This is a genomic window from Pseudarthrobacter sp. IC2-21, assembly GCF_034048115.1.
In the GTDB taxonomy this organism is placed as follows: domain Bacteria; phylum Actinomycetota; class Actinomycetes; order Actinomycetales; family Micrococcaceae; genus Arthrobacter; species Arthrobacter naphthalenicus.
Genome location: NZ_CP139145.1, coordinates 3,256,199 through 3,480,899, shown reverse-complemented (window position 1 = coordinate 3,480,899; position 224,701 = coordinate 3,256,199). Strand labels below are relative to the sequence as shown.

Below are 224,701 nucleotides of genomic sequence, written 5' to 3'. Positions count from 1 at the left end.
CTCCCGTGGACCCTTACGGCAAAAGCCAGTGCCCGGCGAGAGATGCCAACGGCGGCCGGCCCGCCCCGGCCCGGCCCGCTGTTGCAGGAACGGACGCCGGTGACAAACCTGAAGACGGTTGCGTGCCTCGAAAGGGTTGCGGCATACCTGAACACGGTCGCGGCATGAGCAGCCCGGCGGCGGACCACACCGAACGCGGTTCCGGGACCATCCTGGCAGCAGGACTGGCCTTGGTGATCATCATGACCATGACCCTCATGCTGCTCCTGGCGCAGTCAGCGGTGATGGCCAGCAGGGCGGCTGCAGCCGCGGACTTGGCCGCGCTTGCGGGGGCCGACGCCCTGCGCGGCCTGACCTCGGGGGCTCCGTGTGCCGTGGCCGCTGAAGTGGCGGCCCGGCACGATGCCCTCATCACCAGCTGCACGGAGGGGACCGGTCAGACAGTTGAGCTCCGGACCATGCTCAATGCCCGGGGCATGCTGGGTGCGGCCAGCGGTCATGCGCGGGCCGGACCGCCGCCCTGAGCCGCCGCCGGGTTGAGGTCCCGCTGCGGATGCGCCGGCAGTTCCAGGTCACGCCGCGGCGCTTCGCTCGAGTCCTGGAGGAGTACATCAATCAGGGTGATGGCCGCAGCCTTGTCCAGGGGGTTGTTCTTGTTCCCGCATTTGGGGGACTGGACACAGGAGGGGCAGCCGGACTCACACTCACAGGCCTTGATGGCGTCCCGGGTGGCCGAGAGCCAGACTTTCGCCTTATCAAAACCTCGCTCGGCAAAGCCCGCACCGCCGGGGTGCCCGTCGTAGACAAAGATGGTTGGCACTCCGGTGTCGGCGTGAATGGCCGTGGACACCCCGCCGATGTCCCAGCGGTCACTCGAAGCGACCAGAGGCAGCAGCCCGATGGCTGCGTGTTCGGCCGCATGAAGGGCGCCCGGGAACTGCGCCTCGATCAGCCCCGCGCCGGTGAGGGAACGGTTTTCCACCACAAACCAGACGGCCTTGGTGAACAGGTCCCTGGCGCCCAGCTCCAAGGGTTCCTCACCGAGGATTTCATTCGAGATCAGGGCCTTCCGCTGAAAGGAGACCACCTGGGTTGTGACCTTAACGTCGCCGAAGTGCACGGAGACGTCGCCCCACTGTGCAGTCCGCTGGGTTTCAAGGACCTCGATCTGGGTCACGTCCCGGGCCGTGGTGTAGTAGTCCGGATTGGCCCGGCGCACCATGACGCAGTGGTCGTCTTCGTTCAGTTCCTCCACCACGTAGCTGTCTCCCTGGTGAACGTAGACAGCTCCGGTGTGGGCCTGGTAATGCGTCTGGGGCGAGTCCATTGTTCCCAGCAGGGAGCCCGTGTCGGCGTCCACGATGCTCACGGGGCCGCCGCCGTCGGCCCGGAGGTTCACCATGGCGGCGGCGCTTTGGGAGTGGGTCCAGAACCAGCCTGCCGGGCGGCGCCGCAGGTAGCCCTGGGCAACCAGCTGCCCCAGCAACTTCTCGGACGTGCTGCCGAAGAGATCCAGCTCGGCCACGCCGAGCGGGAGTTCCGCGGCTGCGGCGCAAAGATGCGGCCCCAACACATAAGGATTGGAGGGATCAAACACGGTCGCTTCGACCGAGACGTCAAAGATCGCCTCCGGATGGTTCACCAGGTAGGTGTCCAGGGGGTCATCGCTGGCAACAAATGCAGCGATGGCATCCTGGCCCGCACGGCCGGCCCGTCCGATCTGCTGGAACAGTGAGGCGCGGGTTCCGGGCCACCCGGCCACCAGGACGGCGTCCAGGCCGGAGATGTCTATCCCGAGTTCCAAGGCAGAGGTGCTGGACACACCCAGCAGCTCCCCTGACCGGAGCGCCTTTTCCAAGGCACGCCGTTCCTCCGGCAGATAGCCGGAGCGGTACGCGGCCACCCGTTGCGGGAGGCTCGGGTCCACCTCGTCCAGCAGGCGCTTGGTGATCGAGGAAATGGTCTCCGCGCCTCGCCGGGACTTAATGAAGGCGATGGTCCGGATCCGGGCGGAGACCAGGTTGGCCAGCAGGTCAGCCGTCTCGGCAACGGCTGTGCGGCGCTCCTTCGCCCCGTTTTCCCCTTTCAGCTCCGTCAGCGCGGGCTCCCAGAAGGCCACAGTGGTGGAGCCATGCGGGGAGCAGTCCTCGGCGACGGCCCGGACCGGCGCCCCGATCAGGCGACCGAAGGAGGTGCCCGGCTCCGAAGCTGTGGCCGAAGCGGCGATGAACACCGGTCCTGGATGGGCGGTGCCGGCACCGTAGTAGGCGCAGATGCGGCGGAGCCGGCGCATCAGGTTGGCCACATGCGAACCGAACACGCCGCGGTAGCTGTGGGCCTCGTCCACAATCACGTAGCGCAGGCGGCGGAAGAAGCTTGCCCACCAGGCATGGTTTGGGAGAATGCCGAAGTGCAGCATGTCCGGATTCGCGAGAATGAAGTTGGCGTGGTCCCGGATCCACCGCCGGGAGGCAGGATCTGTGTCGCCGTCGTACGTCTCGGCCCGAACGGTCGGCAGTTTCAAAGAACGGATGGCAGCGAGCTGGTCCGCGGCCAGCGCCTTGGTGGGGGAGAGATACAGCGTGACGGCACCGTCGTCGTGGATCTTCCCCGGTTCGGACACCACCCGAAGCTCCGAGCGGTGGATGGCATCCAGCGCCGGTAGCTGGTAGGCAAGGGACTTTCCGGAGGCCGTCCCGGTGGCTATCACCACGTGCTCCCCGCCGTGGGCAAGGTCTGCCGCCTCGATCTGGTGGCGGTAGGGCTCGTGAATGCCCAAGGAGCCGTACGCGGCAACGAGGTCAGGGTGCGCCCAATCCGGCCACGGCTCGTGGACAGCCCGGCGTGCGGGGATGGTGTGGACATGACGGAGCTGCTCCGGGTCCGGGCCGCGGCCCAGCAACGGGATCAGGGAGTCATGGGGGTTCACCCCAACATTCTTTCACCCGCGGAAAAATCAGCCCACGGACAGGTCCGCGCCCTCCTGAGAGGTGGACAGCATCAGCACACGGCACACCACGGACCAGCCCAGATGGGAATACAGTTTCTGGCCATCGAGGGAAGCCAGCAACAGGCCGTTTTCCACATCCGGGCCGATGGCTTGCGCCGCGAGGGCCTTCATGATGAAACTGCCCAGGCCGCGGCGCTGGAACGCGGGCTGGACCACAATCTTGTCGAACACCGCCGTTCCGTCCACCACGAACACTCTGCCGCTGGCCGCAATCTCCTCACCGGAGCGGACAACGGCGTGGTGGACGCCGTCCACCTGGGACGTGACCAGGTTCAAATCGTCATCCGAGAGCCACGGATCCTCGGTGTCCTGGGTTTCCATGTCCACGATCATCATGGCCTGGGAAGCGGACGTGATGTTCAGCCCGTGTTTCCCGGCCAGCTGGTTGTAGCGGAGGACATCATTGGTCAGAATGGTCAAAATCCGGGCGGGAGCTTCCGCGGTCTTCGCTACCAGGGCCGCGAACTCGTCGTCGGAGGGGTCGTGGGCGAAGTATTCCCAGTCCCCGGTGGTGTCGGCCCGCAGTACAGCGGGGAAGCGGCCTTCCGTTGATGTCTGGTATCCGCGGCAACCGGCCCAACCGGTTACCCAGACTTCAAGAAGGTTTGTAATGTCTTCAACCAAGGCGTCCGGACTCATGTGATGAGGTTATTCCAGCCCCGCCACAAGTAACAGGGGTTCCGTACCCCGAACTGACTTGCTTATGCAATCGTGACCACCGCCCACGTCGACATGGCGGCGAGGTGATGCCGGTGCAGTCCGGCAGCGGCGGAGTCGGGGCAGGCCGCAACCAGTACCCTTAAATACGTGGCTCTGAACAGAATTGTGCTCTTTTACGGCTTTACCCCCATCACCGACCCGGACGCGGTGCGGCTCTGGCAACGCGCGCTGTGCGAGAAACTGGGGCTGACCGGACGCATCCTGATCTCCAAGGACGGCATCAACGCCACGGTGGGCGGCGAGATCGGCGCGGTCAAGCAGTACGTCAAAACCACCCGGGAGTACAAGGGTTTCCACGGCATCGACGTGAAATGGTCCGACGGCGGTGCGGAGGACTTCCCGCGGCTGAGCGTTAAGGTCCGGGACGAGATCGTCTCCTTCGGCGCTCTCGGCGAACTCAAGGTGGATGCCAACGGGGTGGTGGGCGGCGGCACACGCCTGTTGCCCGAGGAACTGCACGAGCTGGTGGACGCCAGGAAGCAGGCAGGGGAGGACGTGGTGTTCTTTGACGGCCGTAACGCCTTCGAGGCCCAGATCGGGAAGTTCAAGGACGCAATCGTCCCCGACGTTGCCACCACGCACGACTTCATCAAGGAACTCGAGTCCGGCAAATACGACGCCCTGAAGGACAAACCCGTAGTCACGTACTGCACCGGCGGGATCCGCTGCGAGGTGCTCTCCAGCCTGATGGTGAACCGCGGCTTCAAGCAGGTCTACCAGCTCGACGGCGGCATTGTCCGCTACGGCGAAACCTTCAAGGACCAGGGCCTCTGGGAAGGCTCGCTCTATGTTTTCGACAAGCGCATGCACCTGGAATTCAGCGAAGAGGCAAAGACCATCGGTCAATGCGTCCGCTGTGCCGCACCCACCAGCAAGTTTGAGAACTGCTCCAACCTCAGCTGCCGCACCCTCACGCTGTACTGCTCCGAATGTGCCGCCAGCCCGGAGACGCTGCGCTGCCCGGAAGGCTGCGCTGCCTGACCCAGCATCAGAGCAGAATAGCCGGAACGCAATCTCGCCGTCCCGTGAATCACCTGGCGGCCCCGGTTTCGGCCGCCGGCACCGGCCCTGCGTCCGCGTACTCACACCCGCTCAGCGCTGCCGCTGCGAAAAATACCCCGCCCGCCACCATAAGACGCCCGGGGCCCGCGCTCATTAGCCGGCCTGCACAATCTGATAGGCGTAGAGTGTCGGCGCGTCCACGCTGGAGACGCTGAGTTCCAGCGGCCCGGTTTTTGCCACGGTGAGTTTTGTGGTCTCCCGGGTTCCGTAGCAGGCAGCGCCGAGATCCACGAGCTCCTGGCCGGCGGACCGCACGGCGAGGAAGGCCTTGCCGCCGCCGTCGCACACCAGCGTCAGCGAGTAGGTGCCGGCGGCCACGTTTTCCGTGTGGTCCACGGGGCGGGCGTTGAGGATTCTGCCCGAGTCCTCGGCCACGATGCCGTCGGTGGAAGGCAGCGCCGTGGCCTTCCACCCCGGCACATCGGCGTTCTCCACAGAGAGCTGCTGGGCGCAGCCGGAGGTGCCCAGGACGACGGCGGCGGCAGCCAAAGCGGTCAGGGCACGCGACAGGAAGGGAGGAAAGAGAGCCATGCGTCAAACTTACCCGGACCCTCTGGCCTTCGGTGATCCGCGGCCTTGACCTTGACGCTGCGTCAACATCTATCGTGGAATCATCCGCAGGAAATGCTCAGCCAGGAGGAACACATGGACTGGTCCATCCAGGACATCGCCCGGCTCGCCGGCACCACCAGCAGGACGCTAAGGCACTACGACGAGATCGGGCTGCTCAAGCCGAGCCGGACCGGCCCCAACGGTTACCGGTACTACAACCAGGCTGCCCTGGTGGAGCTTCAGCGGATCCTGCTCCTGCGCGGCCTCGGGCTCGGCCTGCCGGTCATCGGCCAGGTCCTTCAGAACGAAACGGACGCCGCGAAGGCCCTCGCCGGCCATCTGGAGTGGCTCAAGCAGGAAAAGGACAGGCTTTCGCGGCAGATCGCGTCAGTCACACAAACCATCAACGCAGTGCAAGGAGGCGGCGACATCATGGCCGAGGACATGTTCAACGGTTTCGACCACACGCAGTACAAGGACGAGGTGGAAGAACGCTGGGGCAAGGATGCCTACACAAAGGGTGACTCGTGGTGGCGGGGAATGGGGGCCGACGAGAAGGCGGCCTGGAAGCAGCGCTCGCAGCAGCTGGGCCAGGATTGGATCGCTGCTGCTGCGGCCGGCATCGCACCGGGCAGTGTTGATGCCCAGGCCATCGCCAGGCGGCACGTCGACTGGCTGACCGGCATTCCCGGTACGCCTGTGTCGGACGCGCGTGGCGACACGGACACCCGCGGCAGCGCTGTAAAGCAGTACGTCACCGGCCTCGGCGAGATGTACGTTGCCGATCCGCGGTTCGCCAGGAACTACGGCGGCGCGGACGGGGCCGCCTTCGTCCGGGACGCCCTGAAGATCTACGCCGAGGAGAACCTGTGACCGCGAGCAAGGCACGGGCCGCCAAATAGACTGGGGCGGTGACTGATTCCACGCTCTTCCTGGCCGGCAACACCCCCGACGCCCCGCGCAGCGACCTCCCCGAACTCCTGAAGGCGCTCGCCGCGGACCTGCGGGCTGTGGACTACACGCTGACCGGCGTGGCCGAACTGCTCGGCGAGTCAGCCTACAACGCGCTGAACCGCGACCAGATCATTCCCGCACTGCTGGCCACCGAAAGCGCTGCCCAGGGTCTGCCCGCCAGCGGCGGGACAACGGCGGCCGCGCTCGCCGCCGTCGTACGTTTGTGGCTCCTGGCGGAACCCCAGACGCAGGCAACGCTCGACGCCGCCCTGCCGGGAATCCGCGCAGCGGGGCTGGTGGAGCTGGGGCTGCTGGAGCCCGTGCCCGGCTCCGCAGCCCTGGACGCCGGGCTGATGCGGGCCAAGGCGGACCTGCGGCCCTACGGCTGGGAAGGTGCTGAAGGCGAAGACACTGTCAGCAGCGGCGGCGCCGAGCTCTGGGTGGCCAGCGACCTCGCCGCGCACCAGCAGGCCGGGGTCCTGCGTCACGACCATGTGCTGGGCATCGGGCAGGCGTCCACCACGCTGGTGCAGACCACCGTCCGCCGGCACGTGGCGAAGGCGCTGGACCTGGGGACGGGCTGCGGAATCCAGTCCTTCCACCTGCTGCACCACGCCGAGCATGTCACCGCAACGGACATCTCCGAGCGGGCCCTGGCGTTCGCCCGCTTCAACCTGCTCCTCAACGCCCCGGCCCTGCACCTGGATGCCGAGCACCTTGAGGACCGGGTGAGCCTCCGGCTGGGCTCACTGCTGGAGCCCGTGGCCGGCGAGGAGTTCGAGCTGGTGGTCTCCAACCCGCCGTTTGTCATCACGCCGCGGACATCGGGCGAAGCGGCGTCCGGCCAGTTCACCTATCGCGACGGCGGCCTGCCGGGCGATGAGATTGTGTCCTCGCTGGTCGGGGACCTGCCTTCGGTCCTGGCTCCTGGCGGGACAGCCCAGTTACTGGGCAACTGGGAGATTCCGGCGGGCGCCGGCTGGGCGGAACGGCCGCAAAGCTGGGCCGGTCCGGACGTGGATGCCTGGTTCATCCAGCGTGAGCAGGTCAGCCCGGAGCAGTACGCCGAAACGTGGCTGCAGGACGCCTCCGAATCCCGCGACCGGGAGCATTACAAGGAGGCCTACGCCGCCTATCTCGCGGACTTCGCCTCGCGGAACGTGACCGGCATCGGCTTTGGCATGATCTGGCTGCGGCGGCCCGCCGGCGTCCCGGGCGCCACGGCCGGCATCCGCCGGTTCGAGGAAATCACCTACCCCATCGAACAGCCGGTGGGTCCCCACCTGGGTGCCGCCGTCGGGCGTTCCGACTGGCTTGCCCTGCACGATCTGGCTGACGCACACCTGCTGGTGGCGGACGATGTCACCGAGGAACGCCACCAGCGCCCCGGTGCCGAGCATCCGGGTGTGATCCTGCTCCGCCAGGGTGCCGGGCTGCGCCGGACCAACCTGCTGAGCACCGAACTGGCCGGCTTCGTGTCGGCGTGCGACGGCGACCTCTCCGTGGGGCAGATCATCGGCGCCCTCGCTGCGCTGCTGGGCGGGAGCCTCGCCGGTGAGGATGGGTTCGACGACGACGCGTTCCGGGCCGCGCTGCTCACCGAAGTGGGGAATCTGGTCCGCGACGGATTCCTGCTTCCGGCGCCGTGACACGGCCTTTGTTGGCGCTAAATGAGCGCCAACAAACTGCGCCGTCCAGCCTGATGTTTTGCACCTGAATGCGCATCCTCGGCCAAAATATGGTGAACTAGGCGGGTATGGGCTCATCTGCCCGAGCAACCTTTTTCTGTAGGAGCACCGTGCCAAGCAAGGCCAAAACCGGCAAGAAACTCGTGATCGTGGAGTCTCCGGCAAAGAGCAAGACCATCGCCAAGTACCTCGGCGAGGGCTTCATTGTCGAGGCCTCCATTGGTCACATCCGCGACCTGCCGCAGCCGTCGGAGCTTCCTGCAGAACTGAAGAAGACTTCGGTGGGCAAGTTCGCCGTCGACATCGACAACGACTTCAAGCCCTATTACGTGGTGTCCGCGGACAAGCGCAAGAAGGTCACCGAGCTGAAGGCCGCGCTCAAGGATGCCGACGAACTTTATCTCGCAACCGATGGGGACCGCGAGGGCGAAGCCATCGCGTGGCACCTGCTGGAAGTGCTCAAGCCCAAGGTCCCCGTATACCGGATGACGTTCGGTGAAATCACCAAGGAAGCCATCCAGCGCGCCATGGGAAACCTGCGCGACGTTGACCAGGACCTCGTGGATGCGCAGGAGACCCGCCGGATCCTGGACCGCCTCTACGGGTACGAGATCTCCCCGGTGCTGTGGCGCAAAGTGGCCCGCGGCCTGTCCGCCGGGCGCGTCCAGTCCGTGGTGACCCGCATGGTGGTGGACCGGGAACGCGAACGCATGGCCTTCAAAGCCGCGTCCTACTGGGACCTGACCGGCCAGTTCGGCGCCGGCACCGCCTCCTTCAAAGCCAAGCTGGCCGCCGTCGACGGTGCCAAGGTGGCCAGTGGCCGTGACTTCAACGACGCCGGTGAGCTCACCGCCCGCAACACCGTGCACCTGAACGAGGAACTCGCCACCTCCCTCGCCGCCGGGCTCCAGGATGCGGACTTCCGCGTCCGGTCCGTGGATACCAAGCCGTACACCCGCCGTCCCGCGGCACCGTTCACCACCTCAACGCTGCAGCAGGAGGCCGGCCGCAAGCTGCGTTTCTCCTCCAAGAGCACCATGCAGATCGCCCAGCGACTGTATGAAAACGGCTACATCACTTATATGCGTACCGACTCCTCGGCCCTGAGCGATGAGGCCGTCACGGCTGCCCGCCGCCAGGCCTCCGAGCTGTACGGCCCCGAGTACATCCCTGCATCACCGCGGGTGTACTCCAACAAAGCCGCGAACGCGCAGGAAGCCCACGAGGCCGTCCGCCCCGCCGGCGACTCGTTCCGCACCCCCGCCCAGGTGGCCAAACTCCTGTCCGGTGATGAGTTCCGCCTGTACGAGCTGATCTGGAAGCGCACCGTCGCATCCCAGATGGGCGACGCCAAGGGTTCCACGGCCACCATCCGCCTCGGTGCGGTTGCCGCAGACGGCCGGGACGCTGAATTCTCCGCCTCCGGCACCGTCATCACCTTCCCCGGCTTCCTTGCCGCCTATGAAGAAGGCAAGGACGAAAGCCGCGGCGACGACGACTCCGACGAGGCCCGCAGGCTCCCGAACGTGGCCAAGGATGACGCCCTCACGGCGTCGGACGTGGTGGCTGTTGGCCACGAAACGTCACCGCCGCCGCGCTTCACGGAAGCCTCGCTGACCGCAGAGCTGGAAAAGAAGGGCATCGGCCGTCCCTCAACCTACGCCTCCACCATCTCCACCATCCAGGACCGCGGCTACGTCCGGAAACAGGGTTCCGCCCTGGTGCCCAGCTGGATCGCGTTCTCCGTGATCCGCCTGCTCGAGCAGCACTTCAGCGACTACGTGGACTACGAGTTCACCGCCGACATGGAAGCGGACCTGGACAAGATCGCCAACGGCCAGGCGCGGGGACCTGCCTGGCTCAAGCACTTCTACTTCGGCGAGGACACCGACCCCGGTCTGCTGAGCATCGTCAACAACCTCGGCGAGATCGATGCCCGGGAAATCAACTCGATTCCCATCACGGACGAGATCACGCTGCGGGTGGGCAAGTTCGGGCCCTACCTGGAGAGCTCGGCTGCAACGGTTGATCCGAAAACCGGCGAGATCGTTGAGAACTCGCGCGCCAACGTGCCTGAGGAACTCGCTCCGGACGAGCTCACACCGGCCAAGGCCATTGAGCTCATGGAGACTGCTGCGCCCGAGGAACGCGTCCTGGGCACGGACCCGCACACCGGCCACACGGTGGTGGCGAAGAACGGCCGCTACGGCGCCTACGTCACCGAAGTCATCCCGGAGATGACTGAGGAACAGATCGCCAACCAGCCGGTGGAGTATTACAAGAACGGCAAGCCCAAGCCGCCGAAGAAGCCCGTCAAGGCCAAGCCGCGCACCGGTTCGCTGTTCAAGTCCATGACCGTTGAGTCGGTCACCCTGGACGAAGCCCTCCAGCTGATGAGCCTGCCCCGTGCTTTGGGTGAGGACGCCGAAGGCAACCTCATTACCGTGCAGAACGGACGCTTCGGGCCGTACCTGAAAAAGGGCACGGACTCCCGCTCCATCGGTTCGGAAGAGGAAATCTTCACCATCACGCTGGAGCAGGCACTGGAAATCTACTCCCAGCCGAAGCAGCGCGGTGCCCGTGCCGCTGTGCCGCCGCTGGCCGAGTTCGGTCCGGACCCTGTGTCGGAGAAGAACATTGTGGTGAAGGAAGGCCGCTTCGGACCGTACATCACGGACGGCATCACCAACATCACCGTTCCCCGCGCCACCTCCCTCGAGGAGCTCACCCGCGAACAGGCCGTGGAACTCCTCGCCGAGAAACGGGCCAAGGGGCCGGTCAAGCGCACCACCACCGCCCGCAAGGCGCCGGCGAAGAAGAAGGCCGCCGCCAAAAAATAGACGCCGGGTTTTCTGGCTTGTCGCACGGCCCGGAGGTTGAGCTTGTCGAAACCGGATGGGAGGAATCCGGCAGCGTGCGTCTAAGCGAGGAACGAGCGAGCACGCCGAGGATTGCGCCCATCCGGTTTAGCCGGAATTGCGGTGTTGTGCGTAACGTGGTCGAGTAGATACATGACTGAACAGCCCGGCACAGCCGATCCCACGCCGCTGAACGACCTCGAAGAGAAGCTTGCCCTGGGCGGACAGCCTGAGGGCAGTCCCGTGGACGTCATCCTGTCGTTCCTCAACAGCGAGGTTTATGTCATCAGCACCGACGGCATCGAAGGGGAGGATTCCCAGGTGGAGCCGTTGGTCCTCGCGAATGCCGACGGCGATCCCGTCCTTGCGGTGTTTTCGCACCCGAGCCGGGTGGACGAGCAGTATCTTGAGGCGGCCCCGAACGTTCTGGGAACCCAGGGTGCGGCTATCATCGCCAACATCGGCGAGGAACTTGGCATGGTCATCAACCCCGGCGCCGCCTACGGCTTTGAGATCAACCCCGAGGGCGTGGCGAACATCAGGCGCGATTTCAAGCGCGCCGATGAACTGCCCGAGGGCTCACCCGAGGATCCGGCAGCCAACTGACATTTTTGGACCGGTTGTGAGTGCGGCCCTGCCCGGGGGAATAATGGCAGGATGCGGCTAGGCGTCCTCGATATCGGGTCCAACACTGTCCATCTCCTCCTGGTGGATGCCCACCCCGGCGCGCGCCCGGTTCCCTTCGCCTCGCACAAACGGCCGCTGTCCCTGGTGCAGTATTTGGACGCTGACGGCAACATCACCGACGCCGGGCAGCACGAACTGACCGAATTCGTGCTGGAGGCGTGGGAATTTGCCGCCCGCCACAAGGCCGACGATCTGCTGGCCTTCTGCACGTCCGCCATCCGTGAAGCCACCAACGGCCCTGCCGTACTGGCACGCGTCAAGTACGAGACCACCGTGACGCTGCAGGAACTGACAGGCAGTGAGGAAGCGTCCATGACGTTCTTCGCCGTCCGCCGCTGGTACGGCTGGGGCGCCGGGCCGGTCCTCAACCTGGACATCGGTGGCGGCTCCTTCGAAATGGCCTTCGGCCAGGACGAACTGCCGGAAGTGGCAACCTCCGTTCCGCTGGGTGCCAGCCGCCTGACCAGGGACTGGCTGGCCGAGGATCCGCCGTCCGCCAAAAGCGTCAAGGAGCTTCGGCGCTACATCCGCAGTACGCTCGCCCCGGCCGTGAACAAGTTCGAAGGCCTGGGCCGGGCCAACCTGGTGGCGGGGACCTCCAAGACCTTCCGGTCCCTGGCCCGGATCGCCGGGGCAGCCCCGAGCGCCGCCGGCCCGTACGTGAAGCGTGAGCTGAACGCCACCGATCTGGGGGTCTGGGCCCAGCGGATTTCAGCCATGAAAGTCGAGGACCGGCTTTTCCTGCCCGGGGTGTCCGATGCCCGGGCCCATCAGCTGCTTGCCGGGGCGCTGGTGGCTGAAGCCGCGCTGGAGATGTTCAAGTTCAAGAAGATGAGGATCTGCCCGTGGGCTCTGCGTGAGGGCCTCATCCTGCGGCGCCTGGACCAGCTGGTCTTCGCCGGCCCGCTGGATCCGGCGCCCCATGTCCGCCTGGGTGCCCCCGGTGGCCCAGGTGGCCCGGAACCATCCCCGGCGCCCGAGGCCGTGCTCCCCAGCGCGGGCTGACGGGTAACGCAGCGCTCCGGTGGCAGTGCGGGCCGCATTAACGCGAAAGCGCCGGGGTCCGCAGCAGGAAAATGGGGGGAAACCTGCTGCAGACCACCGGCGCCTCGGGCAAACATCCCCATGCTTGCCGCATCACTCGCACCCTCAATGAGGTAATAACTACGATAGGGCGGCAACTTGTGAGCAAGCTGCAGCCAACATGGGAGTCCGCTGGGAGTTGAAATCGGCGAGTTCCCGTTACGACGGATTTGTTCATTCCTGCACCCGTCCGGCCGAACTGCAATGATGGGTCCATGAGCAACCGAATCGCCTTCCTGGGCTGTGGATCCATGAACGAAGCCATCCTCTCCGGCCTCCTGGGCTCCGGCACCGACCCGGCAGACGTCGTCGCCACTGTCCGGCGGGCGGAGCGCGCCGCTGAACTGGCAGAGCGGCACCACGGCATTACAGCCATCGCCGGTGATGAGGAACCGGACAACAACAGGCAGGCCGCCAAGGGATCAGGTGTTGTGATTCTGGGCGTGAAGCCTGTTGGTATTGCGGACCTGGCGCGTGAAATCAGCGCCTCCCTGTCGCCGAAGACCATCGTTGTCAGTGTTGCCGCCGCTGTGACGCTCGCGCAGCTTGAGGCGGCGCTGCCCGCCGGGCAGCCGGTGATCCGGACCATGCCCAACACCCCCGCCAAGCTGGGACGCGGCGTCGTCTCCGTATCGGCCGGCAGCAATTGCTCACCCGAGCAACTGCAGCGGGCGAAAGACATCTTCAAGGCGGCAGGCACCGTGGTGGAGGTTCCGGAAGAGCAGGTGGACGCCGTCTCCGCCATCAGCGGGTCGGGCCCGGCCTATGCGTTCTACCTCGCCGAGGCCATGGCGGCGGCAGGAGTCGAGTTGGGCCTGGAGCACGACCTGGCGCTCCTCCTGGCCCGCGAGACGGTCGCGGGTGCGGGCTTCATGCTTGCCGAGCCCGGAGCGGACCCCTCAGCACTTCGCATCAGCGTCAGCAGCCCCAACGGCACCACCGAGCGTGCCATCGCAACCTTCAACGAACGGGGCCTCCCGGCCATCATCGCCGCCGGAGCCCGCGCCGCAGCGGACCGCGCAGCGGAGATCTCCCGCCAACTGGGGTAACGCCCGCCCGGACCGCGCTGGGGAGGGCACCTGCTGGCTATGGCCGCGCGGCGAACCGTTCCAGCAGGTCCACGTGTCCCGAGACGATCAGCATGTCGCGCGCGGACACCTTCGTTTCCGGGCGGGCGTAGGTGAAGTCCTCGCCGGGGGACTTCACACCCACAATCGTCACACCGTATTTGGACCGCACCTGGGACTCATCGAGGGTGAAACCCACCGTCTCGCGGGGCGGGTACATTTTGACAATCGCGAAGTCGTCGTCGAACTCAATGAAGTCCAGCATGCGTCCCGAGACCAGGTGCGCTGCCCGGACGCCGGCGTCGGCCTCGGGGTAGATCACGTGGTTGGCGCCGATCCGGGTGAGGATTTTCCCGTGCGAGGGCGTGATGGCCTTGACCCAGAGGTGCTCGATGCCCAGGTCCACCAGGTTGACGGTGATCAGCACCGAGGACTCGATGGATGTTCCCACGCCCACCACGGCAGAGCTGAACTCCTGCGCGCCGAGCTGGCGCAGCGCGTCGATGTTGGTTGCGTCCGCTTCCACCACATGGGTCAGGAGCGGCGCCCACTTCTGCACCAGCGTCCGGTCACGTTCGATCGCCAGGACCTCGCGGCCCTGTTTCACGAGCTGCTCGGCCGTGGACGAGCCGAAACGGCCCAAGCCGATCACCAGCACCGGCGCGTTGTGGGCGGGGCGGTTGGGGACGCCTGAGGAATTAGCCAATGATGGGCCTCTCTTCCGGGTAGTGGTAAAGCTGGCTGCGCTGGCGCAGGGCCAGTCCGGCCGCGAGGGTAACAGTGCCAACGCGGCCCGCGAACATCAGCGCGGTCAGGACATAGACGCCCGACGGCGGCAGTTCGGCACTGAGGTTGGTGCTCAGTCCCACGGTGGCAAAGGCTGAAATCGTTTCAAACAGCACCCGGTCCAGGGACGCACCGCTGATGTGCAGAAGCAGGAACGCGGACACGGAAACCAGGGTTGCCCCGGCCACGATGACGGAGATGGCCACCCGCATGGCGCCCTGGGGAATGGTGCGGCCGTACACCTTGACGTCCGCATCGCCCCGGGCTTCGGCAACGATGGCCAGGAACATTACCGCGATGGTGGTCACCTTGATGCCGCCGGCTGTGGAGGCGGAGCCGCCGCCGGCGAACATGAGGGCATCCGAGAGCAGCATGGTGGTGGATTCCATGTGGTTTTGTTCCACCAGGTTGAAGCCACCGGATCTTGTCATGACCGAAGCGAACAGGGAATGTGTGATCTTGTCACCCAGGTCCATGTGCCCGATGGTGCGCACGTTGTCCCATTCCATCAGGCCCCACAGCACGGCCCCGGCGCCCAGCAGGATGAAGGACACCTGGATGGTCAGCTTGGTGTGCAGGTTCCACTTTTTCCAGTTGAGCCCGTTCTGCTGCAGCACCATCACCACCGGGAAGCCCAGGCTGCCGAGGAAAACGCCCAGCATCAGCGGGATCAGGATCCACAGATCGGTCTCATAGGGGACGATGCCGTCCGAGTGCGGCGTGAACCCGGCGTTGTTGAAGGACGAAATTGAGTAAAAGACCCCATGCCACACCGCCTGCCAGAAGGGTTCGCCCAGGATCATAAAACGCGGGATCAGTGCCAGCGCCAGAATGCCCTCGATCACCACCGAGGTGGCGATGACGATCCGCAGCAGCGTACCCACCTCGCCGAGGCGGCCCGCGTTGTTCATGGCTTCCTGGGCGATGAGCTTGCCGCGCACGCCCAGTTTCTTGCTCACCATGAGCGCCAGCAGTGAAGCCAGCGTCAACGTGCCCAAGCCACCCACGAAGATGCCCACCAGAATCACCAGCTGGCCGACGAAGGACCAGTGCGCCGCCGTCGAAACGACCGTCAGGCCGGTGACGCACACGGCCGACACCGCGGTGAACATGGCCTGGTGGATGGGAGTGGCCGTGCCGTCTGCGGAAGAGAAGGGCATCATGAGGAGGAACGTGAACACGAGGCAGACCGCGGCGAACGCGGTCAGGGCAAGCCGGGCCGGCGAAGTATTGGCGATGTCGTCAATGAAGTCCCGCAGCCGGGTGAAAATCCAGAGACCTTCGCGCTCCGGGTCCGCTGGGTGCCAGCTGGCCGGGATCCGGGGCCTGGACTGGCGTTCCGTCATGGGTGGCTTTTCCTCGGTAGAAACTGTTTCCCTCAGTAGTAAACCACTAATGACTGTGTAATGACGGGGCCGCAGCGGTGGCGACCTCGGGTAGCCTGTGATTGATGACATACCTGCCCGGTCTCAGCCAGCCCGCGCCGCCAACGATGGTGGCGTGGAGTTCGGCCATGACTGCCTACAACTTTGGTCCCGGCCACCCCATGGCGCCTGAACGGATGGATCTGACGGCCAGGCTGGCGAAGAGCCTCGGCCTGTTGGACCTGGCCCACGTGGCCGTGGTGGCGCCGGAGGTGGCAACGGACGCCGAACTGCAGACGGTGCACTCGCCCGAGTTTGTGGCGGCAGTCCGCCGGGTCAGCGCGGATCCTGCGTCACCCGATGAGGCCCGGGGCCTTGGCACCGAGGACGACCCCGCTTTCGCCGGCATGCACGAGGCCGCCGCGAGAATCGCGGGCGGGTCGCTTCTCGCGGCCAATATGATCCTGGACGGTTCAGCCCTGCACGCCGTGAATTTCGGCGGCGGCATGCACCACGCGGCCCGCGAACGGGCCAGCGGTTTTTGCATCTACAATGATTCTGCAGTGGCCATCCAGAGGCTGCTGGACGGCGGCATCGCGCGGGTGGCGTACATCGACGTCGACGCCCATCACGGTGACGGAACGGAAAGTATCTTCTGGGATGACCCCCGGGTCCTGACCATCTCGTTGCACGAAAGCGGACTCACGCTTTTCCCGGGGACAGGCTTCGCCAACGAGACCGGGGGGCCGCACGCGGAGGGAAGCGCTGCGAACGTTGCCTTGCCGTCCGGGACGGGGGACGCCGGCTGGCTGCGTGCCTTCCACGCCGTGGTCCCTCAGCTCATAGGGGCATTTCAGCCCGAGGTCATCATCAGCCAGCACGGCTGCGATTCACACCGCCACGACCCTCTGGCCCACCTGAACATCAGCGTTGACGGCCAGCGCGAGGCTGCCACCGCCATCGGAAACCTGGCCGCCCGGCACTGCGGTGGACGCTGGATCGCCACCGGCGGCGGCGGCTACAGCGTCACGGACGTGGTGCCCCGCTCCTGGAGCCACCTCATCGCCATCGCAGCGGGCCGGCCCGTCCCGCTGCGCACCGAGGTGCCCAATGACTGGCGCGCCTACGTCCTGGCAAAATTTGGCCGGGATGCCCCTGAACTCATGGGTGACGACGTTGAGCTCTGGTGGCGGTCCTGGGAAGTCGGGTTCGACCCCAACGACGCCGTTGACCGGACCGTCATGGCCACCCGCAAAGCGGTTTTCCCGTTCCACGGCCTTGACCCCTGGTTTGACTGACTCCTGAGCTTCCCGCGGGCCGTCACTCCGGCCGGCCGACCACCACCTGTGCGGGGCTGTGGATGATGTATCCGTTGAGCCAGGAGAACAGCGCCCGGACCTTCTGCTGGAAGCCCGAGAGCAGGGCGAGGTGCACCAGAAGCCACGACACGAACGCCAGCGAACCCTGCAGCTGGATCCGTTTGCGGCCGATTTCAGCCACCGCCGCGCCCCGGCCGATCATCGCCATGTAGCCCTTGTCCACGTATTCGAAGGGGCGGCGCGTCCCGCCCGTAAGGTCGGCGTAGATGTTCTTGGCCGCCCACTTTCCTGCCTGCTGCGCAACTGAGCCCAACTGGGGGAGTTTTGCGCCCTTGGCATCAGTGATGTTGGCTGCGTCTCCCAGCACGTAGACGCCCTCGGCATCCTTGGCGGTCAGGTCCGGCTGGACGTCGATCCGCCCTCCCCGGCCCTGGGCCAGTCCGGAGGCGGTGATGATGTCGCCCGCTTTCAGCCCTCCGGCCCACACCACCACACGGCCCGGAATGGTGGTTCCGTCCACCAGCGTCACGCCGTCCTCGCTGACCTCGGCAACGCTCACGCCCAGGTGCAGCTGGACGCCGATCTTCGTCAGGCGCCGCCGCGTGTAGTCCTGCGACTTCTCTGAAAACGCGTTCAGAACAGTCGGCAGCATATCCACCAGGTGGACACGGCACCGGGCTGCGAGTTCCGGCGAAAAGTACTTCGGCACCACGAACTTCACGTTTTCTGCCATGGCGCCGGCCGTTTCCACTCCCGTCGGTCCGCCGCCCACCACCACCACATCCAGGGGAGCACCGGTTTCCCGGTCGGTCTGGTCCAACAGGCTGGTCAGCCGGGCGCTCAGCCGGGTCGCGTCGACCACCGAGTACAGCGGGAGGGCAAGTTCCTCGGCGCCAGGGGTGTTGAAGAAGTTCGGCGTGGCCCCCACAGCGATGACCAGCACCTGCGCCTTGAAGGTGTCGCCGTCGGCGGTGGTGACGGTACGGTTGGCTGCATCGACAGACGCCACCTGCGCCGTCAGAACGCGAACGTGCCGGTTGCGGTGGAAAATGGACCGCAACGGGCGGGCGATGGCCGAGACGCCGATCTGGGAGGTCGCCACCTGGTACAGGAGCGGTTGGAACTGGTGATAGTTGTTGGCATCGATCAGCAGTACCCGAACGCCCTTGCGGCCCAGTTTCTTGGCAACCGCCAGCCCTGCGAACCCGGCACCCACCACCACAACCTGATATGTATCTTCCATCCGAGCAACCTACTCCTCCTCGGCCCGGTTCGACAGAGCCCTGCGGAGGAAATAGTGGATGCCTTGCGGCGTATATGTCGCTAGGGTGGGAGGCATGGTGACAGACGACGTATTTGCCGTCATTGCGGAAGCAACCCGGCGCGACATTTTGGTATCCCTTCGCGCAGGGGACAAAGCAGTGGGGGAGCTTGTGGAGGAGCTCTCCGCCAGCCAGCCCACCATTTCCAAGCACCTGAAAGTCCTCCGCGAGGCGCAGCTGGTCAGCATGCGGGCCCAGGGCCAGAAGCGCTACTACGCCCTGAATCCCAAACCGTTGGAGGGCATCGTCAGCTGGCTGGAACCGTTCGACGTCGGCCGGGCAGCTTCCGCTGCCACGTCACCTGAGGCGCCCCCGGCGGAAGCCCGCGGCGAAGGTGCGGTCGGCATTCACGTTCCGGACAACGAAGACGTGGCCGCTGTACTGGCACGCGAGGACGCCGAACTCAGCCCCGCCGTCGTGATTCCCGGCGGCACAACTGCCCCGCTCAGCGACGACACCGTTCCGCAGCAGATCGGCCGGACTGTGGGCCGCGCCGCGACAAAGGCCGCGGACCTGCTGGCGAACCTGCCGAACCTCCCCAAATTCGGCCGCAAGAAATAACCCCAACTGGGTAGCGCTATCTGTCGCTTTGGGCGCTCAAAACGACACTTCGCGCTACCCAGTTGGGCGGGCGGGGCTACTTGGTGAGCAGGCGCACGTGGTCCTGTGTGAGCCCTGAAACGGAGCTGACGCCGAGCAGGGCCATGGTGCGGACCATGTCCTTTTCCAGGATCTCGAGGGTGCGGTCCACGCCGGCCCGGCCCCCTGCCATCAGACCGTAAAGGTACGCGCGTCCGATCAGGGTGAAGTCGGCACCGAGAGCCAAGGCGGCCACGATGTCCGCCCCGCTCATGATGCCGGTGTCCAGGATGATGGCGGCGTCCGAGTTGTCCGCCTTCAGGGCCGCCGAAACCTCCGGGAGCAGGTGGAACGGGATGGGGGACCGGTCCAGTTGGCGGCCCCCATGGTTGGACAGGACCACCCCGTCAGCGCCATGGTCCACCACACGGCGGGCGTCCTCCACGGTCTGGATGCCCTTGACCACCAGCTTGCCCTTCCAGGTTTCGCGCAGCCAGTCAAGATCCTCGAAGGTCAGGGTGGGGTCGAACATCGAGTTGATGAGGTCGGCCACCGTCCCTGTGTAGCGCGAGAGTGAGGCGAAGGTCAGCGGCTCGTGGGTGAGGAAGTTGAACCACCAGGCGGGCCGGTAGGAGGCGTCCAGCACGGTTTTGAGGGTCAGCGCCGGCGGGATGGTCATGCCGTTGCGGACGTCGCGGAGCCGGGCGCCCGCCACCGCGGTGTCCACGGTGACCATGAGGGTGTCGTTCCCGGCCTTGGCGGCGCGCTCAATGAGTTCGAGGGACCGGTCCCGGTCCGTCCACAGGTAGAGCTGGAACCAGTTGCGGCCGTTCGGGGCCGCGGCGGCCACGTCCTCGATGGAGGCGGTTCCCATGGTGGAAAGGGTGTAGGGAATACCGGCTGCCTCGGCCGCCTGCGAGCCGGCGTATTCGCCTTCGGACTGCATCATCCGGGTGAAGCCGGTGGGGGCGATGCCGACGGGCAGCCGGGAAGGCTTGCCCAGGATCTCGGTGGTCAGGTCGATCGAGGAGACATTGCGGAGGATGCCCGGCCGGAATTCGATGTCCAGGAAGGCCTGGCGGGCGCGGCGCAGGGTGATTTCTTCCTCGGCGGCACCATCGGTGTAGTCGAACGGGGCCTGCGGGGTCCGGCGTTTGGCAATGTCGCGCAGTTCCCAGATGGTGCTGGCCCGCTTGAGTTTTGCGGCCCGGCTGAACTCGGGCTTTTTGAACTGCATCAGCGGGGCGAGGTCCGAGTACTTGGGGATGCGGCGTTTGAGCGCCGCAGGCACAACCGACCGCTCAGCCGACGACGGCGCGGGGTGCCCGTGTGCCCCCGTGCCAGGAAGATCTGTGGCATCCGGCGCCGGGGTGGCCTCGGGATTGTTCGGCTGAATCGTGTGGGACATGCTTCCTCCGTCGACGGGCCGGCCGGTCTGGCCGCAGGGTCTCGCTGTGGTCTCACCACACTGTAGGCCATGCGCTGCCAACCATTTTTGCGGGTTCCTTGCGCGCGGGCCGGGAGCCCACGCCCCGCGCGGCGGCCGGGAACATCCGAACGCCCGGCACAGTTAACTCAACAGGACGAAAAAATGAGCACCAAATTTACAGCACTGATAATCCCCGCCCCCACTGAACAACCAGTCCGCGTGGAGTCCATTGAAGCGACTCTGACGAACCTCCGGGAACTGGTTGAGGGCGACCTTGAGTCGGTCATGCGCGGCGACTGGCAGGTCTACCTCAACGCCGAGGGGGTGATTCGGGACCTGCCGCTGAACGTGCGGGCGGCCCAGCTAACGTATGACCGAGGCCTCGATCTGGCCGGAGCCGCACGCGGGTGCGCCGTATTCCTGGGAAGTGACGGCCACCGCGGGGAAACGGACGTGCCGGAGCATCTGGTCAAAAGGGCCGGGGAACTCTTCGGAATGCCGCTGGCAGCCTAGTGACCGCGGCCCCCCGCGCACGCCCAAGCCGGTTGTCTGACGTAGGATCTCCAACAGGTATTCCAGACGAGACAGGACCGGCCACTGATGCCCCTTTTCGACCTCCCCCCAGAGAAGCTGCGAGGCTACACCTCCACCGTCTCGCCGCCCGCCGACCTGCACGACTTCTGGGACGCCACCATCGAGGAGGCGCGAACGTTCCCGCTCGGCGCCTCGTTCCAGCCAACGCAAAACCACCTGACGGTCATCGACACCTTCGACGTCACGTTCGCCGGCTATGGCGGCGCACCGATCAAGGGCTGGCTGCACCTCCCGGCGAACCGTGAGCCCGGGAGCCTGCTGCCCGTTGTTGTGCAGTACGTTGGCTACTCAGGCGGGCGCGGCCTGGTCAATCAGGACACAAAGTGGGCGCAGGCAGGCTATGCCCACTTCATCATGGACACGCGGGGCCAGGGCTTCGGCGGGCTCGTCGGCGACACTGCGGACCCCCACCCGTCCGCCGGGGACGTCGCCTATGCCGGACTCATGACGCGCGGCGCCCGCAGCCGCGAGGACTACTACTACCGGCGGGTTTACGTCGACGCCTTCCGCGCGGTGGAGGCCGCCCAGTCCCACCCGGAGATTGATGCCGCCCGGGTCATCCTGAGCGGAATAAGCCAGGGCGGCGGCATCGCGGTGGCGGTTGCCGGGTTGGCGGCCGGAAGGCTCGACGGCGTCATTGCCGCGCTGCCCGATGTCCCCTTCCTGCAGGACTTCCCGCGGTCCATCGACCTTGCACTCCGCGGGCCGTACCCGGAAATAGCCGCCTTCCTGGGCCGGCACCGGGACCGGTATGAGCCGATGCTGGAGGTGCTGAACTATTTCGACGGGGTCAACCTGGCCCGGGCTGCCACCGTCCCGGCGCTCTACTCGGTGGCGCTGATGGATGATGTCTGCCCGCCGTCCACGGTGTTTGCCAGCTTCAACGCCTACGGGGAACGCTCCGCCGCCCCGAAGGAGATCGAGGTCTACCGATTCAACAACCACGAGGGGGGCCAGGAGCACCACTGGATCCGGCAGCTGGAATACCTCCGCGGGGTCCTTCGCTGACGAGTGTTACGCCGCGGTTTTGTCACGGCAGCGGGCTGAGGTTATCGTGTGCTTATGACTAACCGTTGGTATGCGTATTTTTCGTTGGCTCTGGAGGAGCCCGCGTCTAACTGACACGCATCCAACTTCCTTCAGAGCCAACAGGGCAGAGATCATTCTCTGCCCTTCGCCATTTCTCCGGCGGGTTCTGATTTGGGCCCGCTTCCTATCTGGAACAGGACCCCGAGCATGAGCCCCGCAACAGCCACCACCGCAAAATCCACATCCAACCTGCGCGTCAGCGAATTCACGCCGCTGCCCACGCCGGCGGAACTCATCGCCGAGTTGCCGCTCGATGATCGGGTGGCAGACGTCGTCGAACGCGGCCGCGATGAGGTCCGCGCCATCATGGACGCCGTGGATGACCGCCTGCTGGTCATCGTTGGCCCCTGCTCCATCCATGACCCCAAAGCCGGCCTCGAGTACGCCCGCCGGCTGGTCAGCCAGGCCGAGAAGCATAAAGCGGACCTGCTGATTGTCATGCGGACCTACTTCGAAAAGCCCCGCACCACGGTCGGCTGGAAGGGCCTCATCAACGATCCGCGGCTGGACGGCAGCCACGACATGGCCGTTGGGCTCCGCGCGGCACGCGAGTTCCTGCAGCAGGTCACGGCGCTGGGGCTGCCCACCGCCACCGAGTTCCTCGAGCCGATCAGCCCGCAGTACATGGCGGACCTGATCTCCTGGGGTGCCATCGGTGCCCGCACCACCGAAAGCCAGATCCACCGCCAGCTCGCCTCCGGCCTGTCCATGCCCATTGGCTTCAAGAACGGGACCGACGGCGACCTCCAGGTGGCGGTCGACGCCTGCGGCGCCGCCGCGGCAGCGCAGGCCTTCCTGGGAATCGACGGCGACGGCCGCGCCGCGCTCGTGGCCACGGCTGGAAATCCTGACGCTCACGTCATCCTCCGCGGCGGACGGAAGGGGCCGAACTACTCGGCAGCCGACGTCGAAAGCGCCTCTGCGAAGCTCGCTGCCAAGGGCCTGAACCCGCGGCTGATTGTCGATGCGAGCCATGCGAACAGCGGCAAGAGCCATCACCGGCAGGCTGAGGTGGCGCTGGAAATCGGTGCCCAGCTCGAAGACCGCGGGCAGGCCGCACATGCCATCGCCGGCGTCATGCTCGAAAGCTTCCTGGTGGGCGGGGCGCAGAACCTGGACGTTGCCGAGCACGCCGCGGGCCGGTCCGAGCTGGTCTACGGGCAGAGTGTGACCGATGCGTGCATGGACTGGGACGTGTCGGTTTCGGTGCTGGACCAGCTTGCGGCGTCCGCCAGGAAACGCCGCAGTGAGCAGTGATTACACCGGATGACTTTCACTACAGCCCCATCAACCTCTAGAGTATCTATCACATGGTTGGTGGATGGCTCAGCATCGGCACACCGCAATGGAACACAGCTGGGGTCAGTAGTCATCCGTCAGCAAAGGAATAGGGAAATGTCCGCAGAACAGAACTTCTCGAACGCGAAGTTCCTGACCGTGGCCGAAGTGGCCGAGGTCATGCGCGTCTCCAAGATGACCGTCTACCGCCTGGTCCATTCCGGCGAAATGCCCGCGGTGCGTTTCGGCCGGTCGTACCGGGTGCCGGAAAGCGCCGTCGAACAGTACCTTAAAGGCGCTGTAGTGGATGGACATACCGAAACGGCCTGAGCAGTGTGACGGTCCGTCGACGGCTGCGGTCAGTGACCGCCGCAAAGAAGCGGTACCCTGTTAAGGAACGTTTTACGTCATTGTAAGAATCTGTCAGTTGTCTTTGTCTGTAGCTCTGTCCACGGACCTTTTCCATCAGACAGGTACTGCATCTAGTTTGTGAGGAACTTTCGTGGGTTCAGTTATTAAGAAGCGTCGCAAGCGTATGGCCAAGAAGAAGCACCGCAAGCTGCTTCGCAAGACTCGTCACCAGCGCCGCAACAAGAAGTAGAGATACTTCAAGAAGCGCGAAAATGCCCGTTGCCTTCCGGCAGCGGGCATTTTTGTCGTTCCATCCCCATCTAAGTAGCGCTAAGTGTCGTTTTGAGCGCCCAAAACGACACTTAGCGCTACTTAGATGCGGGGGCCGCGGAAGCGGGCGAAACCCTTCCAGAGTCCGTAAACCACGCCGCCGGCTGTTGCCGCCTTCAGGCCAAGCGTGGCGGCACGGCGGCCGGAGCGGAAATCGTAGACCGGCCAGTTGTGGTCACGGGCGTGGCTGCGCAGCCGCGAATCGGGGTTGATGGCCACGGGGTGCCCCACGAGGGTCAGCAGCGGGATGTCGTTGTAGGAATCGCTGTAGGCCCAGCACCGCTTGAGGTCCAGGCCTTCCGTGTCGGCCAACTCCCGGACTGCCACAGCCTTGGCCGAGCCGTGCAGGATGTCGCCCACCAGCCGGCCGGTGTACAGGCCGTCGGCCACCTCGCCAACAGTGCCCAGCGCTCCGGTGAGGCCCAGGCGGGTGGAGATGACCGTGGCCACTTCGATGGGGGTGGCCGTGACCAGCCAGACGCGCCGTCCCACGCGCAGGTGCTGCTCGGCCAGGGCCTTGGTTCCGGGCCAGATCCTGGAGGCGATCATTTCGTCGTACACTTCTTCGCCCAGAGCCTTGATGTCCTCCACGGGGATGCCTACTGCCAGTGTCAGGGCCGAGTCCCGAACGGCATGGACATCCTCCATATTCTCGCCGCGGGCTACAAACTTGAACTGCTTCCAGGCCATGCCGGCCGCCTGCCTCAGCGTGAACGCCCGGCGCTGGTGCATCTTGCGGGCGACATGGAAAAGGCTGGCGCCCTTCATCAGGGTGTTGTCCACGTCGAAGAAGGCCGCTTCGCTGGTCTGCATCACCGCATCAGGCTGGGTGACTACAGCGACGTACTTCTCCTTGGGCATGTCCATGAGTCTAGTCAATGCCGGGCAGTGCAGATTCCAGAACAGCCGCCGCCTGGATGGCAGGCGCCGCGGCCCGCCTCCGGGAAAGGTACGGTTGAATCATGGCAAACCCGGAGGTAGTCCTCATCACCAAAGCAGACTGTCACCTGTGCGCAGAGGCGCGCGACGCCGTCGAACGCGTTACCTCTGCACTGGGACTTGAGTGGACGGAACAGCAGGTCGACGAACTGCCCGAGCTGCGTGAGCGCTACGCCGAGGAAATCCCGGTGGTGCTGGTGGACGGCGTCCAGCGAGACTTCTGGAAGATCGACGAAGCCCGCCTGGAACGCGTTCTCCAGCGGGCACTGCGCGTTTAGGCAACCGATTGCATTGCATGACGCCGGCTTTGTTGGCAGAGGCGGCGGGGATCTAGAGTGGAGTCACAACGCAAGGCAATGGAGGGGAAAGTGAGTTCGCTGGATTCATCTCCCCGGGCCGTAAACGGGACAGTGGCGCCCGCCGGGGAGATCGCCAAACAGATTCCGCCCGCTGCGGTGGCGAGACTGACCATCTACCTGCGCGCCCTGAACACCCTGCTGGCCGACGGCGTGGAGCGGGTGTCCTCGGAGTCCCTGGCGGAAGCGTCGGGAGTGAGTTCCTCCACCCTCCGCAAGGACCTGTCCTACGTGGGCTCCTACGGGACGCGCGGCGTGGGCTACGAAGTGCAGTATCTGAGCCGCCATATTTCCGCTGCCCTGGGCCTCACCCACGACTGGAAAGTTGCCATAGTGGGGGCCGGCAACCTGGGCAAGGCCCTGGCCCGCTATGACGGCTTTGAATCCCGAGGCTTCGACGTGGTGGCGATTTTCGACGCCGACCAGCTCGTGGTGGGCAACGAGGTGGGCTGGCTGCGCGTGAGCGACGTCGCCGACCTGGAAACCGTGCTGCGCCGAACCGGCACCAACATGGTGGTCCTGGCGCTGCCGGCCGCGGTGGCCCAGGCGGTCTGCAACCGCGTGGTGGCAGCCGGCGTGCACAGCATCCTCAGCTTCGCTCCCGTCATGCTGCAGGTCCCCGACGGCGTCAACCTGCGGAAGGTTGACATGGCTACTGAACTGCAGATCCTGGCCTACCACGCACAACGGGCGCAGACCCCGGACCAGACCGCCTAGCCAATGGCTTGGCGGGGTCCGCGGGGTCCACGCCCGTAAGGTGCGGGTTACGGCGTAGACCTACTGCCCGTAGGGGTTGCCCGGCGTGGCGTAGGGGTTGGTGAACGGCTGCTGCTTGCGGAAGTAAGGAGTAGTGGTGGGCAGGTACAGCAGGACGATGGCCGCAATGCCTGCCAGCGTTCCCAAGGTCCCGAGGTTGGGAACCTGGAACAGGCTGAATACGGACAGGGCGGCGAAGATGGTCCCCAGGACCCTGGCCCAGTTTTTACCCTTCCGGACGAAGAAAGCCACCAATAGGTACATGGCGGCCCCCAGGATGGCGATGACCACCAGCATGCCGGCGAGAGCGCTCTTGAACTCTTCGAAGTTGAACTGAGCGCCGTTGGCGCCGCTGCTGCGCATGGCATCGTCGAAGGCCGCCCGCGTTGCCGGGTCATCGAGCATCGAGATCCCCATGAGCATGGAAATGACGAACACCACGGCGGCAGCGATCAGGAGCCAGAAGGAGACGTTGACCAGCTGGGGAATGCCGCCGGGCCCGGTGGCCTGCGGCTTCTCCGAGGGGTACTGGGCATAGGGGGACTGGCCGTACGGCTGCTGGCCGTACGCCGGGGGAGCAGGCTGGCCGAACTGCGGCGGGGTCTGCCCGTACGGCGGTGCAGCGGGCGCATTTTGTCCGTACTGCGGCGCGTTCTGGCCGTACTGTGGCGGGTTCTGGCCATACTGCGGGGCATTCTGGCCGTATTGAGGTGCGTTCTGCCCGTACTGTGGTGCGTTCTGGCCATACTGCGGAGCGTTGTCCGGCTGCGGGCTGTTCTCGCCATAGCGGGGTGCGGGCGGCTGATTGCCGGGCTCAGGCTCGTTCGGGACGGGAGGCGGGACTGGCGTGCTCATGAGCGGTCCTTTGCAGGTTGGAAGTCAGTTCGGCTGCTGGGTGCAGTCCACTGGCCCTGCCCCCAGTACGGCTTACTTCAACCGTACCCTCCGGCCGGGTGGCGGCGGGTCATTCCAAAGAGGTATTCCAGCCAGGCGGGAAGCCAGCGGGCGCGGTGCCTGCAACGGACGGCTACGCGCGGCCCCTGACGGCGGTGAACCAGGCCTGCGAATTGGGAAGCCACATCAGGACCGTCGCCGCGGCACTGATCAGGAACCCAAGCCAGTTGTTGCCTATGCCGCCGCCCACGCTGCCGCCGATCAGCGCCAGGACCAGGGAGACGGCGGCCACGATGGTCAGCGCCAGGCGGGCCCACTCCTTGCCGTCCTTCATCTTCAGGGCGAGAACAATCTGAGCCGCGGCCAGGGCGAGTGCCACCAGGACCAGCAGGAGTAGCAGGGCGGCCAGTCCCGGGGCGACGGTGAACAGGGCCAGGGTGGCAAGCAGCCCGAAGAAGCTACCGAGGACGCCGAGCATGCCGCCGACGAGCCAGATCCAGTAGGAGACCTTGAGTTCGAGGGGGAGTCCGGGCACGGTGAACATGCCGGCAAGACCGCCTCTGGGCATAACCTCGTTGAAGCTCCGCGGCGCGTCGGCGGGCCTTTGGAACGGGAATCCGGCCGGCTTTTGGTGGCCCTGCCGGTCCGGCGCGGGCTGCTGCCCCTGCGGGCGAGGGAAACGTTGCGGCGGTTCGTAGCCCGCGGGAGGAACGTTGCCGGCAGGTGGCTGGGCGCCGGGCTCCCGGGGCTGCGGTACGTCACTGGGGTTGCTCATAGGCCTCACTCTAGACGGCATATTGCTGCTGGCACCGGGATTCGGGGCGAACCAGCGCGGAACGGAGGGTTAAAGCACTGCGCCCGGCCGCAGGCTCCAGAGGGAGCCTGCGGCCGGGCGCAGTTTGAAAAGAATTATGCTGCGGGGGCGATGAATGCCAGCTCAAGGTTGACGGCAACCTTGTCGCTGACCAGGACGCCGCCGGCGTCGAGGATGGCGTTCCAGGTCAGGCCGAAGTCCTTGCGGCTGATGGTGGTTTCGGCGGATACGCCGGCGCGGGTCATGCCGAACGGGTCAACAGCCACGCCGTTGAACTCTGTCTCCAGGGTGACCGGACGGGTGACGCCCTTGATGGTGAGGTCACCGGTCAGCTCGTAGCTGTCGCCGGCGGCCACGAGGCCGTTGGAGACGAAGGAGATTTCCGGGAACTTCTCGACGTCGAAGAAGTCTTCGCCGCGGACGTGGCCGTCGCGGTTGGCGTCACCGGAGTCGAAGCTGGCGGTCTGAATGGTGGCGCTGATTTTGGAATCGGCCACGTTATCGGCAAGCTCCAAGGTTGCTGTTGCATCCTTGAACTGGCCCCGGACCTTGCTGATGCCTGCGTGGCGAACGGTGAAGCCGATTTCGCTGTGTGAGGGGTCGAGGGTCCAGGTGCCGGTGGTGACGTCTGCGGGAAGAGCCATGGTATTTCTCCTTGAAATTGTCGGGTGGTAGTTCCGGATAGGCTGATCAGTTGAAGTCTCAACTATCCGCTGCATCTACTATAAGCATGCATTTGCATGTTTTGTTCCATGTTAAGGAACTTTTTTCCCAGAGTTTCAGTTCTACGAAATGTAGAAGATTTCGGATCGCACGCCATCTTTGAGAAACTGGTACACATGCCCCAAGCCACTGTCCATCTGCTCCGCCACGGCGAGGTCCATAATCCCGACGGCGTTCTGTACGGACGGCTGCCCGAATTCCACCTCTCCGAGCTGGGCCGGGAGATGGCGCAGGTTCTCGCCGCGCACTTCGCCGACCGCGCCGCGCAGGGTGCCCGTTTTGTCTACCTTGCGTCCTCGCCGCTGGTCAGGGCCCAGGAAACCGCGGCCCCCGCCGCAGAGGCCCTGCAGCTTCAGATCCATACTGACGAGCGCATCATCGAAGCGGAAAACTACTTTCAGGGCATGAAGGTCACCAAGGCCGAGCTCAAAAGGCCAAGGCACTGGCCGCACCTGATCAACCCGCTCCGGCCGTCCTGGGGCGAGCCGTACAAGGAGCAGGCCGCGCGTGTCCGCGCCGCCGTTCAGGACGCCCGGCTCCGGGCGATCGAACTGGCCGCGGGCGACTACGGAACAAACGGCCCCGAGGCCATCATGGTCAGCCACCAGCTCCCCATCTGGGCCACCCGCCTCAGTGCCGAGGGCCGTCCGCTCTGGCATGACCCCCGCAAACGTGAGTGCACGCTGACGTCCATCACCTCCCTGGTGTTCGACGACGCCGGCGCCCTCCTGCGCGTCGAATACAGTGAGCCCGCTGCCGCCCTTCTCCCCGGTGCTGCCACCACCCCGGGGGCATAAGATGACGTCCAACCCGCGCCCGGCATCCCGCCGCGCCGTCCTGGCCGCGGGCGGTGCCGTCCTGACCGCACTCACCCTGGGGCTCTCCGCCTGCGCACAGGAGGATGCCCTCGCCAAGCAGGCGAAAGCCGGCGACAACAAGAACTACATCGCCGGCGATGGCTCCGTGACGGAATTTGCGGCGGCCGACCGCAAGTCGGCCATCGCCGTCAACGGCACCCTTTTCAACGGCACCACCGTCACGCCCCAGGATTTCCAGGGCAAGGTGACGGTCCTGAACTTCTGGTTCGCCGCCTGCGCGCCCTGCCGGGTGGAAGCGCCCATCCTGGAAGAGCTGCACCAGGAGTTCAAGGACCAGGGCGTGCAGTTCTTCGGCGTCAACCTCCGCGATGAAAAAGCCACCGCCGAGGCTTTCGACAAGACCTTCAACCTGACCTACCCCAGCTTCGACGACAAAGACGGCGGCGTGCTCCTGGCCGTCTCCGGGATTGTCCCGCCGGGCGCCGTCCCCACCACCCTGGTCCTGGACAAGCAGGGCCGGGTGGCCTCGCGTGTGCTGGGCGAAATCCAGAAGGGCACCCTCAAAGCCCTCATCACCGCCGCCGTGGCAGAGTAGCGGCGGCCCCGTACCGTGAACAGCCCCTTTGCCGAAACCATCCTGAACGGCTCCCTCCTGCTTGCCATCCCGGTCGCCCTGCTCGCCGGACTGGTGTCCTTCCTGTCCCCGTGCGTGCTGCCCCTGGTCCCCGGCTACCTCGGCTACGTGACCGGCCTGAGCGGAGTGGACCTGCAGAAGCAGAAACGCGGCCGGATGTTCGCCGGCATCGGGTTGTTTGTCTTGGGATTCTCGGTCATTTTTGTGCTGCTGGGCGGCGCCTTCGGCCAGCTCGGCACGCTCATCACCGGATCGCAGAACGCCTGGATCACCCAGCTCCTGGGCGTCCTGGTGATCATCATGGGCGTGGTGTTCATGGGCGGCCTGGGCTGGCTGCAGCGGGACGCCAAGATTCACGCGAAACCGCCGGCCGGCCTGTGGGGGGCGCCCCTGCTGGGCCTCACCTTCGGCTTGGGCTGGGCCCCGTGCATCGGCCCCACCTACTCCGCCGTCCAGCTGCTGAGCCTCTCCGGCGGCTCATCCGCCGCAAAGGGCGCCTTCCTGGCGTTCGTCTACAGCCTGGGCCTGGGCATCCCCTTCCTCCTGATCGCCCTGGCGGTCCGGCGGGGCATGGGCGTGATGTCCTTTTTCCGCCGGCACCGCGTGGCCATCCAGCGGATCGGCGGCGGCATCCTGGTGGTGCTTGGCCTGCTGATGGCCAGCGGCGTCTGGGGCACCTGGGTCACCGAACTGCAGTACTGGTTCCAAACTGATGTGAAGTTGCCGATCTGATGAGCGAGCGCGTGAAAGCAAAAACAAAATCCCCGGCCCCCGTAGCCGCTGCCAAGGCAAATACGGCCCTCCCCGTCCTGGGACCCCTGGGGATGCTCCGTTGGGCCTGGACCCAGCTGACCAGCATGCGCACAGCGCTCTTCCTCCTGCTCCTGCTGGCGGTTGCCGCCGTGCCGGGCTCGCTGTTCCCGCAGCGCCCGGCCAACCCGTTCGTGGTGACGCAGTACATCAAGGACAACGGGGACTACGGAAAACTGCTGGACACCCTGCAGCTCTTCGACGTTTACTCCTCGGCGTGGTTCTCGGCCATCTACATCCTTCTCTTCATCTCGCTGATCGGTTGTGTGGTGCCGCGCGCCATCGCCCACTACAGGGCTATGCGCTCCCAGCCGCCGCGGACCCCCAAAAGGCTCTCGCGCCTCCCCGAGTACGGCACCCTGGTGGTGCCCGCCGACGCCGGCCTCCCGGCGTCGGACGCCATCCACAGTGCCGCGGGGCTGCTCCGGAAGCGCGGCTACCGCGTTGAGGTCAGGGACGACGACGGCGCGCGGCCGTCTTTGGGTGCCGAGCGCGGCTTCGCCAAGGAGGTGGGGAACCTGGTGTTCCACACCTCGCTGATCGGCGTCCTGGTGTCCGTGGCCGTCGGCGGCCTGTTCGGTTACAGCGGCCAGCGCATCCTGGTCGAGGGCGATACGTTCGTGAACACCCTGGTGGGCTATGACCAGTTCACCCCCGGCACCAACTTCCAGTCCAGCCAGTTGCAGCCCTACTCCATCCAGCTGGACAAATTCGATGTCACGTTCGACCGCGAATCCCCGGGCAAGTTCGGCCAGCCCATCGACTTCAACGCGCAGGTGACCACCAAGGAAAACCCTGACGCACCCGCCAAGCAGGAGGTCCTCAAAGTCAACGACCCCGTCACCCTGGGCGGCACCAGCATCTACCTCACCGGCAACGGCTACGCCCCCGTGGTGACCATCCGCGACGGCGCCGGCAATGTGGCCATGCAGGGCCCCGTGGTAGCCAAGCTCCAGGGCGAGAACTACTACTCGTCCGTGGTCATCAAGGTCCCCGACGCCCGTCCGGACCAGCTGGGCTTTGTGGGCTTCTTCCTGCCCACTGCGTTCGTCACCGACGCAGGCGTTTCGTTCAGCGGCGATCCGGACCTGTTCAACCCCCAGCTGACCCTGAACTCCTACTACGGGGACCTTGGCCTTGACAACGGTGCACCCCAGAACGTCTTCGAACTGGACGTCAAGGGCCTGACCCCGCTGAATAACCGGACCCTGGCGGCCGGCGGCATCACCCTGGCGCCGGGCAGCACCCACACCCTGCCGGACGGCAAGGGCAGCATCACTTTCGACGGCGTGAAGCGGTACGTCGGGGTGGACATCCACCACAACCCCGGCCAGGTCGCCGCCCTGATCTTCGCCCTGCTCGCCGTGGCAGGACTGATCGTCTCGCTGTACGTCAACCGCCGCCGTGTCTGGATCCGCACCGGGACCCACGAGGACGGCCGGACCATGGTGGAATACGGGCTCCTGGCGCGCGGCGAGGATCACCGGCTGGCCGCCGAGGCGCAGTCCATCCGCAAGCTCCTCTCCGAAGAGTGGCAACTCGAAGTTTCCGATTCCACCCAGCAAATTCCCAGCCGCCAGGGCGATAATGGCGCAGACTCCGTCACCACTCCCACCGGCTCCGCCGGACCCACAAAGGACCAGTAATGCCTTTCGTCATTAACGAAACCATGGGCGCATACAGCGAACTGCTGATGCTGCTCGCCGCCGGCACCTACACCGTGGCCTTCATCGCCTTCGCCTGGGACCTGGCGAAAAGCAGCAAGGCGTTGCGCGCCATCGACCTCAAGGCAGCGGACGCTGCAGGGGCTGTTGACGAGGCCAAGGTCCCGGTGGCTGCCGGAGCAGGCGCTTCGCTTCACGCCGGCGCTTCAGCGAACAGGGTGGATTCGCACCTGGCCGGGCCGGCGGGGAGGGCTGAACGACCGTCGTCGTCCGCCGCCAAGCAGGCCGGTGCAGGGTCCCCGGCGGGACAAACGGCCGACGCCGACATGCGCTACGCAGCCGAACGCCGCGTCCCGGCGCGGGTTGCGGTGGCCCTGACCGTGCTGGGTGTCCTGATCCACGGCGCCGGCGTCGTGACGCGTGCGCTCGGTGCCGGCCGCGTGCCGTGGGGCAACATGTACGAGTTCCTCACCACGGGTGCCTTTGTGGCGGTAGCCGTGTTCCTGCTGGTGCTGATCCGCCGCGACCTCCGGTTCCTGGGCACGTTTGTTGTTGGCCTGGCCATCGTCATGCTGGTGGCCGCCTCCGTCGCGTACTGGACCCCGGTGGGCCACCTGGTGCCGGCCCTGCAAAGCTACTGGCTCATCATCCACGTCTCCATCGCCGTCATGTCCTCGGCGCTCTTTACCCTGACCTTTGCCATGTCCGCGCTGCAGCTTGTTCAGTCCCACCGGCAAAAGACCATTGCCGCCGGCGGCGCCGACAAGCTTGGCTTCATGCGCCTGGTGCCTTCCGCCCTGAGCCTGGAAAACCTCTCCTACCGGATCAATGCGATCGCCTTCATCGGCTGGACCTTCACCCTGATGTTCGGCGCCATCTGGGCTGAAAAGGCCTGGGGCCGGTTCTGGGGCTGGGACACCAAGGAAGTCTGGACCTTCGTGATCTGGGTGGTCTACGCCGGCTACCTCCACGCCCGTGCCACCCGCGGCTGGACAGGCACCCGGGCCGCCTGGCTGTCGATCGTCGGATACCTCTGCGTGGTCTTTAACTTCACGATTGTTAATCAGTTCTTCAACGGCCTGCATTCCTACTCGGGCCTCTGAGCAGGGGTTTTATTCGGGTCCTTCCGAGCGCCGGCATGATACACCTCGCGATGTCCTAACGAGGCTGTCGCCCGGCAAGCGGTGATGCTACCTTGGTTGAAGCTCGTCCGTGATGAAGCTCGCGGATCGGCCAGCTGCATTGTTCTGAGGTACCCATGAGCTACGTTCTCGCCGTTGATATCGGGACCAGTTCCACTGCCGCCGCCATTGCCACCCTGGACCACAATGCCTCGGCCGTCCCCGAGGGCCTGCCCTTGGACCGCGGCGGAAACGCGGTCCCTTCGGTGGTGTACTACCCCGAAGAGGGGCCGGTCCTGGCAGGCGAGGCTGCCGAGCGGCTCGGCCTGGAGGACCCCGGCCGGTTAGTGCGCGGGTTCAAGCGCCGGCTCGGAGACCCTGATCCGTTCGTGGTGGGAACACTGTCCCTTCCGGCTGAGGAAATCTTTGCCACCATGGCCCGCTGGGTGGTGGACCGGGCCGAAGAACGCGAGGGCGATCTGCCGGCGGAAATCGTCATCACCCACCCGGCGTCCTGGGGAGCGCCCCTGACCTCCGCCGTCCTTGCGGCCCTCGCCAACCAGGGCCTGCACAACGTCACCCTGATTACCGAACCCGAAGCAGCCGTGCTGCATTACGCCTCCCAGGTGCGGGTGGAGGACGGCAGCACCATCGCCGTCTACGAGCTGGACGGCGGGACCTTTGACACGGCCATCCTGCGGAAGACCGGCGAGGGGCACTTTGAATTACTGGCCAGCCCGGGCGGCATCGAAGGACTCGGCGGGGCCGACTTTGACGCCGCGGTACGGCGCGACGGGATCAAGGACCACATCGGAGCCACCGTTGATGCCCTCGGACGTTCGCTCGAAAGCCTCGGGCTCGAACCCGAGGACCTAACGGCGGTGCTGCTGGTCGGCGGGTCTCCAAGTATTCCGTTGGCGGCGCAGCTGATGTCGGAACAGCTGGGCCGGCCCATCGTGTTCGATGCCGACCCGCAGACCTCCATCTGCTTCGGTGCGGCCGCGGCTGCAACACGGGTTCTACCGGCAATGGCGGCCGAACCTGCTGACGCGGCTGACGCGGTGCCGGGAATCCCGGCGCCGGCAGATGTAGCTGTTGAGCCGCATGACCCCCAGGGCCGTGCCAGCTTGTCCTCCGAACCCGGGGCAGCCTTCGGCTCGTTGACTGGCACCGCCGCCGTCGGCGACGGTGCCAGGGGGATTCCTGCCGGGAGCGCCCACCACGACCATGCCCATGCAGCGAGGGGCGGGGCCCATGCCCCGCGACCTGCCGTGCGGCTGACTGCAGTGGCTGCCGGTGCCGCCCTCTTCACCATCCTGAGCGCCGCCGCCGCGCAAAGCCCAGGCGGCCTGAGCAACATCACCGCCATGCTCGTGCCGGACGCCACGCCCTCCCAGTCGGCCCCGGCGGCTCCCGGCGCCCTCGGCGCGGCCGGCGCGGCCGCGCCTGCAGCCGTGGCGCCGGGAGCCGTGGCGCCGGGAGCTGAGGAACCGCCCGCCGGCATTGAAGCCAGCGCCAGGCCGGCGGTCCCGGCCGCCCCGGCAGCGGGCATAGAGGCAGGGGCGGCCCCTGGTAACAGGCCATCCACCTCGGCACCCCCGCCCAACTCTTCGACACCGGGAGGGGCCGTGGGGTCCACGCCCGGCGGCTCCGGCACGGTAGGCGGCCCCATCTTTGTGGCCGGACCGGGAACTCCAGCGGTACCGGGAACGGCGCCGGCGCCGGCTCCGGCACCGGCACCGGGAACGACGCCCCCGGCCTCGACGACCCCGCCCGGCACGACCCCGCCGGTGACGACGCCGCCTGTGACGACTCAGCCTCCGGTGACGACGCCGCCTGTGACGACTCAGCCTCCGGTGACGACGCCGCCTGCGACGACTCAGCCGCCGGTGACCACCCCGCCGGTGACGACTCAGCCGCCGGTGACCACCCCGCCGGTGACGACTCAGCCGCCGGTGCCGGTGGTTCCTGCACCGACGACGGTGGCCCCTCCTCCGGCTCCGGTGGTTCCTGCGCCGACGACGGTGGCACCTCCGCCAGCCCCGGTGGTTCCTGCACCGACGACGGTGGCACCTCCGCCGCCTCCGGTCATCCCCGCCCCTCCGCCGGCCCCTGCGCCGCCTCCGGTGGTCCCCGCGCCGACGACAGTTGCCCCCGCGCCCGCCCCGGTGGTTCCTCCGCCGGCCCCGGTGGTTCCCGCACCGACGACGGTCGCCCCCGCGCCGGTGCCGACCACCATTGCGCCGGCTCCGTCGGCTGCTCCGACCACGGCGCCGGCAGCGTGACGCGTGATGCCCCACCAGGCCACACCGGCCGAGGAAGCATCAGCGCCCCCGCATCCCCACCAGATTGCCAACCAGCTTCGAGGGGAGAACGCGGCAGTCCGTGAACTGCTCCTGGCCTTGTCGGTGGGCTTCACGCTGCCGGGACCACTTCCGGAGGAACTTGAACGCAAGATGGCCGACGGCCAGGCGGAGGGCATGGAAGCGTTAGTGGCCCGGGCGGAAGCGTCCGGGCTTCTCCAACCCGGCGGCACGGTGGCGAGTGCCGTTCAAAAAGCCGTGCTGACCGCCACGCCCACACCGCGCGTCCAGGCACTGCAGCGTGAACTGGTGGGCTGTTACGCGGCCGAGGACCGGCCCTTGGGTGAGCTGGCGCGTGAACTGGCACGCAGCGGCCTGGCCGACCAACGGGTGGCTGCTGAACTCGAAAAGGCCGGGGACCGCGCGCTGGAACACCATCCGGCGCTTGCCGGCCAGCTCTACGACGAGGCTCTGCTGGCCGGGGCCGACGAAATGGTCACCGCTGCGCGCCGCGCCCAGTCAGCATGGGCCACAGGCGACCTTGATTCCGCCGGGCGGATCATTGATACGCTCCTGATATGCCCTGATCCGCCGGATCTCCAGCGCGGTGCTGACGTCTCGGCCGCCGTCTGGGCACAGCGGGGGATGCTGGCGCGTAGCGCGGATGTCTACAGCTGGCTCGGTCCGGAACGGGTGGGACCGTCCGGTCCGGCCGCCGCGGTGGCGCTGATCGGCCACGGCAACCGGGCAGGTGCCGAGGCGATGTTCCCCGCCGGCTCCGCGCCGTCGTCGCCCACGTTCCTTGCCGTGGCGCAGGCCCAAACGGCCACAGGCCTGATGGAATCGCTGTCCGCCGAGCCGCACCGGGGACTGCCGCTCCTGATCCATGCTTCAGACACGCTGAACGCCTCCGGAGCAGCCCTGCCCATGCCGGACGTGCCCGGTGCGCTGGCCGCGCTGGTTGCCCTTCACAGCGGCGAGCCGCATCTGGCCGAAGCCATCGCGCAGACAGCCGCAGCCGCCGGCCAGGGAGGGGACGCCGTGAAGCCGCGGCTGTTCCTGCTTCAGGCGTGGGCGGCCATGCAACAGAACAACCCGGACGAGGCGCGGCTGGCCATTAACGAAGCCTCAAAGACCAACCACTGGCCGCTGGTGCCCCGGGACGAGTTCCTTGGCGTTGCCCTGGAAGTGGGGCTGGCGCGAAGAAGCGGCGAAGTCCACGGCCTGATCCTGGCTTGGGAACGCGCCCGCGAAGCAATGCTGCACACAACCGTGGACCTCTACAATCTCCTTCCCTGGGGGGAACTCATGATTGCGGCCGCCCGGCTCAGGGAGACCAGGCGGATCTCGCACTACCTCGAGGAAGCGTGGAAACTTCTGCGGGACCTGGACAATCCGCCGCTGTGGTCGATACCCCTGCACTGGGCTGCCGTCCAGGCGGCACTGCTGAGCGAAAGCCCTGCCGACGTGGCGCCCCACGCCGCGGCCCTGGTCCGGGCGGGGGACAACAGCCACTTTGCCTCTCAGCTGGCCTCCGCGGGGAAGGCCTGGGTATCGGTGCTCGCGGGGAGTTTTAGAGCCGCGGACGTTGAAGCCGCCGCGCGCGGTTTGAACGCTGTCGGGATGCCCTGGGAGGGTGCACGGCTTGCCGGTCACGCCGCTGCCCGGGCAGATGAGCGCCAGGACATGCTGCGCCTGCTTTCCTGTGCGCGGGACCTCCATCCGCAAGGAAACTCACCGGGCGCTTCGTCCGAAGGGCAGCCTGAAGTCCGCGGTGCGCCCGGCAGTGCGCAAGGCAGTGGGAATGGTGCCGTCCGGCCGGACGCCTCGGTGCTGAGCGAACGGGAAAAGGAAGTGGCCAGGCTGGTGCTGGAAGGCAAGACGTACCGGGAGATCGGGGAAACCATCTACATCTCGCCGCGCACCGCCGAGCACCACATTGCCCGCATGCGCCGCCGTCTGGGCGCCGAAAACCGCTCCGACCTGCTGGTCAGGCTCCGCCTTGCCCTCGAAGCAGAGAACCCCCCAGACGAGTGATTCCCGTGCCGCACCTATGGGCGCGGTCTCCGTGGCCGGGCGGCCCACCAATTGAGAAGATGGGAGGACCATCAAATGCCTACCCTTGCCAACGGCCTTGTGGTGTTCCTGATGAGCCTTTTCAGAAACCGGGAGGCTGCGCAGGAATTCCTGGCCGATCCGGAACGTGCCCTGGAAGACGCCGGTCTTGGCGGCGTGGGCCCTGCCGATGTCGATGCCGTCATGCCGGTGATCGTGGACTTCGCACCCATCACCGTGGACGCATCGTCAGCGGACCGGTCATACACCAATGGCGGCAATGTCGCTGCTGCGGGCCGTGGCGGGGCTGTCGCCGTCACACCGCCTCCTGCCGACGGTCATCACGGCTATGATCACGACCACGAGCACGCCGTCCGGCAGCTGACCAACGTGGTGGCCACCTACTCGTGGACCTCATCCGTGGACGACCGGGACGCCGTCACCGAGCCGTCAGCCAACCGGAACATCTGGGCCGACGGAGATGTCACCCAGTACTTCGAGAACAGGTCCACGGACGAATCCACCGGCGGGGGTGCCGGGGTATGAGTCCTACTTCACGTCGCCGGTATCGTGCGTGTCTGCCTCTCCGGTGCCGTCGGATCCGGAGCCGGCAGGGCCGGTTTCGCCTTTGGACTCCAGCTCATCCTTGAGCTTCTTGAGGCGGGCGGCTTCGGCCTGTTTGCGGCGGCGGATCTCGAGGTTCCGGAGGAAATCGGGATCATCATCCGGGGCGGTGGGGCCGCTGTACTGCCGGGGGGCCGGGGCGGAACTCCTGGGACGGCCGATCAGCAGCCACAGGACCGCACCGATCACCGGCAGGATGATCATCACCACGATCCAGGCCGGCTTGGAGATGCCACGGGTCAGACGGGCGTCAGTGCGGATCACGTCCACCAGTCCATACACAAAGATGACGAGTACTGCGACGGCCAGAACCACACGGAAGAGCATGCCATTAAGTCTATCGTCCGCAGGCGGCTGGCGTTCAGGCAGGGCGGCTAAACTTGGATGGTGGCTTTCCTGAAATACTCCCTGATCCGGCTGGCGCTGTTTGCGCCGCTCTTTGTGTTGTTTATGTTCCTGCAGTTGGGGGCGGTGCTATCGGTGATCTGCGCCGGGCTCATTGCCTTTGCGATCAGTTACCTGTTCTTCCAGAAGCAGCGCGACGACGCTACCGCTTCCCTGCACCACCGGTTCTCCGGCAAGGCCAAGCCCCTGCGCAGCGCGGGTGAGGTTGCTGACGCTGACGCGGAGGACAAGCTCCTGGACAGCAACCCGGATGTCACCATCCGCACCAGCACGCCCAAGACGCCCGAGGCCTAAAACCCGCTAGAACCCGTGGCTGAGGACCAGCCCCAGTGAAAACAGCACGCTGTAGCCAAGGTTGATCAGGCCGGTCTGCTTGAGCACCGGGATCAGGCTCTTGCGTTTGCGGCCGTTGATCATCAGCCAGGCAGGCATCAGGCAGGCCGGGATGAGGAGCAGCACAATCAGGATCCAGGGCCGCCCGGGCGCCAGGATCACCACCAGCAGGATGGCTACGGCCAGCATCAGCACGTAGCTTTCACGGGCGTGCTTGTCACCCAGGCGCACGGCGAGGGTTTTCTTGCCGGCCTGGATGTCCGTGGGGATGTCGCGCACGTTGTTGGCCGTCAGCAGGGCGCAGGCGATCAGGCCCGTGCCGATCGCGCCGATGACGGCCGGAAGGCTGATCTGCCCGGCCTGCGTATACGTGGTGCCGAGCGTGGCCACGAGGCCGAAAAAGACAAAAACAAACACGTCGCCCAGGCCCATGTAGCCGTACGGGTTTTTGCCGCCGGTGTAACCCCAGGCGGCCATGACGCACCCGATTCCCACCAGGATCAGCCACCAGCTCTGGGTGATCACCACCAGGGCCAGGCCGAACAGCATGGCCAGGGCGAACGTTCCGAACGCGGCGTACTTGACGTGCTCGGGCTTGGCAGCGCCGGAGCCCACCAGCCGCAGCGGGCCCACACGGTCCTCGTCGGTGCCGCGGACGCCGTCGGAATAGTCATTGGCGTAGTTCACCCCGACCTGCAGGAGCAGCGCCACCAGGGCGGCCAGCACGGCGTTGACGGGACGGAACGAATCCAGCTCGTAGGCCGCTGCGGTGCCGATCAGCACGGGGGCGATGGCGGCCGGCAATGTGCGGAGCCGGGCGCCTTGGATCCATTGTGCGGCTGTGGCCACGGTGAGTACCTCGTGTTGGGTCGGGGAGTTCGGTGAAACGGGTTGCGCGCCGGCCGCCGCTGGGGCGCCCGGTGCAGCTCTACTCTACTTTCCCTGATGCAGGGCGTTGAGCCGCTCGATCATGGCCAGCCGGTCCGGCTTGCCGTTGGGGAGCATCAGGAGCTCCGGTGCGGCCAGTATGGTTTTGGGCGCGAGCAGTCCGAGCCGCTGATGCCACTCATGTTCAAGCACGACGGCGTGATCCCCGGTGGGGGAGCCTTCCGCTGCGCCCGTGCCGGGCACGGCGCTGTCCGTGCCGCCGCCTGCCAGCGCAACGTAGGCGGCCACGGCCTGGCCCCACTCCGCGGACGGAACGCCGGCCACAAAAGCCGCCGCGACGCCGTCGGACTTTTCCAGCTCTTGTTGCACATGCGCGGCGGAGACCTTGACGCCGCCGGTGATGATCACGTCATCGGCACGTCCCAGGATGGTCAGCCGGCCGTCCGCGTCGAGGGTGCCAAGGTCATTGGTGCGGTACCAGCGGACGCCGTCCTCCTCGTAGAACGTGTCCGTGCTCTCGGGCGCGTCGAGGTAGCCGGCGGCGATGGTGTCGCCGCCCAGCAGGATGCGGTCGTCCTCGGCGATCCGGACCTCAACGCCGGTGAGCGGCACGCCGTCGTACACGCAGCCACCGCATGTTTCGGCGGAGCCGTAGGTGGTGATCACCTTGAGGCCCGCCTCCCGCGCGGCGGTCAGCAGCGCGTGCGACGCCGGTGCGCCGCCCAGCAGGATGCCATCGAACCGGCGCAGGACCGCAAGGGTATCCGGGGACGGCGATTCCAGCAGGCGCTGCAGTTGGGTGGGCACCAGGGACGTGAACCGGATGGGGTCCGTCAGTTCCAGCGCGCCGGCCGTGAACGCCGCCGGAGTGAAGCCGCCGGACATGTCCATGACCCATGGCCGGGTGCCGGCAAACAGCGACCGGACCAGGACCTGGACGCCGGCCACGAACTGCACCGGCAGCGCCAGCAGCCACTGGCCCTCGCCCTGGAGGGCGAGCGCAGTGGCCATGGAAGAGGCCGCCAGCGCTTCCACGGTCAGCACCGTGGCCTTGGGCGCCCCGGTTGAGCCGGACGTCCGCACCACGGCCACAGCGTCATCGCAGCCCGGCGTCTCCGTGTGCCCCACCACCAGCTCACCGTCCGGGTTTACGGAAAGTTCGACGGCGGGACCCTCACCGCGGAGCGCGGCGGCCAGCGCGGTGAGCGCCGGTTCGATGTCCAGGGGCCCGATGTTCTGGCGTCCGATGTTCATGTGCCGTCCTGCCTTAGAAGTAATGCGGGAAGCGGGACCAGTCCGGGTCGCGTTTCTCCAGGAAGGCTTCCTTCCCCTCCACGGCCTCGTCCGTCATGTACGCCAGCCGGGTGGCTTCGCCGGCGAAGACCTGCTGGCCGGCCAGGCCGTCGTCGGCGAGGTTGAAGGCGAACTTGAGCATACGGATGGCCTGGGGTGACTGGCGGGCGATGTCCGCGGCGTATTCCAGGGCCACGTCCTCGAGCCGCTCGTGGTCCACGGCCTCGTTTACGGCGCCCATGCGGACCATGTCCTCGGCTGAGTATTCGCGGGCCAGGAAGAAGATTTCCCGGGCCGCCTTCTGGCCGATCTGGCGCGCCAGCAGCGCGGACCCGTAGCCGGCGTCGAAACTTCCCACCGTGGCGTCCGTCTGCTTGAACTTGCCGTGCTGACGGGAGGCGATGGTGAGGTCCGAGACCACGTGCAGGGAGTGCCCGCCGCCGGCGGCCCAGCCGTTCACGACGGCGATGACCACCTTGGGCATGGTGCGCATCAGCCGCTGGACTTCCAGGATGTGGAGGCGGCCGGCGCGGGCGGGGTCAATGGTTTCCTGGGTCTCGCCGTCCGCATAGCGGTACCCGTCGCGTCCACGGATCCGCTGGTCACCGCCTGAGCAGAAGGAGTGGCCGCCGTCCTTGGGGGAGGGCCCGTTGCCGGTGAGCAGGACGGTGGCCACGTCCGGCGTCATACGGGCATGATCCATCGCGCGGTAGAGCTCGTCCACCGTGCCGGGGCGGAACGCGTTCCGGACTTCGGGGCGGTTGAAGGCAATCCGGACGGTGGGCAGATCCTTGGCCACGGTGCCGTCAGCGGAGCGCTCCACCTGCCGGTGGTACGTCATGTCCTGGAAGTCATCGAAACCGGAGACGGTGCGCCAGCGGGTGGGGTCAAAGACGTCGGACACCTTGGCGGGAATTTGGTTGCTCACCGGACAAGTCTAGTAATCGGGTCAGCTGATGCAGAACTCGTTGCCTTCGGGATCGGCCATGGTGTGCCATCCGTGCGGGCCTTCGTGGGCGGACCAGAGGAAGGTGGCCCCGCGGGCTTCCAGTTGCTTCCGGACCTCATCCTTGTCCAGGCCGTCCAGGCGGACATCCCAATGGACACGGTTCTTGACGGTCTTTCCTTCTGGGACCGCCTGGAACAGGACCCGGTGGGCGGGTGCCTTTGCCTCGAGTTCCTCCACCGGGCGGATGGCCTGCCCTGTTCGCCACACAAGTTTGCCGCGGTGGATGAGGGTTTCCTCCTCCGTGGCGTAGCCCTGGCTGATCATGGAGCGGATGAAGGCCTCATCCTGCGGCTCCACGGCCCAGCCCAGGGTTTCCGCCCACCAGTCGGCGAGCTCGTGCGGGTTCTTACTGTCCACCACCATCTGGATCTTCAGTCCCATGCCACCAACGTACGCGCGGCGGCTCGCCGGCGGCTAGGGGAGGGCGCCCCCTCCTCCCCGGGTTGCTTGGGTTGGCCAGGACTTAGGGCTGGGCCTGCTGGAGCTGCTCGAAGAGCTCCGGGGGGATGGCATAGATAAAAATGACTGCGAGGAGGTTCTTCGCCGCGTGCACAAAGTAGGAGAACATCAGGTTTTTCCCGGTCCACACATACACAAACACCAGGGTGGCGCCCATGGCCAGATAGGGCAGCAGCGCCGGCAGCGTGATGGCTTCCTGGCCCACAATGTGCAGGGCGGCGAACAGCACCACGGACAGCGCGCAGCACACCCAGATGTTGACCCGGCGGCTGAGCTTGCCGATCAGCAGGTGCCGGAACATGTATTCCTCCACGAACGGGCCCACGATCACCACCACCGGCACCATCAGCCAGGCCGGGACCTGCTGCATCAGGTCCTGCAGCCCGGCCTGGTTCGCGGAGGTCTGCACCCCGCCGGCCGCCGCCACCACCAGCGCCGTCAGAATCATCATGGCAATGACGGCCGCGGGAACCATCATGAGGGTGAACCACGGCCGGGTGGCCAGCACCCGCAGGTCCCTGGCGATGACCCGCCGGGCGGCAATCACCGCCAGGATCCCCACCGATCCGTAGAAGAGCAGGTTCACCCCGTAGGACGCAGCCGCCGGGCTGGGAGCCAGCTGGCGCAGGAGCGGGGCGAGCAGTTCACCGGCGACAGCGAACAGTCCGGCCACGGCCACATACAGGCCGATGGTGCCGAAATCCAGGGGTGAAAACCGGTACAGCTCAGGCTGTGGAGCGGGTGGACGCCGGTGTGTGGTTGTCATGCATTCAGCTTAACTTCCGGGCAGGGATCCCGGACGGTCAGGTTTGACCCGCGATGGTGAGGGTGATCAGGACACAGTTCAGGACAACAATCAGCGCCGCACTGGTCCAGCCCGCCATCTTCAGCGGCAGGCTGTCCGCATGGATGCCCATGACGTCCCGTTTTCCGGTGAGCCGGATGAGCGGGATGAGGGCGAAGGGGATGCCGAAGCTGAGCAGGACCTGGCTCAGCACCAGGGCCAGGGTGGGCTCGATCCCGGCGCCGAGGACCACCAAGGCCGGCAGCAGGGTGATCACCCTCCGGGTCAGCAGGGGAACCCGGACCCTCAGCAGGCCGCCCATGATGGTGGCGCCGGCGTAGCAGCCCACCGAGGTTGAGGCCAGGCCCGAGGCCAGCAGCCCGATTGCGAACACCACCCCGATCACCGGGCCCAGCGCCGAGGTGACGGCGGCGTGGGCGCCGGCAATCGTGTCCGTGCCTTCAATGCCGCGCAGGCTTGAGGCTGCCAGCAGGAGCATGGCGATATTGACTATCCCGGCGAGCAGCAGGGCCCCGGCGACGTCGAAGCGGGTAGCCCTGATGAGCCGGGTCCGGACGGCAGGATCCTCGGAGAAGCCGTGCCTGTCCCGGGCCAGCGCCGAATGCAGGTAGATGGCATGCGGCATCACGGTTGCCCCGAGCATGCTGGCGGCGAGCAGGACAGTGTCCGTTCCTTCAAACCGGGGGATTAGGCCGTTCAACGCGCTTCCGGCGTCGGGCGGATTCACAAACAGCCCCGAGACAAAGCCGATGGCGATCACTCCCAGCAGGACCAGGATCGCGTACTCAAACGACTTCTGACCGCGTGAGGACTGCAGTGCCAGCAGCAGCATCGATGCCAGGCCGATGATGATGCCACCGGCCAACAGCGGCAGCCCGAAGAGCAGGTTCAGCGCCACGGCACCGCCAATGACTTCCGCCATGTCCGTCGCCCCCGCCACAACCTCGGCCTGGGCCCAGTACAGGCGGCGCCGGCGCTTCCCCAGGCGCCTGCCCATGATCTCGGGGAGGCTCATGCCCGTGGCCAGGCCCAGTTTGGCCGACTGGTACTGGACCAGGACCGCCATGGCGTTCGCCACCACCAGGACCCAGACCAGCAAGTAGCCGTAGCTGGCACCCGCCGTCAGGTTGGCGGCGACGTTCCCCGGGTCCACGTAGGCAATGGCGGCGACAAACGCCGGCCCCATCAGGAGCAGGCGCGACCATCGACGCCCTGCAGCGCGCCGTACCTGAAGAGTGGGTATAGCCATCATGGTCCTCATCATCGGGGCGAACTGATACCACCAAGATAGCCTAGTTTAGGCATGCCGAAAACATTTATTTCGGGAGTCCATATTGACCTGGTGCACCCGTTCAGGGCAGGCTGGACCGATGAAGTCCTGAACATGGCCCGGCACGGTCCGGACCGCCCCTCCCCACATCCAGCGCCGCCGTCGAGCTTCACCCGAACCTGTATCAGCTCCGGCGCCCCCACTGCGGAAAATCTCAAGGACTTCTCGTGACTGAACACCTCAATCTTTCGGCCGTTTCCCACGGGTACGGCGACCGGCTGCTGCTGGACGGCATCAGCCTGGTCATCACTGCGGGCGAGCACGTGGCAATCGTGGGTGAAAACGGGGCCGGGAAATCCACCCTGCTGCGGATCCTGGCAGGTCTTGAGACTCCCGAGAAAGGCACCGCCAGCAGCCACGGCCGGGTGGGCTACCTTGCCCAGACCCACGGACTGCCGGAATCCTTCACTGTCGGGGCCGCCATCGACGCGTCCCTGGCCTCACTCCGGGCGATCGAGGCGGAGCTGGACCGGCTCGAGGCCGGCCTGGCCGACGCCGAGGACGAGGAACTCGAGACCTACGGCCGGCTGCAGACCGAGTACCAGCTGCGCGAAGGCTATGCCGCCGAATCCAGGGTGGAAGCGGCGCTGGACCGGCTGGGACTGGGCGGCCTGGACCGAAACCGGCTCCTCGGCTCGCTCTCCGGCGGTGAACAGGAACGCGTGGCGCTGGCCTGCGTCCTGGCCGACCCCGCGGACATCCTGCTCCTGGACGAACCCACCAACCACCTGGACTCCCGCGGCACGGCATGGCTGGAGGACCGGCTGGCGGCGCACCGCGGCACCGTGGTGGTGGTCTCCCACGACCGTGTGCTGCTCAGGAAGGTAGCCGGAACCATTATCGAAGTGGACGCTGAGCGCCGTGCCGTCACCCGCTACGGCAACGGCTATGACGGGTACCTTCGGGAGAAGGCTGCAGAACGCGAGCGCTGGGTCCAGCAATACCACCAGTGGATGGATGCCATGGAGGCTGAACAGCGGCAGGCGGACACCGTGGCCGGGAAGATGGGGTACGCCCGCAAACGCGACGGCGACAAAATGGGTTTCGACTTCAAAGCCGGCACCTGGCAGAAGGCGGCCACCAGCAAGGTCCGCAACGCCCAGGAGCGGCTCCGCCGGCTTGAGGCCAGCCCGGTGGACCGGCCCCCGGTGCCGCTGCGCCTGAACGCGGACCTGGCCGTGGAGCCCGCGGAGCCGGCTGCCTCCACCGGCCTGATTGAGCCTGCGGCGGCCCTCTCCGTCCGCGCGGTGAGTGTGCCCGGCCGCCTGCAGCCGACGGATCTTGAAGCCTGGACAGGAGACAAGATCCTCATCACCGGGCCCAACGGCGCCGGCAAGTCAACGCTGCTGTCGGTGCTGGCCGGCGCCCTGGAGCCCGCTCACGGGACCGTGATCCGCCCCGGGCGGATCGGCTACCTGCAACAGGAACTTGAACTGCCCGAGCGGCCCTCCCTCCGGCTGCTGCCGGCCTTCGCGGCGGGGCTGGGCGGCAACATCGACGAACACGCAGAGGCCCTCCTCCGCCTGGGCCTGTTCCGGACCAGCGAGTTCCACGTGCCTGTGGGCAGCCTGTCCGCGGGCCAGCAGCGCAGGCTCGCCCTCGCCCGCCTGCTGCTGGGCGGCTTCAGCACCCTGCTGGTGGACGAGCCCACCAACCATCTGGCGCCCGTGCTGGTGGAGCAACTCGAGGAAGCGCTCGCGGACTTCTCCGGGACCCTGGTGATGGTCAGCCACGACCGTGCCCTCCGCGACTGGTTTGCCCGGAATGCGAAGAAGAGCGAAAAATCCCGGACCGGCGAGGCCGGCCGGTGGATCCGGTACTCGATGGACGGCGGCCTGCTGGCCCGGGCCTGAAGGAGGCGGTCCATCTCCGCAGCCGAACCGCTCACCCCGTACAGCGGGGAGACCGGCATTTGGCGGAACATTATTCTGCACCTGAGGAAATGTGCCAGCAATAATTCAGCTTAAATCCTCCTGACTGTTGCTTGGGTCACGAACACGTAACGGCGCCTTGTAAGATTGGAAGGCCGCGCGGGCCCTCGATGCCGGGATCCTGTGCTGGCCATCCCCGACTCCTCAAGGAATTGCCGTGCCTCAAAGTACCCCCACAGAACTTAAGAGCCAGACGGCCGCACCCACCGCCGTCGACTCTTCCCTCAGCGCCGAGGGCTACAAAAAGACCCTGGGCCGGCGCCACGTCACCATGATCGCGATGGGCGGCGCAATCGGCGTCGGCCTCTTTATGGGCGCCGGCGGACGCCTTGCCTCCACCGGTCCCGCGCTGATCTTCTCCTACGCCATCGCCGGCGTGATCGCCTACCTGCTCATGCGTGCACTCGGCGAGCTCATCATGTACCGCCAGACCTCCGGCTCGTTCGTCAGCTACGCCGGGGAAATGTTCGGCAAAAAGGGCGCCTTCCTGTCCGGCTGGATGTACTTCATCAACTGGGCCATGACCGGCATTGCCGAACTGATCGCGATCGGCCTGTACTTCCAGTTCTTCTTCCCCAACGTCCCCGTGGAGTTGTCCGCCATCGCCGCGCTGGTGCTGCTGGTGGCCGTGAACCTGCTCAGCGTCAAAGCGTTCGGCGAGTTTGAATTCTGGGCGTCCTGCCTGAAGGTGGCGGCGATCGTCACTTTCCTCGCCGTGGGCACGTTCATGGTGGTCACCAACGCCAAGGTGGGCGCCGGCCACGCCTCGGTGAACAACCTCTTCCACGACGACGGCGGCATGTTCCCCAAGGGCGCCCTGGTCATGATCCTGGTGCTCAACGCCGTTATTTTCGCCTACAACGCGATCGAACTGGTGGGCATCACCGCCGGTGAAATGGAGAACCCCGAACGTGAGGTCCCCAAGGCCATCCGCGCCGTGGTGATCCGCATTGTGGTGTTCTACGTAGGTTCCGTCTCGCTGCTGGCCATGCTCCTGCCCTCGGACCAGTACCACGCAGGGACCTCACCGTTCGTGACCGTGTTCGGCCAGATGGGCCTGGCCTGGATGGGTGACGTGATGAACATGATCGTCATTACCGCGGCGCTGTCCTCCTGCAACACCGGCCTGTACTCCATTGGCCGGATCTTCCGCACCATGGCCAACAACGGGCACGCGCCGCAGTGGCTGACCAAAATGTCCTCACGGCACGTGCCCTACGCCGCGATCCTGGCCATCGCCGCCGTGTACCTCGTGGGCATCCTGCTGAACATTTGGCTGGGCGGCTCCCACGCGTTCGACCTGGCCCTGAACTCGGCCTCCATCGGCGTGATCTTCACCTGGGGATCGATTTTTGCGAGCCAGATCGCGCTGCGGAAGAAGAAGGGCAAAGTATCCTCCCTGCCCATGCCCGGCTCGCCCTGGACCAGCTGGGCGGGGCTCGTGGCGCTGCTCGCCATCACGGTGCTGATCGGTTTCGACACGATGACCAGTGAAACCGGCGAGGTCTTCATGCTGGGCCTGTGGACCCTGGCCACCATCCCCTTCTTCGCCCTGGTCCTCTGGCTGGGCTGGCAGAAGGTCAAGCACAACGAGCCAAAGAGCGAGCTCTTCAGCTAGGGCTTTCCTGCACTGAGCGCTCAAGCAGCCGGGCGCTCAAGCAGTACGACGGCGGCGGGTCACCCTTTCGGGGGCGGCCCGCCGTCGCCGTTAAACCCCGCCCGTTACGGAGCGTCCGGTGCGGACAGGTAGCGGGCGAAGTGGTCCTCGATCCGCTGCCAGGCCTCCGGTGCCGAGTCCGGGTCCGGTCCGACGCCCATCACGCGCATCAGCGGCCGGAGCACCGCCGGCCCTTCCTCGGTTTCGTTGAGGAATGAATGGCCGGCGGTGGGAAATTCCTTGACGCTGTTCTCAATGCCCAGGTTGTCCAAGGCCGTTTCAAGCTTGGCGGCCGCGCCCTTGAGGCCCTTGTCCTTCCCGCCGAAGTTGGCCACGATGGGGCAGGCCCCGCGAAGGGCACCCTCCAGATCGCGGGGCAGGCGTCCGTAGTTGACCGAGGCCGCGTCGAAGCCGTCGCGCGCCACCAGCAGGGCGAACCCGCCGCCCATGCAGAACCCGATCACGCCGGTTTTTCCCGTGGACAGCGGCGACGCGGCCAGCCAGGCCCGGGCGGTGGAAAGGTTGGTGAAGACCCGGCCGGTTCCCGTCATCATGCTGCGCATGGTGCTGACCAGGCAGCGCCGGGCGCCGCCGTCGGTGAACAGGTCCACCGCGAGCGTCAGGTATCCGGCCCGGGCCAGCCTGTCCGCATGGGCGCGGATCTGGTCATTGAGCCCGAACGCTTCGTGGATCATCAGGACGGCAGGGAACGGGCCCGCCCCCGAGGGGGTGGCCAGATAGCCGCCCAGTGCGGGCGAACCTCCGGCAGCGGCACTTTGGGCACTGAGGTCGACGTACGTCATGGGCCAAGAGTAGCCGCCGCCCGGGGGTAAAAGGGCAAAAGGAAGGCGGTGGATCCCCCATGAGGATCCACCGCCGACCAGTTCTTGAAGGACTAGTCCTTTTTGAAGGTGTCCTTGACGTCTTCGCCGACCTTCTTTGCGTCAGCCTTGACCTGGTCCGCCTGGCCTTCGGCCTTCAGACGGTCATTGTCGGTGGCGTTTCCGGCCGCTTCCTTGGCCTTGCCGCCCATGTTTTCCGCTTCGTTACTGATCTTGTCTCCGAGGCCCATCGCTGGCCGCCTTTCGTTCGCGTTGATCAAACAATGCGTTTTCACCATAACACAAAGCATGCTTATCATTTCAAGCCCCCGGTCCCTGCTGCCCGATGTCATGGTCCCCGGCTAGGCTCGATCCATGAATCACACAAAGAGCCGGACCCGGCGCACCCGTGCGCGTCACTCCCGTGCGCGCCACCCCCGTGCGCGTCCGGAGGCTTGGGCCGGCACCCCGGGCATTCCTCTGGCGGAAGCCCGCTAATGGCGTCCAAACTGCCCAAAATCGTGGGTCCCCGCCTCACGGAAGTCCGGCTGGAGGACCTGACCGAGGACGCCGCCCCGGATTTCCGCCGGGGTGAGAAGTACGACGGCGTCCAGTTCAGCCGGGTGGCTGCCGACGGGCTCGAACTGAGCGGCACCGATTTTGCCGAGTGTGAGTTCCAGGGCGTCTCGTTCAACGACACCCAGCTCCGCGGGGCAGGCTTCCGTGACTGCATCCTGTCCGAGCTGTATGCGCCGGTGTTCAGGGCCGCCCGTTCCACGTGGCGTGACGTGCATCTGAACAACCCGCGGCTTGGATCCGCTGAACTCTATGAGAGCGGCTTGCAGTCCGTGCGGATCGACGGCGGCAAGCTGGACTTCCTCAACCTGCGGGGATCCAAGCTGACGGACGTCCTGATCACCGATTGCATCATCAACGAACTGGATCTGGGGTCCGCCGCGGCAACTCGGGTGGTGCTGAAGAACTGCACCCTTGGGACGCTTGATCTCACCGGGGCACGGTTGAAGGACTTTGATGTCCGCGGCACCGATTTCCGGACCATCAGCGGCCTGGGGAGCCTGGCCGGCCTGGTGATCGATGACTACCAGCTGACACTGCTGGCCCCGCTCCTGGCCGGGCATCTGGGTATCCGGGTGGTGTAGGGGCCGGTCAGTCGCGGGTTTGGTCAGTCGAAGAAGCCCACGATGTAGCCGATGAAGAAGAGCAGGAACAGCAGCACGCCCGCGGCGATGGCCGAGATCCAAAAGATCTGCATTGCCTTTCCCGAGCCCCTCACCACGGGTTCGTGCGTGCCCGCCACCGAGCCTTCGCCCGGCGGTGTTTCACCGGGCGGAACGCCGCCGCCGGGTTCCAGGCCCGTGATCTTGTCGTCCTGCGGATCGGGGTTAGGTCCAGTCACAATAACTCCCTCGGCTCGGCATGGCGCTTCAGTCCTGGTTATTCCCTAGAGTAACCGCCGCCGGTTGGCGGGCCTAGGCTGATGCTGTGACTTTTCTTGAACCTCTCACCCTGACCGGCAGGCACGTCATCCTCGAGCCCTTGGCCCACGATCACCACGACGGGCTCGTGGAGGCGGCTCGAACACAGGCTCGCCAAGCACCCGTAGGGGTGCTTGGCGAGCCGGTGTCGAGATTGGGCTATTGGCGGGCTAGCTGGGCCGGCTTGGCCGCTTCCATAAGCGCTGAAGCATAGCCTAAGGAATGCCCGGCCTTATTCGGGTGCAGGTTCGTGGGATCTACGAAGTTCCCGTTGAAAACGATCCATGGATCACTGGAGTTGGCTTCGTGACCGGCGAACCTGCCCGTCATATCAACAAATTGAGCACCGGCACTTGTGGCGGAGTATGCAATGACGGAGTTCAAAGCGTCGGTGGCCGAAGTTATCGATCCCAGGGCTACCTGGTCAATACCAGGGACACCCACGGCGGCATCGAAGAGGTGGGGATATCCGAGGACAACGATCTTCGCGGTTGGCGCTGCCATGCGGAGAGCCTGATAGGTGACCATAAGCTTCGAAGCAAGCCCGGCGAATTTACCTTCGGCATTTGCTATCGCGGCGCTGCAATCCGACAACGGATTGGCGCAGGCAACGAATACTGAACTGAAGTCCACATCATTGGCTCCCGCGGTGATGCTGACAAATTTGGCTGCGGAGAGGGCGGCGCTGCTGTCACCAATCTGCTCAAGGACGGTAGGAATGGGTGAGACATCACCTTCGTCCGTCAATAGTGCCCCGTGGCAGGCTTTTTTTGCCAGGAAGTTCACGCGGCCCGTGTTGCCGACAATGTCAACGTAGCCGCCTTTGGTTTGGACGCAATTCGATGTCGGTGAGAACGGCCCGGCGCCTGTCCCTGCTGAGTAGGAATCTCCCAGCGCAACATAGTCGGCCTTAGGCGGCGGCGCTGCCTCGGCAGGGCCTGCTGCAAATCCCAGAACCATGGTCAGGGTGGCGAGGTCGGCTGCAAGAGCCGCGCGCCGCCGTCGTACTGTTGTTGTTGCCATCGGATTTCCCCTCAGAGTTATCAATTGGACGAGCGGCACAAGCGGGTAATGGTTACCGTACGCCCCATGCACCCCACCCGTCACTGGGTGGCTGTACTCGACTTTCCAGGTGCCCGACTACGCATGAGTACGGGCATCGGCGCATGCAGCCGGAAGCGGCATTGTGGTTAGCTGTGCGGGTGGAGAAACGAGGGGATCCCGTGGGCTGGGACGGGGCGGTTAATGCCTGGCGCGTTGCCGGCGGCGTCTACCGCATGGGCCGGCGCGAGTGGCTCACCGAAGCCGGGTGGCAGCAGGCGTACGACGACGGCGTCCGCACCGTGGTGGATCTGCGTCACCCCCGCGAGGCGCTGCGCCGGGACACGGACCCGGTGATTGCCGATCACGCGTTTGCCGGCATGAACATTGTCATCGCCCCCACTGAAGAACCCGATGATCCTCGGTTCACCGCCGTCTGTGGGCCCTACCTCAACGATCCGGCCCACTACCTGCATAATGTCAGGCTCTACCCGCAGAAAATTGTTGCCGTTTTCCGTGCCGTGGCTGCTGCCGCGGCAGGAGCGGTGGTCATTCACTGCGCGGCCGGGCGGGACCGCAGCGGTCTGGTGGCGGCCATGATCCAGGATCTTGCCGGCCACCCCGACCAGCGCATCGCCGACGGGTACGCGCAGGCCGCCCGCGGAATCAACGAGCGCTACCGCACGCACGGTCCGCCGCACGCGCGCGAACGCTACTTGCCCGACGCCGATCTGGCGCCGCTGCTGGAAGAGCGCGGCCGGGCCGTGGTGACGTTCGTCCGCGAACTGGACAGCCGGGCATTCCTGCTGCAGAACGGGCTGTCCCCGCAAGAAATCGGTTCCATTGAGCGCCTCGCCGCCGGGCAGGTACCCTTGTGACCTAAGTGGCCAGTGTGACAGATGGTGACGGTACCGTGAGAAATGGTTACCGCTCATGGGCGCAGTGGGCGTAATTGGGCGGGACGAGCGGAACGGCTATCCGAATGAAACGAGTTTTTGCGGCGGGAACAGTGGCCGGCCTGGCTTTTGCCCTGGGATTCGGCGTTGTCCCGGCCGTGGCCGTCCCGGGAGCGGCCGTTTCGGAAACCACCACGTCCACCGTCAGCGTTCCCCCGGCTGACCGTCCCTCAGCCGGACCGTCCGAGGCCGGCCTCTCGGAAGCGCTGCTTCATGATCTGGGCATGAGCCTGGCGGAGTTCAACGCCGCAGGGGAACTTGGCCACCGGGCAGCCGACGCCCTCAAGACCCTGCAGGTGGTTCCCGGCTTTGTGGGCCTCAGCCTGAAGGACGGCGGAATCCTGGTCCAGGGTACCGGCCCCGCCCTTCAGTCCGCGGTGGATGAGCTAAACCAACCGGGCCCGTCAGCCTTTGTGCTGGTTGCGCCAACACCCGTTGAACCCGCCGCAGGGACCTCTCCGGCGGCCGACGCCGCCCCGTCCACCTCGAAGGCCAGCGCCCCGTCCGAGGTTCAGCCCGAACCCGCTCCTTCCGCGCCGGAGCTGGTGGCACAAAATATTGATCAGCTGTTTCAGGCCTACGTGAGCGATGTGGGGACCCGGGGCCTTCAGGCCGTGGCCTTCACCGACGGGCACTTTGTGATCCGCACGGGTTCCGTGAATACGCCGGAATCTGACGTTCCCGCCACGTCCGGCGCCCTGTCCTCCCCGGCGGGGACCGCCCGGGCACAGGCCACCGCCGGCAAACTGACCCCTGCCCAGTTCGTGTCCCGCTACGCCAACGTCCGGCTTGAGAAGGGCGCGTCCGTCAAAACCGAGGACGATGTTCTCGGTGGCCAGGGCTATTTTCTCGACAATACGGCCAAGTGCTCCACGGGGTTCAGCGCATTCGGTCCCACAGGACTCCCGCTGGTCCTCACGGCCGGGCACTGCACTCAGGACGGTGCGGCCAAGCTCACCGGCCTTGAGCCGCTCAGCTGGGCTGCGGCTGGTGGCAGCACTACGCCGGTCCCGTGGCCGCTGCCTGCGCTGGCTCCGCTCGGCAATTTCGGGTTCAGCCAGTTCGGCGGGGCCAACAACGCCGCGGCAACGGCGGGCGGATCCGTGGTGGGCACCGACATCGCAGTCGTCAAGGACATTGCCACCGGCCTCAACCCACAGCCGGCAGCCACAACCTGGGGAGCTGCCAAGACCCCGGATTCCGTCAAGATTGTAGGGACCAAAGCGCCTGTACAGGGCGATCCCGTATGCCGGTCCGGACGCACAACAGGGTGGAAGTGCGGCGTCATTGATTCCATCGCGATCGTGATGATGCCGGGGTCCAAGAGTGTGCCGCCCGACTATGACAACGACCTGCGTCCCGTGCGCGCCTTTGACTCATCCTCCGTCACCTCGGCCGGCGGTGATTCCGGCGGCCCCTGGATCAGCGGCAACTATGCGGTGGGCACGCACACGGGAGCGGAGACTCTCGGGTCCACTCAGAAGCGGGCCATCGCCGCCACCCTCGAGGACTCCCTGGCCAGCATCCCCGGGGGAGCCCAGCTGGAAGTTTTCCTCAACAAGCCCACGGTCACCTCGCCTGCCCCGGGAGCAACGTTCGACGCCGGCCAAACCGTCACCGGCATGGTGGCGGCCGCTCCCGCCTCGGCAGTCGCGGCCGGCTCACAGGTCAAGGTCACCGTGGCGGGGAGAGCGCCCTTCCAGGTGCCCGTGAACGCCAAGGGGGCATGGTCCTTTACCGCCCCCACCGGTTCGGGGCCGCTGCGGTTCAAAGCCGAGACCGTCAACGGATTCAGTGCATCGGGAGCCGCGGAGTTCCAGTTCGCCGCAGTGCCTGAAACAGTAACTCCGGCCATCCCTCCGGTGGTCCCGCCAGCCGTTGTTCCTCCTGTTGCCCCGCCCGCCGGGACTCCGCCCGTTCCTCCTGCTGCAACACAGGCAGATCCGCCCGCCGTTGTTCCGCCGGCCGGGACTGCGCCGGTTCCGCCTGCCGCAACCCCGGCTGACCCGCCTGCCGCAACCCCTGCGGAGGTGCCCGCCGCGAAAGCGGCGCCGGCGCCCGCAGCCGGTGCCGCCGTCGTCGTACTTCCACTGGGAGCCGAACAACCCGCAACCCTGGCTAGTACAGGGGCCTCCGGGCTCTTCCTGGCCGCCGGTCTGGCGGCAGCCGCCCTCGTCGTCGGCGGGGTTCTGTTGATGGTGCTCCGGCGCCGGAAGCGGGAGCGCCCAACCTCACGGTAACCGCAAGTGATGGAGCAACAGGCGCGCCCAGGCGTAAGATCGTCCCCGTAGGAGGTGGCGAAATGAACCTAGCCCTGAACACAGCCACAACCATCCTGCCGGTAGATGATGTGGCGCGCGCCCACAGTTTTTACACTGAAAAATTGGGCCTCCCGCTCCGCGGAACCACAGAGGATGGAAGCGAGCTACTCGGTGCCGATGGCGGCCCGACGCTGCAGCTGAAGCCAGTCTCGGATGGCAAACATTCCGAGCACACCGCCCTCAGCTTTGAGGTGCGCGACATTGAGCGGACCGTTCAGGACATGGAAGCCAGAGGCGTCCGGTTCCAGGACTACAACCTGCCCAACCTGAAGACCGAAAACCATATCTGCACCACGGATTCCGAGAAGTGCGCCTGGTTCATGGACACCGAACACAACATCCTGTGCGTCCACGAAACCCTGCGGGCCGAGGCCGACTACCAGCTGTGAGGCGCCGCGCAGGTGCGGCGGCCCGGTCATCAGCCGGTGCAGGTGTCCCGGGTCTCCCCGGGGTTCCCCGTGCTCAGGCTTCCGCACCGCCGTGCAGGCCGTCGTCGCTGCTGTCATCGGAGGGGCTGGTGCCGGTGTCGGTCAGGTCCATGTTGCCGCGCGCTTCCTCCATGGTGGGACCGCCACGCGGCACGCTGTAGGTGTCCGGGCGGATGCCGTGAACCTGTTCCTCGATCAGTGCCTGCTCCTCACTGAAACGGATGACGTTGGCCTCGTCACCGACGTCGCCGGGGCTGTCCTCCCTGAGGGTGGAGGGATCGGGAATGATGAACCCGGGGTCCGGCTCTTTGTGCTGACTCATGGCGGCCTTCCTTAGGTTGTGGCTGGCTCTGTCCCTCCACCGTAGCGCCCCGTGGTGCCGAAGAACACAAAAGCGGTGGACCACCCCGGGGTGGTCCACCGCTTTTTCGTGACGGAGCTCGAGTGAAGCAGCGGTTAGCTGGCGTTTTCCTCCAGCGTGAGGTCCCGGTCCCTGGTCTCGGGGGTCTTGATGGCCTGGAACAGGGAGATGCCCACGATGATCATCATGTAAACGGCAATGGGCCAGTAGGAATTGGTGGCCCACGCCAGCAGGGCGGAGCAGATGATGGGCGCGATGCCGCCGCCGAAGATGGCGGAGAACTCACGGGCAATCGCCACGCCGGCGTAGCGGTACTTGGAGCCGAACAGCTCCGCGTACATGGCCGACTGGGTCGCGATGCCGCCCTCCACGGCGAAGGTGAAGCCCACGGCGTAGACCAGGGCGATCAGCCAGACGTTGCCCGTGCTGGTGAGCCAGAACGCGGGGAAGGAGAACAGGAAGAGGAACGCGAGGATAAAGACGTTCACGGGCTTCCGGCCCCAGCGGTCGGTGGCCCGTCCGGCGATGAGGGCCGCGGGGATGGCGAACAGGCCGCCCATGGCCAGCATTTGGGGGATCAGGGTCTTATCGATGTTGACGACCGAGATCAGGAAGGTGCCCAGGAACGCCTGGTAGATATACGAGTGGGCGTGTGTGCCCATGTTGATGAGGAAGACCTGGCGGAGCGGACGGCGGCCCTTCTTGAGCACCTCGGAGACGGGGGAGGCCGCCTCCACGTGCTCCTTCTTCAGCTCGGCGAAGACCGGGGATTCCTTCATGTTGCGGCGGATCAGGTAAGCCGCGATTGTCACCAGGGCGCTGGAGAGGAACACCAGACGCCAGCCCCAGGACTCGAGGTCTTCGCGCGGCAACAGCTGGACCAGGATCCACGCGCCGGAACCAAAGACGGAGCCGACGGCGGCGCCCGCCCAGACGAGCGAGGTCATGGCACCGCGCTTGCCCTTGGGTGCAAATTCGGCGAGCAGCACCACGGCGCTGGCCATTTCGGCGCCGGCGCCGAAGCCCTGGATGAAGCGCAGGACGGTCAGCAGGATTGGAGCCAGGATGCCCACGGATTCGTAGGTGGGCAGCAGGCCCATGGCGAAGGTGGCGGTTCCCATCAGGGCCAGCGTGGCCACGAGAACGAACTTGCGCCCGATTTTGTCGCCGTAGCGGGAGAAGAACAGGCCGCCCATGGGCCGGGCGATGAAGCCGACGGCGTAGGCGCCGAAGCTGGCGATGAAGCCGACTGCGGGGGAGACGTTGGGGAAGAACAGGGTGTTGAAAATGATGGCGGTGCCAACACCGTAAACAACCATGTCGTAGTTTTCCAGCACGGTGCCAATGAAGCCGGCCCAGCCGGCGCGGCGCAGTTCGGTCTTGTTGACGGCCGCCGGGTGAAGCGCGCCGTGTGTCTGGGTGCCCGTAGGCGAGGGGCTTTGCGTCATTGCTTTTCCTGTTCTGAGACGGCGCCCACAGCTCCGTCGACGCGGGTATTACCGTATAGCAGGAAACCAGCTTTTGGCAATCGGTTGCCCAAAGTTGCGCAAAGTTGCCAAAGGAGGGGGCGGCGGCGGCGGGGAGCACTCCCGGCGCCGCCCGGCGCAGTCCCGCCGCCGCCCAGTGCAGTCCCGCCGCCGCCCCGCCCCCGACCCTGGCGACGCTCTCTCACTTAATGCGGGTTTTTCCCAAGCGCTCTCTCACTTTCCTCAAGAAAGTGAGCGAGCGTCCCCGGAAAACCGACGTTAAGTGAGAGAGCATCCCCAGAAAACCCGCATTAAGTGAGAGAGCGCTGGGGCTGGGGGAGATCACCTGTGCACGCCCGAGGTGCAAGGATGGTTGTACCTGCACCAGCACAGCAAAGGGCGGACCATGGCCAAAGGCATTTACGTCAGCGCAACCACTCCGGGCTCGGGCAAATCCCTGATCGCCCTGGGCCTCGCGGACACACTTCACCGGCACGCGGACCGGATCGGCTTCTTCAAGCCGGTGGTTCACGGCCCGGATGCGGCCGAAGACCCCATGGTGGCGCTGATGAAGGCGCGTTTCGGACTCGACGACGACCGGTGCCGCGGTGGACTGACTTCAGGCGAGGTGCGCGCCCTGCTGGCCGACGGGAAACGGGCCGAGATCGATGCCCGCTGCGTGGAGATCTTTGCCGGGATCGCCCGGCACTGCGACGTGGTGATCGTGGAGGGGACGGACCTGACCGGTCAGGACGCCGCCGTCGAATTCGACCTCAACGCCCGGCTGGCCAACAACCTTTCTGCCCAGGTAGTGGCCGTGGTGGGGGCCAAGGGGCTCAGCGTGGCGGAAGCTGCGGCCGCCGTCGAAGTTGCCCGCAAGGAACTGATCGCGGAGAAGTGCTCGCTGCTGGCCATCATGGTGAACCGCGCCGACGCGACGTTAGTGGACAGGATCGCGGCCGAGGTGAAGGTGGGAGTCTCCGGCCGGCCGGTGTATGTCCTCCCCGAGTTGGAGGAGATCGCCCGGCCCACCACCGGCGAGGTGGCCACAGCGCTGGGTGTGCGGCAGATCGCCGGCCGTGCGGACATGGAACGCGACGTGAAGGACATCAAGGTCGCGGCCATGAACGTGGGCAACTTCCTGAACGTCCTGGATGAGGGCGCCCTGGTGATCGTCCCGGGGGACCGTGCGGACGTGATGGTGGCCTGCCTGGCGTCGTCGTTCTCGCCGGAATTTCCGGTGCCGTCTGCCCTGATCCTCACCGGCGGCCTCGCGCCGGACGCCAACATCTATCCGCTCCTGGCGCAGGCGCCGTTCCCGGTGTTTTCCGCCGGCGAGGACACCTACATGACGGCCAAGCGCGTCTCCGAAGTCCGCAGCGAGATCTGGTCCGGGCACCGCCGCAAGGTGGCCTCCGCCCTGGGCCTGTGGTCCAAGCGGGTGGACGAGGCAGAGCTTGTGGAACGCCTGCACCTGCCCCGCCTGGAACGGATGACCCCGCTGCGGTTCCTGCACGACCTCATCGAGCGGGCCCGCGCGCAGCGCCGGCACGTGGTGCTGCCGGAAGGGACGGACGTGCGCATCCTGCGCGCCGCGGAAATCCTGCACCGCCGCGACGTGTGCGACCTGACCCTGCTGGGCCCCGAACCGGATGTCCGGGAGCTTGCCGCGGCCAACGGCATCGACCTGTCCGGAATCAACATCGTGGACCCGGCCACCTCGGAGCTGCGCCAGAAGTTTGCCGAAAAGTACGCCGAACTGCGGGCGCACAAGGGCGTGGACCTGGCCAAGGCGCTGGAAATCATGCAGGACGGCAGCTACTTCGGGACCATGATGGTCCAGCTGGGCGTGGTGGACGGCATGGTCTCCGGCGCCGCGCACACCACCGCGCACACCATCCGGCCCGCGCTGGAGTTCGTGAAAACCCGCGACGGCGTCAAGATCGTCTCCTCGGTGTTCCTGATGCTCATGCCGGACCGGGTGCTGGTCTACGGCGACTGCGCCGTGAACCCGGACCCCAACGTTGAGCAGCTGGCGGACATTGCGCTGGCCTCGGCCGAGACCGCCGCGCAGTTCGGCGTGGAACCCCGGGTGGCCATGCTGTCCTACTCCACCGGCGGCTCCGGCTCCGGCGAGGCGGTGGACGAAGTCCGGCAGGCCACCGAACTGGTGCGCCAGCGCCGCCCGGATCTCGCCGTCGAAGGCCCCATCCAGTACGACGCCGCCGTGGACGCCGCCATCGCGGAGTCCAAAATGCCCGGCTCCACCGTGGCAGGGCAGGCAACCGTGTTCATCTTCCCGGACCTGAACACCGGCAACAACACGTACAAGGCGGTGCAGCAGAGCTCGGGGGCGGTCGCCGTCGGGCCCGTCCTGCAGGGGCTCCGGAAGCCGGTCAATGACCTCTCCCGCGGCTGCACGGTGGAGGACATCGTGAACACCGTGGCCATCACGGCCATCCAGGCGCAGGTTCCGGCGGACAGCAACGCGGGGTCACTTAAAGTCCCCTCCGCAGGTAACTTTGGGCGTTAAGTGACCCCGCGTTGGGGCGAGGGTTCAAACTCAAACGCCCGACGGCGGCACCTGGCTGAGTGCGGGCGTCGCCGCCCTGCGCGGGACGGATCCGGATGAAACGCTCGATGATTGCCACCAAGCTGTATGTTCCCGCGCCGCGCCGCGGATTTGTGGCACGCCCGCGGCTGCGGGAGAAGCTTCGCCGCGGCGCGGAGTCCGGGCTGCTGCTTGTGTCCGCCCCGGCGGGGTTCGGGAAGACCGCCCTGCTGGCGGACTGGCTGGGTGCGGCCGGTGAGGGCCGCCGCGTTGCCTGGCTTTCGCTGGAGCCCGCGGACAGCGAGCCGGCCACTTTTTGGACGTATGTTGCAGCGTCCCTGCAGGAGGCGGTGACCGGCGTCGGGGCAGGGGCGCTGGAGCTCCTCGGGACCTCCCCATCGGCCACCGAGCTGGTCATCACCTCCCTTGTGAACGACCTCGCTGAAGTGGCAGAGGACGTCTGGCTGGTGCTGGACGACTACCACGCCGTGGACAGCCAGGCAGTGCGCGCCGGCATGACCTACTTTGTGGAGCACCTGCCGCCGCACGTGCACGTGGTGCTGAGCACGCGCTCGGACCCTGACCTGCCGCTGTCCCGTTGGCGGGTGCGGGGTGATCTGGCCGAGATCCGCGCCGCTGACCTGCGGTTCACCCCGGAAGAGGCTGCCGCCTACTTCAAAGATGTTGCGGGGCTGGACCTGGACCCGGGGCAGGTGTCCACCCTGGAACAGCGGACGGAGGGCTGGATTGCCGCGCTCCAGCTGGCCGCACTTTCGCTCAGGGACCGCAACGACGCCGCCGGGTTCATTGAGCGCTTCGCCGGGAACGACCGGTACATCGTGGACTACCTGGTGGAGGAAGTCCTGGAGCATCAGCCGGAGTCGGTCCGCAGTTTCCTGCTGCACACCGCTGTCCTCGGCAGGCTCACCGGCCCGCTCTGCGACGCGGTGACCGGCCGCGAGGATGGAAGCGCCACACTGGTGGCCTTGGAACGCGCCAACCTTTTTGTCATCCCGCTGGATGACCGGCGCGAGTGGTACCGCTACCATCACCTCTTCGCCGACGTGCTGCGCGGACGCCTGCTCGGTCAAGAGCCCGGCCGGATTCCAGTGCTGCATGAACGCGCCAGCCACTGGTACGAGTCGCACGGCCACCTTGAGGACTCCATCCGGCACGCGCTCGCCGGCAAGGACTTTGACCGGGCCGGGCACCTGGTGGAGCTGGCCGTGCCGGTGCTGCGGCGTAGCCGCCAGGATGCCGTCCTGTTTGGCTGGCTCAGGGAACTGCCGGACGCTGTCATCCGCCGGAGCCCGGTGCTGAGCGTGTTTTATGGCGGCATGCTGATGAGTGCAGGCGAGCTCGGGGGTGCGGAGCAGCGGTTTGACGACGCCGACCGTGGGCTGGCCGACGCGGCCTCCGCCGAACCGGCGCACCGCCCTGCAACCGACGAGGAGCTGATGCTCCCGGCCACGATTGCCATCTACCGGGCCTCGCTCGCGCAGGCCAGGGGCGATGTGGCAGGCACCGCCGCCCACGCCCGGAACGCCTTGGCGTTGGCGGGTCCCGGCCACCACCTTGCGCGGGGTGCCGCGGGCGCCTTCCTCGGCCTTGCCGCATGGGCGGAGGGCGACGTGCGCCGTGCCTTGGAGACGTTCACGCAGGCTGTTGCGAGCCTGCGCGCAGCCGGGAACCTGCTGGACGAGCTCAGCAGCACGGTCATCCTGTCGGACATGTGGCAGGCTGCCGGCCGGCCGGGCGAAGCGCGGCGGATCTGCGAGGCTGCGCTGCACGAGGCGAACACCCGCGGCGACGCCCTGGCCCGGGCGGGCGCGGAACTGCACGTGGCCCTGAGCGAACTGTGCCGCCAGTCCGGTGACCCGGGCGGCGCCATCAAGCACCTCGACGCCGCCGCGGCCTTCGTGGAACGGGGGCCCATGACCGAAAGCCGCTACCGGTGGTTTGTGGCCAAGGGCCTGGTTGCCCAGGACGAGGGCGATCCAGGCCGCGCCCTTACATACCTGGACCAGGCCGAGCAGCTTTTCCGGCCCGGGTTCTTCCCCGCAGTGCGCCCCGTCCCGGCCATCAAGGCCCGCGTCCGGATCCGCCAGGGTGACCTCGCCGCGGCCGCCGCCTGGGCACGTGCCGCCGGGGTTACGGCCGCTGACAAAGCCGGCTACCTGCACGAGTACAGCCACCTCACCCTGGTCCGGCTGCTCATCGCGCAGCAGCGGAAGCAGCCGAACACCCCCGTTGCCGCGGGTGCGCTTGACCTGCTGGACCGGTTGCTCGCGGACGCGGCCCCATCCGGCCGTGCGGGCAGCGTGGTGGAAATCCGCCTGCTCCAGGCCCTCGCGCATGATGCGCTGGGCGACACCCCGCGCGCACAGGAGGCGCTGGCGTCTGCGCTCACCGGGGTGCCCGAGCCGGAGCAGTACGTGCGGCTGTTCCTCGGCGAAGGGCCGCCCATGCTGGCGCTGCTGCGCGGGGCTGTGCGTGAGTCTGGTGATGCTGCAATGGACGACGGCGGGGCTGCCGCCCACGCGCGGCGTCTGCTCGCCCTGGCTGCGCCCCCGCACCCGCTAGCCTCGGGTTGGGTACCATCGCGCCCGGAGCCGTCGCGCCCAGGTGAGGAGCCCCCGTCGGACGTTGACCCGCTGAGCGAGCGGGAACTGCAGGTTCTGAGGCTCCTCGACAGTGAACTGAGCGGGCCGGAGATCGCCCGCGCACTGTTCATTTCGCACAACACGCTGCGCACGCACACCAAACACATCTTCACCAAGCTCGGCGTCAGCAGCCGCCGGGCGGCCGTCCGCCGCGGACGTGACCGCGGCCTGCTCTAACCGGTCGGCCGGTCATAGCAGGTTCACCCTGTCAGTCACATCATGGGGTGACGCGCGCTCACCCCGCCGCTCCTTACCTTGGAATCAGCCGGCAGCATCCGCCGCCGCACCATACAAGCCAGGGAGCCCCACATGTCCATTACCACCACCAAGCTCACCCGCTGGGCCGGCCTGTCCGCGGCCGCCGCGGGCCTGCTGTTCATCGGCGTGCAGATCAACCACCCGCACCTGGACGCGGCATTCGCCACCACCACCGAATACACGGTCCGCCAAAGCCTGAAAGTGCTCATGGCCGGCCTGTCGCTCATCGGCATCACCGGGATGTACCTGCGCCAGGTGGCCCGGGCCGGAGTGCTCGGGCTGGTGGGCTACCTCGTGTTCGGTGCCGGCTACCTCATCATGCTCGGCATGGAGCTCATCGGAGCCGTGGTCCTGCCGACCCTCGCCCGCACGGAACCCGGCTACGTCAACGACGTTTTCGCTACCGTCATGGGCGACCCCGTGGCCGGCGATATCGGCCTGATGTTCGGCCTGAACCTCGCATCCGCCGTCACGTTCCTCGGCGGCGGACTCCTCTTCGGCATCGCACTGTTCCGCGCCAGGGTGCTCGCGCGTTGGGCTGCGGCACTGCTCGCCGTGGGGGCCGTGGCAACCCTGGCCCTCCCGCTGCTGCCGCAGGTCAACGACAGGCTGTTCGCGCTTCCCATCGGCGTGGCGCTGATCGGCCTGGGGTACTCGCTGTGGAGCGGGCTGCGGACGACGGCGGACCGGGACAGTGCGGGGGCCGTCGTAACGCCGGTGAAGCCGGTCCAGCCGGAAAGTGCGAAGTGATTCCGGGGGCGGCGCCCCGTGCGAGGGCATGATGAGCGCCATCCCCAATCAGCAAGTGCCCGCCCGGTACGACATCCGTATCGGCGGGCACCTGGACCAGCACTGGTCGGCCTGGTTCGACGGCCTCGTGGTGACTCCGGAAGCTGACGGCACCACAGAACTGAGCGGATTCGTGGCCGATCAGGCCGCCCTGCACGGGGTGCTCACAAGGATCCGGGACCTGGGGCTCGTCCTCATCTCCGTGCAGGCCGTGGAGAGTGGAGGGCCCTAGCTGTTCTCCGGCTTGGCGACGCTCTCCGGGTCCTCCTCTTTGGCCGGCTCATCGGACAGGCCCTCAGGCGTAAGGTCCAGATCCTGCGGATTCTCCGGCTGTTCCGGGGCCTCGCCCACTTCCGCGGCCTTGGGCTTTCCGGTGTCGTCCAGGGCCGGGTTGGCACCTTCGACGGTGGTGGGGTCCTTGGTGCCTGACCCGGTGGTGCTGGGTTCCTCGGCGGTGGTGTCTGAGTTGTCGGGCTGAGTGGTGTCGTTCGGCATGGAAGTCCCTCTCTGCGTAGTGCAACGTGTCCACCGACTCTATGCAGGCCCGGGCCGCCGGCGCAATGGGGTTAGGAAAGTACTTGACTCAATGGAAAGTACTTTCCTATAATTGGCGCATTGGAAACCGCCACGGAAAGGCAACACCATGGACGAGGCAACCCGAAACCCCACCCCTGCCGAGGCGCACGAGCTCCTGGCGAAGGCGCAGTCAATCAGTGCCACCTCCGTCAACGCTGCCGCGTGGCCCGTTGCCATGGTCTTCACCAGCCTCGCCATCCTGGGCTCCATGCTCATGGTCGGCATGCACATCGTGTCCCACACCGGTTACGGGGCTCCCATCCTCGCTACCGCCGTCGGAATCTGGGCCGCGGCCACGGCCTGCATCTGGCCCATGTTCCAGACGTCCACCAAAGCCGGGTACACCAAGCGGTTCCTGACGTCTTTGATTGCCTACATGGTCCTGTACGGCGTCGCACTGGGGGCGGGAGTCAGCCTCTTCCGCGACGGAAACCTCTGGTATTACGCAAGCGCCGCCGTCGTACTCGCAGGAGTGGGCCTGACAGGTGCCTTTCGCGAGTTGCGGGCATGAGTACGGCCGCGGATCATCCACGCCACCGGCTCAACGACCTCATCCACGCGCCCGTCCGGTTCTCCATCATGGCCGCTCTCGCGGGTGCAGAGTCGATGGACTTCAAGGACCTGCGGGACACCATCCAGGTCAGCGACTCCGTCCTCAGCAAGCAGTTAGCCGTCCTCGAAAAAGCCGGCTATGTAAAGATCCGCAAAAGCTTTGCGGGCAAGATGCCGCGCACCTCGGCGAGCGTGACTGCCGGCGGGCGCACAGCGTGGGAGGAACATCTGCAGACCCTCCGGGACATCGCGGGAGGCTGACATCACCTTCGGAGGTGCCGCCTAACCCGCGCCGCCCCCACCTATAGTGGCAATAACCACGCCAGCAAGGCTCAGGAGGCCCGCATGCTTGTGCTCGTCATCAATTCCGGCTCTTCCTCGCTCAAGTACCAGGTGCGCGATGTCGCCGCCGGCAGTGTGCTGGCCGAGGGGCTGATCGAGAAGATCGGCATGGGCACCGGCGGTGGCGGGGACGGCGAGATTGAGGGTCCGCGGGACCATGCGGAGGCGCTGGAGCAGGTGGATGCGGCCATCCATGCGGAGCTCCCCGACCTGAAGCTGGGAGCCGTGGGTCACCGGGTGGTGCACGGCGGCGAGCGGTTCGGCGAACCGGTCCTGATCGATAACGAGATCACCCGCGCCATCGAGCGCCTGAACCCGCTGGCCCCGCTGCACAACCCCGCCAACGTGCTGGGGATCCGTGCCATCAGCAGGAAGTGGCCGGACCTGCCGCAGGTTGCCGTGTTCGACACCGCCTTTCACCGCAGCCTCCCCGAGCACGCGTGGCGGTACGCCGTCCCCGACGAGCTGTACACCAACCACGGCATCCGCCGCTACGGCTTCCACGGCACCTCCCATGAATACGTCACGCACCGCGCCGCCGGGCTGCTGGATCTTCCCGTGGAAGAGTTCGACGGCGTCATCGCCCACCTGGGCAACGGCGCCTCCGTCACGGCCATTCGGGGCGGCAAATCCGTGGACACGTCCATGGGCTTCACACCGCTTGAGGGGCTGGTGATGGGCACCCGCTCGGGCGACGTTGACCCCTCCATCCTGGTGTTCCTCGGCCGGGCAGGCTGGACCCCGGAGGACATCGACACCACGCTGAACCGCGAATCCGGGCTCAAGGGCCTGGCCGGCAACAACGACATGCGCTCCGTGGTGGAGGCCTCCGAGGCAGGCAACGCCAAGGCAACCATGGCGCTCGCGGTCGCGTCCTACCGGCTGTCCAAGTACATCGGCGGCTATCACGTGGCCGTCGGCGGCGCGAAGGCGCTCGTTTTTACAGCGGGGATCGGCGAGAACTCGCACCAGTTCCGTGCCCTGGTCGCGGACAAACTGGGCGCCTTGGGCATAGCGCTCGACGCCGGCCTGAACAGCCAGCGTTCCAAGGAACCGCGCGTGATTTCCACACCGGAGTCGGCCATTCCTGTCCTGGTGGTGCCCACCGACGAGGAAAGGGCCATCGCGGAGGCGACTGCCGCCGTCGTACAGCCCGCAGACTGAGCGCACGCGGAATACCGTAAGTTCACTGTCAGTTCCGGGGCCGGATGCTTGGTTCCCCTATCGTCTGCGGGGTAAGGCGGCACCAAAACCGGCCCGCCACCGCAACGAGAGGGACCAGTGAATTCACGCATCAACCAGCCCACACTCAGCAGGCGAGCGGCCTTGGCAGCAGCCGGAACGCTCGGGGCGCTGGGACTTACGGTGTCCGCTGCAGGCGCCGGCAAAGCCGCCCCCGGTGGGAAGGTGCCGAAGCCCACGCTGGCGTTCCGCCCGGACGGCAGGTTCAAAGTGGTGCAGTTCAACGACACCCAGGATGACGAGCAGACGGACCGGCGAACCATCGAGCTGATGGACCGCACCCTGGATGCGGAGAAGCCGGATTTCGTAGTGATCAACGGCGATGTGATCAACGGCGGCTGTGACACGGAATTGGACGTCAAGCAGGCACTCAACCACGTGGTCAAACCCATGGAAAGCCGCAAAATTCCGTGGGCCGTAACCTTTGGCAACCACGATGAGGACTCTGCGCAGAAAACCGGGATGACAGAGGCCAGGATGCTTCAGTTTCTGCAGAGCTACGCCTACAACGTCAACGCCGACTCGGTGCCGGGCCTGACCGGAACCTCCAACTCGCAGCTACTCGTCCAGTCCTCACGCTCGAAGGACCCTGCATTTGGCCTGTGGCTGATCGACACCGGCCGGTACGCGCCGGACGCCATCAACGGCCAGAACTTCGAAGGCTACCCGGACTGGGACTGGGTACGCATGGACCAGGTCACGTGGTACCGCAACCAGTCGATCGCCACGGAACAGAAATACGGAAGAAAAGTACCCTCCCTCATGTGGGGCCACATCGCCCTGCACGAGCACCGGAACATGTGGTTCGCCAGCATCGACTCACGGACGGACGCGGACCACGCACGCGCCGTCGCCAAGCACAGCATCGTCGGCGAGCGCAACGAGGATGAGTGCCCCGGTCCCTTCAACTCGGGCCTTTTCAATGCCTTTCTGGAGCGTGGGGATGTCCGCGGATACTTTGTGGGGCACGACCACGTCAACACCTACGTGGGTGATTACTACGGCGTGCAGCTCGGCTACGGTCCCGGAACGGGATTCGGCGCTTATGGGCTGGACGGTGCGGAGCGGAACCGGCTCCGTGGGGCCCGCGTCTTCGAACTGGACGAGAGCCATCCGGGTATCTACAAGGACACCCGGCTGGTCTTCGCGAAGGACTTTGGCATTGACCTGACAGCGAACGACCAGCCCATCGTTCCGGTCCCGCTGGACCAGGCCCAGAGCTGACCGCAACCCTATCCGCTGCTCCGGCTTAGCCGGGGCGGGGGATGCGGGCTGCCACGTCCGCGGCGTCCTCCAGGCTGACCGGAGCGTCCTGCCGGAAGGCGGCGTCGGCGTCGACTTGGAGCACGTCCGCGGCCAGGACCCGCACGTGGACGAGCTCGTCGTGGGTCGCGGTGCAGGCGAGCACGTCCCCGCGAACGTGGGTGTGGCGGGGGTCCGTCCCGGGGGTCTCCTGGAAAATGACCCACCACGGGTCGCCGTCGGCATCCTTGAACAGGATGCCGCCACGGGGCAGATACGCGGAGCCGTCCACGCCGCGGCCCTGGAAATCCGCCACTTCCTCGGGTGGAGCTGCGAACCTGACCCCGCCCGCTCCGCCTGCCTCACGCCAGTTCATGGTCCGGCGCCCGTCAGCCGACGTGGACCCAGGGGCGGTTGGTGACCTCGGGCACGGCCTCCCGCAGCACTTCCCTGGTGACCGGTGCGATCTCACCCTCGCCGAGGAACAGGAAGCGCAGGAGGTTGGTCACCGGATTCCCTTCGGTCCAGCGGAAATAGATGTGCGGCATCAGCCCGGTCACGTCCCGGATGTGGAGCAGCACCGAAGCGATGGTGTTCGGCACCACGGGGCCGTGGACCTCCAGGATCCGGTAGCCGTGCCGTTCCACGCCGTGGACCTGCAGCTCGGTTTCGAAGTCCGAGGAGTCGTCCACGATGACCTCGAGGAACAGGGCCTGGTGGTTCAGGGGAAGATGGCTGACCTCGATCGCCGAGGTGAGCTTGTCCTCGTACGCCTGGGCGCTGGTCCGGAGCGGTTCGTGGGAAATGATGGCCAGGGGGCCCTCCACCACCTCAGACATGAATTCCAGCGCCTGCCGGTCCATGTGCACGTGGGTGGCATGCAGCTCGAAGGAGCGGCGGACCCGGGACAGCAGGGAGATGATGATGATCCCGGCGATAAAGACGGCCGCGATCCGGATGCCTTCGGGGCGCTCGAAGATGTTGGCGATGGTGGTGTAGATGAACACCACCGCGATGACGCCGAACCCGACCGTGCGTTTGCGCTGCCGGCCGCGCCGGGCGGAGAGCGTGACCGCCACGGCGGCAGAGGTCATTAGCACCAGCACACCGGTGGCGTACGCACCGCCCTGGGCATCGACGTCGGCCTTGAACAGGAAGGTGATGAGGAACCCGATCAGCGTGAACACCAGGACCAGGGGCCGGACGGCCTTGGCCCAGGCCGGCGCCATGCCGTAGCGCGGCAGGTACCGGGGGACCAGGTTCAGCAGCCCGGCCATGGCGGAGGCGCCGGCGAACCAGAGGATGGCGATGGTGCTGATGTCGTACACGGTGCCGAAACCGACGCCCAGGTACTGGTGTGCCAGAAAGGCGAGGGCCCGGCCGTTGGCCTGTCCGCCGGGCTGGAATTCCTGCTGCGGGATCAGCACCACGGTGATGAAGGACGTGGTGACCAGGAACGCGCTCATGATCACCGCAGCAGTGGTCAGGAGCCGCCGGGCGCCCTTGATCCGGCCTGCGGGGTTCGCCTCGGTGTCGGTCTCCGCGCCGCGGATCTGCGGCATGACGGCCACCCCGGTTTCAAAACCCGACAGGCCCAGCGCCAGCTTCGGGAACACCAGCAGCGCGATTCCGATCACCATGAACGGGTTGCCGTGGGACGTGGTCAGCGCCTGCCACCAGTCGCCGATGGCAACGGTGTGGGTGAACACCTCCGCCAGGGTCAGGACAACCACGATCGCGTTCAGCCCCAGGTACAGGGCCACCAGGACAACTGCGACGCCGATGGCCTCCTTGAACCCGCGCAGGAACACGGCGGCGAGCAGAGCCAGCAGGAACAGCGTGACCGCGATGTTCTGCCCCGCCAGCCAGCCCGGGGCCAGCGGGTTCTGGATCAGGTGGGCCGTGGCGTCGGCCGCGGACAGGGTCATGGTGATCATGAAGTCCGTCGCCGCGAAGCCGAGGAGGATCAGGACGAAGAGTTTGCCGCCCCAGCGCGGAAGGAGCCGCTCCAGCATGGCGATGGAACCTTCGCCGCGGTGGCTTTCCCCGGCCACTCTCCGGTACACCGGCAAGGCTCCGAGCAGCGTGACCAGGACCAGCACGATGGTGGCCAGCGGGGAAATCACGCCTGCAGCCAGGGCCGCGATGGCCGGCTGGTAGCCGAGGGTGGAGAAGTAGTCCACACCGGTCAGGCACATGACCTGCCACCAGCTGTGCTTCTTCTCGTGGGCGGTGGTCACCCCGCCCGGGCCCTGATGCGCACCCTTGCTGTCCTGCAGCCCGAAGAGCAGCCAATTACGCAGGGCGGTCTTGCCGTGCGGACGCGGGGCCGACGGGTCTGTCGGGGTCCTGCTCAAGGTGGTCATGGAGTCCTTTCCGGGCGGCACTTGCACGCTCGAGATCACACTCCGAAGCTAACACCGGCGAAAATTGCCACCCCGCGAAAGAACAAATTATTGACGAATCCTTTACGGCTCGAAGCGGTACCCCATGCCGGCTTCGGTGAGCAGGTGCCGGGGCCGGGCGGGGTCGGCTTCGAGCTTGCGGCGCAGCTGGCCCATGTAGACCCGAAGGTAGTGGGTCTCGTTGCCGTAACCCGGGCCCCAGATCTTCGCCAGCATCTGCTGCTGTGTGATGAGCCGCCCCGGGTTCCGGACCAACAGCTGCAGGATGCCCCACTCCCGCGGGGTTAGCCGCACCGGTGCGCCGTCGCGGGTCACCTTTTGGCTGGCCAGGTCCACCTGGAAGTCCCCGACGTCGATGTTCCCGGGCTGTTCGCCGCCGTCCGAGGAACCGAGCCGGCGTTCGGCCACCCGCAGCCGCGCCAGGAGCTCGTCCAGCCCGAACGGTTTGGTGACGTAGTCATCGGCCCCCGCGTCGAGGGCCCTGACCTTGTCCACGGATCCGTGCCGGGCGGACAGCACGATGATCGGTGTGTTGCTGGTGCGGCGGATCCTGGTGATGACGTCCACGCCATTGATGTCCGGCAGGCCCAGGTCCAGCACGATGATGTCCGGCCGGCTGTTCTCGGCATGCAGGAGGGCGGCGGCTCCGTCCAGTGCCGTGAGCACGCTGTACCCCTCGGCATGCAGGTTGACCTGCAGTGCGCGCAGGAGTTGGGCTTCATCATCCACGACGAGCACCGTCCTCATCGCCGGCCCGCCTCTGTGGAGCGTCCGTCAGCCCGGGACGTGAGGTGCGCGTTCTCGGGTCCGCTGGAGAGGGGCAGGCGGATGACCATCGTCAGGCCCCCGCCGGGGGTCGGCTCCGCGGCGAGCTGGCCGCCCATGGCTTCGGTGAAACCCTTCGCGACGGCGAGGCCCAGGCCGATGCCCAGGCCATCCGGGGCGTCGTCGAGCCGCTGGAAGGGTTCGAACATGCTCACGACATTGGCGGCGGGAACCCCCTGGCCGTGATCGACGATCCTCAGTTCACCGCACGGACGGCCCTCCAGGGTGGCCGCTGCGGTTCCGCTCGCGGGCCCCACGATGACCACATCCGAGCCGGGCGCGTATTTCAGGGCGTTTTCCGCAATGTTGGCGATGACCCGCTCCAGCATCCCCAAGTCAGCGTCGATAAGCGGAAGGTTCTGAGCGAGATCGACCCTGATGGCGCCGTCGGGAATTCCCCGCAAAGCCTCTTCGATCGCATCCCGCCACGTCACCGGCGCGGTGAGGGGCGCAGCGGATCCGCTCGAAATCCTGGACATGTCCAGAAGGTTGCCCACCAGGGATTCGAGCCGGTCTGAATACGACTCGATGGTCTCCAGCATTTCGGCCTGGACCTCCGCCGGGAGCCGCTTGTTTTGCCGCCGCAGGGCCGTCACGGCAAGCTTGATTCCCGCCAGCGGTGTCCGCAGGTCATGGCTGACGGCGCGCAGGATGGAGGTCCGGATGCTGTTGCCCTCGGCCAGCTTGGCTGTCTCGCTCAGCTGGTGCTGCAGCGACTGGCGCTGGCGCAGCAGGAGGAGATGGGACCCGTAGGCGGTCAGCAGGCGCCGGTCTCCCGGCGACAGGGCCCTGCCGGTGACCACCAGCGCCGTTGCCGGGTTCGGAAGTTCAACGGCACCGGCAGCGGGATCCTCGGAGCCGGGCGGCGGGGGAGGCACCTCGCCGGAATACGCCTGAAGCGCCCAGCCTCCGCTGTACTCTGCCTGCCGGTTGTCCGGCTGCCGGTTCTCTGTCTGCCGGTTGTCCGGCTGCTGGCCGTCCGGCCGGGTGTAGAGCCCGGCGGACCGGACCTGGAAAGTATCCCGGACTTTGGTGAGGAAAGCCGCCACGGTGTCGTCCTGGATCAGCGCATCCCGGGCCAGATCAGCGAGGGTTGCCGCCTCGGACCGTGCCCGGGCGGCCTCGCGGGCGCGCCGGGCCGAGAGACCCACCAGCAGGGACACGGCAATGGCCGAGCCGAGGAAGACCAGCAGCGCGAAAATGTTCTGCGGATCCTTGACGCTGAACGTCCCCACCGGTTCCGTTTCGAAGTAGTTGAGCAGCAGGGAATCCAGCAGCGCAGCCACCACCGCCGGCCACAAGCCGCCGATGAAGGCCACCGCCATGACGCCGGTCAGATGGACCAGCACATGGGTGGCGAGATTCAGATCCGGGGCGAGGGAAAGAACCAGGGTGGCGAGTGCCGGAAGGAGCACGGCGAGGATAAAGCCGGCCGTCGTGCGGGCACGGCCGAGGGTCAGCGGGGCTCGTTTGCGCGGCAGGGCGATGGTTCTGCCCGCGCCGCGGGCCCCGCCCGGAAGAATGCGATGAATTCCCTTTGCCACAGTGACAGTCTGTCAGCTTTGATCGAGCTGAGGGCGCATGGCGTAGCCTTCACTCCATGCCGGAAATTACCCTGCCCCTCCGAACGGAACGGTTGGTCCTGCGCCGCTTCGAGGGCCGCGACCTGGACACCTTCCACGCCTACCACTCCCTCCCGGAAACCGCCCGTTTCCTGCCCGGGCCGGCGAAAAGCTACACCAAGTCAATGGAGTCCGTGGGCAAGTACGCCAACTTCAGCTTTGACAAGGAGGGCGACTGGATCTGCCTGGCCATCGAGGCGGCGGACGGTCCGGGACTCCTGGGCGAAGTGGTGCTCAAGTGGGTGCCGGGCCGCGGGCAGGCCGAAGTGGGCTGGACCCTGGCTCCGGAGGCGCGCGGACAGGGCTACGGAAGCGAAGCGGCAGCGGCCGTACTGGACCTGGGATTCGGCGAGCTGGCTTTCCACCGGATCGAGGCGCGGCTCGATGCCCTCAACACCGCATCGGCCGCCCTTTGTGAACGGCTCGGCATGCGACTCGAAGCCCGGCACGTGGACAAGTGGCACTACAAGGGCGAGTGGGCCACCGAACTGGTCTACGCGATTTTGGCTGACGAGTGGCACAGCCGGTGAAGGCCCGCCACACGTCCGCCCGGGTGAAGGCCCGCGGCTACGCCCGGCCCTTGAGGATCAGGTTCCAGTAGACCTGGGGGAAAACGTCGCGGTCCACCACCCATGACGCCCGGCTTTCCTTCCACGTGGGCACCTTAGGGATGGTGGGTTTGGGCCGGTAGTCGGCGTCGAACTCGGCGAACACCACCGTGGAGCGGGAGACGGTGAACGGACACACTGCGTAGCCGTCGTACTTTTGGGTCGGGGGCGTCCCCTTGCGGGCTGCCACGAGGTTCTTGGCAAGCACCTTGGTCTGCTTGCGCAGTGCGCCGCCACACTTGGAATTGGTGGTTGCGGCGGCGTCCCCCAGGGACCAGACGTTGGGGTAGCGGACGTGCTGCAGGGTTGCCGGGTCCACCTGCACAAACCCGCCGCCGTCGCCGGGGGCGGGCAAATCGGTGGCCTTTAGCCAGTCCGGGGCAGACTGCGGCGGGACCGCGTTGAGGACGTCGTAAGGGATTTCCTCGGTGGTGCCCGCCGCGTTGTCCCGGACCAGTGCGGTCCGTCCGAGGGCGTCCACGGCCGTGAGTTCGCTGTTGAGGCGCAGCTCGATGCCGTACTCGGCGATCTTCCGGTTGAGTTCGTCGTCGACGCCCGGGACGCCGTACACGGTGGGATAGGGCTGGACCATGATCACCCGGATGGCATCGAGGACTCCGTGGTCCTGCCAGTAATCGCAGGCCAGGTACATGGGCTTCTGGGCCGCGCCGGCGCACTTGGCCGGTCCGGAGGGCATGGTGAACACCGCGGTGCCGGCCTTGAGGCTGCTGAGCAGCGTCCAGGTTTTGGGGGCAAGATCGAACTCGTAGTGGGACGATCCGAACGGCGAATGGACCGCGGCTTCGAGGCCCGGAACCTTGTCCCAGTCCAGCTGCAGTCCCGGGCAGACCACCAAGTGGCTGTAGGTCACCTGGTCGCCGGAGTTCAGTGTCACCGTGTTGGCGGCGGCGTTGATCACCCAGGCCCCGTCCCGGATCCAGGCGACCCCCGGCGGAGTGACGGAGGCCTGCGGCCGGATGGCCTCCGCCGCCTTGGCCTTTCCGCCGGCAATGTGGGAAAAGAGCGGCTGATACAGGTGGTGGTCTTTGGGTTCGACGACGGCGAGGTCAGTGACGCCGTACCGGCGCAGCCGTGCCGCCAGGGAAATCCCCGCGTTGCCGCCGCCGACGATGAGCACCTCGTGATGCGCGTCAGCCATGGCCTCAGCCCTTCTCGGTCAGAGCCGCGGCTTTGTGGGCCGCGCGGGCACCGGTTTTGGCGGACTCCACAACGTACTGCGGTTCTGCTTCGATGGCCCGGTGCGTGTGTCCGTCCAGTTCAAAGTCGCTGGTCTTCTTTTCCACGATTTTGCCGTGCGTGGGCCCCTGGGACGTGTTCCATTGCACGGAGGTTCCTTTGCGTAGCGACATGTCTGCTCCTTCGGCCCGGGCGGGAAACAAGCTGCACCCAATGGTAAGCATGATTAGTATTCCGGGTCACCGGCCCGGGCCCCCCTGATTGGAAAGGGGTGGCGTTACTTCAGGCCGGCGCCCGGGAGCAGCTCCGTGGCGCCGAGCGAATCGGCGATGAACGCGTAGTCCCAGGCGCGCTCGCGCCATTGGACGTACCGGCCGGAGGCGCCGCCGTGTCCGCCGTCCATTTCGATCTTCATCACGATGGGCTCGCTGCCGGTGGTCTTGTTCCGCAGCTCCTGGACCCACTTGGCCGGCTCCACGTAGAGCACGCGGGTGTCGTTGAAGGACGTCACCGCGGCGATCTTCGGGTAGGCCACCTCCCGCACGTTCTCGTACGGCGAGTAGGAATTCATGTACGCGTACACCTCAGGGTCCGTGATCGGGTTGCCCCATTCCTCCCATTCCAGGGCGGACAGCGGAAGTTCCGGATCCAGGATGGACGTCAACGGGTCCACGAACGGCACCTGTGCCACCACCGCGGCGTACTTTTCCGGCGCCAGGTTGGCCACCGCGCCCATCAGCAGGCCGCCCGCGGAGCCGCCCATGGCCGCAATCCGTGAGGGGTCCACCCAGCCCGAGTTCGCGAGCCAGTCGGTGGCGGCCACGAAGTCCGTGAACGTGTTCTTTTTGGTCAGCTTCTTGCCGTCCTCGTACCAGTGCCGGCCCAGCTCGCCACCGCCGCGGATGTGGGCGATAACAAACACCACCCCGCGGTCCAGCAGGGACAACCGCGCGATGCCGAAACCGGGGTCCATGCTCAGCTCATACGAGCCGTACCCGTAAACCAGGCCCGCCGCCGTCGAATCCTGTTTGATGCTCTTGTGCCGCAGGACGGAGAGCGGGATCCGGGTGCCGTCCGGCGCGTCCGCCCATTCCCGGGTGGCCACGTAATCGGCAGCGGAGTAGCCGCCCAGTACGGGGCTTTCCTTGCGGAGCAGCAGCTCGCCGGCGGGCTGATCCGGAGTGGGCAGGACAAAGTCGTACACGCGCGACGGCGTGAAATAGGACGTGTAGCCCAGCCGGATCACCGGCGCCTCATAGTCGGATCCGCCCACGCCGGCCGTGTACAGCTCCTCGTCGAAGGCGGGCTCCACGGGGGCCTCCTGTGCGGGGGTGCCGAGGCCGGAAAGTCCCATCACCTGCACCCGTTCGATGGTGTCCTTTCGGACGGAGACGATCAGGTGCGTGGAGGTGACGCCCGCACCGTTGACGCGGACGTCGTCGGAATGTTCGACGACGGTGCTCCAGTGCTGCTCGGCGAGCGGCTTGGTGAGCTCGGCCGGGTCAACCAGGGAGACCATGGAGTTCACGGCGTTCCGGTTGTGCGTGATGAGGATGCGCTCCTGCTTTTCCCCGTCGGCGCCCTCGAGGAGGAAGGGTTCGGCCTCGTACAGGACGCGTTCGTCGCGGGAAATCACCGTGGTGATCGCCGCCGTCGGGTCATCGAAGCGCAACAGGCGCGTCTCGCTGTACTCGGAGCAGCCGATGCCCAGCACGAGGTAGCGCCTGTCCGAGGAGAGCTCAAAGCCCAGCCACATGGCGACGTCGTCCTCCTGGTAAATCACCTCGTCCTCGGTGACGGGCGTGCCCAGGACGTGGGCTTTCACCTGGTAGGGGCGCCACGAATCGTCCACCACCGTGTAGAAGATCCGGGTGCCGTCGGGGGAGAAGCTGACGCCGTAGAAAACGTTCTCGATGACGTCCGGCAGGAGCTCGCCGGTCCGCAGGTCCTTGATGTGCAGGGTGAAGCGTTCATCACCGGCGTTGTCCACGGCGTAGGCGAAGAGGTTGCCGTCCACGGTCACCGCCGAGCCGCCCACGGAGAAGAACGGCTGACCCTCGGCCTCCACGTTCCCGTCCAGCAGCACTTCCTCACCCGGGATTTCGACGCCGGCCTCCACCGCCGGGGGAGTCCAGTCCGCCACGCGGTTGCCGGTGTCCTGGGCCCGGACGCGGCACTGGATGCCGTATTCCTTGCCCTCCGCCGAGCGGCTGAAATACCACCAGCCGTCCTTGCGGTTCGGGACAGACAAGTCTGTCTCCTGCGTGCGGCCCTTGATTTCCTGGAAGATGGCCTCGCGCAGCGGCTCCTGGTGCGCGGTGACGGCCTCCTGGTAGGCGTTTTCGGCCTTCAGGTGCTCCACAACCTCCGGTGACTCCTTGTCGCGCAGCCACTCGTAGTTGTCCACGAAGGTATCGCCGTGGTGGGTCCGCACGTGGGGGACCTTCTTGGCGACCGGCGGCCTGGGGGCGGCGGAATCGGGGGCGGAACCGGCGGAATCCTGCAGCGGAGTCTGAGTCATTCCTTCAATATAGAGACCCCCGCAGACAAAGGGCACGCCCGTTCGCTACCGGGGTAGCGCCGCCCCCGCTTCCCCCTGCCCGCTTCGCCTCCCCCCGGACGCTCTCTCACTTAACGTGGGTTCTTCCGAAACCCTCTCTCACTTAACGTGGGTTTTTCCGAAACCCTCTCTCACCCGACCCGGCCCTGCCCGGGGGTGCCCTTCGGCCCTGCGCCCAGGTGTCTGGGAACGGACAAAAGTTACCCGCGGGGACCCCTTGAACAGCCCATTATGCGGGTGCTAAAACGGCATTACCGGGAGGATCCGAACGCGTGGTTTTTCATCTGCCTCTTGAGGGCGATTCGCCGTTTGGGCACGCCACAGCGCCAGATCGCGCATCGGCAGTTGCGGGTGACCCTCCCGATACGGTGACCCCCGGCCTCGCCGGGGGTCATCCGCATGTCCGGCTACCGTGCGCGGCTACCGTGCGATGAGGCCGGTCAGCGGCTGACCATCCGGAGAGCAACTCCTTCCTCAGTTGGCCCTCAGTGCGGGCTTGCGCACGAATAGGTCTAGGTGCTATAAAAAATCTATATCAGCCACTACAGATCGGCTGGTTCACTTGTGAGTCACCTATGACGAGGAGGAAAGTCATGTTGATGCGTACCGATCCCTTCCGCGAACTGGACAGGCTGACCCGCCAGGTCCTCGGAACCAGTGCGCACCCTGCTGCCATGCCCATGGACGCCTGGCGGGATGACCATGAATTTATCGTGGCGTTCGACCTGCCCGGAGTCAGTCTGGACTCCGTGGACATCGACGTGGAACGGAATGTCCTGACCGTCAAGGCCCAGCGCCCCGAACCTGCCGGGAAGGACGTGGAGATGCTCGCCTCCGAACGCCCGCGCGGCACTTTCAGCCGTCAGTTGATCCTCGGTGACACCCTGGACGTTGACCAGGTGAAGGCAGCTTACGACGGCGGTGTGCTCACCTTGCGGATACCGGTCGCCGAGAAGGCCAAGCCACGGAAGATCGAGATCGAAACGAAGGAGCCGCAGCACCAGATTGCCTCGTAGCTGGCCAAGGTCAGGTGGCAAGCTCCAGCATGAGCGCCGGCAGTTCATCCGTCAGCTCGCGGGCAAGGAAGCCGAGCGGTCCCAGCCTGCTCGCGAGCCTGTCGGCGGCGGCCGCATGAAGGTGGGTTCCCCAGCAGGCCGCTTGGGCGTCGCTGGCGCCGCGTGCACGGAGCCCGGCGATGGCCCCGGCCAGCACGTCCCCGCTTCCGGACGTGCCCAGGCCGCCGTAGCCGGTGGTGATTTCCCAGAGCCCGGGATCGTCCGGGGCCTGCCCGTCGGGTGGCCGGGCAATGAATCCCTGGCAGCTGACCACCGCCTGGTACTGCCGGGCAATCTCGCGCACGGCAGATTCGGGCCGGTCCATCTCCCGGCCCAGCAGGATCCCCGCCTCCCTCGGGTTCGGGGTGAGGATCAGCCGCCCGTGCCAGGGCTGCAGATCCTCCGTCAACCTGGGCAGGCAGCCCAGCGCGAATGCGTCCAGAACGATGGTGGCACCGCCGGTGCCGGAACCCGCGCCGGTGCTGCCGCCGTCGGCATCCCTTTTCAGCAGGGTCCTGAGCAGCTCCTCCGTGCGGTCCGCGTCATCCAGGCCCGGCCCAATCAGAACAGCGTCGGCACTCTCAAGATCCGCGTAAATGGGGTCCAGCCCGGAGCCCCGCACGGAGCCGTCCCGGGTTTCCGGCAGGCCGATGACGCCGGCCTCCGGGAAGCTGACAGCCAGCTGTGCGGCCACCGACTCGGCGACGGCCAGCGTGAGCCTCCCGGTCCCGGCCCGGAGCGCCGCGATGCCGGCCAGCAGGACGGCGCCCGGCGTGGCCCTGGCGCCGCCGATCACCGTCACGGCGCCGCGGGAGTACTTGTCCTCCCCGGCCGACGGCAACGGCCAGCCGCGCAGCAGCGATGGTGTTACCGGGATCGCCCCGGCCGAGCTACCGGGGGCGGACATCGGCATCCCCGGCGTGTTCGGTGACCTCGACGCCCTGCGCGGTGAGGTGGTCCGCCACATTGAAGCTTTCCAGCGTCCATGGACCATTCCCCTCGGGCCGGACGTACCGGGTGATGGACGCGTTCAGGACCGAGGTGCTGGCGGCCAGGTCCAGGAGTTCGGCCTCGGTCATCCCCTCCAGGACATACCGCACCAGAAGAATCAGGGCGTCGTGGCACACGAGCATCACCCGTTGCCCGCTGCCCAGACTGTTGAGTTCGCCCAGGACGGAGCGCAGCCGCAGCACAACATCCGCCCAGGACTCGCCGCCGGGCGGACGGTAGTAGAACTTGCCCAGCCACCGACGGCGCTCGGCCTCTTCCGGGAGCCGCCGTTCCACGCCCTGCCGGGTGAGCATGTCCAGGATGCCGAGTTCACGGTCGCGGAGCCGCTCGTCGGTGCGGACTTTGACGGGCCAGCCGGCGGTCTCCACGGCAACCTCCGCCGTCTGAAACGCCCGCATGTAAGGGGAGGACACCACGGCGTCGGGCCGGAGATCCTCCGCGATCGTAGCCAAGGCCCGCCCCAATGCGAGCGACTGCTCCTGCCCTGTGGAGGAAAGGGTCACGTCGGGGTCGCGGGCCGGCACATTGATCACGTCGGCACCGGCCTGGCTGGCCTCGGTAGCTGCCAGGTTGCCTTCACTTTCGCCATGCCGGACCAGGAGGAGCTCCACGGCTCCGGCCTCCCGCACCGCCTGCGTCAAGCCGCTGTTTTCCAAGACCAACCACCTCATCGCCGTGGGTTTCTGCCGGTGCAAACCACTACTGGGGGCGTACCCAGTTTCGTGCCCGGATAACGCTGAATGTGGCTTGCCACAGAGTCATCCACCGGACCTTGACAGGGCGTCATTACCGCGCGGTAATTGTAAGCACACTTCGTAAATTGGGGTCGATCATGAGAAACCTGATACCGAGAGGCACTCTCCGCAAAATGCTGTTGCCGCCCACTTTTGGGCTGCACCTGACCGGGCCCGCAGACTTCACCGTGCTCTCGGTGGAGGTCTGGAGCACCTGCCTGGTGGTGAACCTCCATGTTGAATCCTCGGCCGACAAAGCAGTCCCCGAGATCGCCATCGAGGATCACTGGGGCACCGAATACACCCTCCGGGACTCCGCCAGCCTGGGCTCGCGGAACCTGCAGGTGTTCACGCCGTCCGTGCCGCCCGGCACCAGGAGCCTGACCATCCGGTCCACCGACGCCGCCGAGCCCCGCCTCGTGGTGACCTTCGCCGTCCCCGTAATGCACGACGACGACGAGCTGGACCGGGCATCGGCCTACCAACCGCACCGCCTCCGCCGCCCCGCATAGGTTCTGCGGGTACGGCACCGCCGCATCCCCGCACCGCGCCGCACTCACCGCGCCCTCCTGCCCCAACGCTCTCTCACTTAATGTGGGTTTTTAAGGGACGCTCTATCACTTACCGGTGCGCCGGCGTCGGGCACTGAGAGAGCGTTGGGGAATTTGCCACATTAAGTGAGAGAGCGTCCCGGGGGCGGGCCGTCCCGGGGGCGGGGCGGGGCGGGGCGGGACGGGGCAGGGGCGAGACGGGGCGGGACGGGGGGACGGGGGACAGAGGGCGGGCGTATCCTGATCACGCAAAGGCGCATCCGCCCAGCGTGAGAGGGGAAGCTTAATGACCATCCCGCCAGTGCACGAACCCGAGCCGTTTCCGCCGGAGCCCGGACCCGACCCGTTTACTCCGGACCCCACCCAACCAGGCCACCCGGGGCCCGCTAGGCCCAGCCCGGTCCCGACGCCTGAACCGCCCGGGCCGCTGCCCATCCCGGATCCGGGGCCCACGCCCCTGCACCCGGACCCCACCCGGAGCTGACACAGATGGCCCCCGGCTTCGAGCCGGGGGCCCTCTCCGTCCATGTCCGCGTAACAACGGGCTACCGCTCCGGCGTCAGCACCTTGGAAAACACCGTGGCGCCGTTGGCGTCGCGGAGGCTGGCCGTGAACGTGTTGTCCTCGCCGAGCTGGACGTGCCCGAAGAACTGGCTTTCGCCGTCGCGCGGGGACTGATTCACTGTCCGGCCGGCCTTGGCGAACACCACTTCCGGCCCGAACGTGGCGTCCATGGCGTTGGGACCAAACGAGCCGGCGGCGATGGGACCGGCCACGAACTCCCAGAACGGGTCGAAGTCGGTGAAGGCAGCCCGTTCGGGGGAGTAGTGGTGGGCTGCGCAGTAGTGCACGTCGGCGGTCAGCCACACCACGTTCTTCACCCGGTTCCGCTTGAACGCGCTGAGCACGCCGGCGATCTCCAGCTCACGGCCCAGCGGCGCGCCCGGATCACGGTTGGACACGCTCTCCTCGTTGACCGGGCCGTCCGGGACCACGATGCCCAGCGGCAGATCGGCCGCGATGACCTTCCAGGTCGCCTTGGACTTCGACACTTCGCGGATCAGCCAGTCCACCTGCTCCTGGCCCAGGATCGAGGTGGCGTACGCTTCTTTCCCGTCCGTGTTGGGGGACTTGAACGTGCGCATGTCCAGGCAGAAGATGTCCAGCTGCGGGCCGCGGGTGATCTTCCGGTAGATGCGCGCCGGCTGGTACTGCCCGTCGTCGTCGAACGAGCCCGGCCGCCACAGCGCCGAACTGTCCGCGATGGGCATGTTCTCCTGCCACGCCTGCCGGCCGCGGGCGGCGAGGGTGTTGACGTCGCGGACGGTGTAGCGGGCGTCGTCGATGATCTGGCCCGGGTACCAGTTGTTGTGGGTCTCGTGGTCATCCCACTGGGCGATCACCGGGACGTCCGCGAACATGGCCCGCATGTTGGCGTCCAGCGAGTTGTAACGGTGCCGGCCGCGGAATTCGGTAAGGGTTTCGGCCACCTTGGACACTTCCTCCGTGACCAGGTTCCGCCAGATCTGGCCGTCCGGCTCCACGACCGTTTCAGCGATCGGCCCGTCGGCGTAGATGGTGTCGCCGGAGTGGATGAAGAAGTCAGGGCGGGTGTTGTGCATGGCCCGGTAGCCGCGCATCCCGCCGACTTCCTCGTTGATGCCCCAGCCCTGGCCGGCGGTATCGCCGGTCCAGACAAAACTCTGAACGGACGACGCCGAACCGCCGGCCTGGGAGCCTCCGTTGCCGTTGGTGCCGCTCTTGAAGGTCCCGGCGTCCGGTGCCGTGCGGAAGGTGCCGCTGATGGTCTCGCCCGCGGCGCCATCCTCGTCCTCGAAGCTGATGTCGAGGGCGAACCGGGTGTTGGCGGGCAGGCGGCCTGCGTGGATCTTGGCAGTGAAGTCGGAAGCCTGGGTGGCGCGGGGGCCACGGACGGTCCGCTCAAAGGCGCCCCGCCCGCCCACTGTGGCGCCGCCGTCGTCCACGGCCCGGAGGGTGGCCAGCATCCGGCCGGGACCCGAGGCGCGCGACCAGAGGACAGCGGAATCGGCGGTGACATCGCCGGTGGCGATCCCGCTGGGGAGCGTGAGCCGGTTGCGGACCAGCGGAATGCCCGACGGCGTAGGGCTGGCGGGTGCGGCGGCCCGGGCGGTGGCGGGTGCTGCCGCCAGTGCTGCGGCGAGGACGGATCCCTTGACGATGGTGCGGCGTGAAAGTTCAGTCATGCCTCCACCCTTCATGCTGCGGGCACACGCACCCCTACCCGCAGGTAAACGCCGAATGTGCCGCACCTGAACAGCTCCCTCGGCCGGGCGGCTCCGGCGGCTGGCCGGCTCCCGCTGCTGGCCGGCGTCCGGGCAACCCGCATCAGTGGGCCGATATATACTCCGGCAGGCGCCCTTCGCGCATGGCGGCGGCCACCTGGGCGATGCCGTCGTAGTCGGGGAGAATCACCGAGGCCCCGCCGGCAGCGGTGCCCGGGCCGGCGGTCGGCAGCGTGAGGGACACGTAGCTGTCGGGGTTGATCCCGCGCATCGCATAGGCCAGGACGGCCACGCCCACCGGGTCGAAGCCCTGGTCCACTGTGAGGTAGTTGCCGGCGAAGTTCACCAGGGCACGCAGGGCCGTGACGTCGCGGAGCACGCCGTTGCTGGTCAGGCGGGCGAGGACGGCGCGGAGGAAGGTCTGCTGGTTGCGGACCCGCTGGTAGTCGCCGTCACCGAAGGCATAGCGTTCCCGGACGAACTCCAGCGCCGCCTGGCCGTCGAGGTGGTTGATGCCCTTGGTAAAAACGTGCTGGGTTTCGTGTGTGGACTGGAACGGCAGGGCCACGTCCACGTCGATGCCGCCGAGTTCGTCCGTGAGTGACCTGAACCCGTTGAAGTCCAGCATGATGGTGTGGTCGATGCGGGTGGCCATCAGGTTCTCCACCGTTTTGGCCACCAGGGGGATGCCGCCCACCAGCAGGCTGTCGTTGATCTTGGAGGCGCCGTAGCCGGGGATGGTCACGTACAGGTCCCGCATGATGGAGACCACGTGCACGCTCCGGCGGTCCGCCGGGACGTGGACCAGCATGATGCTGTCGGCCCGCTGGTCCTGGTACGCGCCTGTGGTCTGCGTGATGGCCGCCTGTTCCCGGGCATTGCCGCGGCTGTCGCTGCCGATCAGCAGGATGTTCATGGGCACTGCCCTGAGCTCGGCGATGGGTTCGGGCGTGGGGGTGGGCGCCGTTGTTGAGGGCGTCCCGGACGGGGTGGGTGTAGCGGTCTCGGTAGGTTTGGGCGCGCCGGCAATCTGCGCGGGCGGCCGGTTGAAGACAAGGGCGGATACAGCCACCAGGACCACCAGCACAACCGACAGGACGGCCGCGACGATGCGGCGGAGCCGCAACTCCCTGAGGGCGGCGGCTTCGTTGCCATCAGCGCCCGGGCCAATTCGATCAGGACCGCCGGGGGTACTCACCATGACTTAGTGTCCGCCCCCGGGGCCGGTTCCCGCCATAGCCTGCGGGTTGTCTTTTTCCCAACGCCTGATTTGAACGGGGTGCGGGCTCTGCACGTGCGGCGGGTTTCGGACGCACGACGGCGGCAGCCGGGTTAAGCGGGCACGTTCAGCCGGGCGTGGCGCAGCACAGAGATGATCGCCGGCGCGAGTTCGTCTTCCATCTGGCGGTAGACCTCGGGGCCGCGGCGGTAGGGGTCGATGATGTCGTTCTCCGCGGAATCCGCCGGGAGGGACAGGTGCCGCACGGACGCGGCCCGGGCGGGCAGCCCACGCCAGAAGGCGGCGTTGGCACTGAGGGGATCGCCGCCGTCGGCCGTTTCCACGGACACCGGCTGGCCGCCGGCGCGGCCGTCCAGGACATCGAGCATCCGCGCGAACTCGCGGATGGTGAAGGTGCGCTTGAGCAGGGACGCGTCCAGCTGCAGCACCTCGCCGCGGTGGCCGGAAGTCATGGTGAGCACCAGGTCCACGCTGCGCAGGATCTTGCCGGTCAGCTGGCGGGACACAAACCCCTCCGGGTTCCCGCCGAACGTGCGGACGATGTCCCCCGAGAGGGGCTGCATGGGATCGCCCACCATGGCCCGGGTCCCCGCGCTGGACACCTCAAATCCGCCCGGAAACACCTGGTCCAACCCTGCCTGCAGCAGCCGTTCGGCCACCGGGGAACGGCAGATGTTTCCCGTGCAGACGGTCAGGATTTTCACCGGTGCAGCGTCGGGGGTGGGGGCAGGTGCGGGGGATTCCACGGAACTTCTCTTTCCAGCCGGGGCACCGGACCGGGTACGGCCGGGCATCTTTCAACTTAACACGTGTGGCCCCGCGATGCCCGGCGCCCCTCCCCAACGCCAGTCCCTGGCCGGTTTAGTCGGCTGCCCGGGGCCCGAATGTGGCGCCGCCATCGGTGGAGAGCACCACTCCGTTGGATGTGGCGGCCCATACCCGGGTGTCGGCCTCCGGACCCTCCACGGCCGCTATCGCCTGGACTTGCCCGTCAATCCGTCCCTTCGCTGACCAGGTGGCCCCGCCGTCGGCTGAAGAGTGGACGGCGCCGCCCGGTTCCACGCCGATTGCCGTGGCGGGGCTGGCGAACGTGACGTACTGGATGATGGGGCGGCCGGGACCAGGGCCCAGGTCCTGCCGCCGTCGGTGGAGCGCTGCAACCCATCCTGCGTGGTCGCGAGGACCGTGTCACTGGTGGGGTCCGCGGCCAGCGCTGCAGGAGCGAACCCGGCGGACTGCACGGACCAGCTCTTCCCGTCAGGGCTGGTGCGCAGGGTGCCGTCGAAGGCCACGAGCCCGGACTTGGCCGCGGTCAGCGCGTGGAAGTCCGATTCGCCCTGGCGCGACAGGGGCTCCCAGGACTTGCCGCCGTCGGTGGATTTGATCAGGCCGAGAGGGTTGGGCAGGTCTGAACCTGGCCCGGGGTGGCCGGAGGCGAACAGGACGCCCGGCTTTGCGCCGGCGGAAAAGCCCATGAGGTCGTTGGTGCCGCCGATTTTGGTGGCCGGCTGGATGGTGACATCGAAGAGGCCCCCGTGGGTGGCCAGGAGAATCTGGTCCGTCTCACGGTTCACGCTCAGGCCGTGGACGTGGCTGCCGGGCAGCCCCGGCGCGGAGGTGGCCGGAGCAGGGATGGCCGAACTTCCCGGCGAAGAGGGTGCGCAGGCGGTGACGGCGAGGACGGCGGCGGCAGCGGCCGTTGAGACGTAGCGGGGGCGGGTGAAGGCATGCAGGGGCACGGGAAACTCCAGATGGTGGAACGGCAAGGGGTAACGGTGGGGCGCCGGCGTGGACTGGCCGGCGCCCCGGGGCTGCTGGCTAGAGTTTGGCGAGCAACGCCTTCATCTCCTTGATTTCGGCTGACTGGGAGGCCACGATGTCCCGGCACAGCTGGATGGTGGCGGGGTACTTGCCGGCGCGGATCTCCTGGTTGGCCATGTCGATGGCGCCTTCGTGGTGGCCGATCATCTCCTCGAGGAACTGCCGGACGGCGTCGGTCCCTTGGGCTGACTTCAGCCTGTCAATCCCGGCGGCGTCCACCATGCCTCCCATCGCGTGGCCGGGTGCGTTGGTGCCGTTCATCATTCCGGTGGGCTGGTTCCAGGCCTCCAGCCAGCCTTGCATGGTCTTGATTTCCGGCGCCTGCGCCGCCTTGATCTTGGTGGCGAGGGCGGCGACGTCGGCCGGGATGCCCTGCTTGGCGAGGATGATGTCGCTCATCTCCACCGCCTGGGCATGGTGCGGGATCATCATTTGGGCGAACATGATGTCCGCCTGGTTGTGGTCGTCGTCGGCGTCGGGCATCATGCCGGACATGGGACCTGAGCTGCCGTGCATGCCGGACATGGCAGTCCCGGCGGGCATGGACGTGGTTGCGCAGCCGGCCAGGCCCAGGGACGCTGCCAGGGCGGCGGCGATTGAGATGGTTCGGAATTTCGAGGTCATGGAAGGGTCCTTCAAACGTGGGGAACTGGTGGTGGTGTGGTGACGCAGTTCCGGTTTACGTCCGGCTGATGGACAGTTCGCAGGGTGTTGGGCTCGGGGGAGTGTGGGCATACGCGACGGCCGGACCGGTGCGGGTTCCGGGTGCCGCCGCGACGTCCAGGCTGCTTTCGTGGGGCGGGAACACCGTCAGCGCGCCGGCCTTGGCCGACGGTACACAGGCGGCCCCGGTTTCCTGGACGCGGTGGCACCACCCTGCGCAGGAGGTGGCCCCGGCGGCGTCCGGGTGCACGGCGCTCTTAGTGTGCACGGCATCCGGGTGCACGGCATCCGGGTGCCCTGCCACGGCGTGTTCAGCCCCGGCGTCGAGCACGTTCGTGTGGACCGCTTGAGCGTGGCCGTCACTTACCTGCACCGCTGCGGCGTGCTGGCCGTGGGCGGCGTGATTGCCGGTCATCACGTGCATGCCGAAGAGCCCGGCGATGATTGCGAGCACCGCCGCTGCCAGGGCGCCACGCTGCAGGAGCGTTTGGGAAAAGCCCGCATTAAATGAGAGAGCGTTGGGGAAAAACCCGCGGTAAGTGAGAGAGCGTTTCATTGGACCTCGGCGGGGTTGAGCTTGATGCGCCGCAGCAGCTGGGCGTTGAGGGCCACCACGATGGTGGAAACGGACATCAGCACCGCGCCGGCGGCGGGGGAGAGCATCACGCCGGCGAAGGCCAGGACGCCGGCGGCCAGCGGTACAGCCAGGATGTTGTAGCCGGTGGCCCACACCAGGTTCTGCCACATCTTGCGGTAGCTGGCCCGGGAGAGGTCCAGCATGGACAGCACCGCCCGGGGATCGTTCCCGGCCAGGACCACCCCCGCTGATTCCATGGCAACGTCGGTTCCGGCGCCGATGGCGATTCCCACTTCAGCCCGGGCGAGCGCGGGGGAGTCGTTGACGCCGTCGCCCACCATGGCCACCTTGAGCCCTCGGGACTGCAGCTCCGCCACCTTCTTGTCCTTGTCCGCGGGCAGGACCTCCGCGAACACCTCGTCGATGTGCAGCTCCTCCGCCACGGCGCGGGCCACCTGGTGCGCATCGCCGGTGATCATGCCCACCTTGACGCCGCGGTTCTGCAGGGCGGCCACGGCCTGCCGCGACTCGGCCCGGACGGCATCTTCCAGGCTCACGGCACCCAGCACCTGGCCGCCGTCGATCACGTGCAGCACGGCGGCGCCGCGGTCCATCCAGGCCTGGGTGGACCGCGCCAGGGATTCAGGGACGACGACGCCGAGCTCGCGCAGGAGCGCGGGTCCGCCGACGTGGACCATGCGTCCGTCCACGCTGGCACGGACGCCGCGTCCGGTGAGCGAGCTGAAGTCACTGGCGGCAGGCAGCGTGAGGTTCCGCTGGTTCGCGGCCCGGACGATGGCGCGGGCAATGGGATGTTCGCTGTCGGATTCCACGGCGGCGGCCAGGGCCAGCAGGCGGTCGTTGTCCCCGCCGGGCGCCACGGCGATGTCCTTGAGGTCGGGTTCGCCGGTGGTCAGGGTGCCGGTTTTGTCGAACATCACCACGTCGATAGTGCGCATGCGTTCGAGCGCCATGCGGTTCTTGATCAGCACGCCGGCCCGGGCTGCCTGTTCGGTGGAGATGGCGATCACCAGCGGAATCGCCAGGCCCAGGGCGTGCGGGCAGGCAATCACCAGGACGGTGACGGTGCGGGTGACGGCCTCGGGCACACTGCCCAGCAGGGTCCAGACGATGAACGTGATGACGCCGGCGCCGGCCGCGAAGTAAAACAGGAAGGCCGCGGCGCGGTCGGCCAGGGCCTGGGCCTTCGAGGACGAGGCCTGGGCTTCCGCCACGAGGCGCTGGATCCCGGCCAGGGCCGTATTGTCGCCCACGGCGGTCACCTGGACGCGGACGCTGTTGTCCGTGGCCACGGTTCCGGCCACCACGGCGTCGCCCACGGTCCGGGGCACGGTCCTGGATTCGCCTGTGATCATGGATTCGTCGAATTCGGCCTGGCCGTCCACCACGGTTCCGTCGGCCGGCATCCGGGCCCCGGAGCGGACCAGGACAATGTCGCCTTCCCGCAGTTCGGAGACGGGCACTGTCTCCGTGACGCCGTCGGTGACGCGGTCCGCCTCATCGGGCAGCAGCGCGGCGAGGGCATCCAGCGCGCCCTGGGCCGAGCCGAGGGCGCGCATTTCAATCCAGTGACCCAGGAGCATGATGGCCACCAGCAGGGCCAGTTCCCACCAGAAGTCCAGGTCGAACCCGCCGATTCCCAGGCTGGTGATCCAGGACGCGGCAAACGCCACGCTGATTGCCATGGCGATCAGCAGCATCATGCCCGGCTGGCGGTCCTTCAGTTCCTGGGCGCCGCCCCGCAGGAACGGCTGGCCGCCGTAGAAGAAAATGACGGTGCCCAGCACGGCGGGAATCCAGGCAGAGCCCGGGAACTCCGGCGGCATGTAGCCCAGCAGGTGGCCCACCATGGGGCTGAAGTACACCACGGGCAGCGCGAGGACCAGGGTGAGCCAGAAGCGGTTCTTGAACATGGCCGTGCTGTGGCCGGCGTGCTGGCCGTGGGTGTGGACGGTATGGTCGTCGTCGGGCATGCCGGGCGCGCCGTGGTGCGAGTGGACCGGGGCATCAGGCTGGGTGTGGACGTGCGCCGGTGCATCGTCCTGGCCCTGCACGCCGAGCTGGCCGGCGGGATGCTGGTGGTTGTGGTGTTCCATGTCAGTTTCCATTCCTTGGCGAGGAAGTGATGGGCGCTGGGGTTGAACGGCTGTGACGGCGGTGCGGGGCATCGCCTGGACATACCACTTCACTGACAACACTTCCGAACATACCCCTAGGGGGTATTAGAGTCAAGCGGTTCCGGGTCGCCGGGGGTGGTTGAAGCGTGGCGCAGGCGCCCTATTTCGGGCTTTCTCGCTGGCTTGAAGGCGGCGTCATACCGAACGAACGGAGCTGCCGGGAGTGCATATACCTGCATGGTAGTGGCAAGATTGCAGGATCGCGGCCGCCAATGGCGACGGCTGGAGAATTTTGGAGGTACCCCATGGCTCGGCTCAACAGCCCCATGACTTATTCGAGTGCACTTGGTGCCGAACAATGCCTGGCGGGCACGTTCCGCGTGGAGTTGCCGGCACAGACGGCGGAGTGGTCCGACGGCATGTACCAGGTCCACGGCTACCAGCGCGGCGAGGTTGTTCCCACCTTGGCCCTGATGTACTCCCACAAGCACCCGGAGGACAGGCCCTGGTGCAAGGACATCGGGGAGAAGATCAGCACGGCCGGCGGCTACTTCTGCACGTATCACCGGATCATCGACGCCCAGGGCCGCGTCCGCCACGTCCTCACCTCGGGCGACGCGATCCGGGATGACGAAGGAAACATCACGGCGGTGGAAGGCGTCACGCTGGACCTGACCTCCACGCTGCGTCGGGAGACGGAGCAGACAGCACGCGATGCCGTGGTTGCCGCCACGTCAACCCGGACCGTCATCGACCTGGCCCGGGGCATGCTGATGGGGAAGCTCCTGATCGGTTCCGATGATGCGTTCCAGCTTCTCGTCAGCGACAGCAGCCGCCGCAACATCAAACTGGCTTTGGTTGCAGCGGAGTTGGTGGCACTGGCCGAGCGCCCGGACGGCGCCGCTGGGCTGGAAGAGGCCGTCCAGCGCATGCTGGCGTGGCCGAAGGCGGCCGCGGGGGCCGCGGGGGCCGCGCGAAGTGATGTGAACGCAAACCGCCCTTAATGGCATTTGGCGCAGCAGGTCCTGCTGTGTCATTATCTGCGTATGAATGCAGATATGAAGACTTCCGTGCTGGCGCCGGACAGTCAGTACGTGGAGCTGGCCGTGGAAGTCTTTGCCATGCTGGCCGATGCCACCCGCGTACGGATGATCCTGGCCCTCCGCGACGGCGAGCTTCCGGTCAACGCGCTCGCTGAGATCGCCGAAAAATCCCCGGCTGCGGTGTCGCAGCACCTGGCCAAGATGCGGCTGGCCCGGCTGGTGGCCACCCGCCAGGAGGGCACCAAGGTCTTCTACCGGCTGCAAAACGCGCACGTCTGGCAGTTGGTGGCGGACGCGATCCATCAGGCGGAGCACTCCCTGGGGACGGCCCCCAACCATGGCATGGCCCCCCATGCTCCGCGGGAGGCCGGCGAATGAGCCCCGAGCAGGCAGGTACCGGCAGTCATCAGCATCTGCACCCGGAAACGCACGACGGCGGCCCTCACCACCCGGAGGACGCGCGCCACGGCCACGATCACCACAGCCCGGATCACCATGGCGCCGATCACCAGCACGATCACCCCCATGAAGATCATGATCACCACCACGAGCACAGCCACGACGATCATGGCCATCACCACGCCACCGGCTTCAAAGGCTGGCTTCACGAGGTGTTCGTCCCGCACTCGCACGATTCCGCCGACTCGGTGGATGACGCGCTCGAGAGCAGCGCGCAGGGCATCCGGGCCGTCAAGATCTCGATGGTTGGCCTCGGCGCCACCTCAGTGTTCCAGCTGGCCATCGTCCTGATCAGCGGATCCGTGGCGCTGCTGGCGGACACGGTCCACAACTTCTCCGATGCCCTCACGGCGGTCCCGCTGTGGATCGCGTTCATGCTCGGACGCAGGCCCGCCTCCCGGACCTTCACCTACGGCCTGGGCAAGGCCGAGGACCTGGCCGGCCTGTTCATCGTGGCCATGATCGCCCTTTCAGCGGTGGTTGCCGCCGTCGAATCCATCCGCCGTTTCTTTGAGCCGCAGCCCGTGCACAACCTCGGCTGGGTGCTGGCGGCAGGGCTGGTGGGCTTTGCCGGCAATGAGCTCGTGGCCATCTACCGGATCCGGGTGGGCCGCCGGATCGGCTCGGCGGCGCTGCTGGCGGACGGCATCCACGCCCGGACGGACGGGTTCACCTCGCTGGCCGTGGTAGCGGGCGTCGTCGGCATCTGGCTGGGCTTCCCGCTGGCGGATCCCATCGTGGGCCTGGTCATTTCGGTGGCGATCGGCGTCCTGCTGTGGGGCACCGTCCGCGACGTCGGCCGCCGGCTGCTGGACGGCGTCGATCCTTCCCTGACGGACCGGTTGGCCGCCCTGGTCGCGGAGACTGCCCCGGCCGGAAGCTCCTCGCGGCTGCGATGGAGCGGCCACCGCCTGCACGCGGAAATCACGGTCCCGGCCGCCGCCGGCACGCACCTGGGGGAGTTCGCCGCCGTCGCACATGAGCTGGAAGCGAAGGCGCGCGGTTCCCTGCGCAACCTCGGTTCGGTCACCGTGGTGCCGGCAGTGGGAAGCGATCCTGCCAGTGATGCCCGCTGAGCTTCCGCACTCTGCTGGTGCCAGTCGATTTACTTTTGACCGGCCGGGTATCATCGGGCGGGTGAGCGGCACCCCGACGATTCACTAGGTGACATGGATTCATCCCTTCTGGCCCTCAATATCGTTGAAGGCCCACTGATTGTGGTTTGCTACGTGCTCAGTGCTGTCTGCGGCGCGGTCCTTCTGCTGCGCCGGCCGCGGCGTGTGGCGGTGGTTACCTGGCGGGCAGGAGCTGCGGGCGCCTTGGTGGGGGCCGTGGTCCTCTTGGTTGCGGAACGCCTCCTGCACGCTTTCGGCGGCCCGCTGGGGTGGCATGTCCGGATCTGGGTCCTGCTGTTCTTCGCCGGGCTGGGGGTCTGCGGGGCCAATCTGCGCAAGTCACGTCCCTGGCGGAAGGTTCTGGCCTGCGTGGGGGCCCTGCTGTTTGCCCTCACCGCGACGCTGGGAATCAACGCGTTCTACGGACTGCACCCCACAGTGGCCTCATTCCTTGGCATTTCCCTTGCGCCGAAGGTGGACCTGGAGCCCGTGCAGCCTCACACTCCGGCCCCGCGCCAGGCGGCTCTGTGGGAGAGCTGGAAGCCGCCGGCGGAGCTGCCGGCCGAAGGCACCACCGCCCAGGTTGTCATTCCGCCGACGATTTCCGGCTTTGCATCCCGGCCGGCCGGGCTTTACCTGCCCCCGGCGGCCCAGGTTCCCAACCCGCCCGCCCTTCCGCTGGTGGTGCTGATGATGGGCCAGCCGGGAGATCCGGACCCCCAGTATGTGGCCGCTGTCCTGAACTCCTACGCCTCCCAGCATGACGGCCTGGCACCGATCGTCGTCGTGGCCGACCAGCTGGGCGACCCTTTTGTTGACAACCTCTGCCTGGACACGCCCCTCCACGGCCGGCCGGAGACGTTCATTAACCGCGACGTTGTGGACTGGGCGCGTCACCACCTGAACATCATCGACGACCGCAAATACTGGACCATCGCCGGTTACTCCCACGGCGGCCAGTGCGCCATTTCCTTCGCCGCGAAATACCCCTCAACCTGGGGCAATGTGCTGGATATCTCCGGTGAGGAATACCCGGGGGCGGAAGAGCCCGAGGCCAACCTTCGCGAAGTGTTCGGCGGGAACCAGGCAGCCTATGACGCAGTCAAGCCCCTCAACATCATGAAGCAGCGGACCTATCCCGACATGGACGCGATCTTCACCGCGTCCACGGATGACCCCGTCTACCTGGACGCGTCCCGCCGTCTGGGGGCGGCCGCCGCAGCCGCGGGAATGACCGTAACCAACTACGAGGTTCCCAACGGCGGCCACGTCATCGGGGCGCTGAACGGCGGCCTCAACAAGGGGTTCGAGGTGCTCTATCCGCGGCTCGGACTCTCGCGGCCGGGGGCGCCGTAGCCCGGGCTCCTTCGGGGTTGGCAGGACGGGCGCCGCGCACGCGCGCCGCCGTTGCCGCGCACGCGCCGCCGTCGGGGACAATGGAAGGCATGACCCTCACGACGTTCGCCCTCGTCCGCCACGGCCAGACCGACTGGAACGCCGAGCGCCGGCTCCAGGGTGCCACCGACATTCCCTTGAATGACGTCGGCCGCGGCCAGGCGCGCGATGCCGTGGCCAACCTTTCCGGCCACGACTGGGACACCGTGGTGTCTTCACCGCTCAGCCGGGCCGCTGAAACGGCGAACCTGATTGCGGAGGGGCTCGGGCTCAGCGTGGCCCGGCACGTCCCGGAGCTCACCGAGCGCAGCTTCGGGCTGGCGGAGGGCATGCAGGCGGGCCCCGAACTGGAGGCCCTGCGCATTCCCGGCGGTTTCCAGGGCGCCGAAAGCGAGGATGACGCCGCCGTCCGGGGGCTGAATGCGCTCGAAGCCCTGGCCGAGGAATTCCGCGGCCAGCGTGTCCTGGTGGTGGCCCACGGGACACTTCTGCGGGTCAGCCTCAGCCGCGCCATCGGCCGGAGCCTGCACAGCATCGACAACGCCGTGCTCAACCTGGCCCACCATCACGTGAATGACGGCTGGCGCCTGGAGTTCTACAACGGCGAGCGGTTGGCCGCCGACGCCCCGGCCTGACCGCATCGATGAGCCTTTCGGGCCACCGGCCCGGTTGCCCGTCAAAGCCCCCGCGGAGGGGGACAATGGCGCTATGAGCTCAGAAGAACCGCTGCAACCGTCAGACGTTCCTCCCACCCCCACGTCCCGGCCTGCGGACCAACCCGCTTCAGCATCCCAGCCTGCTGTCCGGCCCGCCACGCCCGCCTCCCCAGTCACGCCCGCTCCTCCAGTCACGCCCGCTCCTCGAGTCGAGCCTGCCGCTCGAGGTCAGCGGAACGCGGCTGACGGCACCCGCACCACGCGGGCGGCGGTCATCTGGAGCGCGGTGGCGGTCAGTCTCGTGGTGCTGGTGCTCCTGATCATTTTCTTCATCCAGAACCAGGACATGGTCGCCGTCAGGTTCCTTGTCTGGGAGGGCAGCCTCTCGCAGGGGGTGGCCTTCTTCATTGCTGCCGTCGGAGGCGGAATCCTGGTGGCCATCGCCGGGGGAGCGCGCATCCTGCAGCTGCGGCACAACGAACGGCGGCGGCGCAAGGGCACCGACGCTTAGCCAGGAGCGGACTTCTTACACCAACGCGGGGTCACTCCACGCCCGATAAACCCTAAATATTGGGCGGGAAGTGACCCCGCGTTGGTTTGGTGTCGGGTTGTGACAGCCGTCGCGGTGCGGAGAATTGCGAGCGGCACCGGGACAGGATAAGCTGTGAGGCGTGTCACGGAATTCTGTGACATGGCTTTTGATCTGCGGCGGGAGAGTCCTGCCAGTACGTTAAGCAGGCGCCGTAGGAGCAAATCCTCTCCGGGAATCTCTCAGGCCCACGTACCGCCGCGGTTAGGCAACTCTGGAAAGTAGTCCGGCAACGGGCTCACCGACGGTGCAAGCATCACCCGTAAAAGCAGGTGGCGCGGAAACTCTCAGGTCCAATACAGAGCGGGGAGGAACCCGAATCAATGTGGCGTACCCAGCACGCCACCTGAATTATGGAGTTCCTTCATGACAGTCCAGTCGTCCCCCACCACCTTTGCCGATCGGCATATCGGTGCGCGCAGCCAGTCGCACATTGAAACCATGCTCAAGGCCGTCGGCTACGACACCGTAGACGGCCTCGTGGACGTTGCCGTCCCGGATTCCATCCGCCAGGCCAAGCCGCTTGCCCTCAAGGACGCCCTCAGTGAGGTTGAAGTCCTGGCCGAGCTGCGCAAGCTCGCCGGCAAGAACAAGACCGCCGTCCAGATGATCGGCCAGGGCTACTACGACACCGTCACGCCCGCCGTGATCCGCCGCAACATCCTCGAAGCTCCGGCCTGGTACACCGCCTACACCCCGTACCAGCCCGAAATTTCCCAGGGCCGGCTCGAGGCGCTGCTGAACTTCCAGACCATGGTCCAGGACCTGGTGGGCCTGCCCATCGCCAACGCCTCCCTGCTGGACGAAGCCACCGCCGTGGCCGAAGCCGTCCTGATGATGCGCCGTGCCAACAAGAACAAGGAAGCGCACGACGGCAAGACCGTCCTGGACGCCGACGTCATGCCGCAGACCATCGCCGTGGTCAAGGGCCGCGCCGAGGCGTTGGGCTTCGAAGTCGAAGTTGCCGACCTGTCCAAGGGCCTGCCCGAGGGTGTTATCAACGGCATCGTCCTGCAGCAGCCGGGCGTCTCCGGCCGCGTCTTCAACCACGCCGAGGTCATCGCCGCAGCCAAGGAACGCGGCGCGCTGGTCACGGTCGCCGCTGACCTGCTCGCCCTGACCCTGATCACCCCTCCCGGTGAGCAGGGCGCTGACATCGCCGTCGGCTCCACCCAGCGTTTCGGCGTTCCGCTGTTCTTCGGCGGCCCGCACGCTGCCTACATGGCCGTGGCCAAGGGCCTGGAACGCTCCATGCCCGGCCGCCTGGTGGGTGTCTCCAAGGACGACGCCGGCCTGCCCGCCTACCGTCTGGCACTGCAGACCCGCGAGCAGCACATCCGCCGTGAAAAGGCGACCTCGAACATCTGCACCGCGCAGGCCCTGCTGGCCATCGTGTCCTCCTTCTACGCCGTCTACCACGGCCCGGACGGGCTGAAGGCGATCGCCGAGCGCACCCACAACCACGCCCGCACCCTGGCCACCACGCTGCAGGCAGCCGGCCGCGAACTGGTCTCCGACACCTTCTTCGACACGCTCACCGTCAGCGTCCCGGGCAAGGCCGACAAGGTCATCGCCGCCGCCGAGGCACGCGGCATCAACCTGCGCCACATCGACGCGGACACCGTCGGCGTCTCCGTGGATGAAACCACGACGGCGGATGTCCTGTCCTCGGTTGCCGTCGCCTTCGGTGCCGGCCCCTCCGCCGAGGCCAAGGGCTTCGACCTGCCCGCCGACGTGCTCCGCACGTCCGCTTTTATGCAGCACCCGGTGTTCAACACGCACCGTTCCGAAACCCAGCTGCTGCGTTACATCCGCAAACTCTCCGACCGGGACCTGGCGCTGGACCGCACCATGATCCCGCTGGGCTCCTGCACCATGAAGCTGAACGCCACCGCCGAGATGGAAGCGATTTCCTGGCCGGAGTTCGCCTCCATCCACCCGTTCGCTCCCGAGTCCCAGACCGTGGGCTGGCGCGAACTGATCAGCGGCCTCGAAGCCGACCTTGCCGAGATCACCGGCTACGACCAGGTCTCCCTGCAGCCGAACGCCGGTTCCCAGGGCGAGCTCGCCGGCCTGCTGGCCATCCGCGGCTACCACCGTGCCAACGGCGACGCCCAGCGCAACGTCTGCCTGATCCCGGCCTCGGCCCACGGCACCAACGCCGCCTCCGCCGTCCTGGCCGGCATGAAGGTTGTTGTGGTGGCCACGGCTGCTGACGGCACCATCGACCACGCGGACCTGTTCGCCAAGATCGAGGCCCACAAGGACGTCCTCTCGGCGATCATGATCACCTACCCCTCCACCCACGGCGTGTACGACGCCGACGTGACCGAGATCTGCGACGCCGTGCACGCTGCCGGCGGCCAGGTCTACGTGGACGGCGCCAACCTGAACGCCCTCGTGGGCCTGGCCCAGCCGGGCAAGTTCGGCGGCGACGTCTCGCACCTGAACCTGCACAAGACCTTCTGCATCCCGCACGGCGGCGGCGGACCCGGCGTTGGCCCGGTCGCGGCCAAGGCGCACCTGGCTCCGTTCATGCCCGGCGATGCCAACAACGCTTCCTCCGGAAACGCAGCAGAAGGTCACGGCGTGGCCATCTCGGCGTCGAACTTCGGCTCGGCCGGTGTCCTTCCCATCTCCTGGGCCTACGTGAAGCTCATGGGTGCCGAGGGCCTGAAGGAAGCCACCAAGAGCGCGCTGCTCGCAGCGAACTATGTTGCGGCACGCCTGAACGAGTACTTCCCGGTCCTGTACACCGGCGAGGGCGGGCTCGTGGCACACGAGTGCATCCTGGACCTGCGCGCCCTGACGGCCAAGACCGGCGTCACTGCCGAGGACGTGGCCAAGCGCCTCATCGACTACGGCTTCCACGCCCCCACCCTGGCGTTCCCGGTAGCCGGCACGCTGATGGTGGAGCCCACGGAGTCCGAGGACCTGGCGGAGATCGACCGCTTCATCGAAGCGATGATCACCATCCGCAAGGAAATCGACCAGGTGGCCAACGGCGACTTCACCGTGGAGAACTCCCCGCTGCGCAACGCACCCCACACCGCGTCCGCCGTCGTGAACTCCGACTGGACCCGCGAATACAGCCGCGAACAGGCTGTCTTCCCCGTCCACCACCTCAAGCAGGACAAGTACTTCCCGCCCGTGGGCCGCATCGACGGCGCCGGCGGCGACCGCAACCTTATCTGCTCCTGCCCGCCGCTCTCCGAATTCGAAAACTAAGGACTCCGGACATGACTGAGAACTACACCGCGCTCTACGAAGAGCACAAGAAGCTCGGCGCCTCCTTCACCGATTTCGGTGGCTGGCAGATGCCCCTGAAGTACAGCTCCGAGCTGGCCGAACACCACGCGGTCCGCAAGGCTGCCGGCCTGTTCGACCTCTCCCACATGGGCGAAGTCTGGGTCAGCGGCTCCGCCGCCGGCGCGTTCCTGGACTACGCCCTCGTGGGCAAGCTCTCCGCCATCGCGGACGGCAAGGCCAAGTACTCGCTGATCTGCAACGCCGACGGCGGCATCATCGATGACCTGATCGTCTACCGTTTCGGGGACGAGAAGTACCTCGTGGTCCCCAACGCGGGCAACGCACCCACCGTGGCCGCGGCCCTGGCAGAGCGCGCCGCAGACTTCGACGTGAAGGTGGAGGACGCCTCCGCGGAGACCTCGCTGATCGCCGTCCAGGGCCCGAAGGCCGAGGCCATCCTGCTCAAGCTGACCGATGAGGCCCAGCACGCGCTGATCACGGACCTGAAGTACTACGCGTTCAACGAGCTCACCATCGCCGGCCACGATGTCATCCTGGCCCGCACCGGCTACACCGGCGAGGACGGCTTCGAACTGTTCATCCCGAACGCCGACGCCGCTGACCTGTGGGCCAAGGTGGCCGAAGCCGGCGAAGAGTTCGGCATCATCCCGTGCGGCCTCGCGTCCCGCGACTCGCTCCGCCTGGAAGCCGGCATGCCGCTGTACGGCAACGAGCTTTCCCTCGAGCGTTCACCGTTCGACGCCGGCCTGGGCCCGGTTGTGGCGCTCAAGTCCAAGGAAGGCGACTTCGTGGGCCGCTCCGCCCTCGAAGCTGCCAAGGAGGCCGGTTCCAAGCGCAAGCTTGTGGGCCTGAAGGGCCTCGGCCGCCGCGCCGGCCGTGGCGGCTACCCGGTCCTCAAGGACGGCAACGTCGTGGGCGAAGTGACCTCCGGCCAGCCCAGCCCCACCCTCGGCTACCCTGTTGCACTGGCCTACGTCGACGTCGAACACGCCGAACTGGGCACCGCCCTGGACGTGGACCTGCGCGGCAAGGCAGAGCCTTTCGAGGTCGTCGCCCTCCCGTTCTACAAGCGCCAAAAGTAGTCCTCTAGGGGCTGAGGCTGACATCCTCTGCAAGCCTGGGGCCCACGCCGTCCGGGTTCCCTGACCGAGCTTGCGAGGTTAGGGGGACGGTGGGGAGCATGCTGCCGGATGCCAGCCCCAGCCCCACTCCGGGGATTGGCTCAAAACCCCGGGCTGCCGGCCCCTCGAGTCCACCACCCCCCGAACGCTCTCTCACTTAATGCACGTTTTTGGGCAACGCTCTCTCACTTAATGTGGGTTTTGGGCGGACGCTCTCTCACTCTTTGAACTCCAAACTTAAGGAAACACACCATGGCCAAGGTTGCCGCTGAACTGAAGTACTCCGCCGAGCACGAGTGGATCGCCGCTGATGGCGACGGCCCGTCGACTGTTGGCGTGTCCGCTGTTGCCGCCGAAGCACTGGGCGACATCGTGTACGTGGACCTGCCCGAGGTTGGTACCACGGTGACTGCCGGCGAGACCTGCGGCGAGATCGAGTCCACCAAGTCCGTCTCGGACCTGTACTCACCGGTCACCGGCGAGGTCACCGAGATCAACGACGACGCCGTGGCCGATCCCGCTCTGATCAACTCGGATCCCTACGGTGCCGGCTGGCTGTTCAAGGTCACCGTGACCGAAGAAGGCCCGCTGCTCTCCGCGCAGGAATACGCCGAAGCCAACGGCGGCGAACTGTGAGCACCACAGCTGAAGCCACTTTCGAGCAGGTGGTCTCCCCGAGCCTGAACGCCGACCTGAGCACGCTGGACCCGGAAGTCGCCGTCAAGATCGACGCCGAACTCACCCGCCAGCGTGACGGCCTGGAAATGATCGCCTCGGAGAACCACACCGCCGTCGCCGTCATGCAGGCCCAGGGCTCGGTCCTGACCAACAAGTACGCCGAGGGCTACCCGGGCAAGCGCTACTACGGTGGCTGCGAGCATGTGGACGTCATCGAGCAGCTGGCCATCGAGCGGGTCAAGGCACTGTTCGGTGCCGAGTTCGCCAACGTGCAGCCGCACTCCGGCGCGCAGGCCAACGCCTCGGTCATGCACGCGCTGATCAAGCCGGGCGATACCATCATGGGCCTGAGCCTGGCCCACGGCGGCCACCTCACGCACGGCATGAAGATTAACTTCTCCGGCAAGCTCTACAACGTGGTCCCGTACCAGGTCCGCGAAGACACCCACACCATTGACATGGCCGAGGTGGAGCGCCTGGCTCTGGAAACCAAGCCGCAGCTCATCGTTGCCGGCTGGTCGGCGTACGCCCGCCAGCTGGACTTCGCCGAGTTCCGCCGGATCGCTGACCTGGTGGGCGCTTACCTGATGGTGGACATGGCGCACTTCGCCGGACTGGTGGCAGCAGGCCTGCACCCGAGCCCGGTGCCGCACGCCCACGTTGTCACCTCAACCACGCACAAGACCCTCGCCGGTCCGCGCGGCGGCATCATCCTCTCCAACGATCCCGCGATCGCCAAGAAGATCAACTCCGCTGTCTTCCCCGGCCAGCAGGGCGGCCCGCTGGAGCACGTCATCGCCGGCAAGGCCGTGGCCTTCAAGATCGCGGCAACGCCGGAGTTCAAGGAACGCCAGGAACGCGTCCTCGCGGGCGCCAGCATCCTGGCCGACCGCCTGGTCCAGCCGGACGTCACCGCCAAGGGAATCTCCGTGATCTCCGGCGGCACCGACGTGCACCTGGTCCTGGTTGACCTGCGCAACTGCGAGCTGGACGGCCAGCAGGCCGAGGACCGCCTGGCCGCGATTGACATCACCGTCAACCGCAACGCCGTGCCGTTCGATCCGCGCCCGCCGATGGTCACCTCCGGTCTCCGCATCGGTACCCCCGCCCTGGCCACCCGTGGTTTCGGCGAGGCAGCGTTCCGTGAAGTTGCGGACATCATCGCCGAGGCATTGATTGCCGACGCCGACGCGGACCTTTCCGGCCTGCGTCACCGGGTTGAGGCACTCGCCGCAGCCCACCCGCTTTACCCGGGGCTCTAGTCACCTCCGGTGCCGGCGGACCGGACTTTTCACGCGTGCTGCTCGTACCTCGCTTTGACGCACGCTTTCGAAAAGTCCGGCTCCGGCCGGCACCTCGTGCGGCACCGTCTACTGCGGTGCCGCATCACGAAGAATTAGTTAGTTAGGAACCGTCATGGCCGTTGGAGTCTTTGATCTCTTTTCCATTGGCATTGGGCCGTCGAGCTCGCACACTGTGGGGCCGATGCGCGCTGCCGCCGTGTTTGCCGAGGAGGTGCGGACCGCCGGTGTCCTGGGCAGGGTCGCCGGGCTGCGGGTTGATCTGTACGGGTCACTCGCCGCGACCGGCCACGGCCACGGCACCATGACGGCCATCCTGCTGGGCCTGGAGGGGTTCCACCCCGAAAAGATCCTGCCGGCCGAGGTGGAGGAGCGGCTCGCCGCGATCGCCGAGACCGGGATGCTGAACCTTGCCGGCGCCGGTGAAGGCGGCGGCGTGCAGCTTCCCTACGGCGTCACGGACATGATCCTGCGCCCGCTGACCATCCTGCCGCGCCACACCAACGGCATGACCTTCACGGTCAGCGACGAAAACGGCGAGGAACTCCACAAAGCCACGTTCTTCTCCGTGGGCGGCGGCTTCATTGTCCGCGACGGCGAAGAGGACGCGGCCCTGAAGGAGCTCGACGAGTCCAAGAAGGAACTGCCGCTGCCGTTCCGCACGGCCGCCGAACTGCTGGGCCGGTGCCAGTCCAAGGGCCTGTCCATCGGCGAGATCATGTTCGTCAACGAACGCGCCTCCCGCACCGAGGAGGAGATCCGCGAAGGGCTGCTGCACATCTACTCCGTCATGGAGGAGTGCGTGGAAGTCAGCCTCAAGCGCGAAGGTTTGCTGCCCGGGGGACTGAAGGTCCGCCGTCGTGCGCCTGATTGGCACGAACGCCTCCTCAAGGAGGACAAGGACCGGGACCCCAAGTACTGGCAGGAATGGGTGAACCTGATCGCCCTGGCGGTCAACGAGGAGAACGCATCCGGCGGCCGCGTGGTCACCGCGCCCACCAACGGCGCGGCCGGCATCATCCCCGCGGTCCTGTACTACGCACTGCATTTTGCACCCGGGATGGATAAGGCAACACAGGAAGACCGCGACGACGTTGTGGTCAAGTTCCTGCTCACGGCCGGTGCCATCGGGGTGCTTTACAAGGAACAGGCGTCCATTTCGGGCGCCGAGGTGGGCTGCCAGGGCGAGGTGGGTTCGGCGTCGTCCATGGCGGCGGCAGGGCTCGCGGAGGTCATGGGCGGCACACCCCAGCAGGTGGAGAACGCCGCGGAAATCGCGATGGAACACAACCTGGGCCTGACCTGCGATCCGATCGGCGGCCTGGTGCAGGTTCCCTGCATCGAGCGGAACGCCATCGCGGCGGCTAAGGCCATCAACGCGGCCAAGATGGCGCTCTGGGGCGACGGCACCCACCGGGTGTCGCTGGACGAGGTGATTGTGACCATGCGGGAAACCGGCAAGGACATGAGCTCCAAGTACAAGGAAACAGCCATGGGCGGCCTCGCCGTCAACGTAGTGGAATGCTAAGGAAAGAGTACTGATGACATTGGCACCAGAAGGCCGGAAGCTGCTGCGCGTTGAGCAGCGTAACTCCGCTGTACCCGTGGAGCGGAAGCCGGAGTGGATCAAGGCCAAGGTCCAGATGGGTCCGGAGTATGTCCAGCTCAAGAACCTGGTCAAAAAAGAAGGCCTGCACACGGTCTGTGAAGAGGCCGGCTGCCCGAACATTTTCGAGTGCTGGGAAGACAAGGAAGCCACGTTCCTGATCGGCGGCTCCGAATGCACCCGGCGCTGTGATTTCTGCCAGATTGATACCGGCAAGCCGTCCCCGGTGGACATGTTCGAACCCACCAAGGTGGCCCGCTCGGTGCAGGCGATGCAGTTGCGCTATGCCACGGTCACCGGGGTGGCCCGGGATGACCTCGCCGATGAGGGTGTGTGGCTGTACGCCGAGACGGTCCGGAAGATCCACGAGCTGAACCCGGGCACCGGGGTGGAGCTGCTGATCCCGGACTTCTCCGGCAAGCCCGAGCACATCGCGGCGATCTGTGATTCCAAGCCCGAGGTGTTCGCGCACAACGTGGAGACCGTGCCGCGGATTTTCAAGCGGATCCGGCCGGCGTTCCGGTATGAGCGGTCCCTGGATGTCATCAGCCAGGGCCGGGCCCTGGGCATGGTGACCAAGTCCAACCTGATCCTGGGCATGGGCGAGACCCGCGAGGAAATCTCCGAAGCCCTGCGGGACCTGCATGAGGCCGGCTGTGACCTGATCACCATCACCCAGTACCTGCGCCCGTCCGAGCGGCACCTGCCGGTGGACCGCTGGGTCAAGCCGCAGGAGTTCGTGGACCTGCAGGACGAGGCGAACGAGATCGGCTTCCTCGGGGTCATGAGTGGCCCGCTGGTCCGTTCCTCCTACCGTGCCGGCCGGCTCTGGGCCACCGCGATGCGGAAGAAGGGCTGGGAAATCCCGGCCCAGCTCGCCCACATCGAGTCCTCCGGCAGCACCCGCCAGGAAGCCAGCTCACTGCTGGCCGCCCACGCCAGCTGACCGCGAGCTGACCCGCGCCGGTACCCGAAACCGGGCATCCCGAGCCGATATCACGAGAGGACCAATGATGTTCCCTGTAAGAATCGAAGTCATCCCCTCCACGGGGATCGTGGACCAGGTGCGGCAAACGGTTCCGCTGACCACCACGCTGACCGTGACGTGCCTGCCGCACCACGGCATCGAACGGACCATGCGCGCCGCGGTGGAGCTGAGCATGCTCGGCTACACCGTCATCCCGCACCTGGCCGCCCGCAGCGTGCCGAGCCGGGCCCAGCTGACCGACATCCTGCGCGACTGCGATGTTGCGGGCATCGGCGAGGTGTTTGTGGTCGGCGGCGACCGGAAGGATCCGGCCGGCCCGTACAGGTCGGCGCTGCCGCTGCTCGAAGACATCGCCCAGTACACCGGGGGCCGCATGCGCGCCGGGGTGGCCGGCTACCCGGAAGGCCACCCCTCGGTGGCCGCCCTGGACCTGATCGACGCCCTCCAGGAAAAGCAGCACCTGGCCACGAGCGTTGTCACCCAGATGTGTTTCTCCGCCCCGAAAATCCTTGACTTCGCGGCGCTCCTGCGCCGCGAGGGCGTGGACCTGCCCGTCTGGGCGGGCGTGGCGGGGTCCGTCCCGCGGACCAAACTGGTCACCCTGGCCACGCAGATCGGCGTCGGAAGTTCCCTGAAGTTCCTGAGCCGCAAAGGCCCGCTGGCGCGCAGGCTGCTCAGTGGCGACCGCTACTCTCCCAACTCCCTGATGGCGGGGCTGCACGGCCAGCCCGGCATCGCCGGGATCCATCTTTACAGTTTCAACAACCTCGAAGCGGTCCCCGACGAAGTGGGTCCCGCATCTTCCCCCAAGGCACTCCAGCCGGCACTTATTCAAGGAGCAGCACGTGAGTTCTAAAACCATCAATTCCCCGGGCACGCCGCCCCACCTGGAGCGGCAGCTCAGCAACAGGCACATCCAGCTGATCGCCATTGGCGGCGCAATCGGCACTGGCCTGTTCATGGGCTCCGGCAAAACCATCTCCGCGGCCGGCCCGTCAGTCATCTTCGTCTACATGATCATCGGCTTCATGCTGTTCTTCGTTATGCGGGCCATGGGCGAGCTCCTGCTCTCCAACCTGCACTACAAGTCCTTCAGCGATTTCGCCGCTGACCTGCTGGGCCCGTGGGCCGGTTTCTTCACCGGCTGGACCTACTGGTTCTGCTGGGTGATCACCGGCATCGCGGATGTCATCGCCATCGCCGCCTACTCGGAGGAACTCTGGCCGGGAATTCCCTTGTGGATCCCGGGCATCGCCACCGTCATCATCCTCCTGGTCCTGAACCTCGCCACCGTCAAGGCTTTCGGTGAGACCGAGTTCTGGTTCGCCCTGATCAAGATCATCGCCATCGCAGCCCTGATCATTGTTGGCCTGTTTATGATTTTCAGTGGTTTCCAGTCCGACGCCGGCCCTGCCACCTTCACCAACCTGTGGAGCCACGGCGGCATGTTCCCGAACGAATTCATGGGCTTTGTAGCCGGCTTCCAGATCGCCGTGTTCGCGTTCGTGGGCATTGAACTCGTAGGCACCACCGCCGCCGAGGCCAAGGACCCGGAGAAGAACCTGCCCAAGGCCATCAACTCCATCCCCATCCGCGTGCTGCTCTTCTACGTAGGCGCCCTCATCATCCTGATCTCTGTCACCCCGTGGACCGAGTTCCGGGCCGGCCACAGCCCGTTCATCGCCATGTTCTCCCTGGCCGGCCTCGGCGCTGCAGCCACCATCGTGAACCTGGTGGTGCTGTCCTCGGCCATGTCCTCGGCCAACTCCGGCATCTACTCCACTTCCCGCATGGTCTACGGCCTGGCCCAGGAAGGCGACGCACCCGGCGTGTTCAGCCGCCTGTCCCGCCGCAAGGTCCCGCAGAACGCCCTGTTCCTCTCCTGCGTCCTGCTACTCTCCGGCGTCATCCTCATGTACGCGGGCAAGGACATTGCCAAGGCGTTCGACATGGTCACCACCGTGTCCGCCGTCTGCTTCGTCTTTGTCTGGTCCATCATCCTGGCCAGCTACCTGAAGTTCCGCTCACGCCGCCCGCACCTGCACGAAAACTCCAAGTTCAAGATGCCCGGCGGTATCCCCATGGTCTGGGTGGTGTTCGCGTTCTTCGCCTTCGTCCTCTGGGCCCTGACCACGCAGCCGGACACCCTGACGGCGCTCCTGGTGACCCCCATCTGGTTCGTCATCCTCGTGGTTGCCTGGGTCATCATGCGCAAGCGCCCGTCCCACCTGGCCCGCTACGCCGAGTTCCAGAAGGACCTCGCCGGCGAGAAGGTGGTGGCCGAGGAGAAGGCCATCGCCGACGCCGACGCCCAGGTGGCCGCCGCGAAAGCACCCCGGGAGCACTAAATGGAAACCGAACACGTCCTCACCGTCAACTGCGCCGAGTCCCCGGGCATCGTCCACGCGATCACCGGGTACCTGCTGGACCACGACTGCGACATCATCGACACCAAGCACTTCGGTGACCGTCAGGCTCAGCAGTTCTTCATGCGCGTGCACTTCGCGTCCGGCAAGAAGGCTTTCAGCACCGAGGAGCTGCGCCGCGACTTCGAGCCGCTGGCAGCCGAGTGGGCCATGAACTGGCAGCTGGAGCCGAACGGCCGGAAACGCCGGGTCCTGGTGATGGTGTCCAAGTTCGGGCACTGCCTCAACGACCTGCTGTTCCGTGCTCGCACCGGGGACCTGCCGGTGGAGATCGTGGCCGTGGTCTCCAACCACACGGATCACCAGGCGCTGGTGGAGTGGCACAACATCCCGTTCTTCCACCTGCCGGTCACCAAGGAAACCAAGCCGGCCCAGGAGGCGCGGCTGCTGGAACTGGTGGACGAGTTTGATGTGGAGCTGGTGGTCCTGGCCCGCTACATGCAGGTCCTCAGCGACGAGCTCTCGGCGAAGCTGACGGGCAAAACCATCAACATCCACCACTCGTTCCTGCCCAGCTTCAAGGGTGCCAAGCCGTACCACCAGGCGTACGACCGCGGCGTGAAAACCGTCGGCGCCACGGCACATTACGTCAACGCCGAGCTGGATGAGGGGCCGATCATCGCCCAGCAGGTCATCGAGGTGGACCACACGCACACCGCCGAGGACCTGGTCCGGGTGGGCCGCGACGCCGAGTGCAAGGCGCTGTCCAACGCGGTGCGCTGGCACTGTGAAGGCCGGGTCATGCTCGACGGCGGGCGGACAGTCATTCTGCGCTGACCCTCCCGCGCGTCCCCCATCCCAACTAGGTAGCGCCAACTGTCGTTCTGAGCCCTCATAACGACAGTTGGCGCTACCTAGTGGTCTGTCTCAGTTTTGTTTGATGGTCTCGAGGGCGACGCGGCCGCGGGCTACTTTCTTAAGGATTGAGTCTGCGGTCGCGGTCCATACCAGGGGCTTGGGTTCGGTGTTGTGGGCGGCGAGGTACTCCTCGATTTTGGTGATCAGATCCGGTACCGAATGGAACGCACCGCGGCGTAATGCCTTGTCGGTCAGTTCCCTGAACCAGCGCTCGACCAGGTTCAGCCACGAGGATGAGGTGGGGGTGAAATGTAGCTGGAACCTCGGATTTCTGACCAGCCAGGCCTTCACGTCCGGGTGTTTGTGGGTGGCGTAGTTGTCCAGGATCAGATGGACGTCCAAACCGCGCGGGACTTCCTTGTTGATGGTTTTGAGGAACACCAGGAATTCCTCGTGCCGGTGCTTGGGCAGGCACGAGCCGATGACTTTTCCGGTGGCCACGTCCAGGGCGGCGAACAAGGTGGTGGTGCCGTTGCGTTTGTAGTCATGGGTCATTGTTTCGGCCCGGCCCTTCGTCATCGGAAGGGACGGCTGGGTGCGGTCCAGGGCCTGGATCGAGGATTTCTCGTCCATGCACAGCACGATCGCCTTCTCCGGCGGGTTCAGATACAGACCAACGACATCGATGAGTTTTTCCTCAAACTTCGGATCGTTGGAGAGCTTGAAAGTATCCACGAGGTGTGGTTTCAAGCCCCGGGCCGCCCAGATCCGCTGAACCTGCGCCGGGGACACACCCACCTTCGCGGCCATCGTCCGCACCGACCAGTGCGTGTGTCCTTCGGGCTTGGAATTGCGCGTCAGATCAACGATTTCATCGATCTTGGACTGTGGAATGACCGGCTTGCGGCCACGCCCGGCACGCACCTCGCCCAAGTGGGCCAAGCCTTCTGCCTCGAACCGGGCCCGCCACGACCTGACCGTCCCCGGACTCAGCCCGGCAACCTTCGCGATCGAATCATTGGCCAACCCCTCCGCGGCCATCAACAACACCTGCGCCCGCTGAACCTCGCGATGGGACGCCGTCTGCGACTTCGCGAGCACCTCCAACAAAGCACGCTGGGAATCAGAAACCACCAAAGCAGGAGCAATGTTCGCCATTACACAAGCATAACGCTCAAAGCATCAACTATTTTGGAGACACACCACTAGTTGGGAATCAGGCGCGGGCGGTGAAGTGGCTGGTCGGGACCCCGCCGGGCAGGACCTGCAGGAGCCACTCCGCAACGCCGCGGATGGTGAGGTTCCGCTGCCGGGATTCCTCCTCGAGGATCCGGTGCGCGGCCTCGTACGAACAGCCCTTCTGCCCCATGAGCACGCCGCAGGCGGTGTTGATGGCGGCGCTGCTGGCGAGGGTTGCGCGGTGCTCCGCGGACAGGGCCAGATCAGCCCGGTGCTTCAGCGCCAGCCGCAGGCTTTTGGCCGCCACGCCGCCGAACACCAGCACCTTGGCGGCCACCACGGGGGTGAAGATGTTCGCCGTCGCCGAGTAGAGGGTCAGGGCGGCGCGGTAACCGCGTTCCAGGTGCAGGGGAATCGCGACGGCGGAGCGGTAGCCTGCCGCCGTGAGGCTGCCGCAGTAGTCCGGCCAGCGCGGGTCCGGGGCGCGGTCGTTGAGGATGATGGACAGCCTGCCGCCCAGGGCCCGCGCCGTGGGGCCTTGCCCCGTGCGGTGGTCCCGGCGGGAAAGCTCGACGGCGGTGCCTTCAGTGTTTGCCCCGATGCACGGCGTGCCGTCCGGCCTCACCAGCGTCACGGTACTCTCGACCGGCAGGTGGGACAGGCCGCTTATCGACGAGGCGACGGTCCGGGCCAGGGAACCCGCCAGCGCGGCCTCCGAATGGCCATGGATGTCCAGCAGGGCTCCCGAGCCGGAGCCAAGCCAGGTCAGATGTTGTTCAATGAGCATTCCCAAACCCCCAAAGTCGGTAGCCACCAGAGTAGGGAGGCGCCACCGGGAGGACAAGGGTAGAAAGTACCTGTTTTTTGCGGGGCCTACCGCGGCGGGATCTCCTGGATGACCCACCGGTTGCCGTCCGGGTCGCTGAAGTAGGCGAACGCGAAGCCGCCGAGGTCCTGGGCCTCGGAGACGGGGGCGCCGCGGCGGACCAGTTCGGCGCGGGTCCCGGCCATGTCCGGGACTACCAGCTGCAGGCCTTCGAGGCTGCCCGGCGTCATGCCGTTCATGCCGGTGCCGATCACAATCGACGCCGCTGAGCCCGGCGGGGTCAGCTGGACAACGCGCATCCCCGGAATGTGCTCCACGTCGTGATCGAGCACAAAGCCGAGCTGGTCGGTGTAGAAGGCTTTGGCGCGGTCCACATCGGAGACGGGCACCTGGACAACTTCGAGTCTGAGTTCCATGGCGTCACCCTACCTTGTGAGGCCGTGACGCCGCTCACCCAGGACGGTCCGGGAGACGGCCGCTTCCGAGGCGGCCGAGAAGGGGCCGAACCGGCCCTCCACGGCCCAGCGGGTTTCCTCCTCGATGAGGTCGGCGTTGATCCGTGCCCCGGCCATGACACCTTCGGCCGCCGCGGTGATTACCTGGGCCATGAGGTTGGTGACGTTGCCTGCGGCGAACACGCCCGGGACGGCCGTGGCGCCCATGGCGTCGGTCTCGATGAAGTGCCCTGCCCCGGACGGATGCTCCTCGGCCTGGAGCCCGAGCGATTCCAGCAGCGCGGACCGGGCTTCCATCCGTGATCCGACCGCCAGCGCAGCTACCGGAAAGGACTGACCCGTGCGCAGCGTGACGCCCGCGAGGACACCGTCCTCGGCGTCGACCGAGGCCACGGAGCCCTCCACCACCCGGACGGACCGGGCGGCGAGTTTGTCCCATTCCTCGTCCGTGGGTTCCAGCGTGTTGTTGAGGAAGAGGGTGACGTCCGGGGACCATTGCCGGAACAGCAGGGCCTGGTGGACGGACAGCGGGCCGGTGCCCAGCACGCCGATCCGTTGCCCGCGGATTTCCCAGCCGTGGCAGTAGGGGCAGTGCACCACGCCCTTGCCCCATTGTTCGCGCAGCCCGTCGATGGCCGGCAGTTCGTCCGTCAGGCCGGTGGTGACCAGGAGGCGCCGCCCGGTGACCCGCCGGGAATCCCCGAGAGCTATCTCGAATCCGGAAGGAGACCGCTGCGCCGAAACCGCCTCGCCGTCCAACACGGTTCCGCCATAGGAGAGCACTTCGCTGCGTCCCAGGGCCAGGAGTTCCCGCGGGTTCAGGCCGTCCCGGGACAGGTACCCGTGGATGCCGGCCGCGGGTGCGTTGCGCGGCGTTCCGGAATCGATGACCAGCACCGAGCGCAGTGCCCGGGCCAGGGTGGTGGCTGCGCTGAGCCCCGCGGCGCCGCCGCCAATGATCACAACGTCGTAGCGTGTGGTGTCCATGCTGACTGTCCTTCCAGAGGGTCCGCCGCCCACCGCAGGCGACCCAACCAGCATCAGCCGCACCCGCCCATTTTGGCAAACATTGTTGCCGTTATGGCAAACTGGGATGCATGGCAGACGAACTGGACGATGTCCTTGGGGCGGTGGGTCCCCGGCTGCGGGCCATCCGCACCGAACACAACCTCACCCTCGGCGACGTGTCGTCCGCCTCCGGCGTTTCGGTGAGCACCTTGTCGCGGCTGGAGTCCGGGCAGCGCAGGCCCAACCTCGAGATCCTGCTGCCCCTCGCGAAGCTGTACGGCGTTCCGCTTGATGACCTGGTGGGTGCCCCGCCCACGGGGGATCCCAGGATCCACCTCCGCCCCATCACCCACGCGGGGATGACCGCCGTTCCGCTCACCCGCCGGCCGGGCGGCCTGCAGGCGTTCAAGATGGTGCTCGACGGCGGTGCGCGCGGGGAAGTGCCGGACCCGCGCGTTCACGAGGGCTACGAATGGCTCTACATCCTCAACGGGCGGCTGCGCCTGGTGTTGGGGGAGAAGGACTTCGAACTGCGTGCCGGCGAGGCCGCGGAGTTCGATACGCGCACCCCGCACTGGTTCGCCAGCGCCGACGGCAAACCGGTGGAGTTCATCAGCCTGTTCGGGCAGCAGGGCGAGCGGATGCACATCCGGGCGCGGCCCAAGCCCTCATAGCCAAACCAAAAGAGAGTCAAACGAGGACAGCCCGCAGGCTCGGACCCAAGTGCGGGTTGGTCCCAAGCGCTGACGCCAATCCCCGCACGACTAAGTGCCAATGGTCGGGCCGGATGTGGAGGAGCCATTCGAGCTCAACTTTTCCGGCCCAGGGGCACGCCGGTAAGGGTCAGGCCAGGGCGTGGAGGAGCCGTTCCAGTCCGTCCTCTCCGGGTGAGGGTCCGAGGTGGATGAGTGCGGGGTAGCTGTGCGGCCGGGGCCGTTGGGGCCAGTGTGGTGGTTCCCAGTTCTGGTGCTCGCTTGTGTAGCGTCTGCCCGTTGGAGAGATCCATCCCGGTGGCCTGGTTGGGGTGGCTGGGCTGGGTTGCCAGGCTGTGGTGTGGCGGAGCCTGTGGTGTCGGGGGCACGGTTGTCCCAGGTTCGAGATCCCGGTGGTGCCGCCGTCGGCCCAGGCGAGGAGATGATCGGCTTCGTTGTCCAGTGAGTTGTTCGAACAGCCCGGGAAGGGGCATTTGCCGTCCCGCAGCCGCAGCCATTGCCGCATGGCCTTGGTCAGCCGGTAGCTGGTGCGCCCGATCTCCAAGGGTGCCCCGTCGCGCGGGTCAATCAGGACCCGGTGGAACGACTCGGCCCCGTTCGCCACGAGGTCCCTGGCAATCGACGCCGGGATGGGGCCGTACCCGTCCAGCATGGCCGGTTCCTCGGTGGCCCCGAGCAGGGAGAACACCGGGACCGTAACAAGCACCTGCGCCCGCGGTGTGGGAACCCGCGCCGCGCCGCCCTGGTTCCCGTTCCCGTCGGAGCCGCCGCTGCCCCGGGTGCTGGCCACGTTTCTGTTGTCGTTTTGATGTCCGCCGAGGAGGGCGGTGGCGTAGGCGTCGACTCGGAGCTGGGTAAGGGTCCGGGGCTCGGTCGGCCCTTGAAGACCACGGGCTATCGCCGTGGTGCGGTTCCAGATCGCTGCGGCGGTGTCCGCGGGGAGGTAGGCCGAGAGCCAGGCCATCCCGTCCTGGTCCGGGGAGTAGTCGATCCGCCGGTCGAGGACGCTTTTGGCGTGGCGTTTTTCGATGCTGTCGCTGTGGTGGCGTTCGCGCCAAGTTCTGGCGTGGTGCCGGAACCGGCCTGCCGGCATCTCCCCGGGCGGGCATCCCGTGGCGGCGCCGGGTGAGTCCGGGTCCAGGAAGTGGGCTTCCAAGGCGGCAGCACCTGCGGGGCCGAGGGTGGCGGCTTCGTCGGCCATGACCCGGGCATGCTGCCAGGAGATGGTTCCGGCCTGCAGGGCCGTTAGGGTCAGCGGCAACGTCGTGGCCAGGGCATGGGAGATGGCCAGGAATGATCCGGCCGCCCGGTCCCCAATGGTCAGGACGCAGCCGACCTCGGCGGTGACCGCCATCTCCAGGGCCTGGCCCGACGTCTCCGGGCCGGCCACCGCCTGGGCTGTGTCCGCGTATGTCACGGCGGTGAGTGCTTTCAGGCAGGCCATCTGCGCCTCCGCTCTCACGCCGCCGGCCAGGATGTCCAGGCAATCCTCAGAGAGGTCCCGCACGGGATCACCGGCTACGGAGAGGCCGCCGGGACCGGATCCGCGGGCCACCCCGGTGAGCACCGCAACGGCCGCGGTGATCTCCGCGTACGCCTGCGCCACTACACGGTTGCTCATAAACCCATCATCCAACGAGGGTCCGACAATCAAGCCAAGATCGTTGATGAAAGCCAGCTCAGAGGCCCACAGCCGCGGCGTAGAAGGCCGAAGGCGCCCACCTCAACGGGCCCCTGCCCACCTCAACGGGCCCCTACATGTCGAAGTACGTGGTGGGTCCCGCGCCGGAGACCTTGGTGACGATCTCCTCGGCCACCACCCGGAGTTTCTGGTTCCGGTGGCTGGAGACCTTGATCAGGATGTCCATGGCTTCGTTCTGGGTGCAGCGGTTCTGGCCCATGATGATGCCGCAGGCCAGGTTGATGGCGGTGCGGCTCGCCATGGCCGCGCTCAGGTCATCGGCGGCGTCCTCGGCCGTGGCCACCCTGACGGCCAGGCCCACCGCGTTGCGGGCGACGTCGGCGAAACTGACTGCCTCGTCGATGACCGCCTTGCTGAACGCATCGGTGACGGGTGAGAAGAAGTTCAGGGCCGCAGTGGCCCCTTGGCTGAGCTCGAGCGGTACACCGAGGACGCTCTGGACGCCCTCCTCGATGAGGCGTTGCTGGTAATCGGGCCAGCGCGGGTCCGTGCGGACATCGGCCAGGAGCACCGGTTGCTTCACCTTCAGCGCGGCGATGCAGGGCCCGTCGCCCACTTGCTGTTCAATCCTGTCCAGCTCGACGGCCCGGTCAGTGCTGCCGCCCACTGTGGCGGTCCGCCGGCCGTGCTTCAGGGTGACGCCGCACTCGATTGCCGTGCCGGCCGATCTGCTTAACGCCGACGCCGCACTCACAGACAGGCCGCCAAGGAATTCAGCCACGGATCCGGTCCCGACGATCAGGTCCTGCAGCTCAAGGAGCAGCTCGTGCTCGGGGGAATTGGTCATGACCAAATTTAGGCCGGAATTGTAGGCACTCACAAGCCGGATAGCCCCCTTTCCTTGTTGAGCGGACGCGCCAGTCGCCACTGAAAGACGCCGAAGATGCCCTGGAAGAAGACGCCCTGGAATACGTCACATGCTGTTGACGGCGATGTGCACCACGGACGGCACCAGCAGGTTGCGGGTGCGCTCAAACAGAGTCCCCAGCGCGAGTCCAATGAGGGACTGCTGGAGGATGGTGACCGCAATGGCCGGCAGCAGGCCGGTGTGCCCGGTGTTGGTGTAGCCCAGCCCGAGATGCCAGACGCCGAACACCAGGGCCTGCAGGACGAGGGCCCATCCGGGACCGGCGAGCAGCCGCAGCCGCGTTTGCACGGCACCACGGAACAGGAACTCCTCAAAGAAGCCGTTCTGCATGACATTGGAGGCGAGCGTGCCCAGCAGCCGGAGGGCCGTCTGCTGGCCGCTGACCAGGGTGAACGCAAGCCACGCAGCGGGGATGGCGCAGCAGATCAGCAGCGCCCGGCCCGTCCGGTGGCCCTTCCCGAAGCCCAGGGCGGGGAGCCGCGCGCCGGCCAGCAGCAGCGCCGCCAGCGGCAGGACCGTGAAGGTGACCGGGTTGGCCAGGAAGTTCCCGCGGCCCGCGCCGAACCACTGTTCCCCCAGGCCGCGGAGCCATTCCACCAGCGGCGTCCACAACGGGATCCCCGCATCGCCGCCCATGACGTGGTGGAAGGCGAGTCCGTTCCACGCGGTGAGCGCTATGAAGACGGCCGCCACCCCCAGCTGCACCCACACGCGCCGGCGTACAGGGCCGGCGTCGGCCGCCACCGAGGGTGCCGGTTCGGTGGCTCCCGCAACCAGAAGGCTGAGCAGGAGCAGGACACCGCCCACCGCCATGCCCGCCACCGGAAGATCGTGCCCTCCGGCAGAGAGTACGACGGCGGCGGCGAACCATACAGCGGCGTAGAACCATGTGCACGGGGACGCGGCAGCCGCTTTCAGTACGTGTCCAGTTCGCCCGCGGAAACCGGTCCCCGCCGCTGTGGTGGTCATGGCCGCCCTCCTCGGTTAGAGCATAGGAGATGTCAGGTTCCGCAGCACCCGCACCTGGGAAATAGCTGGTGACAGGGCGTTGACCAGCACGTTAACCCGGGGAGCGGCCCGGGAAAGACCCTTCCAAAACCCGTCCGGACAGGGGAGACTGCTGGCGTGAGGGGCGCCGCCGTCGGCCACGGAGAGAGGCCCGCGGCGCGTACGAACTGACAAAAGGGGGGAATGGCGTGAAGAAACTGAATGAGATCAAACCCGTCTGGCACGCGGTGATCTGGATCGTGGCGTATGTGCTGCTGGTCAACATCGGCGACTGGCTTTCCGAACTCATGGGCGAGCCGCAGCTGGCCACGGCGCCGATTCTGGCGGTGCTGTCCGTCGTGCTGTTCATCTACGTCAGGCGGAACGGCTGGCTCCGCTACTACGGGCTCCGTCCGCTGAGGGGGTCCGATGCCAGGGGCACGTTGCTGTACCTGCCGTTGGTGGTCATCGCCGGGATGCAGTACGTCAAGGGGCTCCGGAGTGACCTCGATGTGGCGGCGGTGCTGCTGATTGTTGTCCTCATGGTTTGTGTGGGGTTCATCGAGGAGCTGGTGTTCCGGGGGTTTCTGTTCCGGGCCATCCTCGCCAACGCCAGCCTGAAGCGGGCCGTCCTCATTTCGGGCGCGACCTTCGGGATCGGCCACATCGTCAACCTGGCGCGGGGCTACACGGGCCTCGACCAGGTCATCCAGATCGGCTTCGGTGTGCTTCTGGGGATCGTGCTCGCGCTGCTCTTCGCCGTGACCGGGACCATCGTGCCGCTCATCGTGTTCCACACGGTGCTGAACATCAGCGGGAACGTGACGGTGGCGGACTCCGGGGCTGAGCTGGCCATGCTGGCCGCAACGGCGGTCATCTGCGCCGGGTACGCCGCCTACCTCGTGGCCGTCCTGCGCCGGCGCGGACCGGACGCCGAGGTGCAGAGCCTCCCCGCTCCCGAGTCCGTTCCAGCGGACCGATAACGACGCCGGTGCGCGCCGGTGCGCGGAGCTTTCCGAAGGTGCCGCCGGGGACCAAAGGCCCCGTCAGCGGCCCCCGTCACTTACCTGACAGCGGGCTGCGTTTGCGGAAGGTGCCGGCGATGGAGAGCTTCCGGGAGTACTGGATGGAGCCGTAGCGGAAGAGGTGGACGGCCAGGCGGAGGATAAGGAACCCCACCACGAAGAGCTCCACAATGATGATGGCCGATTCAACCGGACTCAACAGACCAAACGCGTTGCGGAGCAGGCCGGTGACGGGGGCCGAGAGCGGGAAGTAGGTGAAGATCTGCACGATCAGGGCGCGCGGATCGGAGATGATCAGGCTGACGGCGTAGAACGGGACAAAGATCAGGGCCATCAGCGGCCCGAAGATGGTGCCGGCGTCCTTGGCGGTGGGCATCACGGCGCCGATCGCCACCAGGACGCCCGTGAACACGGTGAAGCCGCCCAGCAGCAGGAGCGCTCCCACAATGATGTTCCCGGGCTCAAAGCTGATGGTGGACAGGTCCAGGTCCGGGATGGAGAGCCTGTCGCGGAAGAAGAGGTAGCCCAGCACGATCGGGGTCAGGAACACCAGGACCTGGACCAGGCCCACCATGAACAGGGCGGCCACCTTGCCGATGATCAGGGTGGTGGGGTTCAGGGTGGTGAGGATCATTTCGGTGACCCGGTTTTCCTTCTCCTCCAGCGTGCTGTTCAGCATCTGGTTGGAGAGCAGGATGATCGAGACGTAGAAGATCACCAGGAACGTCAGGGGCGGGATCGCGGCGCCGAAGCCGCCGGTGGCCTTGCCGTCCTTGAAGGCCTCGGATTCGGTCTTGACGTTCCCGCTGGCGGCGGCGGTCAGCTGCGGCGAACCCACGGTGGCCTGCGCTGACGCGGTCAGCAGCTGCTTGGCCACGGCGTCGTATTTGCCGTTCTCGAAGATTCCCTTGTCCACGCCGTAGACCTTCACGGTCTGCGTGGCCGGCTCGGCCGGGTACACGAAGTAGGCGTCGCTCACGCCTTTTTTGACGTCCTCCAGCGCGGCGCCGGGGTCGGCCGCTTTGATTCCGCCCATGGCCCGGGCGATGTTGTCCGAGACCAGACCGGAGGCGTCCGTGTAGGTGAACGACAGGGCCGCGGTCTTCTGGGCGTCGGCGCTGGCGGCGGTGGAGGAATTGCTCAGGTAGACGAGGGCGAACACGATGCCGATCACCACCGGGATGGACAGCGTCGCGATCCAGAAGCCGCGCTTTTTCAGGGTGCGGGTGAACTCGAAGCCGATCACCGTGCGGAGGTTGTGCTGCGCGAACGGCCGCTTCGGCGGGGCCGGGACGGCCGCGGGCGGGGGAGCGGGGGAGACCTTTGTGGCTGGCTGGGTCATGGGGTTAGGCCTCCGCCATCTGGTGTTCTTCGCCATAGACCCTGATGAAGATTTCATCCAGGGACGTCCTGGCGGTGGTGAAGGACCGCACGGCCACGCCGGCGTTGATGAGTTCGCGCAGGACAGCGGATTCGGTGCCGCCGGGGCGCGGGGAGAGCTCGGCGCGGCCGTCACCGGCACTGACAATGTCGTAGAGGGCGGACACCGGCAGGGCGCCGTCGTAGGTCAGCCGGTACACGGTGCCGCCGAACTGTTCCTGGACCTCTTCCACGGTGCCGTACGCGCGGGAGGTGCCGTCCTTGAGCAGGATGACCCGGTCGCAGAGCCGTTCCACTTCCTCCATCTGGTGGGTGACCATGATGACGGTGGCGCCGGCGAGTTTCCGCTCTTCGATGATGTCCATCAGCAGACGCCGGTTGACCGGGTCGAAGCCCTTGGTGGGTTCGTCCAGGATCAGCAGTTGGGGGTCGTTCATGATGGTGACGCCGAGCTGGATCTTCTGCTGCTGGCCGCCGGAGAGTTTGTCCACCCGCATGTTTGCCTTGTCGGCCAGGTCGATCCGGTCCAGGTACTCGCGGGACCAGGTTTTGGCGTGGGCCTTGTCCATGCCCTTGAGCCGGCCGAAGTAGACCATCACGTCCAGGACGGACTCTTTCTTGTACAGGCCGCGTTCCTCGGGCAGGTAGCCGAGGCGGGCGCCGTCGCGGGCGGTGAAGGGCCTGCCGCCGATGTGGAGGGTGCCGGCGGTGGGCTGATAGATGCCCAGCAGCGCCCGCAGCGTGGTGGTCTTCCCGGAGCCGTTGCTGCCGAGGAACCCGAAGGTTTCCCCGGCCCGGACATCGAAGGACAGATCCCTGATGACCGTCGTGTCCCCGAAGTCCATCCGGAAGTCCTGAATGTGCACAAGCGGCTCCCCGGCCGCACCGTCCAGCGTCATGCCCCCCACTCTAACCGCACGACGCCGGCACCCAGGGTGGGTGCCGGCGTCGTACGTCCCAAAGGGGTGCGGGAGCTACCCCTGGTTGATGCGGATCATGTTGCCGGAGGGGTCGCGGAAAGCGCAGTCCCGCGGGCCCCAGGGCTGGTTGATGGGTTCCTGCAGGACCTCGGCGCCGGACGCGCGGAGCTTCTCGAAGGCGGCGTCCAGATCATCCGTGGCGAACACCAGCATGGGCATGACGCCCTTGGTGAGGAGTTCCTGGACGGCGTCGCCGTCGGCCTGGGAGCGGCCGGCGTGCGGCGGGGAGAGGACCAGTTCCAGGCCGGGTTGGGCGTCGCTGCCCAGGGTGACCCAGCGCTGCCCGTCGGAGCCGACGTCGTTGCGGACGTCGAAGCCCAGGGCGCGGTAGAAGGGGAGGGACTCGTCCACATCGGTGACGGTGACATGTGCGTATTTCAGTGAAATGTTCATGCCATCCACGCTATGTCAGCGCGGGCGCGGGCGCTTCTTCAATCCTGCTCGGTTTGCGGGCGGGCCGGGTGTGCTGCTTGGCGATGCAGGACGGCATGGCCTTGACCGCATGGTGTTCGCGGGCGCGGTAGGCGCTGGGGGTCATGCCCACAATCTCGGTGAACCGTGAGCTGAAGGACCCCAGCGAGGTGGAGCCCACCTCCATGCACGCCTCGGTGACGCTGGCCCCGGCGCGGAGCAGCGCCATGGCGCGTTCGATCCGCCGGGTCATCAGGTAGTTGTACGGCGTTTCACCGTAGGCGGCCTTGAACTGGCGGGAGAAATGCGCCGCGGACATCAGGGCGCCGGCGGCCATGGTGGGCACGTCCAGCGGCTTGGCGTACTCGCGGTCAATCAGGTCGCGCGCCCGGCGCACGTGCGCCAGGTTGGCCAGCTCCTGCGGTGTCATGACGTCATTCTACGGCGGCCGGGGCGGCAGGGCCCGCGCAGATTCCGGCCCGGGCCGCCGTGCGGAAGCCCTACCCGCGTGGCCCCGCTACGCGCACGATCTCCAGCGCCTCCGGGTCCAGCAGCTTCCGGACGCCGGTATCCGCGTCCAGGATCCAGATCAGTTCCAGGGAACGGACGACGTCGGTCACGCGGCCCTGGTGGAAGAGCTTGCCGTTGTGCCACGCCTGAATGTAGTCGTCCACCTGGATGGGTGCGGTCTGTGTCTGTTGCGTTGTCATGCTGTGCCTCCTGCTGGTTGTCCCCGTAGGGCCAAGCATGCCGTGACCAGGTTGCCGCAGTGTTTCGGCAGCATGATTTTCCTGTGACGGCGGGCAGCCTATTTGGCGCCGGCTGTTGCGGTGGCTTCCTGCGCCTGCCGGTAGAACCATTCGATGTGCTCGCGCAGCAGGCGGGCGGCGAGTTCGCCGTCGTGGGCCTGGACGGCGTCGAAGATGCCGTGGTGCTGGGAACGGAGCGTGGACAGCACGTCCGGCCAGTGCTCCATGGCGTCCATCGCGCCCTTGACGTAGCCCACGATCGCGCCGCTGAGGGATTCCATCATGGTGGCCACCACGGTGTTCCCGGCCAGGGAGCTCAGGGCCACGTGGAACCGCGCGTCCAGTTCATGGAAGGTTGCCCGGTCCATCGCGGGATCGTCCATGGCCTGCAGGAGCTGGGCGGCCTGCTCCAGGTCCTGGTCCCCGCCGGTACGGTTCGCCCCGGCCCGGGCGGTCCAGGTTTCGAGCAGGATGCGGGTCTCCACGATGTCCTCCACCGGCAGCCGGCTGCTGGCAACGTGCAGCCGCAGCGCCGAGGACAGCCCGGCCGAGGGGTCGGAGATGACGATCGCACCGGAGGTGGGGCCGGAGCCCACCGAACTGCGCAGGATGCCCATGGCATCCAGGACGCGGATGGCCTCCCTGACGGAGGCCCGCGAGATCCCGTAGTTTTCGGCGAGGGTGCGTTCGCCCGGGAGCCGGTCGCCCACTTTGATCTTTCCCGAGCGCAGGTCCGCTTCAATGTCTTTCAGGAGGGCGTCGTGCGTACGACGGCGGGGGGCGGCTCCTGTGGCGGCGGTTGGCACGGGTGATTCCTTAGGTAGCGGGAGTGAGGGCCGGAGTCCGGCCCCCACTCCCCGAAACGACGGTGGTGGAGGCTATGGCAGCATCCAGCCCAGAACGGGGGTGGACTGGAGGTAGGACAGGGTGCACAGCACCAGAAGCAGAGCCACGCTCCATCCCACTACTTTACGCAGGATCACCGATTCCTTGCCTTCAAGGTTGACCGCGGATGCCGCAATGGCCAGGTTCTGCGGGCTGATCAGCTTGCCCACCACGCCGCCGGAGGTGTTCCCGGCCACCAGCAGGTTCGGGTCGATGCCCGCTTTGAGGCCGGCGGTCTGCTGGAGCTTGGCGAAGAGGGCGTTCGCGGAGGTGTCCGAGCCGGTGACCGCGGTGCCGATCCAGCCCAGGACGGGGGAGAGGAAGGCGAAGAACGTGCCGGTGCCCGCCAGCCAGGTGCCGATCGAGACTGTCTGCCCGGAGAAGTTCATCACGTAGGCGAGTGCCAGCACGGTGATGATGGTCAGGCCGGCCCACCGCATCCGGTAGATGGTCCGTCCGATCTCCTGCACGGCGTTGGCCAGTGTGACCGGGTAGCGGCCGCCGTCGTTGTACTTGGCGTACACCACGGCGACGATCAGGCCGGTGATCAGCAGCAGGGTGCCGGGGGTGGAGAGCCACTGGAAGGAGTAGATGGTGGAGGAGACGGGCTTGCCCGCGGCATCAACCAGGGCATCGTGCAGGATGGGCCAGGGGATCTTGACGTCGGTGGCGGCGAGGAGGGCGGGGACGTCCACGCCCAGTTTCCACAGCTTGGCGATGCCGAAGACCACAATGACCAGGAAGTACGGGAACAGGGCCAGCCAGGTCCGGGTGGGGGTCAGGCGGTCTGTAGCGGCCTCGGCGGTGGCCACCGCGGTTGCCTGGCGTGAGCCGCCGCCGGCCGGGCCGCCGGAGGCGGTGGCACCTGCCTGCGCCGGCCCGGCGTTGCCGGCCGCGTGCAGGCGCTCGCGGGCGGCGGCGCTGCCCCTGGGTGTCCAGACGCGGAAGAACAGCACGGCCGCTCCCAGGCCTGTGAGGGAAGCGACAATGTCGGTGAGTTCGTAGGAGAAGTAGTTTGAGCACAGGAACTGCGCGGCGGAGAAGGAGAAGCCCACCACCAGCGCTGCCGGCCAGCAGTCCTTCAGACCCTTCCGGCCGTCGAGGATGAAGAGCAGGATCAGCGGAACAATGGTGGCCAGCAGCGGGGCCTGGCGTCCCACGACGGAGGCAATGTCCGTTGCGTGCAGCCCGGTGAGCCCGGCCGCGGTGGTGATCGGGATGGCCATGGCGCCGAAGGCAACCGGCGCGGTGTTGGCCACCAGCACGGCGGCCGCTGCGCGCAGCGGCGGCAGTCCGAGCGCCAGCAGCATGGTGGCGGTGATGGCCACCGGCGCGCCGAATCCTGCCAGGGCCTCCAGCAGGCCGCCGAAGCAGAAGGCGATCAGCACCGCCTGGAGGCGCACATCGCCCTTGCCGATCACGTCGAAGACGCGGCGGAGGTCCTCGAAGCGTCCGCTCAGGACCGTGACCTGGTAGAGCCAGACGGCCATGATGACGATCCACAGCACCGGGAAGGCGCCAAAGACCCCGCCCTGGGTGGCGGACAGCAGGGCCAGGCCGGCCGGCATCTGGAAGGCGAAGATTCCCACCAGCAGGGCAACCAGGAGTGCACAGGCGCCAGCCACGTGCGCCCTGGTCTTGACGACGGCCAGCAGGATGAAGAACGTCAGCAGGGGCAGCAGGGCCACGATGGCCGACCAGGCAACGCTGTTGAGCACCGGGTCGGTGCTGGGGGTGAAGTGGTCCACGGAATTCCTCCACGTTGAGGGGATGTGAGGGGGTGAGGTCAGACCACTATGGTCGGACCACTAGAGTGTAGCGTAAAGATTCCATGGATGTGACCCCGTTCACGCCAGCTTTTATGGGATGGACGTGGTGCCGATCACGTGCTTTACTATGGTCAGACCACATACCCGGAGCCCTCGAGAGGCCGTCATGAGAATTGCCTTGTTCGCCACCTGCATCGTGGATGCGATGTACCCGGCCACAGCCCAGGCCACCGTCAAGATCCTGGAGCGGCTGGGGCACCAGGTGGTGTTCCCGTCCGGCCAGGCCTGCTGCGGGCAGATGCACGTCAACAGCGGCTACCTCAAGGAAGCCGTTCCGGTGGTGGCCAACCACGTGGCCGCTTTCGACACAGACGACTACGACGCCGCCGTCGCGCCTTCCGGTTCCTGCGTTGCCTCCGTGAAGCACCAGCACCCCATGGTGGCCCGCTCCTGCGGTGACGCGGCGCTGGAAGCCCGCGCCACCGCCGTCGGGAGCAAAACATACGAACTGTCCGAACTGCTGGTGGATGTCCTGGGTGTCACGGATGCCGGCGCCCAGCTGGGCTCCTATTTCCCGCACCGCGTCACGTACCACCCGAGCTGCCACGGCATGCGGCTGCTCAAACTGGGGGACCGGCAGTCCCGGCTGCTGACCACCGTGCAGGGCATCGATCTGGCGGAACTGCCGGAAGCGGACCAGTGCTGCGGATTCGGCGGCACCTTCTCGATGAAGAACGCTGACGTCTCCTCGGCCATGCTGGCGGACAAGACGGCCAACATCGCCGTCACCGGCGCCAGCCTCTGCACGGGCGGGGACGCGTCCTGCCTGATGCACATCGGCGGCGGACTCTCACGCCAGGGCAGCACCGTGAAGACGCTGCACCTGGCTGAAATCCTGGCCAGCACCATGGCGGAGCCCGCGTCCGTCACCGGCGAAGTCCGCGTTACCACCGGAAAGGCCACCCGATGAGCACCTTCCTTGGCATGCCCGCACTGCCCGTCTACGGCACCGGCAACCTGCACGCCGCCGAGTCCTTCCCGAAGGCCGCCCACCGCGAGCTGGGCAATGCGCAGCTGCGCGCCAACCTGGGCCACGCCACGCACACCATCCGGGACAAGCGCCTGCAGGTGGTCTCGGAGCTGCCGGACTGGGAGCAGCTGCGTGATGCCGGCTCCGCCATCAAGGAATCCGTGATGGCCAGGCTGCCTGAACTCCTGGAACAGTTTGAGGCCAACTTCACGGCGCGCGGCGGAGTGATCCACTGGGCCCGTGACGCGGACGAGGCCAATCAGGTCGTGGCGGGGTTGATCCGGGATACCGGGGAAACCGAGGTGGTCAAGGTCAAGTCCATGGCTACCCAGGAAATAGGGCTCAACGAGTACCTGGAAGAACAGGGCATCGCCGCCTATGAGACCGACCTGGCCGAGCTGATCGTCCAGTTGGACCACGACAAGCCCAGCCACATCCTGGTCCCGGCCATCCACAAGAACCGCAGCCAGGTCCGGGACATCTTCCTGCGCGAAATGGAGGGCGTGGACCCGGAGCTCACGGACGAGCCGGCCCGGCTCGCCGCCGCGGCCCGGGCGCACCTGCGCCGCAAATTCCTTACCGCCAAGGTGGCTGTCTCCGGCGCCAACTTTGCGCTCGCCGATTCCGGCACCCTCGCGGTGGTGGAATCCGAAGGCAACGGCCGGATGTGCCTGACCCTGCCCGAAACCCTGATCACCGTCATGGGGGTGGAGAAACTGCTGCCCACCTGGCAGGACCTGGAAGTGTTCATGCAGCTGCTCCCGCGGTCCTCCACCGGTGAGCGGATGAATCCCTACACGTCGCTCTGGACCGGCGTCACTGAGGGCGATGGGCCGCGGAACGTGCACCTGGTGCTGCTGGATAACGGGCGCAGCGCGGCCCTGGCGGACGAGATGGGCCGCTCGGCGCTGCACTGCATCCGCTGCAGCGCCTGCATGAACGTCTGCCCCGTGTACGAACGGACCGGCGGGCATGCCTACGGCTCCACGTACCCGGGTCCGATCGGCGCCATCCTCTCGCCGCTGATGACCGGCATCCAGGCGGAGGAGAACAGTTCCCTGCCGTACGCATCATCCCTGTGCGGGGCCTGCTACGACGCCTGCCCGGTGAAGATCAACATCCCGGACATCCTGGTGCACCTGCGCAGCGTGGACGTGGACAGCAAGCGGGGCACCAAGAAAATACCCACCCAGATGGACGTGGGCATGAAGGCAGCGTCCTGGGCGCTGTCCTCCGGCAAGCGCCTGGGCCTGCTCGAAAAGGGACTGCCGCTGGGCCGGCTCGCTGCCGGGCCGGACAAAAAGATCACCAAGCTGCCCGGCATCGCCGCCGGCTGGACCCAAAGCCGGGACATTCCGGCACCCCCGGCCCAGTCCTTCCGCGACTGGTGGGCCAAAGAAAAGGACGGCCGGAAATGAGCGCACGCGAGGACATTCTGGGCCGGATCCGGGCCGCCCTGCAGGACAGCCCCGAGGTCCCGGAGATTCCCCGGGAGTACCGTGCCGAGTCCGGGATGGACCAGGACGCCCTGGTCCATCTTCTGGTGGACCGGCTGGTCGATTACAAGGCCCAGGTTTCCGTGGTGGACGCCGCCGGGGTTCCGGCGCGCGTCGCCGAGCTCCTCGCGGAGGCGCGGAGCTTCGTGGTGCCGGCAGGGCTCGACGCCGGGTGGCTGGCGGGGCTTGACGGCGGACCGGGTGCGGGGCGGCTGCGCCCGGACTCCGCCGCGGCGCCGCTGAGCGTGGCCGAACTGGACAGCACCGACGCGGTGGTCACCGGCAGCGCCGTCGCGGTGGCTGAAACCGGGACCATCATCCTGGACGGCAGCCCCAACCAGGGCCGCCGGGCCATCACCCTGGTCCCGGACCACCACATCTGCGTGGTGCAGGTGGCGGACATCGCGGGCATCCTGCCGGAGGCGCTGCGCCGGATCGACGGCACCCGGCCGCTCACCATGATCAGCGGCCCCAGCGCCACCAGCGACATCGAACTGGAACGGGTGGAAGGGGTCCACGGCCCCCGCAGGCTGGACGTGATCATCGCGCGGTAGGCCGCGACAGGCCGCGCCAGGTGCGGGAGAATGGGCGGATGACGCACCGGATGACCGGCGGTGCACGAAGCCCGAACACCGGGTTTGCCGCCGCGGGGTTGCTGGCCGCGGTCGCGGTCGCGGTGTCTTTGTCCGCCTGCGCCGGGCCGGAGCCGGCGTCCGCGCTGCCCCTGACCCAGGTCCAGGACATCGTCCTGCCCGGCTCGGCGAGCAGGCTGGACTATCAGGCCCTCGACGCGGAGGCGAAGCGGCTGTACATCGCCCACCTGGGGGACGGCACCGTCCATGCGGTGGACCTGGGCCACGGCACGGTGGCCGGGACCGTGTCCGGAACGGCCTCGGTTCACGGGGTCACCCTGGCATCCGGCTGGCACCTGCTGCTGGCCGCCGTCTCGGGCGCGAACGAGGTGGCGCTCATCAACACGGATACCCTGACGGTGACCGGCAGGGTGCCGGCCGGGGACACGCCGGACGGGATCGCGTATGACCCGGTCCACGGCAAGGCGTACGTCTCCAACGAACACGGCCACGCCGAAACGGTCATCGACCTCGCCACGAACAGTGCCAGGCCGCCCATCGAGATCGGCGGTGAGGCCGGCAACAGTGTCTATGATCCGGCCAGCGGGACGGTCATGGTCAATGTCCAGGACCGCAACGAACTGGTCACCATCGATCCCGCCACCGATGCTGTCACCGGCAGGATCCCCGTTCCGGACTGCAGCAGCAACCACGGACTCTACGTCGACGGCGTCAACAAACATGCCTTCATCGCCTGCGAGGGCAGCGCCAAACTCCTGGTCCTGGACCTAAACTCCGGGCAGGTCACCGCCCGGTTCAGCACCGGTGACGGCCCGGACGTGCTGGCTTTCGACCAGGGCCTGCGCCGCCTCTACGTGGCCTCGGAGTCCGGCGTGGTCAGCGTGTTCGATGAACAGAACGGCACCCTGGTGCCCAAGGCGTCCGGCAAACTCGCCGACCACGCCCACACCGTCGCCGTGGACCAGGCCACCCACCGCGTCTATTTTCCGCTGGAGAACGTCAACGGCAAACCCGTCCTGCGCGTGATGGACGCCAAGCCGTAAGCGTGACCTGGACGGAGACTCAGGCGGAGACCGGGACCCGGCGGCGACGTTCCAGCTCCACCGCGTCCCGGGCAAAGGAGAACACCAGCAGCGGCAGGGCAAGCGCCGGAGCGGCGACTCCAATGAAAGCCGGGACGCCCGGTGCCAGGGCAAGCAGCAGCGCGAACGGCTGGAGCGCCCCGATAACTTTGCTGCCGGCGCGGGCGGGGAGCGGAGAGCGGAGGTGGGGCCAGATCCGGCCGGCGGCCACAAAAAGGTAGTAGAGCGCCCCGATGCAGAGGGTCCACGCCCCCACCGTCACCGCGGTGGCGCAGGAGAGCACCAGCACCAGGGCGGCGTCCGTGGACGTGTCCAGGCGTGCTCCCGCAGTAGATGCCGTGCCGGTGCGCCGGGCAACCGGACCGTCCAGGGCGTCCATCAGGAACGCCGCGGCACCCACAAGGAGCAGGGGCAGTCCGGGCCGGGCTCCCGTGACCAGCGCCGGCACCGCCAGCACGGCGCACAGGGCCACCAGGACGGCTCGGAGCAGCGTGACCCGGTCCGCCGGGGTGGAGAAGCACGGGGTGCGGCGGAGCACGGACGCGGCGGCGTTCCCGATCACCAGGGCGCCGGCGGCCAGCCCCAAGGACTGCGGGCCGAGGTCCGGCCAGGTCACGGCGGCGAGCCAGGCGCCCGCCGCGCCGTAGACGGCAACGGCGGTCACGGCGTCGGACGAGGCACGCAGGGCGGCCCTGCTCTCCAGGGTTTTCAGGGGGCGTTCACCCGCTGTCGTCGGGGAGCGGAATGGACCAGCCCCATGGCGGCGAAGACGGTCGCTGCGCCCTCCGCGACGGCGCTGAGGGACTTCTCGAAGAACCATACGGGATCATACATCGCCGGGATCGGTCCGAAGGCGGGAACGTCCACGTACCGGTAGAGGACCACGGCCACGAAGCCGCTGGACGCCACCACCAGGGCGGCGGCGTAGGCGGCGCGGCTGCCCCGGATCAGGACATACAGCCCGGCAAGGAGCGCCGCGGCGCCTTCGAGCAGGAACAGGCTGCCCTGGCCGATCTGGCCGGGGCCAGCGGGCGGATAGCCCGGGGCGAGGTGGAGGTGAACGGCCGCGTCGATGAACAGGCCCAGTGCCGTCAGGATCCGCAGGGCCAGGTTCATTTGACCGTCAGCGTCCCGTGCATCTCGGGGTGGTAGGTGCAGTGGTACGGGTAGGTGCCCGGGGTGGACGGGGCCGTGAACGTGGCCGTGCCGCCGTGTCCGGCCACCTTTGCGTCAAAGGCCTGGCCCTTGTCCGCGGTGACGGTGTGGGCCGCGGCATCCATGTTGGTGACGGTCACCGTGGTGCCCGGTGCCACCGTGAGGGGCGCTCCGTAGGCAAAGTCCTTGATGGTGATGCTGGCCGCCGCCGCTGTGTCGCCGGCAGCGCCCGGTGCGGACGCGTTCCCGGGGGAGGTGCCGGAGCTTCCGCCGCTGGCACAGCCGCCTAGGAGGAGCGCCGCCATCAGCACTGCTGCGGCCCGGGCTCGCATCGCCTTCATGGTGCACCGTCCTCGACGCCGGAACTTGGGACGTGTTTGTCCCTATATTGTGCGCTCACCAGGCAGGAAAGGAGCTGGTCCCCGCCTCCCCTAAATTAGGGGCGGGGACGGTTTCCGTCCGGACAGAGGTACTGGGCCGGCGGTGCGTGGACCCTGGAGTCGAAGCGGACAGCGCTGTCCCGTTTCACGGGCGCCGCAGTTCCGTGAACGTACGACGCCGGGCGCTCGCCTTGGGTGCCTGAGGTTGCGGCTGTGCCGCGCCGTTAGGCCGGCAGGGTTGCATCCATGCTGAATGCGCAGCGGCATCGCCGCAGGTCAAAAGCGTCTTGAAGGAAAAGAGAGCAGAACTTGACCAAATCTTGCAATGCGGTTGACCCAACCTTTGGCCGCGTTGGGAAGAGTGTTCAGGGCCGGGGAGAACGCGGCCGGAGCAGCCAGAGTCCAAGGCTGCAACTGAAAACTACAGTGGGGGCGCATTTGTCTGAGGTTTTGAACGACGAGGTCACGAGCAGTGAAGAGGCCGTGTTCAGCCGCCGCAGGGTGGTCAAGGGAGTGGCCTGGTCAGTGCCGGTGATCGTGGCTGCCGTCGGGGCTCCGCCGGCATCGGCATCGCCGGGGCCGACGCCGACGCCAGTTCCCGCGTCGGTCAAGCTGGGGGCCCTGGCCACAGTCGCTCTAACGGGGGCGACTTCAGCTTCGGCTACGCTTCCCACGGGTTTCGATATCCACACTGGAACCGCATTTGTCGGGAACTCAGTCTCCTACACGATCACGATCAGATCTCAGGCGTCGAATCAGAAGGCGCTTATCTCCATAGCCTCAATCTCGCCAGGCACCGGGTCGACTTCTATTCCGCAGAATAAGAAGGACACAACATTCACCAGCAGTGTAGCCACCACGCCGGGGGATCACACGTTGCACGTCTCTCTGAGTGGATTCAAATACACGGAAGTCGCAACGAAGGGGACTTTCACTTACGACCTGATTCTTACTGCGATTATCGACGGAGTTTCGAAACAGGCGTCAACGACCTTTCAAGCCACTTTTTCTTGACGGAGTCACCCATCATGACCGCGCGACTCGCCTGGAGACGCAGCACCCTTGTCGCAGAGGTCCGTTCGGGACCCTGCCGTATTGCTCTGCTCCAACTGGATGCAGCGCAACCGGTCGTTCTCGAAGGCACGGCTGCGACCATCTGGGAGCTGATCGACGGAGAACGGAACGAGCAGGCCATCCTCGCAGAGCTTGAGGCCAGGTTCGAGGACGCCAATGACCACATGCAAGCTCAGGTCGCCGACTTTCTTGCCAACCTTCAGGACCAGCACCTGATTGAAGCTGCCGGCTCCTAGCCAACCAACAATCAACAGCTTCAGATCCGGGGGGATCATGAGCGGTACCGACGTAAAGATGGCGCGGGCGCCACAGCAGGTCGAGGAAGTTCTGTGCGGACGGGACCCGCTGTGCCTGAACATCTTGGGCGTGGAGTTCACTGTTCGCTGGGGCCGCGGCGTCACCGGGGAGCAGCGGGAGCGAATGCGCTGGGCGTGGGTGAGGTGCGCCAGTGAAAGCGCACCTCACGTTCCGTCGCTGCCTCGGGGACCTTACGGCTCCCAGCCGTTCTCCGCGTCCATCAGCTATCAGTCACCGTTGAGTAACGTGGGCACATTCAGTTTGCAGGCCGCGTCCTTTGAAGAGCTGGCTGAGGACCTAACCTCCCGGCTCACAATCACAACCATCCTCGCCAACGCGGGGCAGCTCACCATGCTGCACGCCTGCGGTGTGGCCGACCCGGATACAGGGGCGGTTGTTGCCTTGGTTGCCCCGTCGGGAACGGGCAAGACCACAGCAGCCACCGTGCTGTCCGGAACCTACGGCTACGTCACTGACGAGACGGTGGCCATCAGGCCCGACGGCTCAGTGGTTCCGTACCCGAAGCCCCTGTCAGTGAAGCAGGAGTACGTTGTTCCGAAGCTTCAGGTGGGCCCGGACGAGCTCGGACTCCAGCCAACTCCGGCGAAGCCCTTCATCCAGTCCATCGTGCTGCTCGACCGGGTTGAAGGTGACGATCGTGTGGCCCCAATCTTAAGCAAGGTGCCGCTCGCCGACGCCGTTCTCGCCTTGATCCCGGATTCCTCCTCCCAGGGAGAAATTGACCAGCCACTGCAGTCGCTGTGCCGCCTGATGGACAGCGTCGGGGGAGTCTGGCGCGTCACGTATTCGGAGGCCGCCGACCTGCCAGAAGCGTTGGCACCGCTCTTCCGGGAGCAGCGCCGTTCGAAGCCTGAGTGGGATGCGCCCGGAGCGACAACGGGGTTGACGCCCATTCCGGACGGCCACGTCCGCCGGACGGCAGCAAAGGATGCCGTCACCATCGACGGCGATCTGCTGGTGATGCTCGACTCGGAGATTGTGCGCCTGAGCGGAATTGGACTGGCCATCTGGGAAGCAGCCGCGGATGCAGTGGCGGAAGATCAACTGGCCGAAGCAGTCGGAAAACAGCATGGCACGCCGGACGGCTACCGGGATGCCCTCGCCGAGGCCGTCAAGCAGCTCATCGCGAAATCTGTCCTGGAACAGGGCAGCAACTAGCTGCGAAACGCGGGGGGAGCAGCCGAAGCAAGATTCCGGCAACGAAAACCGGGCCAACAACACGAACTTGAATGAGAAGGAACCACCATGAGCGTCACAACAGCCACCCCGGGGGAGGCGCAGGCAGGCCTCGACCTGACGGACTACTTGCGGGTCCTCCGCACGTACTGGAAGGCGATCGTCGCGTTCACCCTGCTGGCCACGTTGACGGCGTTCGGCTGGACGGTCCTCCAGCCCAAGATCTACTCCTCCGATTCCAGCGGCATCGTCGTGACGCCGGGTTCGGACAATGTCAGCCTCGCGCTCGCCGGCGACAGCCTGGCGAAGGCCAAGGTCAAGAATTACGAGTCCGTGGCAAAGTCACGCCTCGTGGCGGACCGGGTCATCGCGGACCTGGGCCTGAAGACAACGGCTGACTCTTTGCTCGGCGCTATCAGCGTGAAGGTCCCGCTGGACACTGCTGAGATCAAGGTGACAGCCCAGTCGCCGGACCCCGCCACGGCACAGCGCGTTGCCGACGCCTGGGTCAACGGCCTCGCCGCACAGGTGGAAGCGATCGAAACGGCAGCGCCCACGGAGGCGGTACCCGGCGCTGCAGCAACCCCCGACGCCGGAACGTCAGTTGCCACGCCAGCTTCGGCAGTGCGGGTGCTCCCGCTGGGCAAAGCAGTGCTTCCCACCAGCCCAGTTTCACCCAACGTCAAGCTCACCCTGGCGCTGGGTGCGCTGATCGGCCTGGCCTTGGGCGTGGCGTACGCACTGGTCCGCCGGCACCTGGATCGCCGCATCCGCAGCGCGGCTGAAATCGAGCGGCTCTTTGGCGTCCCAGTCATCGGCACGCTGCCCGTGGACCACCGCTTGGACGCAAAAAGTACCATCCTTGAAGCCGGCACCGCAGCGCACGTTCACGACGCAGGCGGCGCTATGGCGGAAGCCCTCAGGGAACTGCGCACCAACCTCAGTTTCCTTGATGTGGACCAGCCGCCACGGATCATCGTAGTCACTAGTTCGGTGCAGGCCGAAGGCAAGTCCACTGTCACGGCCAACCTGGCTGTCACCATGGCGGCTGCGGGCGAAAACGTGGTGGTGGTCGACGGCGATCTTAGGCGTCCAACGCTGGTGGACGTTTTCAATCTGGTCCCGGGAGTCGGGGTTACCGATGTCCTCACCGGCACGGCCGAGCTGGCTGATGTGCTCCAGCCGTGGGGTGCCCTGCCAAACCTCTCTGTCCTCGGCTCGGGCCGGATTCCGCCGAACCCCAGCGAGCTGTTGGGGTCGCGGGCCATGAAGAACATGCTGTCCGCGCTGGCGGAGAATGCGATCGTTCTGATCGACGCTCCGCCGCTGCTTCCCGTAACCGATGCAGCTGTCCTTTCACGGGTGGCAGACGGGGCCATTGTGGTGATTCGGACAGGCCGGAGCACCCAGGAGCAGCTGGCTCAGTCGCTGGGAAACTTGGACAAGGTCAAAGGTCGTGTTCTGGGCGCGGTCCTCAACTACGTGCCAATACGGGGAACAGACTCCTACTCTTACTACGGCACCTACACCTCCGAACCCGCGGCCGCTGCAGACCACGTGGCTGGACCCCGGCGCGCGTCCACTTTGCCGGTCACCGACGTCGAAGCGCGTCTGGAAGCCGTGCCCGCCGGGCGTAGGGCCAAGGACTAGGCTGCGGCGTGGCGAATCCGGGCGACGAGACACGGCTCAGTATCCCCGAGGGCGTACTCCTCGGCCACGCCTTGGTCTCGCGGGTGGCGTACAGCCTAGGCATCCGTGCTTTCTTCATCAAGGGCCCGGCGAGCGTGCTCCAGGGCCTGCGCCTTCCAAAGACCTCGGGCGACGTGGATGTCTTCGTGTCCCCGGCTGATCTCGGATCCATGGTCGAAGGGCTGCGGGCGCGGGGTTGGCGGGAGCGTCCTGTGGATCCGGATACCAGGACTTTTCCAAAGCACTCGGTTACCGTCCACCATCCAGAATGGCCCTGTTGCATAGACGTACACTTCCGCTTTCCGGGAATGGAGCGCGACCCCGCTGAATGTTTTGAAGTGATGTGGACCAACACCGAGGACCTAGAGCTGGCTGGACAGGAGGTGCGGGTCCCGTCCAAGGCCCTAGGAACTCTCATGCTCGTCCTGCACGCTCTACGGTCTCCGCACCTGCCTGCATGCCGTCAAGAACTTGTGTTTCTGGGCGCCCTCACAAAGCGGGAGTCCCTGGCCGTCGCTGTCTGGGACCTCTCGACGTTCGTGGGCGCCCTCGCTGCAATGCGCCCTTTTCTGGAGGGCTTGCTTCCCCCGGACGTGACAGTGGACTGGCCTGACGCATCTAGGGAATGGCGCAATCGCCTGATGACCAGGGAACCGGGGAGCGCGCGGCTGATCGCGATCACTCAGGCCCCTCTGCGGGAGAAGCCTGGGATGCTGTTCCGTGCCGCCGTCCCGAGGCGGGAAGTTCTCCTGAGCGGCAACATATATGCGGACATGTCATTTCGCGGCCGACTCCGACAGCGCCGCACCAGATGGGCCAAGTTCCTGGGATCGGTTCCGAAAACCTTCCGCAACCTCACGCAGCTCCGGAAACGTCACCAGCGACCGAATAATCGTTGAGCGTGCCTGATCAGCCCCCGAAGACCTGTAACCGGGGGATTTCAATTGCGCGTTTTCTCCAGCAATTTTGTAAGGTTCACTCATGACAATGGGGAAATCAATTACTAAAGCCGTCATTCCTGCTGCCGGGCTGGGGACTCGCTTCCTGCCCGCCACGAAGGCGATGCCGAAGGAGATGCTGCCGGTTGTCGACCGGCCGGCCATCCAGTACGTCGTGGAAGAGGCCGTCAAGGCAGGCCTCGATGACATTCTGATGATCACCGGGCGCAGCAAGCGCGCCCTCGAAGACCACTTCGATCGCGCTCCCGGGCTCGAACGGACACTTGAGCTAAAGGGCGACAAACAGCGCCTCGCCTCAGTCCAGGAGGCCTCGGATCTTGGTCCCATCCACTACGTCCGTCAGGGCGAGGCCAAGGGCCTGGGCCACGCGGTGCTGTGCGCACAGCAGCACGTGGGCGAGGAACCCTTCGCCGTGTTATTGGGAGACGACCTGATCGATGAAGCTGAGGATTTACTCACCACGATGATGGAGGTGCAGCAAAAGACGGGCGGCTCCGTGATCGCCTTGATCGAGGTGGATCCCTCTCAGATTAGCGCCTACGGCTGCGCCGACATCACAACCATCGATGGCGAAGACTATGTCCGAGTCAACAGCCTGGTGGAGAAGCCGGCGGTTGGTGAGGCCCCGTCCAATATGGCCGTCATCGGCCGGTATGTTCTGCACCCGTCAGTCTTCGGCGTTCTGGAGAATACGGCACCGGGTCGCGGCGGAGAGATTCAGTTGACCGATGCGCTCCAAACTTTGGCTGCTGGCAAGGGCGATGGCTCCGGCGTCTACGGGGTGGTCTTCAGCGGCCGCCGTTATGACACGGGCGACAAGCTCAGCTACCTCAAGGCCGTCATCACACTGGCCTCCGAGCGAGTGGAGTTCGGCGAGGACCTGAAGACTTGGCTGAAGGCCTTCGTGGGCTGAGGTCCAGGGCCTCTGCAGGCCCCTACAGGTCCGTCGCTGATACGTGGCGGGCCTGTTGTTGCTTAAAAGCCAGAAGCGCCAGTAGGGCGCCAATGACAGCCCCAACCGCATTTGTGACAATGTCCGAAATGCTCGCGAATCGATTGTGAAGAAATAGCAACTGCCCCAACTCGATGCAGCTGGAGACTACCAATCCTAGAACTCCGATGTGCCACCAGCGTCTTTTTGGATGGGCCAGCCCCGCCACGAAGCCCACGGGCACAAACAGCAGGACATTGGCCGTCGCCTCTACAAATTGGTAATTGAACCACGCAGGAACTCCATGTGTGTGGAGCACCTTCAGGACAGCGGCGAGCTGGCTTTGGACAGGAGCATCAACAGGACTGGGCCAGAAGGCAATCAGTCCCAGCGGAACTAGCATGGCCACCAGCATGCAACGCCAGAACTTATGGCTCACCAGGTAATTCAAGAAACTCCCTTAAGAGCAGAGGGTGGGTAGCCTCCGGAAACCGGAGGCTACCCACCCTCTTGGTACTTGTGGTTGTTGCTTACGCTGCGGTCTCGCTCTTGGCCCGGCGGCGAACAACAACGACAGAAGCCGCACCGGCAGCCAGTGCGCCTGCGCCAACCAGCGTCCAAAGGATCAGACCGGAGTCAGCCCCCGTGTTGGCCAGGCCAGCACCTGTGTTGGCGAGCGGCGCACCACCAGCGTTCCCACCGGTGTTGGCAAGAGAAGCGGCCACCGTCACCGTGACGGGGCCAACCACAACGCCTGACGTGTTGCCCGTTGCGGTGATCGAATAGGTGCCGGCTTCGTTGATGGCGAGCGGCACGGAAATCTTGCCCTGCGCGTCAGCGGTCGCGCTGAGGGTCTGCGGGGCCTGGAAAACGGGGATCTTGGCGGAGACGGCGGTACCGCCTGCGTTTGCGCCACCCGTAGTGGTCACCGTGATGGTGATGGTGACAGTTTCGCCGGCGATGAAGCCCTGAGCTGTAAAGAAGAACTGCTGGCCTGGAGCAGGTGTTCCATCAGTCACGCCGGCTGCCGGCGGAAGCGCCGGGTACGTGGCTGCCATGGCAGGCGCAGTGCCTACCAATGCCAACGAGCCTGCAAGTGCGAGTGCTGCGAGTGCTTTTTTCATGGTTGTCCCCCCGGAGACGTTTAAGTTTTGTGTATCCGATTTCTTGAGGAGGTTCCTCTCCACACGAGACCTGTGCGGAAATCCCGGATAAATATCCCAAAAAGACGTTACCACTTCTGTTGAAAGGAGAGCAATGTCAATCAAGACGGTTTACATAGTGTTAACGCGCTGTCTACGACTACTGGCCGCACTCCGGATTGACTGTGGGCAAAATCACATCCTTGACGTCCTGGACGGTAGGCGTGACAACCACGTTGGGTTCGTTGTGCTGAACGATCTTTCCGAAGGTGAAGTCAACAGTCTTGCTCTCCCCTGGGGCAAGCTGAATTGCCACTACGCCAACAGGGCGGTTGCTGTGCCGGTAGGGAGCGAAATTGGTCCTCTGCCCGTCCAACGTGGCAGTCTCTATGTAGGCTTGGACAGGACCGTAGGCAACAATATTGGTTTGCACTGATCCGGCGGGCACTCCGAATGCGCCGGCGCCTGTGACATAAGCAGGCAGCGACGTCGCCGCGTCGGCGGGTGCCGTGCTGGTGCTGGTAACGCGGACTGTTGTTTGTTCATAACCATTTTGGGCGCATTCCTTCACCAACTGCACAGTGCGCTTTACGTGGTAGTCCATTTTGGCGCCAGTCCCATCGTTGAAATACACGCCGAACTGCGCGGGAGCTACGCTCGGTCCAGCAATGGACCCGCTCAGAGCGTACTGGCCTATGACGGACTGTTCCGCTGGGAGCCCAGACCAGACCAGGACCCGGCCTTCTTCCACGCCTTTGGTGAGGCCCTTGATCAGGCCCTTGGCCTCGCCTTTGCCGTTGGACAATGCAGCAAAGGTCTCCTGTGCCACGCCTGCGAAGTATGCGTCCTGAAGTTTGGGCTCCTTGATCTTGGCGTAGACATCAGACAACAAGCTCTTGACTACATTTTGACCGTTGAGCTCTGTGGGGAGTCCGTGGCCGGCGAGTGCGGTGAGTTCTGGTTGCGTAATCTTTACAGGCCCGGTTGCCTCCAATATGTAGCTAAGTGCTACCGGGTCAATGGAAATCACGCCGTTAACATGTTGACCATATTTCTTCTCCCACATGGCTTGGGCAGTGCTGGCGGCTGTTGGAAAGTCGGGAGTGAGGTTAACATCCTGCATGAACTTTCCCATGCGTGAGGAGTAAATCTGTTGCTGTTCTGAGTCCACAGGAATTGTTGTCGACATAACGCCAACGGCACCAGCACTGCTCTGGGTCCCAAGGGCCAGCTTGCCTTTGTCGAGAGTGAGGACAGCTAGCGCGCCGGGTATGCCGCCCGAGGCCCGTGATTCGGCGTTGTTTTGGATGATGAGTAGGTAATTGCGTGGTGCTTGGGCGCCGAGCATTCCAGGCGCGATGGTCGAGGCGTTAGCGGCCGCGTCGAGTGCCCCGGTGAGGCCCTGCAGTTGATCTCTGGCGCTGGTCAAAGGGGCCGCGACCTGCGGAATCAGCTTAGTGGTGTCGATCTGACTGAGTCTGTCGGCTGATAGCCGCACGGCGTCTGCTGCTGCGGAAATGTTGGGGGAAGCTGCTTCGAGTGGTCTGAGATCAGTGCCTGAGCTGCCGGGTAGCAGCGTTTCCCAGTTGAGGGAGCTGTAAACCCTAACCAACGGCGCGAGACCAAGATTGGAAACATCGTCGGCGGAACGGGCCACTTCGGCCACAGCGGCAAAGTTCGCCCCCAGGCCAGGCAGCGTGGACGCTAGAGTCCACAGCGGCTCATCGGCTGCTTGTTTTGCGGCGGACGTATGCGCGCGAAGTTCATCAACGGTCGCCTCAGCCCCAGTGGCGTTGTCATTGGCTATCTCCTCTTTGAGAGAGGGGATCAGGCGCGTCGCCGACGTGAGCTCGGAATTTATCTCCGAAGCCTTGCTTCCTAGCCATGCAGCACTGGCCACACCTATAAGGGCCACGCATCCCGCCGTCGCGCCAACGAGCACGAGCCGACGCCGGAGGCCATTTCGATGTGGTGTTGACGTCAGTCGTGCCCTGGAGGGGGCATCGTCACGTTTATTGGCCATTGTCAGGGTCGCCCTAGGCCACGGTAATGCCACCCGGCTGCACGCCACTTGGCGGCATCCAAAACGTTTCGGCCATCAAGGACCCGGGGCGAGGAAACCGACTCCACCAACGCGTAAGGGTCCAAATCGCGGTACTCCTGCCACTCAGTAAGCAGCAACAAGGCATCCGCCCTTTCTACGGCAACCGAAGTATCCGCTTCATAGTGTAGTTCCGGGAATCTGCGTGATGCGTTTACCAGAGCTTTCGGATCCGTCACAGTCACGACAGCACCCTGCAACTGCAGCTGCGCCGCAATGCTGAGTGCAGGCGAATCACGAACATCATCACTTTCGGGCTTGAATGCTGCGCCGAGAACTGTGACCCGTTTTCCCAGCAACGAACCATCGCACAAGTCGCGGGCAAGCTCGACCACGCGTGTTCGGCGGCGCATGTTGATAGCGTCCACCTCACGCAGGAATGTCAGTGCCTGATCAGCACCAAGCTCACCTGCGCGAGCCATGAAGGCGCGGATGTCCTTTGGCAGGCAGCCGCCGCCAAACCCGATGCCAGCATTGAGGAATTTGCGGCCGATTCGATCATCCATGCCTATGGCGTCAGCGAGTTGCGTAACGTCGGCGCCTGCTGCTTCGCAAACTTCCGCCATGGCGTTTATGAAGGAAATCTTCGTGGCCAGGAATGAATTTGCCGCTGCTTTTACCAGCTCCGCGGTTGGATGATCTGTCACCAAACGCGGAGTGCCGGAGGCAAGGGGGATCGCGTAAACCTCGTCGAGGACAACGACTGCAGGATTGTCCTCCAAGCCGTCGATGACGCCGTAAACGAACCGGTCGGGCTGGAGAGTGTCGGCGACGGCGTGCCCCTCACGAAGGAACTCAGGATTCCACACCAAATGCGTTTCGGGCTGCTCAGCTTGAACGAGAGCCGCCAGTCGCGAGGCTGTCCCGACCGGTACCGTCGATTTTCCAACCACGATATCGCCTGGCGCCAAGTAGGGGAGTAGTCCCGTTGTCGCAGCATCAACGTATGTGAGGTCAGCGCCATTCTCACCCTTCTTCTGAGGGGTACCCACGCAAATGAAGTGCACCGCACTTCCTGCGGCGTCGGAGAGATCAGTGCTGAAGGTCAGACGCCCCGTTTCCTGAACCTCCCTCAGGAGGTCTTCAAGTCGAGGCTCGTAAAAAGGCGCACGCGCTGCAGACAGTTCTTCGATTTTCCGCGCGTCGGTGTCAATACCGACAACCTCGTGGCCTAATTTCGCCATGCATGCTGCATGAACAGCGCCCAGATAACCGCAGCCGATTACAGATATACGCATTTGTTGCTTTCCCCAATCCCAGGGTTGGCGGCATTCCGCCGCAAAAGTTGGACGGACCTTAGACCGCGCCCGTGCTTGCAAATACTGCCTTGAAAGTCTTGAAAAGGATCACTACATCACCCATTAGAGACCAGTTTTCCACATAATAGAGATCGAGCCGGATGCTCTCTTCCCAGGAGAGATTTGAACGTCCGCTAACCTGCCACAAGCCGCTCATTCCAGGACTGACATAAAGGCGGCGGTGGGCGGCGTCATCGTAGAGCGCGACCTCGCCCGCTCGTTGTGGCCTAGGGCCCACTAGGCTCATGCTCCCCTGAATAACGTTTAGTAGCTGGGGCAATTCATCAAGAGAGTACTTACGCAAAATGCGCCCCAGAGGGGTAATACGTGGATCGTTCTCCACCTTGAAAAGGGGTTTCGCGCTGGAACCCTGAGCGTCCAGAAGCGCCGTAAGCTCGGCATCCGCGTTGACCTTCATCGACCGGAACTTCAGCATGTGAAAGGTAGTTCCACGCAGGCCGACCCGCTCTTGCCTGTACAAGACGGGTCCAGGATCGGTAATGCGAACAAGTGCCGCCACCACCAGAAAAACGGGTGCGAGGCAAGCAACAAGTAATCCCGCGACGGTCAAGTCGAAAGTCCGCTTGGCAACTTTTTTACCACCCGTCAACTTTGGGGTCGAGACGTGGATCAGCGGCAGGCCAGCGACTGGCTGGGTGTGAATACGCGGGCCGGCGATGTCCGTAAGTGCCGGGGCAAGAATCATTCCGATGTCCCTAGCGGCCAGTTCCCAGCCCAATCGGCGAAGGTCCTTGGGATGCAGGCTGACACCTGCCGAAACGGCTACAGCGTCGACATCCGCGGCGACAATCGTGGTCAAAATAGATTCAAAATCCGATTCTGTTCCAGTCACAGGGACAGTGAAATTCGACTCGGTGGAGGCGGGTGAGGCCCCTGGTAAATGAACTGCAACGGGTCTGTATCCGGCCGAGGGTGCGCTGCTGAGGGAACGAACAAGATGAGCCGCCGAGGAGGGACCCCCGATGATAAGGACGCGGGATCCGCTCTTTCCGTGGCTTCTTTCGAGACTTAGGTGCTGCCGAACAACCCAACGGGCAATTAACAGCCCTATCGCCCCGGCCGGGAATGCTAGACCTACAAACCCGCGGGCAGTATCGATTTTGAAGGCATACGAGACAATTGCTACAAACCCGAACAACCAGGCGGAACTGGAAATTACTCGTTTGTACTCTTCACTCCCGGAGCCGAGAACCCGAGCGTCTCTGGAACCCCAAAATCCCAGCATTGCCCACCAAGCCACCACGAGGCCAATCGAAAGGAGGGCATAATCAATGTCTCGTATGTTCTTACTATCAATGTCGGGAAACCCAAAACGTATTCCGTACGCGCCGGTAACGGCCCAAATGACCACACTAACATCGATGAGCTGGAGACGCGATGAGTAGCGTGCGCGCCAATCATTTTTCTTCTTGACCTGAATAGCCTCGTATGTCGCGGGATTCACGCGCAACATTCCCCCATCGATAGTCCTTATGTTCTGACGCGGTCAACGTTGGAGCGATACCATTCGACCGTACGCTCCACGCCGTCCTTCAATCCGATGCTTGAAGTCCAGCCCGCTTTGGCCAGATTCGACACATCCAACAGTTTCTGCGGTGTCCCGTCGGGTTTGGAAGTGTCCCAGCGTATTTCACCCTCGTAGCCCACGGCGTTGGCAACAATTGACGCCAATTCCTTGATGGTGACGTCCGTTCCGGTGCCCACATTGACCTGTTCTGCTCCGTTGTAGTTCTCCAAGAGGTGCAGGCAAGCAGCGGCCATGTCGTCAACATGAAGGAATTCACGGCGAGGTGAGCCCGTACCCCAATTCGTGACGGTTGCCGCTCCCGTGCGGGCGGCTTCGTCATAGCGTCGAATGAGGGCCGGAAGCACGTGTGATCCATCGTGCGAGAAATTGTCTCCTGGACCGTAGAGATTCGTAGGCATGGCGGATATCCATGGCAATCCGTACTGACGCCGTATAGCCTGAATTTGCATAATGCCTGCGATCTTGGCTATCGCATAAGCGTCGTTCGTGGGTTCAAGGTGTCCCGTCAGCAGAGAGTCTTCTCGAATTGGCTGCTCTGCAAATTTCGGATAGATACAGGACGAACCAAGGAACAGCAGTCTCTCGACGCCATGTTCAAGAGCAGCGTCCAAGACATTCACTTGTATTCGTAGATTATCGCTGAGGAAATCCACAGGATAAGTGCTATTAGCCAGAATCCCACCTACCCGAGCGGCTGCTAATACAACATATCGTGGCGAATTCTGCGCAAAGAAGTCGAAAGTCGCTTGCCGGTCCTTAAGGTCCAATGCGGACGAATTCTGCCCGATGAGGTTCGTGAACCCTTCTGACTGCAAATTCCGCCATATTGCCGAACCCACGAGACCGCGGTGTCCGGCGACGTAAAAGGTCGACGAACGGTCAAGGTTACTGGGTACAAAATGCTTTGATGGCCCCATCAGTTTTGCCAACTTACGAGGTCAACGCTGTCGATCCAGTGACTTCCGGCGTGCTTGAGGGCTGCGATGTCAGCATCCACCATGATTCGGGCCAGCTCAGGCGTATGGACTGAGGCTTTCCAGCCAAGTTTTTCTTGTGCTTTTGATGCATCACCAACGAGGGCATCCACTTCGGTGGGCCGGAGGTACCGTTCGTCAAACCGAACGTGGTCCTCCCAGTTGAGACCGGCATGGTCAAAGGAAATTTGAAGGAAATCGCGAACGGTGTAATTCCCGCCCGTCGCTAAGACGAAATCGTCGGGTTCATCGGCCTGCAGCATGCGCCACATTCCTTCAACGTATTCCGCAGCATAGCCCCAGTCGCGTACGGCATCCAAGTTACCCATATAAAGGAGATCCTGTTTGCCGGCTTTAATGGCGGCGACGGCGCGAGTGATCTTACGCGTGACGAATGTCTCCCCACGACGAGGCGACTCATGGTTAAACAAGATTCCATTTACAGCGAAAATACCGTACGCCTCACGGTAGTTCTTGGTTATCCAGTAGCTGTATACCTTTGCGGCACCATATGGGGACCGAGGGTAGAAAGGCGTTTCTTCATTTTGAGGTGGTGGTGTCGCACCAAACATTTCGGAGGATGAAGCCTGATAGAACTTGGTGTCGATCCCGGCCATCCGTACCGCTTCCAAAAGTCGAATGGTTCCTACACCAGTTGTGTCAGCGGTGTGCTCTGGTTCGTCAAATGAAACTCTGACGTGAGATTGCGCAGCCAGGTTGTAGACCTCATCAGGCTTAATCTGCGCGAGAAGGGTGACGAGTCGAGCGCCATCGCTGAGATCTCCATAATGGAGAAATAGCTTTGCGGAGGGATCGTGCGGGTCTACGTAGAGGTGGTCTACCCGGGAGGTGTTAAACGTCGATGCCCGTCGAATGAGGCCATGTACTTCGTAGCCCTTTTTCAAAAGGAGTTCAGCTAGGTAAGAACCGTCCTGTCCGGTTATGCCGGTAATCAATGCGCGCTTAGTCAAAATGCCCCCAATAGTGATGGAAAATAAGGAATCGCGAGGCCTAGAGGCCGCGCGACGATGCCAAGCTGGTGATGAGTTCATCATAGTGGCGAATTGCAGTGGCCTCAGACAATGTGTCGTTACGAAACTCGAGGCCTCGCGCACCGAGACTTGCCGACAGTTCAGGATCGTTAGCGAGGCCCTCAACCGCGTTCAGCAGCGCATTAGGATCCGCTGGATCTATCCGGAGGCCACCTCCGGAGGCCAGGAGCTCATCCGCTGTGACACTACCAGCGTCCGTCGCAGCAACAACGGCAACTCCGGCGTTGAAATATGACGTCAGTTTGCTGGGGACGGACATGTCCCGAACCGAGGGTAATTCATTGACAAGGAGTACATCTGCGGCACCCAGAGCGTACGGGAAATCTGTACTCGATACGGGGTCGAGGAATGAAATACTACCTAGGTCCGTAGCTAGGGCCTCAAGACGCTTACGTTGGTTTCCGTCACCCATCAAGACGAAACGAACAGGACTCGTGCGCTCATCTGCCAGGCGGGCAGCCTCCAAAACATTTTCAAGGCCTTGCTTCTTACCTATATTCCCGGCATGTAAGACGATTATTTCCGAGTCATGCCATCCGAGCCGCTGACGCATGGCTGCTCGGTCGAATGGAGGAGTGGGTTTCAAGTGAGTCCAATTTCGGATGACCTGAATATTGGAAGGGCTCACTTTGAGCGCTTCGGTCATATGTCGATGGAACCTCTCGTGGATCGCTACCACGCGATCGGACGAACGCAGGATGGCTGATTCCAATTTCTGCGCCAGAGCACTCAAACGACTAGGACCGGCAGTCTCGGCCAGACCGCGGCTATACAGATCTTGTACCCAGAGGATAGATGGCGCTCTCTGAAAGGTCAGTCGTCGGCGCATGCAAGCCATTCCAGTGGACAACAATGCAGGGCTCACAAAAAGAACGACGTCGGGTCGGTTCCAGGAGGCAAATATTATGCGCAATCCGAAAGTAACTTCCATGACGACTCGACCGATACCCGTGGGCCTAGACGGTATGTAGTGGCGTAGTCGAGTGATTCGCAGACCTCCGTGGTCTTCGCGCATAGCCCAGCCGCGAAATCCATCGTGAATACGCCACTCCGGGTAGTGCGGATAACCCGTAACAACGGTGACTTTATGCCCTGCTTGGTGCAACCCGCGTGCAAGGTTGGTGGTGTAGGGAGCGTTCCCTGAGTGCTCCGGGCTGAAATGCATGCCAATAATTGTGACGCGTGAAATTTGCGACTCCTATATTTTTTGGGTTGTCCACGCCAATGTCGAACGACTCAAGTCGTCCTATTCACTGCCGAAACGTTCAATCGCTAATGCGGCCACGGTGGGCCGGCATTGGTCTTTTATCCTCGCGGCTGAGGCCGTCCTCGATGAGGCTCGCGAATCCCAGGCTGCCAATCTATTAGAAATTTCTTTTGCCAAATCTACCTCTGAGGGTTTTGTGACGCTGATATCTGCGAGTTGCGAAAAATCAACCGCAGACATGACTCTGTCAACAAGGATCAAGTCGCACTCCGCTACCAACGCTTCGACGGCCACATGGCAGAAATTCTCTATGATGGAGGTTACCGCAACGATTCTCGCCCTGTGGAAGTACGCCAACATTTCAGTATGTGACTTCCAGCCATGCCACGTGACTTGGTCAGCAATGCCCAAGTCCGCGGCAAGTGTCTTTAGGGTAAGCACGTATTCTGGTGAGCCGTCACCAACCACATCAAGCGTAGCGCTGTCATCTAGGCAGGCAATTGTTCTGAGCAGCAGGGGGATATCCTTCTGGGGATCTAGCCTGCCGGCGAACAATACCTGGATGTCGCGGTCTCCTTGGCATGGCGCTTCAGTTGCATTTACTGAAATTGAGGGGTGGAGGATGACAGTCGCCTTGCGCCATGCACTGGGTCCACTGAGGTTCCGCTCGCCACTTGATGCAAAAACCACACCATCTAAGCTTTTTACGATGACAGCCACTAACGGGCGGAGTATTGCCTTGAGGGCGCGATGCTTTGCCCAGTCGTAGGTTGTCAGCGACATAGTCGGGACTAGAAGCATCCTTCTGGGGCGGCTGGTGCGTAGGAACGTTGCCACATATTGCATTAGGCCGAGTACCATAAAAGGGAAATGCCAAACACCAACTAGGACGACAGTTTTGGCGGGCTGATTGTTGCTGAACAAGTCACGCAGGACGAAGAATTTTGACCGGAGAGAACCTTTGATTGGGGTCACTTCGATGCCGTAATCGTTGGGAAACGCTTGCTCAATCTGTTGTGTTGTTCCGACGCCAGCGAGACGGCATCTAATGCCATTGGAGGTCAATCCCTGAATGTATCCTAGGACCGTTCTAGTGGGTCCCCCAATCTTATCGTGAACATTACCTAGAACAAAAATATATTCTTGGTCCTCGGTGTAATGCGCAGTCATAGCCCCCCCCTAGATGTTATACGGGCATTTTCCCGCGTGTATTCATCAATTAAAAGTTCGTATATGAACATGCGTCGGAGATAAGAAATGCCCTCCGGTCCGTCCAGGAAGCCCCGTCTGATAAGGAATAGATAGGCAATGGCGAAGTACTTTCGGAAACTACCTAGTCGGTAGCGAATATTTCTTAGTTGCTGACGTCGCTCTTTGGGTGCGTCCGCCGGTTTGGCTGTCGAGCTAATTCTTGCACTTTCCCACTTGGCATAACGAACATGCTTGGAGATCCAGTCGCCGAGACCTTTCGCATTTGTGTAGTGCAGGTAAGGTTGTGAAATCTTACCTGCTAGCGCTGGCTCACTGAATTCTTCCCATACGCCTCCAGTGAAGCGGACGCTTCCGCTGCGCTTTACCAATCGCGGGTGCCAATTGGGATAGCCGCTGATATTTTTTAGCCATTTTCCGTTGTAAATAAAGGCGGGAGCTGCATAGAAGGCTTCGAAGGCTTCTCCGTCGTATATGGCTCCTCTGACGGACGACTCGAACTCTTTGGTTGATTCCTCGTCCGCATCCAAGAAAAGCATCCAATCATTAGCTGCGGGAATATTGCGCACCGCCCAATTTCGCTGCTCGCTGATTAAAAACTCGCCTTCTTGCTTGTGAACCACAACACTAGCGCCCAACTGAGATGCGATCTCCCGAGTGGAGTCTTGGCTACCACTGTCCAAGACAAAAACTTCTTGACACCAGGAGAGACTCTTTATCGCAGAGCTAATTGTTTCTTCTTCATTAAGGGTCAAGATCACTGCACTAATTTTCACATTGGAGCGATTCAAAATATTACCTCTGACTGGGCCGAAGACGGCCTGCGTGTTATAGCGTGCAGGGACGGGACGTGGCAGACGGACGCGTTCAAGCGCCGCTTCCAACAATAACCGGTGCGGGGGGCGTCTTGAGGCTTGCTAAGGCTCCGCTGTCCCCACTCTTGGCGCGGGACCGAACCTCCCGGAGTGAGGAGGGTGAGTCCGCTCTATCGGCTATGTGCTTTACAGTCAAGTCAAGGACTTTGAGTTGCGTTGACCAATGTCTTCGTTTCTAGGCTATTTTTCTCCGTCAGACCTCCTCGTGAATAGAGGAGGTCTGACTGGGAGGTAGACTAAACGGGACTTTACGAGGTCCCGTGGCGTGCCCACTTTGACGCGCCTCGTCCAAACATTAGTAGGGGGAAGCCTTGGAGATTCGGGACCTATTTAGGCTCGCCCGGCAAAGTTGGCTAACCATTCTGTGCCTAACCTTGTTGGGACTCATCGTCGGTGGTGCGGCCGCTTTAGTCAGCAAGCCGACTTATACCTCCGAAACTCAACTGTTTGTTGCAATTCAGAACTCTGGGAGTGTCCAGGAACTGCAGCAAGGGAACACGTTTACCCAAGCGCGGGTACAGTCGTACGTTAAGGCGGCTACGCAGCCAGTTGTACTGCAGCCTGCCATCGATGCCCTCGGACTGACTACAACCCCGCGGGAACTGCAAAGCAGGGTCAATGCCAGTGCGGACTTGAATACGGTGTTGATCAAGATCACTGCTGCCGACGCCTCGCCGGTTCAGGCCGCCGCTTTGGCCCAAGCGACCGCGAATAGCCTCATCAAGGCGGTGGACAAGCTAGAAACCCCGGTAGCCGGGGGTACGTCCCCGGTCCGGCTTTCTGTGATAACCCCTGCCGTTGCCCCGCAAACGCCATCAGCACCCAACACGAAGTTGAATCTATTACTCGGTGCAATCTTGGGCCTCTTCTCAGGTATTGGCATCGCTTACATTCGTAAGGCCACTGACAACAGAATCCGGGGAGAATCTGAGCTCCGGAGAGTTACTGACGCCCCGATCCTGGCCGGCATTGCCTTTGACAGTGAAGCAACCAAGAGCCCGCTCTTGACGCAGTCGCCGGCGCAGAGTCCTCGCTCTGAGTCATTTCGGCAGCTACGCACTAATTTGCAGTTCGCGAATCTGTCCGTGGAGTCGAATACTATTCTTGTGACTTCTTCCACTCCCGGAGAGGGCAAGAGCACAACGGCGATCAACCTAGCGATTGCACACGCACAATTCGGTAAATCAGTCTGCCTCATCGACGCTGATCTACGTAGACCGATGGTCGGTGAATACCTCGGACTGGATCGAAACGCCGGGTTGAGTTCGGCTCTGATTGGTGCCGCGCAGGTCGAAGATCTTCTGCAATCGTGGGGTGAAGACAGCATGTTCGTCCTCACGTCCGGGCAGATACCCCCAAACCCAAGCGAGCTGCTAGGTTCCGAACGGATGGTCGCGCTCCTGAATCGACTCGAGCGTACCTTTGACTTGGTAATTATTGATACGCCGCCGCTCCTACCGGTGACGGACGCCGCCGTTCTATCCCAGAGCGTTGCCGGCGTGATCCTCGTGGTCGATGCTCAAAAAACGAAGGTGCAGGAACTGGAAAAGTCCCTGGGGTCCTTGGAGCTCGTTGGCGCGAAGATGCTGGGCATTGTGTTGAACCGCACGCCCACTAAGGGGCCGGACGCCTACGGCGCGGGAGCGTATAGTTACGAGAGCGTTGTGGGGCGTGCGGGAAGATCTAAAGGTCCTGTTACTCGCCGCGGACTAAAGACTGATGGTCACGGTCACCAAACGTCAACAGCAGATCTCCTCCACCACGTCGAGGTGGAGGGAGAATATGGTGATCCCGAGCCGGCATCGCAACGGCGTTCGCCATCTGTTTATCCCATCGCCTCACGTAATAGAGACTAAGTGCGGACTGGCCCGAAGATTGCCCGGTTTGCCCAGGCTGTAGATTGCGAGGCCGGGTGTGACGGACGCTGATTTGTCTGCGACGACCAACGGAAAGTTGGTGCGAAGGTCGTCCCCGTCCGCCAGAAGAATGAATCTTCTTGCAGGTTACGCTCTAAATACATTCCTCTTGGGTGCGAGCGGTTTGGTTCTGATACCTGCTTTGATCTTTGCTTCTGGCCCTCTCGGATGGTCGTTCGTGGCGATCGGGCAGTCGTTCGGTATTATCGCCGCAGTCTTTATCGGGTATGGGTGGGCTCTGACTGGGCCTGCCACAATTGCGGGAATGGACATACGCCTCCAGGTTTCGGAATTCCGGCGGTCGATCATTGCGAGGTGTCTGATCGGGATCCCGTCAGTCGCGGTTGGTCTGCTGCTCCTGTGGCTGGCCTTTCCTGACAGCTTGTCAGTCTCTGCCGTGTCACTGTTGGCAACGGCCTTGTCGGGCCTTAGTAGCAATTGGTTCTATGTCGCACTTGCGAGGCCATACGCGCTACTTTGCACCGAAACTCTGCCAAGGACAGTGGCAACCGTGACGGCAAGTACCCTCCTTTACTTGGGATCCGACGTCTTAACCGCCCTTGTCTTACAGTGTTGCGGAATGGTCTTCAGTGTCCTGTGCGCCTTACTCTTCACAGCGGCACTCCGGCGGTCCGCGGACGGGTTGTTGCCCGAGGGAAACGATTCCTTGGGAGTGGTTGCGATCGGTGAATCACTCAGGGAGCAATCCAATGGAATGCTCTCAAGTCTAGTGTCAGTCGTTTATATGTCTGCTCCCATCATGATTGTCGGTTTTCTCGCTCCCGCAGCGCTTCCAGCTTTTGCATTGGCAGACAAAATTCAGAAGCAGTTCATGTCTGCTGTTGCACCCGTCGTCAGCGTGGCACAAGGGTGGGTCCCTACGGGGGTGGGGAAACCGGAAGTTGTACGACGAAGTCAAAAAGCTTTTGTTGGTGCTGGTTTGCTTTCTATTGCGGCTTGTCTGGGAACGGGGCTTGTGGGCCCTCCCCTGTGGACTCTGCTTGCAGGCGGCCAGATAGAGGTCAACCCAGCTTTGATACTTAGCCTGAGCGCCCTGTGCGGCGCGATTTTATGGGAGCGACTGATCGGTAGAGCGTGCCTGGTGCCGCTGGGAGGCTCCGGCGCGCTGGTCATTGCTTCTTCCGTTGGAAGCCTAGTGGGTGTCTTGAGTGTCGTCGTTCTGGTGTCCCGTCTTGGAGCTTCCGGTGGATTGATTGGTGTTTTAGTGGGCCTGTTGATAACAACAGGCCTAGAAATTCTGTCATGGCGAAAGCTTGTTCGGGGTCGAGGGAGGCGCCGTATGGTCGCTAGAAGGGGCACCTGACCGGCAATGAAGAGCGATCTTAGCACTCGCGATCTATGAGCATGAGTTGCCAGACTGTAAGGCAGGCAGGACGAGCCATGAGTATTTATCTGCACATAACAAATAAGTTGCATTTCGGAGGGGTTCTATGAAATTTGCCGTACTCTTGGTCGGTCTGTTGCCGTCCGGGCGCCTGAAGAATCTTCTCTTGAGAAAGCTCAACTTTGAGATCCATTCCACAGCAGATATCTCCGCGTGTTTTTTGCTGGGGGTGAGACATTTGTGTGTCGGTTCGGGCGCGCGAATTGGGACATTTACGGTACTTCGTGGTATGAAGAGCGTAATATTGCGAGATAGCGCCAGAATTGGACAGCTAAATTGGATAAGTGCCGCTCCGGACCTGAATATGGCGGACAAATCTGGGACCTTGATTTTAGGAGAGCATTCCGCGATTACAAATCGTCATTACTTGGACTGCAGCGGTGGGGTCGAGATCGGAAGTTATTCAACGATCGCGGGGGTGCGTTCGACGCTTATCACACACGGCATCAATTGGAGGCAATCTGAGCAGTCGGTCGCTCCCATTCGCATAGGCTCGTATTGCATCATCTCGTCAAATGTAAACCTAACGCCCGGCACGGTCGTACCGGACCGGTCGGTGGTCGGCATGGGGGTAACAGTCGACAAAACTCTCTCTGCCGATGGTGGCCTGATCGTGTCAGCCAGAGGCGAAACGGTAAAGGAAAACATCAGCGGAAAGTACTTTGAACGCGAGGTTGGGGTAGTGAAGCCACCTCAGAACTGAAGTGGACGGATTCTCTGTGGGCGTGAGACTGCAGCCCATTGACCGAAATGCTCGGTGTCTTGGTTGGCGAAGCAGCCTGCAGGCGGGGAGCTTATCCGCTCGCATGCCCGTGTCCAGGGATGGGATCGACTCATGCGAGATGGTCCTGCCGGACAGTACATGGTCATAGAATTGTATTCATGAAACTTTGGGGACTTTGTTTAGCGAAAGACAAACTCATTGGCAGCGCATATCGCCCTTCCATGGGCGCACATGGGTGTTCTGGAGTATGAGTGGTACTGGCCTGGCGAGAGGGCGAGGTCGCCTTCTAACTAACCAGAGCGGCCTCGCAGCCCTGTTCTTCGCTATCTTCGCGATTTTTGTGATAGGCCTCGTAGTGTCCTTCGACAACATTCTGGCCAAGGGCGTCGTGATGGCTACCTTCGTTGGCGTGCTGTTGGCTATTGTACTGGGCCTTAGGAAGGTTTCCTTCGTCTTGGCTTTTGGTGCGTTTTTCTTCGCACCGATGATAGGCGTCAGGGTAGCGGAGGCAGTCACTGTTGGGGATGCTTTCCTAGTCGCGGCCGTCGCTGTCGCCTTGTTGTCTGCGCGTGAGTCGAAACCCTTACCTCGCACTGGAAAGAATGTCGCGCTCGTCGGTGGTTTCATGGTTGCTGGCGGAACGGTGGCGACGTTAACTATCTCCCAGGACGCAACAACCTCAGTCGCTCAGATGGGTCAGTACGCGATTGCTATCGTCCTCTCTCTGGGCCTGGTCCGGCTACTCAAACCGTCCAAGGGAACAGTCGTTGGTCTCGGAATAGCCTTCGGGCTGGGCGCCACCGTTTCGTGTGTTGTGGCACTCATGGACAAGGTCAACCCTCGGCCCGCCGGTCTTGCGCTGCACTCAAACCACCTCGCGATCTCAGCTGCCTTGGCCGTGGGAATCTGGCTGGCGATCATGCTGGCCACCAAAAGCAAGCTGCTCAGTCTTCTCGCGCTGGTCGGAATCGTAGTCTGTGTGTGGGGCACCGTTATCGGAGGCTCACGCGCTGGAGTGGTTGCCCTCGTAACCGTCTTTATGCTGACGATTCTCGGCATCGGTGCCAGCAAACTAACGGCGTTCCTGGCTCTCGCTTGCGGGGGAGTTGGATACGCGATCCAAGCAGGATTTATTGATATTTCTGGCCAGAACAACGCTATTGGTCGACTCTTAGGTGGGGGTAGTGCGGAACAAGCGGATATGGGTCGCTCTGTCAAGTATGAAGGCGTTTGGGACCGTATCAACCTCAGTCCTTTCCTGGGGACGGGGTTCGCGGACGCCCGCGACGGGCACTCTCTCTATCTTCAGATGTGGGATTCGGCGGGCGTGATGGGGATATTGGCGGCCGCTGTGCTAATAATGACCGCGCTCTTCGGATATCTGGCTGCGCGGAGGCGAAATAATCGTGTTTCCTTGGTTCTCTGGTCTGGCTACCTCGGATACCTGGCCGCGGCCATCCTATCGAACCAGATGTGGGACCGCTATCTTTGGCTAGGGCGTGTCTCCCAAATAGGCTGACCGCCGGCTGGAAAACTTGGGTGCGTGTCTCGTTTCCAAGTCTTTACCGATGATCAGTGGGCCCGCGTTGAGCCGTTGCTGCCCAGTTCCGACGGCCAGCGCGGTCGCCCGTTCCGGAACCACCGCCAAGTCGTGGAGGGCATCGCTTACCGGTACCGGTGCGGGATTGCCTGGCGGGACCTTCCCGCAGAGTTCGGTCCGTGGCAGACGGTGTGGAAGCGGCACCGCCGATACGCGTCTGACGGGACGTGGGACCGGATCCACTCCGTGCTGCTGACCGAAGCCGACGCCGATGGGGAGATCGACTGGACTGTATCGGTGGACTCAACGATCAACCGCGCCCATCAGCACGGAACCAACCTTCCCCGCAACACAGGGGGATCCGCCGAATTACAAGAAACTCTGGGCCGAGCCTGAGGATCACGCAGTTGGGCGTTCCCGGGGCGGCTTGAGCACGAAGATCCACCACGCCTGCGACGGGAAAGGCAGGCCTCTGGCGTTCATCATTGGACCAGGCCAAGGTTCGGACTCACGCTTGTTCCCGCACGTCATCGACGCCATCAACGTCCCGCGCGCCGGGACGGGACGGGCCCGGACCCGCCCCGACGCGGTGATGGGCGACAAAGCCTACTCTTCCAGGGCCAACCGCTCACTCCTGCGGGCCCGGAAGATCAAGGCAGTCATTCCCGAACCCAGAGACCAGATCGCCAACCGCAAACGCAAAGGCGCACGCGGTGGCCGACCCGTGGACTTCGACAGCGAGGCCTACAAAGGCAGGTCCGTCGTCGAGCAGTCCTTCAACATTTTCAAGCAATGGCGCAGCATCGCCACCCGATACGACAAGCTCGCCATCACCTACCGCTCCGGGGTCGCCCTCTACTCCGTCCTCATCTGGCTACGCCAATAAGGAGACACGCCCTAGCGTTGGCGTTGGCAATTATGAGCGATCACCTTACGCCAGTTAAGCCAAGGTCCGGGGATGGCCACGTCTTCGATGAGGTGCCTGTCACGCAGTCTCACTTGGCAGTCCGCTAACGCGTAAAGAGAGATCGGCGCCGTCCGCCTTGAACCGGAAGGCTTGGAGGGCGCCTCTGCGATAAGTCGGCATAGCCTTGCTGGTGATTTTGGAGCGACCTTTCTCCGAGTGGCCCCCGCCCAAGGCTTGATGTCCAGCCCGTCGTTTCATGTTGTAGCAGCCAACAGGCTCATGACGAAGCTAGTCGGACTTGGGGCGCTAGAAGAATGTGCAGTTGTGCAATAAGTGCAGCTGTGTAAATATATTTAAATGCCTGAAGCAACCTTTCCAACCCTGCGTGAGCGCAAAAAGGTGGAAACGTGGACGGCGATCCACGAGGCGGCTTCGTCACTTGCCCAGGAGCGCGGGCTGGAGCAGGCCACCGTGGAAGTTGTTGCGGAGGCCGCCGGGGTTTCGCCCCGGACGTTCTTCAACTACTTCCCCGCGAAAGAGGACGCGGTACTGGGTCTCCGTGAGCCCGTCCTGGACCCGGCAGAGGCCGCGAAGCTGGAAGGTGCAGCCGATCTTCTCGGCCAGATCTCCCTGTTGCTCGTCGCTGTGGCACGGTCAGCGTTCGGGAGCACGGATATTGGCCGGCGCCGGGATCTGCTGCAGCGCTACCCGAATTTGCACCGCCGCCAGATGGAATACATGGCCAAAGGCGAAGCCCTAGTTTGCGAGGCAGTGATCGCCGGGCTGGCAAACGATCCTGCCTGGTCCGGCGGCGCCGCAGGCTTCAGTCCGGGGGAGACTGCCCGGATGCTGGTCATGCTCGCCGCTGTGCCTGCCAAGTTCACGGCAACCTCGCCCGGTTTCGATCCCGCCGCAGGACTCACCCCCCGGGAACTCGCCCCCGCTCTGGAACTTTTTCATCACTTGCAAAGGAAACTCTCATGACCACCCCCACTGTCCCGGAGGCGGCCAAGGCCCCGGAGAAACAGCACATCGTGCTGCTGTTCGTCGGGCTGATGCTCTCCATGCTTCTCGCATCGCTCAACCAGACCGTGCTGAGCACGGCTCTGCCCACCATCGTGGGTGAACTGCACGGCGTCAGCGACATGCTGTGGGTCATCACCGCCTTCATCCTCGCCTCCACCATCACCATGCCCGTTTACGGCAAACTCGGGGACCTGATGGGCCGCAAGGCCCTGCTCATCGCAGCGATCACCCTCTTCATGATCGGATCCGTTATCGGCGCCCTGGCCAACGACATGGGCATGCTCATCACCGCCCGCGTCATCCAAGGCCTGGGCGGCGGCGGGCTCATGATCCTCTCGCAGGCGGTCATCGCCGACGTGGTCCCGGCCCGCGAACGCGGCAAATACATGGGCCTCATGGGCGGCGTCTTCGCCATCTCATCCGTGGCCGGACCGCTTCTTGGCGGCTGGTTCACCGAAGGCCCAGGCTGGCGCTGGGTCTTCTGGATCAACATCCCCCTGGGCCTGCTGGCCCTCGCCGGTGCGTTCTTCTTCCTGAAGCTCCCCAAGCACTCCGGAAAACCCAAGCTGGACCTCGGCGGCATGTTCCTGCTTGCCATCGCCACCACGGCCCTGGTGCTCTTCGCCACCTGGGGCGGCAGCAAGTACGACTGGACTGACCCCATCATCCTGTCCCTGATCGCCGTCACCATCGTCGCCGCCGTCGCGTTCGTCCTCGTGGAACGCCGCACCGCCGAGCCCATCATCCCGCTGCACCTGTTCAAAGACCTGAACTTCAACCTTTCCACCTTCGCGGGCCTGCTGATCGGCGTGGCCATGTTCGGCGCCATCGGCTACCTCCCCACCTACCTGCAGATGGCCTTCAGCGTCAACGCCACCGAGTCCGGGCTGCTGATGATCCCCATGATGGGCGCCCTGCTGGTGGCCTCCGTGGGCTCCGGCCAGCTGGTCAGCCGGACCGGACGGTACAAGTGGATGCCGATCGCCGGTTCGGTGCTGGTGGCCGTGGCCCTCGTGCTGCTCTCCACGCTCAAGCCCGGGCAGCCGCTCTGGGAAATCTGCGCCTACCTTGCCGTGATGGGTGTCGGGCTGGGCCTGAGCATGCAGATCCTGGTCCTGATCGTCCAGAACTCCTTCCCGCTGCGTGAAGTGGGCACCGCCACGGCGTCCAACAACTTCTTCCGCCAGATCGGCGCCACCCTCGGTTCGGCCGTCGTGGGCAGCCTGTTCGCCAGCCGGCTGGCAACTCTCCTTACCGAGCGGATGCCCGCAGCGGCCACCGGCGGCGGTACACCCGGCGGGTCGAACTCCCTCACCCCGGCAGTTGTCGACCACCTGCCCGCGGAGATCAAGGACCTGATCGTCTCCTCCTACAACGACGCCCTGACCCCGATCTTCATCTGGATGGTCCCGCTTGCGGTGATCGCCGCCGTCGTCCTCGTTTTCATCAAGGAAAAGCCGCTGGCCACCGCGATCGAACACGATGTCCTCTCCGAGTCGATTTCCGAAGGCAACATCCTCATCACAGCAGACGACGAGGAACCCGCCACCGCTTCGCGATAAGGGAAATCATGGTCCGCGACTCACAGTACTTCTCAACTGGATGCCAGGTCTCAAGCCGGAGATGTGGCACTCGCGGCCACTGCTCCGATAGTGAGTCTGTGAACTTAACCGGTCGAAAGTTGCCCTAAAGCGCCGGGTAGAATTAGCCCGAATCAACGGGTCTCAACTGGGGGAAAACCTTGCCTACATCGCTGCTCGCAAGAAATAGTCAACGGCCGTCTCTGGCACCTTCGAAGTCGAACTTCCGAGCAGATATCCAAGGCCTCCGAGCCCTTGCCGTTCTTGCCGTTATCTTCGACCACCTTTTCCACTGGCCGTCCGGCGGCTTTGTGGGCGTGGACATCTTCTTTGTCATCAGTGGTTTCCTAATCACGGGGCACCTGCTGAGAGAACATGACAAGACCGGCAAGATTTCGTTCCTAAGCTTCTATCGCCGCCGTACCCTACGCATCGTTCCGGCGGCCGTTGTTGTATTGATTTTCACTGCCGCGGTCAGCTTTATTGCTTTCAACGCCGCCCGGGCCTCGACTGTCCTGCAGGATTCGATTTGGGCTCTCTTGTTTTCTGCAAACTGGCGGTTCGCTATCGCCGGGACCGACTACTTTCAAGCAGCCTCTGCAGTGTCCCCCCTGCAGCACTTCTGGTCCCTGGCCGTTGAAGAGCAGTTCTATTTTGTGTGGCCGTGGCTCATGGTGCTGATCTTCGCCGTTCTGGCGAAAGCGGGGATGAAGCAATCAAATAGGCTGGCCGTCGGCATAGCCATGGCAGCGATTGTCGGGGCGTCATTCGCATGGTCCCTTGCAGAAAGCGCGAGTAACCCTAGCGTCGCCTACTTCTCAACGTTCTCGAGGGCGTGGGAGCTCGGCGTCGGAGCGTTGCTGGCTGTTTTTGCGGCTCTCCTCGTGCGCATGCCTTTTGCTCTCCGCTCAGTCCTCGCCTGGGTCGGCTTGGTCGGCCTTGCGTTTTCCCTCTTCTTCATCACCAGCGGCATGGCGTTCCCGGGGCCATGGGCGGCGTTGCCGGTGCTTTCCACGGCTATGGTCATTGCGGCCGGCACCGGAAGGCACGCCCCTCGTAACGTGCTGCTCGCCAACCCTGTAAGCCGCTACCTCGGTGACATCTCCTACTCTCTTTACCTCTGGCATTTCCCGGTCATCGTTTTGGCTGGCGTATTCCTTCGCGAGGACAGCGCCGCATTCTTCCTTGCCGTCCTCGCTATCACGGCGGTCTTCAGCGTGGGGTCCTACCACTTGGTAGAGCAGCCGCTCCAACAGGCCCCGCTATTCCGTCGGTTCAAGCATCAATCCGAACGTCAGCGGGCCTTTGGCTCCTGGATGCACCAGTACGGCGAAAGATACAAGTACGGCGCGTTGGCAATGCTCGTCGTTGTCACAATGGCAGTCACCGGGCTCGCGCTTGGCCGAAACGCACCAGCAACAACACCGGTGGCAGTTCCCTCAGTGGCGCCAGCCGAACAGAAGGCCGCGGCCTCTGAGGCCGAAACGGTCTTCGGTCCGACAGGCAAACAGCTCACTACCGAAATCCAGACCGCGCTCGGCGCGCAGTCGTGGCCGGAACTTAGCCCTGCCCTTGATGACGTCATTGGCAAGTCGCAGACACCTGCGCAGGTCGGGCTATGCCAGGGGTCCACGCCCCCAAGCGAATCCGAGTGCACCTACGGAAGCCCCACAGCGTCCAAGACCATTGTCCTCGTTGGAGACTCAACGTCTGCGGCCTACACAAAAGCTTTCCAAGACATCATTTCTTCCAGGCCCGACTGGAAGGTCATACAGAAATCTATGGGCGGATGCCGATTTGTAGACCTCACGTTTGCAAACGATGTGGCAGCGATCTCCGAGGCGTGCCCTGCCAGGATTGCATCAGCGGTTGAGACGATCAACAGGGTAAAGCCCGAGCTTGTCGTGATCACAAATGGCTATAAGGGAACGGTGAAAGATACGGGGAAGCCTGTCACGAGCGCTGAGTGGGGCGGTGGCCTTTCCCGACTGACCGCCAAGTTTTCCGCCGCTGCACGCAAAATAGTTTTCCTAGTCCCGCCCCCATCGGGTCCGAGCATAGAAGAATGCTACGACCGGTTCAGCAAGCCCAGTGACTGTCTGACGACAGTGGACGGAGGATGGAGCCAGTTCCTGGCCTCCGAGCAATCAGTCGCCCGCTCGATCAATGCAGCGGTCATCGATACTCGCCCGCTGTACTGCGTGTCGAACTCGTGCCCCGCATTCGTCGGTACTACCCCCGTCAAGGTTGACCATGTGCACCTGACCCAGGCATACGTCCAGAAGATCACGCCCGCGATTGAGTCTGCCTTGGTAAAGGCCGGTGGCCTTGGGTCCTGAGATTGCAGAAAAGACTCCCGGCTATTTGGCCGGGAGTCTTTTCTTTAACTTCCTGCTAGACCGCAGTGCCTGCTGCGTCACGCCACACGGTGCCGTCGCTCCAAATTGGCTTGCTCAGGGTGGAGTCGTAGATCATCGTGCCGGCACCCATGGATGCCGCTGTTGGACGCGAGGCGGTGGCGATAACGCCGGACCGGAGTCCGTTGTCAGCCGCTGTCGCGAGGACTTTGGTCACGGGGCTATTGAACCGGGTGTTCGTGTCACGGAAGGAAACGCCTGGGCCGCCGGACAACGCTCCGACGATGACCTGGTTGGTTGCGTGCCCATCGTTGACGTAGAAGCCAGTGGCCTTTGTCCGGAGCGTGGACGTTCCCGAAAGATACAGGTCGACCAGCTCGTTCCAGATGACCGCCGGAAGGTTGCCACTCAGCGACCGCCCGACACGCATCTGCTGTGCCAGGCCCTTGCGAGCAACGAGGTCGATACCAGCAATTGCCGGAGTGTCTCCGGTCAGCTTGGCCAGGGCGCGTGCCCATCCAGACCTGCCCGCCTTGTTCTTGGCTCCGGCAGGGAGTGCCGCTGAAGCCGCGCCGAAAGCCCAAGCTTCGAGGATCTGGGTTTCGTCACCTCCGGCTGCTTGCCTGGTCGGTTCGATGAAGGCGTAGTTTCCGAGCCGCGAGGTGATGGCCGGGTCGTTGCAGGAATCCAGGAACCTACCGTCAAACAGGTAGGTGACAGTACCGTCGTCCTCCAGGACGACCTCGCACAGGTACTCCTCTCCGTTGACCAGGGGCGTGGCGAAGAACCCATCCCGCACTGTCGTGGTGATGTTGGCCGCCCGGTACTGGAAGCTCCATTTTTCGCGCTGGACGATAAAGTGCCCGGAGTCGGCAATGAGTGCTGTGCTTCTGGACCCGGTACCAACCACGATGGCCACGGGTGTGGTTGCCCCTCCGGTGTCAGCACCTTGAACTTGACGGCGAAGCGGCGGCCTGAGGGTATCGGGAAGCCCCCGTAGCCGCAACCGACTGTGGTGCAGACCAGCGCTCCGCCAACAATCTGCGGAAGTCCGGCGCCCGTGACGTCGTACACCTGACCTGAAGGGGCATCCCCAGTGCTCCGTTGGCCCGTTCAAAGTCATCCCAATAGACCAGCTTTTCGCCAATCTGCTCCACGATGGCCGTTCTCAGGGGATTGGATGCTGCCACGGCGGTAGGGCCATAAGTGGCAGTTAGTTCCGCGCCCAGGCCTGCGAGGTACGACTCTGGGCAGTGGATTAGTGTGCTGTCCGCGAGCGGATGGTCAGGGCTGGCGCCGCAAGCTGGGGGCATGGACAGAGAGTCTCCTACAACGACGCCCTGACCCCGATCTTCATCTGGATGGTCCCGCTTGCGGTGATGGCCGCCGTCGTCCTCGTGTTCATCAAGGAAAAGCCGCTGGCCACGGCCATCGAACACGACGTCCTCTCTGAGTCGATTTCCGAAGGCAATATCCTCATTACGGCGGACGACGAGGAGCCCGCTGCAGCCTCGCGCTAAGGCTTTTCCCAGCCTTCACTTAGCGGGGTTATAGAAACGTTATATATGCTTGCTTAGTGATTTCTAACAAAAACGGGGCAACCCGCACCTTGGAGGAACGTCCGTTCGCGCCCGGAAACGGGCTCATTTCGGGACGGAAACACGCGCTCGACGGGCTGCGGACCATTGCCGTGATTGGCGTCTTCCTCTTCCATACCGTGACGGAGCTCGTGCCCGGCGGGTCGATTGGCGTGGACGTGTTCTTCACGCTCAGCGGGTTTGTGATCACCCTTCTGATCATGAAGGAGTACCGGGACACGGGCCGGCTGCGTCTGGGCGTCTTCTACGCCAAGCGGCTCGCCCGGCTCTGGCCCGCGCTGCTGGCCGTGTGCGGCGTTGTGGTCCTTGTCGGGCTCATCTTTCCGCTGTCCGGGTGGGGCGGCCAGGAAGCCAACGCCATCCCGGCGGCCGGCTACGTGATGAACCTGGCCAACTACGGCGTCTTCGGCTCCTCCACCGGCGGCAACGCGCTGAGCCCCACTTGGACCCTGGCGGTCGAAGAGCAGTTCTACCTGGTCTGGCCGCTGCTCCTTCTGGTGATGCTGCGGTTCTGCAAAGTCCGCACCGTCACCTGGCTGACCGCCACCCTGGCTGCCGGGTTCCTGGTGTCACGGTTCTTCCTGGTGTCCGGTGGTGCGCCTTTGGCCCGGCTCTACAACGGGCCGGACACGCGGGCCGACCAGCTGCTGCTGGGGTGCACCCTCGCTTTGCTGTTCACCGCGGTCAAGCCCGGTTCCCGGGCCCACGCCTCCCTGCAGGCCGGTGCACGCTGGGCCGGTCCGCTCGCCGGGCTCGCCCTGCTGGCCGCCGTATTCCTGCTCAACGAACCGAACGAGACCGGCACCTGGTTCAACATCTTCTGGACCGCCGGCCCCACCGCCCTGGCACTGCTGTCCGCAGTGGTCATCGGATCGCTGGTCCTCCGCCCGGCCGGCCCCGGTTCGCGGATCCTGAGCCACCCCTGGCTCGCCAACCCGGGTCGCGACCTCTCCTACGCGGCCTACCTCTGGCACCTGCCCATCTACCTCCTGCTGATACCGCTGGTCCCGTCACTCTGTCTGCGGGTTCCACTCGCCGCGGCACTGACCGTGCTGATGGCGTACTTGTCGTTCCGCTTTGTGGAGCGCCCCATCCGCCGCTGGGCCTCCAAAAGGTTGGAGCCCGCCGTCGTTCGTTCCGCTCCGGAGCGCACCCGGGAGCTGGAGCCCGCCGGCACACGTTAGGGACAACGTGACGCCGGGGCTTTGTGCCCTACATCCGGTTCCGGGCCGGGCCTAGCCTGAAGGGAGCAGCGCGGCGCTGCCGCCTGCGGTATGTCAGGAGGCAATCGGTGGAATCGGCAAAGACAAGCATCATTGCGGGCATCGTCCTGATGGCGGTGGGCCTGCTTTTCCTGCTGGACCGGCTGGGCGTGGTGGACAGCGGCGTCTACGTGCCGGCCCTGATGTTTGCCGCGGTGGGAGCAGTGTTCCTGGGCGTCTTCTTCCGCCGCCGTGATCAATGGTGGGCTGCGATCCCCGGCTCCGTGTTCCTGGGCCTGGCCGCGGTCATCACCGCTTCACAGGTGGCGCCCGGCAGTGCTGGCGGGGCTTACCTGTTCCTGTTTATGGCCGCCGGGTTCGCCGCCGTGTACGCGCGGGTCCCGGCCAACTGGTGGGCCATCATCCCGGCCGGGGTGATGTTCACGCTGGCCGTCATCGTGGCCCTCCCGGCCCTGCAGGGCATGGCCGTGGCGGGAGTCCTGTTCCTGGGCCTGGCGGGCACCTTCGGTGCGCTCTCCGCTGTACCGGTCCGGACCTCCGGTCACACCGCCACCATGAAGTGGCCCCTCATTCCGGCGGCAGTCCTCGGCGTGCTGGGAGTGCTCTTCGCGCTCCAGGCCACCGCCTTGCTCGTTCCCTTGGAGTTCGCCGTTCCCGCCGTCATGATCCTGGCCGGGATCGGCCTGCTGGTCTACGACTACCGGATCCGTGGACGCGGACCGCGGACGCACTAACGCGTATCCACGTCCTCGAACACCAGGAACGTCTGCGTGTCCAGGACGCCCGGCATGGACTGCAGCTGGTCGAAGATCACCCGGCGCAGGTCCGTGTTGTCGATGGCGCGCACCAGCAGGATGACGTCGAAGTCGCCGCCGACCAGCGCGATGTGGTGGACCTCCGGGATGGCCCTGAGCTCCTCGCGCAGTTCCCGCCAGGAGTGCTGGCTGACCTTGAGGGTGACGTAGGCGGAGGACTTGAGACCGGCCTTGATGGGGTCCACCAGGGCGGTGAACTTGGTCAGCACCCCTTCACTGGTGAGCCGCGCGATCCGGGTATAGGCGTGGGCCCGGGAGATGTGGACATTCTGCGCCACCTGCGTGACGGACATCCTGCCGTCCCGGGTCAGCTCACGGATAATGTCGCGGTCCACGTCGTCCAGCGGCGCCGGTTCCGCCCGGTCTGGTGTGTCTGCCAATCTGTCCACAGCTCCCTGCCGTAGTCCTGCCCTTGAGTACGTTTCGTCTCCCAGAATAGCCATCTTCGACTGGCTTCTCCACGATTCATCTCAGGTCTGGATACGAAACATCAGTTAGGTCAATACTGGGAAGGAATAGTGGCTACAGAAGGACTGACCAATGACGATCTCCGCGGACCACTCTGCGCCCCGCACCGCCCCCGGCTCTGCGCCGGACCGGGACCCACGCCCGCCGGCTGAAAACGCCGTGACCGAAGCCGTCCGCAAGTTCGGCATCACGGCGGAGGACTACATGCTCCCCGCCCGGCACCAGATCCAGATGGTGGACCCGGAGGGCCGGCTCCTGGCCGAAGGCGAGCAGGGCACCGAACCCGGCCACGAGTACCCCGTGCCCGGCGATGCCGAACTGCTGGCAGCGTACGAGCAGCTCGTCGTCGGACGCCGCGTCAACGACCAGAACTCGGCACTCGTCCGGCAGGGCCGCATGGCCGTGTACCCGTCCAGCCACGGGCAGGAAGCCTGCCAGGTGGCCGCGGCGCTCTGCCTCGCCGAGGGCGACTGGCTGTTCCCCACCTACCGGGACGCCGTGGCGGTCATGACCCGCGGGGTTGATCCCGTGCAGACCATGACCATCTTCCGCGGCGACTGGCACAGCGGCTACGACCCCGCCCGGCACAAGGTGGGCATCCAGTGCACGCCGCTGACCACCCAGCTGCTGCACGCCGTCGGGGTGGCGCATGCGGCCAAGCTCCGCGGCGAGGACACCGTGGTCCTGGCCATGTGCGGCGACGGCGCCACCAGCGAAGGCGACTTTCACGAGGCCCTGAACTTCGCCGCCGTCTTCCACCTGCCCGTCATCTTCTTTGTGCAGAACAACAAGTACGCCATCTCCGTTCCGCTGGCGCACCAGTCCGTGGCCCCCTCCCTGGCGCACAAGGCCGTTGGCTACGGCATGGCCGGCGAACGCGTGGACGGCAACGACGTCGTCGCCCTCCTCGCCGTGCTGGACCGCGCCGTGGCGCTCGCCCGCGGCGGCTCCGGCCCGCTCCTGGTGGAGGCCAACACCTACCGGATGCAGGCCCATACCAACGCCGACGACGCCACCCGCTACCGCCAGGACAGTGAAGTTGCCGAGTGGCTGGCCAAGGATCCGGTGACCCGGATGCGGACGTACCTCACCGACCGCGGAATACTGGACGACGACGGCGCCACCAGGATTGCCGCGCACGCGGAAGATGTTGCCACTCAGCTTCGCGAGGGGCTGGGTGAGGAGGTTCCGGTGGACCCGCAAGAGCTCTTCCGCCATGTCTTTTCCGAACCCACACCACAACTTCGCGAACAGTCGGCCCTGCTGGCCGACGAACTTGCCCGCGACGCATCCTCCCGGGAGGCCTCCAAATGAGCCCGACAGTCACTACCTCCTCCGAGGCGAACGGTAACGTCAGCGCCGCCACGGCCCGGGCAGCCGCCTCAGCAGCTTCCGCGGCCGAGGCTACCGGGCCGCAGTCCGTCACCATGGCCAAGGCCCTGAACACTGCCCTGGCCGACGCCATGCACGCCGATAACTCCGTCCTGGTGTTCGGCGAGGACGTGGGCCAGTTGGGCGGCGTCTTCCGCATCACCGACGGCCTCACCCGCACGTTCGGCGAGCAGCGCTGCTTCGACACACCCCTGGCCGAGTCCGGCATTGTGGGCATGGCCGTGGGCATGGCCATGAACGGCATGCGGCCGGTGGTTGAGATGCAGTTTGACGCCTTCGCCTACCCGGCGTTCCAGCAGATCGTCAGCCACGTGGCCAAGATGCACAACCGCACCAAGGGCGCCCTGAAGCTGCCCATGGTGATCCGGGTTCCCTACGCCGGCGGCATCGGGGGAGTGGAGCACCACTGCGACTCCTCCGAGTCCTACTACGCCCACACCGCCGGCCTGAAGGTCTTCACCCCCGCCACCGTGGCCGATTCCTACCGGATGCTGCGGGAGGCCATCGACTCGGACGATCCCGTCATGTTCATGGAGCCCAAGAAGCTCTACTGGTCCAAGGACATGGTGGACCTCGACCGCCTGCGTTCCGCTCACTCCGCGAATCGCGAGGCGGGCACGTCCTCGGAGGGGCGCGCCGCCGTCGCGCGTTCCGGCACTGACGCGACGCTCATCGCGTACGGGCCGTCCGTGCCCACGGCGCTCGCGGCGGCTGCCGCCGCTGCCGAGGAGGGCCGCTCGCTGGAAGTCATCGACATCCGCTCCATTGTGCCGTTCGACGACGAGACCGTGTGCGCGTCCGTCCGCAAGACCGGCCGGGCCGTGGTGATCGCCGAGGCGCACGGCTTCGCGTCCGTGTCCTCCGAGATCGTGGCGCGGGTCCAGGAACGCTGCTTCCACCACCTCGCCGCGCCCATCCGCCGCGTGACCGGGTTCGACGTCCCGTACCCGGCGCCGAAGCTTGAGCACTACTACCTGCCCGGCGTGGACCGCATCCTCGACGCCGTTGACGACCTCCAGTGGGAAGACTGACCAATGACCTCTGCACTGCAAGTATTCATGCTGCCCGATCTCGGCGAAGGCCTCACCGAAGCCGAACTGATCAACTGGCTGGTGGCCGTGGGCGACGAGGTCCGCGTGGACCAGCCGATCGCCGAGGTGGAGACCGCCAAGTCCGTGGTGGAAGTGCCCTCGCCCTACGCCGGGACCGTGGCCGAGCTGCACGGCGAGCCCGGGCAGACGCTGGACGTGGGGAAGCCGCTGATTTCGGTGGCGCCTGTTGGCTCTGCTGTTGCTGGGGCTGGCGCGGATGATGCCGCCCCCGCCCCTTCCACTGCCGAGGAGCCCGTGGTTGAAGCCGCCGCCGCAAATGCTTACAGGGAGGAGGAGAAGGCCGGGTCCGGCAACGTGCTGATCGGCTACGGGACTCCCGGCGGTGCCGGCCAGGTGCGGCGCACCCGGGCACCGCGCAGGGCTTTTTCGGTGGCTGAGCCCGCCGGAGCGCCCACGGTTGAAACTCCGGAGGTGGACCTCTCGCTGCTCCGCACCCGGGTGCCCGGGAAGCTAGGCGCCGTCATTTCCCCACTGGTGCGGCGGATGGCCCGCGAACACGGTGTGGACCTCGGCGAACTCAACGGTTCGGGTGAGAGCGGACTGATCATGCGCCGCGATGTTGAGGCGGCCATCAGCACTCCGGACGTGGCGCCGAGCCCTGTGGCTGAGCCGCGTCCTGTTCGTGAGCCGCGGCCTACGGTTACCGAAGCCCAGACCGGCACTGATTCGCGCACGGGCCTGCCCATTTCAGCCCGGACGCCCGTCAAGGGGGTCCGCAAGGTGGTCGCCGCCAACATGACCCGCAGCCGGCAGGAGATTCCGGAAGCCACGGTCTGGGTGGACGTGGATGCCACCGCCCTGGTGGAGCTCCGGGCCGGGCTGAAGAAGGCCGATTCGCACACGGCGCCGGGCCTGCTGGCGTTCATCGCCCGTTTTGTCACGGCCGGGTTAAAACGATTCCCGGAGCTGAACACCCGCATCGAGGCCACGGCGGACGGCGCCCAGGAGATCGTGTCCTTCGACGGGGTCAACCTTGGCTTCGCCGCGCAGACAGACCGCGGACTGACGGTGCCCTCCATCCGCAACGCCGAGAAACTCAGCGCCCGCGAACTGGACAGGGAGATCCGCCGGCTCACCGCCGTCGTGCGCGAAGGCAAGGGGACCCCGGAGCAGCTGGGCAGCGGCACCTTCACGCTGAACAACTACGGCGTGTTCGGCGTGGACGGATCCGCGGCCATCATCAACCACCCCGAGGTGGCGATCCTCGGCGTGGGGCGCATCATGGACAAGCCGTGGGTGGTGAACGGCGAGCTGGCCGTCCGCAAGGTCACCGAGCTGACGCTCACCTTCGATCACCGCGTGTGCGACGGCGGCACGGCAGCCGGGTTCCTCCGGTTCGTGGCGGACGCGATCGAGAACCCGGGGAGCGTGCTCGCGGAGCTCTGAGATGAAGGCCGTGGTGGTGGGGGCAGGCATCGCGGGCCTGGTGGCGGCCCGCCAACTCGGCCTGGCCGGCTGGGACGTTGAGCTCCTCGAGAAATCCGCGGCTCCGCGCCCTGACGGATACATGATGGACTTTTTTGGTCCCGGCGTGGAGGCTGCGGAGCGGATCGGCCTCTACCCGCGACTCGCCGCCGTGGCTTATCACGTGGAGGCGGCGGAGTACGTCGACGCCGCCGGCCGCCCCACGTCCAGCCTGGACTATGACCGCTTCGCCAGGCTTGCCGGCGGGAAGGTCCTGAGCCTGCTGCGGCCGGACATGGAACAGGCCGCCCTCGCTGCCCTCGAGGACGTGCCACCGGGCCGGGTCCGGGTCCGCTACGGGGCGGCGGTGTCCCGGATCCGGGATGATGACGACGGCGGCGTGCGGGTCACGGCGGGTGGCCAGCAGGACGTGACCGCTGACGTACTGATAGGTGCTGACGGCGTCCACTCCACGGTGCGGTCCCGGATGTTCGGGCCCGAGGACAGGTTCCTGCGACCCATGGGCATGCGTGCCGCCGCGTTCATCGTCACCGAACCCGTCCTCAACGCCCGCTTCCGGAACCGGTTCGTCCTCACCGACAGCATCAACCGAATGGCCGGTCTCTACAGCCTCCGTTCGGATGAGGTGGCGGCCTTTATGGTCTACCGGGATGCCGCAGCCGCTCCAGGACACCAGCCATCCGGGAGTCCGCGGGACAGGCTGCGCCGGGAGTTCGCCGGGCTCGGCCAGGCCGTGGACCGGCTGCTGGAACTATGCCCCGAACATCCGTACGACGACGTGGTGGCACAGATTGTCATGCCGCACTGGCAGCGGGGACGGACCGTCCTCGTAGGGGACGCCTGCGGAGCCGTCTCACTCCTCGCGGGCCAGGGCGGCTCGCTGGCGATCGCCGGTGCCGCGCTGCTCGGTGACATCCTGGGGCCGGTCACCTCGCCCGGCGGAATCAGCCCGGCCCTCACCGAATTCGAGCGACGCTGGCGGCCCCTCGTCGAGGAGGCCCAGGCTGCCGGGCGGCGTACCGCGGCATCGTTTCTCCCCGCCAACAGAACTCAGCGCCTGCTGCGGCGTTGGATCATCCGGGCCACTCATCTGCCCGGCATCGACCGGTTGGTTGCCCGCCAGATCGTGGGCCGGATCGCCAAGTAGCCCCGTCCACGCCTGATATCAGGACCCGCTCCGGGGCCGGACAACCAGCACAGGACAGGGTGCGTGGTGAATCACCTGGCTGGAGATTGAACCCAGCCGCAGCCCTGCGAAACCGCCGTGGCCCCGGGAGCCCACAACCAGCAGGTCCGCATCCTTGCTGGCGTCCAGCAAAGCGCTGGAGGCCAAGTCACGAACGAGTATTCCCTCGGTGTCCACGCCGTCAGCGGCGACGGCCTTCAATGCGTCAGCCTGGAGACGCTCAGCGGCGTGAAAGGAGTCGTTGCTGACGCTGTCCTCCACCGTTGACGGCACTGGCGGGTAATGCCACGCCGTGACGGCCCGGACGCTGCCGTGCCTGAGACGGGCTTCGTCCACGGCCCACCGAAGAGCGGCCAAGGACTGCTCGGAACCGTCCACACCCACCACGACGAGGAACCTACCGCTGGCGTCCATGTCTTCTGTCCTTCCGCGCGCCGACTCACTGCCATCGCCCCCGGCAGTGCCAGTCTGTGCCCGTCGCCCGAAGGGGTCAAGGCCACACGGCTAACCTCCACGGACCCTTCCCGCTAGGGCCAAGGAAACCGGACTAGAATCCGTTCATGCGTCTGGCGATCATTGGAGCGGTACTGCTGGCGGCCGGCGCGGTGGCGGCGGTCACAGGGACGCTGCCCGCGGCTGACCTGGCCGCGCTGGTTGACCGGGTGGCACCCATCCTGTTGTTCGTCGTCGCCATGACCGTGGTGACCGAGCTGGCCAGCGAGGCGGGCATCTTCCTGTGGATTGCACGCCGGTTCCGGCACTGGGGCCGCGGCTACAGCTTCCTGCTCTGGCTGTTCCTGGCCGTGTTCGCCACGCTGAGCACCATCTTCCTCTCGCTGGACACCACGGCGGTGCTGCTGACCCCGGTGGTGGTCAGCGTGACCCGGCAGGCCGGTCTGCCGCCGCTGCCGTTTGCCCTGATGACCGTGTGGCTGGCGAACACTGCGAGCCTGCTGCTGCCCATCTCCAACCTGACCAACCTGCTGGCGCAGCACAGCCTGGGCGGGATCAGCCCGGCCGGCTTCGCGGCCCTGATGTGGGCGCCGTCCCTCGCTGCGGTGCTGGTGCCGCTGGTGTTCATTGCCCTCGTTTTCCGCCGCGATCTGAGCAAACGCTATTCGCGGATCCCCGTGGGGCGGGTCCGGCCGGCTGCGGAAACCGGAAGTTCGACGGCGGTATCCACGGACCGCGTCCTGCTCGGCGGCACCGCTGTGGTGCTGGCGCTGCTGCTGCCGGCGCTGGTGTCCGGCGTTCCGGTCTGGATCCCCGCCGCGGCCGCCGCGCTGGTCCTGGGTGCGGTCTTCGCGTTCCGGCGCCCCCGGGTCCTCAAAGTGCAGCTGGTGCCGTGGTCCCTGCTGCTGTTCGCCTCCGGACTCTTCCTGGTGATGGAAACCGCCCGGCACCTGGGCGCCTCGGCATTCGTGGGCCAACTCGCCGGCACGGGGGAGAGCTTCCCCGAACTGCTCCGGCTGGCCGCCACCGGTGCGGCGGGTTCGAACGTGCTGAACAATCTGCCCGCCTACCTGCTGGCCGAACCCCTGGCTGAAACGCCGCAGCGGATGGCGGCCCTGCTGATCGGGGTCAACGCCGGCCCGCTCATCACGCCATGGGCCTCGCTGGCCACCCTGCTCTGGCACGACCGGCTGGTGCGGATGAACGTCCTGATCACCTGGCGCGGCTACGCGCTGTTCGGCCTGATGGTGGCGCCCCTGACCGTGTTCGCCGCGGTCCTGGCCCTGGCCGCCGCAGGGTAGTTGTGGACCACACAGGAGGGCACGCCATGAATCCAACCAAAGCCGAGATCGAGGCCGGCTACCGCCGCGCGCAGCAGGAACTGCAAGCCCGGCTGGCCGGCGCCACCACGGAGGATCTTCGCCGCCGGAGCAGCGGGACCCGGTGGACCAACGAGGAACTGCTCTTCCACATGGTGTTCGGCTACATGGTGGTCCGGGCCCTGCTTCCCCTGGTCCGGCTGGTCAGCAGGCTCCCCGCACCGGCGGGCAGGGCGTTCGCGGCGGTGCTGAACGCGGGAACCCGGCCCTTCGACGTCGTGAATTACTGGGGCTCGCGCGCGGCGGCGACGTTCTTCAACCGCCGGCGGATGGCGCGGAAACTCGCGAAGACCATCGCGGCCCTGACCCGGCAGCTGGACCGCGAAACTCCTGCCAGCCTCGCCCGCTCCATGCCGTTCCCCGACAGGTGGGACCCGTTCTTCCAACCCGTGATGAGCCTGAACGACGTCTACGCCTACCCCACGCTCCACTTCGACTTTCACGCCAAGCAGCTGAGCCTTCCGCCCACGTAACGCGTCGCGGGACAGAATAAAGCCAGGCCACCATGTGCCGGACCACTCACCCAGAAGGAGCGACCCATGCTCAGCCTGCAGGACATCGACAACATCGTCCTCAACGGAGGGATCGTGGTGGACGCGGCCGGGGAGAAGATCGGCTCCGTGGAACAGATCTTCACCAGCGGCGATTCCGGCGAGCCGGCCTTCGTCACCGTGCGGACCGGCCTGTTCGGCATGTCCGAATCCTTCGCCCCGCTCACCGGTGCCAGCCTCGAGGAATCCGTGATCCGGGTGGCGTTCACGAAGGACACGGTGAAGAACGGCCCGCGCATCGAGAGCGACCGCGGCGCCATCACGGAGACCCAGGAGCAGGAACTCTACAGCTACTACGGGCTCTACCAGGGCGAGTCCGGTGAAGGTGCCACGGAAACCGTGCAGGAGCAGGTCAGCGGGGCAGCCGGGGAAACCGCGCCGGATGACACCGCACCCGCGGCAGCGGCAGTAGGTGCGGCGGCCGCGGAGGGAAGGGCCGACGACGTCGGCGCACCGGACGTGCGGAAACCGCCTCCGCCCCCGCGGCCTCACGGCGGCCCCCCGCCCCCGCCGCCGCACCTGCACAGACACGTGCCCCCGCACCTGCACCCGCACGCCGGTCCGCCACCGCCGCCGCCGGGCCCGCGTCACTAATCGCGCCCGGTCCAGGGGTCACTCGGCGTCGAATACCACGTCCGCGGACGCGGCGCCCCGCAACGCCGCGATCTGCTGCGCTTCACGGTGCAGCAGCTCCTTGTCAGGTGCCGACACCGGGCGGAAGGCGGTGATGGCGACGGTCAGTTTCCGGCCGTCCTTCCGCGGCCGCCAGGTGCCGGCGATCTGCCCGCTGATGAGGACCGCGCCCGGGTCGCCCACCGGCCTCCACAGTTCCCGGTGGTGCTCGCGGGCGACGATGGTCTCGCGGTCACGCATGTGGGTGTACGGGTCGTGCGGCGGGAGCAGACGCACTCCATCGGCCGGCGGGGCGGACCGCAGCGCGGGAAGGTCCTCGGTGAGGATCCACGCAGTGCCGCCGAACTCGACGGCAGTCAGCTCCTCCCGGACCAGGTCCCACTAGGGGCCCGTATCCCCAGCGTTGATTCCCAGCCACGCAGCGAAGCCGGCCCTCGTGGAGGGTGCGTAGCAGCGCAAGTAGCGGCGAAGCAGTTCGGCCCGCGCGGTGTCCGGGTGAGTGCCCGTAATGGCGTGGCCCAGCCACTCCCTGACCAGGACGAACGGGGCCTGGTTTCCCTCGCGGGGGGCGAAACAGACGCGTCCCTGCAGCGTGAGGATCCGGATACAGAAATGGACCACGGCCTCGCCGAGCGGCTGGCCCGGTGCGTAGGGTCCTTCCGCTTCCCAGAGGAGGCGCTGGTCCGGCGTCAGTCTGAGGGCGATCCGCCGGGCGGGCTCCTGGCCCAGGTCCTTGATGGTGAGCCTGCGGTGGGACAGCACCGCATCGATCTCGGTGCCGCAGAATTCGACGGCGCGGGCCAGGGGAATGCCGAGCCGGTCCACGGCCTGTTCCACGCCGGGAATGAAGTGCCGCATCGCCTGCTCGGTTGGAGGCAACACCCCCGTGGTGAACACCGGCGCGTCCGCCGTCGGGAAGAGGAACGGCGCGCCGCGCATGGACCACGTCTGCAGCAGGCTTTTGTCTTCAGCGATCGCCGCGGCCACCCGTTCCTGCGCGATGCCCTGCACCCTGGCATGCAGGGCCAGCAGCGCCGCGCCGGGCGGGCTGTTTTGAATGCCGCACCGGCCGGCCGCTTCGAGCAGCCCCTCGGCCCCCACGCGTTTGGTGAGGTGGTGGGCGTTCAGCCGGAACGCAATGACCTCGCCCGCAGAAACCTTCTCAGCCACACGGGCACCTTATCGCGTCTGACCAGGGCGCGTTGTGGCTTCGGTGCGGCGCCGCGCCTGGCGCAGGTCCGGTCACCCGCTCGTCAGGTTACGCGCGGTGATCTTCCTCGTAAACGTCCGGGACGCCGTCGTGGTCGGTGTCCACGGACTCTTCCGCCTCCACGGCCCGGTACTGACGGTTGCGGGTGACCAGCACGGACGACGCCAGGAGGGCGGAGATAAGCGACGCGGCCAGGATGCCCACCTTGGCGTGGTCATCGTGGATGCTGCCGTGCCCGAAGCTCAGCTCGGCCACCAGGAGCGAGACCGTGAAGCCGATCCCCGCCAGCAGGGACATCCCGAACACATCGATCCACTTCAGGGACTTGTCCAGCGACGCCCTCGTGGCCTTGGTGAGGAGCCAGGTGGTTCCCAGGATCCCGGCGGGTTTGCCCACCACCAGCGCCACGATGATGCCGATGGCCACGGGGTCCGTCAGTGCCGCGCCCAGGCCGTTCCAGCCGCCCACAGCCACCCCGGCAGAGAAGAACGCAAAGATGGGGACGGCAATGCCGGCGGAAATCGGCCGGAAGCGGTGCTCGAAGATTTCCGCCAGGCCCGGGCCGGCGGCGGGGCCGCCGCTGGCAGCGGAGCGGATCACCGGGATGGCAAAGCCCAGCAGGACGCCGGCCACCGTGGCGTGGATGCCGGAGGCGTGCACCAGTCCCCAGGTGAGCAGCCCCAGGGGAAGCAGGATCAGCCAGGCCGCGGCGGGCTTGGCGCCGAAGAACCGGCGGTATTTCTGGGCCAGGAAGGTGTAGAGGGCCAGTGGAATGAGGGCCAGCAGCAGCGGGCCGGCCTGGATGTCGCTGGAATAGAACACCGCGATGATGCTGATGGCCAGCAGGTCGTCCACCACGGCCAACGTCAGCAGGAAGATCCGCAAGGCGCTGGGCAGATGGGAGCCGATGATCGCCAGGACCGCGACGGCGAACGCGATGTCCGTGGCCGTGGGGATGGCCCAGCCCTGCAACGTTTCGGGGCTGGTCAGGTTGATCAGCGCATAGATGACGGCAGGTACCGCCACGCCTCCCACCGCGGCGGCGATGGGCACCACGGACTTGCTGAACTGGCGGAGGTCCCCGGCCACGAACTCCCGCTTGAGCTCCAGCCCCACCAGGAAGAAGAAGATGGCCAGCAGCCCGTCCGCAGCCCAGGCCCCCAGGCTGAGGTCCAGGTGCCAGGGCTCGTACCCGATGCGGAGGTCCCGCAGCGCGAAGTAGCTATCGGCAACCGGCGAGTTGGCCCAGATCAGGGCGATGACGGCAGCTGCGACCAGCAGGATGCCGCCAACGGTTTCCTTCCGCAGGATGGCGCCGATGCGCAGTACTTCGCCGTAGCTTCCCCGTCCCAGGACGGAGGAGCGCGAAGGAAGGAAGGGATTCTTAGGCATGAAGGTGTCCTAAACAGTGGGTCGACAAAATACATGCCGACCAGACTTCCCGGCTCACCTCCAACAAGTCTACCGGGCCGGACTCGGCGCACTAACCGCCGGCTGCGGCGCACTACTCTTTGGCGGCTCCGGCCCGGTGCGGCCGGACGGCAACGAAGATGGCCAGGGCGGCGGCCTGGATGACGGTCAGGGTGACGGCCAGGGCCGGGATGGACTGCTCGTACAGCAGCCCGATGAGGACGCTTCCGGCCAGCCAGGCGAGGCCGTAGCAGGCGGTGAAGATGCCGTAGGCGCTGCCGCGCCGGCCAGTCGGGGCCAGTTCGGCCACCGCGGCCCGCATGGTGCTTTCCTGGACGCCCATGGCCGCTCCCCAGACCAGCGCGCCGGCGACTGCCAGCGGGGTGCTGTTGCTGAAACCGAGCCACGGCACGGCCGCGGCAAGGACCGGGAGAGCCAGCAGGACCTTCAGCCCGATCCGGTCGTAGAGCCAGCCCGAAGCCAGCGCCGCCACCGCATCCACCGCCATGGCCACGGCGTACAGGACGGGCACCAGTGCCGGCGGCAGGAGTCCGGTGGCCACCAGGTGGAAGGAGAGCAGCCCGAACGTTGCATAGCCGAACATCGTCAGGCTGCTGAACGCTGCGTACATCCAGAACTGCCGCGGCATGGGGGCCGGCTTTGGAGGAGCCGCTGGGGGAGTGGCGGCTGACGGGACCGGCGCGGCTGACGGGCCCGGCCCGGCTGAACCCTGTGCGCCGGCCGGCTCCCCGCCCGGCGCGGGCACCTCATAAAGGGACGGGTCCGGAACGCGCTTCCTTAGCCAGAACAGAAGCAGCATGGCCGTCGCCCCGGGCACCGCAAGCAGCAGGAACCCCGGGCCGTAGCTGCCGGACAGTGACAGCGCCGCGCCGATCAGCAGCGGGCCGACGAACGCGCCCACCTGATCCAATGCCTCATGGAACGCGAACGCCTTGCCGCGCCCCAGCCCCGTGCCGGCCTCGGCGAGCATGGTGTCCTTTGCCGGACTCCGCACGGCTTTGCCCATGCGCTCCGCCAGAACAAGCAGGCACGCAATCCACAGGGCACTGGTTATCCCCAGCAGCGGCACGGACAGTGCTGTGAGGCCGTAGCCCGTCATCGCCAACCCCCACCGGAGCCGGGGCCGATCTGCCAGGCGGCCGAAGACCAGGCGGAAAACCAGGGCCACTGCCTCGCCCGCGCCCGTGATGACACTGATTAGCAGGGCAGAGGCCCCCAGCAGTCCCAGGAACGGTCCGGTGACGCTCCTGGCCCCTTCGTAAACCATGTCCATCAGGGCGCTGATGATGCCGAAGACCACGATGAACCGGAACGCCGTCAGGGGCGGTCCCGTCACGGTCCGGCCGGGGGAGCCTGGGTCGGCGCTCTTCACTCAGAGCCCGGGGCGGCGGCGGGAAGGGTTCGCACGGAATCTCACGTCCCCATCGTATAAATCCTCATCCGGTCCTGGAAGGAGCGTTGCCGCGTTGTCCCGCGGTGGGTAATGCTGGGTAATGGTGGGTGCAGAACTTGAGTACCGGTTACTCGTGCAACCTGCCGGCGGATCCGGTTTACTGATCCTGCCGGCGGGATTCAGGATGGGTGCCGCTGCGGTCACCGCCGGCGCCACAAGCGAGATACCCGAACAATGAGAGCCCCGCCGATCGCGACGTGGACAGGAGCGGGAGGTTCACATGCGAGTCAGAGTTTCAACCGGAGAAGGGGTTGATCCTATGGATTGCCCGCACCAGTTCGTGGGCCGCTGCGATGAGTGTGCCGCGGCGTCGGCCCAGCCACAGGTAGCTGGCCAGATGCTCGTGAACCCGTGGGAACTGGGGCTCTCGAGTAGTTCGGCAGCACCCGTGGATCCCTACGGGGAGCCGCCAACATGACGGGCCGCCCCCTGCGGCCGACGCCAGCACCCCCAGCCCCGTCGCCGCAGGAGGCCACAATGACCAACCGGGTGAGTAAGAGAACGTTCCTTGTCCCGGGCCTGCTCGCGGTGGCGTTGGCGGCCGCCTCCTGCAGCAGCCCGCCGCCGCCCAAACCGGACCAGACGGCCGGCACTGACGTCTACGTCACGGCCTACACCTGGCAGGACAACACACCCAAGGGATCGCCCATCATCAGCCACCCGATACTGCACAAGACGGCCGGCGGACGGGGTACCTATGAAGATCCGGTGACCATCGCCGTCGGCCATTCCCTCGAAACGGGCAAAGACGTCCTGGACTATGAGCCGGGAACCCGCATCTACCTGCCGGACGTGCGGCGGTACTTCATTGTGGAAGACACCTGCGGGGACGGGCCCACGCCGGAGGACGGTCCCTGCCACAGCGGCGCGGAAGAACACGGCAGCGCCTCGATCTGGCTGGACATGTGGATCGGCGGCCAGAACGAAAGCGACAGGTTTGCCCGGCGCTGCACGCTGAAAGTCACGGGCGTGAGGAAGGCCGTGTTCAATCCGCCCGACAACTACGTGGTGGCCCCCGGCGACGGCGTGATCCACGACGGGCAGTGCGACTCGGGCTACGGGAACGAACTGGTCACCAAGTAACGGGCCCTAAAGTGCCGGCCGGCTACTTGTCCTTGTCTGTGCGGCGTCGTGACTGGGCCAGGATTTCGGCTTCCTCTTCATAGGCGCGCAGATCGTTGGCCTGATCGGCGGCGTCGCCGTGCCAGTCCTCGCCGCTGACCTGGTGCTCGAACTCCATGGTGGGCTGCTCGTCCTCGAGCGCCTCCACCGTCTCGTCGACCTTCTTCTGCAATGACTCATCGCTCATGACGTCGCCTCTGCCTCTCCTCGGTGTTCCTGGTCCGGGCACCGGATCTGTGCGTGCCTGAGCCTTCAGCTTAGGGCCGGGAGCGGGTTATGGGGGTGACTTGTATCGATCAGTTGCCAAAGTACGACGCCGGCACTTGAGGCAAGTGCCGGCGTCGTACTTGAGTGCGAGAGGGTTCCCCGAAATGCCACGTTAAGTGAGAGAGGGTTCCCGGGAAAGCCACATTAAGTGAGAGAGCGTTCCTTGGGGTCAGCTGCCGATGGACGGCGTGGCCGGGACCTCCGGGCGCTTCCCGGCCCGCTCGTTGGGGACGGTGAGCATGATGGCGATGATGGCCACCACCACCATCAGCAGGTTGAACAGGATGCCCACGGCCCCGCCGAAGCGCAGGGCCACGTTCGTCTGATTGCCGATGAACAGTCCCCAGGACTGGATGGTGGCAGGGTCCATGGCCTGCGCGGCGACATACAGTGCGGCTGAGATGGCCACGCCGATCGCGTTGCCCAGCGAGGACGCCATCTTGTAGATCCCCGCGGCCGCGCCGGCTTCGTCGTCGGGCACGTTGGACAGTGCAGCGTCCGTGGACGGCGTCGCGTAGAAGCCCAGGCCGATGCCGAAGAGGGTGAAGCCGATGACGGCCAGCACACCACAATGAAAATGCCGGAGAACAGGGACGTGATGGACACGGCCAGGTTCCCCAGGGTGCGCTCGATCCCGAGCGAGCCCTGGATGCCGGGAATGACGTTCAGCAGGGTCTGCGCGAACAGCCAGAAGTTGATGACCGCCAGGACGATGCCGGTCAGCCACGCATCGTTCGGCTTCCACTGGGTTTGGGTTTTTGCGGAGGACTGGACAGTGCTCACGGCTTACGCATCCTTGGCTAGGTAGGACATTGCGGCAACAACTTGGGCCTGCACACCCAGGGAAAGCGTCGGATCCAGCACCGGCGCGAAGAACGGGGAGTGGTTCCCGGGGATGTCCTGGGACACGGTCCCGCGTTCCACGGCGGCCCGGTATTTTTCCGGGTCGTGGCCGCCCAGGAGCCAGAACGTGTACGGCACGCCGAACGCGTCCGGGATGCGGCTGAAGTCCTCCGAGGCGGTCTGCGGCGTGGCCTGGAGCACGGCTCCTTCAGCGAAATGCCGGGTGAAGGCGGCCGTGACTTTTTCGGTCACGGCGGCGTCGTTGCTGGTCAGGGGGAACTGGTCGTAGTACTCGAACTCCGGTTCCTGCGGCGAGCCTGCGGTGACGCACTCGCCGCGGACGATCCGCTCGATCGCGGCGAGCACGCCTTTCCGGACCTGATCGCTGTAGGTGCGGATGTTCAGCAGCAGCGTGGCGCGGTCCGGGATGATGTTCGATTTCGTCCCCGCGTTCAGCGCGCCCACGGTGACCACCGCGAAGTCCCCGGGTTTGGTCTCCCGCGACACCACGGTCTGCAGCCGCAGCACAATCGAGGACGCCAGCACCACGGGGTCCACCGCCATGTGCGGCATGGACCCGTGCGCGCCCTTGCCGTAGACCGTGATCTTCAGCGAATCCCCGGCGGACAGGACCGGCCCGGCCGTGGTGGCGAGCGTCCCGGCCGCGATGGGCATCACGTGCTGGGAAAGCGCGACGTCGGGCCGCGGCACCTTGGTGACCAGGCCGTCGTCGACCATTGCCTGCGACCCGGCGCCGATCTCCTCCGCGGGCTGGAACAGCGCGATGTAGGTACCGGACCACGCGTCGCGGCCGTCGGCCATGAGCTTGGCGGCACCGAGCAGGGTGCTGACGTGGACGTCGTGCCCGCAGGCGTGCATCACCCCGTCCACTTCGGAGGAGTAGGGGAGCCCGGTGGCCTCGGTGACGGGGAGCGCGTCCATGTCCGCACGGGCCAGGACGGTGGGTCCCTCGCCGTTGGTGAGGACGCCGACGACGCCGGTGCCTCCCAGGTGCGTGACCTCGCAGCCAAAGGAGGCGAGTTTCTCCGCGACCAGCGCGGAGGTCTGCTGTTCCTCGAGGCTTACTTCTGGATGCCGATGGAGGTGGGTGTAAAAGTCCCGGACCCAGCCGAGCTCTGTATCTAGTCCTGCCAACACTGACTCGAAGCCGCTCATGCGCATCACTCTCTGAGAAATGGGGCGCCCGGGCGGGCCAGACGCAGTTGGCATGATCAGCCTAAACCCGAACGCGGCGGCCGGAGGTGAATACTGGGCAGCGATCTCACGCGATCTGCCCACGGGGCCTTACAGCCACAGTGCGGCGGGCAAACTAGGATTTGCCAGGTGAGCAGAAACGGCGGGGGACCCAGGGTGACCAGGCAGGAATGGATCAAGTACGCAGCGCTCCTGGTGCTGGCGGTGGTTGCCTTCGGCGTGGCAGCTCTTGCCCTGATGAATCCGCGGGGCGTGGGTGAACCCGCCGGCCTGCTGCCGTCTGGCCCGGTGCCGGGCCCGACTGCCTACGTGGCTGCGGCCACGGCGGCGGCCACCGCGCCCGCCGGCCAGCCGAAGATTGAGCTTCCGGCCAGGCCCGTCCTGCTGATTCTTGGCGATTCTTACACAGCGGGGACCGGTGCCGGCCGGGAAGACCAGGGGTGGGCCTACGACGTTGCCCGCACGCTGGGCTATCCCAGCAATATCGACGGTTTGGGCGGGACCGGCTTCGCGTGGGGCGGCGGCGCGCAGGACGACGGCGGCCGGGAGTACGAGGTGCGGCTGCGTGAGATCTCCCGGGATCGGCGCTTTGTCCCCAACCTGCTGATTCTGCAAGGCGGCCAGAACGACGCCCAGCTCAATGACCCCGAAGAACTCAAGGCCGCCACGGCGCAGACCATCGAAGCGGCCCGCAGGTTCTGGCCAGGCATCCAGGTGGTTGTTCTTGGACCGTCCGCCCCGCAGCCCCTCGCGGACACCCTGCGTGGCGCGAACACCGCCGTCCGGGCCGGCGCCGTACTGGCGAAGGCCCCGTTTATCGACGCCTACGAGGCGCCCTGGTTCACGGCTGCCAACAGCCCGGGGTTCAATGCCGACGGCGCGCACCCGAACACCGCCGGCCACGCGTACCTTGCGCAGAAGTTCCTGGAGTCCTGGGCAGCGCTGACAAAGTGAGCACCCGTCCGGCGTCCCGGAAACTCGGGGGCCCGTGGGTAGAATCGAGGCCAGAAGAACGCAACGTGCATCCCGGAGGTACGGAGTAACAATGTCAGAATGGCTCGAAGTTGGCGCGGATACGTACGTGCTGGTCACCGAAGGTTCGCTGCTGAATACCGGCCTGGTGGTGGGCTCGGAGCGGGCCATGGTGGTGGACACCGGCTGCGGGCCGCGGCAGGGACGCGAGATCCTGGACGCGGTGCGGGAGAAGACGGACCTGCCCCTCGTCGTCGTGAACACCCACGCGCATTACGACCATTTCTTCGGCAACGCCGTGTTCGCCTCCGACGGCGTCACGGAGTTCTGGGCGCACGAAAACTGCGCCCGCGAGATCGACAGCCACGGGGACCTGCAGCGCCGCTTTGTGGGCACGCTGGAGCCGGAGATGTCCGCCGGTGAAGGCGAGAACGTGGAGCTGGTGGTGCCCAACGCCATCGTCAAGGACCAGCCGGTGCTGGTGGACCTCGGCGGGATCACCGTCACGCTCTTCCACCTGGGCCGCGGCCATACCGACGGCGACCTCCTGGTGGGCACGCCCACCACCCTGTTCGTGGGCGACCTTGTGGAGCAGGGCGCGCACCCCTCGTTTGAGGATTCCTACCCGGAGGATTGGGCCGACTCCCTGCGGCACATCTCAGCCCTGCGCCACCGCTACGAATTCCTGATCCCGGGCCACGGACAGCCCTGCAGCGATCAGTTCGTCAAAACCATGGCCAACACCATGACCACCGCGGTCCGGCAGGCCCAGCAGTCAATCCGGGACGCGCCGTCGGACGCCACCAAGGCCATCCCCGTGCTGCCCTACGGCCCGGAACAGTCGCGCTGGTTCATCAAGCGGCTGCAGGAGACCCGGCCGGTGCACTAGACCGCAACGCGGGGTCACTTCACGCCCGATAATTAGGGATTATTGGGCGTGAAGTGACCCCGCGTTGGTGGCTGTTGGCCGGGCACGAGTGATCAGCGCGTGCACGAGCAGGGCGGCGAACACGGCCGCGCAGAGCAGCGCCCCGATTTCGAGTGTGGCACTGATCCCGAGGCCCGTGGGGTGCAGGTCCGGCGACATGTTGGCCGCGAGCACCGCGCCGGAGACGGCGGTGCCGAACGAGCTCCCCACGGTCCGCAGGACCTGGTTGAAGCTCACGGAACTGCCCAGCTCCTCGCTGGCCACGCTGCGGGCGATCAGCGCAGGCATGGCGGCGTACGCGGCACCCATGCCCAGGCCCAGCGCCAGCATCCCGGCCAGGATCTCCCACAGCTGGGTGTGCGCGAACCAGAGCAGCATCCCGGCGGCCGCGATGATCCCGGCGCCGATCGGCAGCAGCGTGGTCAGCCGGACCCGGTGCGCGAGCCGGCGGACCAGGCGGTTGGCGGTGAAGCTTCCCACCGAGAGCGGGAACATCACAAAGCCGGCCCAGAACACCGGCAGGGCGATGCCGTAGCCTGTGGAGGCCGGGGCCTGGGCTATCAGGCTTGAAATCGAGAGGCCGATGTACATGGCGGCGCCCAGCCCGATCGCTGTGCTGTTGGCCAGCAGCACTTCCCCGTTCCGGAGGACCCGGAGGTTGATCAGCGGGTTGGTGCTGCGAAGTTCGGCCCGGACCCACGCCGCGAGCAGGACGGCTGCCACCACGAAGGCGCCGACGGTCAAGGGCGAGGCCCAGCCCCAGTTGGGCCCTTCGCTGATGCCCAGAAGCAGCACGCCCAAGCCAAGGCCCAGCAGCACCGCGCCGGTGTAGTCGAAGGGCAGCCGAGGGGCGTTTTCATCCGGTCCGGCCGGCACCACGCGGAAGACCACGATGATGGCCGTGACCACAAACAGGGCGGCGAACCAGAACGCGAACCGGAAGTCGAACGTTCCGGCGATGATTCCCGTCAGCGGGTACCCGATTCCCAGGCCGGTGGCCACGGTGACTGAGAGGCTGGAGATGGCGAACCGGACCTTGCTGACGGCCACGTACCGGCGGGCCAAGGCGATGGTCACCGGAACAATCCCGTAGGTGAGGCCCTGGAGTGCGCGGCCCACCAGGAACACGGTGAAGTTGGGGGCCAGCGCGGCGATGACGGAGCCCGCGAGGATGATCAGCAGCGCCCACAGCAGCAGTTTCTTCTTGTGCGGCCCGTCGCTGAGCCGACCCATTACCGGGGTTGCCACCGCCCCCACGAGCAGGTTGATGGTCAGCATCCACTGTGCCGTGCCCACGGACACGTCCATTTCGCGGGAGATGGTGGGCACCAGCAGCATGCCCAGTGAGCTCACAATGGCAGTGGAGAGCGCGGCGTAGACCAGGGCCGGGACCAGGGGAGAGCGTGTTTCAGTCATCGGCCGGCTCCGTTCCGAGCTTCCGGAGGGCGGGGATGGCCGCCGCCAAGGACGTGCGCTCGTCCGGGCTCAGCCGCTCCGCCACGGCCCGGTCCAGCCAGCCCTGCCCGGCCGAGGATTCAAGGGCGAGCTTCTGCCTGCCCGCCGGAGTGATCTCGATCCACACCCGGCGCCGGTCCTCGGCGTCCGGTGCCCGCTCCACAAGCCCCAGCCCGAGGAGTTCACGCACAGCAAGCGAAATGCCCTGCGGGCTGACCCGGACCACCACGGCGAGTTCCGACGTCGTGGCCCTCCCGCGCTCCGCAAGATGACGAAGCACGCCGATCTTGCCCGGCGAGATGGTCCGTTCGGCGTTGAGCTGCCGGAGCAGGGGGTGCAGGGCTTCGAACAGGGAATGGGTGAGGGCTTGGTCAGTCGCTTGGTCGCCGGTCATCCCTCAATTGTACAAGCAGATTGATCAAGTTGCTTGAATACTTTCGATGAGCTTGCTCATGGCCCCTTGGCAGTGGGAATTAGGCCGTGCCCTCCCGGAAGGACGCGATCATCTCCTGGACCCTCCGGTGCTCCTCGGACGCCGCATAGGCCCGGGCGTCGGCGAGCGTGCTGAAGTCCCGGGTGGCCGTGAACAGAACGGTCCGGTAGGTGATGCCGTTGGAGGCCAGCACCCCGGTTTCCGCCAGGCCCAGCCCGTACATCAGCCGTGGCACCAGCGCGGCAGGCGGCGGCCCCGAGTCCATGCTCAGGGACGTGACCACCTTGACGTTGTCCGCCCACTGGTTCTCCGTGCGGTCCGCCGGGAAATCCGTCAGGTCCAGCGCCATGGAACGCACCACAAACGCGCCGGACTTCGAGAGCGGCGCCACCCCGGCCATATCACCGAGGTGAACAGCGGGGCGTTCCACGCACGGGCACTCCGCACCCCAGGCCACCAGGATGGTCAGGGACGCCATGACCGTTCCGTCCGGGGCCAGCGCCGAGACCGCCCCGGAGCCGGGCGGCCCGCCCGTGGCGGCGTCCTGCACCGTCCAGCCGGTGGGGTGGTCGAACGTGTACTTCACGTCCTCCGAGGTCCCCGAAAAACTGGAAAGCCCGACGGCGGTGCTGCCGCCGTCGGGCGTTGCGCCGGAGCCGGGGGACGCGGCGACCGGGTCCGCGGACGCCGGGCCGGACGGGACGGGGCTGCCGCAGGAAGCGAGGGCGAAGACCACGGACAGCGCGGCGGGGAGGAGCCTCAGACGCGACGGATGGTGCCTGGACAAGGGAACCTCCTCGGGTCGGCGCATCGTGTCGCCCATCGGATCGTGGGAAGCATCGCAAATAAACAGGGCGTCCTGCCCCTGATTGCACATGACCTCAGGGGCAGGAGCGTCCATTTATCTATGTTTAACTATGTTTCGGCCGTCCTCTTCGACGTTTCAGCAGTCCTCTTCGACCCTTCAGTGGGGCTTGTCTCGTCGCCCGCCCGGCCTGGAGGCGGAGGTTCCTGCAGCCTGGCCCGCGCATGGATGACGTCGCCGATAAACCAGTCGTAGATCAGCACGCCGATCGCTCCGCCGATCAGCGGTCCGACGATCGGGACCCAGAAATACCAACTGAAGGCCCCCTCCACAGTGCCCGGCATCGCTGTTTGCCCCCATCCGGCCAGCCAGGCGAACAGCCGCGGGCCGAAGTCACGCGCGGGGTTGATGGCGTAGCCGGCGTTGGCGCCGATCGACATACCGATCGCCGCCACGGCCAGCCCGATCATGAACGGCCCCAGATTCGACTGGACGGCCGTGTTGCGCATGTCGATGATGGCGACCACGAACATGAGCAGGAACGCTGTGCCAACGATCTGGTCAACCAGCGGGCCCACCGGGTTTCCGTTGAAATAGGGTGCCGGGAAGGTGGCGAAAATGGAGTACGTGGCAAGCCCCTTCGGGTCCGTGCGCCCGGTGCCAACGGCCTTGTTGTAGGCGTCAATGGCGTCGTGATAGAGCAGGTAGACCATCGCGGCCCCGGCGAAGGCGCCCAGAATCTGAGCCACGATGTAGGGGCCCACTTTGCTCCAGGCAAATTTGCGCCGGATCGCGAACGCCACGGTCACGGCCGGATTGATGTGCGCGCCGCTGACGCCGCCGGCAACGTAGATTGCCATGGTCACCGCCAGGGCCCATCCCCACGTGATCAACAGCCAGTCCCCGGCGGCCATGAAAATGGTGGTTGGTGTGGCGGCCCGGCCGGATCCCGGCAGGCCGGCGACCGCCATCGCGACAACGCCGTCGCCGAAGCAGATCAGCACAAAGGTGCCGAGAAACTCTGCCAGAACTTCGCCCCAGGTGCCTCCCAACTGCTTGAGGCCGCTGCCGTTACGGACCGCATTTCTGAGTGGACTGATATCGCTCATCGCCTATACCTCCTTGTATAAACTGCTCTGCGTGTGCGAATTGACATTCCAGCACTCTCATGCTACGCCGATAGTGTCCGGAGGCAACGGTCTAAAGGCCTACTTCTCACGGACCCGGCTTCGAGGCACGCCCAGCTGCCTCGGACCCCGGCCGGCTAATCGCCGGTCTGGCCGCGGATCCCGCCGGGGAGAAGCGTCCACGCTAGGCACACATTGCGCCGCAACGACGCAGAGTTCGTTTGGGGAAAGGCACGATCATGAACGAGAACAGCGGCTTCGAAGACACCACGGATGCGGCAGGCCCGGAAAAGAAGTCGGAAGAGCCTGACCTGCGGGGCCGCTACGTTGAAGGAAATTTTGGCAAGGCCGGTGTGGAGCGCGGCCGCCATGCAGAGGACGAGGAAGGCCAGTACATCGAAGGGGATTACGGTGACGCCGGCAGCGAAGGCGGACTGCCCGAACCGCTGGGGAACAAGGCCAGGGAATCGGGACGCTACGTGAAGGCCGACTACGGCGATGCCGGGACCACGCCTGGCCGGACCGCCGAAACCGAAATCGGCCGGTATCCGGAAGGGGACTACGGCGCCGGCGGGACCGTTGATCCCGTCCGCAAGCCGGGTGGCGGGGCGGAGACCGAGAAACGGGCCGGTTGACCCGTAGTCCGAACCGCCGGGGAGACGTCCGCCGGCCAGTCCTGGAACCGCAGTCAGGGGACGACGCATTCCAGTGGATGCCGGATTGCGCCGCCGGGTTTAGCCTTGTTCTACCGGTGATGGATCCCGCCGGGACCGGCGCAGACGTGCCAGTTCGGACCGCCAGGGTGGCTGATGGGTCCTGTATGAGTGAATGGCAGGTTGTCCGCTATGACGGGACAACGCAACGGCGCCGGCGCTGCCGGGACGCCGCAACGCGACAGGCTTACCGGCCCGTTGGTTCCTCTGGGCCCGTTGGAACTCTCCGTGGAGGAGGTGCGCCTGCTGTGGTCCTTTGTTCATGGGGACATCATGGACGCGGGCATGCGTCGGTTGCTGCGCAGCTCTCTGGGGTTGTGTCCCCGTCACACCTGGGCCTACGCCGTCGTTGAGGTGGAGCTGTGGCAGGTCGGCGCAGGCTCCCGGGGAGGCCACCAGCCGTTCGACGTGACGATCCTCTATGAAGACCTTCTGGAGCACGTGGCCGACGGGTTGGACCGGAAGCGTTCCCTGCTGCGCCCGCATCCGGACGACGTCCTTGTTCCGGTGGGGCCGTGCAGGATCTGCCTGGATACGGGCTTGCCCCACGTGCCTGGGCTGAGGATGGGTTACGCGAACTCCAACACCGAAGCCCTCACCGCCGAAGCGAACACCCTGATCCACACCACCACCTGGTGCCTGGAGACGGTGGGCTTATGGCGCGACAGGGTCTGCCCGGACTGCGATCCCGGGGTTCACGGCGCCGGGGATCCGTCGCTGCGGTGCCGCTTCCACCTGAGCCAACACCGTCCCCTGCCGGAGGACCTCCGGCAGCGGGTCGCGTCCCGGCTGCGGGAGATACGGGCCAGGATGAGGCACCTCACCAATTCCATGACGGATTACGGCGCCTCCGTGGGGGCCGCGGAGGACACCTCCTGGATTGAGGCAATGGGGTTCTTCGCCGGGTGGGGTCTTCCCTTGTACTTGGCCACCACCGTTGAGTCCTCCTGGCCCGAGCCGGAGGGCCGGGCCAGCGGGATAGGGGACTGACCTTTTTGCGACAGGCGGCGACAGGAGCTGCTTGGGGCCAGGCGCCCCGAGCTACGTGTGGCCGACCGCTGCGAGCCTCCCGCTGGCCATGACCCCTCCTATCGCGATGGCCGAGCATACCGCCATGGAGACGGCCATGGGGACGGCGCTGTGCTCCCCGGCGATGCCTGTCAGCGGCGACACCAGGCCGCCGATGAGGAACTGGATCAGGCCCAGCACGGCCGATCCGGCGCCTGCCCGGCCCGGCACCCGCCCCTGGGCCAGAGCCGTGGCGTTGCCCATGATGAATCCCACGCAGGCCTGCGTGAGGAACAGGTGCAGCAGCGTGCTCCAACCGGTGATTCCGCCCAGGACCAACCCCATGCCGGCCACGTTGATGGCGAACATCGCCACCACGGCGGCGCGGAGGATCACCGCCGGCTCCACCCGGTCCACCAGTCTGGTGTTGATGAGCGACGCGACGATCATGCCGCCGGCGTTGACGGCGAAGATCACCGAATATCCCAGCGCGGAGAAGCCCAGCACGTTCTGCACCACAAACGATGAGGCGGAAATGTAGGAGAACAGGGCGCCAAAGGTGAACCCGAACGTCATGGCGTAGGCCATGAAGGACGGCGTGGTGAGCACGGCCCAGGACCCGCCGGCCACCGCCTTCAGGCCGCCCCGGTGCCGCAGGTGGCGGGGAAGCGTTTCCGGTACCACCAGCACCGAACACGCCAGCATCAGCGCCCCGAAACCGGCCAGTGCCCAGAACGCCGCCTGCCAGGGCGCCACGGTGGCGATCACGCCGCCGAGCAGGGGCGCCACCACCGGTGCGAGGGCCGAGATGGTGGCCAGCAGCGAGAACAGCTTGGCGGCCTGCCGCCCGGAGGCCATGTCCGAGACCGCGGCCCGGGCAATCACCACGCCGGCCGCCCCGGAAACGCCCTGCAGCACGCGGAGCCCCAGCACCAGCTCGATGCTGGGGGCCAGGGCGATCGCCACGGAAGCCAGGAGGAACACCACATTGCCGGCCACCATCAGCCGGTGCCGGCCCAGGACATCCGAAATGGGCCCCAGCAGGAACTGGCCCACGGCCATGCCCACCATGTAGCTGGTCAGCGTGAGCTGGATAACGGACGCCGGCGTCGCGAAGAACTCGCCCATCCGCGGCATCGAAGCCAGGTACATATCCGAGGCCATGGGGCTGACGGCGCTAAGGATGGCCAATGCCACCACGAGCACCATCCGGTCCTTGCTGCCGGAAAGTTTCAGCCGGGACCGGAAGCTGTCATCGGGGAGGGGCGAGTCCATGGAAATCCTTCGGCACGGCGGCGGCTGGCTGCTGTTACAAACGGGCAGGGTGTGCCTGCCGATTCTATTTACCGCCGGGCGGATCGGAGGCACCCAAGGTAACAGTCGCCGTCGGGCGCGTCACCCCGAAATTGGGGTATCGACAAACCCTGCCATCGGGAGGAAGCTGGGCCTACCCCCGGAGCGCCGTCCATGAACGCACTTTGAGGGGTTCCCATAAAAGGCGCCGCCACGGTAAGGGGCCCGAATTGGAGGCGGGACCGTTATCCAGGCGGCCGGCATTGAGGTTCGCACTCATGAGAAAACTGCTTGTTTTGCTGACCGGACTGGCTCTGATCCTGACGCTCGGCGGCTTCGCCCGGGCCGACGGATTCGATCGCGGGCTGGTGACCGTCACCTTCGATGACGGCTGGACCAGCCAACACACAAACGCCCTGCCCATCCTGGACAAATACGGGATCCCGGCCACCATGTACATCATCTCCGGATCCATCAACAATCAGCCCGCGTACATGACCCAGGCGCAAATTCAGGACTTCGCAAACCGGGGCCACGACATCGAATCGCACTCGGTGACCCACCCCCACCTGCGCGAGCTTTCCGCCGCCCAGCTGAATGTGGAGCTGACGCAAAGCCAGGCCACGCTGCGGCAGCTGTTCGGGGCAAAAGCCGCCACGGACTTCGCCTCGCCCTACGCCGAATACAACGACGCGGTGGTGGCTGCGATCAAACGCGTTTACAGAACCCACCGGGCCTTCGACGATGACGGCACCGACAACTCCGGCTTCAACACCCGCGCGAACTACAACCCCTACAACCTGAGGGTGAAGTTTGTGGAATCCACCACCAGCACGGCCACCGTGCAGGGCTGGATCAACACCGCCAAGGCGGACCATGCGTGGCTGATCCTGGCCTACCACGAGATCGGCGAGAACATTGGCGGCGATACCTACCACACCGATACCGCCGCGCTGGATGCCGAGATGCGGGCCGTGAAGGACAGCGGACTGGGCGTTGTCACCATCTCCCAGGGCGCCGCCGAAATTGCGGCCCAGGCGGCCGGGAACTAGCAGCCGGCAGGGTCCCGGGTTCCGGGACCCTGACGGGAGCATGGACGGGTGGATGGACGGGAGCCGAAGCGGCCCTCCAAAGGTCAGTAACCTGTGTAATTTGTCAATGGTCATGACTTACGGCTAGCGTGGCCCGTGATCGCATGGGGGATCACTGCTAGACCGACGGAGGCCGCATTGGCTCTCATTGACTATGCCCTGGCGCTCTGCGCACTTTTGGGAACGTTGCTGATTCCTTTCTGTGCGCTGTACCAACTGCTCCGCCTCAAGCGGCGCGCACTACGGGTGACCGCTACGAGGAGTGACCGCAGCTAGCCATGCCTTACGTTGATATCAACCCGCACAAGGGCCGCCCCAAGTGGCAGGCCTACGCCGTCCTGGCCATACTCCTGGTGCTTACCGCCGGCGTTGTGGTGGCCGCCCTGACCCGCCACTGAGCTTGACTTCTCCCTCAGCGCCTAGACTGGTTGACTGAACAGTCCGTATAGTGCCGCAGAATATTGAGTCGAAGTCCTGGGGGACAGACATGCCCGATCCGGCGGATCACAACGCACGTGCCACTGCAGAGGATGCAGGGCAGCCGCAACCCACCCGGCGACGCCGCGACCTCCGCCGCGCCGACGGAGTGCTTTCGGATGCCCAGACAGGAACCATGCCAGCCGTAACTCCCGAGCCTTCCACCAGCCCCGACGCCGGCACTCCGGTACCGCGCCGCAGCTCCTGGGCGGAGGCCGCCGCCGCCGCCGACCAGGCCAAACCCGCGGCCCACGCCCCGGCCCCCACCCGCCGGCCGGCCAAGCCCCCGGTCACCGCGCTGCCGCCAACCCCGCTGCCGCAGGTCCCGGAGCCGCAGCCCGCGCAGCCGGCCTTCGAGGACTTCAGCACCACCGCAGAGCCGCACGACGGCGGGGAAGCCGCGCCGCCGTCGTCGTCCGCGTCCGGGACGCAGCCGGATGAGACGCCCGCGTTCCGCCGGATCCGCCCCACCGCGGCGGACGTGATCGCCGAGAGCCCGATGCCTGACTTCATCAGCTCCCCGGGCCTGTTCGTGAAGGAGCAGAAGCCGCGTCCCGTGGGCGGTTTCCGCGGCGCCATCTACGCGATGACCGGCGGTGCCTGGAACCTGGGGCCCAGCGCCAAGCAGCGGGACGAGGACGAGCTGGCCCGGCGCATTTCCCGGCAGCTGCAGGGCAGTTACAACACCGCCGTGCTGAGCCTCAAGGGCGGCATCGGCAAGACCTCCACCACCGTGGGCGTGGGCCTGACCCTGGCCGAATTCCGCGGCGACGCGCCCTGCGCCATCGACGCCAACCCGGACTCGGGCGACTTGGTGGAGCGCGCCCTGGGCGAGGGGATCTACCAGCAGTCCAGCCCGCGCACCATCACGGACCTGCTCAAGAACATTGAATCCGTGGACTCGCTCACCGCCCTGGCCCGGTACATGCACCACGCCGGCCGGCTGCACCTGATCGCGGGGGAGCAGGACCCGGAGGTCTCGGATTCGCTGACGGCGGCCGAGTACCTGCGGATCCGCAAGCTGATCTCCAACTACTACTCCGTGGCCCTGACCGACTGCGGCACCGGGGTCACGCACAATGCGATGAGCGGGATCCTTCAGTCCGCCGACAACCTGGTGATCGCGGCCGGGTACGCGGTTTCCGGTGCGAAGCGGGCCCGCAGCACCCTGCACTGGCTGGCAAGCCACGGGTACGAGGACCTGGCCCGGAACGCGATTGTGGTCATCACGGACAAGGACGAGGTCTCCTCCCGCGTGGACAAGGACGCCATTGAGGAACACCTCGCCGGCATCTGCCGCCAGCTGATCGCTGTCCCGCACGACCGTGGCGTGGCTGACGGCGACCTGGTCACCCTGGACGTGCTGAAACCGGACACCCGGCGGGCGTACAAGGAGATCGCGGCGGCCATCGTGGACGGCTACCGCTAACTTTTTCCCCGCCCTTCCCAACTAGGTAGCGCTATCTGTCGTTTTGAGGGCTCATAACGACAGATAGCGCTACCTAGATGGGGGCGTACTGAGATGAGGGGCGAGAGTGCCGCTACCCGTCTATTCGGATACGGCCGCACTCCCAGCCTGTGGAAAGCAAAGAAGTCTGTGGCTGGCACACCGGCCCGATTGGTGGGCGCTGCGGTGCCGTGCCTTTTAATGCCTTAGGCGGCGACGAGATGGCGCGCTGCAGCCGGTTCCCGGCGCGGTGCCAGGACGCTGATGGTGCAGGGTGCCTGCTGAGGGTCGATCCTGACCGGCAGTTGATGGGTGTTCGAAGCGGTGTGGAGCATTTCCAAGGCTTCGTGGTCCACCCGCGCGCGGCTGAGGTCCAGCTCCAGGTCCAGGCCCTCCCTTAAGGAGTTGGCCCGCTTAACTACTACATACAGTGCGTTCACGCTGTGGATGGTGATATGCCCCTTTGCAATCACCAGAGCCTTGGCATGGTCGAGATCTACACGGACAACGATGTTGAGCTTGGAGTTCAAGTTGTAAAGCCTTTCCCCGGCATTGGCTGCGACGCTGCAGCTTCTTGCTAAGGCCCGTTTGCTGGAGCCTTGTCCAGAGTAAGGGGCGAATGTGATGCACGCAACAGTTACGAATTTATTACACCAATTAGGGCTTGCCAGCGTCTGAATCGGGAGACGACACGCCGGTCATCTTGCTCCTGGGTACCTTCAGTCACGGCAGGCATCACCGGTAACGCGAAGGTTTTCACCGGCCACGCGGGAAAGTTTTCACCCGCACGCGGAAGGGCGCCGCTCCGCGTGCGGGAGTGGCGCCCTTCCTGAAAAGCGAAATCAGTCCTTCTTGAACGCGTCCTTGACCTTCTCGCCGGCCTGCTTCAGGTCCGACTTGCTCTGATCGACCTTTCCCTCGGCTTCCAGGCTCTCATCGCCGGTCGCCTTGCCGGCGGCTTCCTTGCCCTTGCCGCCCAGTTTCTCGGCGGCGTTTCCGATCTTGTCATCCAAACCCATGGTGTTTCTCCCTACGGTCTGACGCTGCCGGCGGTCTGCCGACAGGTTACGTTTTCATCTTAACCACAGGACCATTTCCCGTCCTAGACCCCTGGCGCCCCGGGATGTCCTTGAGGCCATTGCCGTGCCCCGCGGACTGCCCTAGCCTGTGGGGAGCCGGGCCAATCATTGCCCGCACAACTGGGGAGGGTGCTTTGTGGCTGAAATCAACGCAGTACTGTCAAGGCTGACGGCGGAGGAACTGGACGAGATCAAGGCTCTGGGGCCGAAGGGGCGCCTGGGCCGGCACCTCGTGGAGGCGTTGGACCGCGCGGCCGGGGGCCCCGAAGCGGCACGGGGGCTTTACGTGCTGGACGGTTCCGTCAACAGCAACGGCGGCCAGTTCCACATTCTCCGCGACGACGTCAGCGAGCGGCTATTCCCCTCCGGGGCCGATCCGCGCTGATCCCGCAGGCGAGTTCCCGCTGATCCCGCGGGCGAGTTCCTAGGAAGCGTTCAGGTCGGTCTCCAGCCAGTCACTGAACGTTTGGCGGCCGACGGCGGCCCCCGCCTCCGGGACCAGGCTTCCGTCGCGCATCGCCCGCCACAGCGGCCCGGGGGCGGTGAACTCAATGACGCGCCGCTTCCGGCCCTGCTTCTGCGCGACCGCCCGGACCAGCTCAGCCAGTTGTTTGCGTTCCGGGCCGCCAAGGTCTGCAATCCGGCCCCGGGGCCCCGCCTCCGCGGCCTCAACCAGCGCCTCGGCTACCTCGCGAGCGGCCACGGGCTGGGTGACCATCCGGGGGACCAGTACCAGCGGGCCCACCGAACTGCGCCGCAGCATCTGCCCCGCGAACTCATGGAACTGCGTGGCCCGCAGGATGGTCCACGGCACGTCCGACTTGCTGACCAATGTCTCCTGGGCCAGCTTCCCGGCGTAGTAGCCGGCCGCAGCCTTTTCCGTCCCCACGATGGAGAGGGCCACGTGGTGCCGCACTCCGGCCGCCTTCTCCTGCCGCAGCAGGTTGCCGGTGACGGTGGTGAAAAACTCCACGGACTTCTTCCCGTTCAGTGTTGAGGTGTTGGCGACATCGATCACCGCGTCCACGCCGTTGAGCGCTTGGGCCAACCCGTCGCCGCTGACCAGGTCCACGCCTGCGGCGCGCGAGAGGCTGACCACGTGATGTCCCCGGGCCCGGGCGATGCTGACCACATGACGTCCGACCGTTCCGGTGCCGCCCGCAACTGCAATGTTCATGCTCCGAATCCTAGAGCAACGGTCCCGGGAGCGGGGTTCCTGCACGGCGCCCGACGTTGGGGGCGTGCGGACGGATCCGTCCGACACAATGCGTAGAGATGTTGCGCCCGTCACGCACTGATGCCTAGCCTGAAGATGGCTGCTGAAGCGCGGCTACTGGCCGCCGAGTCGCGGCCTCCCGGGCTGCAGCGTCGCAGCCACGCAAGGAAGGCGCCGGGCCTTGACCGAAAAGCTCAGCATTCTTGTCCGCGTAGACCTCGACCACGCCAAAGCCCGGGTCCTCGCCAAGGGCCACATCACCGTTCACAGCATCCAGGCTCTCTACGTCGTGGTGAAGCGAGCCAACGCCCTCAGGCACAACCTCGTCCTCGAACTGGACGTGCGCCATGCCCGGGTTGATCCAGAAGCCCTGCGCCTGCTGGAGACCTGCTGCGAAACGCGTCAACTCCCGGTCAGGATCGATCCGCAGCAGAGTCCGTGCACGCTGAGCATGCTGCCGCCGCGGCACGCTGTTCACGCAGCGCACCATGCGCCTGCCCGCGTGGCCGCCTGAACCGAGCGGCAAACGGCAGGGCTGTCAACTGCAGAGCTTTAACTGCTGGGCTTCAACTGCCGGTGGAAATCCTGCCGGCCAGTTCGGCCGCCGGGGCGAGGACCCAGCGCTCGGTCTCGGGCTCGAAGCAGACCACCACGGAGGCGTCAGCCTCCCGCGCCTCGTCGAGGGCGAAGAGCAGCGCGTCTTCCAGATGCCGCGCATAATCCTGCCGCTGGGTGAACGAACCCGGCAGGCCGCCGTCGTCAATAATGACGTGCGCCTTGCCGTCCACAATGACTTTCAGCGCGTAACCCTGGTCGTCGTGGAGAGACCCCCGGGTGGACGCGATTTCGGTGACCTTGTCTGCCCGGACCAGGCTGTTGCCGATGGTACGGATCCACACTTCACCCATGAGTCCTCCTTGGCTGTGCGGGGCGCACGGCAGCACCCCACAAGGCAAAGATTAGTCCTCACGGGGCCGATTGTGACCCCTGAACTGGGCGGAATCTTCTCGCATAAGATAAATCTGATGACTTCGCCTGGAACCCCGCCGCCGTTCAACTTCCGAAGCATCGCCATCCCCGCATTCGGGCCTGCGTTGCTGTTCTGCATCGGCGAAGGCGCGGTGCTCCCGGTGGTGGTCCTCTCCGCCCGGGACCTCGGCGCTTCGGTTGCGGTTTCCGCGCTGATCGTGACGCTCATCGGGCTCGGTTCGTGGTTCTTCAACCTGCCCGCCTCCCTCATCACGCTCAAGTTCGGCGAACGCTGGTCCATCGTGGGGGCCGCCGCCGTGGGTGCGCTTGCACTCGCCGCGGCCGCGGTGTCCTCCCTGGTCCCCAACGGACTTGTGCTGCTTGCGGTGGCGATGACCGTTGTGGGCATGGCCGCCAGCGTCTTCAGCCTGGCCCGGCAGAAGTACCTCACCGAGGCCGTGCCCATCCAGTTCAGGGCCCGGGCGCTCTCGACCCTGGGCGGAGTCAGCCGGATCGGCGTTTTCGTGGGGCCGTTCATTGGTGCCGGCGTGATGCAGTTCGCGGGGATCGCGGGCGCCTACTGGGTGGGTGTGGTGGGGATGGCCGCGGCCGCCGTCCTGGCCGTCACGATTCCGGATCTCGTGGTTCCGGCAGCGCCCGACGGCGGTCACAGGACTCCCGAGCCCACGCTGCGGAATGTGGCGGTCTCGCATGCCGGCGTGTTCCTGACGCTGGGGGTGGGGATCCTGCTCCTCAGCGCGCTGCGTGCGTCCCGCCAGGTGGTGATCCCGCTGTGGGCCGAGCATCTGGGGATGGACCCGGCCCAGGCGTCCGTGATCTACGGGCTGTCCGGCGCGATCGACATGCTGGTGTTCTATCCCGCCGGCAAGGTGATGGACCGGCGCGGCAGGCTGTTTGTGGCCATCCCCTCCACCATCATCATGGCCATTGCCATGCTGCTGATTCCGCTGACCGCCTCCTTTGCGGGGCTGCTGCTGGCGTCCCTGCTGATCGGCCTTGGCAACGGCATCAGCTCCGGGCTCATCATGACCCTCGGCGCGGACTTCTCGCCCGACCGCGGCCGTGGCCAGTTCCTGGGCCTGTGGCGTTTCATTGCCGACGCCGGATCGACCGGCGGCCCGGTCCTGCTGTCCGGCGTCACCGCGGTGGCTACCTTGGGTGCGGGTGTTTCGGCCACCGGCTTTTTGGGCTTCGCCGCAGCGGTTGTGTTTGCGGTGGCGCTGCCGAGGCTGAAACACCGGCGGAATTACTAAGTCTCCATTTTTGTCATTTCGATGGATTAGTTACCCGCCAGTAGAAGTCTGTCTATTGGAGAGAACCCGCAGGTCAGGCGCTCGTTTGATTCCCCAAGTTTTCTTGAGGAAACCTTGACAAATACGCCCAAACCTTGACAAATTCCGTCCCTAAATCCTGATTTTCGCCGTGCATTGTTGTTTTCAGCAAGACAACAACGAACGCAAAGTCTGAGGGGACAACATCATGAAGAACAGCACACTCATCAAGGGATCCGCAGCCATCGCCCTGGGCGCAGCACTGTTGCTGGGCGGCGGCGGAACGCTGGCCAACTGGAATGCTGAAGCCAGCACGGCACCGGGCACCATCGTCTCCGGCGACCTGGACGTCCAGACCGCTACCGGCACGTGGGCCGACCGCAATGGAACCACCATCCCGGACATCAAGGCCTACAAGGTGGTTCCGGGTGACAAGCTCACCTTCAAGCAGGACCTGACCGTCACGCTCCACGGCGACAAGATGGCCGCCAACGTCACTACCGCAGGCGTCACGCCCACCAACGGCTTCACCGCCACTAATGTTTCAGTTTCCCCGGTAGCACTCACCGTCGGATCAGCCGCACTTGCCAATCCTCTTGTAGCTGCCGCGGGCACCCAGACGGTCACTGCGACCGTTTCCTTCGAGTTCCTGTCCAGCACCACTGGCCGCACTGACGTGAACAAGTCTTACAACTTCAATGACGTTGCCTTCCAGTTGACGCAGGTCGCCAAGCCCTAGTCGGAGAAGGGCGGCTGGCTGCATGGCCGGCCGCCAATTCAGGACGGAAAAGACGGACCAGGATCAGGAGGAACGATGCGGCTCCCGCGGACGCTGCGGGCAGGGTTGCTCATTGCAGCGGCGGTGTTCCTAGGACTGCTGACGGTCCATGGCACCTACTCCCTGTGGAACGCCAGCACCTCCACCACCCCGGGCACGGTGTCCTCGGCGTCGTTCGATGTCAGCCTCACAGGAAGTCCCTCCGGGAACGTGACCACCATGACCGTTCCCGGAGGGGCCGCAACGATCAATCTCACCCAGTCCGCCACACTTGCCCCCGGAGCGTCGGCATATGCGAGCGTAGTGGCCGGCAACAATACCAATGCGGGTGGAACGTTCAACACCAGCATTACCGCTGAAAACCCCAGCTTGATGCCTGCCGGCTCCGGAACACTTTCGCAGTATCTGAAGGTCAACGGAAAATTCGCCCCAACGCCAGCCAGCTGCGGTACCACCGGGTACACAGAAATCACCACGGTGGCGGGTATGACGTCCGCCGCCGTCCCGAAAGGAACGGGTACCGTGCTCTGCCTTCAGGTCACACTTGATCCCGCCACTCCTCCCGCCATGAAAGGCAAAGCCGTGAATATCTCGTTGACGCTCACAGCGCGGCAGCTTTGTGGGGTGCCCAGTGGCTGCTGACCTGTCCTTCTTTCACCACGGCGGCTCCGCCCTTCGCCGCAACCGTTCGGCAGTTGCTGCTAATGCTGCTGCCACGCCAGTCCGCGGCAGCGTCTGGGCCACGGCGGGACGCATCTTGAATATGGCTGTCCTCATGATGGCCGTGTTCGCCGCGCTGGTGCTGATCGTTGTTCCCCGTGCCACTGGGTCGGAGGCGTTTACCGTTTTGACCAACTCCATGGCGCCGAAGTTCCCGCCGGGTACCTTTCTGGTGATGAAGCCGGTGGCGTTCGATGAACTCAAGTACGGCGACGTCGTCACCTTCCAGCTGCATTCCGCACGGCCCGAGGTGGAGACCCACCGCATCGTGGGATTCGCTGCAACCCAGGAAGGGGAGAAGACTCTCATTACCAAGGGTGATAACAACGGTGCCAATGATGCCGAACCCGTCCGTGAAATACAGGTCAAGGGCAAACTGTTCTACGCCGTCCCGTACGTCGGTTACGTAGCCAATGCTTTGGGTAACGCCGACCGCAACATGTGGACCACGCTCGCTGCAGCCGGCCTGATTGGATACGGCGGGCTGCTGGTCATCAAGGGCATCCGTGGCCGCGGGCGGTCATCCAACGATGCCGCGGGAGATGCCGCGTGAAAACGCCCCGCCGCATACCAGGACTCCTGCCCGCGATCGGGGCCTTTGTACTGACCGTGCTCCTGGGTGCGGGCGGGGCGTCGGCCTCGGCACTGTGGCAACAGTCGGCCACCGCCACCATGACGGTGACTGCCGACGGCACATGGCCAGGACAGCTCATCTGCTCCCGGGTTGATAGCGCCGACAAGTTCGTGGACCTCGCCTATGCCTTCTCCGGAACTCCCACTGCCCTGGCCCTTTCGGTCAAAAAAGCTGATGGCACCTACGGTGCCGGGACCGCTGTCACCCCCCTCAGCTCCACCGGAACCATCCAACTCCGGGGCGACTCGAGCCTTCTGACCGCGAGTGCCGGAATAAGCCCTGTCAGCGTCCGGCTGACAGCTTCATTTGCCAACCAGCCCCAGGCGCTGGCCGAGACCACCGTGCGCTTGGACATCGGAACGAGCAACGGCAAAATCTACTGTTCCTGAGCCCAACTCATCGTTCGCTGGTGGGCTGCCAGGTAGTCCACTACGTACTTGGCATCACGGCCCACGCCGCCAATCAGGCCGGACGTCAGCGCGTACTGGAACGGCATGCCCACGAAGTACAGTCCCGGCAGCTCCGGAACAACGCCCCGCTTCGTGGCAGGCCAGCCGTCTGCGTCCAGCGGGAGTCCCTCGATCCAGTCAAAAGCAGGCCGGTAGCCCGTGGCCCAGATGATGGTCCGGACGTCAGCCGGCACATCCCCGGACCCCTGGAGGCGGGGGAGACGGACCACCCCTGCCCGTTCCGCGTCCTTCACCGACACACGGATCAGCGGTGCACCTTGCTTGTGGAATCCCGCAGCCACTTTCCTGCCGGGCTTGGTATCCAGGGTGAGCAGCGAATTCACCAGGCGCCAGTACAACGGCCCGGCGAAGCGGAACACGGCATCCGGGATGTGGCGGGTGGGCTTTCCTGCGAGGTATACCGATCGTGCCGGCCTGCTCTGGGCAAGTTCCAGGGAGATTTCCACTCCCGACGTCCCGGCACCCACCACCATCACGGCACCGGCCGGGAGCTCCGACGGGCCGCGGTATTCATTGCTGTGCAGCTGATGGATCGAAGGATCCAGGGCCTGCCCGGCCGCGGGGACTAAAGGCGTCGAGTTGGCACCCGGCGTGGCGATGACACTGCGCGCCCGCAACTCCCCGGCGCTGGTCTGCAGTTCAAAGGCATCGTCCACACGGCGGACCGCCAGGACTCGCACGCCCGTCCGCACGGGCAATTCGAAGCGGGCCGCATACGCCGCCAGATAATCGGCGACGGCATCCTTCCCCGGAAAGCTGCCGCCCGCCGCCGGAAACTTCAGGCCGGGCAAAGCACAGTAACGTGCCGGCGTAAAGAGGCGCAGCGAATCCCACCGGTTCCGCCACACATCACCCACGCGGCCTGATTTCTCCAGAATGGTGAACTCCACGCCGGCCTCTTTCAGGAAGCGGCCCGCCGCCAGTCCAGCCTGGCCTGCCCCGATCACCACAACATCCAAAGTCTGGGAATCCATTGATGGCTCCTTCGCCAAACCCGGGGCACGTCCTGTCTGGATGCCCTGCGGATTTCATTAGAATAGCATTCCAGTGACTGGAGGGCTAGTCTATTTTCTATGACTGCAGCAGCCTCCGCTTCCCGCGCCCCGAGGACCAGCCGCCGGGCCGTGCAGGCCGCTGAAACCCGCGAGCTGATTGTTGCTGTGGCCGGGCGGCTCTTCGCCGAACAGGGGTACGTGCCCACCACCATCGAGGCCATCGCGTCGGAGAGCGGGGTGGCGCTGCAGACCGTCTACAACTCCGTCGGAAACAAGGCGGCGCTGCTCTCCGCGGTTCTGGACGCTGCCGCATCAGGCCCGCACTCGCCGTCGAACGTTCTGGAACTGATGCGGAAGCGGACCGCGGAAGCTGCCGACTTCGACGCCCTCATCGCCGTCCTTGCCGACTGGTTTGTGGAGGTCCACCGGCGCACCGGACCGGTGGTTGCGGTCATCGCGCAGGCGGCCGCCGTGGACCCCGCCGCGGAGAAGCTGCAGACCGCGCGGGCGCTGCAGCGGCTGGAGCGCTACGGGGAAGCGGCCGCCGCGGTCCGGGCGCGCGGCGGGCTCACGTCCGGAATGTCCGACGCCGATGCTGCCGCCGCCATCTGGTCCCTGGGGCACCCGCAGGCGTACCGCACCCTCGTGGGGGAGGCCGGCTGGTCCGTAAAGGCCTATCGTGACTGGCTGGTCCGCTCGCTGGGGGCCGCGCTCGCCTAACTGGCCGGCAGCGAAGGCGACAGTTAGCGCCCCGGCGCGTCCCGGCGTCGTGCGGCGTACGCGAACAGCGAGGTGGTGGCGACAGTTGCAAGATACCCGGCGATGACGATCAGTGCGATGCCGGCCCAGAAATAATTGGTGGTGCTGCCTTCCTGCAGCGGACCCGGGGCAATTTTAGCGAGCGAAAACACGGCCACGGCCGCCGAGGCCAGCCCGATCAGCACCGGCAGCTTCACCCAGATCCGCGCCGAACCAACATGCCTGCCGAAGCCGTCCCACACATTCCAGCTTCCGCCATGCCGGATGATCAGCCATCCGGCGGGGATCATGAACGCGCCCACCAGCAGGAAGGCCGCCACCACATCGGCCGGCCGGTGCCACTGGTTGAGCAGCGTGGACGCCCCGGAGGCGATCGCGAACGTGCCGCCGGCAAAACCAACGAACGGACGCCACCGCGGCGAGGACATCAGGAACACCGCCGCCGCAGCCGACGCCGCCAGCGTGGTGTGACCGGACGGCAGGGAATTCAGCTCCAGGGTCACCACGCCGGTGTCCGGCCGTGCCGGCAATAGATCCTTCAGGACCTGCGTGGCGATGTTCGCGCCGACGCACGCGGTAAGGGCAATCCCCGCGGCCACCCACCGCCGCCGGATCACCGTGACGAACAGAACCACGACGGCGGCCATCACCAGGGAGATGACGGGCAGCCAGTCCAGGAACCGGGTGGACGCCTTGCCCGCGGGTCCGTGGATGTCCACGGCCTCCACCAGGGCAGATTCGTCAATGAACTGGCCGGTGGTGGTCCGGACGAAGTAGTAGTACGTGGCGATCAGACCCACCACGCAGGCGAGCGTGGCGAAAAAGAACATAAAGCCGGAACCCGGGGCAGGGCGTGCGGGGGTGCTGATGCGCGCGGGCTTCGACAGGGTCATCACTTAAGCCTGTCACAGAATTCTGTGAGGACCCGACGAGCCCCTGGTACTGGTTTGCCCGGCCGGGCCTGGTCTCGGTCCGGTGCGCCGCGGGCCAAAAGCCCAAGTGGACCTCCACCATGTACACGCTGCTGTTCCTGCAATGGCTCGGGCTGGTGCCGGGACAGCCACCGTCCGTACGGGCTCCCGCCACGGTTCCTTCCACACGAGCATCAGCCTCCTGGACGGCCTGGCCGCGTACCAGGCGTCAGGCGGGAAATGTGATATCCGGGCCGCCGCCGGGCGCGGTCAGCAGTTTTTCCTCGACCACCAGCTGTTCCTCTCCCACCACACTGGAAAACCAGCGAATTCCGCCTTCCGCCGGTTTCCTTTCCCGCCGCAGTGGCACTTCGACATCGTCCGCGGCCTGGAGCACTTCCGCGCCCGGGATGCCGCCCGTGACCCCCGGCTGGGCCGGGGCCGTGGCTGTGCTGGAGGAAACCCGGTCGGCCGCCGTGACGTGGTCCGCGTATCGCGGCTATCCGGGGCGGGAGTGGTTCGCCCTCGACGTCCCGGGAGAGCCCAGTCGGTGGGCAACCCTGCGCTGCAGCCGGATCCTCGCCTGGTGGTACGGCTGAATTCCACACGGAACGCGGGGTCACTCCCCGCTCAATAATCGACGTTTATCGGGCGGAAAGTGACCCCGCGTTGGTTTGTGGGGGTGACGCTGACGTGTCAGGCGGGGGCCTGCGCCGCCAGCTCCTCAATGATCTCGAACTGCTCGCGCACCCCGCCGTCCATGCCGGACTGGGCAATCATGTCCCGGACTTCCCTGCTGCCCGCATCGGTGCGGATCCGCACGACGGTGGCGCCGCCGTCGGCCGCTTCAAAGGTGACCGTATTCAGGACGGCGCCGTCCTCGCTGTCCGGCGCCGTGCCCGGCAGTTCCATTACCTCGGTGTGGACGATCCGTTCGTTCGGGACGATCTCACGGTAGATGCCGTGAAAGGCCACCTCGAACCCGCCGTGCGCCACCATCACGTACCGCCAGGCCCCGCCCACGCGGAAGTCCATGTCCGCCACGGTCATCTCGCCGCGCCGGCCCGGCCACCATCGCCGGACCAGGCCAGGGGTGGTCCAGGCCCGGTAGACGAGGTGCCGGGGCGCGCTGACTGTGCGGGTGATCAGGATTTCCGTGTCGCTGGGGAACGTCACGTCCATGGTGCTGCTGGCCTGTGCCATTGCCGTACTCCTTCTCAGTGCTCTCGTTCCTAGTGCTCTCGTTCTCAGTGCTCTCGGGGATTTTCGTCGTCGGGACCTTCGTCTTTGAGGTCTTCGTCTTTGAGGTCCGCCAGCACGTCCTCGAGTAGACCGAAGCGCTCGTCCCAGAGGTGCCGGTAGCTGGCGGCCCAGTCGTGGATGGGTTTCAGGGCCAGCGGATTCAGCCGGTAAACGCGCTGCCGGCCGTCGTGGCGCACCTCCACCGCGCCCACTTCCCGCAGGACGCGCAGGTGCCGTGACACATGCGGCTGGGCCAGCCCCAGAAGGTCCACCAACTCGCCCACCGGACGCTCACCGTGGACGAGAGCGTCCAGGATTTCCCGGCGGCGCGGCTCGGCCACCGCGTTGAAGGTGTCCGCCGTTGTTGCTGCCCGTGCCATGCGGCAATTGTATATCCATATAGATATGTGTTGGAAGGCCTCTTGGGTTCGACGCCCGGAAGGTCTAACGTCACCCACAGGAGAGTGTCCAAAGGAGGCGCGGCCGTGACCATCATCGACAACGCGGTGTACGTGAACGGCGTACGCACCGCAGACCCCGAGGACCTCGACGAGACCTACTTCCTGCTCCGGCAGCGCGAGGGGATGGCCTGGATCGGGCTCTACCGGCCGGATGCTGACGAACTCCGCTCCGTGGCCGAGGAATTCGACCTCAGCCACCTCGCCGTTGAAGACGCGCTCGCCGGCCACCAGCGCGCCAAACTCGAACACTACGGTGAAGACCTCTTCCTGGTGCTCCGGCCCGCACGCTACCTGGACGACGTCGAAAAGGTGGACTTCGGTGAGATCCACGTCTTTGTGGGCTCCGACTACGTGGTCACCGTCCGTCACGCAGAGTCCCCGGACCTCGCCAGGGTCAGGCGCCGGATGGAAGGCATGCCCGACTTCCTCGCCCTCGGCCCGGACGCTGTGCTTTACGGCATCCTGGACCAGGTGGTGGACGAGTACGAACCGGTGGCGGCCGGGCTGGAAAACGACATCGACGAGATCGAGGACGACCTCTTCGGCGCCGACCCGGACGTCTCACGCCGCATCTACGAGCTCTCCCGGCAGGTCATCACCTTCCAGCGCGCCACCAGCCCGCTCGCCGGCATCCTGCAGGCCCTTATGGCGGGCACCCCGGGACGGGACAAGGAACCGGAACTCCAGGACCACTACCGCGACGTGCTGGACCACATCATCCGCCTCAACGAACGCGTGGCCGCCTTCCGCGCCCTGCTGCAGAACGCGCTCGCCGTGAACGCCGCCCTGGTGGCCCAGCGGCAGAACGACGAGATGAAGAACCTCACCGAGTCCAGTTACCGGCAGAACGAGGAGGTCAAACGCATTTCGTCGTGGGCGGCCATCCTGTTCGCGCCCACGCTGGTGGCATCCATCTACGGTATGAATTTCCGTGTCATGCCCGAGCTCGACTGGCCCTTCGGCTACCCCTATGCCCTGGGCCTGATGCTTGCCATGGGCGTTGTCCTCTACCTCACCTTCAAACACAACAAGTGGATCTAGGCGCACCTCCCTGCCTGTCCGCGTGGTGGTCAGCACCCCTAGTGTTGCCCTGCTGAGAACTCGAGTACTGACTACTCGTGCGGCCTTCCCCTCCGCCGCCTAGCGTTTGTGGAGGATCCTCCGGGATGTCAGGCACTGCGTTTGATGGGGGTCACGTCATGAGTTTCGAGCTACCCGTGCGCCGGCCGCGGATCCAGGCTGCGGCCCGCCGTGCCGTGTCCGTGGTCCGCGCGCTCGCGGAATCCCTCCTTGAAGATCTGCCGGGTGGGGCGCCCCCCACCCATTTCAGGACATGACCCAGGACGACGCCAACGCCCTGCCGCTCCTGGACCCGGCCGCGTTGGACAGGCTCCGTGACGAACTCGATGACGACGAAGGCGTCTGGAAGGTCTTCGTTCGGAATTTCATCGCGCAGTTGCCGCAGCGGACCGAAAAACTGCGCCTGGCCCTGACCACCGGCGACCTCCCCGGCAGCCTCGATGCAGTGCTGAGCCTGAAGACCTCGAGCCAGATGGTGGGCGCCGAACGCCTTGCGCAATTTGCCTTGGGGCTGGAGCGGCTGGTTCGAACCGAGGGCCGCCAGGGTGCACCGGAGGACGTGCTGCCCCGGCTGGCAGCGGCCCACCTCAAAACGATCATGAAGTGCGGCCGGCAGACCTCGGATCTGCTGCAGCGGTACCTCGATTCGGCCCCGGGCAGGAAGTAGGCCGCTGCCGGCTTCCGGCTCCTGGCTTCCGGATCCCGGCTCCTGCGCTCGGGACTTGTCAGGGGGCGCTTGTACAGTAAACGCATGCCTTCCTCGGTCCCGCGCGCACAGCCGCCCTCACTTCCATCGTCTGTGTCATGGTCACTGCAGTTTCCGCTGCCGGCCGTCGAGGAGCTGCTCGCCTCCGCGCACGTGGTGAGCCTGCCGATGCGGGTGAAGTTCCGCGGCATCACGCTGCGCGAGACCCTTCTGCTGCAGGGACCCGTTGGCTGGGCTGAGTTCTGCCCGTTCCCCGAATATGACGACGCCGAGGCCTCCCGCTGGCTGGCTGCCGCCATCGAAGCCGGCTGGCAGGGATTCCCCGCGCCGGTCCGGCGGGTCATTCCAGTCAACGCCACCGTTCCCGCCGTCTCCGCGGACCGGGTGCCCGAAGTTCTGGCCCGTTTCGGCCGGGTTGATGCCGTCAAGATCAAAGTGGCCGAACGCGGGCAGGCGTTCGACGACGACGCCGCCCGGGTTGCCGCCGTCCGCGCCGCCCTTCCCGACGCCGCCATCCGCGTCGACGCCAACGGCGGCTGGGACGTGCCCGCCGCGGTCGAGGCACTGACCCGGCTCGCCGACGTCGGGCTTGAATACGCTGAGCAGCCCGTGCCCTCCATCGAGGGGCTGGCGGAGGTGCGGCGCCGGTTGCGGGACGCCGGGACGCCGGTGCTGATCGCCGCCGACGAAAGTGTGCGGAAGGAATCCGACCCCCTGCGCGTGGCGCGCGCCGGCGCCGCCGATCTGCTGGTGGTGAAGGTCGCACCGCTCGGGGGAGTGCGCCGCGCCCTGGACATCGTGGCACAGGCCGGGCTGCCCGCCGTCGTCAGTTCCGCGCTGGACACGTCGGTGGGCATCCGCGCTGGCCTGGCCCTGGCGGCCTCGCTGCCGGAGTTGCCGTACGCATGCGGGCTGGGGACAGTCTCACTGTTCACCTCTGACATCACCCTGGATCCGCTGGTGGCCGACGACGGCGCCATCCGGGTCCGCGACGTCGCCGCCGATTCCGGGCTGCTTTCGCGCTATGCCGCCCCCGCCGACCGCCGCGACTGGTGGCTGGACCGCCTCCGCCGAGTCCACGCCACCCTCGCTGCAACCCCCTAGCCCCCTGACGCCCCCTGCAACGCTCTCTCACTTAACGCGGGTTTTTGGGCAACGCTTCCTCACTTAACGTGGGTTTTTGGGCAACGCTCTCGCAGTTTCTGCAGGTCATCAGCGGTTAACCGTAACTTCACCTGGCTGACGGCTGCGGGTCGGAACCGGCTGGCAGGGTGAGCGGGACCCGATCGTCCTATTGGAGGCATAACCTTGTCTGAAACGACAAACCGCAAGTTCAACCTGCTGCCCATGCTTGGCCACACGAAGGGTAAGCGCAGTGCCGTCACCTGCGCCCTGAAGTGCGACAACGCCTGCGCCAGCGATGTCTGCAACACCAGCTCGAACAGTTACTTCCGCGACATTGCGTCCGCCACCATGTCCCGCCGCGCCGCCCTGGGCTTCGGCGCCGCCGGTGCGCTCGCCGTCGTACTCGGCAGCGCCGTTACCTCGGCCGAACCCGCATCCGCCGCCGGCCTGTCCAAGGCCGCAAAGGAAGGCTTCAGCAGCTCGAAGCTGAAGTTCACGCCGATCGCATCCATCGATGCCGCGGTCGACGCCGTCACCGTCCCCGAAGGCTTCACCTGGCAGCCGGTGATCCGCTGGGGCGACCCCATCTTCAACGGCACGCCTGAGTTCGATCTGAACAACCAGACGGCCGCCGCGCAGGAGAAGCAGTTCGGTTACAACAACGACTACTCTTCCATCATCGAAATCCCTGACACCAAGGGCCGGCGCGCGCTGCTGTTCGCGAACCATGAATACACCAACGAGAACATCATGTTCCCGGCCACCATGCCCGCTGCGGACGTCCGCGCTGTCGGCCAGGCCGCACACGGCCTCAGCGTGGTCGAGCTGGAGCGCAAGAACACCACCAAGCCGTGGAACTACGTCAAGGGCGCGCCCCTGAACCGCCGCTACCTGAACAACACCGTCTACGAGCTGACCGGGCCGGTGGCCGGCTCCGCGCTGGTCAAGACCGTGGCGGACCCCAGCGGCAGCAAGATCAAGGGCACCCTGGGCAACTGTGCCGGCGGCACCACACCGTGGGGCACCATCCTCTCGGGCGAGGAAAACTTCAACGGCTACTTCGTGTCCCCGGGCGTATCCGCCGAGGACAAGCGCTACGGCCTGAGCTCGAAGGCGACGGCCCGCAAGTGGGAGCTGGACGACCCCCGCTTCGACACCCGGAACGCCGGCTACGAGAATGAAGCCAACCGCTTCGGCTACATCGTGGAAGTTGACCCGTTTGATCCCACCTCCACACCCAAGAAGCACTCCGCGCTGGGCCGCTTCAAGCACGAGGGCGCCAACGTGATCATCGCCGAATCCGGCCATGTTGTGGCGTACTCCGGTGACGACGAGCGCTTTGACTACCTCTACAAGTTCGTGTCCAAGGACAAGTACCGGGAGGGCGACCGCAAGCACAACATGACGCTGCTCTCCGCCGGCAACCTGTACGTGGCCAAATTCACCGGAAGCTCCCCGGCCGCCGAGATTGACGGCAAGGGCACGGTTCCGGCCGACGGCGGCTTCGACGGCACCGGCGAGTGGCTGCCCCTGGTTGTGGATGGCGCGTCCGCCGTCCCCGGCATGTCCGTGGATCAGGTCCTGGTTTACACCCGTCTCGCCGCCGACAAGGTGGGCCCCACCAAGATGGACCGCTGCGAGGATGTGGAGCCGAGCCTCCTGACCGGCAAGGTCTACGTGGCCTGCACCAACAACTCGGACCGCGGCAAGGTGGGCAAGGAAGGCGCCACCGAGATCAACCCTCGCAACGAAAACCGCGACGGACACATCGTGGAAATCACCGAGACGGGCGATCAGACCTCCACCAAGTTCACGTGGAACCTGCTCATGGTCTGTGGCGATCCGGCCCAGGGCGACGTCACCTACTTCTCCGGCTTCCCGGTGGACCAGGTCTCGCCCATCTCCTGCCCGGACAACCTCGCATTCGACTCCGTGGGCAACCTCTGGATCTCCACCGACGGCGCGCCGTCGGCCATCCAGAGGGCCGACGGCCTCTTCAAGGTCACCCTCGACGGCGCCGAGCGCGGCAAAGTGGAACAGTTCCTCGCCGTCCCGCGTGAAGCCGAAACCTGCGGCCCCATCGTGCACGACGACGAGCGGACCGTCTTCGTTTCCGTGCAGCACCCGGGCGAAGATGGATCGTTCGCTGCCCAGCGCTCCTTCTTCCCGGACTACGTTGCTGAAGGTGCGACGCCGGCACGCGGCCAGGTGCGCGCGCCCCGCCCGTCCGTGATCCAGGTGTTCCGCGGCTAGCCCTCCCGCGACGCACCCCTCCCGGTGGGACGCACCCCTCCCGGTGGGACGCTCTCTCACTTAATGCGGGTTTTTGACCAACGCTCTATCACTTACCTCTGCTGCGGCGGAGGGCAGTGATAGAGCGTTTGGTTTAAAGCGACATTAAGTGAGAGAGCGTCCGGGGGTGGCAGACTGGTTCGGTGACTTCGCTGAATGACCCCGCCCCGGACGCCTCCCATGTTGACGACGCAGATTCCCCGGAGGCCGCGCCTTCGCTGACGTCGCTCGAGGCGGCCAGGATCGCCGTCGGGGCATTGGTCGACGACGGTGTGGAGTACGTGGTGGTCTCGCCGGGGTCGCGCTCGGCACCCATGGCGTATGCGCTGGCCGAAGCGTCCGCGGCGGGGCAGGTGGAGCTGCTGGTCCGGATCGACGAGCGGTCCGCCGGCTTCACAGCGCTCGGACTTGCCCTGTCCACCGGCTCCCCGGCGGCCGTCCTCACGACGTCCGGGACCGCCGTCGGGAATCTCATGCCGGCCGTGATGGAGGCGAACCACGCGGCGGTCCCGCTGGTGGTGCTGTCCGCCGACCGGCCCGAGGAACTGCTGGGTACCGGCGCCAACCAGACCACCATCCAGCTGGACCTGTTCGGCGAGCACGTCCGGTTCGCGGCTGACGTCCCTGCCGGCAGCAGCCCGCTCCGGGCCGTGGAAACAGCCATTTCCGCCGCCACCGGCGCGTTCTCCGACCTCGCTCCCGGCCCGGTCCAGCTGAACCTGTCCTTCCGCGACCCGCTGGTGCCTCGGCCGGGGGAGCAGCTTCCGACGGCGGCCGGGCGGTCCAAATTCCGCGTCGCCACCGAGCCGCTCACCATGAACCTGCCGCCCGCCGCCTCCTCCCTCGGGGAGCGCCGTACCGTGGTGCTGGCGGGGCACGACGCCGGTCCGGTGGCCGAAGCGTTCGCCCGCGCCCACGGCCTGCCGCTGCTGGCGGAGCCGTCCTCCAACGCCCGTTTCGGGCCGAACGCCGTGGGCCCGTACCGGCTGCTGCTGTCCCACTTCGGACCGGACGCGGCGCAGCCCATCGAGCGCGTGGTGCTCTTCGGCCGGCCCACGCTGTCCCGGCCGGTTTCTGCGCTGCTGGCCCGGGCCGACGTGCCGTCCGCCCTGTACCAGCCGGTTCCGGTGGCCTGGTACGAGCCCGGCCGGCGCACCGAACTGCCTTTGGAAAGCCTGGCCGACCTCGCAGATTTTGCGGGACGCGGCCCGTCCGACTGGCTGGACACCTGGCTGCTGGCGGGGTCGGCCGCGCAGCACGCCCTCGACGGGGTTCTGGCTGGTGAACACGCTGCGCTCGGCCCGGCCACGGGCGCGTTGGTCTGGGCCCAGTCCCGCGGGCAGTTGGTGCTGGGCTCCTCGAACGGCATCCGCGACGTCGATCTCGCCGGCCTGCCCGCCGCGGAACCCGCGGCCACGGTCTACGCCAACCGCGGCCTCGCCGGGATCGACGGCACCATCTCCACCGCCACCGGAATCGCACTCGGCGGCCGCCAGCGAACCACCCTTTTGCTCGGCGACGTGACTTTCCTGCACGACGCCGGCGGCCTGCTTCTCGGCCCGGGCGAGGCGGTGCCCGACCTGCGGATCGTGGTGCTCAACGACGCCGGCGGGGCGATTTTTGACCTCCTCGAGCACGGCGCGGTGCGCGAAGCGGGCGGCTACCCGGACGCCGTCGAACGCCTCTTCAGCACCCCGCACGCAGTGGACATTGCGGCACTCGCCGCAGCGTACGGCGTCGGGCACTGCTCGGTCAGTACGACGGCGGGCCTGGCCGAAGCGCTTGCCGCGCCCCTCAAAGGCCGCAGCATCGTGGAGGTCCGGACGGACCGGGTGGGCCTGCGGGACCTGCATGCCCGGATCCGGGCCGCCGTATCTGCAGCGGTGACGGGCGTTCTCGGCGGCTAGCTCGCGACTCCCGGCCTACTCTTCGATCTCGATGTGGGTCGGATCCAGGACGCGGCGAAGGAATTCCTTGGTGCGGGCCTGGGTGGGAGCGGAAATGACCTGCTCGGCCACGCCTTCCTCAACCACCACGCCGCCATCCATGAACACCACACGGTCCGCCACTTCGCGGGCAAAGCCCATCTCGTGCGTGACCACCAGCATGGTCATGCCTTCCTTGGCCAGGTTCCGCATGACCGAGAGGACATCGCCCACGGTCTCGGGGTCCAGCGCGGAGGTGGGCTCATCGAAGAGCATCAGCTCCGGGTCCATGCTCAGCGCGCGGGCAATCGCCACACGCTGCTGCTGGCCGCCGGACAGCTGGTCCGGGAAACGGTCGGCCAGGTGGCCCAGTCCCACGCGCTCCAGGTTGTGCTTGGCCACCTTGTTGGCCTCTTCCTGGGAACGCTTCAGGACCTTGGTCTGGGCGATGGTGCAGTTCGCCGTGGCGTTCAGGTGCGGGAACAGGTTGAACTGCTGGAACACCATGCCCACCTTGCGGCGCATCTTATCGATGTCCACGTCGGGGTCAGTGGCTTCGAAGCCGCCCACGTGAATGGCGCCCTCATTGGGCTGTTCCAGGAGGTTGACGCAGCGCAGGAGCGTGGACTTGCCGGAGCCGGAGGGCCCGATCAGGCACACCACCTCGCCCGGCGCCACGTTCAGGCTGATGCCTTTGAGGACCTCGTTGGACCCATAGGATTTGCGCAGGTCTTTGATGGAAACCCCGGCTGCATGGATGGTGCTGGTGCTGCCGGAGGAGGAATTTACGACGTCGTTCATGGCTTCCCTGCCTATCGCTTGGTCCGCGCGGAGCGGCTTTCGAACTTCCGGGCCAGGAGGCTCAGCGGGATGGTGATGACCAGGTAGAAGGCGCCCGCCACCAGGAGCGGCGTGAGGCCGGCACCGAGGCTGGAGATGCCGTCGCGGCCGAACTTGGTCAGTTCATACTGGGAGGCGGTCAGGCCCAGGACGTAGATCAGCGAGGAGTCCTTAGTCAGCAGGATGACCTCGTTGGTCAGCGGCGGGAGCACAATTTTGAACGCCTGCGGAATGACGATGGAAACCATCGCCCGCCACTGGGGCATGCCGAGCGACCGGGCAGCTTCCAGCTGGCCCTTCGGCACCGCCTGCAGGCCGGCGCGGAGGGTTTCAGCGATATATGCCGACGCGACCATACCCAGCGAGATCATGACGATCAGGGTCACGTTCCACTGGACGCCGAACGCCAGCGGAACACCGTAGCCGAAGGCAATGAACACCAGCAGCGCCGGCACGCCGCGGAAGAACTCGATGTAACCGGTGGCGATCCAGCGGTACAGCGGGAAGCTGGAGAGCTTCATCAGGGCCAGCAGCAGGCCGCCCGAGAGGCCCACCACAAAGCCCAGGAACGTGTAAATCAGGGTGTTTTTGAGGCCCACCAGGAAGATGTCCGGGAACATCGGGCCGATCTTGCCGAAGTTGAAAACGCTGGTGCCGATGGTCTTCCAGTCGGTGGCCAGGACCAGCGCGGCCACGGCCACAACAAAGATGCCAATCTGGACATACAGGCTCACTCTGGCCCGTTGACGTGCGGTCATTGCCATAGGGTGCTCACATTCATTTGCGTGGCTGAGGCCCCGGACGGGCTGCGGTGCAGCTCATCAGGGGCCCCAGCGGCGTAGTTCTCAGGTCTGTGAAGGTCTCTGTCCGAGAACTTTACTTGGCGGCTTCGCCGAACCAGGTGGTTTGGAACTTCTTCAGCGTGCCGTCATCCGTCAGGCGCTTCAGGGTTCCGTTGACCTTGTCCGCCATGGCAGTGTTGCCCTTCTTGATGGCGATGCCCAGCTTCTCGCCCGTGGCGTAGTTCTCGACGCGCTTGAACTTGGGATCGTCCTTGATGGCGTAGCCGAGGACCGACTGGTTGCCCAGGGCGGCGTCAATGGTGCCGGCCTGGAGGGCCTGGACAAGGAGGCCGCTGTCCTCGAACTGCTGTGCGTCGATGCCCTTTTCTGACGCGTACTTGGCGCCGGTGGTGGCCTGCTGGACGCCGACCTTCTTGCCCTTGGCGCTGTTGATGTCCGTGATTCCGGACGCCGTGGTGGCGGCCAGCGTGAGGTCGTCATCCATGTACGGGTTGGAGAAGTCCATCACGGACTTGCGGACGTCCGTGATGGAAACCGAAGAGATGGAGACGTCGCAGCCGGTCAGGGCGGTTCCGGTCTCGATGGCTTCGAAGGAGCTGTCCACGATGCTCAGTTCGGCGTTGAGGTCCTTGGCGACTTCCTTGGCGATGTCCACGTCGAAGCCGACGATCTGGCCGTCCTTCTGGAATTCGAACGGTTCGTAGGGGACGTCGGAGCAGACAGTGAGCTTGCCGGCGTTGATGAGCTGGACGCCGCCCTCCGAGGCTGCCGGGGCGGAGGTGCCGCCGCAGGCAGTGAGGGTGAGGGCGCCGGCGGCGAGGATTGCTGCTGCCTTGGCGGCGATTTTGGCCTGGGCCAGGGACTTGAGCTGCATGTTTATTAACCTTTTGTTGCAGGGGTATGCGGTACTAAATCGGTTCATAGTGTATCGCCGAATGAGAGATGTGCATCACACGAAACTAAGTTTTACTATTGGATAACTATTTCGGAGCCCAGTGCAAGCGTCCCAAGCGGGCGGGTGTCCGGAATCCCGGACCCCCCGCCCAAGTAGGTAGCGCTAAGTGTCGTTTTGAGCCCCCAAAACGACACTTAGCGCTACCTAGTTGGCGATGCCCAGCGACTCCAGCATGGGCCGGAATTTCGCCCACGTCTCGGCCAGTTCGGCCTCCGGCAGCGAGCCGTCAACAATTCCACAGCCGGCATATAACCTCACGGTATGCGGGTCCTCGATGACCGCCCCGCGCAGCGCGATGCCCCATTCACCGTTGCCGGCCGCATCCAGCCAGCCCACCGGGCCCGCATACGGTCCGCGGTCCAGATGCTCCAGCTTGCGGATCAGCGCCCCGGCTACCTCCGTGGGGGTGCCGCAGACCGCGGCCGTCGGATGCAGCGCGTTGATCAGCGCAAGGGAGGTGGGCACGTGGCCCTCCACCTCGGTGAGCTCGGCTTTCACGTCCGAGGCCAGATGCCAGACGTTGGGCAGTTCAAGGATGAAGGGTTCGTCGTGGGCGTTCATGGCCTCGGAAAACGGCGCCAGTTGCGAGGTCAGCGACTGGATCGCGATCTCGTGTTCGTGCCGCTGCTTCTCCGAGCCGGCCAGCACACGCTCGGCGTACTCCATCGGAAGTCCGTCCTCGCCGTGCGCGTCACGGCGGTCCAGCGTGCCGGCCAAAACACGCGCCTGGGCGGTGCGGCCCTCCACCTGAATCAGCATCTCCGGCGTTGCGCCCACCAGCCCGTCCACCCCGTACGTCCAGCATTCCCGGTAGCGGACGGCGAGTTCACGCAGCACCTTTGCCGCGTTCACGCCCGACGGAACGGTGGCCACAATGTCGCGCGCCAGCACCAGCTTCTCCAGCGCCCCGGTGCGGATTTCCGCCACTCCGGCCGTCACGGCGGCCATCCAGTCTTCCTCGCTCAGCGACCCTGTATGCATGGTGGCCCCGGCAGCCAGCGGCACAGGACGGACGACGGCGCCACCCGCCGGTGCGGGGACCTCGCCGGGGGTGCCGCCCGCCGCAGCGGGGGCGGGGGCGGTGCTGCCACCACTGAGCCAGCGGTCCAGGGCGGCGAGGGCGCCCTCCCTGGTGAGTTCGCCGTCGTCGAGGGTTAACTGCGTGAGCCAGTACTGGCCGTCGCGGACGCCCACCACGATCTCCGGAACGATCAGGCGCGATTCGTGGGCGGACTTTTTGGAGAAGGCGAAGGAGCCGAAGGCGACCGGGCCGGTGCCCGGCAGGACAACCGAGTCGGTGATATCTGCCTCGAGGACGAGGTGGCGCCACCAGATGTCGGCCTCGAGGAAGCGCTCCGGGCCGGTTGCGGTGAAACGGGTGATCTCGCCGAAGCCCACGAGGCCGGCTTCGCGGCGGGTCCAGCAGAGGACATCGTCCCGGACCAGGAACTGCGGAAGGCCGCCGGCAGACGCGTTGCCATCCAGGGGGACCGTGAGGGTGCGGAACGTGCTCGTCATGATGAGACAACAGTACTCTGGCGGCCGATGCGGGCTGTGTCGGCCCTGCCGGAACGCCCTGGACCCGGTCCCAAGCCGGCCCTGGACCCGGCTCGGGGGAGCCTCGGCCCTCAGACCCGGGCCGGCCTGCCCGTCCGGCGTTCCGGCACGGCAGGGGCCGAGAACAGCTCCGGCCGCGACGCGCGCATGCTCCGGACATCATCCAGAATGAAGCGCAGGTGACTGCGCAGGCAATCCTGAGCGGCCGGCAGGTCCCCGGCCAGGAGCGCGTCAAGCACCTGACGGTGGTCTGCAGCGTATTCCGTGATGCCGCGGTAGCCGCTCAGTCCCAGGTAGCGGGCGCGGTCCAGATGGCCCTTGGCGTTGGAGACGGTGGCCCACGCTGTTTCATGGCCGGCAAGGGCAAGCAGGGTGCGGTGGAAGTCCTCGTCCAGCGGATAGAACTCCTCGCGGCTGGTGCACGCGTCCTGCCTGTCCAGCAGTTCGTAGAGCGCGGCGGCGGCATCGGGCGTGATTTTGTTGGCGCAGTCAGCCAGCGACGCTACCTCGATGGCTTCGCGGATGAACTGGGCCTGGGCCACCGTATCGGGGTCCAGATAAGTCACGTACGTGCCGCTCTGCGGGCGGATCTCCACCAGCCCTTCCTGCGCGATCAGCATCAGCGCCTCGCGGATCGGCTGGCGGCTGGTGCCCAGGTGGTGGGCAAGCTCGTTCTCGGAGAGAAGGGTGCCGGGCGCATCCTCGCCGGAGATGATGCGCTCACGGATCTGCGCATACGCCATCATCCTGGCAGAGATGCGCGGGGTGCTGTCGGTGGCGGCCATGCCTCAACATTAGCCGGGCTGACGGGCTACGGCGCCTTCAGTCCGGAGCCCCCGAAGGCTGCCAGACACCTCTTGACACACTGGTATGGCAGTGCTTGAATGGCAGTCGTTGTTCCAATGTGGGAACAAAAAAACGTCTCGCCCATGCCGCATCATTGAAGCTGTGCATCCGGCCAGACCCGTAGAACAGAGGGGTTCATGACGGCAGCAATCCAGGTCGGCGCCACCCAGCGCTCATCCAAAGACCTCATCAGGACAGCAGTATCCGGCTGGCTCGGAACAGCCATGGAGTATATGGACTTCCAGCTCTACTCGCTGGCAGCAGCCATCATCTTCCCCAAAATCTTCTTCCCCAACTTCGACCCCGTCGTGGGACTGCTGGTCGCTTTCATCACCTATGGCGTCGGCTTCCTGGCCCGCCCGGTCGGCGCCTGGTTCTTCGGACGGATGGGCGACCGCGTGGGCCGCAAGAAGGTCCTGGTGATCACCATCATGATGATGGGGATATCCACGATGCTCATCGGGTTCCTGCCCGGCTACGCCCAGATCGGGCTCGCAGCGCCGATCCTGCTCGTGGTCCTGCGCCTGGCCCAGGGCTTCGGCGCCGGCGCCGAACTTTCCGGCGCGTCAGTCATGCTGGCTGAATACGCGCCGCCGAAGAAGCGCGGCCTGATCGCTTCATTCGTCTGCCTCGGCACCAACTCCGGCACGCTGCTGGCCTCCGGCCTGTGGGTCCTGCTGACACTGCTGCCGGAGGAAGCGCTCATGAGCTGGGGCTGGCGCCTGCCGTTCATCGCCAGCATCGGCATCACCCTCTACGCGCTGTGGATGCGCCGCAACCTGAAGGAAAGCCCCGTTTTCGAGGCCACCCGGGAGTTGGACGCCGCCGACGCCGCTGCTGCCGCCGCCTTCGCGGCGAACTCCACCACCGTCGGACAGTCTGCAGTTGGCGCGCCCACCGCCGCCAAGTCCAAGCGCAAAGGCAAGGCCTTCTTCCTGGCGATGGCCCTGCGGATCGGCGAATCCGGCAACTCGGCCATGATCCAGACCTTCCTCATCGGCTACATCGTGACCGGCCTGAGCATGGACAAGAGCGTGGGAACGTTCGCTCTGCTGATCGGCTCGTTCCTCGGTTTCGCCACGGTCCCGCTCGCCGGCTGGCTTTCCGACAAGGTGGGGCGCCGCGCCATGTACCGCGCACTGTCCGGCTTCCAGATGCTCTTCGCCATCCCGGCCCTGCTGATGATGCAGACCCGCGATCCGCTGCTGGTCTCACTGGCCCTGATCATCGGCCTCTCCATCTCCGTGCTCGGCATGTTCTCGGTCCAGTCTGCCTATGTGAACGAACTCTTCGGCTCCCGCAACCGCTACACCCAGCTGGCTTTGGCCAAGGAAATCGGCGGCGTGCTCTCGGGCGGACTGGCCCCCATCATCGCTGCAGGCCTGCTGGCCCTGTTCACCAACTCCTGGTGGCCCGTCGCCGGAATGATGGTCCTCTACTCAGCCATCGCCTTCGTGGCCACATTCCTCGCCCCCGAAACCAAGGGACGGGACCTGACCCTCGTGGAGGACGCAGTATGAAAGCAGTAGTGGTCCATTCCGCCGGAGACCTGCGTCTTGAGGATCGTCCCGACCCGGAGTGCCCGGCCGGCTCGGTGATTATCGACGTCGAATACGGCGGAATCTGCGGCTCGGACCTGCACTACGTCAGCCATGGCGCTTCCGGACTCAGCATCCTGGCAGACCCCATGGTGCTCGGACACGAGGTGGCCGGCCGGATCTCCAGGCTCGGCGAGGGGGTGGCGGACTTCGCAGTTGGCGATGCCGTGACGGTCCACCCCGCCGTGTTCTGCGGTGAATGCGCGGACTGCCTGGCCGGCCGCACCAACCTGTGCCCGCAGGTCACCTACTACGGCAGTGCCGCGCACCGGCCCCACACAGACGGTGCCTTCGCATCGCGGAAGGCCGTCCCGGCTAGGCAGCTTCGGCGGTTGCCTGCGGGCGTCAGCACACGCCATGCCGCCGTCGCGGAACCGCTCGCCGTGGCGATCCACGCGGTGGGCCGGGCAGGCAGCCTGGCCGGCAAGGACGTCCTGGTCAACGGTGCCGGGCCCATCGGTGCCTTGGTGGTGGCGGCAGCCTGCCGTGCCGGTGCTGCCTCCGTCGTGGCCAGCGACCTGTCCGAAACATCCTTGGCGATCGCGAAGCGCATGGGGGCCGACCGTGTGGTGCTGGTGGGTTCCGGTGCCCGGCTCCCTGACGTGGACGTGGCGTTCGAGGCCTCAGGCGCCCCCGGCGCCCTGGGCGGCGTCCTGGCGTCCGTACGCCGTGGCGGCACCGTGGTCCAGGTGGGCAACCTGCCCGCCGGGCCGGTGACCACCGAGCTTGCCGCGCTGGTCTTCCGTGAGATTGACTACCGCGGAACCTTCCGCTTTGCGGACGAACTGGACGATGCCCTTGCCTACCTGGCCGACGGGCTGGACGTGGAACCTCTGCTGACCCACACATTCGACGCCGGCGACGTCTCCGAGGCGTTTGCGGTGGCGTCGGACCGGGGGACCGGCTCGTCGAAAGTCCTCCTGAGGTTTGTCTGAGACAATGTCATAGTGAACCGAGCATCCTTGGAAAAGCGTCCGGACGAAGTAGCCACGATGTTTGACGACGTCGCGCCGAAGTACGACGTCGTCAACGACGTCCTGTCGATGGGCCAGACTCGTCGCTGGCGCAAGATCGTGGTCGACGCGGTGGACGCCAAAGCCGGCCAGCGGGTACTCGACCTGGCAGCCGGAACCGGGACCTCCAGCGAGCCGTATGCCGACGCGGGAATAGACGTCGTGGCCTGTGACTTCTCCCTCGGCATGCTGAAGGTCGGCAAACGCCGCCGCCCGGACATCAACTTCGTTGCCGGTGACGCCACCAACCTGCCCTTCGCTGACAACAGCTTCGACGCGAGCACCATCTCCTTCGGGCTGCGCAACGTCAACGAGCCCAAGAAGGCGCTGGCCGAAATGCTGCGCGTCACCAAGCCCGGCGGCAAGCTTGTCATCGCCGAGTTCTCGGCGCCCGTAGTCCCGCTGTGGCGCACGATGTATACCGAATACCTCATGCGTGCCCTTCCCGCCATCGCCGTGAAGGTTGCCTCCAACCCGGACGCGTATGTTTACCTCGCCGAGTCCATCCGCGCCTGGCCGGACCAGGACCATCTGGCTGCATGGCTGGAGGAATCGGGCTGGGAAAAGGTTACCTACCGCAACCTGACCGGCGGGATTGTGGCCGTGCACCGGGCAACCAAGCCGCTCGAATCAACTCCCGACGGCAGTGCTGCCGCCATCGCCGCGCACAAGGGCCCCGTGGCCAAGCTGCGCCGCAACATCACCCGCTGATACCTGTGAACGTACTTATTGTCGGCGCCGGGCCGGCCGGCTCCACCGCTGCCTACTACCTTGCCAAGGCAGGCATCAGTGTGACCGTCCTGGAAAAGACCAGCTTCCCGCGCGAGAAGGTCTGCGGCGACGGCCTTACCCCGCGTGCCGTCCGCGAAATCCAGAAGCTCGGCCTGCCGCACCCCGAATCGGAGGGCTGGCGCCGCAACAAGGGCCTGCGGCTCATTGCCGGCGGACGGACCATCGAGCTGCCCTGGCCCGAGGTTTCCGACTTCCCGGGGTACGGCCTCATCCGCACCCGGCTGGGCTTTGACGAGGAATTGGCCCGGCACGCCCAGGCCGCCGGCGCCGAAATCCTCGAACGGCACAGCGTCACGGAAGCCCTGCGGTCCGAAGACGGCCGGGTGACCGGCGTCCGCGCAGCGCTCCTGGACGAGTCCGGACGCAAGACGGGGGAGACGCGCGACTTCATTGCCGACGTCGTACTCGCAGCGGACGGCAACTCCACGCGAACCGCAGTGTCGCTGGGTATCCAGAAGCGCGACGACCGCCCCCTCGGCGTCGCGGTCCGCACCTACTTCACCTCGCCCCGGCACGACGACGACTGGATGGAAGGCTGGCTGGAGCTCCCCGGCCGCGACGGAAAACTGCTTCCCGGCTACGGCTGGGTGTTCGGCGTCGGCGACGGCACCTCCAACGTCGGCCTGGGCATCCTGAACTCCTCCAAGGAATTCGGCAAGCTGGACTACAAGCAGGTCCTGCGCGAGTGGACCGCCGGCATGCCCGCCGAGTGGGGCTTCAGCCCGGAGAACCAGGTGGGCGAAATCCGCGGCGCGGCGCTGCCCATGGGCTTCAACCGCACCCCGCACTATTCGCCCGGCCTGCTGCTCCTGGGCGATGCCGGCGGCATGGTGTCCCCGTTCAACGGCGAGGGCATTTCCTACGCCATGGAGTCCGCGCGGTTCGCCGCCGAGTTCATCATTGACGCCTCCGCGCGCTCTGTTTCCGCGGGGCCAACGTACGACGCCGACGCGCACCTCGCCGGATACGCGGACTATGTGCGCAATCAGTGGGGATCGCACTTCACGCTGGGGCGGGCATTTGCCGCGCTGATCGGAAAGCCCGCTGTCATGAAGCTCGCCCTGCGGACCGGGATGCCGATTCCGGTGCTGATGCGCTTTGTGGTGCGGCTGCTCGCTAACCTGACAGACCCGGCGGCGAAGGGCTTTGAGGACCGGGTCATCCGCGTCCTGGAATCCCTTGTCCCGGCCACGTCCAACAGTCCATCGGCTACGAACCAGCGGTATCCGCAACAAAAAGTTAGGGTTAACCCGTGACCAACTCTGCAGACCACAGCTGGACGCATGCCGGGCACGGCCTGCCGGACACCGAACCCAGCCTCAACACCACCGCGATTGCCACGGCACTTCAGCTGCCGGCAGGCTTCGCGGCGATCGCGGAGGATGCCGAGCTAGGCCCCGCCATCACCACCAACCTGGCCAGGGTGGAGAAGAAGCTCCGCGAGGCCATTGCCAACTCCGATCCGTTGGCTGACGCAACATCGCGGCACCTCGTGGAGGCCGGCGGCAAGCGTGTCCGGCCGCTGCTGACGCTGCTGTGCGCCCACCTTGGCGACGCTTCCTTGCCTGCTGTGGTGCAGGCGGCGGTGGTGGTGGAACTGACCCACCTTGCCACGCTCTACCACGACGATGTTATGGACTCAGCACCGTTCCGCCGCGGCGCCCCCACGGCCCACGAAGTATGGGGCAACTCCGTCGCTGTCCTGACCGGCGACCTCATTTTTGCCCGCGCCTCCATCCTGGTGTCAGAGCTCGGGGGGCGTGCGCTGGGCATCCAGGCCCGCACCTTTGAACGCCTGTGCCTGGGCCAGCTGCACGAAACCGTGGGCCCCCGCCCGGACGAGGATCCCGTGGAGCACTACCTCTCGGTGATCGCGGACAAGACCGGCTCGCTGGTGGCGGCCTCCGGCCAGTTCGGCGCCATTTTCTCCGGCGCCGATGAGGCCTTCGAGGACATTCTGGTGGAGTACGGCGAAAAGGTGGGCGTGGCCTTCCAGCTCGCCGATGATGTCATCGATGTCACCGGCGTCAAGGTTAAGTCGGGCAAGTCCCCGGGCACCGACCTTCGCGAAGGTGTCCCCACCCTGCCAGTGCTGTTCCTGCGCCGCGACGCAGCGGCCGGCGACCAGTCCGCCGTCGAGCTTTTGAAGCTCATTGACGGGGATCTGTCATCGGATACTGCCTTGGCCGCTGCCGTTGCCGGGCTGCGCGAGCACCCCGTAACTGCCGAGTCCTGGGTGATTGCCCGGCGCTGGGCCGACGAAGCCATTGCCGCGCTGGCGCCGTTGCCCGAGGGCGTAGTGAAGGACTCGCTGTCCAACTTCGCGCTTGCCGTAGTGGACCGCGCGAGCTGATTCTGCTGTCGTTGAAGCGGGCCCTGCCGGGGGACACCTTGGCGGGGCCCGCTTTTTGTTGGCTTGGGACTATCCATCTGCCCGCGGGGCAGCCGGTTTAAATGCAATAGCCCCGGTTCTCAGCAGCGTCACGAGTCATACGCTGCATCGAACCGGGGCTATATCTCCGTTCGCATCAGACCCGCCGGAGGCGTTTAGCGGATCCGTGAATAGTTTATGACAGGTCTGTCACAGAGTGCAAGCCTGCTGTTACGGGTGTGTCATAAACTTTCCGGATTCTTCGCGGGGCACATTGCTGCCCTGAGAGCGCCTTCCACGCCTCGGAGCCGGCGTGTCCGTGTCAAAGTGCCCCGGGAGCGGGAGTTGTCCACATGGCCAGGCACGGACCTGCCATCACCTGCAGCCCGCTGGCACGGTCGAACCATGAATATGGAGACCTTCCTTGGCCTGCGGGCCGGCGTAACCCGGACTTCGACGCTCCGTGGGGCTGGATTTTCGCGGGCGCACCTCAACAAAGCAGTCTCGGCCGGACGCATTGTGCGGATTCGGCGCGGCGTCTACGGCCTGCCGAGAGAGGGCGGGGCCCTGGGCCTGGCGCTGCAGCACAATGCCCTGCTGACCTGTTTGTCGGCCGCCCCCACGTACAGGCTTTGGACGCTAAATGATACGACTTCCGTGCATCTGAGTCCGGGGCACAAGAGGGCGCCGGCGGGGACGGTGGCGCATGGACGATGCCCTCATCCGCGCCACCCCTGGCTGCCGGTGGCCGGCCTGGTTGATGTCCTGATCCACGCCCTACGCTGCCTGCCCGAGGCGGAGGCGTTGGTCATGCTTCAGTCCGCAACCCAGCGGGGAGACGTCACCGTGGAGTTCCTGCGGCGCAAGTTACCCGGCAACCGCAATGCCCGGGCCAGGGCCGTCCTGGACAGCTTGATCCCGAGGGCGGATTCCATCCTTGAAGTGCTGGCTAATTACCACTTCCGGCGGGCGGGGCTGCATGTGCGCAGGCATGTAGAGCTTCCGGGGGTGGGCGAGGTGGACTTCCTCATTGAGGAGTGCCTCGTGGTGGAAACCGACGGAGAAACGCACTTGGAGCCACGGCAGGTGAAAAAGGACCGGAAGCGCAACAATGCCACCCTCATCGGCGGGCATCTCGGCCTCAGATTCGGCTATGACGACGTCGTCCATCACCCTGAGCGGATGGTGGCGGAGGTGCTCGCGGTGCTGGAGCAGTTCCGGAGCGGAGCTTTCCGCAGAAGGTGACTGCCGCCGTCGTGCTTCACTGCCGTCGCGGGGCACTTTGGTGGCCTCTGCCGCGGAACCAGACGAAAATGACGCCACAGCTGCGTCAAAGTGCCCCACGACGGCGGCGGCTCGCGCCGGCTCGCGCCAGCACCGCCGGCAGCCGGGACGCCGGCTAGTCCTCTTCGTCGTTGAAGGCCCACTCGAACATGTCGAACACGAACTCGGAGAAGGTGCCTTCCTCGCTCTTCCACTGGCCGCGGGCGTTGTTGCGGCGGTAGACGATGGGGTCCGGGACGCCGAGATCGCCCACCCGGAAGCCCCAGGTGAACTGTTCCTCTTCGTCTTCGAGGAACATCAGGAAGCCCTCGTCATCAACTTCCAGCTCTTCGGGGTCCCAGAAGTAGTGGTAGGCCTCCATGAGGTCTTCGCAGCCGCCGAGGGCCTGGTAGAACTCGCGCAGGACCAGCGGAACCTGGAACTGGTGTTCGGCGAGTGCCGCGTCCAGTTCCGCTTCGGACAGGCCGTCCTCTTCCTGCCATTCGTCCTCGAGGTACTTCGGAACAAGCGCACGGAACTTCTCGAGGAACATGTCAGTCATGGACCCAATCCTAGCTAATTGCCGGGGCCCGAAGTGCCGCCGCTGCCGGGCCGCGGTTCGTCCCCGGGCCCCCCTGCGGCAGAAGGCCCGGAACCGGCCTCATCGTCACCCCGCCGGTGCCAGCCGTGGACGGCCAACGGGGCCCGCCAGGACCGGCGCCAGGCCAGGACCCGGAACGTGAACACCACGGCGGCCACCGCTGCGGCCGTGAACACGTTGAAGGCACCCGCACTCCACAGCCCGGCCGTCAGCCCGGCCCCCAGGAAGGCCGGCAGCGCGTAGATGTCCCTGGGGTTGAAGAGTTCGGGAACCTCGTTGGCCGTGACGTCCCGCAGGAGGCCGCCGCCCACCGCGGTCATCACGCCCAGCAGCGCCGCGGCCACCGGATTCATGCCGGCGTCGAGGGCCTTGACGGTGCCGGTCATGCAGAACAGGGCCAGGCCGCCGGCGTCGAACAGGACCAGCAGCGAGGTGAAGCGCTCCACGCTGGTATAGAGGGAGTAGACCAGCACCGTGGCCAGCAACGGCGGGAACAGGTAGGCCGGGTTGCTGAAGGCAGCGGGCGGACCATTGCTCAGGATCAGGTCCCGGATGATGCCGCCGCCCAGGCCCACGAGGGAGGCCAGGAGCAGGGACCCCACAATGTCGATGTTTTTCCGGGCCGCCAGCAGTGAGCCGGACACTGCGAAGAAGAACACGCCCACGAGGTCCAGCCACACTGGAGCCGAGTCAAAAGCGAATGTCATGGGCGTCCCCGCTGAGTCAAAGTGGGCGGACAAGGTGGTGCCAACGTTACGCTAGCCGCTATGAACAAACCCATCATGGTGGCCTGTGCCCACGGGACGTCCAGCCAGCAGGGCGCCGCAGAGGTCAACGCCCTGCGCGCCGCCATCGCCGCCCTCCGCCCGGACCTTGACGTGCGCGAAGCCTACGTGGACGTCCAGCAGCCGGACCTCGTGGACGTGGTGGCCGGCCTGCCCGAAGGGGTACCCGCCGTTGTGGTCCCCCTGCTGCTGAGTGTGGGCTACCACGTGAAGGTGGACATCGCGCGGGCGGTCAAGAGCCGCCCGGGCACGCTGGCCGCGGCGCCGCTGGGCCCCGATCCGCGGCTCGCCGCACTGCTGGACCGGCGCCTCCGCGAAGCCGGCGTCACGGACCGTGACCTGATTGTCCTCGCCGCGGCAGGGTCCTCCAACCCCAACGCCGCGGTCAGCGTGGAAGAGCTCACGGGCCAGCTCCGGGAACTGCGAAGCAACCGGATCGAGGCCGCTTATGGCGCCTCGGCCAAGCCGTCAGTGCCCGACGCCGTCGCCATGCTTCGTGAGGAAGCCGAGGGAGGTGCCGGGGCGGGACCGTCCGCCGGGGGCGTTGACCTCGGCGGCCGCGTGGTGATTGCCTCCTACCTCCTCGCGCCGGGCTTCTTCCACGACCAGCTGGCCAAGGCGGGCGCTGACCTCGTGACGGAACCACTGCTGCCCTCGGAAGTACTCGCCGAGATCGCGCTGGACAGGTTCGACGCCGCCGTCGCACGCGGTCAGTAACGGCACCTTCCCAACCCCGAAAGCCGCGGGGAAATAATGGCGCGGCCAAGCACAGGAACCGGCCGGCTTCAAGGCTCTCCGGCGATTCGTGACGAATTGTTTCCCTAGGTGACTCAGGGTTTCCCGACCCTTTGTGACGCAATTCGGGGGCACCTACAGTCGATGCATGACTGATACAGCTCTAGCCGGAGCGTCCGCGGACCCCGCTGTCGCCACGCGCCCCGCGCGCACCAACCGCCCCGCCGCAAAGCCGCACGGGCAGTGGAAAGTGGACGGCAAAACCCCGCTGAACGCCAACGAAACCTGGAAGCAGGAAGACGACGGCCTCAACGTCCGCGAGCGTATCGAGACCATCTACGCCCGGGACGGCTTCGACGCGATCCCCAGCCAGGACCTGCACGGCCGCTTCCGCTGGTGGGGCCTGTACACCCAGCGCAAGCCCGGGATCGACGGCGGCAAGACCGCAACACTCGAGCCGCACGAGCTCGAAGACAAGTACTTTATGCTCCGGGTGAGGATCGACGGCGGCGCGCTCACCACCGAGCAGCTGCGCGTGATCGGCCAGATCTCCGTTGATTTCGCCCGGGATTCCGCCGACCTCACCGACCGCCAGAACATCCAGCTGCACTGGATCCGCGTGGAGGACATCCCCGAGATCTGGAACCGGCTCGAGGGAGTAGACCTGTCCACCACCGAGGCCTGCGGCGATGTTCCCCGCGTCATCCTGGGCTCCCCGGTGGCCGGCATCGCCAAGGACGAGATCATCGACCCCACCCCGCTCATCGCCGAGCTGGGGGAGCGGTTCATCGGCAACCCGCTGCTGTCCAACCTGCCGCGCAAGTACAAGACCGCCATCACCGGCCACCCCAGCCAGGACGTGGTCCACGAGATCAACGACTTCGGCCTGGTGGGCATGGTCCACCCCGAGCTGGGCGCCGGCTATGACCTCTGGGTGGGCGGCGCGCTGTCCACCAACCCGATGCTGGCCAAGCGCCTCGGCGCCTTTGTCCGCCCCGAAGAGGCCGCCGACGTGTGGCTCGGCGTCACCAGCATTTTCCGCGACTACGGGTACCGCCGCATGCGCACCAAGGCCCGACTGAAGTTCCTGCTGGCCGACTGGGGTCCGGCGAAGTTCCGCCAGATCCTTGAGGACGAGTACCTGGGCTACAAGCTGGCCGACGGTCCCGCCGCGCCCAAGCCCACCACGCCGGGCGACCACATCGGCGTGCACGAACAGAAGGACGGCAAGTTCTTCATCGGCGCCACCCCGCTGGCCGGCCGGCTCTCCGGAGCGCAGCTCGTCAAGCTCGCGGACACCCTCGAGGCCGCCGGCTCGTACCGCCTGCGCACCACCCCGCACCAGAAGCTGGTGGTCCTGGACGTTGCCAAGGACCAGGTTGAACCGCTGGTTGCCGAGCTGGACGCCCTGGGCCTCTCCGCCCGCCCGTCCGTGTTCCGCCGCGGCACCATCGCCTGCACCGGCATCGAATACTGCAAGCTGGCCATCGTGGAAACCAAGGTCACCGCCGCCACCGCCGTCGCCGACCTGGAACGCCGCCTGGCCGACCTCGCCGGGTCCGGTGAACTGCCGCACGCACTGTCCCTCCACATCAACGGCTGCCCCAACTCCTGCGCCCGCATCCAGACCGCGGACATCGGCCTCAAGGGCATGATGCTGCCAACGCCCGACGGCGATCCCTCCCCGGGATTCCAGGTTCACCTCGGTGGCGGGCTGGCTTCCTCCGACCGCGAAGAAGCCGGGCTGGGACGCACCGTCCGCGGCCTCAAGGTGTACGTCGAGGACCTGCCCGACTATGTGGAGCGCGTGGTCCGCACCTTCGTTGCCCAGCGCGCCGAAGGCCAGACCTTCGCCGAATGGGCACACGCAGCAGACGAGGAGGCCCTTCAGTGAGTAAGCACGCAGCGCCCGTACCGGCCATTCGCCCCAAGGAAGAACTCAAGGCCCTCGCCGAAGCCGGCGCCGCCGAGCTCGGCTGGGACGCCCCGGCCCGCGACGTGATCGCCTGGGTGGAGCGCAACTTCGACCTGCCCGCGGTGGCCGTCGCCTGCTCCATGGCAGACGCCGTCCTCCCGGCGCTGGTCGCGGACCAGATGCCCGGCGTCGACGTCCTGTTCCTGGAGACCGGCTACCACTTCCCGGAAACCTACGCCACGCGCGACGAGGTGGCGGCGAACCTCCGCGTCAACGTGGTGGACGTGCTGCCGGAGAACACGGTGGAGCAGCAGGACCGGCTCCTGGGCAAGGACCTCTTTGCCCGCGACGCCGCCCAGTGCTGCGCCCTCCGCAAGGTGGCCCCGCTCCAGCGCACCCTGGCCGGCTACGAACTGTGGTTCACCGGTGTCCGCCGCGACGAAGCCCCCACCCGCACCAACACGCCGCTGGTGACCTGGGATGAAAAGAACGGGCTGGTCAAGGTCAACCCCGTGGCCGCGTGGACGTTCGACCAACTGGTCCAGTACTCCGATGACAACCTCCTGCCCGTGAACCCGCTGCTTTCCCAGGGTTACCCTTCCATCGGCTGCCAGCCCTGCACCCGCAAGGTGGCGCCGGGCGACGACCCCCGCGCCGGCCGCTGGGCAGGTTCCGACAAGACAGAATGCGGACTACACGTATGAGTACTTTCCTAACTGAGGAGACCACGCAGGTGACTGAAACCGCCGTCTCCACACGCCTCTCCAGCCTGGACGCCCTCGAATCCGAAGCGATCCACATCATCCGCGAGGTCGTGGCCGAGTTCGAGAAGCCTGCGCTGCTGTTCTCCGGCGGCAAGGACTCGGTGGTGATGCTGCACCTGGCCACCAAGGCATTCTGGCCCGGCAAGGTTCCGTTCCCCGTCCTGCACGTGGACACCGGCCACAACTTCCCCGAGGTCATCGACTTCCGCGACCGGACGGTGGAGCGGCTGGGACTGAAGCTCGTCGTCGGAAGCGTCCAGGAGTTCATTGACCGCGGTGAGCTGGCCGATCGCGCCGACGGCACCCGCAACCCGCTGCAGACCGTGCCGCTGCTGGACGCCATCACGCAGAACAAGTTCGACGCCGTCTTCGGCGGCGGCCGCCGTGACGAGGACAAGGCCCGCGCCAAGGAGCGCATCCTGAGCCTGCGCGACGAGTTCGGCCAGTGGGATCCGCGCAACCAGCGGCCCGAGCTGTGGAACCTTTACAACGGCCGCCACACCGTGGGCCAGCACGTCCGCGCGTTCCCCATCAGCAACTGGACCGAGCTGGACATCTGGCGCTACATCGAACGCGAGAACATCGAGCTGCCAGGCCTGTACTACGCCCACGACCGCGAGGTGTTCGCCCGCGACGGCATGTGGCGAGCGGTCGGCGAGGTGTCCCAGCCGCTGCCGCACGAGGAAGTCATCACCAAGAAGGTCCGCTACCGCACGGTGGGGGACATGTCCTGCACCGGCGCCGTGGAATCGGACGCCGCCACCGTGAGCGACGTCGTCATTGAAGTTGCCGCCTCCACCATCACCGAACGTGGCGCCACCCGGGCAGATGACCGCATCTCCGAGGCCGCCATGGAAGACCGCAAAAAGGATGGGTACTTCTAAATGAGCACCGAAACTGTTTTGTCCGGCTCCGCCGGTGGCCTGGAAACAGCCCTGCCCACTACGCTTTTCCGCTTCGCCACCGCAGGATCGGTCGACGACGGGAAGTCCACTTTGGTGGGCCGCCTCCTGCACGATTCCAAGGCGATCCTCGCCGACACGCTCGACGCCGTGGCCCGCACCTCCGCGGACCGCGGGTTCGGCGGCGCCGGGGCCACGGGCACCCAGGCGATCGACCTGGCCCTCCTGACCGACGGCCTGCGCGCCGAGCGGGAGCAGGGCATCACCATCGACGTCGCGTACCGCTACTTTGCCACGGACCGCCGCAGCTTCATCCTGGCCGACTGCCCCGGGCACGTTCAGTACACCAAAAACACGGTGACCGGCGCGTCCACGGCGGATGCCGTCGTCGTACTCATTGACGCCCGCAAGGGTGTCCTCGAGCAGACCCGCCGGCACCTGTCCGTGCTGCAGCTGCTGCGCGTGGCGCACGTGATTGTGGCCGTGAACAAGATCGACCTGGTGGACTTCAGCGAGTCCGTGTTCCGCGAGATCCA

General features: G+C 65.8%; 218 protein-coding genes, 3 pseudogenes and 1 riboswitch (2 of these 222 cut by a window edge). Of the genes and pseudogenes, 122 read left to right on the top strand and 99 right to left on the bottom strand.

Features of this window, described 5'->3' with window-relative positions:
• Positions 1 to 168, top strand: partial view of a TadE family type IV pilus minor pilin gene (locus SBP01_RS16060; protein WP_320536465.1) — the 3' end only. Its footprint begins 282 nt before the window's first position; the window shows 168 of its 450 coding nt (coding positions 283-450); its start codon lies off the left edge, out of view; the stop codon is at positions 166 to 168.
• A complete protein-coding gene (locus SBP01_RS16055) occupies positions 165 to 524 on the top strand; it encodes an Rv3654c family TadE-like protein (protein ID WP_320536464.1) in 360 nt (119 codons plus the stop codon). The genes SBP01_RS16060 and SBP01_RS16055 overlap by 4 nt, the downstream gene beginning before the upstream one ends.
• Here the strand turns inward: SBP01_RS16055 and SBP01_RS16050 are convergent.
• Both SBP01_RS16050 and SBP01_RS16045 read right to left on the bottom strand, forming a co-directional pair.
• The gene (locus tag SBP01_RS16050; protein ID WP_320536462.1) at positions 497 to 2,929 is read right to left on the bottom strand and encodes a DEAD/DEAH box helicase; all 2,433 of its coding nucleotides are present in this window, start codon (positions 2,927 to 2,929) and stop codon (positions 497 to 499) included. The two genes, SBP01_RS16055 and SBP01_RS16050, sit on opposite strands and share 28 nt — an antisense overlap.
• Positions 2,930 to 2,956: 27 nt before the next feature.
• On the bottom strand, positions 2,957 to 3,649 hold the full coding sequence (locus tag SBP01_RS16045; protein WP_320536460.1) for a GNAT family N-acetyltransferase: 693 nt from the start codon (positions 3,647 to 3,649) through the stop codon (positions 2,957 to 2,959).
• A gap of 168 nt (positions 3,650 to 3,817) precedes the next feature.
• Here SBP01_RS16045 and SBP01_RS16040 point away from each other — a divergent pair, with 168 nt between their 5' ends.
• Positions 3,818 to 4,711, top strand: coding sequence for a rhodanese-related sulfurtransferase (locus SBP01_RS16040; RefSeq protein ID WP_320536458.1), 894 nt, complete (start codon positions 3,818 to 3,820; stop codon positions 4,709 to 4,711).
• A gap of 174 nt (positions 4,712 to 4,885) precedes the next feature.
• Here the strand turns inward: SBP01_RS16040 and SBP01_RS16035 are convergent, their stop codons facing one another.
• Positions 4,886 to 5,323, bottom strand: a complete 438-nt coding sequence (locus tag SBP01_RS16035) for a hypothetical protein (RefSeq protein ID WP_320536457.1) — start codon at positions 5,321 to 5,323, stop codon at positions 4,886 to 4,888.
• 114 nt (positions 5,324 to 5,437) lie between these two features.
• Between SBP01_RS16035 and SBP01_RS16030 the strand changes: the two genes are divergently transcribed.
• From SBP01_RS16030 to proC, 6 genes are all read left to right on the top strand, one after another.
• Positions 5,438 to 6,217 (top strand): MerR family transcriptional regulator, encoded by a 780-nt coding sequence (locus tag SBP01_RS16030; protein WP_320536456.1) that lies wholly within the window; start codon positions 5,438 to 5,440, stop codon positions 6,215 to 6,217.
• A 38-nt stretch (positions 6,218 to 6,255) separates the two neighbouring features.
• Positions 6,256 to 7,947: a methyltransferase gene (locus tag SBP01_RS16025; protein ID WP_320536455.1), complete on the top strand. Its 1,692-nt coding sequence runs from the start codon at positions 6,256 to 6,258 to the stop codon at positions 7,945 to 7,947.
• Between the two features lie 149 nt (positions 7,948 to 8,096).
• A complete protein-coding gene (gene topA, locus SBP01_RS16020; protein ID WP_320536454.1) occupies positions 8,097 to 10,826 on the top strand; it encodes a type I DNA topoisomerase in 2,730 nt (909 codons plus the stop codon).
• 171 nt (positions 10,827 to 10,997) lie between these two features.
• On the top strand, positions 10,998 to 11,450 hold the full coding sequence (locus SBP01_RS16015) for an SseB family protein (protein WP_320536453.1): 453 nt from the start codon (positions 10,998 to 11,000) through the stop codon (positions 11,448 to 11,450).
• Between the two features lie 51 nt (positions 11,451 to 11,501).
• Positions 11,502 to 12,536: a Ppx/GppA phosphatase family protein gene (locus SBP01_RS16010; RefSeq protein ID WP_320536452.1), complete on the top strand. Its 1,035-nt coding sequence runs from the start codon at positions 11,502 to 11,504 to the stop codon at positions 12,534 to 12,536.
• 293 nt (positions 12,537 to 12,829) lie between these two features.
• A complete protein-coding gene (proC, locus tag SBP01_RS16005) occupies positions 12,830 to 13,663 on the top strand; it encodes a pyrroline-5-carboxylate reductase (protein WP_275213238.1) in 834 nt (277 codons plus the stop codon).
• A gap of 37 nt (positions 13,664 to 13,700) precedes the next feature.
• On the opposite strand, the gene SBP01_RS16000 is transcribed toward proC, so the two are convergent.
• Complete coding sequence (locus SBP01_RS16000) at positions 13,701 to 14,339, bottom strand: potassium channel family protein (RefSeq protein ID WP_275213474.1); 639 nt, start codon at positions 14,337 to 14,339, stop codon at positions 13,701 to 13,703.
• A 40-nt stretch (positions 14,340 to 14,379) separates the two neighbouring features.
• The gene (locus SBP01_RS15995; protein WP_320536451.1) at positions 14,380 to 15,813 is read right to left on the bottom strand and encodes a TrkH family potassium uptake protein; all 1,434 of its coding nucleotides are present in this window, start codon (positions 15,811 to 15,813) and stop codon (positions 14,380 to 14,382) included.
• A 104-nt stretch (positions 15,814 to 15,917) separates the two neighbouring features.
• Here SBP01_RS15995 and SBP01_RS15990 point away from each other — a divergent pair, with 104 nt between their 5' ends.
• A complete protein-coding gene (locus tag SBP01_RS15990) occupies positions 15,918 to 17,129 on the top strand; it encodes an acetoin utilization protein AcuC (RefSeq protein ID WP_320536450.1) in 1,212 nt (403 codons plus the stop codon).
• Positions 17,130 to 17,151: 22 nt separating this feature from the next.
• Here SBP01_RS15990 and SBP01_RS15985 read toward each other — a convergent pair whose 3' ends face one another.
• On the bottom strand, positions 17,152 to 18,393 hold the full coding sequence (locus tag SBP01_RS15985; protein ID WP_320536448.1) for an NAD(P)/FAD-dependent oxidoreductase: 1,242 nt from the start codon (positions 18,391 to 18,393) through the stop codon (positions 17,152 to 17,154).
• A gap of 94 nt (positions 18,394 to 18,487) precedes the next feature.
• On the opposite strand from SBP01_RS15985, the gene SBP01_RS15980 reads away from it, so the two are divergent.
• The gene (locus SBP01_RS15980) at positions 18,488 to 19,033 is read left to right on the top strand and encodes a metalloregulator ArsR/SmtB family transcription factor (protein ID WP_320536447.1); all 546 of its coding nucleotides are present in this window, start codon (positions 18,488 to 18,490) and stop codon (positions 19,031 to 19,033) included.
• 76 nt (positions 19,034 to 19,109) lie between these two features.
• Here SBP01_RS15980 and SBP01_RS15975 read toward each other — a convergent pair whose 3' ends face one another.
• On the bottom strand, positions 19,110 to 20,459 hold the full coding sequence (locus tag SBP01_RS15975; protein ID WP_320536446.1) for an alpha-hydroxy acid oxidase: 1,350 nt from the start codon (positions 20,457 to 20,459) through the stop codon (positions 19,110 to 19,112).
• 183 nt (positions 20,460 to 20,642) lie between these two features.
• Between SBP01_RS15975 and SBP01_RS15970 the strand changes: the two genes are divergently transcribed.
• The 5 genes from SBP01_RS15970 to SBP01_RS15950 all read left to right on the top strand — a co-directional run bounded on the left by SBP01_RS15970 (position 20,643) and on the right by SBP01_RS15950 (position 24,042).
• The gene (locus tag SBP01_RS15970) at positions 20,643 to 20,993 is read left to right on the top strand and encodes a DUF3846 domain-containing protein (protein WP_320536445.1); all 351 of its coding nucleotides are present in this window, start codon (positions 20,643 to 20,645) and stop codon (positions 20,991 to 20,993) included.
• A gap of 87 nt (positions 20,994 to 21,080) precedes the next feature.
• Entirely contained in the window at positions 21,081 to 22,082 is a 1,002-nt protein-coding gene (locus tag SBP01_RS15965) for an acetylxylan esterase (RefSeq protein WP_320536444.1), read from the top strand.
• A 228-nt stretch (positions 22,083 to 22,310) separates the two neighbouring features.
• Positions 22,311 to 23,420, top strand: coding sequence for a 3-deoxy-7-phosphoheptulonate synthase (locus SBP01_RS15960; protein WP_320536443.1), 1,110 nt, complete (start codon positions 22,311 to 22,313; stop codon positions 23,418 to 23,420).
• Positions 23,421 to 23,558: 138 nt separating this feature from the next.
• Entirely contained in the window at positions 23,559 to 23,771 is a 213-nt protein-coding gene (locus SBP01_RS15955) for a helix-turn-helix domain-containing protein (RefSeq protein ID WP_190987656.1), read from the top strand.
• Positions 23,772 to 23,943: 172 nt separating this feature from the next.
• Positions 23,944 to 24,042, top strand: coding sequence for a 30S ribosomal protein bS22 (locus SBP01_RS15950; protein WP_003792170.1), 99 nt, complete (start codon positions 23,944 to 23,946; stop codon positions 24,040 to 24,042).
• Between the two features lie 122 nt (positions 24,043 to 24,164).
• Here SBP01_RS15950 and SBP01_RS15945 read toward each other — a convergent pair whose 3' ends face one another.
• Positions 24,165 to 24,983, bottom strand: coding sequence for an HAD-IB family hydrolase (locus tag SBP01_RS15945; RefSeq protein WP_320536441.1), 819 nt, complete (start codon positions 24,981 to 24,983; stop codon positions 24,165 to 24,167).
• Between the two features lie 101 nt (positions 24,984 to 25,084).
• On the opposite strand from SBP01_RS15945, the gene SBP01_RS15940 reads away from it, so the two are divergent.
• Together SBP01_RS15940 and SBP01_RS15935 are read left to right on the top strand one after the other, a co-directional pair.
• Positions 25,085 to 25,339, top strand: a complete 255-nt coding sequence (locus SBP01_RS15940) for a glutaredoxin family protein (protein ID WP_275213252.1) — start codon at positions 25,085 to 25,087, stop codon at positions 25,337 to 25,339.
• 90 nt (positions 25,340 to 25,429) lie between these two features.
• Complete coding sequence (locus tag SBP01_RS15935) at positions 25,430 to 26,134, top strand: redox-sensing transcriptional repressor Rex (protein WP_320536440.1); 705 nt, start codon at positions 25,430 to 25,432, stop codon at positions 26,132 to 26,134.
• A gap of 60 nt (positions 26,135 to 26,194) precedes the next feature.
• Here the strand turns inward: SBP01_RS15935 and SBP01_RS15930 are convergent, their stop codons facing one another.
• The 3 genes from SBP01_RS15930 to SBP01_RS15920 all read right to left on the bottom strand — a co-directional run bounded on the left by SBP01_RS15930 (position 26,195) and on the right by SBP01_RS15920 (position 28,525).
• A complete protein-coding gene (locus SBP01_RS15930; protein ID WP_320536439.1) occupies positions 26,195 to 27,028 on the bottom strand; it encodes a hypothetical protein in 834 nt (277 codons plus the stop codon).
• Between the two features lie 172 nt (positions 27,029 to 27,200).
• The gene (locus tag SBP01_RS15925) at positions 27,201 to 27,842 is read right to left on the bottom strand and encodes a hypothetical protein (RefSeq protein WP_320536438.1); all 642 of its coding nucleotides are present in this window, start codon (positions 27,840 to 27,842) and stop codon (positions 27,201 to 27,203) included.
• A 134-nt stretch (positions 27,843 to 27,976) separates the two neighbouring features.
• The gene (locus tag SBP01_RS15920; protein ID WP_275213256.1) at positions 27,977 to 28,525 is read right to left on the bottom strand and encodes a YceI family protein; all 549 of its coding nucleotides are present in this window, start codon (positions 28,523 to 28,525) and stop codon (positions 27,977 to 27,979) included.
• Between the two features lie 195 nt (positions 28,526 to 28,720).
• On the opposite strand from SBP01_RS15920, the gene SBP01_RS15915 reads away from it, so the two are divergent.
• From SBP01_RS15915 to SBP01_RS15880, 8 genes are all read left to right on the top strand, one after another.
• A complete protein-coding gene (locus SBP01_RS15915) occupies positions 28,721 to 29,401 on the top strand; it encodes a histidine phosphatase family protein (RefSeq protein WP_320536437.1) in 681 nt (226 codons plus the stop codon).
• Between the two features lies 1 nt (position 29,402).
• On the top strand, positions 29,403 to 30,017 hold the full coding sequence (locus SBP01_RS15910; RefSeq protein WP_275213258.1) for a TlpA family protein disulfide reductase: 615 nt from the start codon (positions 29,403 to 29,405) through the stop codon (positions 30,015 to 30,017).
• 15 nt (positions 30,018 to 30,032) lie between these two features.
• Positions 30,033 to 30,788: a cytochrome c biogenesis CcdA family protein gene (locus SBP01_RS15905; protein WP_275213259.1), complete on the top strand. Its 756-nt coding sequence runs from the start codon at positions 30,033 to 30,035 to the stop codon at positions 30,786 to 30,788.
• Positions 30,788 to 32,512: a cytochrome c biogenesis protein ResB gene (locus SBP01_RS15900; protein ID WP_320536436.1), complete on the top strand. Its 1,725-nt coding sequence runs from the start codon at positions 30,788 to 30,790 to the stop codon at positions 32,510 to 32,512. Before SBP01_RS15905 ends, SBP01_RS15900 begins: the two co-directional genes overlap by 1 nt.
• A complete protein-coding gene (gene ccsB, locus SBP01_RS15895) occupies positions 32,512 to 33,633 on the top strand; it encodes a c-type cytochrome biogenesis protein CcsB (RefSeq protein ID WP_275213262.1) in 1,122 nt (373 codons plus the stop codon). The genes SBP01_RS15900 and ccsB overlap by 1 nt, the downstream gene beginning before the upstream one ends.
• A gap of 155 nt (positions 33,634 to 33,788) precedes the next feature.
• Positions 33,789 to 35,936 carry an Hsp70 family protein gene (locus SBP01_RS15890; protein WP_320536435.1) on the top strand — a complete coding sequence of 716 codons (2,148 nt, stop codon included), beginning with the start codon at positions 33,789 to 33,791 and terminating at the stop codon, positions 35,934 to 35,936.
• 6 nt (positions 35,937 to 35,942) lie between these two features.
• Complete coding sequence (locus SBP01_RS15885; protein WP_320538369.1) at positions 35,943 to 37,991, top strand: LuxR C-terminal-related transcriptional regulator; 2,049 nt, start codon at positions 35,943 to 35,945, stop codon at positions 37,989 to 37,991.
• Between the two features lie 75 nt (positions 37,992 to 38,066).
• Positions 38,067 to 38,555, top strand: coding sequence for an IniB N-terminal domain-containing protein (locus SBP01_RS15880; RefSeq protein WP_320536434.1), 489 nt, complete (start codon positions 38,067 to 38,069; stop codon positions 38,553 to 38,555).
• 3 nt (positions 38,556 to 38,558) lie between these two features.
• Here SBP01_RS15880 and SBP01_RS15875 read toward each other — a convergent pair whose 3' ends face one another.
• On the bottom strand, positions 38,559 to 38,960 hold the full coding sequence (locus tag SBP01_RS15875; RefSeq protein WP_320536433.1) for a PLD nuclease N-terminal domain-containing protein: 402 nt from the start codon (positions 38,958 to 38,960) through the stop codon (positions 38,559 to 38,561).
• Positions 38,961 to 39,017: 57 nt separating this feature from the next.
• Here SBP01_RS15875 and SBP01_RS15870 point away from each other — a divergent pair, with 57 nt between their 5' ends.
• On the top strand, positions 39,018 to 39,332 hold the full coding sequence (locus SBP01_RS15870; protein ID WP_275213268.1) for a DUF4229 domain-containing protein: 315 nt from the start codon (positions 39,018 to 39,020) through the stop codon (positions 39,330 to 39,332).
• A gap of 6 nt (positions 39,333 to 39,338) precedes the next feature.
• On the opposite strand, the gene SBP01_RS15865 is transcribed toward SBP01_RS15870, so the two are convergent.
• From SBP01_RS15865 to SBP01_RS15840, 6 genes are all read right to left on the bottom strand, one after another.
• Entirely contained in the window at positions 39,339 to 40,220 is an 882-nt protein-coding gene (locus tag SBP01_RS15865) for a 1,4-dihydroxy-2-naphthoate polyprenyltransferase (RefSeq protein WP_320536432.1), read from the bottom strand.
• 84 nt (positions 40,221 to 40,304) lie between these two features.
• Positions 40,305 to 41,513, bottom strand: a complete 1,209-nt coding sequence (locus SBP01_RS15860) for an AMP-binding protein (protein ID WP_320536431.1) — start codon at positions 41,511 to 41,513, stop codon at positions 40,305 to 40,307.
• Positions 41,514 to 41,526: 13 nt separating this feature from the next.
• A complete protein-coding gene (locus SBP01_RS15855) occupies positions 41,527 to 42,480 on the bottom strand; it encodes a 1,4-dihydroxy-2-naphthoyl-CoA synthase (protein WP_320536430.1) in 954 nt (317 codons plus the stop codon).
• A gap of 21 nt (positions 42,481 to 42,501) precedes the next feature.
• Positions 42,502 to 42,942, bottom strand: coding sequence for a VOC family protein (locus SBP01_RS15850; protein WP_320536429.1), 441 nt, complete (start codon positions 42,940 to 42,942; stop codon positions 42,502 to 42,504).
• 82 nt (positions 42,943 to 43,024) lie between these two features.
• Positions 43,025 to 43,786: a CPBP family intramembrane glutamic endopeptidase gene (locus tag SBP01_RS15845; RefSeq protein ID WP_275213275.1), complete on the bottom strand. Its 762-nt coding sequence runs from the start codon at positions 43,784 to 43,786 to the stop codon at positions 43,025 to 43,027.
• A 37-nt stretch (positions 43,787 to 43,823) separates the two neighbouring features.
• Positions 43,824 to 45,074 carry an Nramp family divalent metal transporter gene (locus SBP01_RS15840; protein WP_275213475.1) on the bottom strand — a complete coding sequence of 417 codons (1,251 nt, stop codon included), beginning with the start codon at positions 45,072 to 45,074 and terminating at the stop codon, positions 43,824 to 43,826.
• A 54-nt stretch (positions 45,075 to 45,128) separates the two neighbouring features.
• Between SBP01_RS15840 and SBP01_RS15835 the strand changes: the two genes are divergently transcribed.
• The 3 genes from SBP01_RS15835 to SBP01_RS15825 all read left to right on the top strand — a co-directional run bounded on the left by SBP01_RS15835 (position 45,129) and on the right by SBP01_RS15825 (position 48,704).
• Positions 45,129 to 45,326, top strand: coding sequence for a hypothetical protein (locus tag SBP01_RS15835; protein ID WP_275213276.1), 198 nt, complete (start codon positions 45,129 to 45,131; stop codon positions 45,324 to 45,326).
• On the top strand, positions 45,323 to 47,008 hold the full coding sequence (locus SBP01_RS15830) for an ABC-F family ATP-binding cassette domain-containing protein (protein WP_320536428.1): 1,686 nt from the start codon (positions 45,323 to 45,325) through the stop codon (positions 47,006 to 47,008). Before SBP01_RS15835 ends, SBP01_RS15830 begins: the two co-directional genes overlap by 4 nt.
• 235 nt (positions 47,009 to 47,243) lie before the next feature.
• Entirely contained in the window at positions 47,244 to 48,704 is a 1,461-nt protein-coding gene (locus SBP01_RS15825; protein ID WP_275213279.1) for an amino acid permease, read from the top strand.
• A 104-nt stretch (positions 48,705 to 48,808) separates the two neighbouring features.
• Here the strand turns inward: SBP01_RS15825 and SBP01_RS15820 are convergent, their stop codons facing one another.
• Both SBP01_RS15820 and SBP01_RS15815 read right to left on the bottom strand, forming a co-directional pair.
• Positions 48,809 to 49,546 carry a dienelactone hydrolase family protein gene (locus tag SBP01_RS15820; protein ID WP_320536427.1) on the bottom strand — a complete coding sequence of 246 codons (738 nt, stop codon included), beginning with the start codon at positions 49,544 to 49,546 and terminating at the stop codon, positions 48,809 to 48,811.
• Positions 49,547 to 49,638: 92 nt separating this feature from the next.
• Positions 49,639 to 49,815, bottom strand: coding sequence for a CsbD family protein (locus SBP01_RS15815; RefSeq protein WP_275213282.1), 177 nt, complete (start codon positions 49,813 to 49,815; stop codon positions 49,639 to 49,641).
• A gap of 246 nt (positions 49,816 to 50,061) precedes the next feature.
• On the opposite strand from SBP01_RS15815, the gene SBP01_RS15810 reads away from it, so the two are divergent.
• Positions 50,062 to 50,724, top strand: a complete 663-nt coding sequence (locus tag SBP01_RS15810) for a pentapeptide repeat-containing protein (protein ID WP_320536426.1) — start codon at positions 50,062 to 50,064, stop codon at positions 50,722 to 50,724.
• Between the two features lie 23 nt (positions 50,725 to 50,747).
• Here the strand turns inward: SBP01_RS15810 and SBP01_RS15805 are convergent, their stop codons facing one another.
• A complete protein-coding gene (locus SBP01_RS15805; RefSeq protein WP_275213284.1) occupies positions 50,748 to 50,981 on the bottom strand; it encodes a DUF6480 family protein in 234 nt (77 codons plus the stop codon).
• 86 nt (positions 50,982 to 51,067) lie between these two features.
• Between SBP01_RS15805 and SBP01_RS15800 the strand changes: the two are divergent.
• Positions 51,068 to 51,160 (top strand): annotated as a pseudogene (locus tag SBP01_RS15800) (N-acetyltransferase); the annotation flags it as partial.
• Between the two features lie 59 nt (positions 51,161 to 51,219).
• Here SBP01_RS15800 and SBP01_RS15795 read toward each other — a convergent pair.
• Entirely contained in the window at positions 51,220 to 52,083 is an 864-nt protein-coding gene (locus tag SBP01_RS15795) for an SGNH/GDSL hydrolase family protein (RefSeq protein ID WP_320536424.1), read from the bottom strand.
• Positions 52,084 to 52,262: 179 nt separating this feature from the next.
• Between SBP01_RS15795 and SBP01_RS15790 the strand changes: the two genes are divergently transcribed.
• From SBP01_RS15790 to SBP01_RS15780, 3 genes are all read left to right on the top strand, one after another.
• Positions 52,263 to 52,979, top strand: coding sequence for a tyrosine-protein phosphatase (locus SBP01_RS15790; protein ID WP_320536422.1), 717 nt, complete (start codon positions 52,263 to 52,265; stop codon positions 52,977 to 52,979).
• 104 nt (positions 52,980 to 53,083) lie between these two features.
• Positions 53,084 to 55,297: a S1 family peptidase gene (locus SBP01_RS15785; RefSeq protein WP_320536421.1), complete on the top strand. Its 2,214-nt coding sequence runs from the start codon at positions 53,084 to 53,086 to the stop codon at positions 55,295 to 55,297.
• 62 nt (positions 55,298 to 55,359) lie between these two features.
• On the top strand, positions 55,360 to 55,767 hold the full coding sequence (locus tag SBP01_RS15780; protein WP_275213289.1) for a VOC family protein: 408 nt from the start codon (positions 55,360 to 55,362) through the stop codon (positions 55,765 to 55,767).
• A 73-nt stretch (positions 55,768 to 55,840) separates the two neighbouring features.
• On the opposite strand, the gene SBP01_RS15775 is transcribed toward SBP01_RS15780, so the two are convergent.
• Positions 55,841 to 56,128 (bottom strand): hypothetical protein, encoded by a 288-nt coding sequence (locus SBP01_RS15775; RefSeq protein WP_320536419.1) that lies wholly within the window; start codon positions 56,126 to 56,128, stop codon positions 55,841 to 55,843.
• Between the two features lie 134 nt (positions 56,129 to 56,262).
• Positions 56,263 to 57,615 (bottom strand): MFS transporter, encoded by a 1,353-nt coding sequence (locus SBP01_RS15770; protein WP_320536418.1) that lies wholly within the window; start codon positions 57,613 to 57,615, stop codon positions 56,263 to 56,265.
• A 424-nt stretch (positions 57,616 to 58,039) separates the two neighbouring features.
• Between SBP01_RS15770 and pta the strand changes: the two genes are divergently transcribed.
• The 4 genes from pta to SBP01_RS15750 all read left to right on the top strand — a co-directional run bounded on the left by pta (position 58,040) and on the right by SBP01_RS15750 (position 64,126).
• Positions 58,040 to 60,166, top strand: a complete 2,127-nt coding sequence (pta, locus tag SBP01_RS15765) for a phosphate acetyltransferase (protein ID WP_275213293.1) — start codon at positions 58,040 to 58,042, stop codon at positions 60,164 to 60,166.
• 95 nt (positions 60,167 to 60,261) lie between these two features.
• On the top strand, positions 60,262 to 63,024 hold the full coding sequence (locus SBP01_RS15760; RefSeq protein ID WP_320536416.1) for a LuxR C-terminal-related transcriptional regulator: 2,763 nt from the start codon (positions 60,262 to 60,264) through the stop codon (positions 63,022 to 63,024).
• 132 nt (positions 63,025 to 63,156) lie between these two features.
• Positions 63,157 to 63,855, top strand: a complete 699-nt coding sequence (locus SBP01_RS15755; protein ID WP_275213295.1) for a hypothetical protein — start codon at positions 63,157 to 63,159, stop codon at positions 63,853 to 63,855.
• A 55-nt stretch (positions 63,856 to 63,910) separates the two neighbouring features.
• The gene (locus SBP01_RS15750; protein ID WP_320536415.1) at positions 63,911 to 64,126 is read left to right on the top strand and encodes a hypothetical protein; all 216 of its coding nucleotides are present in this window, start codon (positions 63,911 to 63,913) and stop codon (positions 64,124 to 64,126) included.
• Here the strand turns inward: SBP01_RS15750 and SBP01_RS15745 are convergent.
• Positions 64,123 to 64,389: a hypothetical protein gene (locus SBP01_RS15745; RefSeq protein WP_275213297.1), complete on the bottom strand. Its 267-nt coding sequence runs from the start codon at positions 64,387 to 64,389 to the stop codon at positions 64,123 to 64,125. The genes SBP01_RS15750 and SBP01_RS15745 overlap by 4 nt on opposite strands.
• A 148-nt stretch (positions 64,390 to 64,537) precedes the next feature.
• Between SBP01_RS15745 and SBP01_RS15740 the strand changes: the two genes are divergently transcribed.
• From SBP01_RS15740 to SBP01_RS15725, 4 genes are all read left to right on the top strand, one after another.
• On the top strand, positions 64,538 to 64,981 hold the full coding sequence (locus SBP01_RS15740; protein ID WP_275213299.1) for a hypothetical protein: 444 nt from the start codon (positions 64,538 to 64,540) through the stop codon (positions 64,979 to 64,981).
• The gene (locus SBP01_RS15735) at positions 64,978 to 65,283 is read left to right on the top strand and encodes a winged helix-turn-helix domain-containing protein (RefSeq protein ID WP_275213300.1); all 306 of its coding nucleotides are present in this window, start codon (positions 64,978 to 64,980) and stop codon (positions 65,281 to 65,283) included. The genes SBP01_RS15740 and SBP01_RS15735 overlap by 4 nt, the downstream gene beginning before the upstream one ends.
• Positions 65,284 to 65,367: 84 nt before the next feature.
• Positions 65,368 to 66,528 carry an acetate kinase gene (locus tag SBP01_RS15730; RefSeq protein WP_320536413.1) on the top strand — a complete coding sequence of 387 codons (1,161 nt, stop codon included), beginning with the start codon at positions 65,368 to 65,370 and terminating at the stop codon, positions 66,526 to 66,528.
• Positions 66,529 to 66,645: 117 nt separating this feature from the next.
• On the top strand, positions 66,646 to 67,830 hold the full coding sequence (locus SBP01_RS15725; RefSeq protein ID WP_320536412.1) for a metallophosphoesterase family protein: 1,185 nt from the start codon (positions 66,646 to 66,648) through the stop codon (positions 67,828 to 67,830).
• 25 nt (positions 67,831 to 67,855) lie between these two features.
• Here the strand turns inward: SBP01_RS15725 and SBP01_RS15720 are convergent, their stop codons facing one another.
• From SBP01_RS15720 to SBP01_RS15705, 4 genes are all read right to left on the bottom strand, one after another.
• Positions 67,856 to 68,224 carry a hypothetical protein gene (locus SBP01_RS15720; protein ID WP_320536411.1) on the bottom strand — a complete coding sequence of 123 codons (369 nt, stop codon included), beginning with the start codon at positions 68,222 to 68,224 and terminating at the stop codon, positions 67,856 to 67,858.
• A 13-nt stretch (positions 68,225 to 68,237) separates the two neighbouring features.
• Positions 68,238 to 70,214, bottom strand: a complete 1,977-nt coding sequence (locus SBP01_RS15715) for an amino acid transporter (protein ID WP_320536410.1) — start codon at positions 70,212 to 70,214, stop codon at positions 68,238 to 68,240.
• Positions 70,215 to 70,316: 102 nt separating this feature from the next.
• Complete coding sequence (locus SBP01_RS15710) at positions 70,317 to 71,000, bottom strand: response regulator (protein WP_275213306.1); 684 nt, start codon at positions 70,998 to 71,000, stop codon at positions 70,317 to 70,319.
• Positions 70,997 to 72,622 (bottom strand): DUF4118 domain-containing protein, encoded by a 1,626-nt coding sequence (locus SBP01_RS15705; protein ID WP_320536409.1) that lies wholly within the window; start codon positions 72,620 to 72,622, stop codon positions 70,997 to 70,999. Before SBP01_RS15705 ends, SBP01_RS15710 begins: the two co-directional genes overlap by 4 nt.
• A gap of 56 nt (positions 72,623 to 72,678) precedes the next feature.
• On the opposite strand from SBP01_RS15705, the gene SBP01_RS15700 reads away from it, so the two are divergent.
• A complete protein-coding gene (locus tag SBP01_RS15700) occupies positions 72,679 to 73,230 on the top strand; it encodes a GNAT family N-acetyltransferase (protein ID WP_275213308.1) in 552 nt (183 codons plus the stop codon).
• Between the two features lie 37 nt (positions 73,231 to 73,267).
• Here the strand turns inward: SBP01_RS15700 and SBP01_RS15695 are convergent, their stop codons facing one another.
• The 3 genes from SBP01_RS15695 to SBP01_RS15685 all read right to left on the bottom strand — a co-directional run bounded on the left by SBP01_RS15695 (position 73,268) and on the right by SBP01_RS15685 (position 77,026).
• Entirely contained in the window at positions 73,268 to 74,467 is a 1,200-nt protein-coding gene (locus SBP01_RS15695; RefSeq protein ID WP_320536408.1) for an FAD/NAD(P)-binding oxidoreductase, read from the bottom strand.
• 4 nt (positions 74,468 to 74,471) lie between these two features.
• Positions 74,472 to 74,678: a DUF2945 domain-containing protein gene (locus SBP01_RS15690; RefSeq protein WP_320536407.1), complete on the bottom strand. Its 207-nt coding sequence runs from the start codon at positions 74,676 to 74,678 to the stop codon at positions 74,472 to 74,474.
• 104 nt (positions 74,679 to 74,782) lie between these two features.
• A complete protein-coding gene (locus tag SBP01_RS15685) occupies positions 74,783 to 77,026 on the bottom strand; it encodes a S9 family peptidase (RefSeq protein ID WP_320536406.1) in 2,244 nt (747 codons plus the stop codon).
• A gap of 632 nt (positions 77,027 to 77,658) precedes the next feature.
• On the opposite strand from SBP01_RS15685, the gene SBP01_RS15680 reads away from it, so the two are divergent.
• On the top strand, positions 77,659 to 78,081 hold the full coding sequence (locus SBP01_RS15680; RefSeq protein WP_275213314.1) for an Hsp20/alpha crystallin family protein: 423 nt from the start codon (positions 77,659 to 77,661) through the stop codon (positions 78,079 to 78,081).
• Positions 78,082 to 78,091: 10 nt separating this feature from the next.
• On the opposite strand, the gene SBP01_RS15675 is transcribed toward SBP01_RS15680, so the two are convergent.
• Positions 78,092 to 79,027, bottom strand: a complete 936-nt coding sequence (locus SBP01_RS15675) for an NAD(P)H-hydrate dehydratase (RefSeq protein ID WP_320536405.1) — start codon at positions 79,025 to 79,027, stop codon at positions 78,092 to 78,094.
• Positions 79,011 to 79,802 carry a histidine phosphatase family protein gene (locus SBP01_RS15670; protein WP_320536404.1) on the bottom strand — a complete coding sequence of 264 codons (792 nt, stop codon included), beginning with the start codon at positions 79,800 to 79,802 and terminating at the stop codon, positions 79,011 to 79,013. The genes SBP01_RS15675 and SBP01_RS15670 overlap by 17 nt, the downstream gene beginning before the upstream one ends.
• Positions 79,803 to 79,999: 197 nt before the next feature.
• Between SBP01_RS15670 and SBP01_RS15665 the strand changes: the two genes are divergently transcribed.
• On the top strand, positions 80,000 to 80,377 hold the full coding sequence (locus SBP01_RS15665; protein WP_275213318.1) for a hypothetical protein: 378 nt from the start codon (positions 80,000 to 80,002) through the stop codon (positions 80,375 to 80,377).
• 584 nt (positions 80,378 to 80,961) lie between these two features.
• On the opposite strand, the gene SBP01_RS15660 is transcribed toward SBP01_RS15665, so the two are convergent.
• The 7 genes from SBP01_RS15660 to SBP01_RS15630 all read right to left on the bottom strand — a co-directional run bounded on the left by SBP01_RS15660 (position 80,962) and on the right by SBP01_RS15630 (position 89,098).
• On the bottom strand, positions 80,962 to 82,641 hold the full coding sequence (locus SBP01_RS15660; RefSeq protein ID WP_320536403.1) for an alkaline phosphatase D family protein: 1,680 nt from the start codon (positions 82,639 to 82,641) through the stop codon (positions 80,962 to 80,964).
• Between the two features lie 142 nt (positions 82,642 to 82,783).
• Positions 82,784 to 83,881 (bottom strand): LCP family protein, encoded by a 1,098-nt coding sequence (locus tag SBP01_RS15655; protein ID WP_320536402.1) that lies wholly within the window; start codon positions 83,879 to 83,881, stop codon positions 82,784 to 82,786.
• Between the two features lie 131 nt (positions 83,882 to 84,012).
• Positions 84,013 to 84,666 (bottom strand): low molecular weight phosphatase family protein, encoded by a 654-nt coding sequence (locus SBP01_RS15650; RefSeq protein WP_320536401.1) that lies wholly within the window; start codon positions 84,664 to 84,666, stop codon positions 84,013 to 84,015.
• 225 nt (positions 84,667 to 84,891) lie between these two features.
• Complete coding sequence (locus SBP01_RS15645; protein ID WP_320536400.1) at positions 84,892 to 85,659, bottom strand: F510_1955 family glycosylhydrolase; 768 nt, start codon at positions 85,657 to 85,659, stop codon at positions 84,892 to 84,894.
• A gap of 79 nt (positions 85,660 to 85,738) precedes the next feature.
• Complete coding sequence (locus SBP01_RS15640; RefSeq protein WP_320536399.1) at positions 85,739 to 86,365, bottom strand: DUF305 domain-containing protein; 627 nt, start codon at positions 86,363 to 86,365, stop codon at positions 85,739 to 85,741.
• A gap of 55 nt (positions 86,366 to 86,420) precedes the next feature.
• The gene (locus SBP01_RS15635) at positions 86,421 to 86,960 is read right to left on the bottom strand and encodes a hypothetical protein (protein ID WP_320536398.1); all 540 of its coding nucleotides are present in this window, start codon (positions 86,958 to 86,960) and stop codon (positions 86,421 to 86,423) included.
• A complete protein-coding gene (locus SBP01_RS15630; protein WP_320536397.1) occupies positions 86,957 to 89,098 on the bottom strand; it encodes a heavy metal translocating P-type ATPase in 2,142 nt (713 codons plus the stop codon). Before SBP01_RS15630 ends, SBP01_RS15635 begins: the two co-directional genes overlap by 4 nt.
• A gap of 326 nt (positions 89,099 to 89,424) precedes the next feature.
• On the opposite strand from SBP01_RS15630, the gene SBP01_RS15625 reads away from it, so the two are divergent.
• From SBP01_RS15625 to purU, 15 genes are all read left to right on the top strand, one after another.
• Positions 89,425 to 90,123 (top strand): PAS and ANTAR domain-containing protein, encoded by a 699-nt coding sequence (locus tag SBP01_RS15625; RefSeq protein ID WP_320536396.1) that lies wholly within the window; start codon positions 89,425 to 89,427, stop codon positions 90,121 to 90,123.
• 42 nt (positions 90,124 to 90,165) lie between these two features.
• Positions 90,166 to 90,540, top strand: coding sequence for a metalloregulator ArsR/SmtB family transcription factor (locus SBP01_RS15620; RefSeq protein ID WP_320536395.1), 375 nt, complete (start codon positions 90,166 to 90,168; stop codon positions 90,538 to 90,540).
• Positions 90,537 to 91,697: a cation diffusion facilitator family transporter gene (locus SBP01_RS15615; protein WP_320536394.1), complete on the top strand. Its 1,161-nt coding sequence runs from the start codon at positions 90,537 to 90,539 to the stop codon at positions 91,695 to 91,697. The genes SBP01_RS15620 and SBP01_RS15615 overlap by 4 nt, the downstream gene beginning before the upstream one ends.
• 93 nt (positions 91,698 to 91,790) lie before the next feature.
• The gene (locus SBP01_RS15610; RefSeq protein ID WP_320536393.1) at positions 91,791 to 93,092 is read left to right on the top strand and encodes an alpha/beta hydrolase; all 1,302 of its coding nucleotides are present in this window, start codon (positions 91,791 to 91,793) and stop codon (positions 93,090 to 93,092) included.
• Positions 93,093 to 93,181: 89 nt separating this feature from the next.
• Positions 93,182 to 93,766, top strand: a complete 585-nt coding sequence (locus SBP01_RS15605; RefSeq protein WP_275213329.1) for a histidine phosphatase family protein — start codon at positions 93,182 to 93,184, stop codon at positions 93,764 to 93,766.
• 73 nt (positions 93,767 to 93,839) lie between these two features.
• A complete protein-coding gene (locus tag SBP01_RS15600; RefSeq protein ID WP_320536392.1) occupies positions 93,840 to 94,298 on the top strand; it encodes a lipopolysaccharide assembly LapA domain-containing protein in 459 nt (152 codons plus the stop codon).
• Positions 94,299 to 94,486: 188 nt separating this feature from the next.
• A riboswitch (glycine riboswitch) is annotated at positions 94,487 to 94,584 on the top strand.
• Between the two features lie 158 nt (positions 94,585 to 94,742).
• Positions 94,743 to 97,604 (top strand): aminomethyl-transferring glycine dehydrogenase, encoded by a 2,862-nt coding sequence (gene gcvP / locus SBP01_RS15595; protein WP_320536391.1) that lies wholly within the window; start codon positions 94,743 to 94,745, stop codon positions 97,602 to 97,604.
• Between the two features lie 11 nt (positions 97,605 to 97,615).
• A complete protein-coding gene (gcvT, locus tag SBP01_RS15590) occupies positions 97,616 to 98,728 on the top strand; it encodes a glycine cleavage system aminomethyltransferase GcvT (protein ID WP_320536390.1) in 1,113 nt (370 codons plus the stop codon).
• A 291-nt stretch (positions 98,729 to 99,019) separates the two neighbouring features.
• Positions 99,020 to 99,403 carry a glycine cleavage system protein GcvH gene (gcvH, locus tag SBP01_RS15585; protein WP_275213334.1) on the top strand — a complete coding sequence of 128 codons (384 nt, stop codon included), beginning with the start codon at positions 99,020 to 99,022 and terminating at the stop codon, positions 99,401 to 99,403.
• Positions 99,400 to 100,707, top strand: a complete 1,308-nt coding sequence (gene glyA / locus SBP01_RS15580) for a serine hydroxymethyltransferase (RefSeq protein ID WP_320536389.1) — start codon at positions 99,400 to 99,402, stop codon at positions 100,705 to 100,707. The genes gcvH and glyA overlap by 4 nt, the downstream gene beginning before the upstream one ends.
• A gap of 154 nt (positions 100,708 to 100,861) precedes the next feature.
• Positions 100,862 to 102,274 carry an L-serine ammonia-lyase gene (locus SBP01_RS15575; protein WP_320536388.1) on the top strand — a complete coding sequence of 471 codons (1,413 nt, stop codon included), beginning with the start codon at positions 100,862 to 100,864 and terminating at the stop codon, positions 102,272 to 102,274.
• A gap of 13 nt (positions 102,275 to 102,287) precedes the next feature.
• On the top strand, positions 102,288 to 103,298 hold the full coding sequence (gene lipA, locus SBP01_RS15570; protein ID WP_275213338.1) for a lipoyl synthase: 1,011 nt from the start codon (positions 102,288 to 102,290) through the stop codon (positions 103,296 to 103,298).
• A gap of 64 nt (positions 103,299 to 103,362) precedes the next feature.
• A complete protein-coding gene (locus SBP01_RS15565; RefSeq protein WP_320536387.1) occupies positions 103,363 to 104,196 on the top strand; it encodes a methylenetetrahydrofolate reductase in 834 nt (277 codons plus the stop codon).
• On the top strand, positions 104,186 to 105,688 hold the full coding sequence (gene cycA / locus SBP01_RS15560) for a D-serine/D-alanine/glycine transporter (RefSeq protein WP_320536386.1): 1,503 nt from the start codon (positions 104,186 to 104,188) through the stop codon (positions 105,686 to 105,688). Before SBP01_RS15565 ends, cycA begins: the two co-directional genes overlap by 11 nt.
• Entirely contained in the window at positions 105,689 to 106,543 is an 855-nt protein-coding gene (gene purU / locus SBP01_RS15555; RefSeq protein WP_275213340.1) for a formyltetrahydrofolate deformylase, read from the top strand.
• Between the two features lie 90 nt (positions 106,544 to 106,633).
• Here purU and SBP01_RS15550 read toward each other — a convergent pair whose 3' ends face one another.
• From SBP01_RS15550 to SBP01_RS15535, 4 genes are all read right to left on the bottom strand, one after another.
• Positions 106,634 to 107,722: an IS630 family transposase gene (locus SBP01_RS15550; protein ID WP_275216658.1), complete on the bottom strand. Its 1,089-nt coding sequence runs from the start codon at positions 107,720 to 107,722 to the stop codon at positions 106,634 to 106,636.
• 58 nt (positions 107,723 to 107,780) lie between these two features.
• A complete protein-coding gene (locus SBP01_RS15545) occupies positions 107,781 to 108,530 on the bottom strand; it encodes a GAF and ANTAR domain-containing protein (RefSeq protein ID WP_320536385.1) in 750 nt (249 codons plus the stop codon).
• 86 nt (positions 108,531 to 108,616) lie between these two features.
• Entirely contained in the window at positions 108,617 to 108,985 is a 369-nt protein-coding gene (locus tag SBP01_RS15540) for a VOC family protein (protein ID WP_320536384.1), read from the bottom strand.
• Positions 108,986 to 108,994: 9 nt separating this feature from the next.
• Positions 108,995 to 110,011 (bottom strand): NAD(P)/FAD-dependent oxidoreductase, encoded by a 1,017-nt coding sequence (locus SBP01_RS15535; RefSeq protein ID WP_320536383.1) that lies wholly within the window; start codon positions 110,009 to 110,011, stop codon positions 108,995 to 108,997.
• A 110-nt stretch (positions 110,012 to 110,121) separates the two neighbouring features.
• Between SBP01_RS15535 and SBP01_RS15530 the strand changes: the two genes are divergently transcribed.
• On the top strand, positions 110,122 to 110,706 hold the full coding sequence (locus SBP01_RS15530) for an XRE family transcriptional regulator (RefSeq protein WP_320536382.1): 585 nt from the start codon (positions 110,122 to 110,124) through the stop codon (positions 110,704 to 110,706).
• A 169-nt stretch (positions 110,707 to 110,875) separates the two neighbouring features.
• Here the strand turns inward: SBP01_RS15530 and SBP01_RS15525 are convergent, their stop codons facing one another.
• The 3 genes from SBP01_RS15525 to SBP01_RS15515 all read right to left on the bottom strand — a co-directional run bounded on the left by SBP01_RS15525 (position 110,876) and on the right by SBP01_RS15515 (position 114,284).
• Complete coding sequence (locus SBP01_RS15525; RefSeq protein ID WP_320536381.1) at positions 110,876 to 112,366, bottom strand: HNH endonuclease signature motif containing protein; 1,491 nt, start codon at positions 112,364 to 112,366, stop codon at positions 110,876 to 110,878.
• Between the two features lie 133 nt (positions 112,367 to 112,499).
• A complete protein-coding gene (locus SBP01_RS15520) occupies positions 112,500 to 113,234 on the bottom strand; it encodes a GAF and ANTAR domain-containing protein (RefSeq protein WP_275213348.1) in 735 nt (244 codons plus the stop codon).
• A 126-nt stretch (positions 113,235 to 113,360) separates the two neighbouring features.
• On the bottom strand, positions 113,361 to 114,284 hold the full coding sequence (locus SBP01_RS15515) for a CPBP family intramembrane glutamic endopeptidase (RefSeq protein WP_320536380.1): 924 nt from the start codon (positions 114,282 to 114,284) through the stop codon (positions 113,361 to 113,363).
• 227 nt (positions 114,285 to 114,511) lie between these two features.
• On the opposite strand from SBP01_RS15515, the gene SBP01_RS15510 reads away from it, so the two are divergent.
• On the top strand, positions 114,512 to 115,285 hold the full coding sequence (locus SBP01_RS15510; RefSeq protein ID WP_320536379.1) for a CPBP family intramembrane glutamic endopeptidase: 774 nt from the start codon (positions 114,512 to 114,514) through the stop codon (positions 115,283 to 115,285).
• A gap of 76 nt (positions 115,286 to 115,361) precedes the next feature.
• Here the strand turns inward: SBP01_RS15510 and SBP01_RS15505 are convergent, their stop codons facing one another.
• From SBP01_RS15505 to SBP01_RS15475, 7 genes are all read right to left on the bottom strand, one after another.
• Positions 115,362 to 116,669: an ABC transporter permease gene (locus SBP01_RS15505; RefSeq protein ID WP_320536378.1), complete on the bottom strand. Its 1,308-nt coding sequence runs from the start codon at positions 116,667 to 116,669 to the stop codon at positions 115,362 to 115,364.
• A 4-nt stretch (positions 116,670 to 116,673) separates the two neighbouring features.
• Positions 116,674 to 117,606, bottom strand: coding sequence for an ATP-binding cassette domain-containing protein (locus SBP01_RS15500; protein ID WP_320536377.1), 933 nt, complete (start codon positions 117,604 to 117,606; stop codon positions 116,674 to 116,676).
• Positions 117,607 to 117,681: 75 nt separating this feature from the next.
• Positions 117,682 to 118,080 (bottom strand): VOC family protein, encoded by a 399-nt coding sequence (locus SBP01_RS15495; RefSeq protein ID WP_320536376.1) that lies wholly within the window; start codon positions 118,078 to 118,080, stop codon positions 117,682 to 117,684.
• A 10-nt stretch (positions 118,081 to 118,090) separates the two neighbouring features.
• Complete coding sequence (locus tag SBP01_RS15490; RefSeq protein ID WP_320536375.1) at positions 118,091 to 118,528, bottom strand: helix-turn-helix transcriptional regulator; 438 nt, start codon at positions 118,526 to 118,528, stop codon at positions 118,091 to 118,093.
• A 70-nt stretch (positions 118,529 to 118,598) separates the two neighbouring features.
• Entirely contained in the window at positions 118,599 to 118,808 is a 210-nt protein-coding gene (locus tag SBP01_RS15485; RefSeq protein WP_320536374.1) for a hypothetical protein, read from the bottom strand.
• 98 nt (positions 118,809 to 118,906) lie between these two features.
• Positions 118,907 to 119,653, bottom strand: coding sequence for a FadR/GntR family transcriptional regulator (locus SBP01_RS15480; RefSeq protein WP_320536373.1), 747 nt, complete (start codon positions 119,651 to 119,653; stop codon positions 118,907 to 118,909).
• A 72-nt stretch (positions 119,654 to 119,725) separates the two neighbouring features.
• Positions 119,726 to 121,480: an L-lactate permease gene (locus tag SBP01_RS15475; protein WP_320536372.1), complete on the bottom strand. Its 1,755-nt coding sequence runs from the start codon at positions 121,478 to 121,480 to the stop codon at positions 119,726 to 119,728.
• A gap of 187 nt (positions 121,481 to 121,667) precedes the next feature.
• Between SBP01_RS15475 and SBP01_RS15470 the strand changes: the two genes are divergently transcribed.
• From SBP01_RS15470 to SBP01_RS15455, 4 genes are read left to right on the top strand one after another with little or no spacing between them, the layout of a single operon-like run.
• Entirely contained in the window at positions 121,668 to 122,471 is an 804-nt protein-coding gene (locus tag SBP01_RS15470) for a (Fe-S)-binding protein (protein ID WP_320536371.1), read from the top strand.
• Positions 122,468 to 123,949 carry a LutB/LldF family L-lactate oxidation iron-sulfur protein gene (locus SBP01_RS15465; RefSeq protein WP_320536370.1) on the top strand — a complete coding sequence of 494 codons (1,482 nt, stop codon included), beginning with the start codon at positions 122,468 to 122,470 and terminating at the stop codon, positions 123,947 to 123,949. The genes SBP01_RS15470 and SBP01_RS15465 overlap by 4 nt, the downstream gene beginning before the upstream one ends.
• Positions 123,946 to 124,581 carry a LutC/YkgG family protein gene (locus SBP01_RS15460; RefSeq protein WP_320536369.1) on the top strand — a complete coding sequence of 212 codons (636 nt, stop codon included), beginning with the start codon at positions 123,946 to 123,948 and terminating at the stop codon, positions 124,579 to 124,581. The genes SBP01_RS15465 and SBP01_RS15460 overlap by 4 nt, the downstream gene beginning before the upstream one ends.
• A 38-nt stretch (positions 124,582 to 124,619) precedes the next feature.
• A complete protein-coding gene (locus tag SBP01_RS15455; RefSeq protein ID WP_320536368.1) occupies positions 124,620 to 125,663 on the top strand; it encodes a YncE family protein in 1,044 nt (347 codons plus the stop codon).
• 19 nt (positions 125,664 to 125,682) lie between these two features.
• Here SBP01_RS15455 and SBP01_RS15450 read toward each other — a convergent pair whose 3' ends face one another.
• Genes SBP01_RS15450 through SBP01_RS15440 form a run of 3 tightly spaced genes read right to left on the bottom strand, consistent with a single transcriptional unit; the run spans position 125,683 to position 127,198 of the window.
• Positions 125,683 to 126,366: a CDP-alcohol phosphatidyltransferase family protein gene (locus SBP01_RS15450; RefSeq protein WP_320536367.1), complete on the bottom strand. Its 684-nt coding sequence runs from the start codon at positions 126,364 to 126,366 to the stop codon at positions 125,683 to 125,685.
• 44 nt (positions 126,367 to 126,410) lie between these two features.
• Positions 126,411 to 126,818: a hypothetical protein gene (locus SBP01_RS15445; RefSeq protein WP_320536366.1), complete on the bottom strand. Its 408-nt coding sequence runs from the start codon at positions 126,816 to 126,818 to the stop codon at positions 126,411 to 126,413.
• Complete coding sequence (locus tag SBP01_RS15440; RefSeq protein WP_320536365.1) at positions 126,815 to 127,198, bottom strand: cupredoxin domain-containing protein; 384 nt, start codon at positions 127,196 to 127,198, stop codon at positions 126,815 to 126,817. Before SBP01_RS15440 ends, SBP01_RS15445 begins: the two co-directional genes overlap by 4 nt.
• 489 nt (positions 127,199 to 127,687) lie before the next feature.
• Between SBP01_RS15440 and SBP01_RS15435 the strand changes: the two genes are divergently transcribed.
• The 6 genes from SBP01_RS15435 (at position 127,688) to galU (ending at position 133,366) form a co-directional block, all read left to right on the top strand.
• The gene (locus SBP01_RS15435; RefSeq protein WP_275213367.1) at positions 127,688 to 128,251 is read left to right on the top strand and encodes a hypothetical protein; all 564 of its coding nucleotides are present in this window, start codon (positions 127,688 to 127,690) and stop codon (positions 128,249 to 128,251) included.
• Positions 128,252 to 128,265: 14 nt separating this feature from the next.
• On the top strand, positions 128,266 to 128,547 hold the full coding sequence (locus tag SBP01_RS15430) for a PqqD family protein (protein WP_320536364.1): 282 nt from the start codon (positions 128,266 to 128,268) through the stop codon (positions 128,545 to 128,547).
• A 37-nt stretch (positions 128,548 to 128,584) separates the two neighbouring features.
• Positions 128,585 to 129,787, top strand: coding sequence for a hypothetical protein (locus SBP01_RS15425; RefSeq protein ID WP_320536363.1), 1,203 nt, complete (start codon positions 128,585 to 128,587; stop codon positions 129,785 to 129,787).
• An 87-nt stretch (positions 129,788 to 129,874) separates the two neighbouring features.
• On the top strand, positions 129,875 to 131,455 hold the full coding sequence (locus SBP01_RS15420; protein WP_320536362.1) for a polysaccharide biosynthesis tyrosine autokinase: 1,581 nt from the start codon (positions 129,875 to 129,877) through the stop codon (positions 131,453 to 131,455).
• Positions 131,456 to 131,463: 8 nt separating this feature from the next.
• The gene (locus SBP01_RS15415; RefSeq protein WP_320536361.1) at positions 131,464 to 132,393 is read left to right on the top strand and encodes a nucleotidyltransferase family protein; all 930 of its coding nucleotides are present in this window, start codon (positions 131,464 to 131,466) and stop codon (positions 132,391 to 132,393) included.
• 82 nt (positions 132,394 to 132,475) lie between these two features.
• Positions 132,476 to 133,366, top strand: coding sequence for a UTP--glucose-1-phosphate uridylyltransferase GalU (gene galU, locus SBP01_RS15410; protein WP_320536360.1), 891 nt, complete (start codon positions 132,476 to 132,478; stop codon positions 133,364 to 133,366).
• Positions 133,367 to 133,388: 22 nt separating this feature from the next.
• Here the strand turns inward: galU and SBP01_RS15405 are convergent, their stop codons facing one another.
• The 11 genes and pseudogenes from SBP01_RS15405 to SBP01_RS15355 form a co-directional block, all read right to left on the bottom strand.
• Positions 133,389 to 133,835: a VanZ family protein gene (locus tag SBP01_RS15405; protein ID WP_320536359.1), complete on the bottom strand. Its 447-nt coding sequence runs from the start codon at positions 133,833 to 133,835 to the stop codon at positions 133,389 to 133,391.
• A gap of 79 nt (positions 133,836 to 133,914) precedes the next feature.
• A complete protein-coding gene (locus SBP01_RS15400; protein WP_320536358.1) occupies positions 133,915 to 134,508 on the bottom strand; it encodes an LPXTG cell wall anchor domain-containing protein in 594 nt (197 codons plus the stop codon).
• A gap of 178 nt (positions 134,509 to 134,686) precedes the next feature.
• Positions 134,687 to 136,426 (bottom strand): DUF4012 domain-containing protein, encoded by a 1,740-nt coding sequence (locus SBP01_RS15395; protein ID WP_320536357.1) that lies wholly within the window; start codon positions 136,424 to 136,426, stop codon positions 134,687 to 134,689.
• A gap of 125 nt (positions 136,427 to 136,551) precedes the next feature.
• The gene (locus SBP01_RS15390; protein WP_320536356.1) at positions 136,552 to 137,865 is read right to left on the bottom strand and encodes a UDP-glucose/GDP-mannose dehydrogenase family protein; all 1,314 of its coding nucleotides are present in this window, start codon (positions 137,863 to 137,865) and stop codon (positions 136,552 to 136,554) included.
• A gap of 58 nt (positions 137,866 to 137,923) precedes the next feature.
• Entirely contained in the window at positions 137,924 to 139,399 is a 1,476-nt protein-coding gene (locus tag SBP01_RS15385; protein WP_320536355.1) for a sugar transferase, read from the bottom strand.
• A gap of 17 nt (positions 139,400 to 139,416) precedes the next feature.
• Positions 139,417 to 140,391, bottom strand: coding sequence for a GDP-L-fucose synthase (locus SBP01_RS15380; protein ID WP_320538368.1), 975 nt, complete (start codon positions 140,389 to 140,391; stop codon positions 139,417 to 139,419).
• On the bottom strand, positions 140,391 to 141,419 hold the full coding sequence (gmd, locus tag SBP01_RS15375) for a GDP-mannose 4,6-dehydratase (RefSeq protein WP_320536354.1): 1,029 nt from the start codon (positions 141,417 to 141,419) through the stop codon (positions 140,391 to 140,393). Before gmd ends, SBP01_RS15380 begins: the two co-directional genes overlap by 1 nt.
• 40 nt (positions 141,420 to 141,459) lie before the next feature.
• Complete coding sequence (locus SBP01_RS15370) at positions 141,460 to 142,146, bottom strand: glycosyltransferase family 4 protein (RefSeq protein WP_320538367.1); 687 nt, start codon at positions 142,144 to 142,146, stop codon at positions 141,460 to 141,462.
• A gap of 6 nt (positions 142,147 to 142,152) precedes the next feature.
• A pseudogene (locus tag SBP01_RS15365) lies at positions 142,153 to 142,665 on the bottom strand (glycosyltransferase); the annotation flags it as partial.
• A gap of 81 nt (positions 142,666 to 142,746) precedes the next feature.
• Entirely contained in the window at positions 142,747 to 143,877 is a 1,131-nt protein-coding gene (locus SBP01_RS15360; protein WP_320536353.1) for a glycosyltransferase, read from the bottom strand.
• Positions 143,874 to 144,677: a glycosyltransferase family 2 protein gene (locus SBP01_RS15355; protein ID WP_320536352.1), complete on the bottom strand. Its 804-nt coding sequence runs from the start codon at positions 144,675 to 144,677 to the stop codon at positions 143,874 to 143,876. Before SBP01_RS15355 ends, SBP01_RS15360 begins: the two co-directional genes overlap by 4 nt.
• A gap of 425 nt (positions 144,678 to 145,102) precedes the next feature.
• On the opposite strand from SBP01_RS15355, the gene SBP01_RS15350 reads away from it, so the two are divergent.
• The 7 genes from SBP01_RS15350 (at position 145,103) to SBP01_RS15320 (ending at position 156,228) form a co-directional block, all read left to right on the top strand.
• Positions 145,103 to 146,647: a polysaccharide biosynthesis tyrosine autokinase gene (locus SBP01_RS15350; protein WP_320536351.1), complete on the top strand. Its 1,545-nt coding sequence runs from the start codon at positions 145,103 to 145,105 to the stop codon at positions 146,645 to 146,647.
• Positions 146,648 to 148,158: 1,511 nt separating this feature from the next.
• Positions 148,159 to 148,815 carry a hypothetical protein gene (locus SBP01_RS15345; protein WP_320536350.1) on the top strand — a complete coding sequence of 219 codons (657 nt, stop codon included), beginning with the start codon at positions 148,159 to 148,161 and terminating at the stop codon, positions 148,813 to 148,815.
• 268 nt (positions 148,816 to 149,083) lie between these two features.
• A complete protein-coding gene (locus SBP01_RS15340) occupies positions 149,084 to 150,355 on the top strand; it encodes a hypothetical protein (protein WP_320536349.1) in 1,272 nt (423 codons plus the stop codon).
• Between the two features lie 24 nt (positions 150,356 to 150,379).
• Positions 150,380 to 151,262, top strand: a protein-coding gene (locus SBP01_RS15335; protein ID WP_275216659.1) for an IS5 family transposase whose coding sequence is annotated in 2 segments (ribosomal slippage) — positions 150,380 to 150,742 and positions 150,744 to 151,262 — 882 coding nt in all. Because the reading frame shifts where the segments join, the coding sequence is not laid out codon by codon here.
• 378 nt (positions 151,263 to 151,640) lie between these two features.
• Positions 151,641 to 152,267, top strand: coding sequence for a TetR/AcrR family transcriptional regulator (locus tag SBP01_RS15330; protein ID WP_320536348.1), 627 nt, complete (start codon positions 151,641 to 151,643; stop codon positions 152,265 to 152,267).
• Positions 152,264 to 153,871: an MDR family MFS transporter gene (locus tag SBP01_RS15325; protein ID WP_320536347.1), complete on the top strand. Its 1,608-nt coding sequence runs from the start codon at positions 152,264 to 152,266 to the stop codon at positions 153,869 to 153,871. Before SBP01_RS15330 ends, SBP01_RS15325 begins: the two co-directional genes overlap by 4 nt.
• A 179-nt stretch (positions 153,872 to 154,050) precedes the next feature.
• Complete coding sequence (locus SBP01_RS15320) at positions 154,051 to 156,228, top strand: acyltransferase family protein (RefSeq protein WP_320536346.1); 2,178 nt, start codon at positions 154,051 to 154,053, stop codon at positions 156,226 to 156,228.
• Positions 156,229 to 156,283: 55 nt separating this feature from the next.
• Here the strand turns inward: SBP01_RS15320 and SBP01_RS15315 are convergent, their stop codons facing one another.
• Complete coding sequence (locus SBP01_RS15315) at positions 156,284 to 157,165, bottom strand: hypothetical protein (protein ID WP_320536345.1); 882 nt, start codon at positions 157,163 to 157,165, stop codon at positions 156,284 to 156,286.
• 361 nt (positions 157,166 to 157,526) lie between these two features.
• On the opposite strand from SBP01_RS15315, the gene SBP01_RS15310 reads away from it, so the two are divergent.
• From SBP01_RS15310 to SBP01_RS15300, 3 genes are all read left to right on the top strand, one after another.
• Positions 157,527 to 157,766 (top strand): hypothetical protein, encoded by a 240-nt coding sequence (locus SBP01_RS15310; RefSeq protein ID WP_320536344.1) that lies wholly within the window; start codon positions 157,527 to 157,529, stop codon positions 157,764 to 157,766.
• Between the two features lie 56 nt (positions 157,767 to 157,822).
• Positions 157,823 to 159,028 (top strand): acyltransferase, encoded by a 1,206-nt coding sequence (locus SBP01_RS15305; protein ID WP_320536343.1) that lies wholly within the window; start codon positions 157,823 to 157,825, stop codon positions 159,026 to 159,028.
• A gap of 107 nt (positions 159,029 to 159,135) precedes the next feature.
• Complete coding sequence (locus SBP01_RS15300; protein WP_320536342.1) at positions 159,136 to 159,801, top strand: hypothetical protein; 666 nt, start codon at positions 159,136 to 159,138, stop codon at positions 159,799 to 159,801.
• On the opposite strand, the gene SBP01_RS15295 is transcribed toward SBP01_RS15300, so the two are convergent.
• Entirely contained in the window at positions 159,798 to 160,175 is a 378-nt protein-coding gene (locus SBP01_RS15295) for an Lrp/AsnC family transcriptional regulator (RefSeq protein WP_414004307.1), read from the bottom strand. The genes SBP01_RS15300 and SBP01_RS15295 overlap by 4 nt on opposite strands.
• Before the next feature lie 247 nt (positions 160,176 to 160,422).
• Here SBP01_RS15295 and SBP01_RS15290 point away from each other — a divergent pair, with 247 nt between their 5' ends.
• From SBP01_RS15290 to SBP01_RS15275, 4 genes are read left to right on the top strand one after another with little or no spacing between them, the layout of a single operon-like run.
• Entirely contained in the window at positions 160,423 to 161,664 is a 1,242-nt protein-coding gene (locus tag SBP01_RS15290) for a thiamine pyrophosphate-dependent dehydrogenase E1 component subunit alpha (RefSeq protein ID WP_320536340.1), read from the top strand.
• Positions 161,661 to 162,773: an alpha-ketoacid dehydrogenase subunit beta gene (locus SBP01_RS15285; RefSeq protein WP_320536339.1), complete on the top strand. Its 1,113-nt coding sequence runs from the start codon at positions 161,661 to 161,663 to the stop codon at positions 162,771 to 162,773. Before SBP01_RS15290 ends, SBP01_RS15285 begins: the two co-directional genes overlap by 4 nt.
• 3 nt (positions 162,774 to 162,776) lie before the next feature.
• Positions 162,777 to 164,240, top strand: coding sequence for a dihydrolipoamide acetyltransferase family protein (locus SBP01_RS15280; RefSeq protein ID WP_320536338.1), 1,464 nt, complete (start codon positions 162,777 to 162,779; stop codon positions 164,238 to 164,240).
• Between the two features lies 1 nt (position 164,241).
• The gene (locus tag SBP01_RS15275; protein WP_320536337.1) at positions 164,242 to 165,426 is read left to right on the top strand and encodes an FAD-dependent monooxygenase; all 1,185 of its coding nucleotides are present in this window, start codon (positions 164,242 to 164,244) and stop codon (positions 165,424 to 165,426) included.
• 18 nt (positions 165,427 to 165,444) lie between these two features.
• On the opposite strand, the gene SBP01_RS15270 is transcribed toward SBP01_RS15275, so the two are convergent.
• Positions 165,445 to 165,879 (bottom strand): universal stress protein, encoded by a 435-nt coding sequence (locus SBP01_RS15270; RefSeq protein ID WP_320536336.1) that lies wholly within the window; start codon positions 165,877 to 165,879, stop codon positions 165,445 to 165,447.
• A gap of 146 nt (positions 165,880 to 166,025) precedes the next feature.
• On the opposite strand from SBP01_RS15270, the gene SBP01_RS15265 reads away from it, so the two are divergent.
• The 3 genes from SBP01_RS15265 to SBP01_RS15255 all read left to right on the top strand — a co-directional run bounded on the left by SBP01_RS15265 (position 166,026) and on the right by SBP01_RS15255 (position 168,442).
• On the top strand, positions 166,026 to 167,219 hold the full coding sequence (locus SBP01_RS15265) for an SLC13 family permease (RefSeq protein ID WP_320536335.1): 1,194 nt from the start codon (positions 166,026 to 166,028) through the stop codon (positions 167,217 to 167,219).
• 26 nt (positions 167,220 to 167,245) lie between these two features.
• Positions 167,246 to 167,770 (top strand): DinB family protein, encoded by a 525-nt coding sequence (locus SBP01_RS15260; protein WP_320536334.1) that lies wholly within the window; start codon positions 167,246 to 167,248, stop codon positions 167,768 to 167,770.
• Positions 167,771 to 167,836: 66 nt separating this feature from the next.
• Entirely contained in the window at positions 167,837 to 168,442 is a 606-nt protein-coding gene (locus tag SBP01_RS15255) for a PRC-barrel domain-containing protein (protein ID WP_320536333.1), read from the top strand.
• 18 nt (positions 168,443 to 168,460) lie between these two features.
• Here SBP01_RS15255 and SBP01_RS15250 read toward each other — a convergent pair.
• The 3 genes and pseudogenes from SBP01_RS15250 to SBP01_RS15240 all read right to left on the bottom strand — a co-directional run bounded on the left by SBP01_RS15250 (position 168,461) and on the right by SBP01_RS15240 (position 172,458).
• A pseudogene (locus SBP01_RS15250) lies at positions 168,461 to 169,492 on the bottom strand (winged helix DNA-binding domain-containing protein).
• Between the two features lie 247 nt (positions 169,493 to 169,739).
• A complete protein-coding gene (gene nhaA, locus SBP01_RS15245; RefSeq protein ID WP_320536332.1) occupies positions 169,740 to 171,083 on the bottom strand; it encodes a Na+/H+ antiporter NhaA in 1,344 nt (447 codons plus the stop codon).
• A gap of 112 nt (positions 171,084 to 171,195) precedes the next feature.
• Positions 171,196 to 172,458, bottom strand: coding sequence for an MFS transporter (locus tag SBP01_RS15240; protein WP_320536331.1), 1,263 nt, complete (start codon positions 172,456 to 172,458; stop codon positions 171,196 to 171,198).
• Positions 172,459 to 173,052: 594 nt separating this feature from the next.
• Here SBP01_RS15240 and SBP01_RS15235 point away from each other — a divergent pair.
• Entirely contained in the window at positions 173,053 to 173,658 is a 606-nt protein-coding gene (locus tag SBP01_RS15235; RefSeq protein WP_320536330.1) for a hypothetical protein, read from the top strand.
• 22 nt (positions 173,659 to 173,680) lie between these two features.
• Here SBP01_RS15235 and SBP01_RS15230 read toward each other — a convergent pair whose 3' ends face one another.
• The 3 genes from SBP01_RS15230 to SBP01_RS15220 form a co-directional block, all read right to left on the bottom strand.
• Positions 173,681 to 173,884, bottom strand: coding sequence for a hypothetical protein (locus tag SBP01_RS15230; protein ID WP_275213430.1), 204 nt, complete (start codon positions 173,882 to 173,884; stop codon positions 173,681 to 173,683).
• Positions 173,885 to 174,133: 249 nt separating this feature from the next.
• The gene (locus SBP01_RS15225; RefSeq protein WP_275213431.1) at positions 174,134 to 174,529 is read right to left on the bottom strand and encodes a hypothetical protein; all 396 of its coding nucleotides are present in this window, start codon (positions 174,527 to 174,529) and stop codon (positions 174,134 to 174,136) included.
• Positions 174,530 to 174,750: 221 nt separating this feature from the next.
• A complete protein-coding gene (locus SBP01_RS15220) occupies positions 174,751 to 175,983 on the bottom strand; it encodes an amidohydrolase (protein ID WP_320536329.1) in 1,233 nt (410 codons plus the stop codon).
• Between the two features lie 168 nt (positions 175,984 to 176,151).
• Here SBP01_RS15220 and SBP01_RS15215 point away from each other — a divergent pair, with 168 nt between their 5' ends.
• Positions 176,152 to 176,976 (top strand): SGNH/GDSL hydrolase family protein, encoded by an 825-nt coding sequence (locus SBP01_RS15215; protein ID WP_320536328.1) that lies wholly within the window; start codon positions 176,152 to 176,154, stop codon positions 176,974 to 176,976.
• A gap of 91 nt (positions 176,977 to 177,067) precedes the next feature.
• Positions 177,068 to 177,883, top strand: a complete 816-nt coding sequence (locus tag SBP01_RS15210) for an MBL fold metallo-hydrolase (protein ID WP_275213435.1) — start codon at positions 177,068 to 177,070, stop codon at positions 177,881 to 177,883.
• A gap of 39 nt (positions 177,884 to 177,922) precedes the next feature.
• Here SBP01_RS15210 and SBP01_RS15205 read toward each other — a convergent pair whose 3' ends face one another.
• The 4 genes from SBP01_RS15205 to SBP01_RS15190 form a co-directional block, all read right to left on the bottom strand.
• Positions 177,923 to 179,338, bottom strand: coding sequence for an MFS transporter (locus SBP01_RS15205; RefSeq protein WP_320536327.1), 1,416 nt, complete (start codon positions 179,336 to 179,338; stop codon positions 177,923 to 177,925).
• Positions 179,331 to 179,771 (bottom strand): MarR family winged helix-turn-helix transcriptional regulator, encoded by a 441-nt coding sequence (locus SBP01_RS15200; RefSeq protein WP_275213437.1) that lies wholly within the window; start codon positions 179,769 to 179,771, stop codon positions 179,331 to 179,333. Before SBP01_RS15200 ends, SBP01_RS15205 begins: the two co-directional genes overlap by 8 nt.
• A 79-nt stretch (positions 179,772 to 179,850) precedes the next feature.
• Positions 179,851 to 180,711: a hypothetical protein gene (locus SBP01_RS15195; protein WP_320536326.1), complete on the bottom strand. Its 861-nt coding sequence runs from the start codon at positions 180,709 to 180,711 to the stop codon at positions 179,851 to 179,853.
• Between the two features lie 14 nt (positions 180,712 to 180,725).
• On the bottom strand, positions 180,726 to 181,724 hold the full coding sequence (locus SBP01_RS15190) for an MIP/aquaporin family protein (RefSeq protein WP_320536325.1): 999 nt from the start codon (positions 181,722 to 181,724) through the stop codon (positions 180,726 to 180,728).
• Positions 181,725 to 181,981: 257 nt separating this feature from the next.
• Between SBP01_RS15190 and SBP01_RS15185 the strand changes: the two genes are divergently transcribed.
• Both SBP01_RS15185 and SBP01_RS15180 read left to right on the top strand, forming a co-directional pair.
• Complete coding sequence (locus tag SBP01_RS15185; protein WP_320536324.1) at positions 181,982 to 182,377, top strand: hypothetical protein; 396 nt, start codon at positions 181,982 to 181,984, stop codon at positions 182,375 to 182,377.
• Positions 182,378 to 182,587: 210 nt separating this feature from the next.
• Positions 182,588 to 183,445: a hypothetical protein gene (locus SBP01_RS15180; protein ID WP_320536323.1), complete on the top strand. Its 858-nt coding sequence runs from the start codon at positions 182,588 to 182,590 to the stop codon at positions 183,443 to 183,445.
• A gap of 51 nt (positions 183,446 to 183,496) precedes the next feature.
• Here SBP01_RS15180 and SBP01_RS15175 read toward each other — a convergent pair whose 3' ends face one another.
• The gene (locus tag SBP01_RS15175; protein ID WP_320536322.1) at positions 183,497 to 184,738 is read right to left on the bottom strand and encodes a multidrug effflux MFS transporter; all 1,242 of its coding nucleotides are present in this window, start codon (positions 184,736 to 184,738) and stop codon (positions 183,497 to 183,499) included.
• Positions 184,739 to 185,034: 296 nt separating this feature from the next.
• On the opposite strand from SBP01_RS15175, the gene SBP01_RS15170 reads away from it, so the two are divergent.
• Positions 185,035 to 185,808, top strand: a complete 774-nt coding sequence (locus tag SBP01_RS15170; RefSeq protein ID WP_320536321.1) for a polysaccharide deacetylase family protein — start codon at positions 185,035 to 185,037, stop codon at positions 185,806 to 185,808.
• A 526-nt stretch (positions 185,809 to 186,334) separates the two neighbouring features.
• Positions 186,335 to 187,753, top strand: a complete 1,419-nt coding sequence (locus tag SBP01_RS15165) for a MinD/ParA family protein (protein ID WP_320538366.1) — start codon at positions 186,335 to 186,337, stop codon at positions 187,751 to 187,753.
• Between the two features lie 224 nt (positions 187,754 to 187,977).
• Here SBP01_RS15165 and SBP01_RS15160 read toward each other — a convergent pair whose 3' ends face one another.
• Both SBP01_RS15160 and SBP01_RS15155 read right to left on the bottom strand, forming a co-directional pair.
• Positions 187,978 to 188,301, bottom strand: coding sequence for a hypothetical protein (locus SBP01_RS15160; RefSeq protein WP_275213447.1), 324 nt, complete (start codon positions 188,299 to 188,301; stop codon positions 187,978 to 187,980).
• Positions 188,302 to 188,613: 312 nt separating this feature from the next.
• Positions 188,614 to 188,790: a CsbD family protein gene (locus tag SBP01_RS15155; RefSeq protein ID WP_275213448.1), complete on the bottom strand. Its 177-nt coding sequence runs from the start codon at positions 188,788 to 188,790 to the stop codon at positions 188,614 to 188,616.
• A 196-nt stretch (positions 188,791 to 188,986) separates the two neighbouring features.
• Between SBP01_RS15155 and SBP01_RS15150 the strand changes: the two genes are divergently transcribed.
• Complete coding sequence (locus SBP01_RS15150; protein ID WP_275213450.1) at positions 188,987 to 189,235, top strand: hypothetical protein; 249 nt, start codon at positions 188,987 to 188,989, stop codon at positions 189,233 to 189,235.
• A gap of 39 nt (positions 189,236 to 189,274) precedes the next feature.
• On the opposite strand, the gene SBP01_RS15145 is transcribed toward SBP01_RS15150, so the two are convergent.
• Positions 189,275 to 190,027 carry an SDR family oxidoreductase gene (locus SBP01_RS15145; protein ID WP_320536320.1) on the bottom strand — a complete coding sequence of 251 codons (753 nt, stop codon included), beginning with the start codon at positions 190,025 to 190,027 and terminating at the stop codon, positions 189,275 to 189,277.
• Between the two features lie 220 nt (positions 190,028 to 190,247).
• On the opposite strand from SBP01_RS15145, the gene SBP01_RS15140 reads away from it, so the two are divergent.
• On the top strand, positions 190,248 to 190,580 hold the full coding sequence (locus SBP01_RS15140) for a hypothetical protein (RefSeq protein WP_320536319.1): 333 nt from the start codon (positions 190,248 to 190,250) through the stop codon (positions 190,578 to 190,580).
• Between the two features lie 52 nt (positions 190,581 to 190,632).
• Here SBP01_RS15140 and SBP01_RS15135 read toward each other — a convergent pair whose 3' ends face one another.
• Complete coding sequence (locus tag SBP01_RS15135) at positions 190,633 to 190,974, bottom strand: hypothetical protein (protein ID WP_275213453.1); 342 nt, start codon at positions 190,972 to 190,974, stop codon at positions 190,633 to 190,635.
• Between the two features lie 117 nt (positions 190,975 to 191,091).
• Between SBP01_RS15135 and SBP01_RS15130 the strand changes: the two genes are divergently transcribed.
• The 5 genes from SBP01_RS15130 (at position 191,092) to SBP01_RS15110 (ending at position 194,848) form a co-directional block, all read left to right on the top strand.
• Positions 191,092 to 192,309: an MFS transporter gene (locus SBP01_RS15130; protein ID WP_320536318.1), complete on the top strand. Its 1,218-nt coding sequence runs from the start codon at positions 191,092 to 191,094 to the stop codon at positions 192,307 to 192,309.
• A 226-nt stretch (positions 192,310 to 192,535) separates the two neighbouring features.
• Entirely contained in the window at positions 192,536 to 193,066 is a 531-nt protein-coding gene (locus SBP01_RS15125; RefSeq protein ID WP_320536317.1) for an alternate-type signal peptide domain-containing protein, read from the top strand.
• Positions 193,067 to 193,141: 75 nt separating this feature from the next.
• Positions 193,142 to 193,747 (top strand): hypothetical protein, encoded by a 606-nt coding sequence (locus SBP01_RS15120; protein ID WP_320536316.1) that lies wholly within the window; start codon positions 193,142 to 193,144, stop codon positions 193,745 to 193,747.
• Positions 193,737 to 194,378 carry a signal peptidase I gene (locus tag SBP01_RS15115; RefSeq protein ID WP_320536315.1) on the top strand — a complete coding sequence of 214 codons (642 nt, stop codon included), beginning with the start codon at positions 193,737 to 193,739 and terminating at the stop codon, positions 194,376 to 194,378. The genes SBP01_RS15120 and SBP01_RS15115 overlap by 11 nt, the downstream gene beginning before the upstream one ends.
• A complete protein-coding gene (locus tag SBP01_RS15110) occupies positions 194,375 to 194,848 on the top strand; it encodes a hypothetical protein (RefSeq protein WP_320536314.1) in 474 nt (157 codons plus the stop codon). The genes SBP01_RS15115 and SBP01_RS15110 overlap by 4 nt, the downstream gene beginning before the upstream one ends.
• Here SBP01_RS15110 and SBP01_RS15105 read toward each other — a convergent pair.
• Positions 194,836 to 195,903, bottom strand: coding sequence for an NAD(P)/FAD-dependent oxidoreductase (locus tag SBP01_RS15105; RefSeq protein WP_320536313.1), 1,068 nt, complete (start codon positions 195,901 to 195,903; stop codon positions 194,836 to 194,838). The two genes, SBP01_RS15110 and SBP01_RS15105, sit on opposite strands and share 13 nt — an antisense overlap.
• A gap of 99 nt (positions 195,904 to 196,002) precedes the next feature.
• On the opposite strand from SBP01_RS15105, the gene SBP01_RS15100 reads away from it, so the two are divergent.
• Positions 196,003 to 196,644 carry a helix-turn-helix domain-containing protein gene (locus SBP01_RS15100; protein WP_320536312.1) on the top strand — a complete coding sequence of 214 codons (642 nt, stop codon included), beginning with the start codon at positions 196,003 to 196,005 and terminating at the stop codon, positions 196,642 to 196,644.
• Positions 196,645 to 196,667: 23 nt separating this feature from the next.
• Here SBP01_RS15100 and SBP01_RS15095 read toward each other — a convergent pair whose 3' ends face one another.
• Both SBP01_RS15095 and SBP01_RS15090 read right to left on the bottom strand, forming a co-directional pair.
• A complete protein-coding gene (locus SBP01_RS15095) occupies positions 196,668 to 197,576 on the bottom strand; it encodes a phosphatase PAP2 family protein (RefSeq protein WP_320536311.1) in 909 nt (302 codons plus the stop codon).
• Between the two features lie 247 nt (positions 197,577 to 197,823).
• A complete protein-coding gene (locus tag SBP01_RS15090; protein WP_320536310.1) occupies positions 197,824 to 197,991 on the bottom strand; it encodes a hypothetical protein in 168 nt (55 codons plus the stop codon).
• A 22-nt stretch (positions 197,992 to 198,013) separates the two neighbouring features.
• Between SBP01_RS15090 and SBP01_RS15085 the strand changes: the two genes are divergently transcribed.
• Entirely contained in the window at positions 198,014 to 198,193 is a 180-nt protein-coding gene (locus SBP01_RS15085) for a hypothetical protein (protein WP_320536309.1), read from the top strand.
• 97 nt (positions 198,194 to 198,290) lie between these two features.
• Here the strand turns inward: SBP01_RS15085 and SBP01_RS15080 are convergent, their stop codons facing one another.
• Positions 198,291 to 198,797, bottom strand: coding sequence for an SRPBCC family protein (locus SBP01_RS15080; protein ID WP_320536308.1), 507 nt, complete (start codon positions 198,795 to 198,797; stop codon positions 198,291 to 198,293).
• A gap of 44 nt (positions 198,798 to 198,841) precedes the next feature.
• Positions 198,842 to 199,216: a metalloregulator ArsR/SmtB family transcription factor gene (locus tag SBP01_RS15075; RefSeq protein WP_320536307.1), complete on the bottom strand. Its 375-nt coding sequence runs from the start codon at positions 199,214 to 199,216 to the stop codon at positions 198,842 to 198,844.
• 105 nt (positions 199,217 to 199,321) lie between these two features.
• Here SBP01_RS15075 and SBP01_RS15070 point away from each other — a divergent pair, with 105 nt between their 5' ends.
• From SBP01_RS15070 to menD, 5 genes are all read left to right on the top strand, one after another.
• On the top strand, positions 199,322 to 200,338 hold the full coding sequence (locus tag SBP01_RS15070) for a magnesium and cobalt transport protein CorA (protein WP_275213464.1): 1,017 nt from the start codon (positions 199,322 to 199,324) through the stop codon (positions 200,336 to 200,338).
• Between the two features lie 292 nt (positions 200,339 to 200,630).
• A complete protein-coding gene (locus SBP01_RS15065) occupies positions 200,631 to 201,044 on the top strand; it encodes an Hpt domain-containing protein (protein WP_275213465.1) in 414 nt (137 codons plus the stop codon).
• A 207-nt stretch (positions 201,045 to 201,251) separates the two neighbouring features.
• Entirely contained in the window at positions 201,252 to 202,187 is a 936-nt protein-coding gene (locus SBP01_RS15060; RefSeq protein WP_320538365.1) for an o-succinylbenzoate synthase, read from the top strand.
• A gap of 204 nt (positions 202,188 to 202,391) precedes the next feature.
• Entirely contained in the window at positions 202,392 to 204,461 is a 2,070-nt protein-coding gene (locus tag SBP01_RS15055; RefSeq protein ID WP_320536306.1) for a PhoX family phosphatase, read from the top strand.
• Between the two features lie 182 nt (positions 204,462 to 204,643).
• The gene (gene menD / locus SBP01_RS15050) at positions 204,644 to 206,407 is read left to right on the top strand and encodes a 2-succinyl-5-enolpyruvyl-6-hydroxy-3-cyclohexene-1-carboxylic-acid synthase (RefSeq protein WP_414004234.1); all 1,764 of its coding nucleotides are present in this window, start codon (positions 204,644 to 204,646) and stop codon (positions 206,405 to 206,407) included.
• Between the two features lie 15 nt (positions 206,408 to 206,422).
• Here the strand turns inward: menD and SBP01_RS15045 are convergent, their stop codons facing one another.
• The 5 genes from SBP01_RS15045 to SBP01_RS15025 form a co-directional block, all read right to left on the bottom strand.
• Positions 206,423 to 207,226, bottom strand: coding sequence for an amino acid ABC transporter ATP-binding protein (locus tag SBP01_RS15045; RefSeq protein WP_320536305.1), 804 nt, complete (start codon positions 207,224 to 207,226; stop codon positions 206,423 to 206,425).
• Between the two features lie 11 nt (positions 207,227 to 207,237).
• The gene (locus SBP01_RS15040; protein WP_275212098.1) at positions 207,238 to 208,029 is read right to left on the bottom strand and encodes an amino acid ABC transporter permease; all 792 of its coding nucleotides are present in this window, start codon (positions 208,027 to 208,029) and stop codon (positions 207,238 to 207,240) included.
• Positions 208,030 to 208,141: 112 nt separating this feature from the next.
• On the bottom strand, positions 208,142 to 208,942 hold the full coding sequence (locus SBP01_RS15035; RefSeq protein WP_275212099.1) for an ABC transporter substrate-binding protein: 801 nt from the start codon (positions 208,940 to 208,942) through the stop codon (positions 208,142 to 208,144).
• A 225-nt stretch (positions 208,943 to 209,167) separates the two neighbouring features.
• Positions 209,168 to 210,541 (bottom strand): isochorismate synthase, encoded by a 1,374-nt coding sequence (locus SBP01_RS15030; protein ID WP_320536304.1) that lies wholly within the window; start codon positions 210,539 to 210,541, stop codon positions 209,168 to 209,170.
• 110 nt (positions 210,542 to 210,651) lie between these two features.
• The gene (locus SBP01_RS15025; RefSeq protein WP_275212101.1) at positions 210,652 to 211,365 is read right to left on the bottom strand and encodes a GntR family transcriptional regulator; all 714 of its coding nucleotides are present in this window, start codon (positions 211,363 to 211,365) and stop codon (positions 210,652 to 210,654) included.
• A 198-nt stretch (positions 211,366 to 211,563) separates the two neighbouring features.
• Here SBP01_RS15025 and SBP01_RS15020 point away from each other — a divergent pair, with 198 nt between their 5' ends.
• The 6 genes from SBP01_RS15020 (at position 211,564) to SBP01_RS14995 (ending at position 218,445) form a co-directional block, all read left to right on the top strand.
• Positions 211,564 to 212,946 carry an MFS transporter gene (locus SBP01_RS15020; protein ID WP_275212102.1) on the top strand — a complete coding sequence of 461 codons (1,383 nt, stop codon included), beginning with the start codon at positions 211,564 to 211,566 and terminating at the stop codon, positions 212,944 to 212,946.
• Entirely contained in the window at positions 212,943 to 213,959 is a 1,017-nt protein-coding gene (locus SBP01_RS15015; RefSeq protein ID WP_275212103.1) for an L-idonate 5-dehydrogenase, read from the top strand. The genes SBP01_RS15020 and SBP01_RS15015 overlap by 4 nt, the downstream gene beginning before the upstream one ends.
• Positions 213,960 to 213,971: 12 nt before the next feature.
• Positions 213,972 to 214,748: a demethylmenaquinone methyltransferase gene (locus SBP01_RS15010; protein ID WP_275212104.1), complete on the top strand. Its 777-nt coding sequence runs from the start codon at positions 213,972 to 213,974 to the stop codon at positions 214,746 to 214,748.
• A 5-nt stretch (positions 214,749 to 214,753) separates the two neighbouring features.
• On the top strand, positions 214,754 to 216,085 hold the full coding sequence (locus SBP01_RS15005) for a geranylgeranyl reductase family protein (protein ID WP_320536303.1): 1,332 nt from the start codon (positions 214,754 to 214,756) through the stop codon (positions 216,083 to 216,085).
• Positions 216,082 to 217,182 carry a polyprenyl synthetase family protein gene (locus SBP01_RS15000; protein WP_275212106.1) on the top strand — a complete coding sequence of 367 codons (1,101 nt, stop codon included), beginning with the start codon at positions 216,082 to 216,084 and terminating at the stop codon, positions 217,180 to 217,182. The genes SBP01_RS15005 and SBP01_RS15000 overlap by 4 nt, the downstream gene beginning before the upstream one ends.
• A 423-nt stretch (positions 217,183 to 217,605) precedes the next feature.
• Positions 217,606 to 218,445: a type IV toxin-antitoxin system AbiEi family antitoxin domain-containing protein gene (locus SBP01_RS14995; RefSeq protein WP_275212108.1), complete on the top strand. Its 840-nt coding sequence runs from the start codon at positions 217,606 to 217,608 to the stop codon at positions 218,443 to 218,445.
• Positions 218,446 to 218,599: 154 nt separating this feature from the next.
• Here SBP01_RS14995 and SBP01_RS14990 read toward each other — a convergent pair whose 3' ends face one another.
• Positions 218,600 to 219,025, bottom strand: a complete 426-nt coding sequence (locus SBP01_RS14990; RefSeq protein ID WP_275212477.1) for a hypothetical protein — start codon at positions 219,023 to 219,025, stop codon at positions 218,600 to 218,602.
• Positions 219,026 to 219,039: 14 nt separating this feature from the next.
• On the bottom strand, positions 219,040 to 219,771 hold the full coding sequence (locus SBP01_RS14985; protein ID WP_320536302.1) for a trimeric intracellular cation channel family protein: 732 nt from the start codon (positions 219,769 to 219,771) through the stop codon (positions 219,040 to 219,042).
• A 60-nt stretch (positions 219,772 to 219,831) separates the two neighbouring features.
• On the opposite strand from SBP01_RS14985, the gene SBP01_RS14980 reads away from it, so the two are divergent.
• From SBP01_RS14980 to SBP01_RS14960, 5 genes are all read left to right on the top strand, one after another.
• The gene (locus SBP01_RS14980) at positions 219,832 to 220,566 is read left to right on the top strand and encodes a sirohydrochlorin chelatase (protein WP_320536301.1); all 735 of its coding nucleotides are present in this window, start codon (positions 219,832 to 219,834) and stop codon (positions 220,564 to 220,566) included.
• Positions 220,567 to 220,732: 166 nt separating this feature from the next.
• Positions 220,733 to 222,478 carry a nitrite/sulfite reductase gene (locus SBP01_RS14975; protein ID WP_320536300.1) on the top strand — a complete coding sequence of 582 codons (1,746 nt, stop codon included), beginning with the start codon at positions 220,733 to 220,735 and terminating at the stop codon, positions 222,476 to 222,478.
• The gene (locus tag SBP01_RS14970; RefSeq protein ID WP_320536299.1) at positions 222,475 to 223,203 is read left to right on the top strand and encodes a phosphoadenylyl-sulfate reductase; all 729 of its coding nucleotides are present in this window, start codon (positions 222,475 to 222,477) and stop codon (positions 223,201 to 223,203) included. The genes SBP01_RS14975 and SBP01_RS14970 overlap by 4 nt, the downstream gene beginning before the upstream one ends.
• Positions 223,200 to 224,147 (top strand): sulfate adenylyltransferase subunit CysD, encoded by a 948-nt coding sequence (cysD, locus tag SBP01_RS14965; protein ID WP_320536298.1) that lies wholly within the window; start codon positions 223,200 to 223,202, stop codon positions 224,145 to 224,147. The genes SBP01_RS14970 and cysD overlap by 4 nt, the downstream gene beginning before the upstream one ends.
• A protein-coding gene (locus tag SBP01_RS14960) for a sulfate adenylyltransferase subunit 1 (RefSeq protein WP_320536297.1) crosses the window boundary here: on the top strand, positions 224,148 to 224,701 show its 5' portion. 892 nt of this gene lie beyond the right edge of the window; only the first 554 of its 1,446 coding nucleotides appear in the window; the start codon lies at positions 224,148 to 224,150; the stop codon falls past the right edge of the window.

What these genes read in the sequence shown, in the direction of transcription:
- SBP01_RS16055 (WP_320536464.1), top strand. Translation starts at nt 165, where the DNA reads ATGAGCAGCCCGGCGGCGGACCACACCGAACGCGGTTCCGGGACCATC.
- SBP01_RS16045 (WP_320536460.1), bottom strand. Translation starts at nt 3,649, where the DNA reads ATGAGTCCGGACGCCTTGGTTGAAGACATTACAAACCTTCTTGAAGTC.
- SBP01_RS16035 (WP_320536457.1), bottom strand. Translation starts at nt 5,323, where the DNA reads ATGGCTCTCTTTCCTCCCTTCCTGTCGCGTGCCCTGACCGCTTTGGCT.
- SBP01_RS16030 (WP_320536456.1), top strand. Translation starts at nt 5,438, where the DNA reads ATGGACTGGTCCATCCAGGACATCGCCCGGCTCGCCGGCACCACCAGC.
- SBP01_RS16015 (WP_320536453.1), top strand. Translation starts at nt 10,998, where the DNA reads ATGACTGAACAGCCCGGCACAGCCGATCCCACGCCGCTGAACGACCTC.
- SBP01_RS16010 (WP_320536452.1), top strand. Translation starts at nt 11,502, where the DNA reads ATGCGGCTAGGCGTCCTCGATATCGGGTCCAACACTGTCCATCTCCTC.
- proC (WP_275213238.1), top strand. Translation starts at nt 12,830, where the DNA reads ATGAGCAACCGAATCGCCTTCCTGGGCTGTGGATCCATGAACGAAGCC.
- SBP01_RS15995 (WP_320536451.1), bottom strand. Translation starts at nt 15,813, where the DNA reads ATGACGGAACGCCAGTCCAGGCCCCGGATCCCGGCCAGCTGGCACCCA.
- SBP01_RS15990 (WP_320536450.1), top strand. Translation starts at nt 15,918, where the DNA reads ATGACATACCTGCCCGGTCTCAGCCAGCCCGCGCCGCCAACGATGGTG.
- SBP01_RS15985 (WP_320536448.1), bottom strand. Translation starts at nt 18,393, where the DNA reads ATGGAAGATACATATCAGGTTGTGGTGGTGGGTGCCGGGTTCGCAGGG.
- SBP01_RS15980 (WP_320536447.1), top strand. Translation starts at nt 18,488, where the DNA reads ATGGTGACAGACGACGTATTTGCCGTCATTGCGGAAGCAACCCGGCGC.
- SBP01_RS15975 (WP_320536446.1), bottom strand. Translation starts at nt 20,459, where the DNA reads ATGTCCCACACGATTCAGCCGAACAATCCCGAGGCCACCCCGGCGCCG.
- SBP01_RS15970 (WP_320536445.1), top strand. Translation starts at nt 20,643, where the DNA reads ATGAGCACCAAATTTACAGCACTGATAATCCCCGCCCCCACTGAACAA.
- SBP01_RS15965 (WP_320536444.1), top strand. Translation starts at nt 21,081, where the DNA reads ATGCCCCTTTTCGACCTCCCCCCAGAGAAGCTGCGAGGCTACACCTCC.
- SBP01_RS15960 (WP_320536443.1), top strand. Translation starts at nt 22,311, where the DNA reads ATGAGCCCCGCAACAGCCACCACCGCAAAATCCACATCCAACCTGCGC.
- SBP01_RS15955 (WP_190987656.1), top strand. Translation starts at nt 23,559, where the DNA reads ATGTCCGCAGAACAGAACTTCTCGAACGCGAAGTTCCTGACCGTGGCC.
- SBP01_RS15945 (WP_320536441.1), bottom strand. Translation starts at nt 24,983, where the DNA reads ATGCCCAAGGAGAAGTACGTCGCTGTAGTCACCCAGCCTGATGCGGTG.
- SBP01_RS15940 (WP_275213252.1), top strand. Translation starts at nt 25,085, where the DNA reads ATGGCAAACCCGGAGGTAGTCCTCATCACCAAAGCAGACTGTCACCTG.
- SBP01_RS15930 (WP_320536439.1), bottom strand. Translation starts at nt 27,028, where the DNA reads ATGAGCACGCCAGTCCCGCCTCCCGTCCCGAACGAGCCTGAGCCCGGC.
- SBP01_RS15925 (WP_320536438.1), bottom strand. Translation starts at nt 27,842, where the DNA reads ATGAGCAACCCCAGTGACGTACCGCAGCCCCGGGAGCCCGGCGCCCAG.
- SBP01_RS15920 (WP_275213256.1), bottom strand. Translation starts at nt 28,525, where the DNA reads ATGGCTCTTCCCGCAGACGTCACCACCGGCACCTGGACCCTCGACCCC.
- SBP01_RS15915 (WP_320536437.1), top strand. Translation starts at nt 28,721, where the DNA reads ATGCCCCAAGCCACTGTCCATCTGCTCCGCCACGGCGAGGTCCATAAT.
- SBP01_RS15910 (WP_275213258.1), top strand. Translation starts at nt 29,403, where the DNA reads ATGACGTCCAACCCGCGCCCGGCATCCCGCCGCGCCGTCCTGGCCGCG.
- SBP01_RS15900 (WP_320536436.1), top strand. Translation starts at nt 30,788, where the DNA reads ATGAGCGAGCGCGTGAAAGCAAAAACAAAATCCCCGGCCCCCGTAGCC.
- ccsB (WP_275213262.1), top strand. Translation starts at nt 32,512, where the DNA reads ATGCCTTTCGTCATTAACGAAACCATGGGCGCATACAGCGAACTGCTG.
- SBP01_RS15890 (WP_320536435.1), top strand. Translation starts at nt 33,789, where the DNA reads ATGAGCTACGTTCTCGCCGTTGATATCGGGACCAGTTCCACTGCCGCC.
- SBP01_RS15885 (WP_320538369.1), top strand. Translation starts at nt 35,943, where the DNA reads ATGCCCCACCAGGCCACACCGGCCGAGGAAGCATCAGCGCCCCCGCAT.
- SBP01_RS15880 (WP_320536434.1), top strand. Translation starts at nt 38,067, where the DNA reads ATGCCTACCCTTGCCAACGGCCTTGTGGTGTTCCTGATGAGCCTTTTC.
- SBP01_RS15875 (WP_320536433.1), bottom strand. Translation starts at nt 38,960, where the DNA reads ATGCTCTTCCGTGTGGTTCTGGCCGTCGCAGTACTCGTCATCTTTGTG.
- SBP01_RS15870 (WP_275213268.1), top strand. Translation starts at nt 39,018, where the DNA reads ATGGTGGCTTTCCTGAAATACTCCCTGATCCGGCTGGCGCTGTTTGCG.
- SBP01_RS15860 (WP_320536431.1), bottom strand. Translation starts at nt 41,513, where the DNA reads ATGAACATCGGACGCCAGAACATCGGGCCCCTGGACATCGAACCGGCG.
- SBP01_RS15850 (WP_320536429.1), bottom strand. Translation starts at nt 42,942, where the DNA reads ATGGGACTGAAGATCCAGATGGTGGTGGACAGTAAGAACCCGCACGAG.
- SBP01_RS15845 (WP_275213275.1), bottom strand. Translation starts at nt 43,786, where the DNA reads ATGACAACCACACACCGGCGTCCACCCGCTCCACAGCCTGAGCTGTAC.
- SBP01_RS15840 (WP_275213475.1), bottom strand. Translation starts at nt 45,074, where the DNA reads ATGGCTATACCCACTCTTCAGGTACGGCGCGCTGCAGGGCGTCGATGG.
- SBP01_RS15835 (WP_275213276.1), top strand. Translation starts at nt 45,129, where the DNA reads ATGCCGAAAACATTTATTTCGGGAGTCCATATTGACCTGGTGCACCCG.
- SBP01_RS15820 (WP_320536427.1), bottom strand. Translation starts at nt 49,546, where the DNA reads ATGACGTACGTCGACCTCAGTGCCCAAAGTGCCGCTGCCGGAGGTTCG.
- SBP01_RS15815 (WP_275213282.1), bottom strand. Translation starts at nt 49,815, where the DNA reads ATGGGCCTCGGAGACAAGATCAGTAACGAAGCGGAAAACATGGGCGGC.
- SBP01_RS15810 (WP_320536426.1), top strand. Translation starts at nt 50,062, where the DNA reads ATGGCGTCCAAACTGCCCAAAATCGTGGGTCCCCGCCTCACGGAAGTC.
- SBP01_RS15795 (WP_320536424.1), bottom strand. Translation starts at nt 52,083, where the DNA reads ATGGCAACAACAACAGTACGACGGCGGCGCGCGGCTCTTGCAGCCGAC.
- SBP01_RS15785 (WP_320536421.1), top strand. Translation starts at nt 53,084, where the DNA reads ATGAAACGAGTTTTTGCGGCGGGAACAGTGGCCGGCCTGGCTTTTGCC.
- SBP01_RS15780 (WP_275213289.1), top strand. Translation starts at nt 55,360, where the DNA reads ATGAACCTAGCCCTGAACACAGCCACAACCATCCTGCCGGTAGATGAT.
- SBP01_RS15775 (WP_320536419.1), bottom strand. Translation starts at nt 56,128, where the DNA reads ATGAGTCAGCACAAAGAGCCGGACCCCGGGTTCATCATTCCCGATCCC.
- SBP01_RS15770 (WP_320536418.1), bottom strand. Translation starts at nt 57,615, where the DNA reads ATGACGCAAAGCCCCTCGCCTACGGGCACCCAGACACACGGCGCGCTT.
- pta (WP_275213293.1), top strand. Translation starts at nt 58,040, where the DNA reads ATGGCCAAAGGCATTTACGTCAGCGCAACCACTCCGGGCTCGGGCAAA.
- SBP01_RS15760 (WP_320536416.1), top strand. Translation starts at nt 60,262, where the DNA reads ATGAAACGCTCGATGATTGCCACCAAGCTGTATGTTCCCGCGCCGCGC.
- SBP01_RS15755 (WP_275213295.1), top strand. Translation starts at nt 63,157, where the DNA reads ATGTCCATTACCACCACCAAGCTCACCCGCTGGGCCGGCCTGTCCGCG.
- SBP01_RS15745 (WP_275213297.1), bottom strand. Translation starts at nt 64,389, where the DNA reads ATGCCGAACGACACCACTCAGCCCGACAACTCAGACACCACCGCCGAG.
- SBP01_RS15740 (WP_275213299.1), top strand. Translation starts at nt 64,538, where the DNA reads ATGGACGAGGCAACCCGAAACCCCACCCCTGCCGAGGCGCACGAGCTC.
- SBP01_RS15735 (WP_275213300.1), top strand. Translation starts at nt 64,978, where the DNA reads ATGAGTACGGCCGCGGATCATCCACGCCACCGGCTCAACGACCTCATC.
- SBP01_RS15730 (WP_320536413.1), top strand. Translation starts at nt 65,368, where the DNA reads ATGCTTGTGCTCGTCATCAATTCCGGCTCTTCCTCGCTCAAGTACCAG.
- SBP01_RS15720 (WP_320536411.1), bottom strand. Translation starts at nt 68,224, where the DNA reads ATGAACTGGCGTGAGGCAGGCGGAGCGGGCGGGGTCAGGTTCGCAGCT.
- SBP01_RS15715 (WP_320536410.1), bottom strand. Translation starts at nt 70,214, where the DNA reads ATGACCACCTTGAGCAGGACCCCGACAGACCCGTCGGCCCCGCGTCCG.
- SBP01_RS15710 (WP_275213306.1), bottom strand. Translation starts at nt 71,000, where the DNA reads ATGAGGACGGTGCTCGTCGTGGATGATGAAGCCCAACTCCTGCGCGCA.
- SBP01_RS15700 (WP_275213308.1), top strand. Translation starts at nt 72,679, where the DNA reads ATGCCGGAAATTACCCTGCCCCTCCGAACGGAACGGTTGGTCCTGCGC.
- SBP01_RS15695 (WP_320536408.1), bottom strand. Translation starts at nt 74,467, where the DNA reads ATGGCTGACGCGCATCACGAGGTGCTCATCGTCGGCGGCGGCAACGCG.
- SBP01_RS15690 (WP_320536407.1), bottom strand. Translation starts at nt 74,678, where the DNA reads ATGTCGCTACGCAAAGGAACCTCCGTGCAATGGAACACGTCCCAGGGG.
- SBP01_RS15685 (WP_320536406.1), bottom strand. Translation starts at nt 77,026, where the DNA reads ATGACTCAGACTCCGCTGCAGGATTCCGCCGGTTCCGCCCCCGATTCC.
- SBP01_RS15680 (WP_275213314.1), top strand. Translation starts at nt 77,659, where the DNA reads ATGTTGATGCGTACCGATCCCTTCCGCGAACTGGACAGGCTGACCCGC.
- SBP01_RS15675 (WP_320536405.1), bottom strand. Translation starts at nt 79,027, where the DNA reads ATGTCCGCCCCCGGTAGCTCGGCCGGGGCGATCCCGGTAACACCATCG.
- SBP01_RS15670 (WP_320536404.1), bottom strand. Translation starts at nt 79,802, where the DNA reads ATGAGGTGGTTGGTCTTGGAAAACAGCGGCTTGACGCAGGCGGTGCGG.
- SBP01_RS15665 (WP_275213318.1), top strand. Translation starts at nt 80,000, where the DNA reads ATGCTGTTGCCGCCCACTTTTGGGCTGCACCTGACCGGGCCCGCAGAC.
- SBP01_RS15660 (WP_320536403.1), bottom strand. Translation starts at nt 82,641, where the DNA reads ATGACTGAACTTTCACGCCGCACCATCGTCAAGGGATCCGTCCTCGCC.
- SBP01_RS15655 (WP_320536402.1), bottom strand. Translation starts at nt 83,881, where the DNA reads ATGGTGAGTACCCCCGGCGGTCCTGATCGAATTGGCCCGGGCGCTGAT.
- SBP01_RS15640 (WP_320536399.1), bottom strand. Translation starts at nt 86,365, where the DNA reads ATGACCTCGAAATTCCGAACCATCTCAATCGCCGCCGCCCTGGCAGCG.
- SBP01_RS15635 (WP_320536398.1), bottom strand. Translation starts at nt 86,960, where the DNA reads ATGAAACGCTCTCTCACTTACCGCGGGTTTTTCCCCAACGCTCTCTCA.
- SBP01_RS15630 (WP_320536397.1), bottom strand. Translation starts at nt 89,098, where the DNA reads ATGGAACACCACAACCACCAGCATCCCGCCGGCCAGCTCGGCGTGCAG.
- SBP01_RS15625 (WP_320536396.1), top strand. Translation starts at nt 89,425, where the DNA reads ATGGCTCGGCTCAACAGCCCCATGACTTATTCGAGTGCACTTGGTGCC.
- SBP01_RS15620 (WP_320536395.1), top strand. Translation starts at nt 90,166, where the DNA reads ATGAATGCAGATATGAAGACTTCCGTGCTGGCGCCGGACAGTCAGTAC.
- SBP01_RS15615 (WP_320536394.1), top strand. Translation starts at nt 90,537, where the DNA reads ATGAGCCCCGAGCAGGCAGGTACCGGCAGTCATCAGCATCTGCACCCG.
- SBP01_RS15610 (WP_320536393.1), top strand. Translation starts at nt 91,791, where the DNA reads ATGGATTCATCCCTTCTGGCCCTCAATATCGTTGAAGGCCCACTGATT.
- SBP01_RS15605 (WP_275213329.1), top strand. Translation starts at nt 93,182, where the DNA reads ATGACCCTCACGACGTTCGCCCTCGTCCGCCACGGCCAGACCGACTGG.
- SBP01_RS15600 (WP_320536392.1), top strand. Translation starts at nt 93,840, where the DNA reads ATGAGCTCAGAAGAACCGCTGCAACCGTCAGACGTTCCTCCCACCCCC.
- gcvP (WP_320536391.1), top strand. Translation starts at nt 94,743, where the DNA reads ATGACAGTCCAGTCGTCCCCCACCACCTTTGCCGATCGGCATATCGGT.
- gcvT (WP_320536390.1), top strand. Translation starts at nt 97,616, where the DNA reads ATGACTGAGAACTACACCGCGCTCTACGAAGAGCACAAGAAGCTCGGC.
- gcvH (WP_275213334.1), top strand. Translation starts at nt 99,020, where the DNA reads ATGGCCAAGGTTGCCGCTGAACTGAAGTACTCCGCCGAGCACGAGTGG.
- SBP01_RS15575 (WP_320536388.1), top strand. Translation starts at nt 100,862, where the DNA reads ATGGCCGTTGGAGTCTTTGATCTCTTTTCCATTGGCATTGGGCCGTCG.
- lipA (WP_275213338.1), top strand. Translation starts at nt 102,288, where the DNA reads ATGACATTGGCACCAGAAGGCCGGAAGCTGCTGCGCGTTGAGCAGCGT.
- SBP01_RS15565 (WP_320536387.1), top strand. Translation starts at nt 103,363, where the DNA reads ATGATGTTCCCTGTAAGAATCGAAGTCATCCCCTCCACGGGGATCGTG.
- purU (WP_275213340.1), top strand. Translation starts at nt 105,689, where the DNA reads ATGGAAACCGAACACGTCCTCACCGTCAACTGCGCCGAGTCCCCGGGC.
- SBP01_RS15550 (WP_275216658.1), bottom strand. Translation starts at nt 107,722, where the DNA reads ATGGCGAACATTGCTCCTGCTTTGGTGGTTTCTGATTCCCAGCGTGCT.
- SBP01_RS15545 (WP_320536385.1), bottom strand. Translation starts at nt 108,530, where the DNA reads ATGCTCATTGAACAACATCTGACCTGGCTTGGCTCCGGCTCGGGAGCC.
- SBP01_RS15540 (WP_320536384.1), bottom strand. Translation starts at nt 108,985, where the DNA reads ATGGAACTCAGACTCGAAGTTGTCCAGGTGCCCGTCTCCGATGTGGAC.
- SBP01_RS15535 (WP_320536383.1), bottom strand. Translation starts at nt 110,011, where the DNA reads ATGGACACCACACGCTACGACGTTGTGATCATTGGCGGCGGCGCCGCG.
- SBP01_RS15530 (WP_320536382.1), top strand. Translation starts at nt 110,122, where the DNA reads ATGGCAGACGAACTGGACGATGTCCTTGGGGCGGTGGGTCCCCGGCTG.
- SBP01_RS15525 (WP_320536381.1), bottom strand. Translation starts at nt 112,366, where the DNA reads ATGAGCAACCGTGTAGTGGCGCAGGCGTACGCGGAGATCACCGCGGCC.
- SBP01_RS15520 (WP_275213348.1), bottom strand. Translation starts at nt 113,234, where the DNA reads ATGACCAATTCCCCCGAGCACGAGCTGCTCCTTGAGCTGCAGGACCTG.
- SBP01_RS15515 (WP_320536380.1), bottom strand. Translation starts at nt 114,284, where the DNA reads ATGACCACCACAGCGGCGGGGACCGGTTTCCGCGGGCGAACTGGACAC.
- SBP01_RS15505 (WP_320536378.1), bottom strand. Translation starts at nt 116,669, where the DNA reads ATGACCCAGCCAGCCACAAAGGTCTCCCCCGCTCCCCCGCCCGCGGCC.
- SBP01_RS15500 (WP_320536377.1), bottom strand. Translation starts at nt 117,606, where the DNA reads ATGACGCTGGACGGTGCGGCCGGGGAGCCGCTTGTGCACATTCAGGAC.
- SBP01_RS15495 (WP_320536376.1), bottom strand. Translation starts at nt 118,080, where the DNA reads ATGAACATTTCACTGAAATACGCACATGTCACCGTCACCGATGTGGAC.
- SBP01_RS15490 (WP_320536375.1), bottom strand. Translation starts at nt 118,528, where the DNA reads ATGACACCGCAGGAGCTGGCCAACCTGGCGCACGTGCGCCGGGCGCGC.
- SBP01_RS15485 (WP_320536374.1), bottom strand. Translation starts at nt 118,808, where the DNA reads ATGACAACGCAACAGACACAGACCGCACCCATCCAGGTGGACGACTAC.
- SBP01_RS15470 (WP_320536371.1), top strand. Translation starts at nt 121,668, where the DNA reads ATGAGAATTGCCTTGTTCGCCACCTGCATCGTGGATGCGATGTACCCG.
- SBP01_RS15465 (WP_320536370.1), top strand. Translation starts at nt 122,468, where the DNA reads ATGAGCACCTTCCTTGGCATGCCCGCACTGCCCGTCTACGGCACCGGC.
- SBP01_RS15460 (WP_320536369.1), top strand. Translation starts at nt 123,946, where the DNA reads ATGAGCGCACGCGAGGACATTCTGGGCCGGATCCGGGCCGCCCTGCAG.
- SBP01_RS15455 (WP_320536368.1), top strand. Translation starts at nt 124,620, where the DNA reads ATGACGCACCGGATGACCGGCGGTGCACGAAGCCCGAACACCGGGTTT.
- SBP01_RS15445 (WP_320536366.1), bottom strand. Translation starts at nt 126,818, where the DNA reads ATGAACCTGGCCCTGCGGATCCTGACGGCACTGGGCCTGTTCATCGAC.
- SBP01_RS15440 (WP_320536365.1), bottom strand. Translation starts at nt 127,198, where the DNA reads ATGAAGGCGATGCGAGCCCGGGCCGCAGCAGTGCTGATGGCGGCGCTC.
- SBP01_RS15430 (WP_320536364.1), top strand. Translation starts at nt 128,266, where the DNA reads ATGACCGCGCGACTCGCCTGGAGACGCAGCACCCTTGTCGCAGAGGTC.
- SBP01_RS15425 (WP_320536363.1), top strand. Translation starts at nt 128,585, where the DNA reads ATGAGCGGTACCGACGTAAAGATGGCGCGGGCGCCACAGCAGGTCGAG.
- SBP01_RS15420 (WP_320536362.1), top strand. Translation starts at nt 129,875, where the DNA reads ATGAGCGTCACAACAGCCACCCCGGGGGAGGCGCAGGCAGGCCTCGAC.
- galU (WP_320536360.1), top strand. Translation starts at nt 132,476, where the DNA reads ATGACAATGGGGAAATCAATTACTAAAGCCGTCATTCCTGCTGCCGGG.
- SBP01_RS15400 (WP_320536358.1), bottom strand. Translation starts at nt 134,508, where the DNA reads ATGAAAAAAGCACTCGCAGCACTCGCACTTGCAGGCTCGTTGGCATTG.
- SBP01_RS15390 (WP_320536356.1), bottom strand. Translation starts at nt 137,865, where the DNA reads ATGCGTATATCTGTAATCGGCTGCGGTTATCTGGGCGCTGTTCATGCA.
- SBP01_RS15385 (WP_320536355.1), bottom strand. Translation starts at nt 139,399, where the DNA reads ATGTTGCGCGTGAATCCCGCGACATACGAGGCTATTCAGGTCAAGAAG.
- SBP01_RS15380 (WP_320538368.1), bottom strand. Translation starts at nt 140,391, where the DNA reads ATGGGGCCATCAAAGCATTTTGTACCCAGTAACCTTGACCGTTCGTCG.
- SBP01_RS15370 (WP_320538367.1), bottom strand. Translation starts at nt 142,146, where the DNA reads ATGACCGAAGCGCTCAAAGTGAGCCCTTCCAATATTCAGGTCATCCGA.
- SBP01_RS15360 (WP_320536353.1), bottom strand. Translation starts at nt 143,877, where the DNA reads ATGACTGCGCATTACACCGAGGACCAAGAATATATTTTTGTTCTAGGT.
- SBP01_RS15345 (WP_320536350.1), top strand. Translation starts at nt 148,159, where the DNA reads ATGAAATTTGCCGTACTCTTGGTCGGTCTGTTGCCGTCCGGGCGCCTG.
- SBP01_RS15340 (WP_320536349.1), top strand. Translation starts at nt 149,084, where the DNA reads ATGAGTGGTACTGGCCTGGCGAGAGGGCGAGGTCGCCTTCTAACTAAC.
- SBP01_RS15330 (WP_320536348.1), top strand. Translation starts at nt 151,641, where the DNA reads ATGCCTGAAGCAACCTTTCCAACCCTGCGTGAGCGCAAAAAGGTGGAA.
- SBP01_RS15325 (WP_320536347.1), top strand. Translation starts at nt 152,264, where the DNA reads ATGACCACCCCCACTGTCCCGGAGGCGGCCAAGGCCCCGGAGAAACAG.
- SBP01_RS15310 (WP_320536344.1), top strand. Translation starts at nt 157,527, where the DNA reads ATGGTCAGGGCTGGCGCCGCAAGCTGGGGGCATGGACAGAGAGTCTCC.
- SBP01_RS15295 (WP_414004307.1), bottom strand. Translation starts at nt 160,175, where the DNA reads ATGTCCGTCACGCAGGTGGCGCAGAATGTCCACATCTCCCGGGCCCAC.
- SBP01_RS15290 (WP_320536340.1), top strand. Translation starts at nt 160,423, where the DNA reads ATGACGATCTCCGCGGACCACTCTGCGCCCCGCACCGCCCCCGGCTCT.
- SBP01_RS15285 (WP_320536339.1), top strand. Translation starts at nt 161,661, where the DNA reads ATGAGCCCGACAGTCACTACCTCCTCCGAGGCGAACGGTAACGTCAGC.
- SBP01_RS15280 (WP_320536338.1), top strand. Translation starts at nt 162,777, where the DNA reads ATGACCTCTGCACTGCAAGTATTCATGCTGCCCGATCTCGGCGAAGGC.
- SBP01_RS15275 (WP_320536337.1), top strand. Translation starts at nt 164,242, where the DNA reads ATGAAGGCCGTGGTGGTGGGGGCAGGCATCGCGGGCCTGGTGGCGGCC.
- SBP01_RS15270 (WP_320536336.1), bottom strand. Translation starts at nt 165,879, where the DNA reads ATGGACGCCAGCGGTAGGTTCCTCGTCGTGGTGGGTGTGGACGGTTCC.
- SBP01_RS15265 (WP_320536335.1), top strand. Translation starts at nt 166,026, where the DNA reads ATGCGTCTGGCGATCATTGGAGCGGTACTGCTGGCGGCCGGCGCGGTG.
- SBP01_RS15260 (WP_320536334.1), top strand. Translation starts at nt 167,246, where the DNA reads ATGAATCCAACCAAAGCCGAGATCGAGGCCGGCTACCGCCGCGCGCAG.
- SBP01_RS15255 (WP_320536333.1), top strand. Translation starts at nt 167,837, where the DNA reads ATGCTCAGCCTGCAGGACATCGACAACATCGTCCTCAACGGAGGGATC.
- nhaA (WP_320536332.1), bottom strand. Translation starts at nt 171,083, where the DNA reads ATGCCTAAGAATCCCTTCCTTCCTTCGCGCTCCTCCGTCCTGGGACGG.
- SBP01_RS15235 (WP_320536330.1), top strand. Translation starts at nt 173,053, where the DNA reads ATGACCAACCGGGTGAGTAAGAGAACGTTCCTTGTCCCGGGCCTGCTC.
- SBP01_RS15230 (WP_275213430.1), bottom strand. Translation starts at nt 173,884, where the DNA reads ATGAGCGATGAGTCATTGCAGAAGAAGGTCGACGAGACGGTGGAGGCG.
- SBP01_RS15220 (WP_320536329.1), bottom strand. Translation starts at nt 175,983, where the DNA reads ATGAGCGGCTTCGAGTCAGTGTTGGCAGGACTAGATACAGAGCTCGGC.
- SBP01_RS15210 (WP_275213435.1), top strand. Translation starts at nt 177,068, where the DNA reads ATGTCAGAATGGCTCGAAGTTGGCGCGGATACGTACGTGCTGGTCACC.
- SBP01_RS15205 (WP_320536327.1), bottom strand. Translation starts at nt 179,338, where the DNA reads ATGACTGAAACACGCTCTCCCCTGGTCCCGGCCCTGGTCTACGCCGCG.
- SBP01_RS15200 (WP_275213437.1), bottom strand. Translation starts at nt 179,771, where the DNA reads ATGACCGGCGACCAAGCGACTGACCAAGCCCTCACCCATTCCCTGTTC.
- SBP01_RS15195 (WP_320536326.1), bottom strand. Translation starts at nt 180,711, where the DNA reads ATGGACGCTCCTGCCCCTGAGGTCATGTGCAATCAGGGGCAGGACGCC.
- SBP01_RS15190 (WP_320536325.1), bottom strand. Translation starts at nt 181,724, where the DNA reads ATGAGCGATATCAGTCCACTCAGAAATGCGGTCCGTAACGGCAGCGGC.
- SBP01_RS15185 (WP_320536324.1), top strand. Translation starts at nt 181,982, where the DNA reads ATGAACGAGAACAGCGGCTTCGAAGACACCACGGATGCGGCAGGCCCG.
- SBP01_RS15180 (WP_320536323.1), top strand. Translation starts at nt 182,588, where the DNA reads ATGACGGGACAACGCAACGGCGCCGGCGCTGCCGGGACGCCGCAACGC.
- SBP01_RS15175 (WP_320536322.1), bottom strand. Translation starts at nt 184,738, where the DNA reads ATGGACTCGCCCCTCCCCGATGACAGCTTCCGGTCCCGGCTGAAACTT.
- SBP01_RS15170 (WP_320536321.1), top strand. Translation starts at nt 185,035, where the DNA reads ATGAGAAAACTGCTTGTTTTGCTGACCGGACTGGCTCTGATCCTGACG.
- SBP01_RS15165 (WP_320538366.1), top strand. Translation starts at nt 186,335, where the DNA reads ATGCCCGATCCGGCGGATCACAACGCACGTGCCACTGCAGAGGATGCA.
- SBP01_RS15155 (WP_275213448.1), bottom strand. Translation starts at nt 188,790, where the DNA reads ATGGGTTTGGATGACAAGATCGGAAACGCCGCCGAGAAACTGGGCGGC.
- SBP01_RS15145 (WP_320536320.1), bottom strand. Translation starts at nt 190,027, where the DNA reads ATGAACATTGCAGTTGCGGGCGGCACCGGAACGGTCGGACGTCATGTG.
- SBP01_RS15135 (WP_275213453.1), bottom strand. Translation starts at nt 190,974, where the DNA reads ATGGGTGAAGTGTGGATCCGTACCATCGGCAACAGCCTGGTCCGGGCA.
- SBP01_RS15130 (WP_320536318.1), top strand. Translation starts at nt 191,092, where the DNA reads ATGACTTCGCCTGGAACCCCGCCGCCGTTCAACTTCCGAAGCATCGCC.
- SBP01_RS15125 (WP_320536317.1), top strand. Translation starts at nt 192,536, where the DNA reads ATGAAGAACAGCACACTCATCAAGGGATCCGCAGCCATCGCCCTGGGC.
- SBP01_RS15120 (WP_320536316.1), top strand. Translation starts at nt 193,142, where the DNA reads ATGCGGCTCCCGCGGACGCTGCGGGCAGGGTTGCTCATTGCAGCGGCG.
- SBP01_RS15105 (WP_320536313.1), bottom strand. Translation starts at nt 195,903, where the DNA reads ATGGATTCCCAGACTTTGGATGTTGTGGTGATCGGGGCAGGCCAGGCT.
- SBP01_RS15100 (WP_320536312.1), top strand. Translation starts at nt 196,003, where the DNA reads ATGACTGCAGCAGCCTCCGCTTCCCGCGCCCCGAGGACCAGCCGCCGG.
- SBP01_RS15095 (WP_320536311.1), bottom strand. Translation starts at nt 197,576, where the DNA reads ATGACCCTGTCGAAGCCCGCGCGCATCAGCACCCCCGCACGCCCTGCC.
- SBP01_RS15080 (WP_320536308.1), bottom strand. Translation starts at nt 198,797, where the DNA reads ATGGCACAGGCCAGCAGCACCATGGACGTGACGTTCCCCAGCGACACG.
- SBP01_RS15075 (WP_320536307.1), bottom strand. Translation starts at nt 199,216, where the DNA reads ATGGCACGGGCAGCAACAACGGCGGACACCTTCAACGCGGTGGCCGAG.
- SBP01_RS15065 (WP_275213465.1), top strand. Translation starts at nt 200,631, where the DNA reads ATGACCCAGGACGACGCCAACGCCCTGCCGCTCCTGGACCCGGCCGCG.
- SBP01_RS15060 (WP_320538365.1), top strand. Translation starts at nt 201,252, where the DNA reads ATGCGGGTGAAGTTCCGCGGCATCACGCTGCGCGAGACCCTTCTGCTG.
- SBP01_RS15045 (WP_320536305.1), bottom strand. Translation starts at nt 207,226, where the DNA reads ATGAACGACGTCGTAAATTCCTCCTCCGGCAGCACCAGCACCATCCAT.
- SBP01_RS15040 (WP_275212098.1), bottom strand. Translation starts at nt 208,029, where the DNA reads ATGGCAATGACCGCACGTCAACGGGCCAGAGTGAGCCTGTATGTCCAG.
- SBP01_RS15035 (WP_275212099.1), bottom strand. Translation starts at nt 208,942, where the DNA reads ATGCAGCTCAAGTCCCTGGCCCAGGCCAAAATCGCCGCCAAGGCAGCA.
- SBP01_RS15030 (WP_320536304.1), bottom strand. Translation starts at nt 210,541, where the DNA reads ATGACGAGCACGTTCCGCACCCTCACGGTCCCCCTGGATGGCAACGCG.
- SBP01_RS15025 (WP_275212101.1), bottom strand. Translation starts at nt 211,365, where the DNA reads ATGGCCGCCACCGACAGCACCCCGCGCATCTCTGCCAGGATGATGGCG.
- SBP01_RS15020 (WP_275212102.1), top strand. Translation starts at nt 211,564, where the DNA reads ATGACGGCAGCAATCCAGGTCGGCGCCACCCAGCGCTCATCCAAAGAC.
- SBP01_RS15015 (WP_275212103.1), top strand. Translation starts at nt 212,943, where the DNA reads ATGAAAGCAGTAGTGGTCCATTCCGCCGGAGACCTGCGTCTTGAGGAT.
- SBP01_RS14995 (WP_275212108.1), top strand. Translation starts at nt 217,606, where the DNA reads ATGAATATGGAGACCTTCCTTGGCCTGCGGGCCGGCGTAACCCGGACT.
- SBP01_RS14990 (WP_275212477.1), bottom strand. Translation starts at nt 219,025, where the DNA reads ATGACTGACATGTTCCTCGAGAAGTTCCGTGCGCTTGTTCCGAAGTAC.
- SBP01_RS14985 (WP_320536302.1), bottom strand. Translation starts at nt 219,771, where the DNA reads ATGACATTCGCTTTTGACTCGGCTCCAGTGTGGCTGGACCTCGTGGGC.
- SBP01_RS14980 (WP_320536301.1), top strand. Translation starts at nt 219,832, where the DNA reads ATGAACAAACCCATCATGGTGGCCTGTGCCCACGGGACGTCCAGCCAG.
- SBP01_RS14975 (WP_320536300.1), top strand. Translation starts at nt 220,733, where the DNA reads ATGACTGATACAGCTCTAGCCGGAGCGTCCGCGGACCCCGCTGTCGCC.
- cysD (WP_320536298.1), top strand. Translation starts at nt 223,200, where the DNA reads ATGAGTACTTTCCTAACTGAGGAGACCACGCAGGTGACTGAAACCGCC.